General features: G+C 71.5%; 212 protein-coding genes, 2 pseudogenes and 1 riboswitch (1 of these 215 only partly in view). Of the genes and pseudogenes, 103 read left to right on the top strand and 111 right to left on the bottom strand.

Annotation, left to right across the window (positions count from 1 at the left end):
- The 13 genes and pseudogenes from HNR01_RS11115 to HNR01_RS11055 form a co-directional block, all read right to left on the bottom strand.
- A protein-coding gene (locus tag HNR01_RS11115; RefSeq protein ID WP_246417467.1) for a hypothetical protein crosses the window boundary here: on the bottom strand, positions 1-418 show its 5' portion. Its footprint begins 50 nt before the window's first position; only the first 418 of its 468 coding nucleotides appear in the window; it begins with the start codon at positions 416-418; its stop codon lies beyond the left edge, outside the window.
- Positions 419-564: 146 nt separating this feature from the next.
- Positions 565-1647, bottom strand: a complete 1083-nt coding sequence (locus HNR01_RS11110; RefSeq protein ID WP_183667765.1) for a DUF2793 domain-containing protein — start codon at positions 1645-1647, stop codon at positions 565-567.
- A gap of 50 nt (positions 1648-1697) precedes the next feature.
- Positions 1698-5618: a baseplate multidomain protein megatron gene (locus HNR01_RS11105; RefSeq protein WP_183667764.1), complete on the bottom strand. Its 3921-nt coding sequence runs from the start codon at positions 5616-5618 to the stop codon at positions 1698-1700.
- A gap of 26 nt (positions 5619-5644) precedes the next feature.
- The gene (locus HNR01_RS11100) at positions 5645-6109 is read right to left on the bottom strand and encodes an NlpC/P60 family protein (RefSeq protein WP_183667763.1); all 465 of its coding nucleotides are present in this window, start codon (positions 6107-6109) and stop codon (positions 5645-5647) included.
- A gap of 7 nt (positions 6110-6116) precedes the next feature.
- A pseudogene (locus HNR01_RS11095) lies at positions 6117-7011 on the bottom strand (phage/gene transfer agent baseplate hub protein).
- A 21-nt stretch (positions 7012-7032) separates the two neighbouring features.
- Positions 7033-7674: a DUF2460 domain-containing protein gene (locus HNR01_RS11090; RefSeq protein ID WP_183667762.1), complete on the bottom strand. Its 642-nt coding sequence runs from the start codon at positions 7672-7674 to the stop codon at positions 7033-7035.
- Positions 7675-7685: 11 nt separating this feature from the next.
- Positions 7686-8315: a phage tail tape measure protein gene (locus HNR01_RS11085; RefSeq protein ID WP_183667761.1), complete on the bottom strand. Its 630-nt coding sequence runs from the start codon at positions 8313-8315 to the stop codon at positions 7686-7688.
- Positions 8312-8542, bottom strand: a complete 231-nt coding sequence (locus HNR01_RS11080; protein ID WP_183667760.1) for a phage tail assembly chaperone — start codon at positions 8540-8542, stop codon at positions 8312-8314. The genes HNR01_RS11085 and HNR01_RS11080 overlap by 4 nt, the downstream gene beginning before the upstream one ends.
- Positions 8539-8865 (bottom strand): gene transfer agent family protein, encoded by a 327-nt coding sequence (locus tag HNR01_RS11075; RefSeq protein ID WP_183667759.1) that lies wholly within the window; start codon positions 8863-8865, stop codon positions 8539-8541. The genes HNR01_RS11080 and HNR01_RS11075 overlap by 4 nt, the downstream gene beginning before the upstream one ends.
- A gap of 2 nt (positions 8866-8867) precedes the next feature.
- Positions 8868-9278, bottom strand: coding sequence for a phage major tail protein, TP901-1 family (locus HNR01_RS11070; protein ID WP_153873868.1), 411 nt, complete (start codon positions 9276-9278; stop codon positions 8868-8870).
- Between the two features lie 29 nt (positions 9279-9307).
- Complete coding sequence (locus HNR01_RS11065; protein ID WP_183667758.1) at positions 9308-9727, bottom strand: DUF3168 domain-containing protein; 420 nt, start codon at positions 9725-9727, stop codon at positions 9308-9310.
- On the bottom strand, positions 9724-10062 hold the full coding sequence (locus HNR01_RS11060) for a head-tail adaptor protein (RefSeq protein WP_183667757.1): 339 nt from the start codon (positions 10060-10062) through the stop codon (positions 9724-9726). Before HNR01_RS11060 ends, HNR01_RS11065 begins: the two co-directional genes overlap by 4 nt.
- A gap of 22 nt (positions 10063-10084) precedes the next feature.
- Positions 10085-10657 carry a head-tail connector protein gene (locus tag HNR01_RS11055; protein ID WP_183667756.1) on the bottom strand — a complete coding sequence of 191 codons (573 nt, stop codon included), beginning with the start codon at positions 10655-10657 and terminating at the stop codon, positions 10085-10087.
- Between the two features lie 33 nt (positions 10658-10690).
- On the opposite strand from HNR01_RS11055, the gene HNR01_RS11050 reads away from it, so the two are divergent.
- Together HNR01_RS11050 and HNR01_RS11045 are read left to right on the top strand one after the other, a co-directional pair.
- Complete coding sequence (locus HNR01_RS11050) at positions 10691-11455, top strand: trypsin-like serine protease (protein WP_183667755.1); 765 nt, start codon at positions 10691-10693, stop codon at positions 11453-11455.
- Between the two features lie 137 nt (positions 11456-11592).
- Positions 11593-12441, top strand: a complete 849-nt coding sequence (locus tag HNR01_RS11045) for a S1 family peptidase (RefSeq protein ID WP_017484829.1) — start codon at positions 11593-11595, stop codon at positions 12439-12441.
- 4 nt (positions 12442-12445) lie between these two features.
- On the opposite strand, the gene HNR01_RS11040 is transcribed toward HNR01_RS11045, so the two are convergent.
- The 15 genes from HNR01_RS11040 to HNR01_RS10970 form a co-directional block, all read right to left on the bottom strand.
- Positions 12446-13711: a phage major capsid protein gene (locus HNR01_RS11040; protein ID WP_183667754.1), complete on the bottom strand. Its 1266-nt coding sequence runs from the start codon at positions 13709-13711 to the stop codon at positions 12446-12448.
- 30 nt (positions 13712-13741) lie between these two features.
- Positions 13742-14215, bottom strand: coding sequence for an HK97 family phage prohead protease (locus HNR01_RS11035; protein ID WP_017484831.1), 474 nt, complete (start codon positions 14213-14215; stop codon positions 13742-13744).
- A 57-nt stretch (positions 14216-14272) separates the two neighbouring features.
- Positions 14273-15433 carry a phage portal protein gene (locus tag HNR01_RS11030; RefSeq protein ID WP_183667753.1) on the bottom strand — a complete coding sequence of 387 codons (1161 nt, stop codon included), beginning with the start codon at positions 15431-15433 and terminating at the stop codon, positions 14273-14275.
- A 50-nt stretch (positions 15434-15483) separates the two neighbouring features.
- Positions 15484-16749, bottom strand: coding sequence for a DNA-packaging protein (locus HNR01_RS11025; RefSeq protein WP_183667752.1), 1266 nt, complete (start codon positions 16747-16749; stop codon positions 15484-15486).
- The gene (locus HNR01_RS11020) at positions 16712-17134 is read right to left on the bottom strand and encodes a hypothetical protein (protein WP_183667751.1); all 423 of its coding nucleotides are present in this window, start codon (positions 17132-17134) and stop codon (positions 16712-16714) included. The genes HNR01_RS11025 and HNR01_RS11020 overlap by 38 nt, the downstream gene beginning before the upstream one ends.
- A 413-nt stretch (positions 17135-17547) precedes the next feature.
- A complete protein-coding gene (gene cobJ / locus HNR01_RS11015; protein WP_183667750.1) occupies positions 17548-18318 on the bottom strand; it encodes a precorrin-3B C(17)-methyltransferase in 771 nt (256 codons plus the stop codon).
- On the bottom strand, positions 18315-19112 hold the full coding sequence (locus tag HNR01_RS11010; protein ID WP_183667749.1) for a precorrin-2 C(20)-methyltransferase: 798 nt from the start codon (positions 19110-19112) through the stop codon (positions 18315-18317). The genes cobJ and HNR01_RS11010 overlap by 4 nt, the downstream gene beginning before the upstream one ends.
- The gene (locus tag HNR01_RS11005; RefSeq protein ID WP_183667748.1) at positions 19112-19744 is read right to left on the bottom strand and encodes a precorrin-8X methylmutase; all 633 of its coding nucleotides are present in this window, start codon (positions 19742-19744) and stop codon (positions 19112-19114) included. Before HNR01_RS11005 ends, HNR01_RS11010 begins: the two co-directional genes overlap by 1 nt.
- A complete protein-coding gene (gene cobG, locus HNR01_RS11000) occupies positions 19741-21030 on the bottom strand; it encodes a precorrin-3B synthase (RefSeq protein WP_183667747.1) in 1290 nt (429 codons plus the stop codon). Before cobG ends, HNR01_RS11005 begins: the two co-directional genes overlap by 4 nt.
- Positions 21027-24374, bottom strand: a complete 3348-nt coding sequence (gene cobN / locus HNR01_RS10995; protein WP_183667746.1) for a cobaltochelatase subunit CobN — start codon at positions 24372-24374, stop codon at positions 21027-21029. Before cobN ends, cobG begins: the two co-directional genes overlap by 4 nt.
- Before the next feature lie 13 nt (positions 24375-24387).
- The gene (locus tag HNR01_RS10990) at positions 24388-25323 is read right to left on the bottom strand and encodes a DUF4349 domain-containing protein (protein WP_017484839.1); all 936 of its coding nucleotides are present in this window, start codon (positions 25321-25323) and stop codon (positions 24388-24390) included.
- Complete coding sequence (gene cobW, locus HNR01_RS10985; protein ID WP_017484840.1) at positions 25320-26354, bottom strand: cobalamin biosynthesis protein CobW; 1035 nt, start codon at positions 26352-26354, stop codon at positions 25320-25322. The genes HNR01_RS10990 and cobW overlap by 4 nt, the downstream gene beginning before the upstream one ends.
- Positions 26355-26358: 4 nt before the next feature.
- Entirely contained in the window at positions 26359-26799 is a 441-nt protein-coding gene (locus HNR01_RS10980) for a DUF1636 family protein (RefSeq protein WP_183667745.1), read from the bottom strand.
- A complete protein-coding gene (locus HNR01_RS10975) occupies positions 26792-27556 on the bottom strand; it encodes a CbtA family protein (protein WP_017484842.1) in 765 nt (254 codons plus the stop codon). The genes HNR01_RS10980 and HNR01_RS10975 overlap by 8 nt, the downstream gene beginning before the upstream one ends.
- A gap of 31 nt (positions 27557-27587) precedes the next feature.
- Complete coding sequence (locus tag HNR01_RS10970; protein WP_026105575.1) at positions 27588-27770, bottom strand: CbtB domain-containing protein; 183 nt, start codon at positions 27768-27770, stop codon at positions 27588-27590.
- Positions 27771-27810: 40 nt separating this feature from the next.
- Positions 27811-28010, bottom strand: a riboswitch (cobalamin riboswitch).
- Between the two features lie 66 nt (positions 28011-28076).
- On the opposite strand from HNR01_RS10970, the gene cobU reads away from it, so the two are divergent.
- Entirely contained in the window at positions 28077-28613 is a 537-nt protein-coding gene (gene cobU / locus HNR01_RS10965; RefSeq protein ID WP_183667744.1) for a bifunctional adenosylcobinamide kinase/adenosylcobinamide-phosphate guanylyltransferase, read from the top strand.
- Positions 28610-29212 (top strand): cob(I)yrinic acid a,c-diamide adenosyltransferase, encoded by a 603-nt coding sequence (gene cobO, locus HNR01_RS10960; protein WP_183667743.1) that lies wholly within the window; start codon positions 28610-28612, stop codon positions 29210-29212. The genes cobU and cobO overlap by 4 nt, the downstream gene beginning before the upstream one ends.
- 268 nt (positions 29213-29480) lie before the next feature.
- Here cobO and HNR01_RS10955 read toward each other — a convergent pair whose 3' ends face one another.
- On the bottom strand, positions 29481-29789 hold the full coding sequence (locus HNR01_RS10955; protein ID WP_017484845.1) for a hypothetical protein: 309 nt from the start codon (positions 29787-29789) through the stop codon (positions 29481-29483).
- A gap of 312 nt (positions 29790-30101) precedes the next feature.
- Here HNR01_RS10955 and HNR01_RS10950 point away from each other — a divergent pair, with 312 nt between their 5' ends.
- A complete protein-coding gene (locus HNR01_RS10950) occupies positions 30102-31145 on the top strand; it encodes a substrate-binding domain-containing protein (protein ID WP_183667742.1) in 1044 nt (347 codons plus the stop codon).
- A 293-nt stretch (positions 31146-31438) separates the two neighbouring features.
- On the opposite strand, the gene fae is transcribed toward HNR01_RS10950, so the two are convergent.
- On the bottom strand, positions 31439-31978 hold the full coding sequence (fae, locus tag HNR01_RS10945) for a formaldehyde-activating enzyme (protein ID WP_183667741.1): 540 nt from the start codon (positions 31976-31978) through the stop codon (positions 31439-31441).
- Between the two features lie 234 nt (positions 31979-32212).
- On the opposite strand from fae, the gene HNR01_RS10940 reads away from it, so the two are divergent.
- A complete protein-coding gene (locus tag HNR01_RS10940; RefSeq protein WP_026105578.1) occupies positions 32213-32482 on the top strand; it encodes a hypothetical protein in 270 nt (89 codons plus the stop codon).
- 23 nt (positions 32483-32505) lie between these two features.
- On the opposite strand, the gene HNR01_RS10935 is transcribed toward HNR01_RS10940, so the two are convergent.
- Positions 32506-32952 (bottom strand): hypothetical protein, encoded by a 447-nt coding sequence (locus HNR01_RS10935; protein WP_017484849.1) that lies wholly within the window; start codon positions 32950-32952, stop codon positions 32506-32508.
- 250 nt (positions 32953-33202) lie between these two features.
- On the opposite strand from HNR01_RS10935, the gene HNR01_RS10930 reads away from it, so the two are divergent.
- Both HNR01_RS10930 and HNR01_RS10925 read left to right on the top strand, forming a co-directional pair.
- Positions 33203-34087, top strand: coding sequence for an alpha/beta fold hydrolase (locus HNR01_RS10930; RefSeq protein WP_183667740.1), 885 nt, complete (start codon positions 33203-33205; stop codon positions 34085-34087).
- Positions 34088-34131: 44 nt separating this feature from the next.
- On the top strand, positions 34132-34278 hold the full coding sequence (locus HNR01_RS10925; protein ID WP_183667793.1) for a hypothetical protein: 147 nt from the start codon (positions 34132-34134) through the stop codon (positions 34276-34278).
- 31 nt (positions 34279-34309) lie between these two features.
- Here HNR01_RS10925 and HNR01_RS10920 read toward each other — a convergent pair whose 3' ends face one another.
- Together HNR01_RS10920 and HNR01_RS10915 are read right to left on the bottom strand one after the other, a co-directional pair.
- The gene (locus tag HNR01_RS10920; protein WP_183667739.1) at positions 34310-37210 is read right to left on the bottom strand and encodes a PAS domain-containing hybrid sensor histidine kinase/response regulator; all 2901 of its coding nucleotides are present in this window, start codon (positions 37208-37210) and stop codon (positions 34310-34312) included.
- 116 nt (positions 37211-37326) lie between these two features.
- A complete protein-coding gene (locus HNR01_RS10915) occupies positions 37327-38232 on the bottom strand; it encodes an AraC family transcriptional regulator (RefSeq protein ID WP_183667738.1) in 906 nt (301 codons plus the stop codon).
- 162 nt (positions 38233-38394) lie between these two features.
- On the opposite strand from HNR01_RS10915, the gene HNR01_RS10910 reads away from it, so the two are divergent.
- Together HNR01_RS10910 and HNR01_RS10905 are read left to right on the top strand one after the other, a co-directional pair.
- On the top strand, positions 38395-38973 hold the full coding sequence (locus HNR01_RS10910) for a DUF308 domain-containing protein (RefSeq protein ID WP_183667737.1): 579 nt from the start codon (positions 38395-38397) through the stop codon (positions 38971-38973).
- A gap of 174 nt (positions 38974-39147) precedes the next feature.
- The gene (locus HNR01_RS10905; RefSeq protein ID WP_183667736.1) at positions 39148-39927 is read left to right on the top strand and encodes an alpha/beta fold hydrolase; all 780 of its coding nucleotides are present in this window, start codon (positions 39148-39150) and stop codon (positions 39925-39927) included.
- A 151-nt stretch (positions 39928-40078) separates the two neighbouring features.
- On the opposite strand, the gene HNR01_RS10900 is transcribed toward HNR01_RS10905, so the two are convergent.
- The 4 genes from HNR01_RS10900 to HNR01_RS10885 form a co-directional block, all read right to left on the bottom strand.
- Positions 40079-42169 carry a hypothetical protein gene (locus tag HNR01_RS10900; protein WP_183667735.1) on the bottom strand — a complete coding sequence of 697 codons (2091 nt, stop codon included), beginning with the start codon at positions 42167-42169 and terminating at the stop codon, positions 40079-40081.
- A 193-nt stretch (positions 42170-42362) separates the two neighbouring features.
- Entirely contained in the window at positions 42363-45209 is a 2847-nt protein-coding gene (locus HNR01_RS10895) for a DUF4159 domain-containing protein (RefSeq protein ID WP_183667734.1), read from the bottom strand.
- A gap of 13 nt (positions 45210-45222) precedes the next feature.
- Entirely contained in the window at positions 45223-46137 is a 915-nt protein-coding gene (locus tag HNR01_RS10890) for a DUF58 domain-containing protein (protein ID WP_017484859.1), read from the bottom strand.
- 11 nt (positions 46138-46148) lie between these two features.
- A complete protein-coding gene (locus HNR01_RS10885) occupies positions 46149-47159 on the bottom strand; it encodes an AAA family ATPase (RefSeq protein ID WP_017484860.1) in 1011 nt (336 codons plus the stop codon).
- A gap of 211 nt (positions 47160-47370) precedes the next feature.
- Here HNR01_RS10885 and HNR01_RS10880 point away from each other — a divergent pair, with 211 nt between their 5' ends.
- From HNR01_RS10880 to HNR01_RS10860, 5 genes are all read left to right on the top strand, one after another.
- Positions 47371-47805, top strand: coding sequence for a PaaI family thioesterase (locus HNR01_RS10880; RefSeq protein ID WP_017484861.1), 435 nt, complete (start codon positions 47371-47373; stop codon positions 47803-47805).
- Positions 47802-48386: a DUF1285 domain-containing protein gene (locus HNR01_RS10875; protein ID WP_183667733.1), complete on the top strand. Its 585-nt coding sequence runs from the start codon at positions 47802-47804 to the stop codon at positions 48384-48386. Before HNR01_RS10880 ends, HNR01_RS10875 begins: the two co-directional genes overlap by 4 nt.
- Positions 48383-49066: a CoA pyrophosphatase gene (locus tag HNR01_RS10870; RefSeq protein ID WP_183667732.1), complete on the top strand. Its 684-nt coding sequence runs from the start codon at positions 48383-48385 to the stop codon at positions 49064-49066. Before HNR01_RS10875 ends, HNR01_RS10870 begins: the two co-directional genes overlap by 4 nt.
- Before the next feature lie 68 nt (positions 49067-49134).
- A complete protein-coding gene (locus HNR01_RS10865; protein WP_017484864.1) occupies positions 49135-49392 on the top strand; it encodes a DUF6111 family protein in 258 nt (85 codons plus the stop codon).
- Positions 49389-50663, top strand: coding sequence for a CCA tRNA nucleotidyltransferase (locus tag HNR01_RS10860; RefSeq protein WP_183667731.1), 1275 nt, complete (start codon positions 49389-49391; stop codon positions 50661-50663). The genes HNR01_RS10865 and HNR01_RS10860 overlap by 4 nt, the downstream gene beginning before the upstream one ends.
- 141 nt (positions 50664-50804) lie before the next feature.
- Here HNR01_RS10860 and HNR01_RS10855 read toward each other — a convergent pair whose 3' ends face one another.
- From HNR01_RS10855 to hemH, 6 genes are all read right to left on the bottom strand, one after another.
- The gene (locus tag HNR01_RS10855) at positions 50805-51206 is read right to left on the bottom strand and encodes a F0F1 ATP synthase subunit epsilon (protein WP_017484866.1); all 402 of its coding nucleotides are present in this window, start codon (positions 51204-51206) and stop codon (positions 50805-50807) included.
- Positions 51207-51286: 80 nt separating this feature from the next.
- The gene (atpD, locus tag HNR01_RS10850; protein ID WP_153873900.1) at positions 51287-52744 is read right to left on the bottom strand and encodes a F0F1 ATP synthase subunit beta; all 1458 of its coding nucleotides are present in this window, start codon (positions 52742-52744) and stop codon (positions 51287-51289) included.
- A 25-nt stretch (positions 52745-52769) separates the two neighbouring features.
- Complete coding sequence (locus HNR01_RS10845) at positions 52770-53660, bottom strand: F0F1 ATP synthase subunit gamma (protein ID WP_183667730.1); 891 nt, start codon at positions 53658-53660, stop codon at positions 52770-52772.
- 91 nt (positions 53661-53751) lie between these two features.
- Positions 53752-55281, bottom strand: coding sequence for a F0F1 ATP synthase subunit alpha (atpA, locus tag HNR01_RS10840; RefSeq protein WP_017484869.1), 1530 nt, complete (start codon positions 55279-55281; stop codon positions 53752-53754).
- A 71-nt stretch (positions 55282-55352) separates the two neighbouring features.
- Positions 55353-55922 (bottom strand): F0F1 ATP synthase subunit delta, encoded by a 570-nt coding sequence (locus HNR01_RS10835; protein ID WP_017484870.1) that lies wholly within the window; start codon positions 55920-55922, stop codon positions 55353-55355.
- A 362-nt stretch (positions 55923-56284) separates the two neighbouring features.
- A complete protein-coding gene (gene hemH / locus HNR01_RS10830) occupies positions 56285-57355 on the bottom strand; it encodes a ferrochelatase (RefSeq protein ID WP_017484871.1) in 1071 nt (356 codons plus the stop codon).
- Positions 57356-57551: 196 nt separating this feature from the next.
- On the opposite strand from hemH, the gene HNR01_RS10825 reads away from it, so the two are divergent.
- From HNR01_RS10825 to HNR01_RS10805, 5 genes are all read left to right on the top strand, one after another.
- On the top strand, positions 57552-58538 hold the full coding sequence (locus HNR01_RS10825; protein WP_183667729.1) for a class I SAM-dependent methyltransferase: 987 nt from the start codon (positions 57552-57554) through the stop codon (positions 58536-58538).
- Between the two features lie 7 nt (positions 58539-58545).
- Entirely contained in the window at positions 58546-60048 is a 1503-nt protein-coding gene (locus tag HNR01_RS10820; RefSeq protein WP_183667728.1) for a bifunctional metallophosphatase/5'-nucleotidase, read from the top strand.
- 49 nt (positions 60049-60097) lie between these two features.
- Positions 60098-60802 carry a uracil-DNA glycosylase gene (locus tag HNR01_RS10815; RefSeq protein WP_096484507.1) on the top strand — a complete coding sequence of 235 codons (705 nt, stop codon included), beginning with the start codon at positions 60098-60100 and terminating at the stop codon, positions 60800-60802.
- A 408-nt stretch (positions 60803-61210) separates the two neighbouring features.
- On the top strand, positions 61211-62446 hold the full coding sequence (locus tag HNR01_RS10810) for an HlyD family secretion protein (RefSeq protein ID WP_017484875.1): 1236 nt from the start codon (positions 61211-61213) through the stop codon (positions 62444-62446).
- Positions 62428-64446, top strand: a complete 2019-nt coding sequence (locus tag HNR01_RS10805) for a glycosyltransferase family 2 protein (protein WP_183667727.1) — start codon at positions 62428-62430, stop codon at positions 64444-64446. The genes HNR01_RS10810 and HNR01_RS10805 overlap by 19 nt, the downstream gene beginning before the upstream one ends.
- Positions 64447-64666: 220 nt before the next feature.
- On the opposite strand, the gene HNR01_RS10800 is transcribed toward HNR01_RS10805, so the two are convergent.
- Both HNR01_RS10800 and HNR01_RS10795 read right to left on the bottom strand, forming a co-directional pair.
- On the bottom strand, positions 64667-64876 hold the full coding sequence (locus HNR01_RS10800) for a hypothetical protein (protein WP_183667726.1): 210 nt from the start codon (positions 64874-64876) through the stop codon (positions 64667-64669).
- 123 nt (positions 64877-64999) lie between these two features.
- The gene (locus HNR01_RS10795) at positions 65000-65902 is read right to left on the bottom strand and encodes a peptidylprolyl isomerase (protein WP_183667725.1); all 903 of its coding nucleotides are present in this window, start codon (positions 65900-65902) and stop codon (positions 65000-65002) included.
- A gap of 286 nt (positions 65903-66188) precedes the next feature.
- Between HNR01_RS10795 and secA the strand changes: the two genes are divergently transcribed.
- Entirely contained in the window at positions 66189-69095 is a 2907-nt protein-coding gene (gene secA, locus HNR01_RS10790) for a preprotein translocase subunit SecA (protein ID WP_017484879.1), read from the top strand.
- Between the two features lies 1 nt (position 69096).
- Positions 69097-69507 carry a GNAT family N-acetyltransferase gene (locus HNR01_RS10785; protein ID WP_017484880.1) on the top strand — a complete coding sequence of 137 codons (411 nt, stop codon included), beginning with the start codon at positions 69097-69099 and terminating at the stop codon, positions 69505-69507.
- Between the two features lie 4 nt (positions 69508-69511).
- Here the strand turns inward: HNR01_RS10785 and ampC are convergent, their stop codons facing one another.
- Complete coding sequence (gene ampC / locus HNR01_RS10780) at positions 69512-70678, bottom strand: class C beta-lactamase (protein WP_183667724.1); 1167 nt, start codon at positions 70676-70678, stop codon at positions 69512-69514.
- Between the two features lie 51 nt (positions 70679-70729).
- Here ampC and HNR01_RS10775 point away from each other — a divergent pair, with 51 nt between their 5' ends.
- From HNR01_RS10775 to HNR01_RS10740, 8 genes are all read left to right on the top strand, one after another.
- Positions 70730-71560, top strand: a complete 831-nt coding sequence (locus HNR01_RS10775; RefSeq protein WP_183667723.1) for a 4'-phosphopantetheinyl transferase family protein — start codon at positions 70730-70732, stop codon at positions 71558-71560.
- A 250-nt stretch (positions 71561-71810) separates the two neighbouring features.
- Positions 71811-72416 carry a DUF2975 domain-containing protein gene (locus HNR01_RS10770; protein ID WP_183667722.1) on the top strand — a complete coding sequence of 202 codons (606 nt, stop codon included), beginning with the start codon at positions 71811-71813 and terminating at the stop codon, positions 72414-72416.
- On the top strand, positions 72416-72649 hold the full coding sequence (locus HNR01_RS10765; protein WP_183667721.1) for a helix-turn-helix domain-containing protein: 234 nt from the start codon (positions 72416-72418) through the stop codon (positions 72647-72649). Before HNR01_RS10770 ends, HNR01_RS10765 begins: the two co-directional genes overlap by 1 nt.
- A 66-nt stretch (positions 72650-72715) precedes the next feature.
- Positions 72716-73468 (top strand): hypothetical protein, encoded by a 753-nt coding sequence (locus HNR01_RS10760; RefSeq protein WP_183667720.1) that lies wholly within the window; start codon positions 72716-72718, stop codon positions 73466-73468.
- A 5-nt stretch (positions 73469-73473) separates the two neighbouring features.
- On the top strand, positions 73474-74007 hold the full coding sequence (locus HNR01_RS10755; RefSeq protein ID WP_183667719.1) for a S41 family peptidase: 534 nt from the start codon (positions 73474-73476) through the stop codon (positions 74005-74007).
- Positions 73980-74135 (top strand): helix-turn-helix domain-containing protein, encoded by a 156-nt coding sequence (locus HNR01_RS10750; protein ID WP_183667791.1) that lies wholly within the window; start codon positions 73980-73982, stop codon positions 74133-74135. Before HNR01_RS10755 ends, HNR01_RS10750 begins: the two co-directional genes overlap by 28 nt.
- Before the next feature lie 95 nt (positions 74136-74230).
- On the top strand, positions 74231-75187 hold the full coding sequence (locus tag HNR01_RS10745) for an alpha/beta fold hydrolase (RefSeq protein ID WP_183667718.1): 957 nt from the start codon (positions 74231-74233) through the stop codon (positions 75185-75187).
- Positions 75188-75397: 210 nt separating this feature from the next.
- Positions 75398-75898, top strand: a complete 501-nt coding sequence (locus HNR01_RS10740; protein WP_183667717.1) for an NUDIX hydrolase — start codon at positions 75398-75400, stop codon at positions 75896-75898.
- Positions 75899-75948: 50 nt separating this feature from the next.
- Here HNR01_RS10740 and HNR01_RS10735 read toward each other — a convergent pair whose 3' ends face one another.
- The 9 genes from HNR01_RS10735 to HNR01_RS10695 form a co-directional block, all read right to left on the bottom strand.
- Positions 75949-77190 (bottom strand): extracellular catalytic domain type 1 short-chain-length polyhydroxyalkanoate depolymerase, encoded by a 1242-nt coding sequence (locus HNR01_RS10735; RefSeq protein ID WP_183667716.1) that lies wholly within the window; start codon positions 77188-77190, stop codon positions 75949-75951.
- An 89-nt stretch (positions 77191-77279) separates the two neighbouring features.
- Positions 77280-77729, bottom strand: coding sequence for a ribbon-helix-helix domain-containing protein (locus tag HNR01_RS10730; RefSeq protein ID WP_183667790.1), 450 nt, complete (start codon positions 77727-77729; stop codon positions 77280-77282).
- A gap of 202 nt (positions 77730-77931) precedes the next feature.
- Positions 77932-78642, bottom strand: coding sequence for a DNA polymerase III subunit epsilon (gene dnaQ / locus HNR01_RS10725; RefSeq protein WP_017484890.1), 711 nt, complete (start codon positions 78640-78642; stop codon positions 77932-77934).
- 71 nt (positions 78643-78713) lie between these two features.
- Positions 78714-79334 (bottom strand): dephospho-CoA kinase, encoded by a 621-nt coding sequence (gene coaE / locus HNR01_RS10720; RefSeq protein WP_183667715.1) that lies wholly within the window; start codon positions 79332-79334, stop codon positions 78714-78716.
- Positions 79331-80179, bottom strand: coding sequence for a shikimate dehydrogenase (locus tag HNR01_RS10715; RefSeq protein WP_183667714.1), 849 nt, complete (start codon positions 80177-80179; stop codon positions 79331-79333). The genes coaE and HNR01_RS10715 overlap by 4 nt, the downstream gene beginning before the upstream one ends.
- Before the next feature lie 40 nt (positions 80180-80219).
- A complete protein-coding gene (locus tag HNR01_RS10710; protein WP_183667713.1) occupies positions 80220-81242 on the bottom strand; it encodes a cation diffusion facilitator family transporter in 1023 nt (340 codons plus the stop codon).
- A 14-nt stretch (positions 81243-81256) separates the two neighbouring features.
- On the bottom strand, positions 81257-81886 hold the full coding sequence (locus HNR01_RS10705; RefSeq protein ID WP_183667712.1) for a Maf family protein: 630 nt from the start codon (positions 81884-81886) through the stop codon (positions 81257-81259).
- A 17-nt stretch (positions 81887-81903) separates the two neighbouring features.
- Positions 81904-83052, bottom strand: a complete 1149-nt coding sequence (locus tag HNR01_RS10700; RefSeq protein ID WP_183667711.1) for a glycosyltransferase family 61 protein — start codon at positions 83050-83052, stop codon at positions 81904-81906.
- 22 nt (positions 83053-83074) lie between these two features.
- Positions 83075-83905: a pyruvate, water dikinase regulatory protein gene (locus HNR01_RS10695; protein WP_017484898.1), complete on the bottom strand. Its 831-nt coding sequence runs from the start codon at positions 83903-83905 to the stop codon at positions 83075-83077.
- A gap of 765 nt (positions 83906-84670) precedes the next feature.
- Between HNR01_RS10695 and hemE the strand changes: the two genes are divergently transcribed.
- From hemE to HNR01_RS10675, 4 genes are all read left to right on the top strand, one after another.
- On the top strand, positions 84671-85741 hold the full coding sequence (gene hemE / locus HNR01_RS10690) for a uroporphyrinogen decarboxylase (protein ID WP_183667710.1): 1071 nt from the start codon (positions 84671-84673) through the stop codon (positions 85739-85741).
- Positions 85738-86187: an NUDIX hydrolase gene (locus HNR01_RS10685; protein ID WP_183667709.1), complete on the top strand. Its 450-nt coding sequence runs from the start codon at positions 85738-85740 to the stop codon at positions 86185-86187. The genes hemE and HNR01_RS10685 overlap by 4 nt, the downstream gene beginning before the upstream one ends.
- Positions 86180-86620 (top strand): protoporphyrinogen oxidase HemJ, encoded by a 441-nt coding sequence (gene hemJ, locus HNR01_RS10680; protein WP_183667708.1) that lies wholly within the window; start codon positions 86180-86182, stop codon positions 86618-86620. The genes HNR01_RS10685 and hemJ overlap by 8 nt, the downstream gene beginning before the upstream one ends.
- 85 nt (positions 86621-86705) lie before the next feature.
- Positions 86706-87053: a lysozyme inhibitor LprI family protein gene (locus HNR01_RS10675; protein WP_183667707.1), complete on the top strand. Its 348-nt coding sequence runs from the start codon at positions 86706-86708 to the stop codon at positions 87051-87053.
- A gap of 313 nt (positions 87054-87366) precedes the next feature.
- Here HNR01_RS10675 and hisG read toward each other — a convergent pair whose 3' ends face one another.
- The 5 genes from hisG to HNR01_RS10650 form a co-directional block, all read right to left on the bottom strand.
- On the bottom strand, positions 87367-88344 hold the full coding sequence (gene hisG, locus HNR01_RS10670) for an ATP phosphoribosyltransferase (RefSeq protein ID WP_183667706.1): 978 nt from the start codon (positions 88342-88344) through the stop codon (positions 87367-87369).
- Positions 88341-89507 (bottom strand): ATP phosphoribosyltransferase regulatory subunit, encoded by a 1167-nt coding sequence (locus tag HNR01_RS10665; protein ID WP_183667705.1) that lies wholly within the window; start codon positions 89505-89507, stop codon positions 88341-88343. Before HNR01_RS10665 ends, hisG begins: the two co-directional genes overlap by 4 nt.
- 160 nt (positions 89508-89667) lie before the next feature.
- On the bottom strand, positions 89668-92313 hold the full coding sequence (locus HNR01_RS10660; protein ID WP_183667704.1) for a peroxidase family protein: 2646 nt from the start codon (positions 92311-92313) through the stop codon (positions 89668-89670).
- Between the two features lie 208 nt (positions 92314-92521).
- The gene (locus HNR01_RS10655; protein WP_183667703.1) at positions 92522-93409 is read right to left on the bottom strand and encodes a TIGR01459 family HAD-type hydrolase; all 888 of its coding nucleotides are present in this window, start codon (positions 93407-93409) and stop codon (positions 92522-92524) included.
- A gap of 125 nt (positions 93410-93534) precedes the next feature.
- Complete coding sequence (locus HNR01_RS10650) at positions 93535-94161, bottom strand: TetR-like C-terminal domain-containing protein (protein WP_210313137.1); 627 nt, start codon at positions 94159-94161, stop codon at positions 93535-93537.
- A gap of 160 nt (positions 94162-94321) precedes the next feature.
- On the opposite strand from HNR01_RS10650, the gene HNR01_RS10645 reads away from it, so the two are divergent.
- From HNR01_RS10645 to HNR01_RS10630, 4 genes are all read left to right on the top strand, one after another.
- The gene (locus HNR01_RS10645; protein WP_183667702.1) at positions 94322-97738 is read left to right on the top strand and encodes an acyl-[ACP]--phospholipid O-acyltransferase; all 3417 of its coding nucleotides are present in this window, start codon (positions 94322-94324) and stop codon (positions 97736-97738) included.
- Between the two features lie 124 nt (positions 97739-97862).
- Entirely contained in the window at positions 97863-99017 is a 1155-nt protein-coding gene (locus HNR01_RS10640; RefSeq protein ID WP_246417466.1) for an FRG domain-containing protein, read from the top strand.
- 190 nt (positions 99018-99207) lie between these two features.
- Entirely contained in the window at positions 99208-99894 is a 687-nt protein-coding gene (locus tag HNR01_RS10635; RefSeq protein WP_183667701.1) for a DsbA family protein, read from the top strand.
- A 297-nt stretch (positions 99895-100191) separates the two neighbouring features.
- Positions 100192-100677 carry a hypothetical protein gene (locus HNR01_RS10630; protein WP_312893320.1) on the top strand — a complete coding sequence of 162 codons (486 nt, stop codon included), beginning with the start codon at positions 100192-100194 and terminating at the stop codon, positions 100675-100677.
- A gap of 110 nt (positions 100678-100787) precedes the next feature.
- On the opposite strand, the gene mbfA is transcribed toward HNR01_RS10630, so the two are convergent.
- Together mbfA and HNR01_RS10620 are read right to left on the bottom strand one after the other, a co-directional pair.
- On the bottom strand, positions 100788-101780 hold the full coding sequence (gene mbfA, locus HNR01_RS10625) for an iron exporter MbfA (protein WP_183667699.1): 993 nt from the start codon (positions 101778-101780) through the stop codon (positions 100788-100790).
- A 64-nt stretch (positions 101781-101844) separates the two neighbouring features.
- A complete protein-coding gene (locus HNR01_RS10620; RefSeq protein WP_017484913.1) occupies positions 101845-102867 on the bottom strand; it encodes a gamma carbonic anhydrase family protein in 1023 nt (340 codons plus the stop codon).
- 149 nt (positions 102868-103016) lie between these two features.
- Between HNR01_RS10620 and HNR01_RS10615 the strand changes: the two genes are divergently transcribed.
- Complete coding sequence (locus HNR01_RS10615) at positions 103017-103469, top strand: molybdenum cofactor biosynthesis protein MoaE (protein WP_096484538.1); 453 nt, start codon at positions 103017-103019, stop codon at positions 103467-103469.
- A gap of 55 nt (positions 103470-103524) precedes the next feature.
- A complete protein-coding gene (locus HNR01_RS10610) occupies positions 103525-104691 on the top strand; it encodes an AI-2E family transporter (protein ID WP_183667698.1) in 1167 nt (388 codons plus the stop codon).
- Between the two features lie 36 nt (positions 104692-104727).
- Here HNR01_RS10610 and mqo read toward each other — a convergent pair whose 3' ends face one another.
- The 9 genes from mqo to zwf form a co-directional block, all read right to left on the bottom strand.
- Positions 104728-106380 (bottom strand): malate dehydrogenase (quinone), encoded by a 1653-nt coding sequence (gene mqo / locus HNR01_RS10605; RefSeq protein ID WP_183667697.1) that lies wholly within the window; start codon positions 106378-106380, stop codon positions 104728-104730.
- Between the two features lie 278 nt (positions 106381-106658).
- Positions 106659-107321 (bottom strand): hypothetical protein, encoded by a 663-nt coding sequence (locus HNR01_RS10600; RefSeq protein ID WP_183667696.1) that lies wholly within the window; start codon positions 107319-107321, stop codon positions 106659-106661.
- Positions 107318-108562 (bottom strand): YcxB family protein, encoded by a 1245-nt coding sequence (locus HNR01_RS10595; protein ID WP_183667695.1) that lies wholly within the window; start codon positions 108560-108562, stop codon positions 107318-107320. Before HNR01_RS10595 ends, HNR01_RS10600 begins: the two co-directional genes overlap by 4 nt.
- A 66-nt stretch (positions 108563-108628) precedes the next feature.
- Entirely contained in the window at positions 108629-109801 is a 1173-nt protein-coding gene (locus HNR01_RS10590; RefSeq protein WP_183667694.1) for a VWA domain-containing protein, read from the bottom strand.
- A complete protein-coding gene (locus HNR01_RS10585) occupies positions 109798-112164 on the bottom strand; it encodes a DUF5682 family protein (RefSeq protein ID WP_183667693.1) in 2367 nt (788 codons plus the stop codon). Before HNR01_RS10585 ends, HNR01_RS10590 begins: the two co-directional genes overlap by 4 nt.
- A 7-nt stretch (positions 112165-112171) precedes the next feature.
- Positions 112172-113272 (bottom strand): ATP-binding protein, encoded by a 1101-nt coding sequence (locus tag HNR01_RS10580; RefSeq protein ID WP_017484921.1) that lies wholly within the window; start codon positions 113270-113272, stop codon positions 112172-112174.
- Positions 113269-114843, bottom strand: a complete 1575-nt coding sequence (locus HNR01_RS10575) for a DUF5691 domain-containing protein (RefSeq protein ID WP_183667692.1) — start codon at positions 114841-114843, stop codon at positions 113269-113271. Before HNR01_RS10575 ends, HNR01_RS10580 begins: the two co-directional genes overlap by 4 nt.
- Positions 114843-116243 (bottom strand): SWIM zinc finger family protein, encoded by a 1401-nt coding sequence (locus HNR01_RS10570; protein ID WP_183667691.1) that lies wholly within the window; start codon positions 116241-116243, stop codon positions 114843-114845. Before HNR01_RS10570 ends, HNR01_RS10575 begins: the two co-directional genes overlap by 1 nt.
- A 195-nt stretch (positions 116244-116438) precedes the next feature.
- Positions 116439-117926, bottom strand: coding sequence for a glucose-6-phosphate dehydrogenase (gene zwf / locus HNR01_RS10565; protein ID WP_043377242.1), 1488 nt, complete (start codon positions 117924-117926; stop codon positions 116439-116441).
- Between the two features lie 144 nt (positions 117927-118070).
- Between zwf and HNR01_RS10560 the strand changes: the two genes are divergently transcribed.
- The 3 genes from HNR01_RS10560 to HNR01_RS10550 are packed head-to-tail and all read left to right on the top strand — an operon-like array spanning position 118071 to position 119802.
- Complete coding sequence (locus HNR01_RS10560) at positions 118071-118700, top strand: uracil-DNA glycosylase family protein (protein ID WP_183667690.1); 630 nt, start codon at positions 118071-118073, stop codon at positions 118698-118700.
- 57 nt (positions 118701-118757) lie between these two features.
- Positions 118758-119456 carry an orotidine-5'-phosphate decarboxylase gene (gene pyrF / locus HNR01_RS10555; protein WP_183667689.1) on the top strand — a complete coding sequence of 233 codons (699 nt, stop codon included), beginning with the start codon at positions 118758-118760 and terminating at the stop codon, positions 119454-119456.
- A 1-nt stretch (position 119457) separates the two neighbouring features.
- Positions 119458-119802, top strand: coding sequence for a DUF1330 domain-containing protein (locus tag HNR01_RS10550; protein ID WP_017484927.1), 345 nt, complete (start codon positions 119458-119460; stop codon positions 119800-119802).
- Positions 119803-119822: 20 nt separating this feature from the next.
- Here HNR01_RS10550 and HNR01_RS10545 read toward each other — a convergent pair whose 3' ends face one another.
- A complete protein-coding gene (locus tag HNR01_RS10545; RefSeq protein ID WP_153873941.1) occupies positions 119823-120449 on the bottom strand; it encodes a TetR/AcrR family transcriptional regulator in 627 nt (208 codons plus the stop codon).
- 235 nt (positions 120450-120684) lie between these two features.
- On the opposite strand from HNR01_RS10545, the gene HNR01_RS10540 reads away from it, so the two are divergent.
- Positions 120685-121470, top strand: a complete 786-nt coding sequence (locus tag HNR01_RS10540; RefSeq protein WP_183667688.1) for an SDR family NAD(P)-dependent oxidoreductase — start codon at positions 120685-120687, stop codon at positions 121468-121470.
- A gap of 117 nt (positions 121471-121587) precedes the next feature.
- Positions 121588-123342, top strand: a complete 1755-nt coding sequence (locus HNR01_RS10535) for a methyl-accepting chemotaxis protein (RefSeq protein WP_183667687.1) — start codon at positions 121588-121590, stop codon at positions 123340-123342.
- Positions 123343-123361: 19 nt separating this feature from the next.
- Here HNR01_RS10535 and HNR01_RS10530 read toward each other — a convergent pair whose 3' ends face one another.
- Positions 123362-123562, bottom strand: coding sequence for a hypothetical protein (locus HNR01_RS10530; protein WP_017484931.1), 201 nt, complete (start codon positions 123560-123562; stop codon positions 123362-123364).
- 173 nt (positions 123563-123735) lie between these two features.
- Positions 123736-124230, bottom strand: coding sequence for a dUTP diphosphatase (gene dut / locus HNR01_RS10525; RefSeq protein WP_183667686.1), 495 nt, complete (start codon positions 124228-124230; stop codon positions 123736-123738).
- A 96-nt stretch (positions 124231-124326) separates the two neighbouring features.
- Here dut and HNR01_RS10520 point away from each other — a divergent pair, with 96 nt between their 5' ends.
- The 3 genes from HNR01_RS10520 (at position 124327) to HNR01_RS10510 (ending at position 126623) form a co-directional block, all read left to right on the top strand.
- The gene (locus tag HNR01_RS10520) at positions 124327-125079 is read left to right on the top strand and encodes a DUF429 domain-containing protein (protein ID WP_183667685.1); all 753 of its coding nucleotides are present in this window, start codon (positions 124327-124329) and stop codon (positions 125077-125079) included.
- Between the two features lie 41 nt (positions 125080-125120).
- The gene (locus HNR01_RS10515; protein ID WP_183667684.1) at positions 125121-125660 is read left to right on the top strand and encodes an NUDIX hydrolase; all 540 of its coding nucleotides are present in this window, start codon (positions 125121-125123) and stop codon (positions 125658-125660) included.
- A gap of 276 nt (positions 125661-125936) precedes the next feature.
- Complete coding sequence (locus HNR01_RS10510) at positions 125937-126623, top strand: carbonic anhydrase (protein WP_183667683.1); 687 nt, start codon at positions 125937-125939, stop codon at positions 126621-126623.
- 269 nt (positions 126624-126892) lie between these two features.
- Here HNR01_RS10510 and HNR01_RS10505 read toward each other — a convergent pair whose 3' ends face one another.
- Entirely contained in the window at positions 126893-127603 is a 711-nt protein-coding gene (locus tag HNR01_RS10505; RefSeq protein WP_183667682.1) for a DUF4142 domain-containing protein, read from the bottom strand.
- A 170-nt stretch (positions 127604-127773) separates the two neighbouring features.
- Here HNR01_RS10505 and HNR01_RS10500 point away from each other — a divergent pair, with 170 nt between their 5' ends.
- The 4 genes from HNR01_RS10500 to bfr all read left to right on the top strand — a co-directional run bounded on the left by HNR01_RS10500 (position 127774) and on the right by bfr (position 131027).
- Positions 127774-128865: an acyltransferase family protein gene (locus HNR01_RS10500; protein ID WP_183667787.1), complete on the top strand. Its 1092-nt coding sequence runs from the start codon at positions 127774-127776 to the stop codon at positions 128863-128865.
- A 131-nt stretch (positions 128866-128996) separates the two neighbouring features.
- Positions 128997-129860, top strand: coding sequence for a universal stress protein (locus HNR01_RS10495; RefSeq protein ID WP_153873947.1), 864 nt, complete (start codon positions 128997-128999; stop codon positions 129858-129860).
- A 355-nt stretch (positions 129861-130215) separates the two neighbouring features.
- Complete coding sequence (locus tag HNR01_RS27565) at positions 130216-130485, top strand: (2Fe-2S)-binding protein (RefSeq protein WP_083920676.1); 270 nt, start codon at positions 130216-130218, stop codon at positions 130483-130485.
- A gap of 44 nt (positions 130486-130529) precedes the next feature.
- On the top strand, positions 130530-131027 hold the full coding sequence (gene bfr / locus HNR01_RS10490; RefSeq protein ID WP_017484938.1) for a bacterioferritin: 498 nt from the start codon (positions 130530-130532) through the stop codon (positions 131025-131027).
- 40 nt (positions 131028-131067) lie between these two features.
- On the opposite strand, the gene msrA is transcribed toward bfr, so the two are convergent.
- Positions 131068-131814, bottom strand: coding sequence for a peptide-methionine (S)-S-oxide reductase MsrA (msrA, locus tag HNR01_RS10485; RefSeq protein ID WP_183667681.1), 747 nt, complete (start codon positions 131812-131814; stop codon positions 131068-131070).
- Between the two features lie 42 nt (positions 131815-131856).
- Positions 131857-132360, bottom strand: coding sequence for a peptide-methionine (R)-S-oxide reductase MsrB (msrB, locus tag HNR01_RS10480; protein WP_183667680.1), 504 nt, complete (start codon positions 132358-132360; stop codon positions 131857-131859).
- 569 nt (positions 132361-132929) lie between these two features.
- Between msrB and metX the strand changes: the two genes are divergently transcribed.
- The 3 genes from metX to HNR01_RS10465 are packed head-to-tail and all read left to right on the top strand — an operon-like array spanning position 132930 to position 135358.
- A complete protein-coding gene (gene metX / locus HNR01_RS10475; protein WP_183667679.1) occupies positions 132930-134147 on the top strand; it encodes a homoserine O-acetyltransferase MetX in 1218 nt (405 codons plus the stop codon).
- A 6-nt stretch (positions 134148-134153) separates the two neighbouring features.
- Complete coding sequence (gene metW, locus HNR01_RS10470; protein ID WP_183667678.1) at positions 134154-134843, top strand: methionine biosynthesis protein MetW; 690 nt, start codon at positions 134154-134156, stop codon at positions 134841-134843.
- A complete protein-coding gene (locus HNR01_RS10465; protein ID WP_246417465.1) occupies positions 134840-135358 on the top strand; it encodes an AAA family ATPase in 519 nt (172 codons plus the stop codon). The genes metW and HNR01_RS10465 overlap by 4 nt, the downstream gene beginning before the upstream one ends.
- Before the next feature lie 3 nt (positions 135359-135361).
- Here the strand turns inward: HNR01_RS10465 and HNR01_RS10460 are convergent, their stop codons facing one another.
- Entirely contained in the window at positions 135362-136153 is a 792-nt protein-coding gene (locus HNR01_RS10460; protein WP_183667677.1) for a lysophospholipid acyltransferase family protein, read from the bottom strand.
- 447 nt (positions 136154-136600) lie between these two features.
- Between HNR01_RS10460 and HNR01_RS10455 the strand changes: the two genes are divergently transcribed.
- Positions 136601-137542 carry a phosphotransferase gene (locus HNR01_RS10455; RefSeq protein WP_183667676.1) on the top strand — a complete coding sequence of 314 codons (942 nt, stop codon included), beginning with the start codon at positions 136601-136603 and terminating at the stop codon, positions 137540-137542.
- On the opposite strand, the gene ggt is transcribed toward HNR01_RS10455, so the two are convergent.
- The 3 genes from ggt to HNR01_RS10440 all read right to left on the bottom strand — a co-directional run bounded on the left by ggt (position 137512) and on the right by HNR01_RS10440 (position 140149).
- On the bottom strand, positions 137512-139344 hold the full coding sequence (gene ggt / locus HNR01_RS10450; RefSeq protein WP_183667675.1) for a gamma-glutamyltransferase: 1833 nt from the start codon (positions 139342-139344) through the stop codon (positions 137512-137514). The two genes, HNR01_RS10455 and ggt, sit on opposite strands and share 31 nt — an antisense overlap.
- An 80-nt stretch (positions 139345-139424) precedes the next feature.
- Positions 139425-139706: a hypothetical protein gene (locus HNR01_RS10445; RefSeq protein ID WP_183667674.1), complete on the bottom strand. Its 282-nt coding sequence runs from the start codon at positions 139704-139706 to the stop codon at positions 139425-139427.
- A gap of 251 nt (positions 139707-139957) precedes the next feature.
- The gene (locus tag HNR01_RS10440) at positions 139958-140149 is read right to left on the bottom strand and encodes a hypothetical protein (protein WP_017484950.1); all 192 of its coding nucleotides are present in this window, start codon (positions 140147-140149) and stop codon (positions 139958-139960) included.
- Between the two features lie 141 nt (positions 140150-140290).
- Here HNR01_RS10440 and HNR01_RS10435 point away from each other — a divergent pair, with 141 nt between their 5' ends.
- Positions 140291-140725 (top strand): hypothetical protein, encoded by a 435-nt coding sequence (locus HNR01_RS10435; protein WP_017484951.1) that lies wholly within the window; start codon positions 140291-140293, stop codon positions 140723-140725.
- Positions 140726-140759: 34 nt separating this feature from the next.
- On the opposite strand, the gene HNR01_RS10430 is transcribed toward HNR01_RS10435, so the two are convergent.
- The 6 genes and pseudogenes from HNR01_RS10430 to HNR01_RS28140 all read right to left on the bottom strand — a co-directional run.
- Complete coding sequence (locus HNR01_RS10430) at positions 140760-141563, bottom strand: OmpW/AlkL family protein (RefSeq protein WP_017484952.1); 804 nt, start codon at positions 141561-141563, stop codon at positions 140760-140762.
- Between the two features lie 30 nt (positions 141564-141593).
- Positions 141594-142853: a GGDEF domain-containing protein gene (locus HNR01_RS10425; RefSeq protein WP_183667673.1), complete on the bottom strand. Its 1260-nt coding sequence runs from the start codon at positions 142851-142853 to the stop codon at positions 141594-141596.
- Between the two features lie 104 nt (positions 142854-142957).
- A complete protein-coding gene (locus tag HNR01_RS10420; protein ID WP_309236178.1) occupies positions 142958-143920 on the bottom strand; it encodes a putative bifunctional diguanylate cyclase/phosphodiesterase in 963 nt (320 codons plus the stop codon).
- A gap of 355 nt (positions 143921-144275) precedes the next feature.
- Positions 144276-145262, bottom strand: coding sequence for a DUF808 domain-containing protein (locus HNR01_RS10415; protein WP_183667671.1), 987 nt, complete (start codon positions 145260-145262; stop codon positions 144276-144278).
- Between the two features lie 270 nt (positions 145263-145532).
- Complete coding sequence (locus HNR01_RS10410; RefSeq protein ID WP_309236179.1) at positions 145533-147695, bottom strand: CHASE2 domain-containing protein; 2163 nt, start codon at positions 147693-147695, stop codon at positions 145533-145535.
- A gap of 172 nt (positions 147696-147867) precedes the next feature.
- A pseudogene (locus HNR01_RS28140) lies at positions 147868-147948 on the bottom strand (autotransporter-associated beta strand repeat-containing protein); the annotation flags it as partial.
- A gap of 679 nt (positions 147949-148627) precedes the next feature.
- Between HNR01_RS28140 and HNR01_RS10400 the strand changes: the two are divergent.
- Positions 148628-148960 (top strand): hypothetical protein, encoded by a 333-nt coding sequence (locus tag HNR01_RS10400; protein WP_183667670.1) that lies wholly within the window; start codon positions 148628-148630, stop codon positions 148958-148960.
- A gap of 250 nt (positions 148961-149210) precedes the next feature.
- Here the strand turns inward: HNR01_RS10400 and HNR01_RS10395 are convergent, their stop codons facing one another.
- The 6 genes from HNR01_RS10395 to HNR01_RS10370 all read right to left on the bottom strand — a co-directional run bounded on the left by HNR01_RS10395 (position 149211) and on the right by HNR01_RS10370 (position 156251).
- Positions 149211-150047 (bottom strand): aromatic ring-hydroxylating oxygenase subunit alpha, encoded by an 837-nt coding sequence (locus HNR01_RS10395; protein ID WP_183667669.1) that lies wholly within the window; start codon positions 150045-150047, stop codon positions 149211-149213.
- 69 nt (positions 150048-150116) lie between these two features.
- Complete coding sequence (locus tag HNR01_RS10390) at positions 150117-151511, bottom strand: 8-oxoguanine deaminase (RefSeq protein WP_183667668.1); 1395 nt, start codon at positions 151509-151511, stop codon at positions 150117-150119.
- Positions 151512-151525: 14 nt separating this feature from the next.
- Complete coding sequence (locus tag HNR01_RS10385; RefSeq protein ID WP_153873959.1) at positions 151526-152461, bottom strand: ABC transporter permease; 936 nt, start codon at positions 152459-152461, stop codon at positions 151526-151528.
- 24 nt (positions 152462-152485) lie between these two features.
- Positions 152486-153538: an ABC transporter permease gene (locus tag HNR01_RS10380; RefSeq protein ID WP_183667667.1), complete on the bottom strand. Its 1053-nt coding sequence runs from the start codon at positions 153536-153538 to the stop codon at positions 152486-152488.
- Positions 153535-155124 (bottom strand): ABC transporter ATP-binding protein, encoded by a 1590-nt coding sequence (locus HNR01_RS10375; RefSeq protein ID WP_183667666.1) that lies wholly within the window; start codon positions 155122-155124, stop codon positions 153535-153537. Before HNR01_RS10375 ends, HNR01_RS10380 begins: the two co-directional genes overlap by 4 nt.
- Positions 155124-156251 carry a BMP family ABC transporter substrate-binding protein gene (locus HNR01_RS10370; protein ID WP_183667784.1) on the bottom strand — a complete coding sequence of 376 codons (1128 nt, stop codon included), beginning with the start codon at positions 156249-156251 and terminating at the stop codon, positions 155124-155126. Before HNR01_RS10370 ends, HNR01_RS10375 begins: the two co-directional genes overlap by 1 nt.
- Before the next feature lie 389 nt (positions 156252-156640).
- On the opposite strand from HNR01_RS10370, the gene HNR01_RS10365 reads away from it, so the two are divergent.
- From HNR01_RS10365 to HNR01_RS10315, 11 genes are all read left to right on the top strand, one after another.
- Positions 156641-156922, top strand: coding sequence for a hypothetical protein (locus tag HNR01_RS10365; protein WP_183667665.1), 282 nt, complete (start codon positions 156641-156643; stop codon positions 156920-156922).
- Complete coding sequence (locus HNR01_RS10360; RefSeq protein ID WP_183667664.1) at positions 156915-157565, top strand: Rieske 2Fe-2S domain-containing protein; 651 nt, start codon at positions 156915-156917, stop codon at positions 157563-157565. Before HNR01_RS10365 ends, HNR01_RS10360 begins: the two co-directional genes overlap by 8 nt.
- Positions 157562-158191 (top strand): glutathione S-transferase family protein, encoded by a 630-nt coding sequence (locus HNR01_RS10355; RefSeq protein WP_183667663.1) that lies wholly within the window; start codon positions 157562-157564, stop codon positions 158189-158191. Before HNR01_RS10360 ends, HNR01_RS10355 begins: the two co-directional genes overlap by 4 nt.
- An 18-nt stretch (positions 158192-158209) precedes the next feature.
- Positions 158210-159133, top strand: coding sequence for a LysR family transcriptional regulator (locus HNR01_RS10350; protein WP_096484590.1), 924 nt, complete (start codon positions 158210-158212; stop codon positions 159131-159133).
- Positions 159134-159269: 136 nt separating this feature from the next.
- Positions 159270-159770 (top strand): thiamine pyrophosphate-binding protein, encoded by a 501-nt coding sequence (locus tag HNR01_RS10345; protein WP_017484969.1) that lies wholly within the window; start codon positions 159270-159272, stop codon positions 159768-159770.
- Positions 159767-160408, top strand: coding sequence for a thiamine pyrophosphate-dependent enzyme (locus tag HNR01_RS10340; protein WP_183667662.1), 642 nt, complete (start codon positions 159767-159769; stop codon positions 160406-160408). The genes HNR01_RS10345 and HNR01_RS10340 overlap by 4 nt, the downstream gene beginning before the upstream one ends.
- A gap of 1 nt (position 160409) precedes the next feature.
- The gene (locus HNR01_RS10335; protein ID WP_183667661.1) at positions 160410-161966 is read left to right on the top strand and encodes a GMC family oxidoreductase; all 1557 of its coding nucleotides are present in this window, start codon (positions 160410-160412) and stop codon (positions 161964-161966) included.
- Between the two features lie 7 nt (positions 161967-161973).
- On the top strand, positions 161974-163371 hold the full coding sequence (locus HNR01_RS10330; RefSeq protein ID WP_246417464.1) for an amidohydrolase family protein: 1398 nt from the start codon (positions 161974-161976) through the stop codon (positions 163369-163371).
- Positions 163368-164228 carry an aromatic ring-hydroxylating oxygenase subunit alpha gene (locus tag HNR01_RS10325; RefSeq protein WP_026105594.1) on the top strand — a complete coding sequence of 287 codons (861 nt, stop codon included), beginning with the start codon at positions 163368-163370 and terminating at the stop codon, positions 164226-164228. Before HNR01_RS10330 ends, HNR01_RS10325 begins: the two co-directional genes overlap by 4 nt.
- 73 nt (positions 164229-164301) lie before the next feature.
- On the top strand, positions 164302-167511 hold the full coding sequence (locus tag HNR01_RS10320; protein ID WP_183667659.1) for a molybdopterin cofactor-binding domain-containing protein: 3210 nt from the start codon (positions 164302-164304) through the stop codon (positions 167509-167511).
- A complete protein-coding gene (locus HNR01_RS10315) occupies positions 167508-168038 on the top strand; it encodes a (2Fe-2S)-binding protein (protein ID WP_183667658.1) in 531 nt (176 codons plus the stop codon). Before HNR01_RS10320 ends, HNR01_RS10315 begins: the two co-directional genes overlap by 4 nt.
- Here the strand turns inward: HNR01_RS10315 and uraH are convergent.
- Entirely contained in the window at positions 168023-168421 is a 399-nt protein-coding gene (gene uraH / locus HNR01_RS10310) for a hydroxyisourate hydrolase (RefSeq protein ID WP_017484975.1), read from the bottom strand. The genes HNR01_RS10315 and uraH overlap by 16 nt on opposite strands.
- 248 nt (positions 168422-168669) lie before the next feature.
- Here uraH and puuE point away from each other — a divergent pair, with 248 nt between their 5' ends.
- Positions 168670-170082 carry an allantoinase PuuE gene (puuE, locus tag HNR01_RS10305; protein ID WP_183667657.1) on the top strand — a complete coding sequence of 471 codons (1413 nt, stop codon included), beginning with the start codon at positions 168670-168672 and terminating at the stop codon, positions 170080-170082.
- Positions 170083-170110: 28 nt separating this feature from the next.
- Here puuE and HNR01_RS10300 read toward each other — a convergent pair whose 3' ends face one another.
- The gene (locus tag HNR01_RS10300) at positions 170111-171043 is read right to left on the bottom strand and encodes a LysR family transcriptional regulator (protein WP_096484596.1); all 933 of its coding nucleotides are present in this window, start codon (positions 171041-171043) and stop codon (positions 170111-170113) included.
- Positions 171044-171178: 135 nt separating this feature from the next.
- Between HNR01_RS10300 and HNR01_RS10295 the strand changes: the two genes are divergently transcribed.
- The 16 genes from HNR01_RS10295 to guaD all read left to right on the top strand — a co-directional run bounded on the left by HNR01_RS10295 (position 171179) and on the right by guaD (position 187642).
- Positions 171179-172450, top strand: a complete 1272-nt coding sequence (locus HNR01_RS10295) for a urate hydroxylase PuuD (protein ID WP_183667656.1) — start codon at positions 171179-171181, stop codon at positions 172448-172450.
- Positions 172451-172467: 17 nt separating this feature from the next.
- Positions 172468-173307 (top strand): bifunctional allantoicase/(S)-ureidoglycine aminohydrolase, encoded by an 840-nt coding sequence (locus HNR01_RS10290; protein WP_183667655.1) that lies wholly within the window; start codon positions 172468-172470, stop codon positions 173305-173307.
- On the top strand, positions 173304-173801 hold the full coding sequence (locus tag HNR01_RS10285) for an ureidoglycolate lyase (protein WP_183667654.1): 498 nt from the start codon (positions 173304-173306) through the stop codon (positions 173799-173801). Before HNR01_RS10290 ends, HNR01_RS10285 begins: the two co-directional genes overlap by 4 nt.
- Before the next feature lie 117 nt (positions 173802-173918).
- Positions 173919-174560 (top strand): HTH-type transcriptional regulator RutR, encoded by a 642-nt coding sequence (gene rutR / locus HNR01_RS10280; RefSeq protein WP_017484981.1) that lies wholly within the window; start codon positions 173919-173921, stop codon positions 174558-174560.
- 251 nt (positions 174561-174811) lie between these two features.
- The gene (rutA, locus tag HNR01_RS10275; protein WP_183667783.1) at positions 174812-175906 is read left to right on the top strand and encodes a pyrimidine utilization protein A; all 1095 of its coding nucleotides are present in this window, start codon (positions 174812-174814) and stop codon (positions 175904-175906) included.
- On the top strand, positions 175906-176652 hold the full coding sequence (gene rutB, locus HNR01_RS10270; RefSeq protein WP_183667653.1) for a pyrimidine utilization protein B: 747 nt from the start codon (positions 175906-175908) through the stop codon (positions 176650-176652). Before rutA ends, rutB begins: the two co-directional genes overlap by 1 nt.
- 14 nt (positions 176653-176666) lie before the next feature.
- A complete protein-coding gene (gene rutC / locus HNR01_RS10265) occupies positions 176667-177059 on the top strand; it encodes a pyrimidine utilization protein C (RefSeq protein WP_183667652.1) in 393 nt (130 codons plus the stop codon).
- A gap of 4 nt (positions 177060-177063) precedes the next feature.
- Positions 177064-177846, top strand: a complete 783-nt coding sequence (gene rutD / locus HNR01_RS10260) for a pyrimidine utilization protein D (protein WP_183667651.1) — start codon at positions 177064-177066, stop codon at positions 177844-177846.
- A gap of 46 nt (positions 177847-177892) precedes the next feature.
- Positions 177893-178501, top strand: a complete 609-nt coding sequence (gene rutF / locus HNR01_RS10255) for an NADH-dependent FMN reductase RutF (RefSeq protein ID WP_183667650.1) — start codon at positions 177893-177895, stop codon at positions 178499-178501.
- Positions 178502-178738: 237 nt separating this feature from the next.
- Positions 178739-179593 (top strand): ABC transporter ATP-binding protein, encoded by an 855-nt coding sequence (locus HNR01_RS10250; protein ID WP_083920693.1) that lies wholly within the window; start codon positions 178739-178741, stop codon positions 179591-179593.
- Positions 179583-180500, top strand: a complete 918-nt coding sequence (locus tag HNR01_RS10245; RefSeq protein ID WP_183667649.1) for an ABC transporter permease — start codon at positions 179583-179585, stop codon at positions 180498-180500. Before HNR01_RS10250 ends, HNR01_RS10245 begins: the two co-directional genes overlap by 11 nt.
- Positions 180497-181462, top strand: a complete 966-nt coding sequence (locus HNR01_RS10240; protein ID WP_183667648.1) for an ABC transporter permease — start codon at positions 180497-180499, stop codon at positions 181460-181462. The genes HNR01_RS10245 and HNR01_RS10240 overlap by 4 nt, the downstream gene beginning before the upstream one ends.
- Positions 181463-181564: 102 nt before the next feature.
- Positions 181565-182554: an ABC transporter substrate-binding protein gene (locus HNR01_RS10235; RefSeq protein WP_246417463.1), complete on the top strand. Its 990-nt coding sequence runs from the start codon at positions 181565-181567 to the stop codon at positions 182552-182554.
- 140 nt (positions 182555-182694) lie between these two features.
- Entirely contained in the window at positions 182695-183510 is an 816-nt protein-coding gene (locus tag HNR01_RS10230; protein WP_183667646.1) for an FAD binding domain-containing protein, read from the top strand.
- Entirely contained in the window at positions 183507-186272 is a 2766-nt protein-coding gene (locus HNR01_RS10225) for a molybdopterin-dependent oxidoreductase (RefSeq protein ID WP_183667645.1), read from the top strand. Before HNR01_RS10230 ends, HNR01_RS10225 begins: the two co-directional genes overlap by 4 nt.
- On the top strand, positions 186269-187642 hold the full coding sequence (guaD, locus tag HNR01_RS10220; RefSeq protein WP_183667644.1) for a guanine deaminase: 1374 nt from the start codon (positions 186269-186271) through the stop codon (positions 187640-187642). The genes HNR01_RS10225 and guaD overlap by 4 nt, the downstream gene beginning before the upstream one ends.
- Positions 187643-187651: 9 nt before the next feature.
- On the opposite strand, the gene HNR01_RS10215 is transcribed toward guaD, so the two are convergent.
- From HNR01_RS10215 to HNR01_RS10195, 5 genes are all read right to left on the bottom strand, one after another.
- Entirely contained in the window at positions 187652-188575 is a 924-nt protein-coding gene (locus HNR01_RS10215) for a LysR family transcriptional regulator (protein ID WP_153873979.1), read from the bottom strand.
- Between the two features lie 171 nt (positions 188576-188746).
- On the bottom strand, positions 188747-188986 hold the full coding sequence (locus HNR01_RS10210; RefSeq protein WP_153873980.1) for a hypothetical protein: 240 nt from the start codon (positions 188984-188986) through the stop codon (positions 188747-188749).
- A gap of 265 nt (positions 188987-189251) precedes the next feature.
- Positions 189252-189500, bottom strand: a complete 249-nt coding sequence (locus HNR01_RS10205) for a hypothetical protein (protein WP_026105603.1) — start codon at positions 189498-189500, stop codon at positions 189252-189254.
- 294 nt (positions 189501-189794) lie between these two features.
- Entirely contained in the window at positions 189795-191168 is a 1374-nt protein-coding gene (locus HNR01_RS10200) for a cytosine deaminase (protein ID WP_183667643.1), read from the bottom strand.
- 85 nt (positions 191169-191253) lie between these two features.
- Complete coding sequence (locus HNR01_RS10195; RefSeq protein ID WP_017484999.1) at positions 191254-192159, bottom strand: LysR family transcriptional regulator; 906 nt, start codon at positions 192157-192159, stop codon at positions 191254-191256.
- 326 nt (positions 192160-192485) lie between these two features.
- Here HNR01_RS10195 and HNR01_RS10190 point away from each other — a divergent pair, with 326 nt between their 5' ends.
- From HNR01_RS10190 to HNR01_RS10130, 13 genes are all read left to right on the top strand, one after another.
- A complete protein-coding gene (locus tag HNR01_RS10190; protein ID WP_183667642.1) occupies positions 192486-193472 on the top strand; it encodes an ABC transporter substrate-binding protein in 987 nt (328 codons plus the stop codon).
- A gap of 5 nt (positions 193473-193477) precedes the next feature.
- Entirely contained in the window at positions 193478-194377 is a 900-nt protein-coding gene (locus HNR01_RS10185; protein ID WP_183667641.1) for an ABC transporter ATP-binding protein, read from the top strand.
- Positions 194374-195168 (top strand): ABC transporter permease, encoded by a 795-nt coding sequence (locus HNR01_RS10180; protein WP_183667640.1) that lies wholly within the window; start codon positions 194374-194376, stop codon positions 195166-195168. Before HNR01_RS10185 ends, HNR01_RS10180 begins: the two co-directional genes overlap by 4 nt.
- Positions 195169-195235: 67 nt before the next feature.
- Positions 195236-196309 (top strand): aromatic ring-hydroxylating dioxygenase subunit alpha, encoded by a 1074-nt coding sequence (locus tag HNR01_RS10175; protein WP_183667639.1) that lies wholly within the window; start codon positions 195236-195238, stop codon positions 196307-196309.
- The gene (locus HNR01_RS10170) at positions 196309-197277 is read left to right on the top strand and encodes an ABC transporter substrate-binding protein (RefSeq protein ID WP_183667782.1); all 969 of its coding nucleotides are present in this window, start codon (positions 196309-196311) and stop codon (positions 197275-197277) included. The genes HNR01_RS10175 and HNR01_RS10170 overlap by 1 nt, the downstream gene beginning before the upstream one ends.
- A gap of 12 nt (positions 197278-197289) precedes the next feature.
- A complete protein-coding gene (locus HNR01_RS10165) occupies positions 197290-198261 on the top strand; it encodes an isopenicillin N synthase family dioxygenase (RefSeq protein WP_183667638.1) in 972 nt (323 codons plus the stop codon).
- A 1-nt stretch (position 198262) separates the two neighbouring features.
- Positions 198263-199648, top strand: coding sequence for an FAD-binding oxidoreductase (locus tag HNR01_RS10160; RefSeq protein ID WP_183667637.1), 1386 nt, complete (start codon positions 198263-198265; stop codon positions 199646-199648).
- Complete coding sequence (locus tag HNR01_RS10155; RefSeq protein ID WP_183667636.1) at positions 199645-200232, top strand: NAD(P)H-dependent oxidoreductase; 588 nt, start codon at positions 199645-199647, stop codon at positions 200230-200232. The genes HNR01_RS10160 and HNR01_RS10155 overlap by 4 nt, the downstream gene beginning before the upstream one ends.
- Before the next feature lie 50 nt (positions 200233-200282).
- The gene (locus HNR01_RS10150) at positions 200283-201854 is read left to right on the top strand and encodes a class I adenylate-forming enzyme family protein (protein WP_183667635.1); all 1572 of its coding nucleotides are present in this window, start codon (positions 200283-200285) and stop codon (positions 201852-201854) included.
- Positions 201854-202672: a creatininase family protein gene (locus tag HNR01_RS10145; RefSeq protein ID WP_183667634.1), complete on the top strand. Its 819-nt coding sequence runs from the start codon at positions 201854-201856 to the stop codon at positions 202670-202672. Before HNR01_RS10150 ends, HNR01_RS10145 begins: the two co-directional genes overlap by 1 nt.
- Positions 202662-204308 carry a CocE/NonD family hydrolase gene (locus HNR01_RS10140; protein ID WP_183667633.1) on the top strand — a complete coding sequence of 549 codons (1647 nt, stop codon included), beginning with the start codon at positions 202662-202664 and terminating at the stop codon, positions 204306-204308. The genes HNR01_RS10145 and HNR01_RS10140 overlap by 11 nt, the downstream gene beginning before the upstream one ends.
- Positions 204309-204441: 133 nt before the next feature.
- The gene (locus HNR01_RS10135) at positions 204442-204648 is read left to right on the top strand and encodes a hypothetical protein (RefSeq protein ID WP_096484624.1); all 207 of its coding nucleotides are present in this window, start codon (positions 204442-204444) and stop codon (positions 204646-204648) included.
- 68 nt (positions 204649-204716) lie between these two features.
- Entirely contained in the window at positions 204717-204983 is a 267-nt protein-coding gene (locus HNR01_RS10130) for a hypothetical protein (protein ID WP_183667632.1), read from the top strand.
- Between the two features lie 77 nt (positions 204984-205060).
- Here the strand turns inward: HNR01_RS10130 and HNR01_RS10125 are convergent, their stop codons facing one another.
- Complete coding sequence (locus tag HNR01_RS10125; RefSeq protein ID WP_183667631.1) at positions 205061-206134, bottom strand: BMP family ABC transporter substrate-binding protein; 1074 nt, start codon at positions 206132-206134, stop codon at positions 205061-205063.
- Between the two features lie 454 nt (positions 206135-206588).
- Between HNR01_RS10125 and HNR01_RS10120 the strand changes: the two genes are divergently transcribed.
- Positions 206589-207098, top strand: a complete 510-nt coding sequence (locus HNR01_RS10120; protein WP_183667630.1) for a sigma-70 family RNA polymerase sigma factor — start codon at positions 206589-206591, stop codon at positions 207096-207098.
- Positions 207095-207856, top strand: coding sequence for an anti-sigma factor (locus tag HNR01_RS10115; RefSeq protein ID WP_183667629.1), 762 nt, complete (start codon positions 207095-207097; stop codon positions 207854-207856). The genes HNR01_RS10120 and HNR01_RS10115 overlap by 4 nt, the downstream gene beginning before the upstream one ends.
- Before the next feature lie 69 nt (positions 207857-207925).
- Here the strand turns inward: HNR01_RS10115 and HNR01_RS10110 are convergent, their stop codons facing one another.
- A complete protein-coding gene (locus tag HNR01_RS10110) occupies positions 207926-208480 on the bottom strand; it encodes a fasciclin domain-containing protein (RefSeq protein WP_183667628.1) in 555 nt (184 codons plus the stop codon).
- 517 nt (positions 208481-208997) lie between these two features.
- On the opposite strand from HNR01_RS10110, the gene HNR01_RS10105 reads away from it, so the two are divergent.
- Both HNR01_RS10105 and HNR01_RS10100 read left to right on the top strand, forming a co-directional pair.
- A complete protein-coding gene (locus HNR01_RS10105; protein WP_157228187.1) occupies positions 208998-209519 on the top strand; it encodes a hypothetical protein in 522 nt (173 codons plus the stop codon).
- A 467-nt stretch (positions 209520-209986) separates the two neighbouring features.
- Positions 209987-210349: a YybH family protein gene (locus HNR01_RS10100; RefSeq protein WP_183667627.1), complete on the top strand. Its 363-nt coding sequence runs from the start codon at positions 209987-209989 to the stop codon at positions 210347-210349.
- Between the two features lie 710 nt (positions 210350-211059).
- Here HNR01_RS10100 and HNR01_RS10095 read toward each other — a convergent pair.
- From HNR01_RS10095 to HNR01_RS10055, 9 genes are all read right to left on the bottom strand, one after another.
- Positions 211060-212601 carry an ABC transporter ATP-binding protein gene (locus HNR01_RS10095; protein WP_183667626.1) on the bottom strand — a complete coding sequence of 514 codons (1542 nt, stop codon included), beginning with the start codon at positions 212599-212601 and terminating at the stop codon, positions 211060-211062.
- A 6-nt stretch (positions 212602-212607) separates the two neighbouring features.
- Positions 212608-213327, bottom strand: a complete 720-nt coding sequence (gene biuH, locus HNR01_RS10090; RefSeq protein ID WP_183667625.1) for a biuret amidohydrolase — start codon at positions 213325-213327, stop codon at positions 212608-212610.
- Positions 213324-214352 carry a formamidase gene (locus HNR01_RS10085; RefSeq protein ID WP_183667624.1) on the bottom strand — a complete coding sequence of 343 codons (1029 nt, stop codon included), beginning with the start codon at positions 214350-214352 and terminating at the stop codon, positions 213324-213326. The genes biuH and HNR01_RS10085 overlap by 4 nt, the downstream gene beginning before the upstream one ends.
- 9 nt (positions 214353-214361) lie before the next feature.
- Positions 214362-215282, bottom strand: a complete 921-nt coding sequence (locus HNR01_RS10080; protein WP_183667623.1) for an ABC transporter permease — start codon at positions 215280-215282, stop codon at positions 214362-214364.
- 22 nt (positions 215283-215304) lie between these two features.
- Positions 215305-216453, bottom strand: a complete 1149-nt coding sequence (locus tag HNR01_RS10075) for an ABC transporter permease (protein WP_183667622.1) — start codon at positions 216451-216453, stop codon at positions 215305-215307.
- Positions 216454-216593: 140 nt separating this feature from the next.
- Positions 216594-217748: a BMP family ABC transporter substrate-binding protein gene (locus HNR01_RS10070; protein WP_183667621.1), complete on the bottom strand. Its 1155-nt coding sequence runs from the start codon at positions 217746-217748 to the stop codon at positions 216594-216596.
- A gap of 151 nt (positions 217749-217899) precedes the next feature.
- A complete protein-coding gene (locus HNR01_RS10065; RefSeq protein ID WP_183667620.1) occupies positions 217900-218841 on the bottom strand; it encodes an ABC transporter permease in 942 nt (313 codons plus the stop codon).
- Complete coding sequence (locus tag HNR01_RS10060) at positions 218838-219929, bottom strand: ABC transporter permease (RefSeq protein ID WP_183667619.1); 1092 nt, start codon at positions 219927-219929, stop codon at positions 218838-218840. Before HNR01_RS10060 ends, HNR01_RS10065 begins: the two co-directional genes overlap by 4 nt.
- 64 nt (positions 219930-219993) lie before the next feature.
- Positions 219994-221598, bottom strand: a complete 1605-nt coding sequence (locus tag HNR01_RS10055) for an ABC transporter ATP-binding protein (protein WP_183667618.1) — start codon at positions 221596-221598, stop codon at positions 219994-219996.
- Positions 221599-221703 lie beyond the last annotated feature (105 nt).

Raw genomic sequence — 221703 nt, 5'->3', positions numbered from 1 at the left:
TAACATTATTATTGGGTCGTGCTACACGCTGCACCGCCCGCGCGATCACCGCCGAACCGACGGAAACGGTCAGTCTGCGCCCGCGGACGGCACCGGCCACCGCGTTCAGGGCGTAATCGGTGGCGTTGCGCACCAGGCGCTCGACGAGCGCGTCGGTGATGAGAAGGCGCAAGGGGCCGCCGAAGCGGGCGAGCGCCGCCGCGAGCGCGGCGACGAGCACCGGCGTCAGCAGCGCGGTCACGCCCTGGACGAGCGCCAGCACGGCATCGCCCCAGGGCAGGACGAGCGCGGCATCGACGGCGGGAAGCGGCGTCGCGTGCGCGGGCGCGCAGCCGCCAAGGAAAAGGAGCGGCGGGAGGACGGGCGCGGCGAAAACGAAGCGGGCGATGGTTCGGGCGAGGAGAGCGGTGGGCGCCATGGCTGCGATCCTGTCTCGGAGGGCGGAAGGGAAGGGTTCAGCGGGTGGCACCGTGCCCGCGGCCTCGTGGAGCGCCGGAGCGGGACTGGTGCGAGGGCGTGCGGCGGCTGCGCCACGGGCGGTCCGGCGGCTCCGTCGTCGGCGGCCTAATCCAGGCCCTCGAACAGCAGCGAGAACAGAATGTTGCGCGTGGCCGCCGCGCCGCCGCTCGACACGATCTTGAGGCACCAGCGGTCCGATTCCTCGAAGACCACGCCGTTGACGAGGTCGGCCGCTTGGTTGGAGCCGGCCCCGGAGATCGTGCAGGTCAGGGCCGTGTCGGCGGAGAGCTTCTGGAGCGTGAAGGTCCAGCTCTGGCCCTCGCCCGGCGCGCCCGGGGCCGCGACGCGCAGGTGCCGGAACCGCCCCCGCCGGCCGGCGGCGGCGTAGACCTCGCTCGGCTGGCCGCCGACGAGGGCGTTGGCGAGGTACCGCGTCGCCCCGGCCGCGACGGCGCCCGGGCCGCTGTTGCCGGCCACCACCTGCGCGGTCAGCACCGGCAGGCCCGCGACCGTGACGCGGCCGGGAAAGGCGACCCGCCCCGTCGCGCGGTCGATCCGCAGGGCCTCGAACCAATCGCCGCCGTTCGGGGAGACCTTCACGCGAAGGTCGTCGTCGCCGGTGAGGCCGATCTCGGCGCGGGCGGAGAACCCGGTCTGCATCAGCAGGGAGAGAACGTTGCCGGCCGCCTGCTTGTTGAGGGTGTAGCGCAGATCCCCGCTGCCGCCCTCGGTGCTCGTCAGCGCGGTCCAGAGCGCCTTGTTGAGCTTGGCCGCAAAGGGGTTGTCCGCATCCGCCCCGGTGCCGATCCCGAGCCGGGAGAGGTTCTGCAGGGCGGTCAGCGTGGCCCGCAGCGGCATCCAGGCCGAGCCGGTGAAGAGGTAGAGCTCGGCCTCGTCGGCGACGAAGGCGGTCCAGCCCGCCCGCGGCGTCAGCGGCAACCATGCACCGTCCTGAAACCGGGCGATGCGCCCGGCCCACCCCGCCCAGGCGCCGCTTGGATCGCGCGCGGCGATCAGGTAGCGGTCGCCCTCGGCGGGACTCGCGGGCGGCGCGGTTCGGTCCTTGTCGAGGACGGCGAGCTGCACCAGCGCGTCGAGTTGCGCCAGCGCCTCGTTGTGGGTGACGTGTTTCTGGGCTTGCCCGCCGGCGATCAGCGGCAGGGCGAGACTCGGGGTCGTTTCGGCCATGGGCCACTCCGGCATGGATGCAGTTCAGGATCGCAGGTCGAGACCGGATGTCAGACGGTCCGCAGGCTCACCCGCGCCCGGCGGGCGGGGCCGGGACCGGCAAGCCGGCCGACCTGGGCCACCGCGACGTCGATCTCGGTGCGGGCCGCGCCGAAATCGGCGATCTCGTCGGCGCCCGCGTAGAGCGCACTCGTCGTCTCGGTGCTCAGGCTGCGCAGGGTCCGCCCGTCCTCGGCGAGGATGTCGAGGCGGTAGCCCCGGCTGTCCGCATCCAGCGGCAGGTCGGCCGGCTCCCAGGCATCGGCCTCGCGCCGGGCCCGCCGGGTCCAGCTGAAGCGGATGCCGTCGGCCTCGCGCCGCCCGCGCAGATGGACCGGGCTCATGGGACGGAAGGCGGTCAGGTCCGCCGCCGCCGCGAAGCCGACGAAGGCGGGATCGGCCGGATCGCGCTCCGCCGGGCCGACCCGGTAGAGGAAGCGGCGGCCAGCCTCGTCGAGTTGGTCGATCAGCGGCCGGACGGCGCCGTCGTCGAGGCGCACGATCAGGCTGCCCGCCCCCGCCGCCCGGTCTGCGGCCGCCTCGCTGCCGGCCAGCCCCCGCAGCAGTGCCGAGAGTCGCCACGTCCCGGTTCCGATCAGCTCGGCTCTCGCCGCGGACAGGATCTCGACCGTTCCGTCCTCGCCGATCACGGCGAACAGGTTGCCGCCCGCCAGCGCCGCGGCCTCGCCGATCGCGCTCAGGCCGTCCGCGTGCCGCAGGGCGACGTCGAGACGGGTGCTGCGGTCGAAGCGCCAGAGCGGGCCCGGCGGCAGCAGGTTCAGGGTGCGGCCGAGACAGGCCGGATGGTCGAGGATGCGGTGGAGCCCGAACGGTGCCCCCTCGCCGGCCGAACGCCAGATCGCGACCGCCCCGGGCCAGGGATCGGCGGAGACCGCGAGGTAGGACAGCGTCACCGGCTCGCCCCGCTCCACCGGCAGGACCAGCGGGACCGCGAAGACCGGCCCCGGCAGGGAGGGCGGCGTCCGGCCGGCTCGCGGAACCCATGCGCCGGGCGCGGGATCGGGCCGGGAGAGCGGCACGGCCCGCGCCTCGACCCGGCGCCCCGACGGGTCGTCGTCGATGCGAACGATCCGGTGGAGCGTCCCCCGGGTCTCGCCGGGCAGGGCCACGAGGTCGCCGGGCTCGAGGTCGATCCGGCGCGGACTCACCCCGAAGGCCGCGGTGTCGCGGGCCGCGAGCGCCGCGTCGAGGACGGCTTCCGCTAGCACCTGCGCGGCCTCGCGCCGGGTGACGACCGCGGCCTCGACGCGCACCTCCTGCCGCCGCGCCCCGGCCGGACGGGCCGCGGCCACGGTGGCGCGGCGGTAGTCCGGGCTCTCGCCGTCGGAGAAGCCGATCGCGAGCGAGCGCGGCAGCTCGCTCTCCTGCGCCCGCACCCGGCGCAAGGGGGCTGCCTCGTCCCGACCGGGGACGAGATCGCCCGGATCCAGCCGAGCGGACGCGCGCATCCGCCCGTCGCGGACCCGCAAGGTTCCGGCGGAGACCGAGACGTCGAGGCCGAACAGCCGGACGAGCGGCTCCAGCGCCTCGCGGGCGGAGAGCGGCCGGTCGAGCACGGCGCCGTCGAGGAAGCCGGCGGCCTCGATCTCCGCCGGCGCCTCGATACCGAGATCCGTGAGGATCGCCGCGATCAGCCGGTCGAGTTCGAGGCCCTCGATCCGGCCGGTGATCCAGTGGCCGATCGCCCAGTTGGGGGCGTCCGACCACACGGTGGTGAAGTCGGGAAAAGCCGGAAACGGCCGCGCGTCCCAGGCCCAGACATAGATGTGCTCGGCCGGGATCATCCGGCCGCCGTAGAGCGGCGAGACCGGATTGTGAGCCGGCTCGAAATCATTTGAGCTGGCATCGAAGCGCGAGAGGATCGCGTCGAGGCCGCGGGCCTGGATCAGGTCGTCGCGGGTGCCGCGGGAAAAGGGCGGGCGCGCGTTCTCCGACGATTTCGGATCGGGGAAGACGTTGGGTCCGTTGGTGCCGCGATCGACCGCCGGAATGCCGATCTCGGTGAGCCAGATCGGCTTGCCCTTCGGCACCCAGGCGGTCGGCCCGGTCTCGACGCCGCCCTGCCGCTCGACATGCGGGTTCGACCACCAGGCGACGAGATCCTTCGCCCGGTAGATCCACGGCTTGCCGTGAGCGCCGTCGGTGATCGGGGTACGGCGTTGCGCGAGGCGATCCTCGGGGCCGGCATAGTACCAGTCGAAGGCCTCGCCCGCTCCGAGGCGTTGCTTGAGATAGGCGCGGTCGTAGACGCTCGTAGCCTCCGCCGCGTCGCGGTGGCCCGGACCGTCGCGCCAGTCCGAGAGCGGCGGATAATAGTCGATTCCGACCGCCGCGACGGCCGGGTCGGCGAAGAGGGGGTCGAGGGGGAAGCGCACGGAGGCGCCGCCCTCGCGGACATGGGCGCCGTACTCGGTCCAATCGGCGGCGTAGACGAGGCTCACGCCGCTGCCGAGGCCTGCATGAACCTCTCCGGCGAGGCGCCGGAGCTGTTCGACGGCCGGATAGGTGCCGTGCGGGCCGCGCACCCGGGTGAGGCCGACGAACTCGCTGCCGAGGATGAAGCCGGCGAGCGGCGCTCCCGCCGCCGCCCAGCCGGCGGCGAGGCCGGCATAGTGCAGGATCATCGCCCGGTAGCCCTGCGGCCCCTCGAAGAAGGCCGCGACCTGATCGGCCGCGCTGCCGGTGCCGTCCGGGCTACCGGGCCGGTCGGGGGCGGGATCGCAGGTGATGCGCCCGCGCCAGGGATAGGCCGGCTGAGAGGAGATCTGCGTCTCACCGGGCCGGTACGGGTCCGGCAGGACGTTGCCCGCCGGCACATCCATCATCACGAAGGGGTAGAGCACCACGGCGAGACCGCGGCGGTTCAGGTCCGCCACCAGACGCCCCAGCCCGCCATCGGACGGCGTGCCGCCATAGGCGGCCGTGCCATCGGTGCGGGAGACGGCCCGCGCCACGGCGCGGTTCAACCCGGCCACGGCCCAGGGTTCGCCGGTGGTCGCCTTCGCGCCTGCATCGACCCGCGGCGTCACGGTGCAGTGCCCGGCGCGCAGGTCGTCGCCGAACCAGCTCGTCACGAGCGAGACCCGCTTGAGACGCGGGCACAGGGCCTGGAGCGCGTCAAGGGAGGCCACGACATCGCTCGCACTCTGGAACTGGAAACGGTTAGCCGGCTTCGTAGAACCAAATCCCGCGTCCTCTCTCACCGCGAGCGGGTCGAGGCCGAATTCGGTGGAGCCGGGGATCAGACAGACCGCTCGGATCCTGTTCGCCAACCCCGCAACCGGGCGGATCACCTCGAAGGAGAATTGCGGGATGCGGTTGCCGAAGGCGGCGAGCGGCAGCCGCTCGAACACGATGTAGGCCAGACCGCGATAGGCCGGTGCGTTGTCCGCGCCTTCCTTGGCGACGATGAGCGGGTCGGGTGCCTGCATCGCCGCACCGGTATGGACCCGGACATTGAGCGTCGTCAGGTCGAGCTCGCGGCCATCCGCCCAGACCCGGCGCACCAGGGCGATCTCACCCGCGCAGAGCCCGACAGCGAGATCGATGAAGTAGCTGTAGGCGGTGCGCACCGTCTTCTGCCCGCCCGATCCCCCCTTCGAGCCGGAGGCGGCGCGCTCCACCGTGGTATTGGCGACTTCGAGCGGGCGCGTCGCCCAGATCAGGGTGCCGCCGATGCGGGCACGGCCATAGACCCGCGGCACCGGTGCGCCCTCGGTGGAGGCGAGGCCGCCGAGTTCGGAAAGCCGCGGCCCCTCGATGAAGCGCGGATTGGTGCCGGCGCCGAACAGGGCACCGTCGAGCGCCGCGCCCCCGGCCGCCCCGGCGACCCGCCCGATCATCCCGCCGACGGGGCCACCGAGCGCGGTGCCGACCGCCGCGCCGGCGGTTTGCAGGACGAGCGTCGTCATGGCGCGGCCTCCGGCGCGTGCGAGGATCAGGACGGATCGGGAAAGCGGAAGGCGTGGGCGAGGTGGCGGCGCCACCAGGGCGTCAGCGCGACCTCGGTCACCGCCGCGCCGTCATGGGCATGGATCATCGCGGCCGGCCCGGTGGCGATGGCGCAATGTTTTGCCGGCAAATGTACACGAAACGAGAAGAGCAGAACGTCGCCGGCCAGGGGCCGATCGGCGGCCATTGGAACGGCGATCGGCACGAGGTGCCGACGCGCGGCGGCCAGCAGCGGGTCGGTGCCGGCAGGCGCCGACTCGGCCCAGGAGGCGGCGTAGGGCGGCGCCTCCTCCGGCTCGGGGCCGATCACCCCGCGCCAGACGCCGCGCAACAGGCCCAGACAATCGCAGCCGACGCCCTTCAGCGAGGCTTGGTGCCGGTAGGGTGTCCCGGCCCAGGTGCGGGCCTCGGCCACGATCCGCTCGGGCAGCGGCGCCACGTCATCATCCATGATGGTCTCACCGGAACAGGCTGGAGCCGTCGAGCCGGGCCCCGGTCTCAGGGCCGGGGCGCAGCACGAAATCGTTGCCGGGCATGTGCGGAAACCCCTGGAAGTTGAGCGTGTTGGCGAACTTGTCGCGGCACGCCGAGAGGCTCTTGTCGCAGCCGGCGACGAGGGTGAAGACGTCGCCGGGGGCAGACGGGCGCGGCGGGGGATCCCACAGGTCGAGGTCCACCGTGTCGCCGTCGCGGGCATGGCCCCGCAGATCGGCGGCCTGCCCGGCATTGGCGCCCGCATCCCAGGTCAGGTGCCCACCGGAGAACCAGCCCGCGGCAAAGCTCCCTGCCAGCGCGACGGTGAGCCGACCGGGTTCGGGCACGGCCCGCACCGTACCGGTCGTGCGGAAGCGCGGGTTCGCCGGATCGACGCGGCAGCGGGCGCCGCCGAGTTCCGCATCGCAGGCCGTGCGAAAAACGGCGCCCGACAGTGACGTCGAGGCGGTGCATCAGCCCGCGCAGTTCGGCGACGAAGGCGGCGCCCTCCCGGCGGATCTCGCCCAGGGTCGCCACGTCGAGGAGCAGGCGCGCCTCGGGCTCGACCCAATCGACCAGCCAGGTCTCGACCCCCGCCCCGTCATAGAGCCCCGCCGCGATGTCCGCCTCGGTGATCCCGGCCGAGGTCAGCGCCCCGGCCACCTCGCCGCCGCCGACGGCAAAGCCGAGTTCCGCGCTCGCTTCGGCGGCCTCCAGCCCGCTGCGGGCGGCGTAGGTCACATCGCCGAAGGCAAGATCGCGATCGTGATCGGTGAAGCCGAGGACGAGGCCGTCGCGGCGACGCAGGGCCCAGCAGCGGCAGAGCGTCGTCGCGCCGTCCTCCAAGCGGGCGGCGAGACGGGGCGGGATGGCGCGCATCGGCTTCCCCTTCGGGCCCCCTCAGGGCACGATCTCGATCAGCGGGATTCGCGGCACCTCGCCGGCGGTGAAGGCGGCGAGATCGACGGTGAGTTCGTCGGTGTCGAAGCGGACCGGCACGTCGAACTCGTAGCCGGCGGTGACGGCGGCGCCCGGCGGCGGCACCGCGTCGGCGGCGAAGCTGACCTGCCCCGTCGCCGGATCGCAGGCGACGCTCAGGGCCGCCACCGCAAGCCCGTTCACCGCCACGCGAACGCTGCCCGCCACCGGCTTGGCGATGGCTCGGCGATAGGCGTCCGGTCCGCTTCCGTAGGCCTTGACGAGGGCGAAGACGCGGGTCGTGCCGTCACCGGTGCCGATCCGCTGATCGGTCGGCGCGACCGGGCGCGAGGGTGGGCCGGAGCGGTGATCGACGCGGTCGCGGTAGCGGAAGCCGTAGAGCCGGCCGCGCCGCTCCTCGAAGAAGCCCAGCACGGCGTGCAGCGCGTCGAGGGTGCGGATGCCGAGCCCGGCATCGTAGCGGCGGCGCGAATCCGCCCAGCGGCTGTTGCGGTGCTCCCTCCCGGAGGCCAGCGTGACGATCTCGGTGCGCCGCACCGGGCCGCCGCTGCCGCGCAGCGCTACATCGAGGGGAAAGCGCACCTCATGGAAGTCGGATGCCATGGCGCTACCCCTCACAGGGCGCGTCGGCCGCGGGCGACCGCGCGGGCGAGGCGGGCGGCGACCTGGGCTTCGGAGCGGCGGAAGCCCTCGATATCCGGGGTCTCGATGTTGACGGTGACCGCGACCGGCCGCTCCGTCCCGCCGGCGGCGACGCCGAGGCGGCCATCGCTGCCGCGCCTGAGCGGCAGGATCGCCTCCGGCCCGGCCTCTCCCATCAGGCCGGTGCCGCCGCCGGGACCGGCGAGGGGAAAATAGGTCGGCGCGGCCACGACGCCGCCGGCCGCGAAGGGCCGCACGCGCCCTTCCCCGAAGGCGTCGCCGAGGCGGAACGGCACGATCCGCCCGTCCGAGACGAGGCCGCCCCTCGCGAGCGCCGTGGCACCGCCGGTCTCGGAGGCTGCGCTCAGCAGGCTGTTGACGAGGCCCGCCACGCCCGCCTTCACGGGAGCGAGGGCCGCTTTGACGGCGACGTTGGAGAGCTTGCCAGCCAGCGAGGCCAGCACGCCGTCGAGCTGGCGCCCGGCATTGAGGTTGCGGTCGAAGGCCGAGGACAGGCTCTGGCCGAAGCGCTGGGCCAGACGGTCCAGGGTTTCGAGCTGCTTGGTCCGCTCGGCCGTGCTGCGGTCGCTGTCGATCGTCATGGACCCTCCGGATCGGGATAGGCGGCGAGCAGCCGGTCGAGATCGGTCCGGCTCGGCGCATCGGGCACCGGCCGGGTCAGGCCGGCCGCGGCGGCGAGTTCGCGGGGCGTGGCGGCCCAGAGGTCGCGCGGGCGCCAGCGCAGGGTCGCGAGACCCAGCGTCAGCACCGCGTCCCACGGGAAGCCGGGGACGGGCGTCTCCGGCGCGGCGCTCCCCGCAGGTCTCAAGGGTCCGCGGGCGGGGCCTCGCCGAAGGCCGCGACCAGCGCCTCGCCGAGCGCCGCGGTGACGGCGGCGAGGCCGCCCGCGAGCGGCAGGCGGGCGACCGCCTCGTCGTCGAGGGCGTGACCGCCGCCGCGAAGCGCGGCGCCGAGAAGCGCGATCACGTCCCGGGCGGCGAGCCGCCCTCCGGCGAAGCGCTCGACGAGGCCGGCGAGGTCGTCCGCCTTGAGTGCATCCTCCAGTTCGGCCAGGGCCCCGAGGGTAAGGCAGAGCGTGTAGCGCTCCTGTCCCAGGGTGAGCGGCACCTCGCCGCGTCGTCGGTTGGCCATGATCACACCCCCGCGAAGCTCAAGGCCCCGGCGGAGTCGAGGGCGATGTCGAACGTCACCTCGCCCGCATGCTCGCCGCGGTATTCGAGGCTGGTGATCTGAAACAGCCCCTCGATCGTGCCGAAATCCGGCACCACGATCTGAAACAGGCCGATCACGCCGTCGAAGAACATCTGGCGCAGGCGGGCATCGGAGGCCTCGTCGCGGAACACGCCCGATCCGGCGACCGCGGCACGGCGCACGCCCGCGCCGGACAGTAGCTCGCGCCAGCGTCCGGCGGAATCGGCGTTGGTGACGTCCACCGTCTCGGCGTTGAAGGCGAGTTGCCGGGCACGCAGGCCCGCCACCGCGACGAAGCCGCCGGCCCCGTTGCTCACCCGGACCAAAAGATCCCTGCCCTTCTGTGCGCTCATGCCTGCGGCTCCGGCTTTGTCAGGAATTGTCAGGCAGCGCTCTCGGTCACCGCCTCGAAGGAGAGGGTCGCGCGCGCCTCGCCGGTGCGCTCGTCGCGCAGGCTGGCGAGGCCTCGGAGGCGCAGGAGGACGAGGGCGTGGCCACTCAAGGAAAGGTCGGCCTCATCGAGGCCGGCGGCGATGAGCTCCGCCACCTCCAGGGCAGAGCGGACCGAGCCCGGCTTGGCGAGGACGATCAGCGCGAAGGCGTGGCGGTGGCGCCGGGCGCCGTCGACGGAATCGTCGCGGGTCTCGCTGGGTCCGAACAGCGCGTAGACCGGGGCGGCACCGCGCGGCGGCTCGTCGTAGAGCCGCAGCCGGCCCCCCATCAGCGCGGCGAGCCGCGCATCCCCGCCGAGACGGGCGAGAAGGCCGGCGCGCAGGGCGAGAAGCGGGCTCGATCGCGTCACGGGGCAGCCTCCTCGATCACCTCCTCCACCTCGCAGACGAGGTCGCGGCGGCGGCCGTCGGGGTCGTCGGCGGCGCGGATCGCGAAGCGCCGCGTGCCGTCGGCAAGGCGCATGGCCGGGTTGACGCCGGGGCGATAGCGCAGGCTGGCGCGGTAGAGGCTAGGGCGGTCATGACGCCCCCCGCGGGGTGCGGCGGTGCCGAGTGCCTCCAGCGAGCCCCACAGCACGGGCCCGGCGACGTAGCGGCGCAACCGGCCGCCGAACCCGTCGGGCTCGTCCACCGGCATTTCGAGCACGAGGCGCCGCCGTCGCGCGCCGAGCGGCCTGCGAGTCATCGTCGGTCTCCCTGAGGCGGAATCAGAGCCGCATCCGGCGGCAGGCGGCGGCGAGTCCGGCCGCCTCGGGCGGCAGCATCCGGGGCCGTCCATCGGCCGAATCGCCGCGGTTTTCGAACCAGTCCGCGATCGTCAGGCGCAGGGCCTGGATCAGCGGCTCGGGCACCGGCGGCCCGTCGCCGCCGCAGCCGGCGCTCACCTCGACCAGCGCGGAGGCCGTGCCGAGCGGCGGCAGGTCCGGTCCGAACAGGAGGCAGGGCGCCTCCCAGGGGTCGGGGCCGATCCGGATCGGTCCCGCCTCGATCTCACTGACGCCGCCGCGCGTATCGACCCGACCGGCGCGCAGAACGGCGACAAGCGGGCTCAGTGGCAGTGGCAGCAGGCCGAGCTGGGGCCAGGCCGACAGCACCACTCGGAAGCGGGCGGGCCGCAGCAGGCGGCGGCCGGCCGCCTCGACCGCCGCTCGCGCGGCGGTTATCAGGCGGGCGATCAGCGCATCCTCGGCGGTCTCGTCCGAGGAGAGCCGGAGATAGGCGCGCATCTCAGGCAGGCTCAGCGGCTCGACGCCGGTCTCCTCGACGCGTATCGGGGTCATGCCGTCTTCTCCTGAAAGCGTCCTTCGCCACCGATGCGCGCGCTGAACCCTTTTCCCGCGCGCGCGGCGCGCCCTGCCCTCCGCGCGGCCGCGCTCGCGGTGCTGGTCGCTGCCGCGCCGGCCGCCGCTATCGTCGGCGGCCGCGAGGGGACGGGGGTGCCGGGCGCGGCCTCGGCGGTGATGGTGCTGACCTCGGGCGGCGGGGTCTGTTCGGGGATCGTGGTCGCCGCCGACGCGGTGCTCACCGCCGGCCACTGCGTGGCGGGCGTGGGCGAGAACCGCGTCCATTACCGCGACGAGACGGGTCGCCCGGTTCTCGCCGAGGTCGCCGCCCGCGGCCTGCATCCGGCCTATGACGGCGATGCGATCCGCGGGCGCACCCGCTCCATCGACCTCGCCCTGCTGCGCACCCGCGAGCCCCTGCCCGCCCGGTTCGTGCCGGCGGCCCTGAGTGCGGCGATGCCGCGGGCCGGCGAAAGCCTGACGCTGGCCGGCTACGGCGCGGTTCGCGGCGGTGACCGGCGCTCGATCGGCCGCTATCGCGGCGCCACCCTCACGGTGGTCGAGCCCTACGGTCCGAGCCGGATCCTGGTCTGGATGCAGGCACCGGGCGCCGGTGGCTGCCAGGGCGATTCCGGCGGACCGATCTTCGACAGCGCGGCGGTGGCCGCGGTCGCCGCCTGGGTGAAGGACGCCTGCGGCGGCCTGACCCAGGGCATCCTGCTCGGGCCGCAGCGGGACTGGATCGATCGGACGCTGGCCGGCTGGGGCAGCGCCGCGCGCTGGTCACATCCTTGACCGATCGTGATCCGCGTGCCGTCGCCGTGGCGGAACCGGAGCTTGGCCGCCGAATTGCCTTCGGATACGCTTCAACCGTTCCGGGATTCGGCCGCAGCACCCCGCGGCACGTACCCGGATCCTGGAGAACGGAAAAGATGGTTGCGAGCCCCCTTCGCGCGTGCCTGCTCGGTGCCCTGCTGGGACTTGTCCCGCTCTCGGCCCAGGCCGTGGTCGAGGGCCGCACCTCGCGCGATCCCGGGGGCCTGCGCGCTTCGGTGGTCCGCATCGAGAGCACGCAGGGCGAGATCTGCTCGGGCACCCTGATCACGCAGGACATCGTGCTCACCGCGGCGCACTGCGTGATGCACAAGGCCGGCTACAACGTGGTCGTGGTCGATCCGAATTTCCGCCAGCGCCGCCTGCGCGCGGTCGCGGTCTCGATGCATCCCGAATTCGTCCCCGGCACCACGCCGGAGGAACAGCCGGGCATCGACCTCGCCCTGATCAAGCTGGAACAGCCGGTCGGTCCCGGCTTCCGGCCGCTCGACCCCCGCGGCGGCGCGATCACCACCGGCGACAATGTGGACATCGCCGGCTTCGGCGTGCTGGCCGAGAACCGCCGCAACACCGCGCGGACCCTGCGTACGGCGCATCTCGTCTCCATCGGTTCGCTGCAGGTCGCCAACCGCGTCACCGTCGTGACCGATGCGCGGCGCATGGCGGAGACGGCGGGCGCGGGTGCGTGCCTCGGCGATTCCGGCGGGCCGATCCTGCGCGGCGGCCAGATGGTCGGCGTGGTGAGCTGGTCGAGCGGCGCGATGCGCCAGGATCGGCGCGCCCGCACCGCCTGCGGCGGGTTCACCGCCGTAACGCCCACCGGCGAGCACGCGAGCTGGATCTCCTCGCGCGCCGCCGAGATGGAGGCGATGAGCCCCGACATGGCGGCGGCACAGGCCGGGCGCACCGAGTGGATGGCCCGGCCCGCCCGGCGGCGGATGTATTGAGCGTTCAGGCGAACCGAAGCAGCTTGATCGCGTCGAAGTCCTGTACCCCGCCGCCGACGCGCTTGGTGGTGTAGAACAGCACGTAGGGCTTGGCGGAGTATGGATCGCGCAGGGTGCGCAAGCCCACACGGTCCACCACGAGGTAGCCGCGCTTGAAGTCGCCGAAGGCGATGGAGTGGCTGCCCGCCGACAGGTCGGGCATCGCCTCGGCCTCGACGAGGGGAAAGCCCATCAGGGTCGCGGCCCGGTCCGCGGCGAGGGGCGGCTGCCAGAGATAGTTGCCGTCCGCGTCCTTGAACTTGCGGATCGCGCTCTGGACCCGCCGGTTCATCACGAAGCTCGCACCCTGGCGGTAGCCGGCGCGCAGTGCGTAGATCAGATCGAACAGCACGTCGGTCGGGTTGCTCGCGGGGAAGGCGCCCGCCGCCCCTGTCGCGACGAAGCCGAGCTTGCCCGCTCCCCAACTGGCATTGGCCACCGTGTCGTAGCTGAGAAAGCCCTTCGGCCGGCCGACCCCGTTGCCGGTGACGAAGGCGACGCTCTCCTGTTCGGCGAACGCCGTCTCGACCTCCTCCGCGAGCCAGGCATCGATGTCGAGCACCGCATCGTCGAGCAGCGTCTGCGTCGCCGCCGGCATGGCGTAGAGTTCCATCGCCGGGAAGCTCAGCTCGGACAGGCTCGGCGCGTCGGTCTGTGGCCGGGGGGCGGTCTCGGCGACCCAGCCGGCGGCGGGGCCGTTGACCGAGACCGCGCGCTTGTAGTGACCGCCGGAGACGACCCGCACCGTGGCGATGGCGCGGATCGGCGAGATCTCGGCGAGGCGCCGCAGCACTTCCCGCTCGATCGTGGACGGAACGAGATAGCCGCCATCCGGCCCGGAGCCGGCGGAGAGTGCCTTCTCCTCCAGGCGCTTGAGGCCGGCGCTCTCGCCGGCCCGCACGTAGAGGTCGAAGGCGGCCTTATGCTCGGTGGCGGACGCATCGCGCGGGGGCTCCGCCCCGCCGAGGGGCGGCCGGGCGCGGTCGAGACTGATCCGGTCGAGGCGGTTCTTCGCCTGATCGAGAGCGGCGTCGATGCGGGCGAGCTTCTCCTCGGTCACAACATCGGCGGTGAGCCGGGTCTCGATCTCGCAGAGCCGTGCGTCGTTCGCCTCCTTGAAGGCCTCGAAGGCGCGGCCGAACTCGTCGAGCACCGCCTCGGTGCCGAACGTCGCCGCCTTGTTCTCGGGCAGGCCGGCGGGGGCCTTGGTCTCGAAACGCATCTCGGTCATGGCATCCTCATCGGTGAAGGAAGACGAAGGTCAGGCGCGGGCCGCGAGCGGCGGGGCGGCGAGGCGCCGGCGCGGCGGGGCAATGGGGCGCGGCGCTGCCGCCGCGCGGGTCACCCGCGCGTCGGGCTGGAGCGGGAAGGTCACCAGGGAGACCTCCCACAGATCCACGGCGAGCAGCCGGCGGCCGCCGCGCTCGGGCGACGCCCGCACGACGCGAAAGCCGATCGACAGACCGTCGAGGGCGCCCTCGCGCATCAGCGCGTCGATCTCGCGGGCGCGCTGGACCGCGAGGTTGAGCCGGCCGGCGACGCGCAGGCCGCGGGCATCCTCCCTGAGAGAGAGCCAGGAGCCGATCGGCTCGGCCGGATCGTGCTGCCACAGCATGCGCACCCCGTGCGCGCCGCGCCGGGCGAGGCTCGCGGCGAAGGCACCCGGCGCGACGGTGTCGCGGCCGAGATCGGGCACGCCGAACAGGCTGGCGTAGCCGGTGAAATGGCCATCCATCGAACGAACCTTGGAGAGGGAAGGAAGAGCGGGCTCTGCCCGGATCCCGCCGGGGCCTCAGGCCCCGGACCCCGGCAGTTGCGGGGCGTAGCCCACGGCCTCGCGCTTCTCTGCCGCCGAGAGGAAATCGGCGCCCTGCACCCGGCGCCACAGCGATTCGCGCTCGGTCGCCAGCGCCTCGACGGCGTCGAGATCCGGCTCCAGCCGGGCGGGGCCGAAGCCCGGCTCCAGCCAACGGGCGAGGGAGTCGGCGGTGCGGCGCACCAGCGGGATCACCGTCTGGCGGTAGAAGGCGCGGTTGGCCTCGGCGTAGTTCGCGTGGGTGTTGTCGCCGGGAAGACCGAGCAGCAGCGGCGGCACGCCGAAGGCCAGGGCAATCTCGCGGGCGGCCGCGGCCTTGGCTTCGACGAAGTCCATCTCCTTCGGCGAGAGCGAGAGCGGGCGCCAGTCGAGCCCGCCGTCGAGAAGGAGCGGCCGGCCGGCATTGGCGCTGCCCTGGTAGCTCGCTTCCAGCTCCGCCTTGAGGCGCGTGAACTGCGTGTCGCTGAGGGCCGCACCCGTGGTCGGCGCGAAGACCAGGGCGCCGGAGGGGCGCGCGGCGTTGTCGAGCAACGCCTTGTTCCAGGCCCCGGCGGCGTTGTGGATGTCGAGCGGCACGGCCGCCGCCTCCATCGGCGAGAGGCCGTAATGGTCGTCGAGCGGGTTGAACAGCGTCAGGTGCAGGATCGGCGGCACCGCGCCCGCTTGCTCGTAGCGGATGCGGCGGCTGCCGACGGTGTATTCGTAGGCCACCGGCCATCCGTCGGTCCCGGCGATCACCCGCATCCGGTCGGGGCGCAGGGAGAACAGCTCCCGGGGCTGCCCCTCGATCTCGACCGCTTCGAGATAGGCGTTGCCCGAGACCAGAAGGTGCCCGTAGACGCCGTCGAGGAAGCGCATCCCGCCCTCGCGAGGGTTCGGCCGGGCGAGCAAACCGATCAGCGGATGCGCCTCGTCGGCGCCGGCCAGCGTCAGCGGCAGGGATGCCGCGGCCTCGGCGACCAGCCGGACGGCGCGGTGGACGATGGCGTTGCGCTGGAAACCCTCGCGGGCGAGCGCCCCGTAGTCGCGCGCGGTCCAGACCGCCCGTCCCTCGCCGTAGAGCGCGACCGCCGCCGCGGCTTTGGTCGCGGGCACATAGCCTGCGGCCCGCGCGAGGCGCGCGATGAATCCAGCCATGGCACGTTCCCCGCTGACAATGTTTCACGTGAAATTAACCGCGCCGACGTTCAGAGCCGGCGGATACGCGGCTCCGCGCCCGGCGCGAGCATCAGATGCGTGAGGGCCCAGACCAGCGCATCGAGCCGGTCCGGCGAGCCGCCGCCCGGCAGGCCGCCGGGACCGAAGGCGCACATCTCGTCTTCGAGCGCCGACAGCGGCCCGACATGACGCACACGTCCCTGGGCGTAGAGCAGCGAGACCGGCTCGGCCCGCAGCAGCTTGCCCCGCGTCGCCCGCACGGTGACGACCGGCACGCTCGGATCGGCCTCGGCCAGCACCGCGACGACCATCTCGCCGCCCTGGTTGACCTCCGCCACCAGAGCGTCGGCCTGCAGCCGATGGTAGAGCGCGAGCGCGGCCCTCGCCCAAGCCGCAGGCGCCGCCCGTTCCAGGGTCGCGTCCGCCAGGACATAGGCGGTACCATCCGCCGCGAGCCCGGCCGCGACGAGACCGCAGGCATCCGCTCCGGCGCGGGACGAGGCCGGTGGATCGACCGCCACGGCGACGCGCTGCAGCGGCGGCGCCTCGCGGACGCGCGCCCTCTCAATATCATCGCGGGTCCAGAGCGCGTCCGGCCGATCCTCGATCAGCTCGCCGTCGAGTTCCTGGCGCCCGAGCCGGGTGCCGGCATAGCGGCCGACAACATCCTCCAGAAAACTCGGCGCGAGGTTCTGCGCGTTGTCGGCGGTGCGCGAGCGCGTCACCACCGTGCGCGGGTCGGCGAGCAGCCGCCGGATCAGCGGCACCGGCCGCGGCGTCGTGGTGACGAGGCCGCGGGGCCGCGCCCCGAGCCGGAGGCCGAACTGAATCATGTCGTAGGCGGTCTCCGCCTCGCGCCACTTGGCGACCTCATCGGACCACGCCGCGCCGAACTGGGGACCGCGCAACGAATCCGGCTCCTCGGCGGAGAAGGCGAGCGCCACGGCGCCGTTGCCGAACACCACCCGCCGCCGCGACGGCTGCCAAACCGGCGGCGCACCGCCGAGCCGCGGCAGGGCGAGGAGGCCGGACGGCCCATCGATCATCACATCGCGCACATCGGCGAAGGTTTCGCCGACCAAGGCGATGCGACCGACCGGATCCGGCGAGAACACCGGGTCGCCGATGGTGAGGCCGCGCACCCACTCGGCGCCGGTCCGGGTCTTGCCGGAGCCGCGCCCGCCGATCACCGCCCAGGTGGTCCAGCGCCCCGGCGGCGGAAGCTGGTCGTGCCGCGCGCGATGGAGCCAGTCGGCCTCAAGCAGGCGCAGATGGTCCAGAGAGAGGCGGGTCAAGAACGCCGTCGTCCGGCTCCGTCGCCGCGAATGCAGCATAGCGGCGCGCGATATCCGCGCGCATCGCCACGAGATCGGCGGCGGACAGGGAAGGCCGGCCGGTTGCGCCATCCGCCTCTCCCTTCCCCGCGGCCCGATCGGGCGCCTTCATGTCGTCGAGCAGGTTCTTCAGGCCGCCGAGATCGCGCAGCACCTTGCCCGAGTCGAACCCGGCCGGCGGCGGCTCGGCGTCGAGCGCCGCATCGAACCGCGCGATCTGCCGCTCGATATGGACGCGCAACTGCGCCCGCAGCCTCCTGGCATCGGGCGCCCGCTTGCGGGTTGTTCTGGCGTTCGGCTTTGGAAGGATACTCGGCTCACCGCGTGGCTCGGAGGGGTCCGGCATCGCGGCGTCTCCATTCACACTTCTTGAGAGTGCCCTCTACCTACCCGAGGAGCGTCGCGGTGTCAATCTTTTAATTCCTATTTTCTCCGCAAAAAGGAATTTGTTCCAGACACTCGCCTCTCATTCACGCACTGCTGACGGTCTCGACGCCGCCGATTATGATTTTTTGCATAAAAGAGGAACGCAAATCGAGCTTCGCTGGTCTTTGAAGTAAGGCGCGCGCCTCGGTGCGCCATCGGATGGGAGCCAGCACGATGCTCAAAGGTGGACTTCTCTGGCTGATCGGCATCCCCCTGCCGATCATCCTTCTGCTGTGGTTCTTCGGGGTGTTCTAAAGCCTCGCGGGCGCCGGATTCGGGCTTCACATCTCGGCCGGCGCTCTTCTCGTCTTTGCCGAGGCTGCGTCCGCCGCCTCAGGCGGTGACGCTCCGCGGCGTGTAGACGAACGGCAGGCGCCCCTCCCGCTCGATCAGCCGGGTCGTCGGCGCCCCGATGATGATCATGGTCGCCATGTCGGCCGGCGCGGTGCGGGCCTCGTCCAGATTCAGCACCCGCAGCGCCTCATCCGGCCGGGTCACGGCGCGGGCGAAGATCACCGGCGTCGTGGAGGGAAGAATTTCGGCGGCGAGCGAAAGCGCCCGGCCGAGCTGCCAGGGTCGTGCGGAGGAAATCGGGTTGTAGAGCGCGACGCTGAGGCCCGCCCGCAGCACCGCTTCCAGCCGGGCGGTCACCACCTCCCAGGGCTTGAGATTGTCGGAGAGCGAGATTGCGCAGAAATCGCCGCCGAGCGGCGCGCCGAGGCGGGCGGCGGCGGCGAGCATCGCGGTGATGCCAGGCTCGACCCGGATCTCGAGGTTGCGCCACGCCGCGGGGCCCTGCTCCACCGCCTCGAACACGGCCGCCGCCATGGCGAACACGCCGGGATCGCCGCCGGACACTACGGCGACGTGGCGGCCGGACATCGCCAGTTCGAGCGCGTGGCGGGCGCGGTCGACCTCGACGCGGTTGTCGCTGGCGTGGCGGATCAGTCCCTCGCGCTCCGGCACGCGGGCGACGTAGGGGATGTAGCCGATCAGGTCCTGCGCCCGGTCGAGGGCGGCGCGGGCCGATTCGGTGAGCAGGCGCGGATCACCCGGCCCGAGCCCGATGATCGTGACGCTTCCCCCCGCCTCTCCCCCGCTCACGGGCGCCGTCCCTCGCCGGGCACCAGCACCATGGAGAAGTAGGGCGCGACGTCGTCCGCCTTCTCGGCCAGCGGCACCACCCGCTCGCCGGCCATGGTGCCGCGCTCGACATAGACGGCGCGGGCCAGGAAGCCGGTCTCGGCGAGCACGCCGCGCACCTTCGGCAGGTGGCGGCCGAGCTTCATGATGACGGCGGCGTCCGTCCCCTTCATCCGCTCCACCAGGGCCGCCCGCGGCAGGGTCGCGGGCAGGATCGTGAGCACGTCGTCGCCCCAGGTGATCGGGGTGCCCGCCCGGGTCCAGCAGCCGGACATGCCGGTGACGCCGGGAATCACCTCGACGGGGAAGCGGTCCTTCAGCCGCCGCCACAGATGCATGAACGAGCCGTAGAAGAAGGGATCGCCCTCCGACAGGATCGCCACGTCGCGGCCCGCCCCGAGATGGTCGGCGAGCCGGCCCGCCGCCTCGTCGTAGAAGCGGCTCAGCGCCGAGACGTATTCCGGGTGATCGGGGTGAAGCTCGGTGGTGTAGGGATAGGCCAGCGGAAACTCGCGGGTCGGATCGCAGACCACCGCGTCGGCGATGGTGCGGGCGTTGCCGCGCTTGCCCCGCTTGCAGAAGTGGACGAGCACGGGGGCGTGCTCCAGCACCCGCATTGCCTTCACGGTGAGGAAATCGGGATCGCCCGGCCCCATGCCGACGCCGTAGAGCGTGCCGGTCTTCGCGGCGGCGGGCGTCTCGCCCGCGCCGTCCGGGGTCTCGACCGGGGCGTCGATGCGCACGCTCCCCTCCATCACTCGATCTCGTTCGCGAGCGCGTTGACGGCGGCCGCCGTCATGGCGCTGCCGCCACGGCGGCCATGGACCACGACGAAGGGCACGCGCCCGTCCCGCGCCAGAGCCTCCTTGGATTCCGCCGCGCCGACGAAGCCGACGGGGATGCCGATCACCGCCGCCGGGGGCGCGACGCCCTCGTCCAGCAGTTCGAGCAGGCGGAACAGGGCAGTCGGCGCGTTGCCGACGGCGACGACGCTGCCGGGCAGCTTGTCCCGCCACAATTCCATCGCCGCGGCCGAGCGGGTGGTGTTCATCTGCGCCGCCAGCTCCGGCACGCGCGGATCGCCGAGCGTGCAGATCACCTCGTTACCAGCCGGCAGCCGGGCACGGGTGACGCCGTCGGCGACCATGCGCACGTCGCACAGGATCGGCGCGCCGGCCTTCAGCGCCGCCTCGCCGGCCGCGGCGAACGTGTCCGACATCTCCACATCGCGCGGCAGGTCGGTCATGCCGCAGGCATGGATCATCCGCACCACGACGCGCTCGGCCGCGCCGGACCAGCGGGCGAGATCGGATTCGGCGCGGATCATCGCGAAGGAGCGCGCGTAGATCGCGCCGCCGTCGCGGATGTAGTCGTGGCGGGCACTCATCTCACGTCGTCCTGAAACACGGAATCCAGCGCCGGACGCCCGGCGGCTGCGGCCTTCCTTATCCGGTCCAGCGCCGCCTCGAAAGCGAGACGCGTTGCCGGCTCGGCAGAGGGAGGCCCGGCGAGCACCACGTCGTAGGCGCCGTCGCGGCCCACCAGGGTGAGATCGGCGGGGCCGGGATGGGCGCAACCCTTGGCGCAGCCCGAGACGTGCGCGGTCAGCCCGAGCCCGGCGAGCGGGGCCAACGCCTGCGCCAGCCGGGCGGCGTGGTCGGGCACCGGCGTGGTGCCGGAGCGGCAGGCCGGCGCGCCGGGGCAGGCGGCGATCCGGCGGCGCGGATCGTCCGGCGCCACGATGAAGCCGGCCGCCGCCAGCTCCGCCTGAAGGTCGGGGGTGCGGCTCGGGGGGGCAATGAGGGCGAACCCGCGCTCGGCGCTCAGCCGCACGCCGTCCGGGCCGGCCAGGGCCGCAACTCGCTCCAGCCGGTCGGCGGTGCAGCGGCCGAACGGCGCCTGGACGACGAGGGCCGCGGTCTCCCCGGACAGGGCCACGAGCCCCGGCGCGGCCGGAGCGGGGGCCGGCGCGAGCGGCATCGGCTCGAACGGGAAGAAGCCGGCCACGGCGGCGACCACGGCCCGCTGACGCGGGTCGAGATCGCGCATCCGGCGTCCGCCGATCTCGGCGAAGGCGGCCAGCGCGAGGCCGAGGACACCCGCCGCCCGCCGCTCGGGCAGGACGCCGCAGCGCAAGGGGCCGCTCTCGCCCGCGAGCCCGAAGGCGATCTGCCCCGGCCCCTCAGCCAACAGAAAGAAGTCGGCCTCCACCGCGCCGAGGCCGTGGCCGCCGCCGCCGTCGATCGCCACCAGCGTCTTGGGCGGCAGGCCCGGCACGGCGCGGCCCGCCGCCTCCACGGCGCGGGCGAGGGCCGGCACGTCGATCGTCTCGCTCGGGTCGAGGCCGGCGAGCGGCGCGGTCAGCGTCAGGCGCTGCGGACCGCCATCGTCGCGGGTGTCGCCGAGACCGGCCTCCGCCAGGGCGCAGGCGAGGCGCGGCGCGCTCGCCTCGCTGACGCCGCGGATCTGGAGGTTGCCGCGGGCGGTCAGGTCGATATGGCCGTTGCCGTGGGCGCGCGCTCCCGCGGCGACCTCCCGCATCTGCGCGGGGGTCAGGCGTCCGAGCGGCGGGTGAATGCGGGCGAGCAGCCCGTCGCCGGTCGGCATCGGCCGGGCGAGCGAGGGGCACCAGCCGCGACGGGCGCCCTCGGGCAGGGTGCGGCGGACGTTCATTCGGCGGCCATCATCGCGTCGGCGGGGGCAGCGTTGCGCCGGCTCTGCCACAGGCCGCGGGCGCGCAACGCGTCGAAGCGCTCGAGGATGGCGCGGGTCGCCTCCGGGTTGGCGGCCTTCAGGGCCTCGAACGTCTCCGGGTCGGCGATCCAGGCGCCGTAGAGCCGGTCGAGATCGGCGCTCGTCACGGCCTCCGTCGCGGCGGCGAGCACGAACACCGCATCGATCCCCTGCGCGAATTCCTGGGCGCCGCGGTAGCCGTGGCGGAGCTGGGCCGCGATCCAGCGCGGATGGGCGAGCCGGCCGCGGATCAGGCGGGCGACGTCCTCGCGGGCGGTGCGGGTGCGCGGCGCCTCCGGGTTCGAGACGTCGAGGCTGTAGAGGGCGGGCGCCCTCCCCCCGGACGCGGCGGCGGCGAAGAAGCCGCCCATGGCGTCGGCCGCCGCATCGCCGTCGAGCAGGTCGCGCTCGGCGACATCGAAGGCGTGGACATAGGCGTCCGCCGCCGCGACCCGGGCCGCGAAATCCGCATCCGCGCCCTCCGCATCGCCGTAGGCGTGGGTGGTGGCGGCGAGATAGGCTCGGCCGAGATCGGTGCGCGCGTCCCAGGCGCCGTCGAGGGCGGTCTCGGCCGTCCCCGCGCCGTAGCGGCCGGGGGCGGCGCCGTAGATCCGCGCGGCGGATTCGCCCCGGCGCCGGGCGGCGGCGAGGGGGTTCTCCTCGTCCTCCTCCTCGCGGGCGGCGACGGCGCGGGCGGCCCGGTCGAGCAGCGCCAGGGTCTCCGGAAAGGTGTCGCGGAAGGCGCCGGAGACGCGGCAGGTCACATCGATGCGCGGCCGGTCGAGCAGGGCGAGCGGCAGCACCTCGAAGCCGGTGACGCGGGTCGAGGCATGGTCCCAGACCGGGCGCACGCCCATCAGCGCGAGGGCGTGGGCCACGTCCTCGCCGCCGGTGCGCAGCGTTGGCGAGGCCCAGAGATCCATGACGATGCGGGCCGGGTACTCGCCCTCGTCCTGCAGGTAGCGGCGCACCACCGCCTCCGCCGCCCGGGCGCCGAGCATCGTCGCGGCGCGGGTCGGCAGGCTGCGCGGATCGAGGGTCGTCAGGTTGCGCCCCGTGGGCATCACGTCCCGGCGCCCGCGGGACGGCGAGCCGGCCGGACCCGGGGCGACGAAGCGGCCGTCGAGGGCGGCGACCAGAGCGGCGCGCTCGGCCTCCGCACTGGCGCGAACCGCCTCGGCGGCGGATGCAGGGGCAATTTCGGGGGCACGGCCGAACACGTGCAGGCCGTCGCGGAACGGCGTCTCGCCGAGATCGCACAGATGCGCGTCGAGGGCGGTCAGCGCGTCGGCCATCGGCGTGTCGCCATCGACGCCCGCGCCCGCGAGCAGGCCAGCGGAGGCGGCCTCATCGAGGATCGCCTCGGCGATCAGCCCGGCCCGGCGCGGATCGAGCACGCTCGCGGCGGAATATTCTTCAACCAGTTCGCGCAGGGCCGCGGCCTCGGGGGTGAGCCCGGCGGCGTCGACGGTGGGCGTCAGGTGGCCGAGCGCGATCCCGCCGAGCCGGCGCTTGGCGGGCGCCGCCTCGCCGGGATCGTCGACGATGAAGGGATAGATCACGGGCAGCGTGCCGACCGCGAGTGCCGGCCAGCAGGCGCCCGAGAGCGCCACCGCCTTGCCGGGCAGCCACTCGGTGGTGCCGTGGGTGCCGAGATGGATCAGCGCGTCGAAATTTCTGCGCAGGCCCAGGTAGAAAGCGAGGTAGGCGTGCGTCGGCGGCTCGTCGGGGTCGTGGTAGCCGGCCTTGCGGTCGGCGGCGCGGCCGCGGTCGGGTTGGAGGAAGAGGGTGAGCCCGCCCGCTCCGCAGGCCCCCTCCCCCACGGAGGGGGAAGGGTTGTAGTCCGCGCGCATCATCCGGAACCGGAACGCTCCGTCCCGACAGAGCGGATCGTCCCCCGGCGCGCCCCAGCGCTCCGTCAGCTCCACCCGCCGTTCCTCCGGCAGCGCCTCGAACCATGCCGCGTAATCGGCGAGCGAAACCGAAAAACTCGGCGCGCCCGCGGTGAGCGCGTCCATCAGCGCCTCGGCCTCGGGCAAGGCGCCCGCGGCAAACCCGGCCGCGGCGAGGTCGGCGGCGATGGCCCGGGCGCTCTCGGGCGTGTCGAGGCCGACCGCGTAGCCGGCCCGGCCGCCGCGGGCGGGATAGTCGGAGAGCACCATCGCGAGCCGGCGCTGTTCGCGCGGCGTCCGCCTCAGGCGGATCCAGGCGGCGGCGCGGTCGGCGAGGGCGGCGATGCCGGCGGGATCGGGCACGGCGCGGCGCTCCGAAAACCCGTCGACCGCTTCCGCCTCCTCCTTGAAGGAGATCGGGAAGCCCGAGAGCCGTCCGTCGAATTCCGGCAGGGCCACCTGCATGGCGAGATCGGCCGCGTTCATGCCGCGGCCCGACGCGCTCCAGGCCGCGCGCGGGGCGCCGATCGTATAGGCCTGGAGCACCGGGCAATCGGCGGCATCGAGCACGAAGCCGGCATCGTCGCGGGCGGAGAAGGCGGTGGCCGCGAGCACGAGGTCGGGCCGGCGCAGGGCCAGCGCCGCGCGCAAGGTCGCGACCGCTTCCGGATCCTTCAGGCTCGACACCGCGAGCGTGACGCTGCCGATGCCGCGCGCCGCCAGCGCGGCGGCGAGATGCGTGGCCGGGGCGGTCTCGCCGGAAAGCACCGCCGAGCGGTAGACCAGCAGCAGCGCCAGCGGACCCGGCCCGGCGGTCTGCATCGCCGCCTCGACGGAGAGCGGCCCGCAGCCGGGGCACCACGCGAAGCCCCGCGGCAGCGCGCGCGGCGGCTCCGGCGCGACGGCGGCGCCCGCCTCCGCGGCAAGGCTCCGCAGCCAATTCCTGAGGTTTTCCGGCCCGCCCGCGCGGAAATAGGCGTCGAGGCGGGCGCAGGTCTCGGGCGGCAGGGTCGAGAAGGCGTCGAGGCGCGGGTCCGGCCGGTCGTCGCCGGGCAGCACCGCGAGCCGCACGCCGTTGGCCCGCGCGACCGCGGCGGCGCGCTCGATGCCGTAGCGCCAGTAGTCGAGGCCGCCGAGGCAGCGGATGACGCAGACCCGGGCGCGGGCGATCACCGCGTCGACGTAGAGATCGACCGACATCGGGTGGCGCAGCTGCGCCATCTTGGCGAGCCGCAGCGAGGGCAGGCCCGGTTCGGCCGCGTGCGCGCGGGCGACGGCCGCCAGATCCGTATCGGTGAAGGACAGGAACACGATCTCGCCCGGCGTCTGGCCGAGATCGACGGCCGCCTCGCCCTCGTCGAGGGAGACCGTATCGAGGCGGATCAGGTGCATGGCGCGGGCGCCCTCACGGCTCCAGGCGGACGCGGGCCGGTTGCGCCCGCCTGCGCCGGATGCGCCAGACCAGCCGCAGGAGCAAGGCGGCAAAAAGGACGATGGGCAGCCAGGGCAGGCTCGCGAGGGTGAGCCGGAGGGCGGAGGCCGCGCTCTCGCCGAGGATCGGGCCGCTGCGGGACCAGACCTCCTGTACCGGAGCGAAGGCGCCGGCCCGCGCCCGGCCGGCGCGGAAGGCCACCGTGACGATCTCGGTGTCCACGCGCTCATCGAGGCCGCGGCGCGTCGCTTCCGTCTCCTCGATCCGGCTCTGGACCTGCGCCAGCTCGCCCGCGATCTTGATCAGATCCTCGGCGCGGTTGTCGGGCTTCTCGGCGAGCGCGGTCAGGCGGGTGCGGTAATCGTTGAGCTGGGCCAGACGCCGGCCGGTATCGGCGAGGGCGGCGGTGAGATCCTCGGCGCGGGTCGCCTGCTCGATCAGCGCGACGTCGTCGGCCGCCTCGCCCGGCAGGGGCGCGGTGACGAAGGCGACGTAGGGAGCGACCGCCGCGTGCGGCAGCCGCACCTGAACCTGCGCCTGCGGCTGGCGCGTTCCGCCGCCGTCGCGGATCGAGGCATTCAGCAGCGTGCAGCCCTCGGTCTCGTTGAGGCAGCGGTCGCGCGCGGCGGCGAAATGCGGCGCCACCCGGTCGGGCGCGAGCCCGACGGTGAGGTCGTGGCGGTAGGCGAGCTTGGCCCCGTTTGCCTCGCGCGCCGCGGAGACGAAGGGCGCCGGCGCCGCCGCGTCGGCCCGCTCCCCGCCCTGCCGCAGCTCGCGCCGGTTGTCGGAGCAGCCGGCAAGGAGGGCGAGCGCGGGCAGGAGACCGAGCAGGAGACCGAGCAGGCGGCGGCGCGCAGACCCCGTGCGGGATCCGCATCGTCCCCGGCGCCCGGCCTCGCCCCGGTTCATCCGCGCAGCGCGGCGGCCGCCGCGTCCCGGTCGAACCCCTTCAGGCCGATGACGACGAGGCGCCCGTCGCGGGGCTCCGCGCCCTTCCACGGGCGATCGTAATGGGACGCGACGCGCTTCCCCACGCCCTGCACCACGAGGCGCATCGGCTTGCCCTTCACCTCGGCAAATCCCTTGATCCGCAGCACGCCCCCGATTTCGGCCGCCCGCTCCACGCGGGCGGACAGATCTTCCGGGCTGTCGGCAACGCCGACGGGAATCGCGACCGATTCGAAGTCGTCGTGATCGTGGTCCTCGCCCTCGCCGTGATGCGAGGGGCGGGCGTCGAGATCGTCCTCGGCCGCGGCGGCGATGCCGAGCAGCACCCGCGGGTCGAGGCGGCCGTGCTCGGTCGCGACGATCTCGACGGCGCGGGGGAGATGCGCCTCGATCTCGGCGCGGACCTTCCGCTGTCCGGCCTCGTCGAGCAGGTCGGATTTGTTGAGCACCACGAGGTCGGCGCAGAGGATCTGGTCCTCGAACACCTCCTCCAGCGGGTTGTCGTGATCGACCGACTGGTCCGCCGCGCGCTGGTTGGCGAGCGCGTCCGGATCCTCGGCGAACATCCCGGCGGCCACCGCGGGCCCATCCACCACGGCGATCACGCCGTCCACGGTGACCCGCGAGCGGATCGCCGGCCACTGGAAGGCCTGGACCAGGGGTTTGGGCAGGGCGAGGCCGGAGGTCTCGATCAGGATGTGCTCCGGCGGCTCCGGCCGGTCGAGAAGCTTGGTCAGCGCGGGGACGAAATCGTCGGCCACCGTGCAGCAGATGCAGCCGTTGGGCAGCTCCACCACCGAATCCTCGTTGCAGCCCTCGATGCCGCAGGAGGCCAGGAACGAGCCGTCGAAGCCGATATCGCCGAACTCGTTGACGATGATGGCGAGCCGGCGCCCGCCCGCGTTCTCGACGGTGTGGCGCACGAGCGTCGTCTTGCCGGCCCCGAGGAAGCCGGTGACGATGGTGCAGGGAATCTTTTCGACGAGGCTCATGGCTTCAGGGCGTCCGGTTCGGGGCCGACTTGAACGGCGGGATGCGGGCGACGACACCCTTGCGAAACGCCTCCGGCCGCTCGCGCCAGGGCACGATGCCGTCGGGGGTCTCGATGTAGCGGCGCAGGCCCGCCAGGAGGATGCGGGCGGAAGCGTCAGGGTCTTCGCGCCCGTCGAAATCGCCGTAGACGTAGGTCCAGCGGCCGCCTGAAACGACCGCCACGGTGCAGGGCCGTTTGCAGACCGAGAGGCACTCGGCCCCCTCGATCGTCAGACCCGGCACCGGCGCCCGTTCGGCCTCCGCGAGCAGGGCGGCCAGGAATTTGGCCCCGGCGCGCGGCTCGGAGGTGTCGCCCGCCGCGCGGCAGGTGGTGCAGACCGACAGGATGGCGGTGCCGGGGCCAGGCGAGGGATCGGGCGAGAGAGCAGGCAAAGGATCAGGCATGGGCGCGAGCGCCCGCCGTGCGGCCGAACAGCCCCCAGGCCCAGCCATAGGCGAGCCCGATCACCGCCCAGAACACGAAGCCGATGGCGAGCGAGCGCGCGGCGAACTGGGCCGCGGCCGCCGGTGGCACCTGGGAGGAGACCGTGTCGATCGATTGCGGTGCGCCGGCCAGATGCGGCGCGACGATCAGCACGAGTCCGCCGAGGATCGTCAGCGGCACCCGCCGCACGGCGATCAGGTAGAGGCCGAGCCCGGTGGCGATCACCGTCATCAGCCACCACGACTGGCGCAGGACGAGCGGTGCCGCGCCCATGCCGGGCAATTCCGGCGGCAGGCCGATGGCGGGGGCGAGCGCCACCGCCAGGAAGCCGGCGACGCCGACGACGAGACCGCTCTGCGGCGTCGGCTCGCGGCGCAGCGCCAGCATCACCGCCGCGAGCAGCAGGGCGTAGCCGACGCCGCCGACCAGCGTCGCGAGGCCGGTGAAGGCCATCCGCTGCAGGCCGGGGGCGGGCTGCCACTCGTCGGGCTTGCCGTGGTCGTGGCCGCCGTCGCCGTGGGAATGGGCGTGGGCCGGAACGATCAGGGACGCGAAGGGCGCGTCGGGGGACGGCGCGAGGGCGGCATGCGCGCCCTCGCCCTCATAGGTCTCCGCCTGAAGGATCAGCGGGGAGGTCAGCGCGAGCTGCAGGCCCGTCGCGACGACGGACGCGAGAAAGCCGGCGACGAGCGCCGCCGACAGCAACCGGGTGATCATGGAACCGCTTCGAGCCGCTGGAATGCGCGGATCAGTGGCAGGGGAAGTTCTGCGCGTGGCGGAAATCGTGCGCGGCGTTGTGCAGCACGGTGGCCGGAGCGAAGCCCGCCACGAAGACGAGGCCGAGACCGAGGAAGGCGGCGACGATGAGCGCGCGGGCGCCCTCGGCCGAGCGGGCGGTGGCGGCCTGGGTCTGAAGGGTCGCAGTCGTCATCGGGTCACGGGCTCCGGCCGCCCCACCGGCGGCGTTCGAGGGCATCACGTTTCGGACGGCAGGTCTCCTGGCTCGCGGCTGGTGCGCGCCTGCCGCCTTCCCGGAACACCCGGTGGCTCGTGGCAGGAACTCGCCGCTCACAGTTGCGGGGGCAGCCGCGGAATCGAGGCTTTTCGAAAAACCTCTCGCCGCATTCCCTTTTCACCCCGTTGCCGGGGCACCGTCATCGGCCGCTTGTAACGCGGAGTCGGCGCCCATGCAAAGCGCCATTGCGTGAGGACCTAAGCCCGGTGCAAACGGGCGGCCATGACGAAGACGGCGCCCGACCGGATGACGCTGGTGCTCGGCGGCGCGCGCTCGGGCAAGAGCGCCTATGCCGAGCGGCTGATCGAAGCCTGCCCCGCCCCCTGGCTCTACATCGCCACGGCGCAGGCCTGGGACGACGAGATGCGCGCCCGCATCGACGAGCACCGGGCGCGGCGCTCGGGATCGTGGCGCACCCTCGACGTGCCGACGGCGCTGCCGGAGGCGGTGGCCGAAGCGACCGGGCCGGTGCTGGTCGACTGCCTCACGCTCTGGCTCACCAACCTGCTCCTGGCCGAAGCCGATCTCGATGCGGCAGCGGAAGCGCTGGCCCGGGCCTGCGCCGCGGCGCCGGGCCCGCTGGTGCTGGTGGCCAGCGAGGTCGGCCTCGGCATCGTGCCGGACAACGCGCTGGCCCGCCGCTTCCGCGATGCGGCGGGGCGGCTGCACCAGCGCCTCGCGCGCCAAGCCGACCGGGTCGTCCTCACCGTCGCCGGCCTGCCGCTGACGGTCAAACCCTCGACGGAGAACCCCGCATGAGCGACGACGACGCCCGCCACCGCGAAAAGATGGCCAAGCGCAAGGCGGTGCAGGACGCCGAGGTCGCCTCGAAGAAGATCGAGAAGGGCCTGCTCATCGTCCATACCGGCCCCGGCAAGGGCAAGACGACGGCCGCCCTCGGCCTCGTGCTGCGCATGCTCGGGCGCGGACACCGGGTCGGCGTGGTGCAGTTCATCAAGGGCGCCTGGGACACGGGCGAGGCCCGCGCGCTCAAACATTTCGGCGACCGGATCGCGTGGCACGCCCTCGGCGAGGGCTTCACCTGGGAGACCCAGGACAGGGCCCGCGACATCGCCGCCTGCCGCAACGCCTGGGAAACCGCCAAGGCGCTGATGGCGGACGAGACGATCCGCCTGCTCGTCCTCGACGAGCTGAACATCGCCCTGCGCTACGACTATCTCGATCTCGACGCGGTGCTCGCCGACCTCGCCGCCCGGCGCCCCGACCTCCACGTCGTGGTCACCGGCCGCAACGCCAAGCCTGCCCTGATCGAGGCCGCCGACCTCGTTACCGAGATGGGCAGCGTGAAGCACCATTTTTCGGCAGGGGTGAAGGCGCAGCAGGGGATCGAGTTCTGAGCTTGCGGAGGGGCTCGTGCTTCCGGAGCCGAAGTTCGATCTGTGGATCGAGCCCTCGCTCGATCATGTTCTCGGTGGCGATGCCCAGGTGATGGGTCCGAGACCAGGCCGAGCCAAGGTGCAGAGCCGGTTGCGAGCGGAAAGATCCAGGGGGCCGCTGCGCTCGGCCTCGCAGAGCGCGTGTGGGCGATGCGGAGACGCTGCATCCGCAGCATGTCCGGAAGGTGGAGCGTCACGAGGCTGAGCGCAGCGTGAAGTCCGTATCGCTTCATGGCTCGGCCGGTGGGATGGGGCGGTCCCTTTTGACCCGGGTCGGCACCTTCTTCACGCGCGCCAGCAGGATCGCCGTCTGAACCGCCGCGCGCTTCAGCAAGGGGTTGGTTTTGGGACTGGCCATCAGTCGCCTCGCCCAGCCATGTCTTGCCACGGCAGCGCCGAGATCCACGGTATAGCCGTCCGCAATCGGGTGCGCCGAGGTCTTGGGCTTCGTCAGATACGTCTCGACGGCCGCGCTCACCTGCTCGTCGGTGACGGCCTTGGCCTTGAAGAGTTCGCCGACTGTCAGCGTAGCAGCCATCCCTCGAGGTCTTGGATCGGCCCGGTTTCGTCCATGGAATCAGATGCGAAGGGAGGGGGCGACGGGTCGCTCCATGAGCCGCCCGCACCCGCGCTCGGACCGGCCGACCGCAGCGCGATAGGCTGCCGTGGGGCTGGATCGCCTCGATCCAGAGCCGACGGCACGGCGATAGGAAGCGAAAGGGTCTGACGACATGTGAGGCCGGCCGTGATCCGTCTCCGTGGCGAAGCGCAGGGACATCGAGCGGCGAGCCGCGACACGTCTCCGAATTTCGCGCTATCTGCTGTGTATGACAATTGCAGCGGCATCAATATGAACCAACCTACCGATAGCGCGTCCGTGGCCGTCGCCATCCGGCTCGGTGGTACGGTTCAGATCGGTTCGAGCGTGCTCGAGGTCCTCGATCTGATGGAGGTGTTCGAAGCCATCGAACGAACGGGTTCGATCAAGGGCTTCGCGGAAACCCTCGGCCTGTCCTATCGCGCGGCCTGGGCGCGATTGCAGGCCTACGAAGCGGCTCTGGGCCAGCCGCTCGTGCGCAAGACGCGCGGACAAGGCTCTGAACTCACGGAGTTCGGGTCTGCCTTGGCGGAGGTTTTCACCTCCGCGGTTGCGGGGCTGGACGCCAATCTCGGACGCGAGACCCGCGCCATCGAACACCGGCTGCGGCGTCTGCTCACCGGCCGGTCCGGAGCGCTGACGCTCGCAGCCAGTCACGATCCGCTGCTGATCGAGGTCCTGCGCGAGATCCCGGCCGAGCAGGGCGAGATCAGGCTGTCGGTGATGGGCAGCAGCGTGGCGGTGAAGCTCCTCCTCGACGGTGGCGTCGATGCTGCGGGTTTCCATTGCGGAGCGCTGACCCCCGAACAGGCGGATGTTCCCTTCTCGGGCGTGACTGCGAGCGCCGGACTCGTCCTGCACCGGCTGTTCGAGCGCGAGCAGGGGCTGCTGCTGGCGCCGGGCAATCCGCTCGGCATCCGAACGCTCGCCGACCTGACCGCGGAGGGCGTGCGCTACGTCAACCGCCAGCGGGGATCGGGCACGCGCAACTGGTTCGACCGCATGCTGGCGGAGGCCGATCTCGCCCCCGATGCGATCCAGGGTTACGCGGTCGAGGAGTTCACGCATCAGGCGGTCGCGGCCATGATCGCCTTTGGAGCGGCCGATGCCGGACTCGGCGTGCGGGCGGCGGCCGACCAGCTCGGTCTCGATTTCCTCTCGGTCGGCTGGGAGACGTACTATCTTGCGACGAGCCGCTCTCTGGCCGCCCCGATGTTCGACGAGCTGATCACTGCGGTGAGAGCGCGGGCGGCAAGAATGTCTGGCTACCGCCTCCCCGGAACAGGCCAGAGCTGAGCCTCACGCCGAGGGCGCTCCTCTCGCGTCTGCCTCACGGCTCGGGGCGAGCGTCCGAACCGATGCGGTCGATCGTCCGGCAGGCGTTCAGGTCGAACGGTCCCGCCGGCCGGTCCCGCGGTCTCGCCTTCCCACGGGTCCGCTGCTGCCCCGTCAGGAGCCGGCCGTGGATGACCGGTCGAATGACTCCCGAGGGTCGGAAGCGGCTCGCTCGCACGGTTCGCAGGCCGAACTGGCCAAGATTGATCGCTTCGAGGAGGACGCGGCCTGAGCCGCGTCCCGCGGTCAAGCAATCAGTACTCGATGATGTCTTCGAGCGCGTAGTGCTTCACCGTCTTGCGGTTGGCGATCAGCTCGTCGATCTTGGGCTCGCCCTTCATGGCGCGGGCGATGGCGAGCTTCGTCGCCTCGTAGTTGGTGCGGTAGAGATCCTTGCGGTCGAGGTTCTCGTCCTTGGCGCAACGCTCATCGAGCCAGATCGTGATGATCATGCACAGCTCGTCGAGCCCGTCCTTCGGCAGGATTCCCTCGATCACGCAATCGATGATGGCGTCGCCGGTCGCCGCCTGGACCACGCCGCCCAACAGCTCGGCGTACTCGGCGGTGTGGATCGTGACCTTCGTGGTCATGATCGTGGAGGGACGCACGAGCTGGTTGAGGTCGCGCACCACGAACATGCGGGTATGGCCCTGGACCTGGCCCAGCATGCCGGCAAAGGCATGGCCCACGGGGCCGCGGGTGGAGCCGATCAGCACCTCCGGCATCGCGTCGGTGAACTGCCCCTCGGCGGCGAGCACCGTCGCCTCGCCGGTGCGGAACCAGATCTCGGACATGTCGGTCATTCCCTGATTGTCGTGTGACGTCGCGCCCGGCGGGCGGTCGGCGCGCAGACACCATCCCCGGCCACGCGCGTCAATCGTCCGCCGGCGCTCGGCGGCCCTCCCGATGGCGGCCTGACGGCTCGCGCGGGACCAGGCAGGCCGGATGTCCTGCCCAGGATACGCCCCTGGTCTGCGACCGGAAAATCGCCCATGTCAGGATCGCACGAGACCGAAAGGACCGATTCGATGAGCGAGCCCGGCCAGGGCGACCGACGAGGCGACAGACGGGGCGAGACGCGCGGCGAGCGGACGGGCCGGGACGCGGGCTGGACCCTGTCCGCCACGGCGGAGGGCGAGGGCGTGCGACTGGAACTGGGCCTGCCCGACCTCGGCGGGCGCCCGGTCACCGCTGTGATCCGCCTCGACCGCGGCGAGGCGCGGGCCTTCGCCCGGGCGCTGCTGGCCGCGGCGGGCGACGCGACCGAGCGCACCTTCGTCGGCCCTCAGGAGCCCTGAGAAAGCCCGACCGCCGATCGGAATCAGCGCTGCGTGCGCCGCCCGGGCAGGCGGGGCACCACCGTGCCGCGCGGCTCCACCGGCGCGTCGCAGGCGTAGGCGAACTCGGTCTGCAGGTCGCTGAACACCGTCTCGCCGGTGATCCTGCAATCCTCGCGCACGGTCTCGTCGAGATAGGTGCGCGCCGCCGTGCGGAAACGCGCGGCGCGGGTCTCGGCCGGCGGACGGCCCGCACCGATCTGACCGACATCGCAGCCCGTCACCTCGCGCAGAGCGTTCGAGACCACCAGAACCCGACGGCGCTGGCGGTTGTCGTAGATCTCGTAGGGCTCGTTGCAGCCGATCGTGACGACCTGCGGCACCTGGGAGACGTAGGTCTGGGAGATGTAGCCGAAACCGGTACAGCCCGAGACGGAAAAGGCGGCGCCCAGCGCGAGCGGGAGCGCAAGTCGCCGAACTGTCGTCGCCATCTGCCGCCTCACACGCGCGCCATCGCCCGCGAAGGGCGGGAACCGGCGCATTGAAACAGTCCAGCTTGCCCGGTCAAGCCGGCGCGCGCGCGATGGCTCCCGCGCGGCTCTCCGTGTCAATCTCGAGTCCCTGCCGTGTCCCCCGGGCGCGGCGCGGCCGTGCGAGCCCGTGAGGGGGCGCCGCGGAACGGGTGGGCGGGAGCGCCGCTTTGCCTGGCGGACGGTTTCGCGGAAGAGAGGAACGGGCGCCATGGTGGAGATCCGGCACGACACGGTGACGGCCAACGGCGTGCAGCTGCACGTCGCGCAAGCGGGCGCGGGCCGGCCCGTGCTGCTGCTGCACGGCTGGCCGGAATTCTGGCTCACCTGGGAACCGGTGATGGCCCGGCTGGCCGACCGCTTCCGCCTGATCGCACCGGATCTGCGCGGCTTCGGCGCCAGCGAGAAACCCGATGCCGGCCCTTCCGACAGGGCCGGCCCCGAGGTCCACGCCGCCGACATGCTGGGCCTTCTCGACGCCCTCGGGATCGAGCGGGCCGGCCTCGTCGGCCACGATGTCGGCGCCTCCGTCGGTCAGGCGCTCGGGCGCGGGCATCCCGACCGGCTCACCGGCCTGTTCTTTTTCGACTGCCCCTATCCCGGCATCGGCCCGCGGCTGGCACAGCCGGAGATGCTGGCCGAGATCTGGTACCAGTCCTTCCACCTCAAGCCGTTCGCGGCGGAGGTGGTCGGCGCCAGTCGTGAGAGCTGCCGCGCCTATATCGGCCACTTCCTGCGCCACTGGGCCGGCGCCAACCCGGCCGCCTTCGACGACGTGCTCGAGGCCTTCACCGACAACTTCCTCGCGCCCGGCAACCTGCAGGGCGGCTTCAACTGGTATCTGAGCCAGCAGGCGAGCCGGCTCGCCATGCTGCGGGGCGAGGCCCCGGCCCTGCCGCCGATCACCGTGCCCACGGGCATCCGCTGGGGCACGCGGGACCCGCTGTTCCCCTACGCCTGGACAGACCGCCTCGGCGAGACCTTCTCCGACCTCGATCTCGCGCCCTTCGAGGATGCCGGGCACTTCCCGCACCGGGAGCGGCCGGACGCGGCGGCGCGGGCGATCGCGGACTTTTTCGAGCGGATCGGAGACTGACGGATCGGTCCACAGCCGTCCATCCGCGCGCCCTCCATGCGGCGGTGCAATCGGGGCTCGGCTGCAGCGTCGGCACGCTGCTGTCGGGCATCATGGCGGGCGCCGTCTCGGGCTGGGTGTTCGGCGCGACGATGTTCGCCGGAGCGGCGGCGACGCTGTGGCTCGGGCGGCGAACCGGGCTCCTCTCCTGAGGGCCGCGCGGGCCGGGGCGACGGCGGCGCCCTACCCGCGCGAGATGATGTCGCGGATGCGCAGGCCCAGGGTCTCAACCACGAAGGGCTTGGTCAGCACTGCCATGCCGGGCTCGAGCTGGCCGTTGCCCACCGCCGCGTTCTCGGCGTAGCCGGTGATGAACAGCACCTTGAGATCCGGGCGGGAGAGGCGCGCGGCATCGGCCATCTGGCGGCCGTTCATGCCCCCGGGGAGCCCGACATCGGAGATGAGCAGGTCGATGCGCACGTCCGATTGCAGCACCTTGAGGCCCGATGCGCTGTCGGCGGCCTCGATCGCGGTGTAGCCGAGTTCCTCCAGCACCTCGGTCACCAGCATCCGCACCGTCGGCTCGTCGTCGACGACGAGCACCGTCTCGCCCCGCTCGGCCCGGGGCGCATCCACCAGCGGGCCGAGGGAGTCGGGCGCCTCGGCCTCGCCGTGATAGCGCGGCAGGTAGAGGCAGACCGTCGTGCCCTCGCCGAACTCGGAATAGATCCGCACCTGTCCGCCGGTCTGCTTGGCGAAGCCGTAGATCATCGACAGCCCCAGCCCCGTGCCCTGGCCGGTGGGTTTGGTGGTGAAGAACGGGTCGAACGCCTTGGCACGCACGTCCGGGCTCATGCCGGTGCCGGTATCGGTCACGCAGAGCGCCAGGTAGGGGCCGGGCATCACCTCGTGCCGGCGCGCGGCGTGCGCATCGAGCCATTTGTTGGCGGTCTCGATGGTGATGCGCCCGCCCTCCGGCATGGCGTCGCGGGCGTTGATGCACAGGTTCAGCAGCGCGTTCTCGAGCTGCGGCGGATCGACGAGAGACGGCCAGAGCCCGGCCGCGCCCACGACTTCGATGGTGATGGTGGGGCCGACCGTGCGGCGGATCAGATCCTCCATGCCGGTCACCAGCCGGTTCACGTCGGTCGGCCTCGGATCCAGCGTCTGGCGGCGGGAGAAGGCGAGCAGGCGGTGGGTGAGCGCCGCCGCCCGCTTGGCCGCCCCCTGCGCGGCGCTCATGTAGCGGTCGACATCCTTGAGCCGGCCCTGGGCAATGCGGGTCTGCATCAGCTCCAGGCTGCCCGAGATGCCGGCGAGCAGGTTGTTGAAGTCGTGGGCGAGGCCGCCGGTGAGCTGGCCCACCGCCTCCATCTTCTGCGACTGGCGCAGGGCCTCCTCGGCCTCGGCCAGCGCCTTCGCCTGCTCCTTGATCGCGGTCACGTCGCGCACGGAGGCGTAGATGAGGCCCTGGCGCGGCACGGTGTTCCAGGAGAACCAGCGATAGCTGCCGTCGCGGGCGCGGTAGCGGTTCTCGAAGCCGAGCTGCATCTCGCCGCGGGCGAGGCCGGCGGCGGCGGCGCGGGTCCGGTCCTGATCCTCGGGGTGGACGAAGTCGAGGAAGGGACGCGCCGTCAACTCGGCCTCGCTCCAGCCCAGCGTCGCGCTCCAGGCCGGGTTGAGGCTGACGAAACGGCCCTCGGAATCGGCCACCGCCAGAAGGTCGCTGGAGGCCTGCCAGATCTGGTCGCGCTCGGCGGTGCGCGCCGCGACCTGCTCCTCCAGGGTTTCGTTGAGCCGGCGCAAGAGCACGATGGCCCGGTCGCGCTCCTCCGCCACGGCGCGGCGCTCCTCCACGTCGATCAGGACGCCGGGGAAGCTCAGCGGCGTGCCGTCGGGCGCGTGATCGACCCGGCCGTTGGCCTCGATCCAGTAATAGCGCCCGTCCGCGCGCCGCACCCGGTACTGGTGAGCGTAGGCGCCGCCGCGGGCGATGGCGGCATGGATTGCCTCGGCCAGCCCGGCCTTGTCGTCGGGATGGACCGTCTCGACGACCTGGGTGAGACTCAGGCCCTCGCGCCCGTGCGCCGGATCGAGGCCGAAGGCGCGGGCGAAGGCCTCGTCCACCGTGAAGCGGTCGGTGGGCAGATCCCAGAGCCAGGTGCCGACGATGGCGCCGGCCGAGAGCGCGAGCTGAACCCGCTCGGCATTGACGCGGGCGAGCGCCTCGCTCTCCCGCAGCCGCCGCTCGACCGCGATCCGTTCGGTCACGTCGAGTTCGGCGACCACGCCGCCGATGATCCTCCCCGCGCCGTCGCGGATGGGCGCGGCGTTGTTGAGGAACAGCCGGCGCCCGGCCCCGTCGAAACGCTCGATCTCCACGAGTTCGCCGCGCACGATCTCGCCGTTGAGGAGGGCGCGGGCCATGCCCCATTCCTCGGCGCGCAGGCGCTCGCCGGTCTCGGGCCAGTAGCCGACCCAGTCGCCGTAGCCCGACCAACTCGCGGTTTCCGGCGGAATGCCCCAGATCTCGCGGTTGGCGGGATTGTCGCGCACGATCCGCCCCTCGGCGTCGGCGATGATGACGCCGACCGGAAGCCCCTCCAGCGTCGCCGACAGGAGCGATTCGCTGCGGCGCAGGGCGGCCTCGCTGTCCCGCTGCGAGGCTTCCGTGCGGACGCGCTTCGTCGTCTCGTTGGTGAAGATGAACAGGCCGGCGATGCGGCCCGCGCCGTCGAGCACCCGCGAGTAGGAGAAGCTCCACCACGTCTCGGCCTCGCCCCGGTCGGTGGCGAGCTTCCACGGCAGATCCTCGAAGCGGCGGCTCCGCCCGGCGAAGGCGTCGTCGATGATCGGCTTGGCCTGGTCCCAGCCATCGGCCCAGACCCGGTCGAAGCGCTCGCCCATGGCCCAGGACAGGCGGGGGCCGAGCAGCGGGAAGTAGGTGTCGTTGAAGAAGAAGTGCAGATCCGGCCCCCAGGCCAGGATCATGCTCTCGGGCGAGTTCAGGATGAGACTCAACGCCGTGCGCAGCGACTCGGGCCAGGTCTGCGGGGGGCCGAGCGGGTGGTCCGACCAGTCGCGCTCGGCGATCATGCGGGCGGCCTCGCCGCCCCCGGCCAGGAACGGGAGGGATTGGGTCATCGAGCCGGGATTGCACAGGTCGCGCCCGGCCACCAGGGCTCAGGGCTGTTCCGGACCGGGCGCGGGCACGTCCGGCCGGGAGACGCCGCCCCGGAGCCGTTCGGCCAGTCACGGCTCTAGTCCGGAAGCCGCTCCTCGCCCGGCGACGGCGTTTCGCGCCTCGGCGGGTAGCCGAACATGGCCTTGTAGGCCCGGCTGAAGGCGGATTCGGACTCGTAGCCGACACGCAGCGCGATCTCGCCGATACGCGCGTCGCCGGCGGCGAGCATGGCCCGGGCGAGGTTGAGCCGCCACTCGTTCTGATAGCGCAGGGGCGAGCGGCCGACGAGCGCGGCGAAGCGTTCACAGAAGCTCGAGCGCGACATGCCGGCCGCCTCCGCCAGGGCGTCGACGCTCCATCGCTGCAGCGGCCTCTCGTGCACGAGCTTCAGCGCCCTGGCGATGCGGGCGTCGGACAGGCCGCCCAGCCATCCGGTGGTGTGCCCGCGCTGGACCCATGTTCGGAGGGTGCGGATGACGATCACGTCGATGATCCGCGAGATCATCAGGGCCGCGCCGGGCGCGTCGTCGGTCACCTCGACCATCAGGAAGGGCACGATGCCCTCCAGCCAGCCCGCGCCCTCCGCGCGCCCGATGTGGATGCGCTCGGGCAGGGCCGCGATCATACCGCGAAGGCTGTGAGGATCGAACCAGAACCGGCACACGATCACCGACGCCCGCGCCCGAGACGCCACCAGCCGCGCCCCGCCGAGCCCGCGGGGAAGCAGCAGGAGGTCGCCCCCGTCGATCACGACCGGCGCCTCGCCGGCGTCCTCGATGTGAAGCGCGCCGTCGGCGAGCACCAGGACATGAGCCGCTCCGGCCTCCAGATCCAAATGCTCCGACGGCGCCACGTCACGCGACCGAACATGGTCCCCGGTCAGCCGGATCTGCGCCAGCACGTGCGAGAGGAGATCGCCGGAGACGCCGCCGCGCGGTCCGCCATCCGGAAGATCGGTCAAGTTTTCCAGCGATCCGGCCATGGGTGTCGTCGGTCCCCGGCTGTACACGATGCCCCCTGACGCAGCGCGTAACGCCCTGGATCAACACCTCTTTCTCACAGGTCGGCAAGCTTGCCGGCCGGTCTCCCCCGTGGCTGCCCACTAGCCCGCGCCGCTCATGGCACGCCCGTGAAGGAAAATCCGATGCCAATCGTCCAACAACCCGACCGTGACGCTCCGCGCTGGCTGAGTTCCTATTACTTCCTCCGCGCCGGCGTCTCCGTCGGCTGGGTCGCGGCGGCCCTCACCATCGGCCGGGCCGCGCCACCCGCCGCGGCGGTGCTTCTGGTCGCCTATCCCGCCTGGGACGCCGCCGCCAATCTCCTCGACGCGCGGCGCAGCGGCGGCTTGGCCGCCAATCCCAGCCAGTCCCTCAACGCGGCGGTCAGCGGCGCCGTCGCCGTCGCGGTCGCGGTCGCCCTCGGCTGGAGCCTGCACGCGGTTCTGGCGGTCTTCGGCGTCTGGGCGATCCTCTCGGGCCTGCTGCAGCTCGTCACCGGCCTCCGCCGCTGGAAGGCGGGTGCCCAATGGGCGATGGTGCTGAGCGGGGCCCAGTCGACGCTCGCGGGCGGCTTCTTCGTCACGCTGGCCGCGGGCGCCGCGGCCCCCGGCATCGCGGATCTTGCGCCCTATGCCGCGTTCGGTGCCTTCTACTTCCTCGTCTCGGCCGTGTGGCTGAGGGTGGCGATGATCAGAAACGCATCGGCCGAACACCTCGCATGACGCCCGTGGATCCGGGCCGGTGCGACCGCAATCGTCGGAGCGCCGCGGACAGGCCGTCGCGCGCCTCCCCTGTCGGCGGGCGCCGGCGGGGGGAGCGGCCGGAATTTTTCCACGGGGCCGGAATCCCGTCGGAAGGGACGCGCAAGGATATCGATCCCGAGAGGAGCAGCAGGCATGTTGACCCGCCGAACCCTGAACCGATCGCTTGCGGCCGTCACCGCGGCGGCGCTGCTGCCCGGATCGAGCCGAGCCGAGGACGTGCCGCGTGCGCGCAATGTCGTGCTCGTGCACGGCCTCTTCGCCGACGGGTCGTGCTGGTCGGAGGTGATCCCACGGCTGCAGGCGGCGGGCCTCACCGTCACCTCGGTGCAGAATCCGCTGACCAGCTTCGATGAGGCGGTCGCCTCCGCGCAGCGCGTCCTGGCCCGGCAGGAGGGGCCGACCGTCCTTGTCGGGCATTCCTTCTCCGGGATGATCGTCACCGAGGCCGGCGCCGATCCGAAGGTCACAGCCGTGGTCTACGTCGCGGCGCGGGCCCCCGATGCCGGCGAGGATTACACGGCGCTGGCCAAGACCTATCCGACGCCGCCGGCCTCGGCCGGTATCGTCTTCGACGGCGACGAGGGGCGCCTCACCGAAGCCGCCTTCCTCAGGGATTTCGCCGGCGACCTGCCCCCGGAGCGGGCGAAGGTTCTGTTCGCCGTCCAGCAGCCGTTTCGCAAAGGGCTGCTCACGGCCCGGACAACACAGGCCGCATGGCGCTCGAAGCCGAGCTTCTACGCCGTGTCGACGGAGGACCGGACGATCAATCCCGACCTTCAACGCTTCATGGCCGGCCGGATGAAGGCGCGGACGATCGAGCTGGCCGCGAGCCATCTGGCGCTGATCTCGCAACCCCAGGCGATCGCAGACCTCATCCTCGAAGCCGCGGGACAGCCGCAACGGCGCCCCTGAGGAGCGTGACCGGAAGGGTGTGAACGCCTGCCGGGCCGGCGGCTCCCCCGGGCGCCGTATCCGACCTGGCTGCATCGGGTCGGCGTCTCCTGGACCTTGTCGCGACGCGCATCCCGCCGACGAACCGGTCTCCCGTCCGTCGGCACGCGCTCTAGGCCGCGCGTCCGCGCCGCCCCTCGACCAGCCACATCGCCAGCAGCGCCGCCGCGAGGGCGGCCAGCGCCCACAGGCCGATGCCGAGGGGATAGACCTCGACGCCGCGCACGGTGGCGCTGTCGCTCGGGCGGAAGCCGATCCAGTCGGCGCCCCCCAGGCGGCCGCCGCGGGTGATCTGGAGCCGGGGCACCTCGATGGTGCCGCCCGCCGCCGCCACCCGGCGCACGGTGCCGCCGGAGCCCTCGGCCACGCCCTTCAGCCGCTCGGTGTCGCTGAACACGTCGGCGAGTTCGCGCGGATTGGCCGGTCCGACGCTGACGAAGGCGACGAGGTTGCCTGAGCGGATGGTGTGGAGGCCGAGGCTCTGCGCCTCGAAGGTCGCCGTGAACAGGCCGGTCTCGGCCTTCGTCAGGTCGAACTGCCGCTCCCTGCCGGTCGGGCCGGTGATCGTGACGGGGCCCGTCTCGTCGGCCATGGTCTGGCGCTCGACGCGCACCTCGCGGCCCCGACCCGTCACCTGCGCCCGCAGCGCCTCCTCTTCGAGGGCCGGCTCCTTCATCAGCCAGTGGGCGAGGCGGCGCAGCAGGTCGAGATAGGGACCGCCCTGCCCGTAGCCGCGGGCCCAGAGCCAGGCCTGATCCGAGAGCATCAGGGCGACGCGGCCCTTGTCCTCGCGGGACAGGGCCAGGAGCGGCAGGCCGTTGGCGCCCGACAGGATCGGCTGCACCCCCGGCCGCGTCTGGGCCGAGATGATGCGAAGCCAGTCGCCCCAGGCCGGCGGGCTGGCCTCCGAGCCCGGCAGCGCCCGGGTCACGGGGTGGCGGTGGCCGGTCTCGGTGAGCGCGGCCTTGAACGGCTGCTCGACCACCTTGGCCGAGGGATCGCCGGGCAGGATCGAGGCGAGCCGGGTGCGGGCGAGGCTGGCGGGGCCGGCAAATTCCGGCCCGGCGGCGATGAGCAGCGCCCCGCCCTCGCGGACGTAGCGGACGATGTTGTCGAAATAGGCCTGCGGCAGCACGCTCTGGTTGGCGTAGCGATCGAAGATGATGAGGTCGAAATCCTTGATCTTCTGAACGAACAGCTCGCGGGTCGGGAAGGCGATCAGCGAGAGCTCGGAGATCGGGGTGCCGTCCTGCTTCTCCGGCGGCCGCAGGATCGTGAAGTGGACGAGATCCACACTCGCATCCGACTTCAGGAGGTTGCGCCAGGTGCGCTCGCCCTGGTGCGGCTCGCCGGAGACGAGCAGCACCCGGAGCTTCTCGCGGATGCCCTCGATCGGGAGAACCGCGCGGTTGTTGACCGTGGTGAGCTCGCCCGGCAGCGGCTCGACCTCGATCTCCACGACGTTGGGGCCGCCATGCTCGATATGGGTGGTGAGCGAGAACGGCACGCCGGTGGCGATACTCTGCCGGTCGATCTCCTCCCCGTCGCGGCGCACGGTGACGACCGCCGTGCCGGTGCCGCCGCGCTCCATCACCTCGCCGCGCAGGGTCACGTCCCGGCCGACGATACCGAAGCGGGGGGCCTCCAGCATCTTGATCTGGCGGTCGCGCTCGTCCGGCCGGCCGGTGACGAGGACGTGCAGGGGCGCCTTGAGTCCGAGGGCATCGAGGGAGGCGGGGATGTCGTGCACCACGCCGTCGGTCAGCATCACCACGCCGGCGATCCGCTCCGGCGGCACGTCGGCGAGCGCCTGGGTCAGGGCGGTGAACAGCTTGGTGCCGTCGTCGCCCTCGGCCCCCTGCGCGTCGCCGACCTCGATGAAGCGGGGCTCGATGTTGGCGAGCGCGCCGAAGCGGCGCTCCAGCTCGGCCTTGACCGCGTCGGTCATGGCCGGGCGCTCGCCCAGCGTCTGCGAGCCGGAGCGGTCGACGACGATGGCCGCCACGTCCTTCACCGGGTCGCGATCCTCGCGCACGAGCGAGGGGTTGGCGAGGGCGAGCACGACGAGGCCGAGCGCCACCGCCCGCAGCAGGGCCGTGCGGCCGCGGGCGAGCACCGCCACGACGGCGAGGATCGCGGCGAGCACGCCGAATCCGGCCAGGACCGGCCAGGGGACGAGGGGGGTGAAGCTGAGGCTCAGCATGGGGCGGGGCCTCCTTTATCGCGCGAGAATCCCCCCTCCCCTGCGCGGGAGGGGGTGGCCCCCGAAGGGGGGCGGGTGAGGGAAGCGCCGTTTCCGGATAGACCTGAGCTGCCCCCTCTCCCGCCCTGCATCCGCAAGGCACCCTCCCCCGCAGAAGGGTGAGGGATTTTGGGGTCGCGTGTCCTCGAAACGATCACTGTCCCAACCGCTCCAGCAGGGCGGGCACGTGGACCTGATCGGCCTTGTAGTTTCCGGTCAGGGTGTAGATCACGATGTTGATGCCGCCGCGGAACGCCATCTCGCGCTGCCGCTGGTCGCCGGTGACGGGGTAGAGCGGCTCGCCGTTGCGGCCCACCGCCCAGGCGGCGGCGAGATCGTTGCCGGTGATGATGATCGGCGTGACGCCGTCGCCGGCGCGCGCCGGGCGGCGCTCGCCGCCCTCTCCGGCCGGCGGGATCGTCTCGACCCAGGTCTGGCCGGTGCTGAGGCGGCCGGGGAAGGAATCGACGAGGTAGAACGCCTTGGTCAGGACGTGGTCCGGCGGCACCGGCTCGAGCTCCGGCACTTCGAGGGTCGCCAGCATCTTGCGCAGATAGGCCGTCTCCGGGGTCGGCGGACCGTTGGCGCGGGCGGTCTGGGCGTCCCGGGTGTCGAAGATCACCGTGCCGCCGTTCCGCATGAAGGCGTCGATCTTGCGGATCGCCGCCTCGCTCGGCTGCGGGCGTCCTGCGACGATCGGCCAGTAGATCAGGGGATAGAAGGCGAGTTCGTCCTTCTCGAGGTTCAGGCCTGCGGGCTCGCCGGGTTCCAGGGCGGTGCGGGCGGCCAGCATCTGGCTCAAGCCCGACAGGCCGGCCCGGCTCGCGGCATCGGTCGCGGCGTCGCCGGTGACGACGAAGGCGAGCCGGGTGGCCAGCGCCGATTCGATGCCGTTCGGCCGGTTGGCCGGCGGCTCCTGCGCCCGTGCCGGAGGCGGCGCGAACACGAGGGCGAGGCCGAGCAGCGCCGGCAGCAGAAGGGCGGCGGTGGCCGCCCGCCCGCGCGAGACGCGGCCGGCTCCGCGGAAGAAGCCGCCGAGCCAGAGGCCGGCCAGGGTGTCGAGGGCGAGCAGCGTGAGCGCGAGACTGAACAGCAGCGCGCGCAGGTCCAGCGTCTCGGCTCCGGCGAGCGAGCCCATCCGGGCGCCCTTCAGACCGGTCAGGTCGAGGGGTCTGAGCCGGTCGCCCGGCGCCAGTGCGTTGACGGCGATGCCGCCCTCCGCCGTACCGTAGAAGCCCGGCGGGTGCTCGGGGCCGGCGCGGTCGGCGAAATCGGCGGGCACGGCGGTGGCGCTGGCCGGCGGCGAGCCCAGCGCGCCAAAGCCGTCGAGGGTCAGGCGCGGGGCGAGCAGCGCGGCCTTCGCCTGTCCATTGGCCTGCCGGCCATCACCCTCGCCGAGCTTGGCGGACGGGCCGGCGAGGCCGACGACCCGGCGCAGCATGTCCACGAACAGGCCCGACAGCGGCAGGTTCGACCATGTGGTGTCGGCGGTGACATGGAACAGCACCACGAGGCCCTGCCCCCGCTTGCCCGCCGTGACGATCGGCGTGCCGTCCTGGAGCGCCGCCCAGGTCTTGCCGGGAAGGTCGCCGTCGGGCTCGGCCAGGATCTGGCGGCGCACACCGATATCGGCGGGCGGGTTCAGGCCGGCGAAGGGACTCTCGGGCGCGAAGGCCGCGAGGGTCTTGGGCCGGTCCCAGGAGAGGGTGCCGCCGAGCGAGCGCCCGCCCCGGCGCAGGCGCACCGGCACCAGTGGGTCGTTGCCGGCGGCGAGCCGGGGGCCGGCGAAGCGCAAGAGCAACCCGCCCTCCTCCACGAACGTCTCCACCCGCGCGAGCGTCCGGTCGTCGAGGGCGCCGACATCGGCCAGCGCCAGCACCGAGACCTGATTGTCGAGCATCTGGCCGATGGATTCGGCGGTGCCCTGGCCGGCGCGAGGCTGCTGCACGTCGGCGAAGGGCGAGAGCGCCTTGGCGAGATAGTAGGTCGGCGCGAGCAGCGGCTGGGCCTGATCGAGGGTGCCGCCGAAGACGAGGCCGACCCGGCGGCGCTTGCCGCGCTCGTCCATCAGCACCACGGCCCCGGCCGAATGCTCGCCCTCGATCTCCAGGCGGGCGATGGCGTTGCGCAGCTCCACCGGCAGGTCGAAGCTGACGCTGGCCTCGCGCGCCTCGGGCTGAAGCGTGAACCGGCTCTCGGCGAGCGGCAGGCCCTTCTGGTCGAGGGCCCGCACCAGCCCGGCATCGCGGCCGTTGGCTTCGGCCCGCAGAACCTGCGCCGAGAGTTTTTCGCCCGGCTGCACCGGCGAGCCTTCGAGGGCGAGGGCCGGGGAACGCTCGGCCTTGAGCACGGTGACCGCGCTGCCGTGGCGGCTCGCGAGATCGCCGAGAGACTTGGCGAAATCCGTCTCGCCGACGCCGCGCACGCCGTCGCTGATCCAGACGATCGAGGCAGCGGGCATCCGCTCGAGGAAGGTGCCGATCGAGGCCAGATGCGCGTCCCGGTCACCGAGATGCGGCCGCGGCTTGATCGCCCGCAGGCGCTCGAGCGCGGCGGCCGGCGGCCGGGCCTCGAAGGGCGCGGGCGCCTCGGCGCTCGCCACCAGAGCCACCGGGCGCCCGTCGCGGGCGGCGGCCTCGATCTCGTCGGTGGCCGCGCGCAGGCGGTCGCGCCAATCCTGGGCGGCGACGAAGCCGTTGTCGAGGATGAGGAGCAGGGGCTCCCGCCCCGCGGCGGCGCCGATGCCGCCGGGATTCCACACTGGTCCGGCCACCGCGAGGATCAGGCAGGCGGCGGCGAGGATGCGCAGGATCAGCAGCCAGGGCGGGGTGCGGGCCGGAGTCTCGCGCTTCGGCAGCAGGTCGGCGACCAGCGCCAGCGGCGGGAAGTGGATCCGGCGCGGACGCGGCGGCGTGACCCGCAGCAGCACCCACAGGGCCGGCAGCGCGACGAGCGCGGCGAGCGCGAGGGGAGCGGCGAAGGTGAGCGGAATCCCGAACAATGCGGTTCGCCTTTCAGCCGAGCCCGCGCGCGGCGGCGACGAGGGTGAGGACGCGCAGGGCGGCCTCGCTCGCCGGCCGGTCGGTGCGGTGGATCGTCAGCGTCCAGCCCCGCTGCCGCGCGATCTCGGAGAGGCCGTCGCGGTGGGCGGCGATGCGCGCGCGGTAGGCCTCGCCCCAGGCGCCGGCCTCGCCGATATCGAGGCTCAGGCCGCCTTCCGGATCGTGCAGCACGGCCTGGCCGGTGAAGGGGAAGGTCTCCTCCACCGGGTCGGCCACCAGCACGAGATGGCCGCGGTTGCCGTGGACGGAATTGGCCTGCACCGCCTCGCGCACCCGGTCGAGCGGCGTGAGAAAATCGCTCACCAGCACCACCTCGTCGAAGCGCCCGGGGCGGGCGGGCGGCGGCAGATCCTGCATGAGGCCGGCCCGGTCGTCGACCAACGCCTGGGCGAGGGTCTCGACGATGCCGCGCGAGGCGCTGGCGCGGGTGAGCCCGAGCAGGCCGACGCGCTCGCCGCCCTCGACGAAGGTGTCGGCGAGCGCCAGCCCCAGCACCAGCGCCCGCTCGACCTTCGAGGTCTGGGCCAGATCCGAGGCGAAACCCATCGAGGCGGAGCGGTCGATCCAGATCCAGATGTTGTGGGCGGCCTCCCACTCGCGCTCGCGCACGTAGAGCCGGTCGTCGCGGGCCGAGCGGCGCCAATCGATGCGGGCAGCCGCCTCACCAGTGACGAAGGGGCGGAACTGCCAGAAGCTCTCCCCCGGTCCGGCGCGGCGGCGCCCGTGCAGGCCGTGCGCCAGGGTGCCGGAGACGCGGCGCGATTCGAGCACGAGGCGCGGCATCACCTCGGCGAGCGCGAGCGCGCCGCCGGTCTGCGCGCCGCCGGGGCGGCGGCTCTCGGCCTCGACGAGCCGGGTGGAGGCCATCCGCGGCGAACTCAGAGCTTGGCGGCGAGCTGGCCGATCAGGCCGGCCACCGTCTCGCCGTCGGCGCGCGCGGCGAAGGTCACCGCCATGCGGTGCTTGAGCACCGGTTCGGCGAGCGCCTTCACGTCGGCGACGGAGGGCGCGACGCGGCCCTCGATCAGCGCGCGGGCGCGCACGGCCAGGGTCAGCGCCTGACTGGCGCGGGGGCCCGGCCCCCACAGCAGCTTTTTCGCGATCGCCGGATCGCCGCCTTCCGGCCTGGCCGAGCGGACGAGGTCGAGGATCGCGTCGACCACGGCGTCGCCGACCGGCAGGCGCCGCACGAGGCGCTGCGCCGTGAGCAGCTGCTCGGTGTTCATCACCGCCCGGGCCCGCGCATCCTCGACGCCGGTGGTCTCGATCAGGATGCGGCGCTCGGCGGCGCGGTCGGGATAGCCGACATCGATCTCAAGGAGGAAGCGGTCGAGCTGCGCCTCGGGCAGCGGATAGGTGCCCTCCTGCTCGATCGGGTTCTGCGTCGCCAGCACGTGGAAGGGGCGCGGCAGGTCGTGGCGCTCGCCCGCCACCGAGACGAAGTGCTCCTGCATCGCCTGGAGCAGGGCCGATTGCGTGCGCGGGCTGGCGCGGTTGATCTCGTCGGCCATCAGGAGCTGGGTGAAGACCGGTCCCCGCACGAAGCGGAAGGAGCGGCGGCGCTCGGCATCCTCGTCGAGGATCTCGGTGCCGAGAATGTCGGAGGGCATCAGGTCCGGCGTGAACTGCACCCGGCGGGCATCGAGGCCGAGCACGGTGCCGAGCGTCTCGACCAGCTTGGTCTTGGCCAGACCCGGCAGGCCGACGAGCAGGCCGTGGCCGCCGGCCAGGATCGTGACCAGCGCCAGATCGACGATCTTCTCCTGGCCGAAGATGACCCCGTGGATCGCCTCCCGCGCCTCGCGGATCGCGGCGAGACAGGTCTCGGCGGTGGCGACGATCCCGTCGTCGAGGCTCGTCGTGCTGGCCGGTCCGGCGCCCTGTGCCATGAAGTGAACCCTGCGATGACCGGGCGCGCAGGCCCGAAAGTGCTTGAGTCTGGCGCCGAACGCGGGCCGAAGGCAAGCGCGGCGCTGCCGCGCGGCAGTTCGGCGCTATATGGGCGATCCAGCGGCGGGGGTCAGGACGCCCGCGACATCGTGCAACGTGGTGCATCGCGGCGGGGTTCGGGAACTCTGCGGCCGTGGGAGGCGAGACCTGATGACGGACGAGGAGCGCGCGGCCTTTCCCGACGGCTGGGAGGCCTTCACCGACCCGGGCTTCATCGCCCATGTCGGGCCGGTCTATCACCGCACGGTCGCGGGCACGAAGGAGTTCGCCTTCCGCACCGACGAGCGGCACGGCAACTTCGTCGGCATCGTCCATGGCGGCATGCTGCTGACCTTCGCCGACCGGGCGCTCAGCATCGTCGTGCGCGACGCCTGCGACGGCGCGCGGGCGGTGACCATCGAGATGTCGAGCCAGTTCGTCGGCGCGGCGCAGATCGGCGACCTGATCGAGACCGTGCCGGAGATCGTGCGGAAGACCGCCTCCCTCGTCTTCGTGCGCGGCACGCTCACCAGCGGCGGCCGGCCGCTGGCGGCGGTGACGGGAATCTGGAAGGTTCTGAAAGACAGGCCCGGCGACAAGTCATGACCCAGCCCCCCTCCGACGATCCGGCTTTGGCCCGGCTCAGCGCCGCCCTCGGCGAGGTCGGCAAACGCGGTCTTCCGCCGGTGGAGCGCTGGCATCCGGAACATTGCGGCGAGATCGACATCCGCATCGCTGCCGACGGCACGTGGTTCCACAACGGCTCGGCGATCCGGCGGCCGAAGCTCGTCCGGCTCTTCGCCTCGATCCTGCGCAAGGAGCCCGACGGCTCGACCGTGCTCGTCACGCCGGCCGAGCGGGTGCGCATCCAGGTGGAGGACGCCCCGTTCGCCGCGGTGGAGATGGCGGTGGAGGGCCAGGGCGAGGCGCGCCGCATCGCCTTCCGCACCAACGTGGACGATCTCGTCCCGGCCGATGCCGAGCACCCTCTCCGCTTCATCGACGGGGCGGAGGGCCTGAAGCCCTATCTCCATGTCCGCCGCGACCTCTGGGCTCTGGTGAGCCGGAGCCTCACCTACGATCTCGTCGAGATGAGCGAGGAGCGCGAGATCGACGGCCAACGATGGTTCGGCCTCTGGGCCGGGGGCCATTTCCACCGCATCGCCCCCGCCGGCGAGGCCGCATGAGGCTGCCCGAGGCGGCAGCGAGATCCCCGGCGGATGGGCCGGCGGAGGCGTTCACGCTCGACGCGTTCCTCGCGCGGGCGGAAAACCGCCTGAGCCACGTGGCGCCGGGGCCGGGCGTTCCGCTGTCGAACCCGCGCGGCGACCACGACCTCCAGCCGGAGGGCTTCGCCGTCGCCCCGGCCACGCCGCACCGGCCCGCCGCCGTGCTGGTGCCGGTGATCGACCGCCCCGAGGGCGTGACGCTGCTGTTCACCCAGCGGGCTGCGCATCTGCGCGACCATTCCGGACAGGTCGCCTTCCCCGGCGGCAAGGTCGATCCCGAGGACACCTCGCCGGTCGACACGGCGCTCCGCGAGGCGCGGGAGGAGATCAGCCTGGAAAGCGGGGCGGTGCGTCCGCTCGGTTATCTCGACCCCTATCTCTCAGGCACCGGCTTCCTCGTGGTGCCGGTGGTCGGCGTCGTGGCGCGCGAGGCGGCCCTGCGCCCGAACCCGGCGGAGGTGGCGGCGGTCTTCGAGGTGCCGCTCGCCTTCCTGATGGACCCGGCGCGGCATCTCGTCCGTTCGGCGGAATGGAGGGGCCGGACGCGCTATTTCTACGCCATCCCCTTCGCGGAGCACCTGATCTGGGGTGTCACGGCGGGGATCGTGCATAACCTCTACGAACGTCTTTATCCCTGAACGTCTCGACGCCTGAACGCCTTCACGCCCGACGGGCGCCTCGCGGCCCCTCGCAGATCGCAGCATCGATGCTCCGCCTCGTCCTCCAGGAAATCCTCCTGTTCTCCCTGCCCTTCCTGGCCTTCGCAGCCTGGCTGCTGTTCGCCCGGCGCTCGCCGCTCGACCACGCCGAGTGGAAGCCGCAATGGACGCGTCTGGTGCTGGCCGGGCTGTTCATCGTCATCGCCTCCCTGGTCATGACCGGGCTGACCGGGCAGCGCACCAAGGACGGCTACGAGCCGCCGCGCTACGAGAACGGGCGGCTGGTGCCGGGCCATTTCCGATGAGCGCCGACCCGGCGCCCTCGCCGCTTCCCCCGCCGCTGACCGCGGACGGCCCCGCCCGGCTCCTGGCACGGGAGGGCGTGCAGGCCTGCCTCGCGGCGCTCGACGCGCCGGGCGAGGAGACGCGCCTCGTCGGCGGCTGCGTGCGCGACGCGCTGCTCGGCGCGACTGTCAGCGACATCGATCTCGCCACCACGCATCCGCCGGAGGCGGTGATCGAGCGCGCCCGCGCCGCCGGGATCAAGGCGGTGCCGACGGGGATCGAGCACGGCACGGTCACCCTCGTCGTGGCGGGCGAGCCGCACGAGGTGACGACCCTGCGCGAGGATGTGGAGACGGACGGGCGCCACGCGGTGGTGCGCTTCGGCCGCGATTTTGCGCGCGATGCCGAGCGGCGCGACTTCACCATCAACGCCCTGTCGCTCGGCGCACGGGGGCGCCTGCACGACACGACGGGGGGCGTCGCCGACCTCGCCGCCGGCCGGGTGCGCTTCATCGGCGACGCCGCGACCCGCCTGCGCGAGGACGCCCTGCGGCTGCTGCGCTTCTTCCGCTTCCATGCCCGCTACGGACGCGGCGCCCCGGATGCCGACGGCCTCGCCGCCGCGATCGCGGCGCGCGACAGCCTCGACCGGCTCTCGCGGGAGCGGGTGCGCGCCGAGTTCCTGAAGCTGCTGCTCGCCCCCCGCGCCGTGGAGGCGGTGGCCACCTTGAGCGAGACCGGCCTGCTCCTGCGCATCCTCGGCGGCGTCGGCGAACTCGGCCGGCTCGCCCGCTGCGCGGCGGATCCGCCCCGCCTCGACGCCATCGCCCGTTTCGCGGCGCTCGCCGTGCGCACGAGCGAGGATGCGGACCGGCTGCAGGCAAGCCTGCGCCTCTCGCGGGCCGAGCACGCGCGCCTCGCCGATTACGCCGCAACTCTGGCCGTCCTGCACGACCGGCCGGTGATCGAGGCGGAAGCGGTGCCCGCCCTCGTCGCGACCCACGGTGCCGGACCGCTACGCGAACTCCTGATCGCGCTCGCCGGCGAGCCGCGCCCCCGCGTCACGCCGGCGGCCCACGCGGCGCTCGACCGGATGGCGGAAGCGGGCACCCGGCCGACCTTCCCCGTGGCCGGTGCCGATCTCGTGGCGCGCGGCGTCCCGCCGGGCCGGGCGGTCGGCCTGGGCCTCAAGGCCGCCCGGGAACTCTGGCTCGCCAGCGGCTGCCCGGACGATGCAGAGGCCCGGGAACGGCTGATCGCGCGGGCGCTGGAGGTGGCGGAGGCGCCGTGAGCGGGGGCGGCCGTGAGGCCCTCAACCCGAAACGGGACAAGAGGGCTCCGGTGCCGACGTCCGCGAATGCGCGGGTCTTCCACGAAAACAAAAAGGCGCCGGTTTCCCGGCGCCCTTCGAAGACCGAAATGTTGGCGAGAATCAGAGGCTCAGCGTGTGCCGGGCTTCCTGCATCTGGACGATCTGGGCGTTCAGGGCCTCGCGCTTGGCGTAATCTTCGGTCGCATCGCGAGCGAGCTCCGCCGCCTCGATCTCCTTGTCGATCTGCGCGGGGGTGAGCTCCTCGATCGGCGCGGCGCGCTCGGCGAGCACCGTCACGCTGGTCGGGCCGATATCGGCGAAGCCGCCCTGGACGTAGATGCGCTTGCCGTTGCCGGCGGTCTCGGTGACGGTGATGACGCCGACCTTGAGGGCGGTCAGGACCGGGGCGTGCCCCGGCAGCACGGTCATCTCGCCCTCGACGCCGGGAAGCTGCACCGCCTCGACCTCGCCGGAATACAGCGTCCGCTCGGGGCCGACGAAATCGAAGTGGAAGGTGGCCATGCGTCAGGTGTCCGCGAGAGGTTGAGCGGCGCGCGGGGTCGTGTCGGCTCCGCGCACCGGATGGGAAGCGTTGGCCGTTCTTAGGCGGCGAGCTTCTTGGCCTTCTCCTGGGCCTCCTCGATGGAGCCGACCATGTAGAAGGCGGCCTCCGGAAGGTCGTCGTACTTGCCCTCGACCAGGCCCTTGAAGCCCTTGATCGTGTCCTCGAGCGCGACGAGCTTGCCCGGCGAGCCGGTGAACACCTCGGCGACGTGGAACGGCTGCGAGAGGAAGCGCTCGATCTTGCGGGCGCGGGCCACCGTCAGCTTGTCCTCTTCCGAGAGCTCGTCCATGCCCAGGATCGCGATGATGTCCTGGAGCGACTTGTAGCGCTGCAGGGTCTGCTGGACCTTACGGGCGACCTCGTAGTGCTCCTCGCCGAGGATGGCCGGGGAGAGCATGCGCGAGGTGGAGTCGAGCGGGTCCACCGCCGGGTAGATGCCCTTCTCGGCGATCGAGCGCGAGAGCACGGTCGTGGCGTCGAGGTGGGCGAAGGAGGTGGCCGGGGCCGGGTCGGTCAGGTCGTCCGCCGGCACGTAGATCGCCTGCACCGAGGTGATCGAGCCCTTGGTCGTGGTGGTGATGCGCTCCTGCAGGGCGCCCATGTCGGTGGCGAGCGTCGGCTGGTAGCCCACCGCGGAGGGGATGCGGCCGAGGAGCGCCGACACCTCGGAGCCCGCCTGCGTGAAGCGGAAGATGTTGTCGACGAAGAAGAGCACGTCCTGGCCCTCGTCGCGGAACTGCTCGGCGATGGTCAGGCCGGTCAGGGCCACGCGGGAGCGGGCGCCGGGCGACTCGTTCATCTGGCCGTAGACCAGCGCGCACTTGGAGCCCTCGGCCGAGCCGTTGTTCTCCTTGGGGTTCTTGTTGACGTTGGACTCGATCATCTCGTGGTAGAGATCGTTGCCCTCACGGGTGCGCTCGCCGACGCCGGCGAACACCGAGTAGCCCGAGTGGGCCTTGGCGATGTTGTTGATCAGTTCCATGATCAGCACGGTCTTGCCGACGCCCGCGCCGCCGAACAGGCCGATCTTGCCGCCCTTGGCGTAGGGAGCGAGCAGGTCCACCACCTTGATGCCGGTGACGAGGATCTGCGCCTCGGTCGACTGCTCGTCGTAGGACGGGGCCGGCTGGTGGATGGCGCGGAAGGTGTCGGCCTGGATCGGCCCGGCCTCGTCGATCGGCTCGCCGATGACGTTCATGATGCGGCCGAGCGTGTTGTGGCCGACCGGCACCTTGATCGGCGCGCCGGTGTCGGAGACCTCCTGGCCGCGCACGAGGCCTTCCGAGGTGTCCATGGCGATGCAGCGCACGGTGTTCTCGCCGAGCTGCTGCGCCACCTCGAGCACGAGGCGGTTGCCCTGGTTCTTGGTCTCCAGCGCGTTCAGGATCTCCGGCAGGTAGCCGTCGAACTGCACGTCGACCACCGGGCCGATGACCTGGGTGATGCGGCCCTTCGCGTTGGTCGGGTTGGTGGCGGGGGAAGCGGTGTTCGCCATTGCGATGATTCCTCTTATGCGGCGGTCAGAGCGCTTCCGCGCCCGAAATGATCTCGATGAGTTCCTTGGTGATCATGGCCTGACGCGTGCGGTTGTAGACCAGCGTCTGCTTCTTGATCATCTCGCCCGCGTTGCGGGTCGCGGAATCCATGGCGCTCATGCGCGCGCCCTGTTCCGAGGCGGCGTTCTCCAGGAGCGCCCGGAAGACCTGGACGGTCAGGTTCTTCGGCAGCAGCGTCTCGAGGATCGTCTCCTCGTTCGGCTCAAACTCCAACGCCGCGTCGGACCCGCCGGCCTTGGAGTCGGCGGCGCCGGACTCCGGCAGTTCGGCCGGGATGATCCGCTGCGCCGTCGGGATCTGCGAGATCACCGAACGGAACTCGGAGTAGAACAGCGTCGCCACGTCGAACTCGCCGGCCTCGAAGCGGGCGAGGATGTCGTCGGCGATCTCGGCGGCGAAGGGATAGTCGACCGGCCGGTTGCCGCGGATGTCGCGCGAGGCGACGATCTGGTCGCGGAACTGGCGGCGCAGGATGTCGAGGCCCTTCTTGCCGACCGTGATGATCTTGACGGTCTTGCCCTCGGCCATCAGCCGGTTGGCGTGGTCGCGGGCGAGACGCGCGATCGAGGAGTTGAAGGCGCCGGCCAGACCGCGGTCGCCGGTGCAGACGATGAGCAGGTGGGTCTGGTCCCGGCCCGTGCCGGAGAGCAGGCGCGGGGCGCCGACGCCGCCGATCAGGTTACCGGCGAGGTTGCCGAGCACCTGGGCCATCTTCTCGGCGTAGGGCCGCCCGTTCTCGGCGGCGTTCTGGGCGCGCCGCAGCTTGGCGGCGGCGACCATCTGCATCGCCTTGGTGATCTTCTGCGTCGCCTTCACCGAGGTGATGCGGTTGCGCAGATCCTTCAAACTCGGCATCGGCGGATTTCCAGATCGCTCGCGGACGTCTCGGCGACGGCCGCTCCCCGGGGAAAGCGGCCGTCTGGCGTTACTCTTCTAATCGACCGCCTTACGCGAACGACTTGGCGACGGTCTCGATCACGCCCTTGAGCGTGTTGGCGTTGGCGTCCGACAGGTCCTTGGAGTCGCGCACCGAGTCGAGCCAATCCTGGTGCTTCGAGCGCAGCGTGCTCAGGAGCTGGTCCTCGAAGGCGCGGACCTGGTTGACCGGGAGCTTGTCGAGGTAGCCGTTGACGCCGGCGTAGATCACCGCGACCTGCTCTTCCATCTTCAGCGGCGAGAATTGCGGCTGCTTCAGGAGCTCGGTCAGGCGGGCGCCGCGGTTCAAGAGGCGCTGGGTCGAGGCGTCGAGGTCGGAGCCGAACTGGGCGAAGGCCGCCATCTCGCGGTACTGCGCCAGCTCACCCTTGATCTTGCCGGCGACCTTTTTCATCGCCTTGGTCTGGGCCGAGGAGCCGACGCGGGAGACCGAGAGGCCGACGTTCACCGCCGGGCGGACGCCCTGGTAGAACAGGTCGGTCTCGAGGAAGATCTGGCCGTCGGTGATCGAGATCACGTTGGTCGGGATGTAGGCCGAGACGTCGTTGGCCTGGGTCTCGATCACGGGGAGCGCGGTCAGCGAGCCCTTGCCGGCGGCGTCGCCCATCTTGGCGGCGCGCTCGAGCAGGCGCGAGTGGAGGTAGAACACGTCGCCCGGATAGGCCTCACGGCCCGGCGGGCGGCGCAGCAGCAGCGACATCTGGCGGTAGGCCACCGCCTGCTTGGAGAGGTCGTCGTACACGATCACGGCGTGCATGCCGTTGTCGCGGAAGTACTCGCCCATGGCGCAGCCGGCGAACGGAGCGATGAACTGCATCGGCGCGGCGTCGGAGGCGGTGGCGGCGATGACGATGGAGTATTCCATCGCGCCCTGGTCCTCCAGCACCTTCACGAACTGGGCGACGGTGGAGCGCTTCTGGCCGATGGCGACGTAGACGCAGTAGAGCTTGGCGTTCTCGTCGGTGCCCGAATGGGCCGGCTTCTGGTTGAGGATCGTGTCGAGCGCGATCGCGGTCTTGCCGGTCTGGCGGTCGCCGATGATCAGCTCGCGCTGGCCGCGGCCGACGGGGATCAGGGCGTCGATCGCCTTGAGGCCGGTGGCCATCGGCTCGTGCACGGACTTGCGCGGAATGATGCCCGGCGCCTTCACGTCGACGCGGCGGCGCTCGGTCGACTGGATCGGGCCCTTGCCGTCGATCGGGTTGCCGAGGCCGTCGACCACGCGGCCGAGCAGGCCCTTGCCGACCGGCACGTCCACGATGGCGCCGGTGCGCTTGACGGTCTGGCCTTCCTTGATCTCGCGGTCGGAGCCGAAGATCACGACGCCGACATTGTCCTGCTCGAGGTTGAGGGCCATGCCGCGCACGCCCGACTCGAACTCGACCATCTCACCGGCCTGGACGTTGTCGAGGCCGTAGACGCGGGCGATGCCGTCGCCGACCGCGAGCACCTGCCCGACTTCCGTCACCTCGGCCTCCTGGCCGAAATTCTTGATCTGCTCTTTCAGGATCGCGGAGATCTCGGCGGCGCGGATGTCCATCGTCGGGCCTCTTTAAAGGTCGGGTGCGTGTCTGTTCGGGTGTCGGGTCAGTTCGCGAGGGGTCGGGCCCCTCAGCGGGCTTCCCGCATGGCGAGACGGATGCTGTTGAGCTTGGTCCGGAGCGAGGCATCGACCATGCGCGAGCCCATCTTGACGACGAGGCCGCCGATCAGGCTCGGGTCGATGTGGAGGTCGATCTCGACCTCGGACTTAGCGACGTCGCGCAGCGAGGCCTTGATGTCCTCGATGACCGCGTCGGAGGGCTTCTCCGCCACGCGGACTTCGGCGCGGACGATGCCCTTGGCCTCGCGCACCTTCTCGCGATAGGCGCGGATCATGTCCGGCAGCGCGAAGAGGCGGCGGTTGGCGGCCGAGAGCTTGATGAAGTTGGCGGCCAGCCCCGTGATGCCGGCGCGGTCGAGCAGGGCGCCGACGGCGGCCGTCTGCTCCTCGGCCGAGAAGGCGGGGCTCTTCACGAGGCGGCGCAGGTCGGCGCTCTCGCGATACAGCGCGTCGAACGCATCGAGGTTCTTGGCAACGTCGTCGACCTGCCGCTCGTCGCGGGCCAGCTCGTACAGGGCCAAAGCGTAGCGGCCCGCCACACCGGCCAACAGGGGACCCTCGGAACCGTTCTGCGCCACCCGTCGCTCTCTCTTATCCTTGCCCGCCGGCCCCTCATGCTCGAACTCGCCTCGTGACGGCGACGGCGTGAGACCCGTGGGGATTGGAATTGCACCGGGCACGGAAGGCCTTGATCGGTCTCCCCGCGGCGCGGCTGTCGCCTAGCATGCGTTCCGAGGGGGCGCAAGGCAACGTTAGGGCGATGGTTGAGCCGATCGAGGGCGTGGCGCGCATGACGGCCACGATTGCGGGATCGCGCGGTGCGCCTCCCCGCGCGTCATCCCCGACCCGGTCGACCGCTTCGGGCGGCGGATCGGGGTTCCGGTCGAACAGCGCGCCGGCTCGCCCGGCCCGCCCCCGCTTCGATCGAGCGGAGACCGGATCAGATCCAGCCCTGCAACTCCCGCCGCACGACGTGCTCGATCACCCGCATGCCGAGATCGGAATCGTTGAGGCAGGGGATGAAGGCGTATTTCTCGCCGCCGTTCTCCTCGAAATAGTGGCGGTTCTCGCCGTCGAGCTCCTCCAGCGTCTCGAGGCAGTCGGCGGTGAAGCCCGGCGCCACGATCGCCATGCGCTTCACGCCGGATTTGGCCAGCGCCTGCACGGTCTCGTCGGTGTAGGGCTTGAGCCATTCCTCGTTGCCGAAGCGCGACTGAAAGGTCACGCGCATCTGCTCGGGAGTGTAGCCCATGGCCTCGCGGATCAGCCGGCCGGTCTTGAGGCACTGGCAATGGTAGGGGTCGCCCTTGAGCAGGTAGCTCTTCGGCACGCCGTGGAAGGAGGTCAGGATCACCTCCGGCTCGAAATCGAGCTTGGCCAGCCCCTCGCGGATCGAATCCGCCATGGCTTGGATGTAGACGGGGTCGTCGTGATAGGGCGGTGAGACCCGCACGGTCGGCTGCCAGCGCATCTGCATCAGGGCCTTGAAGGCCTGGTCGCAGGCGGTGGCCGAGGTCGCCGCCGCGTATTGGGGATAGAGCGGCACCAAGAGGATGCGGTCGCAGCCCTGGTCGAGCAGCGCCTGGATGCGGAGGCTCACCTCCGGCTTGCCGTAGCGCATCGCCCAATCGACCACGACGGAATCGCCCATCGCCGCCTGAAGCTTCTCGCACTGGCCGCGGGTGATTGTCTTGAGCGGTCCCTCGTCGCGCTCGTTGTTCCAGATGCTGGCATAGTCGCGCCCCTTCGGGCCCGGACGCTTGGTCAGGATGATGAGGTTGAGCAGCGGCCACCAGATCAGCCGCGGCACCTCGATGACCCGGCGGTCGGAGAGGAACTCCTTGAGGTAGCGGCGCATCGGCCAGTAGCTCGTGCCCTCGGGCGTGCCGAGGTTCATCAGGAGCACGCCGACGCGGCCGGTCCTCACCGCGGGGTGGTCGGGCGGCAGGGCGGTGGGGGCGACCCTCACGGGGTTGCGCAGGAGGGTGTCAGGTTCGACGCGTTCGTTCATCGGGTTTCCGGTCACGGGCGTCCCGCCTTCCTCAACGCGGCCTCAATGCGGCAAGCGATCCGGTTGTGCGGGCCGGCCGTTCGATCTAGAGCAGGCGGCTTTCCAAGGCCAAGATTCTCCGAAGTTCCGCTCGGAGCGTCCGGCCTTTATCTTGCGCAAACCCTTTGCCCGAAATCGCTCCGGAGGCCAGCGCGACATGCCGTCCCCCCGCTACTTCCTGAAGCACTTCGTGCCGTTCACCGGCTACCCCTACGAGGGGGCACCGGCCGCGTGCAACCTGTGCGGATGCCGCGACGCCGTCACCGTGGCCGAGACCGACCGGCGGCTCAAGACCCTGCGCTCGATCGCCTGCACCCAGTGCGGCCTGATCCGCACCGATCCGATGCCGACGCCGGACGAGCTGGCGGAGTATTATGCGAGCGCCTACCGCGCCGACTACCAGCTCGCCTTCGCCGGCGGCCCGCCGCGCCACCACCTCAACCGCTCGGCCCGCGAGGCCAGGTTCCGCGCCGACCTGCTGGCGCCGAAGCTGACGCCCGGCGCGCAGCTGCTCGATTTCGGCTCGGGCTCGGGCGAGTTCCTGGCGGAGGCCAAGCGGCGCGGCTGCGAGGTGATCGGCGTCGAGCCGGGGCGCGACTACGCCACCTACGCCCGCACCCATCACGGCGTCGAGGTGCTCGACGAGGCCGAGGACCCGAACCGCTTCCCCGCCGGCCATTTCGACGTGATCTCCACGCATCACGTGCTGGAGCACCTGCGCAACCCGGCCGAGACGATGGAGCGGCTGGCCCGCTGGCTGAAGCCCGACGGCATCCTCTACGCCGCGGTGCCCAACATGGCCGCCACCGGCAAGCCGCCGCACGAGCGCTTCCACTTCGCCCATGTCCACGGCTACGTGCGCGAGACCTTCGACCTGCTCGCCCGCCGCGCCGGCCTCGTGCCGCATACCGAGTACTGGCGCGAGGACACCACGGTGGTCTACCGCAAGACCGATGCGCCCGCCGTGCCGCTGACGAATCCGGGGCTCGCCGACCGGCTCGCCGTCGATCTGAAGCCGATGTCGGCGGGGCTCTACTTCGCCTCGGGCGCCTGGATCCTGCCGGCGCTCCGGCGCAACGCCAAGGCGGTGCGGGACGGGATGGCCAAGGACGAGGTCGCGAAGGACCGAAACGCCGGGCGCTGAGCCGGTGATGCGCCCGACCCGTCGGCAGACCGTCGCCGGCCTCGGCGCGGGTCTCCTCGCCGCCGGCGCCGGCCCGGCGCTCGCCGGCACGCCGACCTTCACCCTGCTCCTCGTCAACGACATCTACGCGATGGACGCGGTGGAGGGGCGCGGCGGCTTTCCCCGGCTCAACGCGGTGGTGAAGGCCGAGCGCGCCCGCGGCGTGCCGCTGCTCTACGCCCATGCCGGCGACAGCTTCTCGCCCTCGCTGATGTCGGGCTTCGACCGGGGCGCGCACATCGTCGAGCTCCTGAACCTCGCGCCGCCCGACCTGTTCGTGCCGGGCAACCACGAGTTCGATTTCGGGCCGAAGGTGTTCGCCGAGCGCCGGAGCGAGGCCCGCTTCCCGTTCCTCGCCGCCAACCTGCGCGGCCCCGAGGGCGAACGGCTCCCCGGCATCGAGGATGCGCGGCTGGTCGAACTCGGCGGCATCCGCGTCGGCCTCGTCGGCATCGCCCTGCAGGCGACACCGGAAAAGTCGCAATCCGGAAACCTGCGCTTCGGCCCCGAGATCGAGACGCTCGCCCGCGAGGCGGAGCGCCTGCGCAAGGCCGGCGCGCAGATGATCGTCGGCATCGCCCACACGGCGCGGCCCACCGACGACGCGATCGTGCGCGGGCGCGTGGTCGACATCCTGCTCTCGGGCCACGACCACGATCTCTGCCTGCGCGACGACGGGCAGGCGGTGCTGGTCGAATCGAGCCACGACGCCCACTACGTCACGGCGGTCGACGTCTTCGTCACGCCGAGCATCGACGGATCGGTGCGCTGGCGCGCCGCCTTCCGCATTCACGACACCGCCGAGGTGACCCCCGACCCGGAGACGCAAGCCGTGGTGGAGCGGCTCGCGGGCGAGCTCTCGCGGGAACTCGACGTCGTGCTCGGCACGACGGAGGGGCCGCTCGACAGCCGCGTCGCCACGGTGCGGGCGCGGGAATCGAGCTTCGGCGATCTCGTCGCCGACGCGGTGCGGGCGGGCACCGGCGCCGAGATCGGCCTGATGAACGGTGGCGGCATCCGCGGCGACCGGCTCTACCCGGCCGGGGCCAGCCTGACGCGGCGCGACATCCTGAGCGAACTGCCCTTCGGCAACACCACCGTGCTCGTGGCGATCGACGGGGCGACGCTCCGCGAGGCCCTGGAGAACGGCTATCGCGATCTCGGCCGCTCGTCCGGACGGTTCCTGCAGGTCTCGGGCATCGACGTGACCCTCGACCCGAACGCACCGCCCGGCCGGCGCGTCGTCGCGGCGACGATCGGCGGCGCGGCCCTCGACGAGGCCCGCACCTACCGCGTGGCCGCCAACGACTTCATGCTGGGCGGCGGCAACGATTACGGGATGCTGGCCAAGGGCCGCGTGCTGATCGGCGGCACCGACGGGACGCTGCTGGCGAACACGGTGATGGCCTATATCCGCGCTCACGCACCGCTCCCGGCCGAGACCGGGGGGCGGATCCGGGTGCTGCCATGAGAGCTTTCATGAGAGCTTTCATGAGGGCTGTCATGAAAGGGGATTTCGCGTGACCGGACCCGTCGAGGCCGCCCTCAAGGCGTTCCGCGCCAGCGGCTCCCCCTGGCTCGATCTGCCCTTCTTCCGGGAGGGCGCGGCGGACCGGGTCGCGAGAAAGGTCGATGAGCGCGTCGCGGCCGGTGCGACGGTGCTGCCGGAGCCTTCCGCGATCTTCCGGGCGCTGACGCTGACCCCCCTGCCCGCGGTGAAGGCGGTGATCCTCGGACAGGACCCCTATCCGACGCCGGGCGATGCCAACGGGCTCGCCTTCTCCTATGTCGGCCCGCGCCGCCTGCCGGCCTCGCTCAAGGTGATCCTGGCCGAACTCGCCCCGGAGGGCGGCCAGCCCGATCTCTCCACCGGCGACCTCACGCCCTGGGCGGAGCGCGGGGTGCTGCTCCTGAATTCGGCGCTCACCGTGGAGGCCGGCAAGGCCGGGGCGCATCTGCGGCTCGGCTGGGCGCAACTGACCGACGAGGCGGTGGCCGCCGTCTCCGCCCGCGACGCGCCGGCGGTGTTCCTGCTCTGGGGCGCCCAGGCCCGCGCCCGCGAGGCGCTGATCGACACGCGCCGCCACGGCATCGTCGCCTCGGGTCACCCCTCCCCGCTCAACCGCGCCCGGGACTTTCCGGGCTCGCGGCCGTTCGACCGGGCGAATGCGTGGCTCGAAGCGCATGGCCGCGCCCCGATCGACTGGCGGCTGCACCGGGGCTGACATCGGCTCATCGCGACGATGCCAGGGCTCGCTTCCGAGCCTGAACGGGCCGTCACAGGGTCTGCCTGCCGGCCATCTGACCGGCTCTTCCGCTTCACCGCCGAGGCCGGACGCCGCCCATCCGCTCCGCGGCTCCGGGAGTCCGCCGGGCGGACCGCGGCAGGATCCCAGGGCCGTGTCGTCGACGGCTGGACGATACGCTCCGGCGGCGCGGGCCCGAGCGCGGTTTCGTCGCGATTAAAAGCTCGGCAATATCGTTAAGAAAAATACAACCATCGTACGATCTCAAGGATCCGTTACGGCTCTCGAAGCGTTTTCGCGGTTGAGCGCCAAGCAATTCATTTCACGCGCTTGAGCTCACGGCCTGAATCAACAAGGCGCCGAGACGCCGTATCAGGATGATGGGGCATGTTTTGGAACACGCGTGCTGTTCGCATCCTTGTCGGTCTGACACTTCTATCCACCGCCATCGTCGTGATGCTGCCGGGCCTCACAGGCTATACTAGCCTCGATGGCACCGTGAACGCGCGCTTCGCCGTGCTGTCGGCGCCGATCGAGGGTGTCGTTTCCGACACGCCTCCCAAGGTCGGGACCGCGCTCCCCGAGGACGCGGAGCTCTTCCAGATCACGAACGATCGCATCGCCCGCACGGCGGAGGCGCAGCTCGATGCCGATCTCGGCGCGGCCCGGGAGCGCCTGAAGGCGCTGGACGGGCAGATCGGTCAGCTCACGGCTCTCAAGAAGGAGCTCTCCGCGCGACTCGGCGACTATCAGAAGGCGAGCCTGCAGAGCATCCAGCAGGAGATCATCATCCGCCAGCAGCGGATCAGCACGGCTCAGGCCAACCGTGTCTCCGCCGAGGCCGACCTCAGCCGCAAGCAGACGCTGGGGGCCACAGGTGTGGTCGCCAACAGCTCGGTCGAGGCGGCGCGGGCCGCAGCCGTCGCCTCAGGCAACGAGGGCACGATCGCCAAAGCCGAACTCGACAGGCTCCATCAGCAGCTCGATGCGCTGAAGCGCGGCACCTTCGTGGGCGAGGGCCGCAACGATGTACCGTACTCACAACAGCGTGGAGACGAGGTTGCGATCCAGCTCGCCAATGTGGAGGCGCAGGCCAAGATCGAACGGGCGCGTATCCAACTCTTGGAAAAACAGCTTTTCATCGAACGCGCTCGCAACGACAGGCTGTCGAGCGCCTCCATTACGCTCCCGTTTCGGGGCGTGATCTGGCGCAACAACGTCGTCGGTGGCTCGAATGTGGTTGTCGGCAACGAACTGCTTCGCCTGCTCGATTGCCGGGACCTCTTCGTCGACATCCTGCTCGATGAGGTCGATTACGATCAGATCAAGCCGGGTGATCCCGCTGAGGTCCGGCTCCTCGGAACCTCGGACGTGATCGCCGGACGCGTGAACTCCGTGCGTGGGTCGAGTGCGGCCGTGGAGGAGGTGACGCTTGCAGCCGTCCCGCCGAAGAGCAGAGGTAAGAATGCGCGCATCCGGCTGGTCCTCGAGCAGAACGCGATGCAGACCGACTACGAGAACTTCTGCCATGTCGGACGCACCGTACAAGTACGGTTCGCGCGATCCGCAGCAACCCTGCCGTTCGTCAACTGGATGAAGAGCCTGTGGTTCAGTATCTCCTAGAGCTGGACCTCGCTCCCCTCGCTCCGACCTGCCTCGTCGGAGCTTTTTTCTACATCTTCGTGACGAACTGGCCCCGGGAAAAGACCTGGGCCCGGAGCATCGCCTGCGCCTTCGTTCTCGCGGTGGCCATGCGGTATCTCCTCTGGCGCTTCTTTCACACCGTGCTGCCGCATCCCGTCGACGGCAGCTTCGCCTTCATCTGGACCTGGACGGTCTTCTGCGTGGAGCTCGGCGCCTTCGCCGATATCCTGCTCTTCCTCGTGGTGATGAGCCGTTCGGTCGATCGGAGCACCGAGGCGAGCCGGTTGGAGCGGGCTTTCTTCGCGCGCCCGGAGGCGCAACTGCCGACGGTCGACGTCTTCATCCCGACCTACAACGAGCCGCTCGACGTCCTGGAACGGACCATCGTCGGCGCTCTGGCGCTCGATTACCCGCGGGACAAATTCAAGGTCTACGTCCTCGACGACAAGCGACGCGACTGGCTGAAGAAGTATTGCGAGGAGAAAGGCGCGATCCACGTCACCCGTCCGGACAATTCCCACGCCAAGGCCGGCAATATGAACAACGGCCTCAAAGTCTCATCGGGCGATTTCATCGCAATCTTCGATGCGGATTTCGTTCCCTACCGCAACTTCCTGCGCCGCACGTTGCCCTTCTTCACCGATCCGACGATCGGCATCGTTCAGACCCCGCAGCACTTCTTCAACAAGGATCCGGTCCAGTCGAACCTCGCGCTCGAAAAGGTCTGGCCCGACGAGCAGCGGCTGTTCTTCGACGAGATGGCCGCGAGCCGCGATGCCTGGGACGTGAGCTTCTGCTGCGGCTCCTGCTCGATCGCCCGCCGCGCGGCCCTCGACGTGATCGGCGGCTTCCCCCACGATTCGATCACCGAGGATCTGCTCACGACCCTCGCCATGCTCAACAAGGGCTACAAGACCCGTTACCTGAACGAGCGCCTCTCGATGGGTCTCGCGGCGGAGAACCTGAAGGGATACTTCGTCCAGCGGGGCCGCTGGTGCCGCGGCGGCATCCAGACGATCTACCTGCATAACGGCCCCCTGCGCGGGCCGGGCCTGAACCTGTTCCAGCGGGTGATGTTCCTGCCGCTGTCGTGGCTGATGCAGTACACGACACGGTTCGTGATCCTCGTGGTGCCGGCCGTCTATCTCTGGACCGGCGCGGCACCGCTGTACTTCACCGGCTCGCAGGACATCGTCATCTATCAGCTGCCGGTGCTCACGGCCTACTTCCTGCTGATGGGATGGCTGACGCCGACGCGCTACCTGCCGCTGGTGTCGAGCGCGGTGGGCACCTTCGCGACCTTCCGCATGCTCCCCGTGGTGATCTCCAGCGTGATCAAGCCGTTCGGCGTGCCGTTTCGCGTGACGCCGAAGGGCAGCGGCAACGAGGAGAACGCCTTCGACGCCTACACCTTCTTCTCGATCGCCTTCTGGATCGCCGTCACGGCACTCGGCCTCATCATCAACATCGTGCCGGAATGGTCCCGCATCGGTGAGGGCGAGTTCTCGCTGGTCTCGGCCTACTGGGCCGCCCTCAACATCCTCGTCCTCCTGGTCGCGGCCCTGATCTGCTTCGAGAAGTCACGTCCGCTCCTCGACAGTTTCGCGACCGACGAGCCCGCCCGCGTCGCCGCCGGGGACCGGAGTCTGGATGCGCGGATCGTCAGCCTGTCCCTCGATCGGGGCGTCGCGTCGTTCCCGACCGATCCCGGCCTGCGCCCCGGTGACCGGATCCGGATCGAGATGGAGCATTTCCCGCACATCGAGGCCCGGGTCGAGGACGTGACGTCCGTCAGGCGGCGCAAACCGGTCTGCGTCCGCTTCTCCTACGCTCTCGCGGGCGAGTGCCGCGACGCGATGATCGTCCGGCTCTACACGGGCCAGTACTCGCAGGACATCCGTGACATCGACAAATCGGCCATCGCCCAGGGCCTGTGGCACCGCCTGTTCGGGCGGGATGGGACCTATGGTCCGGCCTGAACCGATCGCCCGCCGAGGGACCCCGGAGGCCGCCTGACCGCCGGGATCGGCGCGAGGCCGAGAGTCGATGGCGAGCGGCGATCCGGTGACGGCTTCCCGCCCGCAGCCGCCCTCCGGCCGGGCGCGTCGGCCGATTGCGCTCCGGCCGTTCGCCCAAAACGAAGCCGCCCCCGGCCGGGTGGCGCGAGGGCGGTTCCGATCGTCCCGAGCGGGAAGAATGTCAGGCGGCGATCCTGGCCGCGGCGGCGGCGGCGTTCTCGTTGGCCATCCTGACGGTGCTGGCCGATGCGGCCGCGCGGCCGGAGGCCTGGAGGCTGGTCAGTTCACCGGCCGAGGCATGCACGCCGCCCTCGGTGCCGAAGCGCTCGGCCAGCATCACGACGAAGGTCACGTTGGCAAGGGCGGCGGCGAGAACGATGAGGGCGATCATGGCGGGCAGGTCCGTTGCTGCGTTGCGATGCAGCCTATATCGCATCGCACGTTGGTATCTGGTATACCAGATACCGCCGCTCAGTCATGCTACAGGAGCATATCTTGCCGCCCGAAAGCCGCCTCAGGGCTTCTTCGCGTCGCCGGAAGCAGGGCTGCCGCTGCTGCCGGACCGTTCGACCTTGGCCGCTTCACGCAGCTTGACGATGGTGTCCTGCTGCGCCTTGCGGGTGAGGTACTGGTCAATCTGCTCCTTCATCTCGTCGAAGGTCGGCACCGGCTTGGTCCGCTTCTCCTCGACGCGCAGCACGTGCCAGCCGAACTGGGTCTTGACCGGATCGGAGACCTGGCCGGGGGCGAGCTTGAAGGCGGCGTCGGCGAACGGCTTCACCATCCGCTCCTGGGTGAACCAGCCGAGATCGCCGCCCTCGGTCTTGGAACCCGGATCCTTCGAGACCTCGCCCGCGATCTTGGCGAAATCCTCGCCGCCCTTGACGCGCGCGGCGATCTTCTTCGCCTCGTCCTCGCTTTCCACGAGGATGTGACGGGCCCGCACCTCCTCCTCCGGCTTCATCGACTTCACGGTTTGGTCGTAGAGCGCCTTGGCGGCCTCGGGCGTCACCGCCTTCTTGGCCTCGCGCTCGAGGTAGTCGTCGAGCAGGAGCTTGTCGCGGAAATAGGCGAGCTTGCGCTTGAATTCGGGGCTGTCGCCGACCTTGGCGGCCTCGGCCGCCTGAGCGCCGACCTTGAGATCGATCATGTAATCGACCAGCAGGTTCTGCTTGGCGCCCTCATCGACGCCCGGCAGCGACAGGGCCGGATCCTCGCCCGCGAGGGCGAGGTCGGCGGCGGTGATCGCCTGGCCGTTGACCCGCGCCACCACCGTTTCCGGCGGAACCGCCGCCGAGACCGGCGCGGGTGTGCCGGGCGCCTTCTGGCCGGCGGGTGCCTGGGCCAGGGCCGTACCGGGCAGGGCGAGGATCAGCGCGAGGGCGCTCGCGCGCCGGAGGGAGAACGGAATCGGCATCGGAAGCGTCGTTCCTTGGGCGTCGTCCCCGCGGGGCCGGCCATCATGCCGTCCGGCTTGGTCCCGCGCGGGGCTCGTCGGGATGCGGCGGGTGCCGCGAAGCGCGACACAGGTGGAACCTCCCGGGGGCAAAGGCAAGCGTGGCCTTGATGGCCGCGCGCTCTCGTGACCGCGCCTCGGCACTACCGGATGCGCCTGCGGATATTTACCTCTATAAGCCCGCCCAATGCAGGCCGGCGGCGCCATGACATGCCGCCCGCGACGACCTCACGACCGCAGGTTCACGATGCTCGGTGCCCTCGCCAAGAAGATTTTCGGCTCGTCCAACGACCGCCGCGTCAAGGGTTTTCGCCCTCGCGTCGCGGCCATCAATGCGCTTGAACCGGAAATCAGCGCGCTGTCCGACGAGCAGCTGCGTGCCCGCACGCAGGCGTTCCGCGATCAGCTCGCCGCCGGCACCCGCCTCGACGACCTGCTGGTCCCCGCCTTCGCCACCGTGCGCGAGGCGGCCAAGCGCGTGCTCGGGCAGCGCCATTTCGACGTGCAGATGATCGGCGGCATGGTGCTGCACGAATCCGGCATCTCGGAGATGAAGACCGGCGAGGGCAAGACCCTGGTCGCGACCCTGCCGGTCTACCTCAACGCGCTGGAGGGCAAGGGCGTCCACGTCGTCACGGTCAACGACTACCTCGCCTCGCGCGACGCGGAGTGGATGGGCCGGGTCTACCGCTTCCTCGGCCTCACGGTCGGCACCATCGTGCACGGGCTCGACGACGGGCAGCGCAAGGAGGCCTATGCCTGCGACATCACCTACGGCACCAACAACGAGTTCGGCTTCGACTACCTGCGCGACAACATGAAGTACGAGCTCTCGCAGATGACGCAGCGGGGGCACCACTTCGCCATCGTCGACGAGGTCGACTCGATCCTCATCGACGAGGCGCGCACGCCGCTGATCATCTCGGGCCCGGTCGATGACCGCTCGGAGCTCTACGTCGCGGTCGACGGGATCATGCCGCAGCTCCAGCCGGAGCATTACGACCTCGACGAGAAGCAGCGCCAGGTCTCGCTGACGGAGGCCGGCAACGAGTTCATCGAGGAGGCCCTGCGCGAGGCCGGCATCCTCAAGGAGGGCGACCTCTACGACGCCCACAACGTCACTCTCGTCCACCACGTGAACCAGGCGCTTCGCGCCCACACCCTGTTCACGCTCGACAAGGACTACATCGTCAAGAACGACGAGGTCGTCATCATCGACGAGTTCACCGGCCGCATGATGCAGGGCCGGCGCTACTCGGAAGGCCTGCACCAGGCGCTGGAGGCCAAGGAGCGGGTGACGATCCAGCCCGAGAACCAGACCCTGGCCTCGATCACCTTCCAGAACTACTTCCGCCTCTACAAGAAGCTCGCCGGCATGACCGGCACCGCCTCGACCGAGGCCGACGAGTTCGCCGAGATCTACAAGCTCGACGTGGTCGACATCCCGACCAACAAGGAGATCGAGCGCGTCGACGAGGACGACGAGGTCTACCGCACCGTCGAGGAGAAGTACGAGGCGATCATCAAGGAGATCGATCGGGCGCATAGCCGCCTGCAGCCCGTGCTCGTCGGCACCGGCTCGATCGAGAAGTCGGAGCTGATCGGCGAGCTCCTGAAGAAAGCCGGCTACACGCTGCTCGACTATTCCGATCCGAACGCCCTGACCGACGTCTACGCCGCCGCCCGCGAGAACCGGGTGACGAAGCGCTTCGCCGTGCTCAACGCCCGCTTCCACGAGCAGGAGGCCTACATCGTGGCCGAGGCCGGCGTGCCCGGCGCCATCACCATCGCCACCAACATGGCCGGCCGCGGCACCGACATCAAACTCGGCGGCAACCTCGAGATGCGCATCGAGAAGGAGCTCGGCCACCTTGCCGAGGGGCCCGAGCGCGATGCCGCGATCGAGGCCTTGAAGGCCGAGATCGCCGAGAACCGCGCCAAGGTGCTGGCCTCGGGCGAGAAGGCCGACCCGGAGGCGGGCCGCAAGCGGGACCTGCCGGGCGGGCTCTACATCATCGGCACCGAGCGCCACGAATCGCGCCGCATCGACAACCAGCTGCGCGGCCGCTCCGGCCGCCAGGGCGATCCCGGCCGCTCGAAGTTCTACCTGTCCCTCAAGGACGACCTGATGCGCATCTTCGGGTCCGATCGCATGGACGGGATGCTGCAGCGGCTCGGCCTGGAGCAGGGCGAGGCGATCATCCACCCCTGGATCAACAAGGCGATCGAGAAGGCGCAGCAGAAGGTCGAGGCGCGCAACTTCGACATGCGCAAGAACGTGCTCAAGTACGACAACGTGATGAACGACCAGCGCAAGGTCGTGTTCGAGCAGCGCCGCGACCTGATGGGCCAGGAGAGCGTGCGCGACACGGTCGACGAGATGCGCCACGGCGTGATCGACGACCTCGTCGCCAGCCACATCCCCGAGAACGCCTATGCCGAGCAGTGGGACGCGCCGGGGCTGAAGGCCCGCGCCCTCGACCTGCTCAACCTCGACCTGCCGGTCGAGGACTGGGTCAAGGAAGAGGGCATCGCCGACGAGGAGATCCGCGAGCGCCTGCGCAAGGCCTCCGACGAATCCTACGCCGCCCGCGTCGAGCGCAACGGCGCGGAGGTGATGGCCTATGTCGAGAAGCAGGTGGTGCTGCAGGTGCTCGACCACCTCTGGCGCGAGCACCTCGTCACCCTCGACCACCTGCGGCAGGTGGTCGGCTGGCGCGGATTCGCCCAGCGCGACCCGCTCAACGAATACAAGTCGGAGGCGTTCGAGCTGTTCAACGGCCTCGTGGCGGCCCTGCGCGAGCAGGTCACCGCTCAGCTCGCCCATGTCGAGATCATGCAGCAGGGCCCCGAGGACTTCCCCGGCGCGGGGTTCGAACAGGCGGGCTTCGGCGAGCCGCAACTGCCGCCGATGTTCCCCGAGCACCGCGACCCGGCCACCGGCGAGAACGAGTTCGCCTATGGCGGCAGCGACGGCGGGGCGGGCGGCGCCTACGGCTTCGCCGCGCGCGATCTCTCGGCGGACACGGCGGTGCTGGAGCGCAAGCCCGATGACCCCTCGACCTGGGGCCGGGTCGGCCGCAACGAGCCCTGCCCCTGCGGCTCGGGCAAGAAGTACAAGCACTGCCACGGCCGCTTCGCCGCCGAAGCCTGAAGTGGGCGACGCGATCGTCTACGGGCGGGAGCCGGATCTCGACGCGGAGACCTTTCAAGGTGTCCTCGTCGAATCCGGCCTCGCACCGCGGCGGCCGGCCGAGTATCTCGAGCGGCTCGACCGGATGCTGCGGGCGGCCGACCTGATCGTTACCGCCCGGCGCGGCGGGCGCCTCGTCGGCGTGGCGCGCACGCTCACCGACTTCGCCTTCTGCGCCTATCTCTCCGATCTCGCGGTCGCCCGCGACTGCCAGGGTCTCGGCATCGGCCGGCGCCTCATCGCCGAGACGCGGGCGGCGGCCGGCCCCGAGACCTCGCTGCTGCTCACCGCCGCGCCCGGCATCGAGGGCTATTACGAGGCCGTCGGCATGGCGCGGGTGCCGCACGCCTTCCGCACCGATCGGGAGCGCTGAGGCGTCAGGGGCCTTCCGCCGCCAGCGCCTCCAGCACCGCGTGGGCCGCGGCGATGCGCGCCGCGATCGGGACGGCGCGGTTGGCCAGCATGACGAGGCCGATGCGCCGCTCCGGCACGAAGGCGACATAGGCGCCGAAGCCGTTGGTGGAGCCGGTCTTGTTGAACAGCGTCGGCCCGCTCGGCGCCTGCGGCGGATCGAGCCGAGCGGCCGGTTGCGCCTCCAGCGTCATGGCCGGCGCATTGCCGGCCTGAAGACGCTCCAGCGAGACCGGATAGGGGTACTGCTCCCAGCCGAGGCCCTGCACCATCGCGCCGACTCGGAAATACCCGACATGGGTGCCCTCGACCGCCCGCCGCATCGGCGGATCGAGGCGGGTGGGATCGATGTTGGCCTCGACGAAGCGGATCATGTCGGCGGCGCTGGATTTGACGCCGTAGGCCTCGGCATCGAGAACGCCCGGATTGACGCGGATCGGCCGCTCGCCCTCGCCGTATCCCCAGGCGTAGCGGCCCATCGCGGCCTCGGGCACGCGGACGAACGAGTTCTTCAGTCCGAGTTCCGGAAACAGCCGGGTCCGTATCGACTCCGAAAAATCGCCGCCGAGGGCCGCCGCGGCGGCGGCTCCGAACAGGCCGAGGCTCGGATTGGAGTAGCGTCGCTCAGTGCCCGGCGGCGCGGAGGGCTGCCAATACCGGAAATAGGCGGTCATCGCCGCCGCGTCGGTCACGCTGTCGGGGAATTGCAGCGGCAGGCCGCCGGCGGTGTAGGTGCCGAGTTCGAGCAGGCTCACCCGGTCGAGGGCGCTGCCCCGCAGCACCGGCAGGAACCGGCTCGGTGCATCCTCGAGCGAGAGCCGGCCGAGCCCCTGCGCGTAGGCGGCGAGCGTCGCGGTGAAGGTCTTGCTGACCGAGCCGATCTCGAACAGCGTGTCCCGCGTCACCGGACGCTGCCCGTCCCGGTCGGCAAGCCCGAAGGTGAAGACGGCGGAGCGCCCGTCCCGCGTCACGGCGACGGCGAGGCCGGGCACATCGTACGCCTTCAGGGGCGGGCGGTAGGCCCGCTCCACGGCCTCGGCGATCCGTGCGGACGCACCGTCATCCGCCGCCGTGGGCGCGGAGCCGCACAGCAGGCCGCTCAGGGCGAGGACGAAAAGTCCGGGCTTTCGCATTGCGAAAATGGCGCGTTTCCTTCCTGGTTGATGCGGGCGAGGCGGGTAGGCATGACGGGTGAGGAAAGCGCCGAAAGCGCGGCAGGAGTGGGGACCGACCGGCCGCTGGTGCGCAGCCTGCGTCTCGGGCTCGACGCGCCCCGGACCGGGCCGCTGCAGGCCGCCCTGGCGCTGGCGAGCGCGCCGCTCGACTGGCTCGATGCTCATCGCCGCGGCTTCCTCCACGGGGACGAGGAGGCGCTCCTCACCGACCGCCTCCACGCCCGCCGCCGCCACGGCCTGCTGGTCGGGCGCTACGCCGCCAAATGCGCCCTCGCCGCGCTCAGGCCCGATCTCGACCCGCGGGTCCTGGCGATCCGGCCCGGCGTGCTGGAGCAGCCGGTGCTGTCCGGGCTCGGCATCGGAAATGTCGGCATCAGCCTGTCCCATGCCGGCGCGGTCGCCGTGGCTCTCGCCTTCCCCGAGGCCTGCCCGATGGGGGTCGATCTGGAACGGATCCGGCCGGACAACGTCGCGCTGCTGACGCGTCAGACCACGGCGGACGAGCGGCGCCTCCTCGCCGACCATCTCGGAGGCCCGGAGGCCGAGCGGCTGACGCGGCTGTGGTGCCTGAAAGAAGCCTTGTCCAAGGCCCTGCGCTGCGGCCTCACCGTGCCGCTCGATCTTCTGGCGGTCGGCCGCGTCGAGGCGGGACCAACGGGACTCGGTGTCACCTTCGCCCATTTCGCGCAGTACCGGGGCCTGAGCCTCGCCACCGGCGACCTCGCCGCCGCCCTCGTGCTGCCGCGCCCGCCGGCGGTGACGCTTGCGATCGACGCGGCGGAATGGGCGGCGTTTCGAGAGGCCCTGGCCGAGGCCGCGGCGCGGGAGACGGCGGCGTGACCGATATACGGGTGCCGAAGCAATGACGTAGGTGCGACCGAAGCAGTCGAACGGAAGCCGTATCAGCCGGCCGCCGAAGACCGGGATCAGCATCCGCATCGTGGTCCAGGCCGTACGCTCGAGACCGCATTGGTTCCGGACGCCTCTGCCATCCAATTCCTCCCACTGCGGATCAGCGGCTGCGGTCCAAAAAATTATCGTTTTACATAAATTAATTTCCGAGATATTTCGATTCCATCGGGAGTTCGGGATGCCAGACGTCATCGCCATGCTACATCGGGACGAGCAGGCCCAGCCGAAGCCCGATGACTATCCCGTCCTTCGGCGATGGGCCTGTTGCGCAGCGCATCTCGTTTCGGCGATCCTCGTGGCGAGTGCCGTCTTCACTACGACCATCCTCGTCCTCGGCCTGATGTTCCGGGGCGCCTTCCTCTGGCTGGCGCCCGGTGCGGGCTACATCGGAGCACCGCCGGAGGGTGTCGCGGGCGTCGTCCCCTTCGGCGCACTGCCCTGGCCGACCCGCCTCGCCTATGGAGCCAACTTCACGCTCACCCAGATGCCTGTCCTGATCGTGCTCTACGATCTGCGCGCGCTGCTGCGCGACCTCGCGGCCGGCGCGCTGTTTGCCGCCGGGCACGCCTCCCGCCTGCGCCGCATGGCACTCGGGCTCGTCGCCTACGCCGCCGCTCCGATCATCGGGCAGGTCGTCGTCCGGACGGTCGGAGACGGGGTGGATCTCGCGTGGTTCCGCACCTCCTCGTTCTATGCCCTCCTGGTCGCGGCTCTCCTGATCGTCTTCGCCGAACTCATCCAGGCAGGGCAGGCGATCAAGGACGACCGGGACGGGTTCGTCTGATGCCGATCGTGATGCGGCTCGATGTGATGCTCGCCCGCCGCAAGCGGAAATCGAAGGACCTCGCCCGCGCGGTCGGCATCACGGAAGCAAATCTGTCGCTGCTGAAGTCCGGCAAGGTCCAGGGCGTGCGCTTCTCGACGCTCGAAGCGATCTGCCGGGAACTCGACTGCCAACCCGGCGACCTGCTCGAATTCGTACCGGACGGCGAGGACGCACTGCGCCAAGCCTGCTGATCGTCCCCACCGATTCAAGCCTCGAACCCGCGCGCGTGCGTGCCGCGGGAGCGGAGACCTATGCCCATGCGCCATCTCGCCCGCGTCTCGCGCGCGCTCGCGATCGTCATCGCCGGATTGCTCTCCGCTTGCATTCCCTCGGTCCCGAAGGTGGATCAGGTTGCCGTCGTCTGGCCGGCGGAGGCCGGCGCCGCCGTGACCCTGCCGATGCAGCGCGCCTCCGGCCGCTGGCTCGTCTCCGTCGGCTTCCGGCGTCCGGACGGTAGCGAACGGCGCGCGCTCGCCTGGCTCAACATGGCCGCGCCCGCCCCGATCCTGTCGGAGGGGCTATACCGGGAACTCGGCCTCGCGGAGGGCCGCGACCTCACGATGCGGGTCGGCACCATCGGTGTGACGGTCGGCGGGCGCGCCGTCATCGACGGCCCCGGCCGAAACGGGGGGCGGGATCTCCTCGACTTGCTGTTCGCGCCCCGCATCGTGGAGGCCGTGCTGCCCGCCGGCGTGCTCCGGCGCTTCGTGGTCACGGTCGATCCGCGAGCGGCTTCCCTCACCCTGGCGCGGCCCGGATCGCTGCGCCCACGCGGCGTGCCTGTGCCGGTGCGGATCAATCCCGCCTCCGGGGTCGCGGTGGTGGAGGCGCGGATCGACGACCGAGCCGTTCCCCTCGTTCTCGACGTCGGCGCACCTTACACGTGGCTGCGGGGGCGCACCGTCGCGACGTGGATCGACCGGCACCCCGACTGGCACCGCGCGGACGGCGCGGTCGGACGTTCCAACCTCGCGATGGCGGATCTGGACCTCGAACCGGCTGCACGCTGATCCGCGTGCCCCGCCTCGATCTCCCGGGGCTGTCGCTTCCCGATGTCGGCGCGCTCGGCACCGGACCGCTCGGCGGCAAGCTCGGCGAGGCCGCGTTCGGCGAGGCTTTCTGGGACAGTTGGCAGGCCGGTATCGGCGAGCCCGTGGTCGGCTGGCTCGGCAACAACGTGCTCGACGACGTCCGGCTGACGCTCGATTACGCCGAGGGGCAAAGTTTCTGGGAGCGGCAGCGCGCGGCCCGTTCCGATGACCTCGACGGCATCGGCCTGACGCTGGTCCGGCACGACACGGGTTACGCCGTTGCCGCCGTCGCGCCGCGGCAGGGCCGTCCTCTCGTCCCAGGCGTCGAAGCGGGCGACCGGTTGCTGCGGATCGACGGGCGGCCACTCGACGGGCTCCCGCCCGACGCGGTGCTCGCGACGCTGTCGGCACGACCGGGCGGGCCGCGCATCCTGGAACTCGACCGGGCCGGCACCGCCGTGAGGGTCGAGGTCGAGGGCGCGCGGTCGGCATCACGGAAGCAAATCTGTCCCTGCTGAAGTCCGGCAAGGTCCAGGGCGTGCGCTTCTCGACGCTCGAAGCGATCTGTCGGGAACTCGACTGCCAACCCGGCGACCTGCTCGAATACGTGCCCGACAGCGGGAACGCGCTGCGACGCACAGGCTGACCGACCCACCATCCGACCTCGAACCCGCGCCCATCGGCCTGCGGGATCGGAGACCTGTGCCCATGCGGACCCACTCGCGCAACTGGCGCGTGCTCGTGCTCATCATCGTCACGGCGCTTTCGGCCTGCTCCATCGCGACGCCGATCCGGTACGCTGCCGAGAGTGCGCTCGATCCCCCCGAGCGTCCACCCATCGGCGCCCCTGACGGAACCGACCTGATGCTCTACTCCGTCGCCATCGGCGAAGGTGCCGCGTCGGATCGGCCGAAGCGGATGCTGTTCGTATCGGGCTCGGGCTGCACCAGCCTCAAACACTTCCTACGCCCCTACCTTCAGCCGCTCCGCACCCCCTACCGCGTCTATGCCGTCCAAAAGCCCGGGGTCGCCGATGGCGATCTCGGTTTGGCCTGCGGTGACGCATTCCACGCCGCGGACACGCTGCCCGCGATCCTCATGCGTCAGCGCGCGGTCTTCGACTGGCTGAAGCGCGGCGGCGACGGCGGGAATGGCCCGATCACGCTGTTCGGCGTCTCGGAGGGCGGGGGCATTGCCGTTGCCCTCGCGGCAGAGGCAGGTCCGGCCGTCGTGGACCGGGTGGTCGTGATCGGCTCGGGCGGTCTGACCCTGCGCCGGAGCCTTCAGATCCTGGCCTCACAAGACCTGCTGGCGGTCGATTTCGACGCGCTCTCAGCCAAGGTGGCGTCGGATCCCCATTCCGTCGCCAAGCGCCGCTTCGGTCACGCCCATACCTACTGGTCGTCGATGCTCGACGCCGATCCGCTGCCCGCGTACCTGCGACTGCGTGTGCCTGCTCTCGTTCTGTTCGGCGAGAAGGATCGGAGCGTGCCGGTCGAAGCCGCATGGCACCTGAAGGAGGCCATGCGGGCAGCAGGCCAGACAAACGTCACCGTTCAGACCGTGACTGGCGCGGATCACGCCCTGCGGCGAGATGGCAAGGATCTCAAACCCTCCCTGTTCCGTGGCGTTTCGGACTGGCTGAAGGACGGCGTTTGGAAACATGATCCGGCGCGGGAGCACGGTGGATCACCCTGAAGCGGGCCGTGTGAAAGCCCCTTGGGGGCCCAACACGGACGAGCAAGCATTCGCCTCATACGGTTTCCGGTTGATCACCTCGGACCGTGCCGAGTCCCGTCATCGCGAGGCGGAGCCGAAGTGATCAAACGGATGACGTGTCACACGCTCCCATGCCGCCCCATGCCGCCGCCGTGCACGAGAACGGCCGAGCCGAAGGAACCGAATTCCATGATGAGTTGGCGTCCGCCTCAAGCGATCCGCGTCAAGGTGATCGGGCTGGCGTGGCGCGGGGACGCGCTGCTGGCGGTCGAGGTCCTCGACGACCGCGGCCGGATCAAGGGCGTGCGTCCGCCGGGCGGCAGCATCGCCTTCGGCGAGACCCGCGAGCAGGCCCTGGCGCGGGAATTCCGGGAGGAGCTCGGCTGCGGCGTGACCATCGCCGGCCCCTGGACGGTGTTCGAGAATATCTACCGCCACGAGGGCGCGCTGGGTCACGAGATCGTCTTCGCCGCCGATATCCGCCTGCACGACGCGACCCTCTACGACCGCGACGTGATCCGTTTCAGCGAGGATGACGGCACGGCCTGCACCGCGCGCTGGCTCGCCCCGGCCGCGCTGCCGGACGGCGTCGCCCTGTTTCCCGGCGGGCTCGCGGCGGCGCTGGCCTCGCGCCGAGAGCCGGGGCAGCACCCGGGATACGAGATCCGGCGTGATGCCCCGGCCGATTGATTCTACGTCACCGTTTCCGGAAGCCGGCGGCCGCCTTTCGGGATGATGCCCTATCCCCGTGCGCCCGGCAGGCTGTGGCTGAGGAAGAAGTCGAGCATCGCCCGCGAGGCATCCGGCCCGTTCGCGTCGGTGTAGCTGCCCGCCGGGCTGCCGCCGGACCAAGCATGGCCCGCACCCTGCACCGACCAAGCCTCGGCCTGCACCCGCCCTGTCTCGTCGGCGTAGCGGGTGCGGGTGTAGCTGTGACCGCTCCCGGTCCCGCCCTCCCGCCGCGGCGTCAGCGCCTCGACCCCGGCCTGGGCCAGCACCGCCTCGGCGTTGCGGGGATGGACCGTGCCGTCGCCCTCGCCGTGGAAGACGATGGTCGGCACCCGCAGGGCCTGCGTCACCGCTCCGGCGCCGAAGCCGGCGGCACCGCCGGGCTCGGCCGCACCGGGCGCGCCGACACGCATCGCCGCCAGCGCCGAGGGCAGGTCGCGGGCACAGCCCGCGGCGAGACCCGAATGCACGCCGAGCCCCGCGAACAGGTCGGGATAGGCCCGGGCGATGTTGGCCGCCGCCGCCCCGCCCGCCGAGAGGCCGGCGATGTAGATGCGGGAGCGGTCGATCGGGTGCTCGGCGCAGACCGCGCGGACGAGCCCGGCGATGATGCCGGCCTCTCCCATTTCCCGGCCCTGGTCGCCGGGCTCGAACCAGTTCCAGCACCGCTGCGCGTTGGCCCGGCTCGATTGGCGGGGATAGACGACGTAGATCCCCTCCTCCTCGGCGAGCCCGTTCATGCGCGTGCCCGCGGCGAAGTCGTCCGGCGTCTGGGTGCAGCCGTGCAGCATCACGAGGAGCGGTCGCCGCCCGCTCCGCGGGCTCGGGATGAACAGCTTGTAGTCCCGCGCGCCGGCCGCATTGGAGAAGCTGCGCTCGACGAACTGGCCGTCTTCGGGCTCGACGCCCTCCGGTCTCGGAGCGTGCAGGTTGCCACCCACCAGCCCCCGCAGGGAGGGCGCGAGGGTGCGCAGGCCCTGCATCATCTGGTCGATGTTCTCGCGCAGCCGCTCCGGGATCAGCGCCGCCTGCGCCGCATCCGCTTCCGGCTCGAGCCGGGCCGCCGGACCGTCGAGCCGCGGAACCGCGCGCGGGGTGCCTGGGGCGTCGGCCGGCTGCGGCCTCTCGGGGACCGATCCCGCCGCCCCGAGGCTGCGCTGGATCAGGGCGGTCGCCTCGCCGAGCCGTCCGGCCCGGGTCAGGCGGGTGGCCTCGGCCATGTCGGTGAAGAAGGCGTTGTGACGTTCGGTCATGCGGGTCTCGCTTTCCGGGTCGGCGACGGGCGCGCACGCGCGCAGCGGGTCACGAGGGCGGGGGTGTCCGGATCCGGAGTCTTCCGGGGTCAGAGCAGGCGGTCGGCCAGCACCCGCTTCACCGCGGGGCTCGCCTGAAGGCTGCCGAGCACTTCGATCGAGGCGATCGCGGCGCTGGCCAGATCGGCGGGAACGTCGTCGGCGATCACGGCGAGGCCGAGGACGCGGATATCGAGCCGTGTCCCCGATGCCCGCGCCGATTCCAGTTCGGCCCGGCCGTAGCGGCGCAGGCCGACCTCGATCGGTTTGCGGGCCACCGATTGGCGGGTGATGTCGGCGTGCCGCTCGATCTGGTTGCGGATCGCCGTGCGGATGAAGTCGCTGCGGTTGGCGTAGACGCCTTCCGAGACGAGCAGATCGACATGCCCGAGATCGACGAAGCCGAGATTGACCGTGATCTTCTCAAGGTCGCCGGATCTGGTCCCGCCGCGCATGGCTGGCGGAACGTCCGGCCGGCTCTGCTGCATCACATCCATCATCGCGCACATCCCCGCGCCATCCACAGGGATGGTATGGGAATGCTCTTGCTGCGCCGCAAGATGAAAGTTTTTGCATTGCAGCAAAAAGGCGTCCGGCTTGGATGGCTGCGCGGCGACCGCTCCGGTGGACCCTCAGGCGATGCGGCGCAGAAGAGCGGGCGCCGGCAGGGACTTACCGATATGCGCCGAAGGGCGCGCGCGCTCACGGTTCCAAGTATTCCCGCCAGACGGCGTTTGTTCCGAGGGTCTCGACAAAGCTGCCATGCCGCAGGCGCTCCGTCTCGGTGAGCCGGCTGCGCATTGGCCGTGGCCCGGCCGGCCCCGAATCGGCCAGCGCCTCGACCGCCACGCTTCCGGCCGGCTCGGCGATGCTGAGCCCGAGGCTGGTCTGCTTGCCGCCCAGCAGTTCGACATAGACCTCGGCCAGGATCTGCGCGTCGAGGAGCGCGCCGTGCTTGACCCGGCGGGTGGTGTCGACGCCGTAGCGGTTGCACAGGGCGTCGAGGTTGTTGGCCGCGCCCGGATGCTTGCGGCGGGCGAGCAGCAGGGTGTCGACCACGTCCTCCAGCGGAATCGCCTTCGGGGCGGCGGGCCCGAGCCGGGCGAACTCCATGTTGAGGAAGCCGACGTCGAAGGGCGCGTTGTGGATCACCAGCCGCGCATCGCCGCAGAAGGCGACGAAGGCATCGACCACATCGGCGAAGACCGGCTTGTCGGCGAGCATCGCGTCCGAGATGCCGTGGACCGCGAAGGCGCCCTCGGACACCGCCCGCTGCGGGTTGATGAGCTGGTGGTAGAATTTGCCGGTCTGGACGTGGTTGATCAGCTCGACGCAGCCGATCTCGATGAGCCGGTCGCCGTTCCTGGCGTCCGTGCCGGTGGTCTCGGTATCGAGGACGATCTCGCGCAGCATTTTTTTGGTTCCGTGGCCGGCGGGCAGCCTGCGCGCCGGTCGCCGAAGGATGGGTTAACCGGCAGCGCCCGTCACCGGGTTCGGCTCGCCAACTCCTCGACGATCCGCCCCACCTCGGCTTCCGCGTGTTCGAACCCGCGGCTCGTGTCGATCAAAAAGTCCGCCCGCGCCCGCTTCTCGGGATCCGGCATCTGCTTGGCGCGGATCGCCTCGAACGCCGCCTCGGTCATGCCGGGGCGGGCGAGCACGCGGGCACGCTGGACCTCCGGCGGGGCCGTGACGACGAGGACCGCGTCGCAGCGGGCGTCGGCCCCGGTCTCGAACAGCAGCGGGATGTCAAGGACGACCAGCGGCGCCTCCGCGTTGCGGGCGAGGAAGGCGCGGCTCTCCTCCCGGACCAGCGGATGCACGATCGCTTCCAGCCGGGCGAGTTTGTCCGCGTCACCCAGCACCGCCGCGCGCAGCGCCGGACGATCGACGCCGCCCTCCGGAGTCAGGGTGCCGGGGAAGTCATCGCCGATCGCCCGCGCCGCAGTACCGCCCGGCCCGTAGAGGGCGTGGACCGCCGCGTCCGAATCGTGGACCGGCACGCCGCGGGCGGCGAACATCGCGGCGGTGGCCGATTTGCCCATGCCGATCGAGCCGGTGAGGCCGAGCACCACGGGGCGGCGGGATTGGCCGGGAGCGCTCATCGCGCGGCGAGATCCGCGACGATTTTCTCGCGCAGGGCCGGCGTGACGGCGGGACGCAGGCCGAACCACGCCTCGAAGCCCGGCACCGCCTGGTGCAGCAGCATGCCGAGCCCGTCGACCGCGGCGAGCCCCCGCGCCCGCGCCGCGGCGAGGAGCGGCGTCTCCAGCGGCACGTAGACGATGTCGGCCACCGCCGCGCGGCTCGGGAGCGGGGCGAGATCGAGAGCGAGCGGCGGGTGCCCGGCCATGCCGAGCGAGGTGGTGTTGACGAGAAGTCCGGTGTCGGAGAGCGCCTCCGGCACCGCCTCCCAGGCCAGTGCCTCGACGTGGTCGGGGTCGAGTTCGGCGAGCGCCCGCGCCCGCTCGGGGCTGCGGTTGGCGACACGGACCCGCATTCCCCGCTCCACCAGCCCGACGACGATGGCCCGCGCCGCCCCGCCCGCGCCGAGCACGAGGGCGGTCCGGCCGGTGCGCTCGGGCCAGTCCTGGTCCGGGCTTCGGCCGAGGCTCTGGTCGAGATGGGCGATGAAGCCCGGGGCGTCGGTGTTGTCGCCGCGAACCCGGTCGCCCTCGACGATCAGCGTGTTCACCGCGCCGATTTTCTTCGCGCGCTCCGTCAGGGAGTCGGCGAGGCGATAGGCCGCCTCCTTGTGCGGGATGGTGACGTTGCCGCCGGCAAAGCCCGAACCGGGCAGCCCGCGGACGAGCGCCTCGAAGGCGTCCGGCGCCACGTCGATGCGCTCGTAGGTGCCGGCGAGCCCGTGCTCGGCGAGCCAGTGGCCGTGGATCAGCGGCGAGCGGGAATGCCGGATCGGGTGGCCGACGACGAAGGCCCTGACTGTCATGGAATCCTGCCGGCGCATGCGCCTGAGAAGCCGATGGACATCACGCGACGCAGCCCCTGGGCAGCGTGCAGGCGGTCTCCCCCTCCACCTCGATCTGGAGGGTGGCGTGGCCGATGCCGAAGCGCTGGCGCAGCTCGTCCGCCGTCTCCTTGAGGAAGAGGCCGTGGTTCGCCTCGCCCGCCACGACGAGATGGGCGGTGAGCGCCGGCTCGGTGGTGCTCATCGGCCAGATGTGGAGGTCGTGCAGCCCGCGCACGCCCGGGCGGGCGGCCAGACAGGCGCGCACCGCCTCCGGGTCGATGCCGGGCGGGACCGCGGCAAGCGACATCGCCACGCTGTCGCGCAGCAGCCCCCAGGTCGCGACGATGATGAGCGCGGCGATGACGAGGCTCACCAGCGGGTCGAGCCAGTCGAAGCCGGTGGCGAGGATGACGAGACCCGCCAGCACCACGCCGGCCGAGACCGCCGCGTCGGCCACCATGTGCAGGTAGGCGCCGCGGATGTTGATGTCGCCCCCCGCGCCCGAGGCGAACAGCCACGCCGTGAAGCCGTTGATGAGGATGCCGATCCCGGCCACCACCATCACCGTCGTGCCGGCGACAGGCGCCGGCTCGAGGAAGCGCTGCACCGCCTCGACGATGATGCCGCCGGTGGCCACCAGCAGCACCACCGCGTTGAACAGGGCGGCGAGGATCGAGGAGCCGCGCAGGCCGTAGGTGAAGCGGGCCGACGGTGCCCGCTTGACCAGCACCGCGGCGATCCAGGCGGCGACGAGCCCGAGCACGTCGGAGAGGTTGTGGCCGGCATCGGCCACCAGCGCCATCGAGTTCGACAGCCAGCCGTAGAGCGCCTCGACGCCGACGAAGCCGAGATTCAGCGCGATGCCGATGGCGAAGGCCGGTCCGAAATTTTTCGGCGCGTGAACGTGCCCATCTCCACCATGACCGTGCCCTCCATGAGCGTGGGCATGGCTGTGCTCCTGGCGGTGCCCATGCCCGGCATGATCGTGGCCGTGATCCGGATGGGCGTGGTTGTCCCGGTGATCCTGCCGATGGTCGTCCATCGTTCCTCGCCGTGTCAGAACGCCAGCAGGCCCAGGCCCCGCAGCCGCGCCAGAAGAGGGGTCAACGGCAGGCCGAGGACCGTCGAATGGTCGCCCTCGACCCGCTCGAACAGGTGGATGCCGAGCCCTTCGAGCTGGTAGGCGCCGACCGAAGTCGTCACCGCCGGCCCCGCGAGACGCAGATAGGTGTCGATGGCCGCCGCATCGAGAGGCCGCATGGCCAGCCGCGCCGTCTCCACGAAGTCCTGCGCGACGAACGGCTCGGCCCTGCCGTCACGCAGGATCGCCACCGCCGAATGCAGCGCGTGGGTGCGGCCCTGGAGCCGGGTCAGGTGGTCGTGCGCGGCCGCGCGGTCGGCCGGCTTGTGAAAGACGCGGCCCTCGCATTCGAGCACTTGGTCGGCGCCGATCACGACGCGGCCGGGGTGGCGGGCCGCCACCTCCTGCGCCTTGGCGCGGGCGAGCCGCCGGGCCAGCTCAACCGGGCTGATGTCGCCGCCCTCGGCTTCGAGGGCGCGCTCGTCGATCCGCGCGGGCGCCGTCTCCACCGGCAGGCCGGCACCCGTCAGGAGGTCGCGCCGGGTGGCGCTCGCCGAGGCGAGAAGGAGGGGCGCGGGCGCGCGCCAGAGAAGGGAGGCGTTCACAGGGACAAGGGTTTCCGTCAGCGCAGGCCGCGCCAGTCGAGCCAGTCGAACAGGAAGTCGATATCCTGCGGCGCCACGGAGAAGAACCCCTCCCCCGAGCGTTCCGAGCCGATCACGTAGCCGCTGGCATGGCCGAGCGCGTGGTCGATGGAGCTCTGCAGGAAACCGAGTTCCAGTCCGTTGTCGCGCAGCGCCACCACGGTGGTGCCGGGGGGCGCAAACAGCGAGCCGTGCAGCCCCGAGCCATATTCCCCGATGATCGTGCCGGCCGAGCGGAACAGGGCGATCTGCTCGGGCACGCTCAAACGCTCGGGACGGACGCGGGTGAAACCGCGGGCGAGCGCCGTCTCTTCGAACAGGGCCCGCTCCGCCAGGGTGCGGCGGTTGTGCGTATCGGCATTGTCCGAGCGGGAGATCAGGATCTTTTCCGTCCCCGGCTTCTCGCGTCGGCGGCCGAGCGTCCAAGGAGCCTGCCAACGACGCTGCCGGCGAGGACCGGGCGCCGCGCGTTCGAGCAGGAAGCGGCGGGCCTGCCGCATCAGCGGCGAGGCGCGGCTGACGAAGCGCAGCGCCGTCGGCACGAGGAGCCGGCGGCACGCGACGCGATCGCGGGTGCGGTCGTAGACGACGAGGCGATCCTCGCCGATGCCGAGGAGGCCGAGCCAGACCCGGGCGAAATCCGGCGTGTCGGCGGGCAGGAGGTAGCTGAGCCGCGTGATGTCGTGGCCGGCCCGGTCGAGCAGGAACAGCTTGGGCAGGAAATCGACCAGCCAGTGGCCGTACATCTGGTGGCCCATCCCGGTCAGCAGCACGACCGGCGCCTCGACGTCGACCCGGCGCAGATCGGGGAGCCGCGCGGCGATGGCGCGGAAATGATCCTCGAAATTGACGGGGAAGATGTTGAGCTGGCTGGCGTACTGGAACACGCCGTCGAGGAGGATCACGCCCTCCTCCGTCACCTCCGCCCCCGGCAGCTCGTAGAGGCTCGTGCCGAGCACGGTGGTCTGCTCGTGATAGACGCGCAGCAGCGTCGGCGTCACCGCGCCGATCAGCAGCTCGGGCGGGGGCGCCCAGTCCCGATAGGACAGGCTGAGATCGGTGCAGCGCCCGCGCCCGGCCTGGACGGTCTCGCGCAGATCGGCCGCGGCGAGCGCCGCGTTGTCCATGATCGCCGCCCTCCCCCCTGCCTCAGGTCGCGATGAACTTGAGGCGGTGCTCGCGGTAGAGGTCGAGGATCGCGGCCGCCGTCTCCTCGATCGAGCGGCGGGTCACGTCGATGGTCGGCCAGCGGTACTTGGCGCAGAGCCGGCGCGAGGCAGCGATCTCGTCGGCCACCGATTCCCGATCGACGTAGGAGGAATTGTCGTCGGCCTTGAGGCTGAGCAGGCGGTTCTGGCGGATCTGCACGATCCGCTCGGGGCTGGCGATCAGCCCGACGATCAGCGCCTTCTTCACCCGCTCGAAGCTCGGCGGCAGCGGCATCGAGGGCACGAGCGGCAGGTTCGCGGTCTTGAGCCCGCGATTGGCGAGATAGATCGAGGTCGGCGTCTTCGAGGTGCGGCTGACGCCGACCAGCACCACATCGGCCTCATCGAGATCCGCCGGCAGGTTGCCGTCGTCGTGGGCCAGGGTGAAGTTCATCGCGTCGATGCGCTTGAAGTACTCGGCGTTGAGCATGTGCTGGGCGCCCGGCCGCTCGGTCGAGGTCGCGCCGAGATAGGAGCGCAAGAGCGCGTGCACCGGCTGGAGCACGTTGAGCGTCGGCGAGCCGGTCTCGCGGCAGGCCTCCTCCAGGCGCTCGATCAGTTCGTGGCCGACCAGCGTGTAGAGCACGAGGCCCGGCGCCGCCTTGATCTCCGAGATCACCCGTTCGAGCTGCGCGCCCGAGCGCACCAGCGGGTAGACGTGCTCGATCGCCGAGATCCCCTCGTACTGCACCGCCGCGGCGCGCCCGACATTGATCAGGGTCTCGCCGGTGGAGTCCGAAACGAGGTGGAGATGGAAGTAGCTGCGGCTCATCGTCGGCCCGTCTCTGCCGTGACGCATCGATCCTGGGAGACAGCGTGGCCGCCCCGCCCGCGATGCTTAGAGCATTTTTTTGCGCGAAGGCGATGCCGAATTGCCGTTCTTCCGCGGACGGCCCTCAGTCTGATGGCGGGCCGATGGCGCGGAAACGGAACCCGGCAGGCCGTTGCGGAGGCCGCCGCGCGACCTGGATCGCTTCGGCTCCGCCTCGCGCTGACGAGCCCGGCTCCCTCCGTCACGGCGCCGCGCCGCGGCTGGAAGAGGCGTCGGCGCCTCATCGCAAAGCCAGCTCTTTCAAGGGCTTGAGGCGTTCAAGAGCGGTTTTGTCGGCAGGATGTCCCCAACCGGCCGGCGAGGAGTCGACAAGTGGGGAAAAGCCGGGCCGGCGGGCGCGCGATGGCGGGTTGCCCCGAAAACCATCGACTCCTCCCTCAACACCGTGATCTTGCGCGCACGGCGGAGTCGCCCCCGTGGGAGAATCCGGGACCGAAGGGGCCCTCAGGGCACAGGGGCCCACGCAAGCCGCTGGTGAGCTTGGCCTATCGTGGACATTAGATCCAATCCGTTAAGAGGCGATTAACGCCGCGGCTGTGGGGAGGGCCTGTGGACGCGCTTGCGGCATCACGATCCAACGTCCAAGAGAAAAAACAGAGATTCTAGAATCTCTCTTTCTTTGAAGAGGGCCTGGGTGGGGATGGCGCGGTCGCGACCTCTCCGGCCTCCCTCGCAAAGGGCAAGCGGGCAGGAAGCGAGTTGGGAATGGCCGAGGCAAGGACGGCGGACAGGCCGGTGCTGCGGGTGCTGTCAGGCGAGGCGATCTCCCCGCCCCCGGCCTGGATGATGCGCCAAGCCGGCCGGTACCTGCCGGAATACCGGGCGACCCGGGCGGAAGCCGGCTCCTTCCTCGATCTCTGCTACAATCCGGCCTTCGCCACCGAGGTGACGCTCCAGCCGATCCGCCGCTTCGGCTTCGAGGCCTCGATCCTGTTCTCCGACATCCTCGTGGTGCCCCACGCCCTGGGCCAGGACGTGCGCTTCGTCGAAGGCGAGGGGCCGCGCCTCGACGCGCTCGAAGGCAGGGCGCAGTTCGAGCGCCTGCGCGAGGCGGGCGACCCGGCGATTTTTTCGCATCTGGCGCCGGTCTTCGAGGCGGTGGAGCGGATCCGCGGGGCGCTGCCTCACGAGACCACGCTGCTCGGCTTCTGCGGCGCGCCGTGGACGGTCGCGAGCTACATGATCGGCGGGCGCGGCACGCCGGATCTCGCCCCGGCCCGGGCGCTGGCGGCTTCCGATCCGGCGCTTCTCGATGCGCTGCTCGACCGGCTGGTCACCGTCCAGACCGAGTACCTCGTGCGCCAGTTCCGCGCCGGCGCCGACGCGGTGCAGATCTTCGAGTCCCATGCCGGCGTGCTGCCGGCTTCGAGCGACGGCGACGCGCTCAAGCGCTTCTCCCTCGGTCCGATCGCGCGGATGGTCGAGGGCATCCGCGCGCAGGTGCCGGATGCGAAGATCGTCGTCTTCGCCCGCGGCTCGGGTCTCGAGGGCCATGCCCGCGTCATCCCCGAGACCGGCGCGGATGCCGTCGGCGTCGATTGGGGGGTCGATCTCGCGGCCCTGCGCGCCCGTGTGCCGGCCACGACGGTGACTCAGGGCAACCTCCACCCCGAGACGCTGATCGAGGGCGGGCGGGCCCTGGACGCGGCCGTGGACGCCATCCTGGCGGCGACCGAGGGGCTGCCGCACATCTTCAACCTCGGCCACGGCATCACCCCGCAGACGCCGATCGCCCATGTCGAGCAGATGCTGGCCCGGCTCCGGGGCGGGCGGTGAGCCGCATCCGCGTCGCCGCCCTGGCACTGGTGCGGCGGGCGGCCGGGGGCGAGGCTTTGCTGGTGGTGCGCAAGCGCGGCAGCACGCGCTTCATGCTGCCCGGCGGCAAGTTCGAGGGCGGTGAGACCGACGCAGCCTGCCTCGCCCGCGAGTTGCGGGAGGAATTGGGCCTCACCTTCGATCCGGGGACGGCGATCCGCCTCGGCCGGTTCGAGGCGGAGGCGGCCAACGAGCCCGGCCACGTTGTCGAGGCGAGCGTCTACCGGCAGGAGGCCGTGCTCGGCCTGAACCCGGTCTGCGGCGCGGAGATCGAGGAAACCGCCTGGCTCGCCCTGAACCCTTCGGCGGACGATCCGGCAATGCCGCTCGCGCCGCTCCTCACCCGAGAGCTTCTGCCGCGCCTGCGCGCGGCATCCCCGTCACGGAGTCCCTCACCCGGTGCTTGACGCTTCGTACCCCTGGATCAAGGCCTTCCACGTCATTGCGGTCATCTCGTGGATGGCGGCGATGCTCTACCTGCCGCGCCTGTTCGTGAACCACGCGGCCCTGCCCGCCGGCTCGCGGGTGCAGTCCGAGACCTTCAAAGGCATGGAGCGGCGCCTGCTCAAGGCGATCATGACCCCGGCCATGATCGTCACCTGGATCCTCGGCCTGTGGCTCGCGTGGCAGAGCGGCTACTACGCCGCGCCCTGGCTGCACGCGAAATTCGCCCTGGTGCTGGCGATGAGCGGCGTGCACGGCTTCCTCGCCCGCACGGTCAAGGACTTCGCCGCCGACCGCAACACGCGGGGCCCCAACTTCTACCGGGTGATCAACGAGGTGCCGACGCTGCTGATGATCGGCATCGTCATCCTCGCGATCGTGAAGCCTTGGAGCTGATTCTTCTTTCAAAGGCGGGCACCGGGGCGGGAACGAACCGTTGGAAGGGCAAAGCGTGGCCGTTGCCCACGATGGAGCCTTGCCGATGCGTGTCCCGTTCCTCGCCCTGAGCCTTGCTCTGAGTCTTGCCGCGGCCTCGCCCGCGGCGGCGGCGAGCTTTCCCTGCGCCAAGGCCGAGACGCCGGACGAGAAGACGGTCTGCGACACCCGCAGCCTCAACGATCTCGACGTCGAGATGGCGGTGCGCTTCGACATCCTCAAAGACCTGCTGCCGATGGGCAACCGCACCAAGATGCAGGAGGATCAGGAGGCCTGGCTCAAGGACCGCCGCGCCTGCGGCACCGACGTTGCCTGCCTCACGGCGGCCTACGAGGGCCGGCTCAAGATTCTTCGCTCCGTTCTGTCGGAGTTTGCCAAGCAGGGCGGGCAGTAGGGTTCTTTCCCACCCATCCCGTCATCCTGAGGGGCCGCTTTGCTCGGTATCCGGTTGATCACTTCGGGATGCGAGGATTCCCCTCTCCCCGCACGCGGGGAGAGGCCTGTCTGCACCTCGTCGTGCAGACAGGAAGCGGAGGCGAAGCCGGAGCGGCGGTGAGGGGGCGCCGCCGGAAGAGGCTCACCCTGAAGCGCCCCCTCACCCTCGGCTGCCGCCTCGCTTCATGTCCCGACAAGGGGGCACGAAGCCCTCTCCCCGCACGCGGGGAGAGGGGAACCCTCGGCGCCCTGAGTCATCAGAAAACCGCCGCTCACAACCGCGCCAGCAGCCGCTCCGCCAGGGGGTTCTCTGCCGCAAACGCATAGTCGATCCGCCGCACGCTGACCGCCCGCGCCCCGGCCTGGACCAGGGCGTCGGAGAGGTCGAACACCGCGTCCACCGGGCAGCGCATCACGATCTCGCCGTCGGCGCCGCGGGGCGCGCCGTAGGGCAGCTCGGCCTCGTGCAGGCCGGCAATCGTCGCCAGATCGATTTGGCCGGATTCCGGCAGCGCCGCGCGCACCTCGCGGGTGGTGCGGGCGCGCTCTTCCGCTGCGATCCGGCCGAGCACGGCGCGAAGGGCCGCGCGGGCCGTCTCGCCCCAGGACGCCTTGAGCGAGGCGACGAGGTTGGCCTCCGAGCGCAGCATCACCCCGTCATCGAGGATCTTGAGGGCGTTGGCCGCGAGCGTGGTGCCGGTGGTGGTGATGTCGACGATGATCTCCGCCGAGCCCGCCGCCGGCGCGCCCTCGGTGGCGCCCAGGCTCTCGACGATGCGGTAATCGGCGATGCCGGCCTCGGCGAAGAAGCGGCGGGTCAGGTTCACGTATTTGGTGGCGATGCGCATCCGCCGGCCCTGGCGCAGGCGCATCTCGCTCGCCACCTCGTCGAGATCGCTCATGGCGCGCACGTCGATCCAGGCCTGCGGCACCGCCACCACCACGCTGGCATGGCCGAAGCCGAGCGGCGTCAGCAGCTCGACGCTGCCGGCCGGATCGGGCAGCATCTCGCGGATTAGGTCCTCGCCGGTGACCCCGAGATGGGCGGCGCCGCTGGCGAGCTGGCCGGCGATCTCGGAGGCCGAGAGGTAGCGCACCTCGATTCCGGGAAGCCCGGCGAGCGTACCGCGATACTCGCGCGCACCCGCCTTCTGCACGAGCTTCAGGCCGGCGCGGGAGAAGAAGGCGCTCGCATTCTCCTGGAGCCGGCCCTTGGAGGGCACGGCGAGGACGAGGGGCTGATCGGTCACGCCACAACTCCTTCCGCGCTTTCTGCCGCGCTTCCTGCGGCACAACGCGACAGCCAGAATGCGCAGCCCACCGCCGGCAGCGGCACCGGGCTGCCGAGCTGCTGCAGGAGCCCGTCGTAGCGCCCGCCGCCGACCAGGGTCGGTCCTCCTGCCGAGCCCGTCACCTCGAAGATGAAGCCGGTATAGTAGTCGAGGTTGCGCGCGAACCCGCCGCTGAAGCGGAAGCGCTCCACGGGCAGGCCGCGCGCCGCCATGAAGCCGGTGCGCTCCTCGAACAGGGCGAGCGCCGCGTCGAGCCCCGCATGGGTCAGTCCCGCCTCGCGGGCGAGCGCCCGCACCGCGGCCGCCGCCGCGTCGGGATCGCCGCCGATCGCGCAATAGCGCTCGATCAGCTCGCGGTTGCCCGCGTTGAGGCCGGCGCCGCCCTGTGCCTGCGCCGAGGCTTTGGCGAGGAAGCGCTCGGCGATGGCGCCGGCGCTGCGCCCGCCGACCTGCGAGATCCCGGCGATCGACAGCACGTCCTCGACGAAGGCCCGCACGGCGCCGGCATCCTGGCCCTGGATCGCCGCGAGCAGGCCGGCATGGCGGTCCTCGGTCTGCGCCGCGTTCGCCACCTCGTCGAGGGAGCGCCCGGCGGCGATGGCCCGCAGGGTCCGGCGCTTGGCGACCGGCGGCACGGCGAGCGCGTCGAGGAAGGCGTGGGTCAGGCCCATATCGCCGAGCCGCACCGCGACGTCGGAGCGCCCGAGCAGGTCGAGCCCCTCGAGGGCGAGCCCGAGCACCTCGGCATCCGCGGCCGGGGTGTCGGTGCGCCCGATCGACTCGATGCCGCCCTGGACGAACTCGTCGGGCTCGCCCGCCGCGACGCGGAAGACGGGCCCGAGATAGCTGTAATCGGCGCTCTCGCCCGGCCGCGTCGCCTGATGCAGGCGGCAGACGGGGATGGTGAATTCCGGCCGCAGGCACAACTCGGCTCCGGTCGCATCCTGCGTCACGAAGATGCGCCGCCGGATGTCCTCGCCCGACAGTTCGAGGAAGGGCTCGACCGGCTGCAGCACGGGGGGCGAGGCCGGCACGTATCCGCAGGCGGAAAAATGCGCCGACAGCCGCACATGGCGCAAAGCCTCCGCCCCGCTCGGGCCGCCTGCCTCCGGTCTCGTCATGCTTCTTCGTCCGAGCCTCGATCGGCGCCCTCCTAGCAACCGGCGCTGCATTTGGCGACCCGCGCCCTCGGTCAGCGAAGGGTGGCGACTGCTCAGGCGATCCCGGCCGGCGGGCCGACCGGGCGCACAGCAACCCGGGCGTCTCCGGAGGAGCCGTGCGTCAGGCGATGTGCCAGCCGTAGCGCCAGCCCGGCTGCGTCATGGTGATGTCCCTGGGGTCGATCTCGGCGCCCTGCCGCACCAGGATGTCGCCGAGGGAGCGGGTGCTCTCGATCAGTTCCAGGCCCCAGGGCGTGAAGGTGTCCGCGTTGTAGACGTGCTCCGACAGGAGCGGGTTGGTCAGGGCCTGGGTGAAGGCGTCGACCCCGACCATGCGCATCAGAAGGCCCGGCAGCGGCGATTTGGGATCCCGGTCCTCGGCGAAGAGCCCGGGATAGAACTCCACGTCGTCGGGGGTGGGATAGAGAACGGCGAGCTTCTCGGCGATCGTGGGATCGCTCGTGATCTCCGCGAACGTCGTCGCCCGCGACATGCCGAAATGCTCGCGATAGGCGTTGTAGCTGGCGAGCCGGTTGGAGCGGGCCTGCTCGATGGCGAGCCTTTCGAGACCGAGGATCGGCTTACTGGTGTTGCAGACGCCCAGGGCGCCGGCGGGCTGGGCGGCCGCGGCGGCGAAGCCCGCGGCGAGGCCGACATCGATCAGGGGCCGGTTGTCGATACCGAAGCCGCCCAGCGGGATCGTGCGGTCCGCCCATTCGATCGCGTCGGGCATCAGCGAGTGCCAGCGGTAGAGCAGGCTGAACTCGACGGTGATCCAGTTCGGCCGGTTCCAGTCGGCCTTCCAGGCGATCGACGGATCGGCGATCAGGTTGAACGGCAGCGGCGTAATGTGATTGATGTACTGCTCGATCACGATCTTGATGAACATCGGGATCATGATGTTGCGGGCGGTCTGGAAGACCCGCTCGTCGTCCCAGCCCGGATTGCGCTGCTCCAGTTCCCCCGCGACGCGGTTGTGCTCGCGCAGCAGCAGCGTGTTCATCATGCTCGTGAAGGGCGTGCCGTTGGCCCGGTCGCCGCCGACGGCGAACAGGCTGGCCAGCCTTTCGGCCGGCGGCTCCGGCATCCCCGGCGGACTCAGCAGGGGCGGGTCGAGGCCGGCGAAGGCCGGTTCGATCGCGCTGCCGTCGCGCGTGTAGAGGTAGGGCGGATATTCCTCGCCGTTGATGAACTGGCTCTTCAGCCGCCCGCGCCGGCCCGGCGTCGGTGCCTTCTCCCTCAGGATGTCGGTCTGGGCCTCGATGCGGCCGTAGAGGGGGCAGAGGTCGATCTCGTGGTTCGTCGTCGTCCGGTCCCGCCGCTTCGGTTCGGTGCGGATGAAGCCGTCGGTGAGGTACTGGGCGAAGGCCGGGAACAGGCAGGTCGATTTCCGGGAGAGCGTCTGGGTCCCGTCCGGCCGCTCGAACAGCTTCGCGACGGCGTCCGCCGGCGGCTGGACCTTCAGGTCGACGGGCGGAAGGTGGCGGGCCTGGTAGGTCTTGTCGGTCAGGCTCTTCCACGACGTGTAGTCCGAGGCCGTGCTCAGCGGGTGGGGCCGATTGCGCGTCGTCGCGCAGAGATTGTCGATCACGAGCTTGCTGGCGGTCTTGTCGGCCCAGCCGGACGCATTGATGAGGCCGCCCGCGAAGCCGAGGAGACCGTCGCGAAGATTGTCGAACAGGCTGCTGGACATGGACGCCTCCCGGAACGTCGCGCTGTGGGGCGGGGTGGAGAACGCGGTCGGCAGCGGCTCGCCGCGGGGCGTGCCGTTCAGGTCGTGACGCAGGCGAGAGATGGTCTCGTAGACGGTGCGGCGGACGCGGTTGATGCCGCCGAGCGGGCGATGGGCCGCGAGCCCGTGCCAGGGCGTGAAGGACAGGTTCTCGGCGAAGACCGCCCGTTCCGGGGTGTCGAAGACCTGCCGCCGGATGATGATCCGCGCGACGGGGGTGAACGGCGCGTCGGCCTCCGGCCACTCGATCGTCGGATCCTCGACCGGCATCGCCTCCGGCTTCGTCCGCAGCTGGATGCAGAAATCGAACGCGGCGTCGGCCGCCTCCAGCGATCGGACGAGGTTGTCGTGCAGGAAATCGGCTTCCGTGTCGTCGGCGAAGGCCGGCGGCGGCCCGATCGGACGCGCCGAGAACTTGCAGGGCCCGTCGCCGAACAGGTACGGCGTCATGCTCCAGTACTGGATCGCGAGCGGGTTCAGCACGGTCCGGCCCGTGATGCTGCGGGCGATGGCCAGTTCGTGCCAGCGGAAATGCAGAGGGTTCAGGCCGGGCAGAAAGAACCGGAGCGGATTGTCGCTCGCGTTGAACGCGACGTAATCGGCCGCATCGCGCACGAAGAAGGCCGGGTTGTTGATCATGATGAAGTCTTGCGTGCCGGATCGGCTCTGCTCGACACCGGTCACCTTGACCGCCATCCCGCGGCCGTCCCCGACCGAATCCTCCTGCGGCGTTCCGGAGCCGTTCGAGAAGCGGATCCAGGCCTGGTAGCTGCGCGGCTGCGCGAACAGCCCCTTTCTCAGGTGGGGCGGAAGGCCGTCGAGGACACGAAACTCGGCCTCGACGCAGCCATGGGCCTTGGGATGCGCATCCCTGCGAGCGGGGGCCGTCCGGGCGGCGACCCGCACCCGTGCCTCGATCGCCCCCGTGATCGCCGCGATCGCCTGGGCCTCGGAAGCCGGTACGGTCTCCCAGGGCGACGTGCCGGGGGCAGCTTGCGGGATGAGCTGGTCGAAGAAGTCCGGCACCTGATTCATCGCAGGGCCACCCCGTAATCAGTCTCTATAATACCATTGCAGATTAATTTTGCAACCAGATGTCGGTATGACTGTCGAAAAACACAGTATTATAACAGAAATCGCGAAATAAATGATCGTATGAGTCGTGAATTGCTCGTGACGACAGGATTTATCGATCGCAAGCCGAAAATATTTCTGATTCGGCTTGCGACACAGATGTGAAGTCTCACCAGACAAGACGCTCGATCACCGCATCGGGCCGCACCGGCTGCCGCGACAGCCAGTCGGCGACGTCGCCGAGGCTGTGGTGCTCGGCCGTGACGCCGAGCTCCTCCGCGTGGATGCCGCGGGCCACCAGGATCGAGGGGATGCCGTAACCGGCCGCACCGGCGATGTCGGTGCGGATCGCGTCGCCGACCGCGACGGTGCGGCCCACCTCCGGGGCCGGCAGACGGTCGAGTTCGCCGGCCATGGCGAGCGCCGTCTCGTAGACCGGCCGGTACGGCTTGCCCGCGTAGACGACCGACCCGCCGAGGGCTTCGTAGGCCTGGGCGATCAGGCCGGCACAGGGAATGAGCCGCTTCTCGCGCTCGACCACGAGGTCGGGATTGGCGCAGATCATCGGCACGTTGCGGGCACGGAACGCGGCCAGCGCCTCGCGGTAATCCTCCGCCGTCTCGGTGTCGTCGTCGAACAGGCCGGTGCAGACGATGCGCTGGGCTTCCGTCCCCGGCACCAGGGTGAGATCGAGCCCGTCGAAGACCGGCGCGTCGCGCTCGGGGCCCAAGTGGTAGACCCGCTCGCCCGGATGCTCGGCGATCAGCCGCCGGGTCAGGTCGCCGGAGGTGAGGATCGCGTCGTAGGCCTCCCGCTTCACGCCGTAGCCGTCGAGGATCTTTTGGACGCCTTGCCACGGGCGGGGCGCGTTCGAGACCAGGATCACCCGGCGCGGACGCGGGCCGGGGAGCCCGCGGAAGCGGATCAGCGCCTCGCCGGCGGCGGCGTGGCCGCGGGTCCCGTCATGCAGCACGCCCCAGACGTCGCACAGGATCAGGTCGTAGCGCTCGGCCACGTCCGCGAGATGGCGCAGCGTCGGGACGGGGGATTGAGTCATCGAAGGGTCCGGTCGGCGGTGACGGTGGGGGCTCTATAGCGGGCTTTGCGCCCCGCTGAAGGCCGCGGCCGGCATCGATCCTATGCAAGCCTTCCCGCCGCGCCGGGCGGGTTCGGTGCAAGGCGTCAGCCCAGGAACCGTCCCACCAGCAGCCGGGCGAGATCCCGCGGCGCGTCGGGGGTGAGCACGGCGAGCTTGCGCGAGGTCGAGAGCGAGGCGAGCCCGTGCAGGGCGGCCCAGAGGGCGGCGACAGCCCGGCGGCGCTCGTCCGGATCGGCGATCAGCGGCGCCAGCGCGGTATCCACCAGCCCGACCGGCTCGGCCAGGGCCGCCGCGTACCAATCCGGGAAGGGCTGGTCCGGTGCGGCGAGGTGCTCGAACAGCAGGCTCCAGACCCGCGGATCGGCCGCGACGAAGACGAGGTAGGCGTCGGCCAGCGCCAGCGCGTTGTCCCGTGCCGCCCGATCCGGATCGATCACCGCCTCCAGGGCCGCGTGAAGGCGGGCGAGCGTGCGGGCATTGACCCGCAGCACCACCTGATCGAGGTCGCCGACCGCATTGTAGATCGAGTTCGGCGCGTAGCCGATCGCCGCCGCCAGACGCCGCATGCCGAGCGCGCGCAGGCCCTCGTTGCGCACGAGGCTCTCCGCCGTGCCCGCGACGAGGGCGATGAAGCCCTCCCGGTCGTGCTCGCCTCTCGGGCCGGTGCCGCGCGTCTTTCCCGTCACCTCCGCTCCTCGCGTCCCAGTCATCGGCGTGCGTGCCCGCACCCGACACCGGGTTAGATTGCACGACGTGCAAAATCAAGCTTGCGCGGCAGTCCCGGCGGCATAATTTGAACAATGTGCAAAACGCGGATTTGACGCCTTCGCCGTCGGCAGGCAGTCATGCCCTGATCCGGGAGAGACCACGATGTTCCGCACACTGATGACGACGCGACGCTTCGCGCCGCTGTTCTGGTGCCAGTTCTTCTCCGCCTTCAACGACAATTTCCTCAAGAACGCGCTCGCCCTGCTGATCCTGTTCCAGGTGAGCGCCCGGGGGGGGAGTTCGGGCGGAGTGCTGGTGACGCTGGCGAGCGCCGTGTTCATCGGCCCGTTCTTCATCCTGTCGGGCCTCGGCGGGCAGCTCGCCGACCGCTACGACAAGGCGCTGCTCGCCAAGCGGCTGAAATTCGCCGAGATCTTCGCGGCCCTGCTCTCGGTGCTGGGCTTCTGGCTGCACTCGGTGCCGCTGCTGTTCGGCGCGCTCGGCCTGTTCGGAATCATCGCGGCCCTGTTCGGGCCGATCAAGTACGGCATCCTGCCCGACCATCTGAAGCGCGAGGAGCTGACCGCCGGCAACGCCCTGGTCGAGGCCGCGACCTTTCTCGCCATCCTGCTCGGCACCATCACCGCGGGCCTGGCCATGGCGATGGGCGGCCACGCGCTGGGTCTGGGCGCCGGCCTGATGGGCATGGCGGTCCTGTGCTGGCTCTCCGCCCGGATGATCCCGGCCACCGGCGAGGGCGCGCCCGATCTTCATGTCGACCGCAACATCGCCCGCTCCACTACTGAGCTCCTGCGCGACCTTTGGGCCGACACCCGGCTGTGGCGCGGCTCGGTGATCGTGAGCTGGTTCTGGCTCGTCGGCGTCGTCGTCCTCTCGCTGCTGCCCGTGCTGGTGCGCCAGACGCTGAACGGCACCGAGATCGTCGCCACCACCCTGCTCGCGATCTTCTCCGTCGGCATCGCGGTGGGATCCGGCCTCGCCTCGTGGCTCGCGAGCGGGCGGATCGTGCTGCTGCCGACCCCGGTCGGCGCGGTGCTGATGGGCCTGTTCGGTCTCGACCTCGCCTGGACCGTCTCGCACCTGCCTCCGCCCGCGGGCGAGCCGGTCGGGGCCTGGGACTTCATCACCAGCGGCCACGGCCTGCGCATCGCCATCGACTTCTTCGGCATCGCCGTGGCCGGTGGCCTCTACGTCGTCCCCTCCTTCGCCGCGGTGCAGGCCTGGACCGAGAAGGCCAAGCGCGCCCGCGTCATCGGTGCGGTCAACGTGCTCACCGCCGCCTTCATGGTCGGCGGCACCCTGGCGCTCGCCGTGCTTCAGGGGGCGGGGCTCACCATGGCCCAGCTCCTCGGCCTCGTGGCGGTGCTGAACCTGATCGTCGGCGCGGTGATCCTCAAGACCCTGCCGACGAACCCGCTGCGCGACGCCCTCTCGATCCTGTTCCGCGCCTTCTACCGCTTGGAGGTGAAGGGCCTGGAGAACGTCGAGAAGGCCGGCCCGAACGCCATCGTCGCCCTCAACCACGTCTCCTTCCTCGACGCGCCGCTGGCGCTGTCGCTGCTCGACAAGGATCCGGTCTTCGCCATCGACCACGGCATCGCCCAGCGCTGGTGGGTCAAGCCGTTCCTCAGCGTGGCCAAGGCGATGCCGCTCGACCCGACCCGGCCGCTCGCCACCCGCACGCTGATCAACGCGGTCAGGAGCGGCGAGACGCTGATCATCTTCCCCGAGGGCCGGCTCACCGTCACCGGCAGCCTGATGAAGGTCTATGACGGGGCGGGCCTGATCGCCGACAAGTCCGGCGCCATGGTCGTGCCGGTGAAGATCGACGGGCCGGAGCGCACGATCTTCTCGCGCCTGAAGCGCGATCAGGTGCGCCGGGCGTGGTGGCCCAAGGTGACGGTGACGATCATGCCGCCCGTCCGCCTCCACGTCGATCCCGAGTTGAAGGGCAAGAACCGCCGCCGCGCCGCGGGCGCGGCGCTCTACGACATCATGTCGGACCTCGTCTTCGAGACCGCCGACATCGAACGCGGCGTGTTCTCCGCTCTGATCGAGGCGGGCCGGCTTCACGGCTGGCGGCGCACGGCGCTGGAAGACCCGGTGACGGGCACGATGAGCTATTCGCGCCTGGTGATGGGCGCCAACATCCTGGGCCGGAAGCTGCAGGCGCTGCTGCCGGACCCGAAGAAGCCGGTCGGGCTGATGCTGCCCAACGCCAACGGCGCGGCGGTGACGTTCTTCGCGCTGGCCAGCGCCGGCCGGGTGCCGGCGATGATCAACTTCTCCGCCGGTCCCGCCGCGGTGCTCTCGGCCTGCCGGGCGGCGCAGGTCGACACCATCCTCACCTCGCGCGCCTTCATCGAGAAGGGTCGCCTCGGCAGCCTGATCGAGGGCATCGAGGGGACGGTGCGCCTGATCTACCTGGAGGACGTGCGGGCGGGCGTCACCACCGGCGACAAGATCCGCGGAGCCTTGAGCCCCCGCCGGCCGCTCGTCGCGCGCAAGGGCAGCGACCCGGCGGCGATCCTGTTCACCTCGGGCAGCGAGGGCACGCCGAAGGGCGTGGTGCTCGCCAACCGGGCGATGCTCGCCAATACCGCGCAGGTGGCCGCCCGCATCGATTTCGGCCCGCGCGACAAGGTGTTCAACGTGTTGCCGGTGTTCCACGCCTTCGGGCTGACGGCGGGGCTGGTGCTGCCGCTGATCTCGGGCGTGCCGGTCTACCTCTATCCGTCGCCGCTGCACTACCGGATCGTGCCCGAACTGATCTACGGCACCAACGCCACGGTCCTGTTCGGCACCGACACATTCCTCACCGGCTACGCCCGGATGGCCCATTCCTACGATCTGCGGAGCCTCCGCTACGTCGTGGCCGGCGCCGAGCCGGTGAAGCAGGCGACCCGCAGGACCTGGGCGGAGAAGTTTGGCCTGCGCATCCTGGAGGGCTACGGCGTCACCGAGTGCGGGCCGGTGCTCGCGCTCAACACCCCGATGTTCAACCGCTTTGGCACCGTCGGCCGGCTGCTGCCGGGGATCGAGTCGCGGCTCGAACCGGTGCCCGGCATCGAGGAGGGCGGGCGCCTCGTGGTGCGCGGCCCCAACATCATGCTCGGCTACCTGCGGGCGGAGAATCCCGGCGTGCTGGAGCCGCCCGCGGAGGGCTGGTACGACACCGGCGACATCGTCGCCTTCGACGCCGACGGCTTCGTGACGATCAAGGGCCGGGCCAAGCGCTTCGCCAAGATCGCGGGCGAGATGGTGTCGCTGGCCAGCGTCGAGGCGCTCGCCGCCGAACTCTGGCCCGACGCCCCGAGTGCGGTGGCTGCCGTGCCCGATGCCCGCAAGGGCGAGCGCCTGATCCTGTTCACGGAGGCCAAGGGCGCGACGCGCCCCGCCTACCAGACCCACGCCAAGAGCCGGGGCGCGGCCGACGTCGCGATTCCCGCCGAGGTGGTGGTCGTGGAGAAGCTGCCGATGCTCGGCACCGGCAAAGTCGATCAGGTGAGTGTGACGAAGCTCGCGCGTGAGCGGGCGGCGACAGCCGAAGCCGCATGAGGCGAGAACGATGTCGGCCGGCGCCTCGCCCATGCGGCCGACATCGTCTTGAAATCTGAGCTTGTAATTTCTTTGCTGTATAAGAACCTGAAGTATCAGATCCTATCGATTCGGGTATAGGACGATGGCTCAGGAAACGCGGACACACGCTCAAAGATCGAGCTCTGAGTTGTATCCCAGGATAATGATCAGATCCTGGAATGATTTCCTGCAGAAAATTGAAGAATTCTTGGACGGAAATTGGATTTTCCGAGGTGTGGTCAACGTCAAGTACGAGTTACTTCCATCGATAGGACGGGGATGGGACGACGGTACCCGATTGATGGATGAGGAGGCGCGGCTCCTCCGTTGTTTCAAGCGCGAAGCCCGGCCCTACCTCAACTACCTGCCGGCCGACGAATGGGAGTGGCTCGCGATCGCGCAGCATCACGGGGCCCCGACCCGGCTCATCGACTGGTCGGAAAGCCCGATGGTTTCGACCTATTTCGCGGTCTGGGGCTCGGATCCGCGCCAGAGCATGAGCTTCGACGGGGGCCTGTACATCGTGCCGAAGCCGATGGGCGCCGATGACACGGCGCGGGCCGCAAGTCCGTTCGACACGAAGGATGTCCAGTTCTTCTACCCGGCCCATGTTACCCGCCGGATCACGGCACAGAGAGGATTGTTCACGGTCCACCCCAATCCCCTCAAGGCTTACGATGCCCCGAGCAAGCGCCAGATCGTGATCCCCGGCCGCCTGAAGAGCGAGTTCCGGATCAAGCTCGACAGTCTCGGCTTCAATCATGCCACCATGTTCCCGGATATCGATGGCCTCGCCAGGCTTCTCGCATGGCGCGTGATGCCGACGACGGCCGCAGCGCCGGATCCCCCGCGACAGCCGACGGCGGAGGCAGGGGCCGCCGCGGGTCCGGACACGGTCGCCAAACCGCGCTTTCGTCCTGACGATCCGCAGAAGGGCCAGTGGGGTGGGAAACCCGAGCGGAACGGTTGGCGCTTGGGCGCCCAGGTCGAGGCTGTCGAGCCCGGTTGGTTCAAGACGGTGCTTGAGGTCTCGTCGGCGGATGGATCGAAGACGCTGACCGAACCGGTCGAGTTCTTCCTGCACGACAGCTTCCCGAAAGCGAAGCGGACCGTGCGACCCCAATCGAATGGGAAGGCCAAGCTCGAACTCCATTCCTACGGCGCGTTCACCGTCGGTGTTCGCCTGCGGGACGGGACCGAACTGGAGCTCGATCTCAGCAAGCTCGACGACGCCCCGAAGCTCTTCCGATCCCGATAGCGGTCAACACGGGACCGGCTCTCACGCCGAGGCAAGCTGGTTCGGCGAAAGCGGTCCGGTCCCCAGCCGGCCCGCCCGTTCCGCGAGCAGCTCCTGAAGGGAGGTCCTTAAGCCGAATTTCAACCATGCTCGGCGGATATGGCGCCAAGCACGCGGCCCGCTCAGGCCGCGATCGACAGGGGATTCGCCCATGAGCCTCGACCGCCGCCGCTTCCTCGCCTCCTCGCTCGGTCTCGCGGTCGCCGGCCCGGCCGCCGCGCAGAGCTACGGCCAGACCTTCAAGGTCGAGAACGACGAGGGCCGGCCGGTCGCCAACATGCGGCTGCCCGGGGAGATCACCGGGCAGATCCAGGAGTTGCGCGGCGTCACCTATGTCGGCCCCCGCGAGGCCGAGGTGACCCTCTACGAGTTCTTCGACTACAACTGCCCCTGGTGCCGTAAGGCCGCCGCCGACGTCACCGCGCTCGCGGGCAGCGATCCGGGCCTGCGCATCGGCCTCGTCCACAATCCGATCCTCTCGCCGATGTCGGCGCAGGCCGCCAAGGTGTCGCTGGCGGTGCAGCGCAAGCTCGGCTCGGCGGCGGCCTTCGCCTTCTACGGCCAGCTGCTCGCGACCAAGGGCCAGATCGACGGGCTCAAGGCGCTCGAGATCGCGGCCAAGACCGGCGTGCCGCGGGCCGAACTCGAAGGGATTGCTGACAGCGACGCCGTGCGCGAGGCGATGCGCGCGCACATGAACGTCGCGGCCAATCTCGGGCTCACCGCGACGCCCTCCTACGTCCTCGGCAATACCGGCGTGCTCGGCCATCCCGGCGTGAAGTCGCTGGCGCGGATGATCGCGGCGATGCGACGCTGCGACCAGATCGCCTGCGGGTAGCGCATCGTCCCGGACGGGGGTGCCGGCTTCCGGAACGGAGGCCGCGATGGGGGTGCTTTGCCCGGCACAAGGGTGGGCTGATGCGTCGATCCCGGCTCGCCGACCGACGCCGAAGATGGAGCACCATCGAGGATCGCGGCTCTTGCCGTCAGGATGCGGCCAAGGCGTGGGCGGGTCCGCCGTCCCCATGGATAACCGCTGATGGGCGAGGCGATGATGGCGCTGATCGATCGATACGTCCCGATCCCGCACTACAGGGAATATCACAGCGCGAGCGTGAGGGCGCCGGCCGACACCGTGATCGCGGCCGCCGCAGCCTACCGAACCGAGAGCGATGCGTTCTTCCGCGGGATGATCGCCCTGCGGGAACTGCCGATGCGGGCCCGGCGGCTTCTCGAGCGCCGGCCGATCGAGCCGCAGCCGCCGTTCGGAATCGATGACTTCACTCTGCTGCAGCGCTGCGAGAACGAGGTCGTGTTCGGGCTGGCGGGTCGTTTCTGGCGGCCGGACTTCGATCTAGTCCCCCTGTCCGGCGGGCAGGACTTCCTGGACCTGAACGAGCCGGGGATCGCGAAGCTTGCGCTCAATTTTGCCGTCCGCGCCGACGGTTCAGGCGTGACGATGCTGTCGACGGAGACGCGCGTCCTCTGTGTGGATCGTGCCGCGCGCCGGAGATTTGCGCCCTACTGGCTTCTGATCCGACCGGTGAGCGGTCTGATCCGCCGGCGGACTTTGGGCATCATCCGCCGAACCTGCGAGGGCGGGGCCGCGCCGGCGGCGTAGCTTCCATCCCCTTTCCAGCACCGTCGAAGGCCTGTTGGGCGTCTCGGGGGCGCTGGAAACGACGCATGACATGGCCCGGCTGACCCGGGTTTCGACCCGAGGAGCGCGCCTCAGGCACCGCCGATGAGGATGCCCGTCGCCAGCACGAGGGAGCCGCCGAGCACGATCTGGAAGGCGGCCCGCAGGAAGGGCGTCTCCATGTAGCGGTTCTGGATCCAGACGATGGCCCAGAGCTCGACGAAGACCACGGCAAAGGCGATGCTCGTCGCCAGCCAGAAGTTCGGGATCAGGTAGGGCAGCGCGTGGCCGAGGCCGCCGATGGCGGTCATTACCCCGGAGGCGAGGCCGCGCTTGAGCGGCGAGCCCCGCCCGGAGATCTTGCCGTCGTCGTGCGCGGCCTCGGTGAAGCCCATCGAGATGCCGGCGCCGAGCGAGGCGGAGAGGCCGACGAGGAACGTCGTCCACGGGTTCTGCGTGGCGAAGGCGGTGGCGAAGATCGGCGCGAGCGTCGAGACCGAGCCGTCCATGAGTCCGGCGAGCCCCGGCTGGACCCAGGTCAGGACGAACTGGCGGTGGGCGACGGCGTCCTCCTCGTCGCGGACGGGTCCGCCGAGATGCGCCTCCGTCAGCGCCTCGGCCGTCCGCTCGTGCGCGCTTTCCGCCGCGGCGAGGTCGCCGAGCAGGGCCCGCGTGTCGGCGTCGGTCGAGCGGCGGGCGGCGGCGAGGTAGAAGTCGCGCGCCTGCCGCTCCATCGTGGCGGCCTCCTCCCGGACGCGGTCGAGCCCGAGATTGCGCATCAGCCAGACCGGCTTGCGGCTGTAATAGCCGGCGATGTGCTCGCGGCGGATCGGGATGATGAAGTCGCCGAAGCGCCGCTTGTAGCACGCGATCAGGCGGCGGCGGTGCTCGTCCTCGGCCTCCGCCATCGCGTCGAACAGGGCGGCCGAATGGGGAGAGTCGGCGCGCAGCCGCGCGGCATAGGCGCGGTAGATCTGGCCGTCCTCCTCCTCCGACCCGATCGCGAGCGCCAGGATCTCCTGCTCGCCGAGATCGTCGAACCGCTTTCGGCCCCCGAGGGCCAGCGTCGAGAGACGGCTCATCATCGCTGCGTCGGTCTCCGGGGCGTCGGTTTCCGGAGACAGCGCGCCGGGGCGGGCGCCGCCGGCCTCACCCCTCCCGCTCCTGCAGGAGGCGGTACTCGCGCCCGTGCCGGCAATAGCCCTCGACGATGTGGCTCATCAGGGCGCGCTTCTTCGGATCGAGCGCGCCGAGGATGCGCGCGGGCCGCCCGCCCCAGAGATGGCCGCCCTCGAGCAGCTGACCCGGATCGGTGGTCGAGCCCCCGGCCAGCATCACGTCGTCGGCCACCACCGTGCCCGGCGCGAGCACCGAGCCGATGCCGATGAGGCTGCGGGCCCCGATCCGGCAATCGGCCATGCGCACGTTGTGGCCGATCGTGGTGTCGCGCCCGATCACCACGCCCTCGCCGCGGGCGCGGATCACGGTGTTGTCCTGGATGTTGGTGTCGGCGCCGACCACGATCGGCCCGACCTCCGCGGTGAGTTCGCAGGAGAACAGCACCGTTGCCCCGGCCCCCAGCGCGATGCGGCCGGAGAGCCGGGCGGTGCGCGCCACGAACACGCTCGCGTCGGTCTCCGGGGGCTCGGTCTGCGCGGGCGGGCTCGCCGCCTCGCCGGAAGCCTCGCGCAGGCGCTCGGCGCGCTCGGCCAGTTCCTCCGGCGTGACCGGGCGCAGGCGCTTGGCCGGGTTGCCGCCATAGGCGAAGCCGCTCTCGAGATTCGAGCGGGGGAAGATCGTGGCCCCCGCCTCGATCAGCACGTTGTCGCCGACCCGCGCCCCGTCGAGGATGATCGCGTCGTCCTCGATCACCACGTCCGAGCCCACGGTGCAGGCATGCACCACCGCGTTGCGGCCGACCGTAACCCGGTCGCCGATATGGGTCGGCAGCGATTCGGTGGCGATGTGGACGGTGGAGCGGGGGCCGAGCCAGAAGCGCTCGCCCGCGGTGATCGGCTGGCCGTCGCTGCGGATCACGCTGTCGTCGCCGAGCCAGGCCTGGGGGCCGAGGGTGGCGGTGCCGATCACGGTGCTGGCGCGTCCGCACCAGACGGGGCGGCTGGCGAAGACGGGCAGGATGCCCTCGTAGGGCAGGATCAGGTCGGGCGTCACGTCGCGGCTCGCTGTTCTTCGAAACGGCGCCGGTGGCGCGGTCCTATCCTTGAGCCATATAGGCTCGCGGGCAAATGGAGTAACGGGCTTGCGTGTAAACGCTCGGGCAGGTCCGTCCACGCCGCGTACGCGTTCCCGAAGAGGCGGTCATGACGGTCAGCATCCAGTCCGAGCCCTTCGACACCGCCGCCGAGATCGCCCGGATCGAGGCGGAACTGGCCGGGCGGGCGGGGGCCGTCGTGACCTTTTCCGGCCTCTGCCGCGACGAGGCGGGCCGGCTCGCCGCGCTGGAGCTGGAGCACTATCCCGGCATGGCCGAGGCCGAGATCGGTCGGGTGGTGGAGGAGGCGCGCGCCCGCTGGCCGGTCCAGGCGCTGCGGGTGATCCACCGCCACGGGCTGGTGCGGCCGGGCGAGGGCATCGTCCTCGTCGTCACCGCCTCGCCCCACCGCAAGGCCGCCTTCGCGGCGGCCGACTTCCTGATGGACTACCTCAAGACCCGCGCCCCCTTCTGGAAGCGCGAGCACCTCGCCGACGGCACCACCGGCGGCTGGGTCGAGGCGACGGAGGCCGACGCCGCCGCCGCCGAAGCCTGGACCTGACCCCTCGGCCTGCCCAGCCCCGGCCCGCCCGGACACCGCGAACGGAAAACCCCTCATGACGGCATCCCCTTCCAGCCCGCCGGGCGCGCGCCGCCTCGCGGTCGCCGGCATCGCGGTCGTGGCCTTCGCCGCCGCGCTCTGGCTCGCCTGGACCGCCTCGGCGACGCTGCTGCTGATCTTTTCCGGCATCCTGTTCGCCGTCTTCCTCGATGGGCTGACCCGCGGTCTCGGCCACGTGCTGCCGATCGGGCGCGGGTGGCGTCTCGCCCTCGCCTGCCTCGTGCTCGCCGCCCTCGCCCTCGGGCTCTCCGCCTTCGGCGGCGCCACCGTGGCGAGCCAAGCCCGCGACCTCGGCACCACGGTGCGCCAGCAATCGGAGACGGTGCGCGACTGGCTGAAGGAGCGCGGCATCGAGATCGACCTGTCCCAGGGGGCGCCGGCGGGCCAGGGCTCTGGCGGCGACCCCGGTCAGGGTGAGCGGGACGAGGGCAAGGATGGGAAGGGCCGGAAGCAGGGCGGCCTCGAGGGTCTCGCCTCGGGGGCCTTGAAGAGCCCCGGCTCGCTCCTGTCGGATGCCGGCAGCGTGCTCGGCCCGGCCACGACCGTCGTGATCGCGCTGTTCAACGCGCTCGGCAACGTCCTCGTGATCGTCTTCCTCGGCGTGGCCATCGCCGCCGACCCGAAAAGCTACCGCGACGGCGCCCTGCGGCTCGTGCCTCCGCGCCACCGCGAGAAGGGCGCGCGCGTCCTCGACGGGTCGGGCGAGACCCTGCGGCACTGGCTGTTCGGACAGCTCGTGACCATGGCGGCGATCTTCGTGCTGACTTGGGCGGGGCTGAGCTTCCTCGGCATCGGCGGCGCGCTGATCCTCGGGCTCCAGGCCGGCCTGCTCGCCTTCGTGCCGACCATCGGGCCGGTGATCGCGGGCGTGGTGATCGTGCTGAGCAGCCTCGCCTCGGGGCTGAACGGATTGCTCGGGGCGCTCGGCGTCTACCTCGCGGTGCAGACGGCGGAGAGCTACGGCCTCACCCCCTTCATCCAGCGCCGCGCCCTCGACCTGCCGGCGGCGACGATCTTTTCCGGCCAGCTCCTGTTCGGCGTGCTGTTCGGCCTGTGGGGCGTGGCGCTCGCCCTGCCGCTGGTGGCGGTGATCAAGGTGCTGCTGGAGGAACTCTACATCGAGGACGGAGACATCGAGGACGGAGCCGAAGCGGAGGCCTGACGGTCCGCTTCGGCTCCGATCCGGTGCGGCGCCAATCTACGGCGCCATGTCGGGGACCGGCTTGACGGTGCCCGTCTCCGCCGGGGCGGGAGCCGGCGCCGGGGTGCCGATCTGCGGCGGCGGGGTGAGCTGCAGGTGCTCGCTGGTGTAGGCGAGCTCCTGGTAGACCCGCTGCGGGTCGCCGTTCAGCTTCGTGCCGTAGCTCGGCACGATCTGGCGGATTTTTTGCTGCCATTCCGGGCTGGCGGCTTTCTGCGAAAAGACCTTCTCCAGCACGTTCAGCATGATCGGCGCGGCGGTGGAGGCGCCCGGCGAGGCGCCGAGCAGGGCGGCGATGCTGCCGTCCTTGGCCGCCACCACCTCGGTGCCGAGCTTCAAGACGCCGCCCTTCTCGGGATCGCGCTTGATGATCTGCACCCGCTGGCCGGCCTGGACGAGGCGCCACTCGTCCTTCTTGGCATCGGGGAAATACTCGCGCAGGGCCTGGTAGCGGTCCTCGTCGGAGAGCATCACCTGGCCGGCGAGGTACTCGATCAGCGGGTACTGCTCGACGCCGACGCGGACCATCGGCCAGACGTTGCTGGTGGTGGTCGAGGTCAGCAGGTCGAAATACGAGCCCTCCTTCAGGAACTTGGTCGAGAAGGTCGCGAACGGCCCGAACAGGATCACGCGCTTGCCGTCGAGCACCCGGGTGTCGAGATGTGGCACCGACATCGGCGGCGAGCCGACCGAGGCCTTGCCGTAGGCCTTGGCGAGGTGGCGCAAGGCCACGTCCTGGTTCTCGGTGACGAGGAACGAGCCGCCGACGGGGAAGCCGGCATAGTCGTCGGCCTCGGGGATGCCGGAGGCCTGCAGCAGGTGCAGGGCGCCGCCGCCCGCGCCGATGAACACGAACCGGGCATCGACCGTGGACCGGCTGCCGTCCTTCAGGTTCTTCGAGGTGACGCGCCAGGTGCCGTCCCCGTTGCGCTCGAAGCTCTCGACCTCGGTCGAGAGGCGAAGGTCGAACTTCGGCCCGCTCTTCAGGGAGGCGATGTACTGGCGGGTGACCTCACCCCACTCGCAATCGGTGCCGAGCGGCGACCACGTGGCGGCGACCTTCTGCTTCGGGTCGCGCCCCTCCATCATCAGGGGTACCCACTTCTTCACCTGCTCGGGGTCGGTCGAGAACTCCATCCCGGCAAAGAGCGGGCTGGCCTTGAGCGCCTCGTAGCGCTTGCGCAGATAGGTGATGTTGTCGTCGCCCCAGACGAAGCTCATGTGGGGCGTGGAATTGATGAAGGAGCGGGGGTTCTTCAGCACGCCTTGTCGGACCTGCCAGGCCAGGAACTGGCGCGTGACCTGGAAGGCCTCGTTGATCTCGACGGCCTTGCTGATCTGGATGTTCCCCTTGGAATCCTCCGGCGTGTAGTTCAGCTCGGCCAGGGCGGAGTGGCCGGTGCCGGCATTGTTCCAGCCGTTGGAGCTTTCCAGCGCCACGCCGTCGAGCCGCTCGACCATCTCCAGCGACCAGTCGGGCTCGAGTTCGCGCAGCCAGACGCCGAGCGTCGCGCTCATGATGCCGCCGCCGATCAGCAGGACATCGACCTTGCGGGCCTCGCCCGCGGCGAGCAGGGGCGACCCCGGCAGAGCGGTCGCCGCCAGACCCGCGACCGCGCCGCCGAGGACTTGCCGTCGGCTGATCGACATCGGGCTATGTTGCACGTTGGCGGAACGAATGTGCAGTTTATCGTCAGAATTCATTTTATTTTTCGTGCCGCTCAAAAATTTATTGGTCCTGGCGGTCCGCTACAGCAGGCGCAGGCGAGCGACAACCCAACGATTACATGGCTGCCATGCCCTGAAAACTTGAACAGTCACGGCGAAGTGTCAGGCGGTGGAGGCGTGCCCGCTCCCCTGGCCCCGGCCTCCGGCGAAGCCGGTCGACAGGCCGACCACAGATGCGCGGGAGGTCCGTCGGCGAAACCTCAGCGTGCCGCCGCGCGCTCGACCCGCCGCAGGCTTCCGAGAATCGACCGCGCCGCTCGGTGGCGCACCGCACCGGTCTCGCAGGTCTTGCAGATCGCTCCGAGATAGCGGCCGTCGACCACGGTCTCGGCGAACAGGCCGGACTTGAACCGCGATGCCGCCTCGGTCTCGACGGCGATCCAGTCATGGGCGCCGAATCGCTCCGGCCCGAGCGGCCTGCGGATCGTCGCGCCCACGCTCGTGCTCTTCAGGACCGCCCGCAGGCGGACGTAGCGGGAGAGCGGCGAGGCATGGAGCCCGGCGAGGCGGTCGGCGTCGTCCGCGCCCTCGATCGGTGCGGTTCGCAGGCGCAGGGTGCAGGCTTCCTGGCTGCGGGCGCAGGCCGGGGTCTCGCACACGATCCGCACCACGCGCCGCCCGGAGGCGTCGCCGGGATCCTCACCCGCATCCTCCAGCACCCAGCCCGGCGGCAGGTCGAGCCGGAAGCCCTGGTCGAGGCGCAGCGTGACCGGACCCTGCGGCGCCTCGGTGCTGTCGGGCTCCGCGGCCGATTCGGAGACGGCGTCATCGGCGGCCTCCGGCGCCTCCTCGGCCCGGGCCGGGACGATCGCGAGCAGGCCGAACAGGAGAAGAGCTGCGCGGCGGCGAAAAGGATGGGTCATCGGGCGCCGGTCTCCTTCGGGAGGTGGCGTTCGGCCAGCGCCTCGAAGCGGGCGCGGGCCTCCGGCTCGAAGATCCGCAGCGGCACGGGCAGGACCTCGTCCCAGCGCATCGGCAGGATCACGAGGTCGCCGATCCGATCGCGCCCCCGGAACAGCGGCCAGCCGAGATGGGCATGGGCGCCGTCCTTGACGGTGACGATGCCGGTCTCGTCGATCACGATCTCGGCCGCGCCGGGCGGCGCCTCGGCCTCGAGTTGGCGGGCGAGATCGCCGGCGAACCAGCGGCTGGCGCGGGGATGGACCGCGAAGAACAGGGCGATCATCGCCGCGGCGAAGGCGGCGGGCTTCCAGAATTCGTCGGTCACCATCTCGGCGAAGAGCGGCAGCGCCTCGGTCAGCGGCACACGGTAGGGATCGACCGCCCAGAGCATCGCCAGCAGCGCGGGGTAGAGCAGCGTCAGGCCGACGAGCCACGCGGCGGCGCCGGTGAATCGGGCGCGGCGGACCCAGGGATTCTCCAGCGCGCGCAGGATGAGCGGGATCCGCTCCTCCGCGGTCAGGCGCAGGGCGGCGCGAACCGCCTCGGGGCCGGTGGCCGGCTCGGCCGGCGGCGGAGCGGGGGCGGGCCGGTCGGCGCAGGCTTCGACCCAGCGTCGGATGCCGGCGAGGGTCTGCGCGCTCAGATGCGCCTTGGGCAGGACGATCGGAACTTCGCCGATTTCGGTCGACAGGAAGAGGTGGTGCCGGTCCTCCGCGAGGGCGCCGAGGCGCGGCCACGGCACGAAGCTGACGAGATCCGGTGCGGTCTGGGTCAGCCCGGCTCCGTCGAGCCGGTAGCGCACCGGCACCGGATCCGGATTGTGGGTGTCGCCGCCCGCCGGCCCCATCAGGGCCCGCACCCGGCGGCGGGCGAACCGGGGATGGAGCGCGTAGGCGGCGAGCAGGGCGAGCGTGATCAGCCCGAGAAAGCCGGCGATCGGCAGCCCGTCGAAGCCCGGCAGGTCGCGCCACAGCGCCGACAGGCTGCGGCGGCCGCCCGCCGTCGCCCAGGCCGAGACCGCGCCGAGCAGCGCCAGGAACCACAGCACCGGCAGGCCCAGCGCGAGGATGCGCCGCCTTTGCGCCGCCAGCGGCCCCCTCTGCGCGTAGAGGTTGCCGGTGATCCGGTCCGCGAAGGTGAGCGGGGCCTCGAAAGTCAGCGGCGCGTCCGGAGGCCGGGGGCGACCGGAGAGGGAGGGCACGACGGGCAGGAAGAGCCTCCGGGATTTCAGGAATCGAGGATATCGGTCCGAGAGGTCCTCGGCCGTTCAGCCGTCGCGGGCGGCGGCCGGGACCGCGGCGATGCCGGCGCCCGCGGCCCAGGCGTTGAGATCCTGCTTGCGGATCGCCGCCGCCATCATGTCGGGGAAGAGGTCCGGCGTGCAGGCGAAGGCGGGCACGCCGAGTGCGGCGAGCCGCGCGGCGAGCCCGCGGTCATAGGCCGGTGCGCCCTCGTCGGAGAGGGCGAGCAGGGCCACCACCTGCACGCCTGCCCCGACGAGGCGCTGCGCCTGGGCGAGCAGGCCGGCCTCGACCCCGCCCTCGTAGAGGTCGGAGATCAGCACCAGCACCGTGTCCTCGGGCCGGGTGATGCGCGAGGCGCAGTAGCCGACCGCCCGGTTGATGTCGGTGCCGCCGCCGAGCTGGACCGAGAACAGCACCTCGACCGGATCGTCCATCTCGTCGGAGAGATCGACCACCTCGGTGTCGAACACCACGAGCCGGGTCGAAACGGCCGGCAGCGAGGCCATCACCGCCCCGAAGATGCTCGAATAGACCACCGAGTTGGCCATCGAGCCGGACTGGTCGATGCACAGGATCACGTCCTTGAGCGATCCGCGGCTTTTCCGCCCGTGGCCGAGGCGGGTCTCGGGGATGATGGTGCGGTACTCCGCCTGATAGTGGCGCAGGTTCGCCCGGATGGTGCGGTTCCAGTCGATCTCGGCGTGGCGCGGGCGGCGGTTGATGCTGGCGCGGTCGATCGCCCCGGTCACGGCCTGGCGCAGGGGCTCCTCCAGCCGCTTCATCAGCGCGTCCACCACCTTGCGCACCACGAGGCGCGCCGTCTCCTTCGTGCGCCCGCCGAGCAGGCCGCGCATCGAGATCAGGGTCGAGACGAGGCTGACGTCGGGCTGGACCGCCTCCAGCATCTCCGGCTCGGTCAGCATCCGCTTGAGGTCGAGCCGCTCGAAGGCGTCGCGCTGCATCACCTGCACCACGGAGGCCGGGAAGTAGTCGCGGATGTCGCCGAGCCAGCGCGGCACGGAGGGCGCGGAGGCGCCCAAGCCCCCCTTGCGGTCGGAATCGTAGAGGGCGCCCATCGCCCGGTCGAGGCGCCCGTCGCGTTCGGACAGCGTACAGCCCGTGCCCTCGGCCGCGCCACCGCCCAGCACGAGGCGCCAGCGGCGGAGGCGTTCCGTCTCGTTCGCGGCCTCGCTCATGCGGCGTCTCCCGTGGTTGCGTCCGCGCTTCGGACCGGCTCGGGGCCGAGCAGCAGGCGCAGGATCGGCAGCACCTTGGCCGCCCGCGCCGCATCGAAGCCCTGCGCACCTTCTGCCGCGCCTGGGGCCACGCCGCCCGGCCGGGCCAGAGCCTCGCCGATCGCCCGGCGCTCGGCGGGTGCCAGGGTCGCGAAGGTGCGGCGCACCAGCGGCAGCAGCTCGATGAACAGCGCCTCGTCGAGGCCGCAGAGCCATTCATCGACCACCGCGAGCAGCTCCCGCCCATGGATCAGCACGGTGCCGCTGTCCTCCAGGAAACCCTCGATCCAGGCGGCGGCCGGGACGGCGCCCGCGGCCCGCGACAGGGCGAGGCGCAGGCGCTCGCCGGCCTCCGCCGCGTCGATGGCGCGATCATCGAACAAGAGCCGGACGGCGCGGCCGACGACGCGGCCGTGGACGTGTTCCTGATCGGCGAGCGCCCGCAGGGCCTCGCCCCACACCGCCTTCAGTTCCGGCTCCTCGATCAGCGCCACCGCGCCCGAGACGGCGACGATGCGCGCCTTGGCCGCTGCCGCCGCATCGTCGTCGAGGCTCTGGCAGGCGGCGACCAGCCCGGCGGCGGCCCGCGGCACGAGGCCCCGCACGACGGCGAGCACCGGCGCGGTGTCGGAGGAGCGCACGGAGCCGTAGCGGGCGAGTTCGGCGAGCGGCGGCAGCGCGTCCATCAGGTCGAACACGTCGGCCGAGACCGCGGCGCGGTCGTTGAGCGCGCGGATCACCTCCGCCGTCGCCTCGGCGAGATCGGCATCGAGCAGGGTGCCGATCAGGCCGGAGAGCTCGGCGACCCGCGTCGCATCGCGGGCGCGGCCCCGCACCCGGCCGGCGGCGGCCTCGGCGACGGTGCCGCCCTCGGCTGAAGCCGCGACCAGTTCCACCACCCATTCCGGCTGCCAGGCCAGGAACCAGCCCTCCTTGAAGGTGCCGCGTCCGCGCGCCTCCCGCCGCTCGCCCCAGGGAATGCCGATCAGGGTGAGCCGGTTGAGGAAGTGGCTGCGGGCGAGATCCGTCTCCTTGCGCAGGTCGAGGGTGATCTCGCCGGCCGCCGCGCCGGGCTTGAGGCGCAGGCGCCGGCACTGCGCCTCGAAATCCGCCTCGACCGGGGTGCCGGGGCTGTCCGGCGGGGTGGCGCCGAGGCGCTCGCCGATGACGAGCTTGCGCCGGATCAGCCCCATCGGCGCCGGATCGGCGAAGCAGAGCGTGGCCTGGGCCGCCTCGTCGAGATCGTCGAGGGAGGGCCGGGACCGGCCGCGGAAACCCGCCAGCGCCTCGGCGAGCCGGGCCGCCTCGATCACCGAGGCCGGCGAGGCGTCGAGATCGTTGTCCCGCAGCAGCGCGGCGGCGCGGGCGAGCCAGCGGGCGGCGACCCGCCCCTCGTGGTGCCACAGGGTGTCGTACCATTCCGGCGAGAGGACCCCGGCGCGGTAGCCGGAGGCGAAGGCCAGCCGCTCGTAGGACCAGGGCGCCCAGGCGGCGGCGACCTTGGTCTTGGGCAGGTTTTTGAGCGTTGCGGCGTCGGCGGTCGCCTGGCCCTTGGCGTCGTGGCGGGCGAGCGCCGGCACGTGCCACGCGCCGCAGACCACGGCGATGCGCTCGAACCCCTCCTTGGCCGCCCGCCGAATCGCCCCCCGCATATGCGCCTCGCGCGCCTCCTCGCGGGCACTCTCGTCGGGATCGGGCTCGGCGCCCTCGCGCAGGGCCGCCATCGCCTCGCCGATCGCGGCGAACACGTCGCCGTCCGTGCCCGCGCGGCTCTCGACCAGGGCGTCCCACCAGCGCTCGCCGTCCGGATAGCCGGCGAGGGCGGCGAGTTCGCCGAGGGGGTCGCGCCGGATCGCGGCCGCGGCCGGGGCGGGCTCGGGCGGCGTGGGTTCGGGCGGCGTGGGTTCGGACGGAATGGGCTCGGGCGGGGCCTCGGCCGCCTCGGCGACCGGCTCCGCATCGAGCGGGGCGGCCTCCGAGGCAGCGTCCGGTTCGCCGAAGCCGTCGGCGAGCTGGATCGCGTGCGGCAGGTCGATGAAACGGACGCTCGCGCCCGCCTCGACCCCGAAGCGCATCGCCACCCATTCCGGCGAGAAGGCCGCGAAGGGGAAGAAGGCGCAATCGCGCGGCCGGTCGGGCCGGTAGACGAGAAGCGCCACGGGCGGCGCCATCGCCGCGTGGAGGCTGAGCGGGATCAGCGCGTCGGCGTCCGGCGGCCCCTCGATCAGCAGGCAGTCGGGGGTGAACGCGTCGAGCGCTGCCCGGAGCGAGCGGGCCGAGCCGGGTCCGTGATGGCGGATGCCGAAGAGGCGGATGTCGGGCATCGCGAGATCACGCGCTCGCGCGGGCGGCCTTGTAAAAGTCCTTCCAGCCGTCGCGCTCCTTCACCACGGTCTCGAGGTACTCGCGCCAGACGATGGCATCCTGCACCGGGTCCTTCACCACGGCGCCGGCAATCCCCGAGACGAGGTCGTGGGCCGAGAGGCGGCCGTCGCCGAAATGCGCGGCGAGCGCGAGACCGCTGCCGACGACGCTGATGGCTTCGGCCGTCGAGAGCGTGCCGGAGGGCTGCTTCACCTTGCTCTTGCCGTCCGCCGTCACCCCCTCGCGCAATTCGCGGAAGATCGTGACGACGCGGCGGATCTGGTCGGCGCCCGGCGGCTCGGCCGGGATCTCGAAGGCGCGGCCGAGCGAGGCGACGCGGCTCTCGACGATGGCGATCTCGGCCTCGATCGTGGCCGGCGGGGGCAGCACCACGGTGTTGAAGCGGCGCTTGAGCGCGCTCGACAATTCGTTGACGCCGCGATCCCGGTTGTTGGCGGTGGCGATGAGGTTGAAGCCCTTCTGCGCCGGCACCTCCTCGTTCAGCTCGGGGATCGGCAGCGTCTTCTCCGAGAGGATGGTGATGAAGCTGTCCTGCGTCTCGGAGGGGATGCGGGTCAGCTCCTCGACGCGGGCGATGCGCCCCTCCGACATCGCCCGCATCACGGGCGAGCCCACCACCGCCTCGCGGCTCGGCCCCTTGGCCAGCAGCAGCGCGTAGTTCCAGCCGTAGCGGATCGCCTCCTCGCTGGTGCCGGCGGTGCCCTGCACGATCAGGCGCGAGGTGCCGCAGATCGCCGCCGCCAGATGTTCGCTGACCCAGCTCTTGGCGGTGCCCGGCACGCCGAGCAGCAGCAGCGCCCGGTCGGTGGCGAGCGTGGCCACCGCGACCTCCATCAGGCGCCGGTCGCCGATATATTTGGGCGTGACCTCGAAGCCGGAGGCGAGCCGGCCACCGAGCAGGTAGGTGACCACGGCCTGCGGCGACATCTGCCAGTTCGGCGGACGGGGCCGGTCGTCGGATTCGCGGAGCGCCGCGATCTCCTCGGCGAAGGCATCCTCGGCGGCCTGGCGAAGCTGCGCGGCCTTGACGGCGTGGGTCGATGTCATCCTTGAGCCGTTCCCCCTGTGGTGGTCTCCGGTCGGAAGTCGCGCCGGATCGCGGCGCGCAGGTCCAGCACACCCGTCAATCCCGCGAGCTGCGTGCGCAGGCGGTCGCCCTCCCCCTCCGGCAGGCGCGCCAGGAGGGCGGCGGCCGCGGCGGCGTTGTCGTCGCTCGGCCAGAGCCGGTCGCCGAGGCGGGCGATCACCCAGGGCTTGGCGAGGTCGCGCCGCAGGGCATCCGAGCCGCGGGTGACGAAGGCGAGCCAGTCGAGAAGTCCGGCGCTGAAGCCTTCCGAAAAGTGCTCCGGGCCCTGGCCGAGCACGGCCAGCACCACCTCGATCTTGCGGGCGCGGATCAGCGCGCCGACGCGGGCCTCCCACTCGGCATCGGGCAGGAGGTCGAGCGCCTCCGCCCACATTCCCAGAACCTCGTTGGTGCGGCGGACGCCGGTGACCTTGCCCTCGTAGGCCTCGGCCGTGATGTCGGCCATCGCCTTCGTCCAGGCCGGGTCGCGCGTGCGCTTGGCCGCCGAGAACAGCCCGTGGAACACCGGATCGGCCCACTCGCTGCGCAGCGCCAGCTCGATCCACAGCCGCGGCGGATGCTCGGCGAAGGCGTGGAGCGGCGCGCGCGCCAGGATCGCCCGCAGCAGGCCGGCCCGGGCGCCGCCGCCGCGCCGCTCCCAGGCGTTCACCTCGACGCCGTCGCGGGCGAGTTCGGGCGCCTCCTCCGGCAGGGTGACGACGAGGGTGTGCGTGGTGCCGCCGAGGAGCCGGCGCTTGCTCTCGATCGTCAGGGCGGCGCGGGCGCGGGCCGCCATGCGCCCGGCGTAGCGCGAGCCGGGAAGCCCCGGCAGCAGGCGCTGCGCGGCGAGCCGCACGCCGCCGGCCCGGTCGTCGAGGCAGGCTTCGAGGAAGGGCTCGTCGGCCGGGGACAGGCCCGTCGCCAGCGCGTGGACCAGGGCCTCGCGAATATCCGCCTTCTCCTTGCGGAAGACCGGCTCCAGGGCGGCGCGCGCGCCCTCGGGATCGCGGGCGCGGAAGGCGGCGAAGGCCGCGCGGCGCTCGGTCACCGTGCCCTCCGTCCAGTCCGCCGCCTCCCGCGTCTCGGCCGGGGCCTCGCCGCAGGCGCGGGCGAGCCAGTCGAGTTCGGCGCCGACGACGGCGGGAGCGGTCGCCGGCAGGCTATCGCGGTGGAGCATCAAGGCCTGGAACAGCCAGGCGGGCGGGCGCAGACCCGACGCGGCGGCGAGCGCGAACCACTCCTCGACGCGCCCGCGTGCGCCGTGGCCCTCGGTGAGGAGGCCGTAGAGCCGGGTCGCGGCGGCGGGCGGGCACTCGGAGCCGACGGCCTCGCGCGGCTCGGCGGGCGCCAGCGCCTCCGGTCCGAGACCCGTGCCGGCGAGATGGTGGGCACCCTCCGCGGCGAGGCGCGCCAGCAGGGCGCCAGCGGGATCGCTCTCCGCGACGAGAGCGGAGAGCGGCCCGGGCTGGCTCGGCGGGGCGCGCTCGGCGCCGAGGAGGGCGGCGGCGAGCGTCGGCTCCCAGCCATCCGTCGCGCGGTCGGCAGCGTCCATCAGGCCACCTGCAAGAGGACCGGCTGCGCGCCCTGCGCCGGCATCGCGTAGAGGTGACCCCCGGTGACGAGGGCGAGCGGATGCAGGCCGTAGCCGTCGTAGAGGCCGAACAGGTCGACCGGCCGGCCCGCCGCCACGGCGAGCAGGCTCGGCAGGCGCGGGTCGGCCCCGAGCGCGAGGCAGCCGGTCTCGTCGCCCGCCGCGAAGGCCGGCAAGGAACCCGTCTTGGAATCTGTCCTGCCGCCGGAAGCCGCCGCGGCAAGCCGCCCGAGCCGCACGCGGCTCAACCGTACCGGCCAGCGCTCGAGCCAGGGCGCGCGGGCGAGCGTTTCGGCGAAGCTGTCCCGCGCCGCCGCGACGCTGGCCGCACCGGGGATCACCGCCTGGGCCGCCGGACCGGCGCGGCCCTCGCGGAACACGGCCCGCAGCGGCGGGTCGCCGGGCTGGAAGGCGAGCGCCCCCAAAAAATCCTGGCCGGCGGCCGGTGCCGGCGGCAGGGGCGAGCCCGCGGTGCCGTAATCGATGACCTGGGCCAGGGCGCCGCTGGCGCGGCCGACGAGCCAGACCGAGCGGGCGGTGAGCCGGTCCTCCTCCTCGACCGCGTGGGCCAGCACCGCCCAGGTGTCCGCCTGGTCCGGGCGGCCCGCCATCTCCTCGGCGGTGACGGGGTAACCCAGAGCCGCGCGCACGCCTGCCGCCTGCTCGGGGCTGAGCGCGTCGAGGCGGCGCGCTGCCCGGAGCAGCAGGGCGAGCCGGCCCAGGCCGAGCCCGAGCGCCGCCTCCGGCCGGGGGGCGCCGGGGCGGGGTGCGGCGGCGGCCAGACCCGGCAGGGCGCGCACCCGGCGGGCGAGGCCCGGCGCCTGCCCGTCCACGAGGCGGCCGGCCATGCGGTCCCAGAAGGCGTAAGGCTCGCCCCGGGCCGCCGCGAGCCCGCGCCGCATCAGGTCGCGCAGCCAGAGGTCGAGTTCGTCGAGAGCGGCCCCGACCCGGTCCTCGCGGGCCTGCCGGCGCTTGGCCTGCGCCCGCTCGTCGACGGGCTTGGCCGGCTCCTTCGCCCGGGTTTCGGCGGCGGCGGCGCGGCTCTCGCGCCCCTTCATCCAGGCGGCGGCCCAGTCCGGCGGCTCGCCGTCAGCGATGGCCGAGGCCGCATCGACCAGCATCAGGCCCAGGCCGTGCTTGCACGGGAACTTGCGGCTCGGGCAGGTGCATTTCGAGGCGGGGCCGGCGAGGTCCGCCACCGTGCGGTAGGGGCTCGCCCCACTGCCCTTGATCTCGCCCCAGATCACCGTCCCCGCCCGGCCGAGGCCGGCCCATTTCTGCGGTTTCGCCTGATCCTGCCCGGCCTTGCGGCTCGACGCATCGGGGGCGAGATCGAGGATCTGGGCAGTCGTCAGGCTCATGCGGTCGGCGGGTTGGATGTCCGTCAGTCGAATCGTTGATGCGTCAGCTTAAACAGATCGGCTTGATGAGCAAGTTTTCCTTGAAATCCCGATTTTCGCTGAGCCGGCAACCGTCCTGACGGCCTTTGTTCTGAGGCTAATCTGAGAATAATTCCAGTTTAACGCCTTTGGTGCGAATCATAGCCTGCGGGGTGCTCAGCCCTGCTCGTCGGTGTTGCGCCATTCCCGCTCGAAGGGCAGGCGCCAAGCCTGCGGCGCCACGAGCTGGTGAATCGATTTCGGCCCCCAGGAGCCCGGCGCGTAGAGCCTCACCGGCGGCGGTGCCTCCAGGAGCGGCGTCGAGACCTCCCACAGCCGCTCGATGCCTTCCGCCGTGGTGAACAGGGTGTGGTCGCCGCGCATGGCGTCGAGGATCAGCCGCTCGTAGGCCTCCAGCACCTCGCCCATCAGGCCGGTATCCTTCATGTTGAACTGGAGCGAGAGCTTGTCGAGCCGCATGCCCGGCCCGGGCCGCTTGCCGTAGAAGGACAGCGACATCTTCGAGGCGTCGGCGAGATCGAAGGTGAGGTGGTCGGGCCCCTGCGCGCCGACGCCCGAATTGACCGGGAACATGCTCTTCGGCGGCTCGCGGAAGGCGATCGAGATGATGCGCTGCCCCTCGGCCAAGCGCTTTCCGGTGCGCAGGAAGAACGGCACCCCGGCCCAGCGCCAGTTGTCGATGCGGCACTTGAGAGCGATGAAGGTCTCGGTGTCCGATTGCGGATCGACGCCGGGCTCGGACCGGTAGCCGGCATATTGTCCGCGCACCACCTCCCGCGGATCGAGCGGGAGCATCGAGCGAAAGACCTTGTTCTTCTCCTCGCTGATCGGCCCCGGCTCCAGCGAGGTCGGCGGCTCCATCGCCATGAAGCCGAGGATCTGGAACAGGTGGGTCACCACCATGTCGCGATAGGCACCCGTCGCCTCGTAGAAGGCGGCGCGGGTGCTGAGGCCCAGCGTCTCCGGCACGTCGATCTGCACGTGGTCGATGAAGGTGCGGTTCCAGATCGGCTCGAACAGCCCGTTGGCGAAGCGGAAGGCCAGGATGTTCTGCGCCGGCTCCTTGCCGAGGAAGTGGTCGATCCGAAAAATCTGCTCCTCGGAAAACACCTCGTGCAGCCGGTCGTTGAGCGCCACCGCGCTCTCCAGATCGGTGCCGAACGGCTTCTCCATGACGATGCGCGAGCCCGCCGCCAGATCCGCCTCGGCGAGGAGGCGGACCACGGTCAGAGCGGCGGCGGGCGGCACGCTGAGATAGTGCAGGCACCGGGTCTCCTGTCCGAGGCTCGCCTTGGCGCGGGCGACCGCCTCGGCGAGTGCCTCGGCACCGGCCGAGAGCGGCACGTAGTCGAGTCGCTCGGCGAAGGCCGACCACTCTCCTTCCCCGGCTTGCCGGGTGAAGAACCGGTCGATGGCCTTGTGCGCGCGTTCGCGGAACGCCTCGACGCCGATGTCGTCCAGCGACACGCCGACGATGCGCATGTCGGGGATGAAGCCGGCGCTGAACAGGTGGAACAGGCCGGGCAGGAGCTTGCGCTGCGCGAGGTCGCCGGTGGCGCCGACGAGGACGACGACCTGCGGATGTTTCGGGCCGACGCCCGCCCCCAGCCGTGACGCGCGCGATCCTGCCAAGCGGGCCTCCATCGGCGCGCCGGAGGTGCGCGCACAAGGTGAGGTAGGGCCGGCGCGATTCGTGCCAAGCTTGTGTGGGCGATCCCGCGCTTGTCCGTGCGGGCTGGGCGCGGTGACGCATCGCGCGTCCGGCCGACCCGCCCCATTTCCAAGGCCATGCCCGCCGAAGACTTCGACGCCACCGCCGCCCGCCTGCGCGCCTGCCGGCTCTGCCGCGACGCGCCCCTCTTCGGCGCGCCGCTGCCGCACGAGCCGCGGCCGGTGGTGCAGGGCTCGGCCACCGCGCGGCTGCTGATCGCGAGTCAGGCGCCGGGCAACCGGGCGCATCGCAGCGGCATCCCGTTCAGCGACCCGTCCGGCCGGCGCCTGCGGACGTGGCTCGGGCTCGACGAGGCGGAATTCTACGATCCCGCGCGGGTGGCGATCCTGCCGATGGGCGCCTGCTTCCCCGGTCTCGACGCCAAGGGCGGCGACCGGCCGCCGCGGCGGGAATGCGCGCCGACCTGGCGGGCCGCTCTCCTCGCCGGGCTACCGCGCCTCGACCTGATCTTGGTGATCGGCCAGTACGCGCAGGCCTGGCATCTCGGGCCGCGGCCGGGCGGCCTCACCGAGACGGTCGCGGGCTGGCGCGCCATCCTCGCAGCGTCCGAGCGGCCGCGGGTGCTGCCCCTGCCCCATCCCTCCTGGCGCAACAACGGCTGGCTGCGGACGAACCCGTGGTTCGAGGCGGAGCTTCTGCCGGTGCTGCGGGCCGAGGTGGCACGGGCCATGGACCTCCGGCGTTGACAGCCGCCCTGCTTGGGGGGATCGCTGCCACCCGCTGATCCCTCGAACGAGAGCCCGATGCCGCAGAGTGCCGACCCCCGCGACCGCCTGATCGTCGCCCTCGACCTGCCCGACGTGGCGGCGGCCGAGCGGCTGGTCGCGCGCATCGGCGATGCGGCGACCTTCTACAAGATCGGCTACCGGCTGGCCTATGCGGGCGGGCTCGACTTCGCCGCGCGGCTGGCGCACGAGGGCAAGAAGACGTTTCTCGATCTCAAGCTCCACGACATCGGCAACACCGTCGAGGAGGGCGTGCGCTCGGCCTCCGCACTGGGCGCGACCTTCCTGACGGTGCACGCCTATCCCCAGACCATGCGCGCGGCCGTGCGCGGGCGATCGTCGGGTCTGAAGATCCTCGCCGTCACGGTGCTGACCTCCTACGACGACGCGGACGCGGCGGAAGCCGGCTACGCCCTGCCGGTCGCCGACCTCGTCGCGCGCCGGGCGGAGCAGGCGGTGCAGATCGGCATCGACGGGATCGTCTGCTCGGCGGCGGAGGCGCGGGCGGTGCGTGGAAAGATCGGGCCGTCGGGGCTGATCGTGACGCCCGGCATCCGCCCGGCGGGCGCGGAGGCCGGCGACCAGAAGCGGGTGATGACGCCGGGGCAGGCCCGGGCGGCGGGCATCGACCACGTGGTGGTCGGGCGCCCGATCACCGGAGCGGACGATCCCCGCGCGGTCGCGCAGAGAATCATTGCCGAGATGGAGGGTGCCTGAAATGGCCAGGGGCTACTGGATCGTGCGGGTCGATGTGAGCGACGCGGAGGCCTACAAGGCCTATGCGGCGGCCAACGGCGCCGCCTTCGCCCGCTTCGGCGGGCGGTTCCTCGTGCGCGGCGGCGCCTTCGAGGCCGTGGCGGGGCAGGCGCGGGCGCGCAACGTCGTCGTCGAGTTCCCGAGCTACGAGGACGCGCTGGCCTGCTGGAACTCCGATCTCTACCAATCGGCCCGCGCCCTGCAGAAGGGTGGGGCCGAGGCCGACATCCTGGTGATCGAGGGCTATGACGGCCCGCAGCCCGTCGTCTCCGAGCCGGCGCCGACGCCGGGCGCCGCGTCGGAATAAGGGCGTCGCGGCGGGCGGCCTTACGCGGCCGCCGGCCGCAGGGCGCCGAGCAGGAAGGCGATCATCACCGGCAGCGGCGGATCGATCGTGTTGGGTTGGCGGCCGACCAGCATGGGATGGCAGTAGCGGGTGATCCCGGCCTGGAGGCAGGCCGCCGCGCTCTTCGGGTCGGCGACGGTGAAGGCGCCCTCGCGCATTCCGTCGGCCACCACCCGTGCGAGGACGGCGCCGATGCGGTCGACATGCGCCTGGCAGACGCCCCAGCTCTCGCTCATCGCGGCCTCGACCATCTCGTGGACGCGCGGATGCGCCTCGAAACGGCGGCGGCAATCGTCGTGGAGCGCCGTGATGATCCCGGCGAGCCGATCGGGCGCGGCGAGCTTCGGCGCGTCGGCGATGGCCGCGATCATCGCCTCGATCTCGCCGGTCAGCTGCTCGACCACGGCCTCGTTGATCGCCTTCTTCGACTCGAAGAAGCGGTAGACGTTGGCCGGGCTCATCTTCAGCGTGCGGGCGATGTCGGCGACCGTCGTCTTCTGGTAGCCGATATCCTGGAACGAGCGGGCCGCCGCCTCGACGATCCGATCGCGCGTGGTCGGGGCGATCTCGTCGGAGGGTGGAAGAATATGGGCCGTGGCGGCGGACATCGTCGTCAGTACCTAAGCTTTGACACCGGCCGCGTCAAAACGGATCGATGCGAACGGTTGGCTTCAAAAAGCACCAGAGGGGCAAGCCGTTCCAACGCCCCCGCTTACGCCCCGGAACCGGGTCGCTCCCCCCTCGATTGCCCCGGAATCGATGCCTTCCGAGGGGCCGCCGGGCCGGTGCGATCCTCCGGCGCCACCATCGGACGGCGAATCCTTCCGCAGATGGGACGTGCGCATGAAGCTCGAAGGCAAGCGGGCCCTGATCACCGGCGCCGATTCCGGAATCGGCCGGGCGACCGCGATCCTGTTCGCGCAGGAAGGCGCGGACGTCGCGATCACCTACAACACCGACGCGACCGGTATCGGCGAGACCGCCGCCCGCGTCGAGGCCGCCGGCCGCAGGGCGCTCGTCATCCAGGACGATGTCGGCGATCCGGCCTCGGTCGCCAGGACCTTCGACACCGCTGCGCGCGATCTCGGCACGCTCGACATCCTGATCAACAATGCCGGGCAGGCGATGGGCGGCATGGAGGTCGCCGAGATGGACGACGCGGTGCTGGAGCGCATCCTGCGCGTCAACCTGATGGCGCCGCTGTTCTGCGCCCGCGCCTTCATCCGCATGCGGCGCGCGGCCGCCGCGGACGGAAAGCCCGCCGGCGGCAAGATCGTGATCGTCTCCTCGGTCGCCCAGCACCTGCCGACCCCGGGCAGCGCACCCTACGGCATGTCCAAGGCGGGCGTCGGCTCGCTCTGCCGCAGCCTGTCCCGGGAACTCGCCGAGGACCGGATCAACGTCAACACCATCGCCCCCGGCCTGATCGAGACGCCGATGACCGCCGACCGCTTCGAGCACACCGAGACGCTCGAACAATCGCTCGAGCGGATCCCCTGGCACCGCGCCGGTCAGCCGGAGGAGATCGCCCGGGCCGCGCTCTACCTGTCCTGCGCGGACTCGGACTACGTGACGGGGCACACCCTCGTGGTCGATGGCGGATTGACCATGCAATGGGGCGGCGCCTGACGCAGGCGGCGCCCGACGCACCGGTCACGACCCCGCGCTCCCGTGCGGAAAATATGCGGAAAGATTGAGCCGATCGGTCGAAACACAACTTTAACGAACGTGCGGCAGCGTGCGCGCATGAGCTTCTTCTCGCGCTCCTCCGCCAAGGCCGCACCAACCGGCCCGGCCGAGCCGCCCGCGGCCGGGCCGGCGGCGTCGCCCGCGAGCCTGTCGCCGGCGCTGGAGCAAGCCGCCCGCGCCGCCGACCGCGCCGTGATCGACGTCGTCGAGGCCGACGTGATGACGGCGATCGACGGGGTCGGCGGTTCGATCGGGACCACCCGCGACGAAGTCGGCCGCATGCGGGAGGGCGTGAGCCTCATCCGGTCGCGGATGGATCGGCTCGCCGCCGCCGCCGAGGGCGCGGCGGGCATGACGGCAGGCATGCTCGATACCAGCCGGCTCCTCTCCGCGACCTCGGAGCGCATCGCCGGGGCCATGGACCAGGCCGGCCACCACCTCGCGACCGCGGCCGACCGTTCGGTCGAGGCGCACGCGCTGCTGGCCGAGCTGGAGCGGGCGGGCGACGAGATCGCCAGCGTCGTCGAGACCATCGCCGCGGTCTCGCGGCAGACCAACCTGCTCGCCCTCAACGCGACGATCGAGGCGGCGCGCGCGGGCGAGGCGGGGCGCGGCTTCGCCGTGGTCGCCGGGGAGGTCAAGGCGCTGGCCGTCGAGACGGGCCGCGCCGCGGCGGACGTGCGCAACCGCATCGCCCGGCTGCGCGAGGGGGCCCACGCCTCGGGCGCGGCGATCGCCGCCATGACCGAGGCGGTCGATGCGATGCGTCCGGCCTTCGCCACCGTCCGCGGCGGCACCGGCGATCAGGCCGCCACCGTCGGCGCGCTCGCCGAAGAGGCGCAGCAGGCGGCCGCCTTCGTCTCGGGCGTGAGCCGCGACACGAGCGCGGCGACCGCCGCCGCCACCGACGTGGACGCGCTCGCCCAGCGGGCCGAGCGCGCCAGTGCCGCCGCCTCGGTTCAGACCGAGGCGCTGGGGCGCCGCTTCGTCGCGGTGATCCGCCAGACCGAGATCGGCGACCGCCGCCGGTTCGACCGCTACCCGGTCGAGCGCGCCGTGACGCTCGCCGGCGCCACCGGACGGACGATCGATCTGAGCCGGGGCGGCGTCCTGATCGAGGCGATCCCGGGCCTGCGCGCCGAGCCCGGCGCGCGGCTCGCGCTCGAGATCGAGCGGATCGGGGCGCTCGCGGTCCGGGTCGTCGGCGTCAGTCCCATGGGCCTGCACTGTGCCTTCGAGGAATTGGCTCCGGCGGCGGAAGCATCCCTGGCCGCGACGCTGATTGAGGTCGAGGCGGATTACGCGCCGATGATCGCCACCGCCCAGGAGGTGGCCCATCGCATGGCGGCGGTGATGGAGTCGGAGATCGCGGCCGGACGCCTGACGCCGGAGATCCTGTTCGACACGGCTTACAAGCCGATCGCCGGCACCGACCCGCAGCAATTCCTCACCCGGGCCGTCCCCGCGCTGGAGCGCCTGCTGCCGCCGCTGATCGAGCCGCCGCTGCAGGCCGATCCGCGCATGCTGTTCTGCATCCCGAGCGATCGCAACGGCTTCCTGCCGGTTCACAATGCGCGGGTGTCGCAGCCGCAGCGGCCGGACGATCCGGTCTGGAACAACGCGCATTGCCGTAACCGGCGCATCTTCGACGACCGCACCGGCATCACCGCCTCACGCTCGACCCGGCCCTTCACCGTGCAATCCTACCGGCGCGAGGTCGGCAGCCAGTGGATCCTCGTGCGCGAGGTCGATGCGCCGATCCGGGTGCTGGGCCGGCCCTGGGGCGCCTGCCGCACGGCCTATCGGTTCTGACGGACGGGTCGGAAGGCGATCAGGAGCCGAACTGCGAGCCGAGCTGCTCGAGATATTCGGCGAGGTCGAGGCCGCCGACGCGCCGGCCGTACTCGAATCGCATGCCGCGGCGGATATCGACCCGGGTGGAGCGGGTGTTGAGCGTGAAGGGTCGGACACAGACCCAGGCGCCGTCGGTGCGGTGCTCGAAGAAGCCGAGGATGTCGTGAGGGGCGGCCATGGTTCGTCTCGCGGGGGATGCGAGGAACCAACGGAGGAGGACGGGAAGAGTTCAATCCTCCCGCCGCCCTTTCTCTGCGCAGGACTTGCCCGGACTTCCGGAGAGACTTGATATGGCCAAGCTTGCTCTTCGGGTTGTCGGATGCGACTGCGCCGGATCTGAACAGGCCGCGATCAGAGCCGGCCGGTCGAGCCGAAGCCGCCCTGCCCGCGTCCGGAGGCTGGCGCATCGGACGTCGCTCCGGCCTCCCGGATCTCGAAATCCGGCCGGAGGATGCGGGTGAAGACGAGCTGGGCGATGCGCTCGCCCGGCTCGATGCGGATCGCCGCGCCGCGGCCGGGCGGGTTGCGGTTCCAGGCGGAGATCATCAGCGGCCCCTCGTAATCGGCATCGATCACCCCGGTGCCGTTGCCGAGCACCAGCCCGTCCCGGTGCCCGAGGCCGGAGCGGGCGAAGACCAGACCGCACCAGCCGGGATCGGCGATCCGCACCGAGACGCCGGCCGGGATCAGCGCGGGCGGCGCCTGCGGTTCCAGGAGCAGCGGCGTCTCGAGGCAGGCATGCAGGTCGAGCCCCGCGGCCGCCGCGCTGCCCCAGCGGGGAAAGCCCCACCCGGTGAGCCGGGAATCGAGGATGTGGAGGCCGACCTTCGGGGAGGAATCTGACAAGGCGCTTCTCGACGTCCGGATGAGAGTGCGGGAAGAGCTTTCGGCGAAGCGGCCGCCCGGAGCAATCGCGGGCAAGGGGCGGGCGAGGGCGAGCGGATGGCGCGCTGGGTGGCGGGGCTGGACGGGTGCCGCGGTGCCTGGGCGGTCGCCCTGATCGATCTCGATGATCCGGCGCGCTGGCGCCGCACCCGCGTCCCGCGGGTGATCGACCTGCTCGACGGACCGGAGGCACCGGCCTGCATCGGCATCGACGTGCCGATCGGCCTGCCCGACCGGGTGAGCGGCGGCGGGCGTTCCGCCGACCGGGCGGCGCGGGCGCTTCTCGGGGCGGGGCGGTCCAGCGTCTTCCCGGTGCCGCCGCGCCCGGCGGTCTATGCCGCGAGCTACGACGCGGCCAAGGCGCTGTCGCGGGCGGGCTCCGCGCCGCCCTTCGCGCCCTCGATCCAGTGCTGGAACATCCTGCGCTACGTCCGCGAGGTCGACGACTTGCTGCGCGGGCGCCCCGATCTCGCCGCGCGGCTGCACGAGGTGCATCCGGAGGTCGCCTTCTTCCGCCTCAACGGTGACAGGCGCCTGAGCGCAGGCAAGAAGGGCCCGGCCCGTGCCGAGGGCCTCGCCGCCCGCCGGGCGCTCCTGATCGCCGCCGGGCTGCCCGCGGCGCTGGTCGGCTCGCGGCCGCAGCCGGGGGTCGGCGCCGACGACCATCTCGACGCCATGGCCGCCCTCGTCGTCGCCCGCGACATCGCCGCCGGACGCGCCGAGCCGCTTCCCAAGGTGATCGAGCGCGACAGCTATGGCCTGCCGATCGTGATCTGGGCGCCCGCGGTCCCGGCGGTCGCGCGCCCGTAAGCCTGTCCCGCCCCGTCACTTGTGCGTGAGGAGCCGAGCCCGTGACCGACCTTCCCGACGCGGATCTTCCCGAGGCAGACCTGCCGACCCGCGACATCGCCCGCGCCCTGGTCTTCGACCCCTCGAACCGGCTGCTCCTGATCGAGTACGAGGCCGTGCGCCCGATCGATCCGGCCCATCCGGAGGCCCTCGGCTTCTGGTTCATGCCCGGCGGCGGGCTGGAGCCGGGCGAGAGCCACGAGGTGGCGTGCCGGCGCGAACTCTCGGAGGAGATCGGCGTCGCCGACGTGGCGCTCGGTCCCTGCGTCGCCGTCTGCGACGGGCCGTTCCGCCTGTTCCGCAAGCCGCGCTGGGCCCGCGAGCGCTACTTCGTGGTCCGGCTCGCGAGCGATGCCGTCGACACGAGCCGGCTGGCCGAGACCGAAGACAACCCCGTGCGCGGCACCCGCTGGTGGCCGCTCGCCGAACTGGCCGCCTCGGCGGAGCGCATCGAGCCCGCCGGACTGGCCGAGCTGGCGCAACGAATCGCCTCCGGCGACGTTCCGGACCAGCCCGTCCGCCTCGACTGGCAGAACGCCTGAGCCGCTCACGCGGGACGCCCGCCGCGATCCGTGGCGCGGCGCACCGATGCGTGCGGGCCGGGCGCGCCCGGCCCGGCGCTGGCGGGATCGTGTCCGATCCGGCCCCGTCGGCTGTGCCATGGGATGCCACTGTGGGACCCCAGCATGGGAGGTCACCAGGGGAACGCGCCCGCTTAGGATGTGCGCAAGCGCATCCGCCGAAGGGGATGGATGTCGAGGCTCGGATCGTTTGGTAAGCGCGTCCCTCAGACGGCAAGGATGAAAGGATAACCCCCCATGTTTCCGCAGGTTCTGACCGACGGCTATCGCAGCTTCCTCGGCGAGCGGCTGCCGAGCGAGCGGCGCAAGTACGAGACGCTCGGCAAGGAGGGCCAGGAGCCGGAAGTGCTGCTGATCGGCTGCTGCGACAGCCGCGTCGCCCCGGAGGTGATCTTCGATACCGGGCCGGGCCAGATCTTCACGATCCGCAACGTGGCCAACATCGTCCCGCCCGCCGAGCGCGACACCGCCTATCACGGCACCTCCTCGGCGATCGAGTTCGCGGTTCAGGCCCTGAAGGTGAAGCACATCGTCGTGCTCGGCCACGCCACCTGCGGCGGCATCAAGGCCGCCGGGCTCGGTGCCGACCCGCTCTCCTCGGGCAACTTCATCGGCCGCTGGGTCTCGCTGGTCGAGCCGGCCAAGAAGAAGCTCGCCGAGTCCGGCGACACCCCGGAGAAGGAGGGTTTCCTCACCCGCCTCGAATACGCGATGATCGGCCAGAGCCTCGAGAACCTGATGACCTTCGACTTCATCCGCGAGGCCGTCGAGGTGGGCCGCCTGCACCTGCACGGCGCGCATTTCGGCATCGTCACCGGCGAACTGCGCATCCGTGATCCGAAGACCGGTGACTTCCATTCCGTGGTCGAGCGCGACGGGCAGACGCTCGCCGCCTCCGCCCTGATCAGCTGCACCGGCGCCTAACCGCTTCGGCCGCCCGGCGACGGGTCTGCGGCGCCTCCGCCCGGAGGCGCCGTTTTCGTCTTCGTCGTTCCCACAATGCGAGCGGCGGTGACGATGCGCGCACCGCTCGATCGCGGGAACCCTATCGGCGAGCCTGCTCGGCGCTCGGGTGTCGCTCGCGATCGACATTCCGAGGCTCCGGACACGGCCAGACACGAAAAGAGGCGGCGGCCCCCTTCGGATCCGCCGCCTTTCCATTCCGCCGAAGCGCTGTCTCTTAGCGGGCGCTCTTAGCGGGCGCCCGGGAGACGCTGGGCCATGCTGTAGTGCTGCTGGAGCACCGGCAGGGCCTGCTGGGCGTAGTTGCGCAGGGCCGGGTTCGGGCCCGACTGGGCGTAGGACTGCGTCATGCTGATCGACATCTGGTGCGCCATCACCTGCTGCTGGCCGTAGAGCCGGTCGAAGCGGGCGCCGGGCGGGGTGGCGTTCAGCTCGGCCAGCATCTGCTGCTGCTGCGGGTTCGGCTGCACCACGGTGGTGCCCGCGGTGGTGTCCGGGTCGAAGGCACGGGCGCCGGCGGCGGCGCCGCGGCTCAGGCCGGTGCCGGCCCCCTCGATCGCGCCGACCGGGCCACCCTGCAGGGTGCCGCCGACCACGCCGGTCGCCACGCCCGTGGCCGCGCCGACCGCGCCGCCGGCGATGGCGAGCGGCGCCTCGACCAGGCCGCCGACGAGGCCGCCGGGGCCGGCCTGACGGGCGGCCATGTAGTTGCGCTCGCCGCCGGCCAGAGCGACGTTGGCGGCCTGATGGTCACGCAGGGCCTCGCGGGCATAGGCCCGCACCGCCGGGTTGCGGCTCTTCTGCAGCGCGATCTGGGCGGACTGGATCTCGAAGGCATTTGCCTGCATGGCGTCCAGGCGGAAGTCGCCCTCGACCTGGGCGAAAGCGGGGGTCGCCATGGCGACGACGAGAGCGGACGCAGCAGCGTATTTCTTCAGCATACCAAACCTCAAATATCGGATTGCCGACATGCGGACTGGCCTCGACAACCGAATGAACCGGTCGAAGCCGTGAAGATCACTTCGACGCGTCAACGACGACCTTCCACGCTGGTTCCCGAAATTTGAATAAGCTTTTTCATCCCGATCCCGTGCGGGGAAAACTGGTCCTCGTGCAGGGGCTTCGTGCCCTGGCCGCGCTGATGGTGGTCGTTCACCACGCGCAGAACGAGGCGATGATCCTGGCCGGACGGACGGGAACTGACTTCGTCCCGCGTCACGGGCTGCCCTGGCCGGCGGGCGTCGACATCTTCTTCGTCATCTCCGGCTTCATCATCGTCCACGCGGCGGCCCCGCTCTACGGCCGGCCGGGCGCGCGCGGGCGCTTCGTCGCCCACCGCATTGCCCGCCTCGTGCCGCTCTACTGGCTCGTCACCGGGCTCTATCTCGCCCTCGGCCTGGCCGCGCCCGCCCTGCTCAGCGGCGAGGGCGGACCGCCGGACGCGGCGCGCATTCTCGCCTCTTTCCTGTTCTGGCCGATGGCGCGGCCCGACGGGGCGGTGCTGCCGCTCTACGGGCTGGGCTGGACCCTGAACTACGAGATGGCCTTCTACGCCCTGTTCGCCCTCGGCCTCGGTTTCTCGCGGCGCGGCGCCGTGGCGTGGCTGTCCGCCGCCCTGGCGCTCGTCGTCCTCGCCGGTCGGCTGCTCCCCGCGCCGCCGGTCCCCCTCGCCTTCTGGTCCGATCCCATCGTTCTCGAATTCGTCCTCGGCGCCGGGCTCGCGCTGCTGCGCGCCGAGGGCTGGCGCCTGCACGCACCGGCCCGGGCCGCGCTCGCCGCGGCGGGCCTGTTCGGGCTCGCCGCCGCGCCGGACGCGCCGGCGCTGCGCCTCCTCGCCTGGGGCCTGCCCGCCGCGCTCCTCGTGGCGGCGGCCGTCCTCGGCCGGGACCGGCCCGAAGCCGCGCGCGGCGGCTGGGCCGCCCGCCTCCTCGGCGCGGCCGAGCGGCTCGGGGACGCCTCCTACGCCCTCTACCTGCTGCATCCCTTCGCGTTGCGGGCCGTCCGCGAAGGGCTGCTGCGCAGCGGCTTCGCGGTCACGCTCGGCCCCTGGCCGAGTCTGGTGCTGATGGTCGTGCTGACCCTGCCCGCCGCGCTCCTCGTCCACCGCTTGGTGGAGCGGTCGCTGACCCGCTTCGTCCGCCGCGCACTCGAACCCGCACGCCCCGCCGCGGCGTCGAAAAGCGCCGTGACGCCCGAGCGATGAGGCCCGGGCCGGAAACGGCGACGAGGGCGGGGATGACCGCCCGCCGCGCGGTTTTCCCGGGCTCGGTTTCGAACTAGCCTTTCGCCGGACACGTCGCTCCCGCAGCCCCTCGCATCCCTCGGAGGCCGGCCATGAAGACCCTGCTCGTTCCGGTCACCCTCCATGACGCCCTGCCCTCGGTCTTCGCGACCGCGGTGCTGGTGGCGCGCCGCTTCGGCAGCCTGATCGAGGGTGTGGCCCTGCGCCCGGCGCTCGCCGAATACGTGCCCGTCGACATGGTCGGCGGCATGACGTGGCTGCGCGACGAGGAGGCCGACCAGGCCGAGGCCCAGGATGCGGGGCAACGCTTCGTCGCGGCGATGGAGGCGGCCGGCCTGCCCCGTCGCGAACCCGGCGCCTCCTGCGCCCCGGATGCCGTGGCCAATGCCGGGCCGCGCTACCGCTGGCAGCCCGACGTGCCGCCCGGCGACGCCTTCCTCGGCCAGTACGCGCGGCTGTTCTCGGCGACCGTCGTCGGCCGGCCCGGTGCCGATGACGGCGCGCCGCGCATGACCACCTTCGAGACCGCCCTGTTCGAGAGCGGGCGCCCGATCCTCCTCGCACCGCCGGAAGCCCCAGCCTGCCTCGGCGAAGCGATCCTGATCGCCTGGAACGGCTCGACCGAGACGGCGCGGGCCGTCGCCTTCGCCATGCCGTTCCTGCGCCGCGCCCGGCGCGTGCTCGTGCTCAGCGCCGAGGGCGGCATGGTGCCGGGGCCGAGCGCCGAGGACGTCGCCCGCTCGCTCGCCTGCGAGGGGATCGAGGCGGGCCACAAGGCGCTTCCCGCCGGCCGCCGTACCCCCGGCGAGCTCTACCTCGACCATGCCGAATCCTTCGGCTGCGATCTCCTGATCAAGGGCGCCTATACCCAGAGCCGCCTGCGCCAGATGATTTTCGGCGGCCCGACCAGCCACATCCTGTCGCACGCGACCGTGCCGGTGCTGATGGCGCACTGAGCGGCGGCGCCTGCGCCCGCGATCCGCCGACCCGAGGATTTTTCGTTGTCCCCGAGGACGTTCGGCCGAACGCGCCGCCAAGCCTGCGCCGGCTCACAGGGCCGCTGCGGATCCGGGGGCGGTGGCGACGATGCCTCGCGCCGTATTCAATCGTGCCCTTCGGGAGTTGCCATGACGGAGTTCGATGGCTAAATTCCTGAAAAGGTTGAAGTTTTCAATCATTCTAATCTGCGATCGCCTCAAATCGGCCGGTTTCCGGTGGCTTTGAGCGGCGCGAATGATCGGAAGGCTTCGGGCTCCGCCGGTTCTCACGGGCCAGCATTTCCGACAGGCACGACAGGTTGCGATCGCCCGCATGATTGTCTGCTCTTGCAACGTCCTCTCCGACGGACAGGTACGCGCGTGCCTGCAGCCGGGTCCGGGCTGCCCCCGCACCCCGGCCCAGGTCTATGGCTGTCTCGGCTGCAGCCCGAAATGCGGGCGCTGCGCCCGCACCATCCGCTCAATCCTGCGCAAGGCCATGGATGAGGCCGCGCCCGTCCACGCCTGTTCGAGCGCCTGCGAAGCGTCTTGCAGTTTGGGATCATTCCAAACTACAAGGGAGCCAGAGGGCGTCGCAGCCTGAGACGAGCGGTCGTTCGTCCCGACGCCTCACGAGGAGAGTGACGGATGAAGGGCGATGCCAAGGTCATCGAGTATCTGAACCGGGGCCTGCGCAGCGAGCTGACGGCCGTCAACCAGTACTGGCTGCACTTTCGCCTGCTGAACGACTGGGGCTACGTCGATCTCGCCAAGTTCTGGCGCAAGGAATCGATCGAGGAGATGAACCACGCCGATCGGTTCATCGACCGGATCCTGTTCCTCGACGGCTTCCCGAACCTGCAGGAGCTCGACCCGCTGCGGATCGGCCAGAACGTCCAGGAGATCATCGAGTGCGATCTCGCCGCCGAGAACGAGGCGCGCGCGCTCTATCTCGAGGCCGCCAAGTACTGCGACTCGATCAACGACCGCGTCTCGAAGCGGCTGTTCGAGGATCTCGCCGAGGACGAGGAAGGCCATATCGACTTCCTCGAGACGCAGCTCGACCTGATCGGCCAGATCGGTCTGCCGCTCTACGCCCAGCGCCATGTCGGCGGCCTGGAGCAGATCGCGCCCGAGACGGAGTGATCCGCTCCCGCCCCTCCCCTCGCGGGGAGGGGATGCCCGCTCAGGCCGGCGGGCGGCCCACCAGCACCGGCTGCGCGTTCGCCCGCTCGGGGAACAGCGCCTTCAGGTCCCGCAGCTTCGGCGCATCGTTGGCGACGATGTAGCTGTTGGTCGGGTGCAGCGTCATGTAGTCCTGATGGTAGCCCTCCGCCGGGTAGAAGGCGCCGGACTCGATCCTGGTGGCGATGGGCTTCGAGAAAGCCTTCGCGGCATCGAGCTGGGCGATGTAGGCCCCGGCGACCCGGGCCTGCTCCGCATCCGCGGGAAACAGCGCCGAGCGGTATTGCGGGCCGGTATCCGGGCCCTGCCGGTTCACCTCGGTCGGATCGAGCGCCACCGAGAAGAAGATCTGCAGCAGCTCGTCGTAGCGGATCACCGCCGGATCGTAGGTCACCTGCACCGCTTCCGCGTGCCCGGTGCGCCCGGTGCCGACCTCGTCGTAGCGGGCGCTCGCCCGGCTGCCGCCGGCATAGCCGGACACCGCGTTCTTCACGCCCTTCACGTGCTGGAACACGCCCTGTACGCCCCAGAAGCAGCCGCCCGCGAAGGTCGCCGTGCGCAGGCCGGACCCGCCCTTCACCGCCTCCTTGGCCGTCTCCCGGGCCGTCATCGCCGCCTCGGGCAGGCGTCGTCCGCCGTCTTCCGCCGCGGCGGGCGCCGGGGGAAGGGCCGCCCCGGCGAGCAGAGCGAGGCCGGCCAAGCCGCCGATGAGGTAGGGGGTCAGCGGGCGGAAGCGGTCGCGCATCATGGTCGTGCTCCTCGGGTCGGGTCCTCGGTCTCGATCCGCGTCTCAGGCCGGACCCTCGGCGGCGGGCTCGAAGCGCAGAGACACGCCGTTCATGCAGTAGCGCAGGCCGGTCGGCTTCGGGCCGTCCTCGAAGACGTGGCCGAGATGACCGCCGCAGCGGCGGCAATGCACCTCCGTGCGCCGCATGCCGTAGGCGGTGTCGGTCTGGGTGCCGACCGCGTTGGGCAGGGGTTCGAAGAAGCTCGGCCAGCCGGTGCCGCTGTCGAACTTCGTCTTCGATGAGAACAGCGGCAGGTCGCAGCCGGCGCAGGAGAAGCGGCCCGGGCGCTTCTCGTCGTTGAGCGGGCTCGTATAGGCCCGCTCGGTGCCGTGCTCGCGCAGGACCCGGTAGGCGGCGGGCGAAAGCAGCGCGCGCCACTCGGCCTCGGATCTCTCGATCTCGAAACCTGCCGCGGCGGCGGGGGCGGCCTGGACGCCCGGGAGGCGGGAGGCGGCGAGCAGGCCCAGCAGCGAGGCTCCGGCTCGCAAGGTCTGGCGACGGTTCATGCGCGGGGACTCCGGCGAGTAAAGAGCACTCGATCGCGCGCAATCGATAGCACGGATCGGTCCGCTCCGCCGCCCAGACGAACCGCCGCAGGCGGCCCGGCGGCCGCCGCCGCGCGATCCTCGGCTCGGCCGGCGCGCCGATCGGCGCAAAGAAAACCCCGCTGCCGACGGGGCGCGGGGCGAGGAGGGTTGGTGATGACATCCTCGGAGGGACATCCGAGGCAGGGACAGGGTTAGGCCGGCGCCGCTGCGGCCGCATTGACATCCGTTAGGGTTGCACCGCCCGTTCCGGTGACGAGCGCGTGTTCCTGGTCCGCGCGAGCCGAGGATCGGGCGGGGATCGAGACTGGGCATGTGCGCCAGCGAACGCCGCCCTCTGCGCCGCGCTCTCCGGGCGGCGCCCCGCGTTGACGCTTGGGAACGCGCACATTACCTCCTTTGATCAGCCGGCCAAGACAGGCTCCCAAGACACGCTCGCGGGCGCATCGTTCCGTCCGCCCGCGCCGCAGCGGGACCGTCGGTGCCGGTCCGCTCGGGACCGGTTCCAGGGCCGGCACCCGGGACACGCCATGGACTCCACCCTCCCCCAGACCGCCGAGCGCGACGCCGAGACCGTCCCGCGGCAGGACCCGCGCCGGGCCGTCTACGAGGCCTCGCCGGCCTCGGACCCGCGCAGTCCCGTGATGCCGTTTTCCGCCGACGAACCGCTCGCCATGGATTCCGGCGCGCGTCTCGGCCCCTTCCAGATCGCCTACCAGACCGCCGGCACCCTCAACGCCCGGCGCTCGAACGCGGTGCTGATCTGCCACGCGCTGACCGGCGACCAGCACTTCGCCCACCGCCACCCCGTCACGGGCAAGCCCGGCTGGTGGGAGACCCTGGTGGGGCCGGGCAAGCCGGTCGACACCGACCGCTACTTCGTCGTCTGCTCGAACGTCATCGGCTCCTGCATGGGCTCGACCGGGCCCGCCTCGCTCAATCCGGAGACCGGGCGTCCCTACGGGCTCGACTTCCCGCTCGTGACGATCCGCGACATGGTCCGCGCCCAGGCGATGCTGCTCGACCGGCTCGGCATTTCCGATCTGTTCCTCTGTATCGGCGGCTCGATGGGCGGCATGCAGGTGCTGCAATGGGCCTCGCTCTTCCCCGAGCGCGTGTTTGCCGCGATGCCGATCGCCACCGGCGCGCGCCACTCGGCGCAGAACATCGCCTTCCACGAGGTCGGCCGGCAGGCGATCATGGCCGACCCCGCCTGGGCCGACGGACGCTATCTCGAAGAGGGCACGCGGCCGGCCAAGGGCCTGGGCGTCGCGCGGATGGGCGCGCACATCACCTACCTGTCGGAGCCCGCGCTGCACCGCAAGTTCGGCCGCCGCCTGCAGAACCGGGCGGCGCCAACCTTCTCCTTCAACGCCGACTTCCAGATCGAGAGCTACCTGCGCCACCAGGGCCTCAGCTTCGTCGAGCGCTTCGACGCCAACGCCTATCTCTACCTGACGCGGGCGATGGACTATTTCGACCTCGCCGAGGACCATGGCGGCGTGCTGGCCAACGCCTTCCGCGGCTCGAAGACCCGCTTCTGCGTGATGTCCTTCACCTCGGACTGGCTGTTTCCGACCGCCGATTCCCGCGCCATCGTCCACGCCCTGAACGCGGTGGCCGCGCCCGTCGCCTTCGTCGAGGTCGAGAGCGACAAGGGCCACGACGCCTTCCTGCTCGACGAGCCGGCGATGTTCTCCGCCGCCAGGGGCTTCATCGACGCGGCGGCCCGGGCGCGAGGATTGTAGATCACGATGAGCGAGAGCCTGACCGACGCCGCCTCGGGCGTGCCGTGGGACGCCGCCGAATCCCTGCCGCGGGGCGAGGGCGCGGCCCGCATCGACCATATCGTCGTGCTCGGCCTCGTGCCGCCGGGCGCGCGCGTCCTCGATATCGGCTGCGGCGACGGCTCGCTCCTGGCGCTGCTGCGGGACCGGCGCGGGGTCGACGGCCGCGGCATCGAGCTGTCGCGCGAGGGCGTCAACGCCTGCCTCGCCCGCGGCCTGCCGGTGATCCAGGGCGACGCCGACACCGATCTCGCCAACTATCCCGACGACGCCTTCGACGTGGTGGTCCTGTCCCAGACCATCCAGGCCACCCGCAACCCGCGCATCGTGCTGGAGCACCTGCTGCGGATCGGGCGGCAGGCCATCATCTCGTTCCCGAATTTCGGCCATTGGCGGGTGCGGGCCGAACTCGCCTTCCGCGGCCGGATGCCCGTCACCGAGATCATGCCGGAGACGTGGTACGAGACCCCCAACATCCATCATTGCACGATCCGCGACTTCGTCGGCCTGTGCCGCGACGTCGGCGCCCGCATCGAGAAGGCCACCGCCCTCGACGCGCGGGGACGCCCGATGCGCTTCTCGATGCCGTGGTGGTTCTGGAACCTGATCGGCGCGCAGGGCGTGTTCCTGCTGAGGCGCGGCGGGGAGCGGGGGTGAACCCTCCGCCGTCGGATTCGCCGCAGCGGATCGTGATCCTCGGACCGCCGGGCAGCGGGAAATCGACGCTCGCCCGTGATCTCGGCGCCCGGCACGGCCTGCCGGTGTTCCATCTCGACCGGGCCTATTGGCGGCCCGGCTGGGTGGAGGCCGAGCCCGCTTCCTTCCGCGCCGAGGTCGAGCGGATCGCCGCCCTCCCGGCCTGGGTCGTTGACGGCAATTACACAGACACGATCGCGCCCCGGTTCGCGCGGGCCGACACGGTGATCTATCTCGACATGCCGGCGTGGCGCTGCACGGCGCGGGTACTGCGGCGGACGCTGTCGAGCTTGGGGCGGGTTCGCCCCGAGGGGGCCGAGGGCTGCCCGGAGCAGCTCAGCTTCGAATTTCTGCACTACACGGCGACGTGGAACCGCATCCGCCGGGCGCGCAACCTCGCTCTGGTCGAGAGCTTTTCGGGGCGCCGGATCGTCCTGCGCGGGGCGTCCGCGATCCGCCGGTTTGCAGCCGGTTGATCGTCACAGCGTTCCCGACGTGTCCGTCACCGGGGCCGAGCCGCCCATCGCCACGGCGACCGGGTGGCCGTGCCGGGCGAGGTCGGCGCGACCCTCGGCGAGCAGCGCGTCGGAGGCCGTCTCGATCCGGTTCTGCACCTCGGCGAGGAAGGCGGCGCGGGACAGGCCCGGCGGGATCACCGGCAGGAACTCGATCACCGTGGTGCCCGGCATCCGGCGGAAGCCTCGGCGGCGCCAGTACAGGCCGGTGTTGAGGGCCACCGGCAGGCAGGGCACGTTCAGCGCCGCGTAGAGGTGGGAGGCGCCCTGCTTGTAGGCGGGCGGCGCCCCGGCCGGGCGGCGGGTGCCCTCGGGGAAGATGATGAGCTGGCGCCCGTCGCGGATCGCCCCGGCCGCCGCCGCGTTGAGCGCCGCCATGGTCTTGGCCCCCTTGGAGCGGTCGATCGGCACCATGCCGCCCCGGCCGAGATACCAGCCGATCACGGGAATCCACATCAGCTCGCGCTTGAGCACGTAGGCGAAATCCTCGAACGCCACCGTGAGCGCCAGGGTCTCCAGGGCCGACTGGTGCTTGGCGGCCACCAGCAGCGGGCCCGGCGGGATGTTCTCCAGGCCGCGGAACTCCACCCGCGCTCCGCCGACGACCCGCAGCAGCACCATCACCGTGCGGCCCCAGAACTGGGCCACCCGGATGACGGCCTTGCGCGAGGCGAGCGCCGGCAGGCCGAAGATCGCGATCAGGGTCGTCGCGACGTAGAACGAGAGGTTGAAGGCGAGCGAACGGAGGAGGAGCATCGGTGGTCCGCGTGAGGCTGCCGCTCCTTTATCGCGGGTGTCCGCGCTTGCCCACCGTCGCCTTGCGGAAACCCGCGTCAGCGGCCCCGTCGTCACCCCTTCGCGGCGCTCCCGGCCATCGGCTCATCCGGCTCGCTTGCGGCCGAGCCCGGCTGGTCACCGGGGCCGGCTGCGGGATCGACGAAGGTGATGCGAGGTGCAGAAGGGGCCTGGTCGGACCGATCGCCGTAATGCAGAGGTGCGCTATAGCACATCATAGGAATTATTTCTGAAAATCCAGATCTATATCCCGGGGATTCTCGATAGATGCGTGAGCTATAGCGGAATTTTCGCGCTGACAGATGACCTTTACGATCGCATGACTTGTCGATAGCCTGGACGTAAGGGGACGGAGAGGGCGTTCGCGAGCGAGCGGACCCTCCTTGGAGCGCGCGCGGAGCGGCATCCATGGTCTGTGCCCCGTGCCTTCGCCTTCCCTGCCCGCCCGGCGCGGTGTCGGATCGCCTCGGGGCCGGCCGTTCTTCGGAGGTGTTCGCCGAGGGATCGGACCGGGTGGTGAAGCTCTACCGCCGGCCCTTCGAGCCGGAGGCGGTGGCCAATGAACTGGCGGCGAGCCGCCTCGCCCACGGTTTCGGCCTGCCGGTGCCGCAGGCCTTCGGCATCGTCGGACGGGCCGGGCGCACCGGCATCCTGTTCGTGCGTCTCGACGGGCCGCCGATGATCCTGCGCTACGCCTGCAACCCGCTCGGGCTGCTGCTGGCGCTGCGCCGCTTGGCGCGGATCCAGCACGCGGTCCACGCCTTCCCCGCCGCGGGGCTACCCTCGCTTCGTGCCCGTCTGCGCCATGAGATCGAGGGCGCGCGGGTGCCCGAGCCTCTGCGAGAGGCGGCGCTGGCCGCCCTCGCCCGGTTGCCGGAGGGGGATCGGCTCTGTCACGGCGACCTGCATCCCGGCAACGTGATCTCGACCCGGGCCGGGCTGCACCTGATCGATTGGCAGAAGGCCGCCGCCGGCGATCCCGCCGCGGATGCGGCCCGCTCCGAACTGATGCTGCGCTACGGCCGGTTCGGCCCCGCCTGGTTCAGCCGGCTTGCCCCCGTGCGGTTGGCGCGCCGGCTGATCGCGGCGTGGTACGTGGCCGGCTACCGCGCGGCGAGCGGCATGCCCCGGGAGGCCATCGCCGCGTGGCGCCTGCCGGTGGCGGTCGCGCGCCTGTTCGGCCAGCCCTCCGGCACAGACGCCGAGTTGCTCGCCGCGATCGCGGCATTGGCCGCCAAAAGTCCGGATTTCGAGAAGGCGAGCCTGTTCGCGGATTCGGAGCAGAGCCCCGGTTCGGACTCCGGCGGGGACGCTGCCGCTCAAGGCCCTTCGGCCAGCGTCCCCCGCTGACGCGGATCGGACGCCCCGGCGAGCAGGCCGTCCTCGGCCATCACCGAGTTGGCCGAGCCCGAGGTCGCGCCGACCTTCACATTGTGGCCCTTGGCCCGCAGCAGGGCGAGCGTGTCGGGCGAGATCCCCTCCTCGGCCATCAGCACGTCGGGCTGCCACTGGTGGTGAATGCGCGGCGCCGCGACCGCCTGGGCGAGGTTCATGCGGAAGTCGAGCACGTTCACGATGACCTGAAGCACCGTCGTGATGATGCGGCTGCCCCCCGGGCTTCCGGTGACGAGGAACAGTTTGCCGTCCCGGAACACGAAGGTCGGCGTCATCGAGGAGAGCGGGCGCGCCCCCGGCGCCACGGCGTTGGCCTCGCCGCCGACAAGGCCGTAGGCGTTGCGCGCCCCGGTCTTGGCGGAGAAATCGTCCATCTCGTTGTTGAGCAGCACGCCCGTTCCCTCGGCGACGAGCCCAATCCCGTAGGAGAAGTTCAGCGTGTAGGTGTTGGAGACGGCGTTGCCCTCCGCATCCACCACGGAGAAATGCGTGGTCTGATCGGACTCGTGGGGGAGCGGATTGCCGGCGCTCACCTCCGCCGCGGTCTTCGCCCGCTCCGGGTCGATCTTTTCGCGCAGGGTGGCGGCGTAGGCTTTGGCGGTGAGTCCCGCGACGGGGACCTTGGTCCGCGCCGGATCGCCGAGCCAGGTCGCCCGATCGGCGTAGGCCGGCTTCATCGCCTCGGCCAGCATGTGCAGCGCCCCTGCGCTCCCCGCACCCATCCCGGCGAGGTCGTAGCCCTCCAGGATGTTGAGGATCTCAATGAGATGCACCCCGCCGGAACTCGGCGGCGGCATCGAGACGATCTCGTAGCCGCGATAGCGGCCGCGCACCGGCGTGCGGATCTCCGGCCGGTAGGCGGCGAGGTCGGCCGCCGTCATGATGCCGCCCGCGCCCTGCACCGCCGCCGCGATCTTCTGCGCGATCGGCCCCTCGTAGAAGGCGTCCGGCCCCCGCTCGGCAATCGCCTTCAGGGTGTCGGCGAGATCGGTCTGGCGCAGCGTCGCGCCGCGCGGGAGCACGTGGCCGCCCTCGAAGAACACCGCCCGGCTCGACGGCCACTGCCCGAGCAGACCCGCGGCCCGCGGCAGGGAATCCGCCAGACCCGACTCGACCGGAATGCCGTCGCGGGCGAGCCGCTCCGCCGGGGCGATCAGTTCGGCCAGGGTGAACTTGCCCGAACCGTAGCGCCGGTGGGCCTCGGCGAGGCCCCGCACCGTGCCGGGCACACCCACCGCCTTGCCGGACCGGGTGGAGGCGGCGCGGTCGGGCTCGCCCTGCGGGTTCAGGAACATGTCGGCGGTGGACGCCGCCGGGGCGGTCTCGCGGTAATCGATCGCGATGGTGTCGGCGACCCTGTCCTCGGCCGCGGCGCGATGCACCATCATGAAGCCGCCGCCGCCGAGATTGCCCGCCCGCGGCAGGGTGACGGCCAGCGCGAAGCCGACCGCCACCGCCGCGTCGACGGCGTTGCCGCCCTTCCTCAGGATCTCGACGCCGACGCGGGTGGCGAGCGCGTCCTGGGACGAGACCATGCCGCGGCTGGCGAGCACCGGCAGGAGGCGGGCCTCGTCCGACTGGATCGGCGGCGGCTCGGGCGCGGGCGGCACCGCCAGTGCGGGGGCCTGCCGTCGGGCTTGGGCCTGCGTGGGGAGTTGCTCCGAGACCGGCTCGGAGACTTGCGCTCGGGTCGGCCCCGCGGGGGCGGCGGCGAGGAGCAGGGCGAGGACGGCGCGGATCGGCGAGGTCGGGCTCATGCCGCGAACTTATCGCAAATGCGAGACGCAGCCACGTTCCCCGGTGACGCTCCCGAACGCCGCCGGTTCGCCGTGCCGCTCTACTGCCCGCTCAACGAGGGACCGCCCGCGGCGCCGCCGGTCCCCGGCGGTCCGCTCGTCGGGGTGCCGCCGATCACGGCGCCCGGCGTGCCGCCGACGACGGCCGGCTCGTTCGGGGTCCCGGCCGGAGGAACGGCCGTGCTCGGACCGGGGACCGGGCGCGATCCCGTGGCCGACGCCTTGGGACTCGGCGGCGAGGGCCGCGCTTCCTCGGCGGCCAAGGGGCCGACCGCCGTCGGGATGCTCAGCGCCAGGGCGAGCGCGATCGTGGTGAGCCGCATGAGGTGTCCTGTGCGAGAAAAGCCGCGTCCCTCAACCCGGTGGCTCCCGCAAAGTTCGCGGCGGCCTGTCCCGGAGACCGGATCCGGTCCGACCGGCTGCCGAGCCGGTTCTGCGACGTCGGGGGCCGGCGGCGGACAGCGGCGTGCCGGCCTCCGGCCCCCGAGGATGATCGAGGGCCGGCGTCGGCACCGGTCGTCGTGCGGCGGCGGCGCGGGGAGTGGTCGGGCCACGCTCGCCGGGTGGCGCGGGTCTAGGCGGCGTCCTCCGCGTCGTCCCCGTCGAGGATCGATTCGAGATCGCCCGTGAGCGCGTCGAGCTGCTCCGGGGTGGCCCGGATCTTGAACTTGGTTCCGTCCTCGGCTTCCACCGCGATCTCGATGTGATCCGCGACCTTCGCGGCGAGCGCCTGTCTCAGGATGTAGGTGGTCACGTCCTTGGCCATGGGGTCTCCCGTAGCGGCGTTGATCGCCGGGAGGTGGGAAGCGCCGTGAGGCGGACTCGTTCCTTCGATCCGTCGCTGGTCGGTCGCCGGATCGACCGTCCGTTAAGCCGGCCTTGATGGCTTCGGAGGCATCTCGCTCCCATGTTCGCCCCCATGAACGCGCCGAGGCTCCCCATTGCCGCGCTCGTTGCCCGGCCTGCGGCCTTGTTCTTGTTCTCGACCTTGTGTCTGGCCTTGGCCCTGCCTGCGATCGGCGGCGGCTCGGCGGCGGCCGGCACCCGCGATCTCGACGCCCTCGAGGCGGATTGGCACGGCTGCGTGCGGGCGGCTCATGCCCGCCAGAGGCCGGGGCAGAGCCGGGCCGGCGCGCAACGCAACGTCCTCGACGAGTGCCGGGAGCACGAGGACCGTCTGGTGGCCGCCACGATGCAGGAACAGGCCCGCGAGGACGAGGCCGCGCGGAGGGCCGGCCTCCCCCTGGCCGTCCGGGCCGGAACCTGGGCCGCGTCGGTCGCGGCCTACGTGGTCGATCCCGTGACCTCGTGGCTGCAGGGCTGGCGCGGCGCCCCCCGCTGAGGGCCGCTCCGACCGGTCCGAAGCCGGCTGCCGTTCAGAAGCGGTAGCCGATGCCCGCGCCGACGATCAGCAGGTCGAGCCTCACGGTGGCGGTGCCGGCTCCGATGCGGGAGACCTGCGGCGGCAGGAAGATCTTCTTGATCTCCATGTTGGCGTACCAGTTGCCGGCGAGGTGGTAATCGAAACCGGCCTGGAGCATCGGGCCCAGTTGCGGGTCGGCCTTCATCGCGGTGACGAGGGGCTTTGCCGGCTCGTAGGCGATCGGATGCGTGTAGCCGGCGCCAGCGCCGAGATACGGGTTGAACGGGTCGCCGGGCCGGAAATGGAACTGTACCGCGCCGGTCGCGGAGAGGCTCCAGGTCGAGCCGATCGGCAGGTCGCCGATGAACGACCCGCGGATGGAGGTCCGGGTCGACACGACGCCGACCTGGCCCGCCACCGCGAAGTGATCGGACAGGAAATACGTCAGGTCGAGATCCGGCAGGGGACGCGCCGGGGTGATGACGCGCCCGCCGATCGGCGCGACGTGCGAGGACTGGCCGACCGGGATGGAGCCGATGACACGGCCGCGAACGAGGAGGCTGCCCGCGGTCAGCCCCCCTGCCGCCGTCGTGTCCGCGGCCGAATCGGCCGCCCGGCAGGGAACGGGGAGGCCGAACAGGCAGAGCGCGGCCGCGAGGGCGCGGCCCCGCCGCACCGTCACGGACGCCGACGTTCCGTCCGTGCCCCGGCCGCGCGGCGGCTGCTTGCGCCGGAGCGGCGTCCGCTCCGGCGCGAACCGCTCGGGGTGGCGGTCCCGCCCGTAGGGGCGGAGGGACAGGGTGATGGGGACGACCATGGCTCGTGTCGGTTCGAGGGGGCGATCGGTTCAGGCCAACTCGGAGCGCGGCTGTCCGCCGATCGGGACGGCGTCCATGACGCCGCGGCACCCGCAGGGGGGCTCCGCTCGGGCGCTTCTGCTGTCCGGCTGAGGCGGGCCGGACGGCCGGTCCAGGCAGACGCGATTGCGGCCATCCCTCTTGGCGACGTAGAGGGCGGCGTCCGCCCGGGACAGGGCGGGCTCGATCCCCCCCTCGCCGACGGCCACGACCGAGACCCCGATGCTGGCGGTCACGGTCACGGCCGCTCCGTTCACGGCGAAGGGCTGCCCCGCCGCCGTCCGGCGCAGCCGCTCGGCGACGGCGATGGCGGCGATGGAATCGGCCTGATCGAGCACGATCAGGAATTCCTCGCCGCCCCAGCGGGCGATGACGTCGTCCTTGCGCATCACGTTGCGAAGCCGCTCCGCGAAGCCGATCAGAACCGCGTCGCCGCCCTCGTGTCCGTGGGTGTCGTTGATCGATTTGAAATGGTCGATGTCGGCCAGCAGGATCGCGCAGCGCGGCGGTGCGGGCATGCGGCCGGCCCGCCGTCGCATCGCCGCGAACAGCCCGCGCCGGTTCGCCAGACCGGTGAGCGGATCGGTCTCGGCCAAGCGGCTGAGCTTCAGCTGCGCGCGCTCGTTCACCATGGCCAGATAGCCGACTTGGATGAAGACGCCGCACCACAGGTCGAACAGCAGCGCGTAGACGCCCTGCTCGGGCGAGGCGAGGCGCTCGCTCGCGAAGTGGATCACGCCGATCGTCAGGAGGAAGACGAACAGGTATCCGCCGAAGCCCAACAGGACGATGTATTGTGTCCATAGGCGGATCGAGGCGGGCGTTCTCAGGATCTCGAAGATGCACAAGGCGGTGCTCAGCGCGATGCCGCCGAACACCGTGGTGAGGCCCCACGCCACCGATGCCCCGGCCCCGAGCAGGATGCCGTAGGGCAGGCCGGATCCGAGGGCGAGCGCGACGACCTGCGGAATGCGGGCCGGGCGCCCGTAGAAGAGGCGCAGGCCCGCCCAGGACAGGGCGAGGCTCGCGCCGTACAGGACGTAGACCACGCTCCCCTTCACGGCATTCAGCGGGATGCCCGGGGGATCCGCCACCATCAGGAACGAGGCCGTCAGCGAGCTGCACAGCGCGCCGGCCCAGACGCCGAAGTAGATCTCGCGCGGATTCCGCAGCAGGGTGACGAAGAAGACCAGGGCGAAGGCGAGACGACTGCTGATGCTGGCCACCTGAAGCGTATCGAAATCGAGCATGGCCGTTCAGCTCCTGTGCGGAAGGCCCGGATGTCGGGGGGGCGGGGCGCGGAGGGTCGGTTCGGCGGGGCGCCCGATCGTGAGGGGCCGGGGGGCGCGGCCCGTCATGGGGCCGCGGGTCCCGAGGATCGCGGTTGTCGCGCGGCCTCGTCCCGTCGCGGCCCCTGCTCCCGGAGGAGCGACGCCACGGCGTCGCCCGGGAGGGGCGGACCGAACAGGAAGCCCTGCAGCTCCGCGGAACCGAGCTCGCGAAGCGTCCGCGCCTCGTCCTCGGTCTCGATGCCCTCGGCGGTCACCGCCATCCCGAAATGGTGCGCGATGTCGTGCATCGTCCGGATCAGGAAGCGGCTCGTCCCTCCCCCATTCAGGGCCCCGATGAACGAGCGGTCGATCTTGATCCGGTCGAAGACGAGCTGCTGCAGGTAGCCGAGCGACGAGAAGCCGGTCCCGAAATCGTCGAGGGCGATGCTGACCCCGAGCGCGCGGAGGGTCCTGATGTTGCGGAGCACGGCGGCCGGGTCCCGCATCAGGACGCTTTCGGTCAGCTCCAGCTCGAGGCGATCCGTCGCCAGTCCGCTGGCGCCCAGCGCCGCGGCGACCCGGGCCGGGAAGCCCGGCTCCTGCATCTGGATCGGCGAGACGTTCACCGAGACCCGGCCGGTGCCCGGCCACGCCGCCGCTTGCCGGCAGGCGGTGTCGAGAACCCAGGCGCCGATCGGCGTGATCGCCCCCGTCGTCTCGGCGAGCGGTACGAAGGAGGCCGGTGGGACCGGTCCCAGGATCGGGTGGTTCCAGCGCAGCAGCGCCTCGCAGCCGGAGATCGCCCCCGTCGCCGCCGACACGATGGGCTGGTAGGCCAGTGAAAGCTCGCCCCCGGCGAGGGCGGCCTGGACGTCGGCGGCCCTCGGATCCTCAAGGTGGGACCGGATCGTCCGGGCGCCCGGGCCGGCCTCCGCGGCGGACGGCTCCGAACCGGGAATCGGCCGAGCCGGATCGACCACACTCGAGAGCCCGATCGGGTCTGAGCGCCCGCCCGCCTCCGCGAAGGCCAGGCGGGGCGATGACACGGCGAGGACGCTCCTCATCGGACGCGCTTCGTGCGGGGTCGAGAACCTACCGTGTTCCAGGCTTCCCCGCACATGTTCCAAGCCACGCCGTTGGGTTGATCAAGCCAACAAAGGATAAGTGGCGCCACCTAAGGAAAAGTTATCGTATGTTTGTTGATTCTCCGAGCTTTAGAGGGCGTTCTGAACGCAGCGGAGGCCGGATCGGCGCAAGGGGGCGCGTCGGGACGGACAACCAGGAGATGCGGAACCGACGCCGTCGGACCGGATGCGGCCCTCGGCGCCCGCTCGCGGTGGCCGGGTCATCCGAACCGACGGCGGCCGGCTTCCCCCAAGTGATGGCGTGTGGCGACGGCGCTCAGGCCGCCTTCCGGCGCATCGGCAGAAGGCGCGTCGCCGCCTTCCAGGCCGGTGCCAGCACGTGGCCGGCGAGCGGGATCAGCGCGAAGCCCGCGATCAGCCCGATCACGCCCGCGCCGGCCGCGGTGACGAGCCACTCGACCGCTCCGCCGATCGCCGGTACGGCCCGGCCCGCCGCCACCGCGGCCTCGTGGATGAGGTGCTCCGGGCCGGCGAGGCCGTAGCCCGCGAGGCTGTGGACGATGATGCCGCCGCCGACCCAGACCATGGCCGCCGTGCCGAGAACGGCGAGCCCCTTGAGGAAGACGGGCATGCCGCGCACCAGCCCGCGGCCGAGAGCGGCCAGGACGCCGCTGCCCCGCTTGGCCAGAGCCAGACCGATATCGTCGGCCTTCACGATCAGGGCGACCGCACCGTAGACCGCGACCGTGATACCGATGGCGACGACAGCCATCACCACGGCCCGCGACCAGACCGTGCCGTCGCCGAGACCCGACAGGGTGATGGCCATGATCTCGGCCGAGAGGATGAAGTCGGTCTTGATCGCGCCGGAGACCCGCTGGTTCTCCAGCACCTGCGCATCCGGCGCGGCGGCCTTCGCCTCGTCCGCGTGCGCGTGGGCCGCGTGCGGCACGATCATCTCGTAGACCTTCTCAGCCCCCTCGTAGGCGAGGTACAGGCCGCCGAGCAGCAGGAGCGGCGTGATCGCCCAGGGCGCGAAGGCGCTGAGCAGCAGCGCGATGGGCAGCAGGAACACCAGCTTGTTGATCAGCGAGCCGCGGGCGATGCGCCAGACGATCGGCAATTCGCGGTCGGGCGAGAAGCCGACCACGTAGCGGGGCGTGACCGCCGCGTCGTCGATCACCACGCCGGCCGCCTTGGTCCCGGCCTTGGCGGCCTGGGCCGCCACGTCGTCCAGCGAGGCGGCCGCGACCTTCGTCAGGGCGACCACGTCATCCAAGAGGGCAAGCAGTCCGACGCTCACGATCACCTCATTCCGTTCCACGCTCGGCGTGCATATGGCGCAGCGTGGCTTTTGGGCGAGGATGCGCCCTCCCCGGGGCCGGGGCGGCGCGCGAGGGGCGACCGGCCCGGATCCGGTGCGCGGCGGGCGGTGCAGGGCCCTCAGGAAGGCATCCGCGATGCTCGACCGTCGAGAGGATGATCGCGTCGCCCGATCCGATATCGGCCGCCGCCCCCTGCCGGGCCGTCCGGCCGTGTTCCCTGCCGTGTCCCCTGCCGTGCCTCCCGCCGGCTACTTCGTGGCGGCGACGGTGACGCCGTCCCAATCCGCGGGCTGCGGCTCCCGGCGGAAGGTCTCGGCGCGCCCGGCATAGAGCGCGTAGAGGCCGTCGATCCGCAGGTCCTGCGCCAGGGTGCGGCAGGCCTGCGCGGCGGAGGCGGTCTCGTCCCATTGCCGGGCCCGGTAGGCCGCGATCATCCCGGCATGCCGCGCCGCGAGCCGCCGGAACCGATCGGACCCTCGGAACGCCTCGTCGCCGAGGAGGGTGAAGAGGGTCTCGGGTTCGCTCTTGCCCTTCACCTGCACGCGATCGATCTCGAGCAGCGGGTAGCGCTCGCGGATGGCGTCGGCCGTCGCCGCGCCGAGGACGATCTTCACGCCGTAGCGCTTCGACTGCCCCTCCAGGCGGGAGGCGACGTTCACGGGGTCGCCGAGGACCGAATAGTCGAAGCGCAGGTCGGAGCCCATATTGCCGACGACGCAAGCCCCGGTGTTGATGCCGATGCCGACATCCAGCGGGAGGACGAGATGCCCGCTCGCCTCCGCCTCGCGCCGGCGCGCCGCGTTCAGGGCATCCATCCGCGCCAGCATGTCGAGGGCGGCGGCCGCGGCGTGGGCCTCGTGGTCGTCGTCGGGCAGCGGCGCGTTCCAGAACGCCATGATCGCGTCGCCCATGTATTTGTCGATCGTCCCCTGCCGGTCGAGGATGGCGTGGGTGAGCGGCGTGAGGAAGCGGTTCATCAGGGCTGTCAGCCCGGCGGGGTCGTCCTTGTAGAACTCGGCGATCGCGGTGAAGCCGCGCACGTCCGAGAACATGATCGTCAGGCGCCGCTCCTCGCCGCCGAGCCGCAGCGGCTCGGGCGACTGGGCGAGCTGCTCCACGAGGTCCGGCGACAGGTAGCGCCCGAAGGCGGTGCGGATGCGCCGCCCCCCGGCCTGCTCGCGGAAGTAATGGGTGAAGACCAGGGTGAGGTAGACGGAGAAGGTCGTCAGCAGCGGGTATGTGGCATCGAACAGGATGCCGTTCGCGGAGAAGCGGTACCACGACACGAAGGCGAGCTGCGCCGCGACGAGGCTGCCGAACATCAGCAGGCCGAGCGCGCCGAGAATCGGGGCGAACAGGATGATGGCGAGCGACACCGCCGCGGTCGCGCCGACCTCGATCAGGGTCGCCTCGTTCGGCACGGTGAGGGTGGCGCCGGTCAGCAGGTTTTCGAGAAGCTGGGCGTAGATCTCAACGCCCGGCATCGAGCGGTCGAGCGGCGTGGTGCGGTTGTCGAGCAGGCCGACGGAGGAGGTTCCGACGAGCACGATCTTGTCCCGCAGCCGTTCAGGCGGGACCGTGCCGTTCAGGAGATCGCGGGCCGACACGTAGAGCTCCGGATCGTGCGGGCTGAAGCGCACCCAGATCTGTCCCCGCGGATCGGTCGGAACCGTGAGTTCGGGCAGGCGGATCGAGATGACGCCGGACTCGTCGGTGCGGATCAGCAGGGTGTCGGCGCCGGTCGCCACCCGCAGGATGTCGAGGGCCAGCGTCGGCACCACGGTGCCGCCCGCCCGCAGCACCAGCGGCACCCGCCGCACCACGCCGTCCCGCTCGGGGCTGATGGTGAAGACGCCCCGCCCGGCGGCGGCCCGCTCCAGGACGGGCAGGTTGCGGATCAGGCCGGGAAAGCCGATCAGCGCCGTCTCCGGGTCGAGATCCGTCCCCACCACGGCGGTGCCGGTCTGCGGCGGCGGGCCCTCCCCCGCCCAGGCGACCGGGGTGCTCGCGGCGGTTTGGCCCAGCACCACGGGCAGGCGCCCGATCGCCTCGGCGAAGACCGCGTCGCTGTCGGGCTGCGCCCGCAGGTCGGCGCGGGCCGCCGCGCTCAGGTCCGGCAGGGTCTGCGCCAGGAGCGGCGGCGACAGGCGGCCGGGCTCGGAGAAGACGATGTCGAAGGCGGCGATGGCCGCGCCGGCCTCCTGCAGCTTCCGGCAGAGCGCGGCCAGCCGCGTGCGCGTCCACGGCCACTGGCCGAATTCCCGGAGGCTCGCCTCGTCGATATCGACGATGGCCACCGGGCGCTCGGCCGGCGGCACCCGCGGCGCGAGCACCTGTAGCGCGTCGAAGGTACGCACGCGCAGGGCCTCGACCGGCGGCGGATCGGTGATCCGCAGGAGCAGCAGCAGCACGAGCAGGCCGCTCGCCAGCAGCCGCCCGGCCCGGCCTCGATCGTCGCGAGGCCGGGTCGGCGAGGCGGATCGCGTCCTCGAGCGTGTAACCGCTGCCGAGGAAGGAGAGGCGGGTGCCGGTATCGAGCGCGATCGCGCCGCTTCCGGCCGCGCCCGGCCCGCCGAGCGCCAGCGCGCCGCCCGCCACCGTGGTCCTGCCGCTGAAGGTGCCGGTCCCCGACAGGGTCAGGGTGCCGGGGCCCGTCTTCGTCAGGCCGCCCGGTGCGGACGCTGAACCGATCGGATCGCGCCCCGACTCATGCCCTTCGCCGAGCCCGCCGCCCCCTCGGCAGCGAGCGCCCCGACCGGAGGGTCTATGCCGCCCAGGCGAGGATCAGCACGCCGCTGAGGAACATGGCATAGGTCGCGAGCAGCGCGGAAATCTCACGATGCTTCGAAACGACGGCGCGGGAGACGGACAGCATGACGGCGATCAATCACGGGGTGACCGGATCAGCCTGATAGCCAAACCTTGACAGTTTTGGAGAGGGCGGCGCCCGGTTTGGCAGGAAAAGGCGAAGTGTTGCGCGCCGGAGACTCGTCCGGGCCGCGACGGGCGTGACCGCGTCCGCGCTCGTCGACCGCTCGTCGACCCTTGCCCACGACCCTTGCCCACGACCCTTGCCCACGACCCTGCACCCGTCCTCCGCATCGGCACCCCGCCCGGCGAACCGCCTCCGTGCGAGGGCAGGACCCGGGCACCGGTGCGGATTCCCGCATCCGCCGATCCTCCCGGAGCGGCAGGCCCTGCGACAGGCCCCCCGGACCCACCCGCGGAGGGCGCTTCAGCGGCGATGCCGCCTGGCGTTATTTTGCACGAAGGCGTCGCATAGCCTGTTCCGCGCGTTAAGGATCGGTATGATCGTACCGGTTAAGACGCGTGGGAGTCAGCTATGACATCAGGACTGCCGGAAGGTGCGAAGCCGGGCGACATCGTGACACCTGACGGCCAGATCCTCTGCCGAGACCGGGAGCTTCACGAGTTCGGCTACTTCACCGTCACCTACGAGCAGGCCCAGGTCGCGCGCAAGCATGGCTGGGGCTGCCGGGCCGGCGTCGTTCTCGATGGGGAGCATTCCGACGAGTGGAGCTGGAACTACGCCGAGGAAGAGCGCCGCTATGCGTTGGAAAACGGCGATGAGCCGCCCCTGGTACGGATCTATCGAGAGCCACCCGCCTCCTGCCCCGTCGAGACTCCCCTCTCCTGCCGCCTCGACAGCCGCTAAGCCCTATCCGACCTGACTGTTTCAGGCGGTGGCGAGGCTTCGCAGCGGCCATCGGAGCGTGGAGAACGGTGCCCGAAGGGGCCCTCCGGACCGTGAGGCCAGCGCTGGTGCGCCGAAGGGGCGGACGGCTCGGCGGGTGATCGGGATCGAGCCGATCACGTTCCGAACAGGCTTGCGTCTCACATGGTCTTCGCCCCGGGCGCCCGTTTTCATGGGGCCTTCGGGGCCTGCGGAGCCTTCGGGGGCCTCGTTACCCGATCGTGGTGCCGTAGCGGACGCCTTTCTCCTTGAGCCAGCGCCGGTAGGCCACCGAGGACGAGTCGGCGCGGGTCGGGATCTCGGCGCGGGGTTCCAGCGGCAGCAGAACCGGTCGCTGGTTCTCCAGAATGATGCGGTCCTGCAGGAAGATCACCTGCTGAAACGCGACGAGATCGGTGAGGCGGGAGGCGTCGTCGATCAGGAACATCACCGGATGGGCCCGGCAGCGATCGGGATCGAGGGGCTGCACGAACAGGCAGATGACGTCCCACCGGTTCGCCGCGTTGGGGCAGGTCTTGTACAGCATGGTCACGTGGGGCGTGGCGACGCGGTACTGGTACTGCGTCTCGATCCCGCTCTTGGCCGAGAGGGCCGCCTGAGGCTGGAAGAAGCGGCAATTGGTGGCCCAGACCTCGTCGACGTCGCGGCGGATCTCGGTGGTGTAGTGCAGCACCTCGGTGTGCGGCTCGGCGCCGAGGATGTCGGTGTGGACGAAGGGGAAGTGGGCCATGTCGAGGAAGTTCTCGATGATCCGCAGCCCGGAGGCGCGCAGGCCGACGGCGCCGCAGAGCACGTGGCGCCGGTCGTCCTCGTCGGCCTCGGGGATGGCGGGCGGCTCGGTCTCCGGGGCGCCCAGGCTGACCCAGACGCAGCCGTAGCGCGTGCGCACCGGCAGTTTGCGCCCGGACGCCGTCCGCGCCGAGACCGGATCGCTCCCGGAGACGACGATCTCGGTGCCGAGGAGGCGTGTCCGCAAGGGGGCCTCGCGGCAGGCCTCGGTCGATCCGACGACGTACCAATCGTCCCGGATCACGGGTTCGAGTTCCATCGCAAGGCTCCCCTCAGGGCCGCGCGCCGCCGGCGGACGCGCCCGGCTCATTGCCCGATCACCGCCAGTTCATTGCCAGATCCGCGCCATCGTGGCGGCGTGCTCGGCCAGCAGCGCCTCGAGGTCGAGGTCGCAGAAGGCGCCGTCGGCGATGATCGGGCGTCCGTGGATGAAGCTGTGCGAGACCCGGAACGGCCCGCACATCACCATCGCGGCGAGCGGATCGCGCTGCGTGCCGGACAGGCCGAGCTGGTCGAGCTTCACCGCGATGAGATCCGCGCTCATGCCGGGGGCGAGATGGCCGATATCGTCCCGGCCCAGCAGCCTCGCGCCGCCGCGGGTCGCCATGACCAGGGCTTCCCGCGCCGACAGGGCGCCCGGCGTGCCGCCGAAGCCGCCGCGGCCGCCGGGTGGTTCTGAGCCGTAGCGCGCCGGCGCCACGCGCTGGAGGAGCTGCGCCAGCCGCGCTTCGAGGAAGAGGTTCGAGGTGTCGTTCGAGGCGGAGCCGTCGACGCCGAGGCCGCAGGTCATGCCGGCATCGAGCATCTCGCGGATCTTGGCGATGCCCTGGCCGCAGCGCATGTTGGCGGAGGGGCAGTGCGTCATGCCGGTCCCGGTCTCGGCGAAGCGCCGGATCTCGCCGGAATCGAGGAAGATCGCGTGGGCGAACCACACGTCCGGCCCGGTCCAGCCCACCGATTCGGCGAAGGCGGCCGGCCGCATTCCGTAGGCCTCGCGGCACCAGACCTCCTCGTCGAGATCCTCGGCGAGATGGGTGTGGAGGTGGACGCCGTGGGCGCGGGCGAGCGCCGCCGCCTCCCGCATCAGGCCCGGCGTCACCGAGAAGGGCGAGCAGGGGGCCAGCACGATGCGGGTCATCGCGTATCGGGCCGGATCGTGGTGGGCGTGGATCAGCCGCTCGGCGTCCTTGAGGATGTCCGCCTCGCGCTCGACGCAGGAATCGGGGGGCAGCCCGCCCTGGCTCTGCCCGCGCGACATCGCTCCCCGCGCCGCGTGGAAGCGCAGGCCGATCCCGCGCGCCGCCGCGATCGTGGCATCGAGCGTGACGTCGTTGGGCCGGATGTAGAGGTGGTCCGAACTCGTGGTGCAGCCCGAGGCGATCAGCTCGGCCATCGCCACCCGGGCGGAGACGCTGATCGCCGCGTCGTCGAGGCGCGCCCAGATCGGGTAGAGCGTGGACAGCCACGTGAAGAGCGGCTCGTCCTGGACCATCACCCGGGTCAGGTTCTGGTACATGTGGTGATGCGTGTTCACCATGCCGGGCATCACGAGATGGCCGGACAGGTCGATCACCCGGTCGGCGGAGGTTGCGCCGAGCTCGGCATCGGTGCCGACGGCCTCGATCACGTGGTCGCGCAGGTAGAGGGCGCCGTCGGTGATTTCGCGGCCCCCGTCGTCGAAGGTGGCGAGGTGGGCGATGTGGCGCAGGAGCAGCGTCGGCATGGTCTCAGCGCCCCTCAGCGCACGTCGCGATGGTAGGGCAGGCCGAGGGCGGCCGGGGCCGCGAACCAGCCGCGCAGGCGCCGCCACGCCACCACCGGCAGGATGATGAACGCGACGGTGCCGAGATAGGGCAGCATCGAGAGGATCGCCGGCGCTACCGGCCAGCCCCGGGCCTGACCGACGAAGCCGAGCGCCGTGATGACGCCGAAGAGCAGCGCGGCGGCCACCGCCGTCAGCGGCCTGAAGCCGGCGAAGATGACGAGGGCCACGGCGATCCAGCCGCGGCCGGCGACGACGCCCTCCGACCAGGACGGCACGAAGGCCAGCGTCAGGTAGGCTCCCGCACCGCCCGCGAGGCTCGATCCGAGGGCGACGTACCAGAACCGGATCGCCGCGACCGGGATGCCGGCGGCGTCCGCCGCGGCGGGACTCTCGCCCACCGCGCGCAGGTTCAGCCCGTGCCGGGTCCGGAACAGCAGGAGATGCAGGCCGACCGGCAGGGCGATGTAGATCGCGTAGAGCAGCACGTTCTGCGAGAACAGCGCCGGCCCGAGCACCGGGATGTCGGCGAGCCCCGGGACCGCGACCTGCGGGAAGACGGCGGCGGCGGGGGCGCCGGCATAGGAGCGGCCGAGCGTCGCCGCGAGCCCGGAGCCGAGGAGCGTGAGGGCGAGACCGCACAGCACTTGGTTGGCCCGCAGCAGCACGGTGGCGGCGGCGAAGACGCAGCCGAAGGCGAACCCGACGCCCAGCGCCGCGGCGAATCCGAGGGCCGGGCTCGGCACCGCCGCCACGGTGGCGATACCCGTGAGCGCGCCCAGCGACATCAGCCCCTCGACGCCGAGATTGACCACGCCGACGCGCTCGGCGAGCACCTCGCCGAGCGCCGCGAGGGCGAGCACCCCGCCCGCCAGGAGCGCCGTGGACAGGATGCCGGTGATCAGATCCAAATGATCGCCTCCACGCGGGTGCCCTCAGCCCAGGATCCGGGTCCGGCGCACGGGCCGGTAATGCACGATCTCGTCGCCGACCGCCGTGAACAGCAGGATCAGGCCGGTGATGGCGAGCACGGTGCTGGTGTTCACGCCCTGCGTCTGCAGCACGATGCCGGCATTGAGGAGCGCCGCCATCAGCACGGCGCCCGCGATCACGCCGAGACAGGAGCCGCGGGCGAGCACCGCGACCATGATGCCGAGATAGCCGTAATTGTTCGAAATGCCGCCCTGCAGCCGGTGCACGGTGCCGGCGAGTTCGATGGTCCCGGCCAGCCCTGCAACCGCCCCCGAGAGCAGCATCACGGCGACGATGCGCGCCCGGACCGGGATGCCGGCATAGAGCGCCGCGCCGGGATTGGCGCCGGCGACGCGCACCTCGTAGCCGAAGCGGGTGAAAGCGAGCAGCCCGGCCGCGAGGATCGCCACCGCGATCGCGGCGGGCAAGCCCCAGTGCAGGGTATCGCCCAGCGGCGGCAGTTCGGCGGGGATGCGCGCCGTGGTCGCCAGCGCCCGGCCCGAGGGATCGCGCCAGGGGCCGGTGCAGAGCCACGCGACCAGAAGGGCCGCGACGAAGTTCAAGAGCAGCGTGGTGATGAGTTCGCTCACGCCCGCGAAGGCCCGGGCAAGCGTCGGCACCAGGATCCAGGCGGCGCCCCCGGCCGCCCCGGCGAGCGTCATCAGCGGCAGGGCCCAGGCGTCGTCGCCGCCGGCATGGAGGCCGACCGCGGTCGCGGCCAGCGCGCCGGCGTTGAACTGGCCCTCGCCGCCGATGTTCCACAGGCCGATGCGCTGGGTCAGCGCCACCGCGATCCCGGTGAGGATCAGCGGCGTGACGAGCAGGCCGAGATCCTCCAGCCCCGCGACCGATCCGAAGGCGGAGCCGATCACCTCGGCGCCGAGGCGCGCGGGCGCGAGGCCGGCGAGCGACAGGACCGCCGCGACGCAGGCGAGCGCCGCCAGGATCGCCCCGACCCGTCCGGCCAGGGCGGCGCCGGCCGGGACGGTCGGAACCCTCTGGAACCGCCAGCTCATGCCCGCGCCCCCCGGCCGCCCATCATCAGTCCCAGCGTCTCGACGTCCGCCTCGGCGGCGGGCATCACCCCCATGATCCGTCCCTCGAACAGCACCGCCACCCGGTCGGCGAGCGCGAGGATCTCCTCCAGCTCCTCGGAGAAGAGCAGCACCGCCCTGCCCCGGTCGCGCAGCTCCGCGAGGTAGGAGAGCAGGGTGTCGATGGCGCCGACATCGAGCCCCCGGCTCGGATAGGCGGCGACCAGGACCCGCTCGGCGACGCGGATCTCGCGGCGGGCGACGAGGCGCTGCTGGTTCCCGCCCGACAGGTTGCGGATGGGCATGCCGAAATCCGGCACCGCGACGGCGGCGTCGGCGGCGATGGTCCGGGCGAGGCGCGCCGCCGCCCAGGGCCGGAACAGGCCGCCGCCGCCGACGCGCGGGCCGGCATATTCCCGCAGCACCGCGTTGTCGGCGACGCTGAGGTCGGGGGCGAGGCCGCTGCGCAGGCGATCCTCCGGGATATGGCCGATGCCGGCGGCCGCGAAGGCCGCCGCATCCGTCCGGGCCACAGGCCGGCCGTCGATCCGGACCGCGCCCCCCGCGACCCGGCGCATGCCGGTGACGACCTGGCTCAGCTCGCGCTGCCCGTTGCCGGCGACCCCCGCAATGCCCAGGATCTCGCCGCCATGCAGGGCGAGGGTGACGTCGCGCAGCGCCACGAGGCCGCGGTCGTCCCGCGCGCAGACCCGGTCGAGTTCGAGCACCGGGGCCGCCGAGACCAGCGTGCCGGCCGCCCGCGGACGCGCCCTGCGCAGGGTGATGTCGTGGCCGACCATCAGGGCGGCGAGGCCGCGCTCGTCCGCGCCCGCGGCGGGGCGCGTCGCCACCTTCCGGCCCCCGCGCAGCACGCTGATCCGGTCGGCGATGGCGACGACCTCGTCGAGCTTGTGGCTGATGAAGATCACCGCGTTTCCGGAGGCGCGGAACGCCCGCAGGGCCGCAAACAGCTCCCGCGCCTCCGCCGGCGTGAGCACGGCGGTCGGCTCGTCGAGGATCAGGAGGCGGGCGTCGCGGGCCAGAACCCGGAGGATCTCGACCCGCTGCTGCTCGCCGGCCGAGAGGTCGCCGACGACCGCGTCCGGCCGCACCGCGAGGTTGAAGCGCGCGGCGAGCGCCCGCGTGCGCGCTTCGAGCGCCGCCGCCGAGGCGCGCCAGGGCGTGCGCGACCAGCCGAGATGGATGTTCTCGGCCACCGTGAAGGCCGGCACCAGCTTGAAGTGCTGGTGCACCATGCCGATCCCGGCACGGATCGCCGCCTGCGGCGAGGGCAGCGCGCGGGCGTAGCCGTCGAGGATGATCGTGCCGGCATCGGGCTGGTAGATGCCGGTGAGGATGTTCATCAGGGTCGACTTGCCGGCCCCGTTCTCGCCGAGCAGGGCGTGGATCTCCCCTGGCATCACCGTGAGATCGACCGCGTCGTTGGCGAGCACGCCCGGAAACGCCTTGGTGATCCCCTGCAACTCGACGAAGGCGGGGGTGCCGGGCGGGATTGCGGGTGCGGCGCCCGCGCCCGTCCCGGGTGGGAACGCGAGCGGCACCCCCATCAGGCGCCGAGGCCCGTCACGCCCTCGATCGACCAGTCCCAGTTGTAGAGGTCGAGATCGCTCATGGTCTTGCCCGCCGCGACCCGGACCTTGCCCTGGCTGTCCCGGATCTCGCCGACGAACGGCGTGTACCCGCCGAGGATCTTTTCGCGCACGGCGTCGGCCTGCTTTGCGACGGCCTCGGGCACGGTCCGGCCCCAGGCGTCGCGGTCGACGCCGCCGCCCATCGGCAGGAGCGTGGTGCCCGGCGTCCATGTGCCGGCGATGCGCCGGCCCACCTGATCGACGTAGTACTTGCGCGAATCGACCACGATCGAGCTGACATAGGCGTCGGGCCCGAAGCGGCGCATGTCGGTGTTCCACATCGCCGCCTTGAGGCCGCGCTGCTGCGCCACCTGAAGGTAGCCGGCCTCGTCCATGATGCCGAAGAGGAAGTCGCAGCCGTTGTTGGCGAGCGCGACGCCGGCCTGGGTCGCGGCCTGCGGATCGAACCAGGAATTGATCGTGATGACCTGCACGGTCGCCTCGGGCTTCACCGTGCGCGCGCCCATCAGGAAGGCGTTGGTCGAGGAGAAGCACGAGGGCACCGGGAAGGAGGCGACGTAGCCGAGCTTGCCCGTCTTGCTCATCAGGCCGGCCGCGACGCCGAGCACGTAGGTCGGGTACCAGTGCGCGAAGTAGTACCAGCCGAGATTGTCCGCCGTGGTGCGGCCGTCGCATTCGAGGAAGCCGACCTTCCGCGAGCGCTTGGCGACGTCGGAGAAGAAGTCGCCGTAATTCGAGGTGGCGAAGACGAGGTTGGCGCCGTTCGAGACGAATTGCCGGAAGGTGCGCGCGGCGTCGGCGGAATAGGGGATCGACTCGACGAACAGGGTCTTGGCCTGCGGGAAAGCGGCCTGCACCGCCTTCATTCCCTGGTCGTGACTCCAGGTCCAGCCCTCGTCGGTCACCGGGCCGACATGTCCGAAGGCAATCACCGCATCCTTCTCGGGAACCGCCGGCAGCGGCGCCTGGGCGCGGGCCGGGCACAGTCCGGGCGGCAGGATCAGGCCGGCACCGAGACCGGCTCCAAGGCCGATTCCGAGGCCGAGCAGATGGCGGCGGCTCGGCAGGGCGGCATCGCGCATGTCATCGCTCACGGCACTGGCTCCCTCTCGGATCGCCGCCCGAATCCGGGTGGCGGGAGTGACCGCAGCCTCTCCGGCAGAACGTCCGGCGGAGGCCGTCGGCAAGAACGCGGCAAGATCCGGCGCGGCAAGATCCGGCGCGGCAAGATCCGGCGCGGCAAGAACCATGCCTCGACGGGGGCCGCTCCGAGCGCCGCATCGGCCAAGCGTGACCGCGCCGATCTGTCCCGGATAGCCGCCAATTTCCGACCACCCCGGTGCGTCCAGCGCAACAACGTCAGGGCGTAGGATCACGGGTTTGCGCGGACTTGCGCGAAGAACTGATGAAGCCTTAAGCAAGGCTTCGAGGTGGCGCGAAACGAGGCATCGCGAGCCGGGAGGGCACGACCATGGGCGGTGCAGCCGTCATGACCTTCACCGGACGGTTCCGGCCCGCGAGCTTCCGGGCCTTCGCGGAGGATCGCGCCCGCCTCCTCGCCTTGGACGCGGCCTGGGGCGAGGCGGCGCCCGACCGAATCGTCGTCGCCGTCGCGGGCCAGCGCGACTTCATCGATGCGTTCGAGATGGCCTGCAGCCTCGGGCCCATGGATTGCCTCGTCCAAGAGATCGAGCGGCGCGAAACAGATTCGGCCGGGATCGCCACCTTCGAGCGGGAACATGTCGATGGATGAGCCGGACGGTTGGTACGCGGTCGCGCTGGGCGCCGATATCGAGCCCTCGACCTCGGCGGGAACGCGCCTGTTCGGCCACGAACTCGTGGTCTGGCGCGACGCCGCCGGCGCCGTGCATGTCTGGGAGGATCGCTGCCCGCATCGCGGCATGCGCCTGAGCTTCGGCTTCGTGCGCGGCGATCACATCGCCTGCCTCTATCACGGCTGGCGCTACGACGCCGCCGGCCAGTGCCGCTTCATCCCGGCCCACCCGGATCTCGCGGTGAGCCCGATGATCCGGACGCGGACCTTTCCGTGTCGGGAGCGGGCCGGGCTGATCTGGGTCCGCTGGGGAAGCACGGCCGACGACGCCCCGGAGGCCGCGCCCGTGGAGGCCGCCCCCGTCTCGCCCCTGCGCAGCCTCTACCTCGACGCGCCGGCCGCGCGCCTCGCGGCGGCGCTCGGCGGCGCCGGGTCCGATGGGCTCGCCCGCCTCGATCTCGCCGGTTCGCCCGTCCTCGTCGCGGTGCAGCCGCTCGCCGCGGCGGCGAGCGCGGCGCACATCGTGGTCCCGGCCGCGCCCGAAGCGCCGACAGCCGATCTCGCCCGCCTCGCCGCCGCCTGCATCGCCCTGCGCCGGACCATCGAGGGAGCCGCGCCGTGAGCCTTCGCCTCTACGACTACGAACTCGACGAGAACGGCTACAAGGTCCGGCTCGCGCTGGGGGCGCTCGGGCTCGACTGCGAGACCGTGGCGGTCGACATGGTCCCGGGCGCCGAGCAGACCCGCTCCCCGCTGATCGATCTGAACCCCCTCGGCACGCTCCCGATCCTCGTCGATGGCGGCACGGTGCTGCGGGAGGCCGAGGCGATCCTCGCCTATCTGGCGCGCCGCTACGATCCCGCCGGGACGTGGCTGCCGCAGGAGCCGGCGGCCTTCGGCGAAACCCTGATGTGGCTCGCCTTCGCCACGCGCGAATTGCACGCGGCGAGCCTCGCGCGGCGCGCGGCCCTGTTCGACCATCCGGGCGACGGGCCGGAGCTGGAGAGCCGGTCGCGGGCGGCGTTCCGGGTCATGGAGGACCATATCGTCCTGCGCGGGCTCTCGGGCGCGGGCTGGTTCGCCGGCACGGGCCCGACCATCGCCGATCTCGCCCTGTTCCCGGCCTTCGCCCTCAGCCGGGACTTCGGGATCGACCACGAGGCCTATCCGGGCCTGCGCCGCTGGAGCCGCCGCGTCCGCGGCCTGCCGGGCTTCCGCACCATGCCCGGCATTCCCGACTATCACTGACGGCCGGACAGGACGCCCTTGGACCCGCACCGCCTCGGCCTCGTCTCGACGCGGCTGCACTACTTCCAGCTCGTCGCCCGCGCGGGCTCGATCCGGCAGGTCGCCCGCGCGCTCAACGTCGCGCCCTCGTCGATCAGCCGCGTGATCGTCCAGCTCGAGGAGGATCTCGGCACCAAGCTGTTCGAGCGCGCCCGGCAGCGCCTGCGCCTCACCAGCGCGGGCGAACTCCTGCTCTACCGGGCGCGGCTGAGCCTGGGCGAGCTCAGCCGGGCCTGCACCGAGGTCGGCGAGTTGCAGGGCCTGCACCGCGGCACCGTCACCGTCGCCCTGGTCGAGAGCGTCGCCCGCGGCCTGTTCCCGGCGGTGATGGGAGCGTTCTGGGAGCGGCATCCGGGGATCGCGGTCGATGTCCAGGTGATGCGATCGACGGAGGCGGCCGCGGCGATCGCGGACGGCGAGTGCGAGATCGCCCTCGGCTTCGACCTGCGCGCCCCGCGGGGGGCGCAGCGCCTCGCGGCGGCCCTGGTCTCGATCGGCGCGCTGATGCATCCGGCGCACCCGCTCGCGGGCCGTCAGGCCCTGCGGATGTTCGATCTGGCCCAGGAGGCGGTCATCCTCTCGGATACGAGCCTGACCCTCGGCGCCACGATCGAGGAAGCCCTGGCCGACGCCTCCGCCCATGTGGGGCGGCGTGTCACCACCAACTCCGTCGGGACGATGGTGGCGCTGGCGAGCGCGGGCGCCGGGATCTCGCTCCAGGCCCGGCTCGGCGTCGAGGCCGAGATCGCCGAGGGCCGCCTCGTCTTCGTGCCCCTGCGCGATCCGAAGCTGCGCCCGCGCCGGCTCGTGCTCGTGGCGCGCAACCGAGACCGGCTCTCGGACGCGGGCGCGGCGCTCGCGGCGATGCTGGCCCGTGCCGTCGAGGCCCAGAGCCAGGCCTGATGGAGGCCTGATGCGGACCCGATCCGGGCGTGAGCCGAGCTGTTGCGCGGAGCGCACCGGACTGAGCGAAAAACGGCGGCTATTCAGGACATCGTCGGGCGTCGATCCTGCGATCCATGATGGAGCCCGACACCCCATGACGCCTGGAGCCGTCGACGCCGTGATCCGCGGCCTGAAGCGGGCGGGCGTCTCGATCGTCTGCTACCTGCCGGATTCCCTGTTCAAGGAGCTCTACCCGGCCCTGGACGCGGATCCGGACCTGCGCACCATCCCGGTCACCAACGAGGGCGAGGGCGCGGCGATCTGCGGCGGCGTCTTCCTGTCGGGCAAGCGCGCCGTGCTGGTGATGGAGAATTCCGGCCTGCGCGCCTCGGTCGAGCCGCTCGCCCGCATGGGCCTCGGCGCCGGCATCCCGGTGGTGATGCTGATGAGCTACCGGGGCGATCTCGGCGAGAACAACTGGTGGGCGATCCCGCACGGCATCACCATGGAGCCGGTGCTGCAGGCCCTGCGCATCCCCTACCGGGTGGTGCGCGAGGAGGCTGCCATCGAGACGGCCATCGCGGACGCCTACGCCTCGGCCTACGCCTCCTACTACCACGCGGCGGTGGCGCTGGGCGGGAGCATCGTACGATGAGCGCGGATGGCGATGCGACGGCCCGGCCGATGACCCGCTACGCCTGCATGCAGCGCCTCGCGGCCCGCCTGCGGGACGAGCTCGTGATCCTGTCCCTCGGGGGCAGCGTGGACGAGTGGTACGACGCGGCGCCGCATATGCGCGCCGCCAGCCTGTTCCAGCAGCAGCTCGGCTGCGTCACGCCCCAGGCCTTCGGCCTCGCCGCCGGGCTGCCGCACCGGCGCATCGTCTCCCTCGACACCGACGGGGGGCTGCTGTTCAACCTCGGCATCCTCGCCACCCTGGGCAACGAGCGGCCGAGAAACCTCTTCGTCGTCGTCTGGGACAACCAGTGCTACCAGTCGATCGGCGGTCCGCCCACGCACACCGCCAAGGGCCGTGTCGACCTCGCGGCGATCGCCCGCGGCGCCGGCCTCGAACACGCCTACACGGTGCACGACCTCGACAGCTTCGAGCGGCACTGCGCCGAAGGGCTTGCGGCCGAGGCTCCCTATCTCGTCGTTGCCAAGGTCGCGGGTACCGTCCAGCCCGGCATCCGGCGCAAGCACAGCGACGGGCGCGAGGACAAGTACATCTTCGTGCGCCACGTGGAGGCGAGCGAGGGCGTCACCATCATGGGCCCGAGCGAGCACAACTGAGATGCTGCGCGACGCCGCCGACGCCCTGGAGGCCGCCTACGACGTGATCGTGGCCGGGGCGGGCACCGGCGGATGCGTCGTCGCGGGCCGGCTCGCGGCGGCGGGGCTGTCCGTGCTGCTGGTGGAAGCCGGGCCGCCGGACACCGCCGACCCCGCCATCGCCGATGCCGGGGCCTGGGTCGGGCTCCTCGGTGGTCCCTGCGACTGGGGCTACGCCTACGCGCCCGCCCCCGAGGTGGCCGGCCGCGCCATCGCGATCCCGCGCGGGCGGGTGCTCGGCGGGTCGAGCAGCATCAACGCCATGCTGTGGAACCGGGGCCACCCCTCCGACTACGACGGCTGGGCGGCCGCCGGAGCGACGGGCTGGGATTTCGCGTCCGTGCTCCCGTACTTCCGCCGGGCGGAGGATTGGGAAGGTGGCGAGACGCCCCTGCGCGGGGCGGGCGGTCCCCTGCGCATCGAGACCTCGCACGATCCCCACCCCGTCGCGCGCGCCCTGCTCGCGGCCGCGGCCGAACGCGGCATGCCGGTGCTGGCCGATGCCAACGGGCCGGACAATGCCGGGGCGGCGCTCGCCAACCTGAACAAGCGCGGGGCCCGGCGCTGGAGCGTGGTCGACGGCTATATCCGGCCGCTCGCGGGCGACCCGAAGCTGACGATTCTCACCGGCGCGACGGTCCTCGGCCTCCTGGTCTCCGGCTCCGTCTGCTCCGGCCTGCGCCTCGGCCTCGAGCGCGGGATCGCCGAGGTGCGGGCCCGCCGCGAGGTGGTGCTGACATTGGGCGCGATCGGCACGCCCGCGCTGCTGATGCGCTCCGGCATCGGCGCTCCGGCCGACCTCGCCCGCCTCGGCATCGCCCCGCGCCACGCGCTGCCGGGCGTCGGGCAGAACCTCCAGGACCATCCCCTGCTGATGGGGATCAACTTCTCCGCCCGCGCGCCGCTGGGGCCGGTGCGCGACAACGGCGGCGGGGCGCAGCTCAACTGGCGCAGCCGGCCGGGCCTGCGCGCGCCGGACCTCCACGCCTTCGTGGTCCAGGGGCCCCATGCCGGCCCCGAGATCGCCGCAACCGCCGACCTGTCCGGTCCGGTCTTCGCCGTCTCGCCGGGGCTGATGGGCTCGACCAGTGTCGGCAGCCTTCGCCTGGAGAGCGCCGAGCCGGACGGCCCGATCACGCTGCGGCCGAATTTCCTGGCCGAGCCCGCCGACCGCGCGGCGCTGGCCGGCGCCGTCGACACGATCCTCGACCTCGCCGACACGGCCGCCTTCCGCGACCTCGGCGCCGTGCCGCTGACCCCGGCCCGAAGACTCGGCCGATCCGAGGCGGACGCCTTCGTGGCGCGGGCCTGCTCCACCTTCTTCCACACCTGCGGCACCTGCGCGATGGGCACGGGCCCGGCCGCCGTGGTCGATCCGGCCCTGAACCTGCATGGCGTGGCCGGCCTGCGTATCGCCGACGCCTCGGTGATCCCGACGATCCCGACCGGCAACACGCAGGCCGCCGTGGTGATGATCGCCGAGCGCGCCGCCGACCTGATCCGGAATGCCGCAGGATGAGCCCGACATGAGCCAAGAGCCCATCAGCCAAGACCGGATCCTCGCCGCCGACCTCGTCGTGACGATGGACCCGGACAACCGCGTCCTCACCGACGGCGCCGTCCTGATCCAGGGGAGCCGGATCGGCGCGGTCGGCCCCCGCGAGGCGATCGCCGCCGCGAATCCGGGCGCGGCCGTCGTGCGCCTGCCCGACCGGCTGCTGATGCCGGGCCTCGTCAACGCGCACATGCATTCGGGCTTCCTGCGCGGCACCGCCGAGCATCTCCCGGTCTGGGACTGGCTGCGGCTGCACATCAACCCGATGCACCGGCTGCTGCGCCCCGAGGAGGCGGAGGCCGCCTCCTGGCTCTGCTACGCCGAGGGGCTTCTCTCCGGCAGCACGACGATGCTCGACATGTGGCGCTTCATGGAGGGCAGCGCGCGGGCCGCCGAGACCCTGGGCAACCGCCTCGTCTGCGTGCCCTATGTCGGCGAGCATCCCGACTACGACTATTTCGACCGCCTCGACGACAACGAGAGGCTGATCGAGAGCCGGCACGGCAGCGCGAACGGGCGCATCAGCGTCTGGGTCGGGCTGGAGCACCTGTTCTACGCCGACGAGGCCGGGCAGCGGCGCGCCATCGAGATGGCCCAGCGCCACCGCACCGGCTTCCACACCCATTGCAGCGAGGCCGAAGTCGAGGTCGCCGAGTTCGAGCAGCGCTACGGCTGCCGGGCGATGTTCGCCCTCGACCGGCTCGGCTTCTTCGAGACGCCGCACGCGCTCATCGCCCACGCGGTCTGGCTCGACGCCGCCGAGATCGAGCTGATCGCCGCCCGCGGCGTCGCGGTGGCGCACAACCCCGTCAGCAACATGAAACTCGCGAGCGGCATCGCGCCGGTCGAGGCGATGCTGAAGGCCGGCGTCGCGGTCGGTCTCGGCACCGACGGCGAGAAGGAGAACAACAACCTCGACGTGTTCGAGGAGATGAAGGCCGCCTCGCTGCTCGGCAAGCTCAAGACCCTCGACGCGGCGGCCCTCGATTCCTGGGAGGCCCTGCGGATGGGAACGATCCTGGGTGCGAAGGCGCTCGGGCTCGACCGTGAGATCGGCTCCCTCGAACCGGGCAAGCGCGCCGACCTGATCGCGATCCGCACCGACACGCCGCGGATGACGCCGCTCTTCGGCGACGGCCCCTGGTTCAACCTCCAGCACAACCTCGTCCACGCGGTGCGGGGCTCGGATGTCGACCTGACCATGGTCGACGGCGTCGTGGTCGTCGAGGACGGCCGCCTCAAGACCGCCGACCTGCGCGGCCTGATCGACCATGTCCGCGGCCTCGCGCCGGGCCTGTTCGAGCGCCGCGCGGCGTGGCTCGCCGAGAACGAAACCGGCTCCGTCCAGTGGACCGGGCCCGGCCGATGAAGACCGACGACCGGGTGGCCCTCGACGAATGGTACGCCGTCGAGACCGCGACGGCCGTGACCGCGGCCCCCGTCGTCACGCGCCTCCTCGGCCAGGACATCGTCTGCGACCGGCTGCCGGACGGGTCACCGCGGGTGCGCGAGCGCCTGGCCGATGGGTTCGGGCCGCCGCTTCCGGTGCGCGAGCGCTACGGCTGCCTCTGGACCACTCTCGGGCATCCGAACCGCGACGTGGTCGCGATCACCGAAGCCGACGAGGCGGACCGCCGCCACGTCCCCTGCGGCTGGGTGAAGATGCGCACCTCCGGCCCGCGCGTGGTCGAGAACTTCCTCGACATGGCCCATTTCCCCTTCGTCCACACCGACATCCTCGGCGCCGAGCCGAACACCGAGGTGCCGGCCTACGCCTCCGAGATCCGCCGCGACGTCGACGAGGTCTGGGCGACGAATTGCAGCTTCTTCCAGCCCCGCATCGCCGCGACCGAGACGGAGGGCGATTTCGTCCGCCTGACCTACCGCGTGCCCTCGCCCTTCGTGGTGATGCTCTACCGGGTCTGCCCGAGCGCTCCCGACCGCCTCGACGCCATCGCCCTGTTCATTCAGCCGATGGAGGAGGAGCTGTGCCGGGCCCAGCCCGTGATGTACCTCGTGGATTCCTGCTCGACCCACACGGCGCTGCTGAACTTCGAGCAGGTGATCTTCCTGCAGGACCGCATCATCGTCGAGAACCAGCGCCCCCTGAGGCTGCCGCTGGAGCCCCGTCACGAGATCCCGACGCGGGCCGACAAGTCCTCCGTGGTCTACCGGCGCTGGCTCAAGGAGAAGGGGCTGCGCTTCGGCACGGTGGGGCACGGATGAGGCGCCCCGCTGAAGCCCGGCCCTGGCGCACCGGGCGCGCCGGGGGACGGGGACCGGCCGGAAAGGTTCGGGCATGAGCGGCCGGGCCCTGCGCGTCCTGCGGCCGCGCGAGGCCGGCGAGGCGCTCGCCGCCCTGTCGCGGCACGGCGGGGAGGCCCGGCTCGCCGCCGGCGCCACCGCGCTCCAGCTCGACTGGGCGGCGGGGGCGGAGCGTCCGGACCTTCTCGTGGACCTTTCCGGCTTGCCGGAACTGCGCGGCGTCGAGGCCGTGGGCGGCAATCTTCGGATCGGCGCCGCCACTCCGCTCGCGGAGATCGAGGCGGACGCGACCGTCGCGCGGCTCGCCCCGCTTCTGGGCCGGGCGGTGCGGACCGTCGCCGCCCCGGCGGTGCGCAGCCTGGCGAGCCTCGGCGGCAACGTGGCGGGGCGGACGGGCTGCTGCCTGCCCGCCCTGCTCGCCCTCGACGCGGCCCTGGAGATCCTGACGGCGGCGGGCCGGGAGCGGGTGGCGCTCGCCGACTGGCTCGGGCGGGCCGCGGAGCCGGCGAGCCTCCTCCTCGCCGTCACGCTCCCGCCGCAGCCGGAGGGGGCGCCCACGACGCTGCGGAAGGTGGGCCTGCGGACGGCCTTCAGCCCGAGCGTCATCGGCGTTGCGGGCCTGCTCTCCCTCGATCACGGCGTCATCGGCGCGGCCCGCCTCGCGGCCGGGGGGGGCCCGGTGCGCCCGCAGCGTCTGCCCCGATCCGAGGCTCTCCTCGCCGGCCGCCCGCCGGGCGCCGTCGACTGGGCCGGCCTCCACGCCGCGCTCCTGGCCGAGATCGACGCGCCGGACGACAGCCTGCGCAGCGCCCGCTACCGGCGTCTGGCGGCGGCCAACGCCCTCGTCGCCGGCCTCGGCGGGGCCGGCATGCTTCCTGGCGCGGGAGGCCGCTCCGGAGCGCTTCCTCGGTACCGGCCCGTCGGCACCGGTGCCCCGGCCGGCGAGCGTGTGGTCTCGCGCGCGGCCGATCCGGCGGGATGGCACCGGCGGCCGGACATCGCCGACAAGGTTCACGGCCGGCTCGCCTATCTCACCGATGCGCGGGCGCCGGGCATGCTCGTCGGCCGCATCCTGCGCGCCGGCCGGCCGCACGCCCGCATCCTCTCGATCGACACCGCGGAGGCGGAGGCCCTGCCGGGGGTCGCCGCCGTGGTGACCCACCGCGACGTGCCGGGACTCAACGCCTACGGGATCATGGTGCAGGATCAGCCCGCCCTCTGCGGCGAGCGCGTGCGCTATGTCGGCGACGCGGTGGCGGCGGTGGCCGCCGTGGACGAGGCCACCGCCGAGGCCGCCCTCGCCCTGATCCGCGTCGCCTACGCGCCGCTGCCGGTCCTCGACAGCCCGGAGGTGGCGCTCGCCCCCGGCGCGCCGCCGCTCCATCCGGAGGGCAATCTGCGCCGCGAGGTCCGTGTCGCGCGGGGAGACATTGAGTCGGCCTTCGCGGCCTGCGCCCACGTGGTCGAGGACACCTACGTGACGCCGCGGCAGATGCACGGCTTCCTCGAGACCGAGGGCGGCTGGGCGATGATGGAAGCCGACGGCTCGGTCACGATCCGCGTCGGCGGCCAGCACGGCGCCCGCGACCGGCTGCAGATCGCCCGCATCCTCGGCTGGCCGGAAGCGCGGGTCCGGGTCGTCACCAGTCCCACCGGCGGCGCCTTCGGCGGCAAGGACGAGTTGACCGTGCAGCCGGCCCTCGCGCTGCTCGCGGTGAAGACCGGGCGGGCGGTGCGCCTCCATCTCGGCCGGTCGGAATCGGTGGCGGCGGGGATCAAGCGCAACCCGATGCGGATCCGCATGCGCACCGGCTGCGATGCCGAGGGCCGCCTGCTCGCCGTCTCCGTGGAGCTGACCGCGGATGGCGGCGCCTACGCCTCCCTGAGCCCCGCGGTGATCGAGACGGCGCTGGAGCATTGCTGCGGCCCCTACATCGTCCCGAACGTCGCGGGGGTCGCGCGGCTCGTGGCGACCAACAACGGCACCTGCGGCGCGTTCCGCGGCTTCGGCGCCAACGAGATGACCTACGCGATCGAGTGCCAGATGGGACGCCTCGCGCAGGTCGTGGGCTGCGATCCCGTCACGCTCCGCCGCCGCAACCTGCGCGCGCCGGGCAGTCCCGGCTTCTTCGGCCAGACGGTGGGACCGAGCGAGCGCCTCGCCGAGATGCTCGACGCCGCCGCGGCGAGCCCGCTCTGGTCGGCCGGGCAAGGACAAGGACAAGAGCCGGCGGCGGTCGGCGTTGGACTGGCGCTCAACTATCAAGGCAACGGCCTCGGCTCGCTGCCGGAGGATCGCGCCGCCGTCGAGCTGCGGCTCGCGGCCGACGGTGCGATCGAGGCGCTCTACGGCCTCGACGAGATCGGCCAGGGGCTCCAGGCGGCGATCCGCAGCGCCGTCGCCGCGCGCCTCGGGGTGGACCGCGCCGAGATCCGTCCGGTGATCGGCGATACCGGGCGCACCCCGGATTCCGGCTCCACCACGGCGTCGCGCGGCACCTTCGTGGTCTGGGAGGGGGCCCGGCGCGCCGCGCCCGCCTTCGCCCGCGCCCTGCTCGACGCGGCGGCGCAGCGCCTCGGCAGGCGGCCGCAGGGCGAGGCGCCGGACGGCTTGGGATCGGCCGATCTGGCCCTCGGCCCCGGCGGCATCCGCGAGGCGCGCTCGAACAGCGGGCGCCCGCTCCTCGGCTTCGCCGAACTCGCCGCCGGCCTTCCGCCCGAGGCCCTGCCGCGCTCCCGCGCCGCCTTCGACTTTCCCAAGGCCGACTACGTGGCGGGCAATGCCCGCTACCTCTTCGCCTTCGGCGCGACCCTGGCCCGCGTCGCCGTGGACCGCGTGACGGGGGAAGTTCGCGTGCTCGACCTCCATCAGCACACCGCCGCCGGCCCTGTGCTCGATGCCGCCGCCTATCTCGGCCAGATCGAGGGCGGCGGCGTGCAGGGGCTCGGCTTCACCCTCACCGAGGATGCGCGAATGGAGGCCGGACGCTACGCGGCCTCGAACCTCGACGGCTACCTGATGCCCACCATCGCCGACGCGCCGGAGCGCAGCCGCGTCCTCGCCCTGGAGGATCTCGATCCGGGCGATCCCTACGGCCCGCGCGGAATCGGCGAACTCGGCATCGGCGCGGTGACCCCGGCCATCGCGGCGGCGGTGGCCGACGCCGTCGGCCACTGGCCCGGCGCCGCGCCGTTCTCGCCCGAGACCCTCCTGCGGGCGCTCTGCGACGGAGCGGCGGCGTGAGCGCGCCGCGCTTCCGCCTGAACGGGTGCGACGGCGTCCTCCCCGGCGATCCCGCCCGCAGCCTCCTCGACATCCTGCGCGAGGATCACGGGCTCACGGCGGCGAAGCCCGGATGCCGGATCGGGCGCTGCGGCGCCTGCACGGTTCTTATGGACGGGCGGCCCGTCAACGCCTGCCTCGTCATGGCCTATCGCCTGGAGGGGACCGAGATCCTGACCGCGGACCATCCCGAGGCGGGCCCGGCGGTGGCGATCGTGCGCGCGGCCCTCATCGACGAGAACGCCTTCCAGTGCGGCTACTGCGCCCCGGGCTTCGTCCTCGCGCTGGCCGCCCTGCTGAACCGCGCGCCGGAGGCCGGCGAGGCGGAGATCCGGGCGGCGCTGACCGGCAATCTCTGCCGCTGCACGGGATATGCCTCGATCCTGCGCGGGGCGCTGACCGCGCGGGACCGGCTGCGCGCCGCGCGCGGCGCCACCGGGGCGGAGCCGGGCGGGCCGAAGCCGTCCGGGTCTCAGCTGCCGCGATAGGTGCTGTAGCCGTAGGGGGAGATCAGGAGCGGCACGTGGAGATGAGCGGGGGCGTCCCGGCCCTCCGGCGCGATCCGGAAGCGCACGGGCACGATGTCGAGAAAGGAGGGAGCGCCATCGGCGCTGCCGCCGGCGGCGAAGTAGGCGCCGACCTCGAAGGCGATCTCGTAGGTGCCGGGCTCCATCGCGCGTCCCGAGAGGAGGGGCGCGTCGCAGCGGCCGTCGGCATTGGTCGCGACCGTCTTGAGACGCGTGCGGGTTTCGCCCTCGATGCGCAGGAGATGAAGGGTCAGACCCGCCGCCGGGCGTCCGGTGGAGGTATCGAGCACGTGGGTCGTGAGCCGCTTGGCATCCGGCGGTGCGGCGGGTGTTGCGACGGCCATGGGATGCGGGTTCCTCCTGGGGAGCCGCCGGGCGACCGCAACGGCCCTACGGTCGCGCTTCGCCGGCCGCGCAACCCTTGCAGATCGGGTCCCGCGCACCAACCCGGATTTTCGCCAGGATTTTCGGGAGCAGCTTTCGAAAAGTCCGACAGATCGCGGAACGGCGCAGCGCTATCGTGGCGCCTTCGCGATGGGCCGAAACGAGCCGAAACGATCCGCGCGCCTGCGCGGCAGACCCGGGGTCATCGATGCACACCTCCCGCGACTTGATCGGATACGGCCGCGACGTTCCGCAGGCGGACTGGCCCGGCGGCGCCCGGATCGCCGTGCAGATCGTGCTCAATTACGAGGAGGGGGGCGAGAACTGCATCCTGCACGGGGATGCGGCCTCCGAGGCGTTCCTCTCCGAAATCGTCGGCGCGGCACCCTGGCCGGGCCAGCGCCACATGAACATGGAATCGCTCTACGAGTACGGCGCCCGTGCCGGCTTCTGGCGGCTGTGGCGCCTGTTCACCGAACGCGGCGTGCCGGTGACGGTGTTCGGCGTCGCCACGGCGCTGGCACGCAACCCGGAGGTCGTGGCCGCGATGCGGGAGGCGGCCTGGGAGATCGCCAGCCACGGCCTCAAATGGATCGATTACCGCGACATGCCGCGCGCGGAGGAGGCGGCGCAGATGGATGCGGCGATCCGCCTGCACGAGGAGGTGACGGGCGAGCGCCCCCTCGGCTGGTACACCGGCCGCTCCTCCGTCAACACGCTGGAACTCGGCCTGGAACGGGGCTTCGCCTATCTCGCCGATTCCTACGCCGACGACCTGCCCTACTGGCTGTACGGCCGGGCCGGAACCGGCCTCGTGGTGCCCTACACCCTCGATGCCAACGACATGCGCTTCGCCACCGCGCAGGGCTTCAACACCGGCGAGCACTTCTTCGCCTACCTGCGCGACAGCTTCGACGCGCTCTACGCGGAGGGCGCCACGGCGCCGAAGATGATGTCGGTGGGGCTCCACTGCCGGCTGGTCGGCCGGCCCGGCCGCATCGCCGCGCTCGCGCGCTTCCTCAACCACGTCGCCGCCCATGACGGCGTCTGGCTGGCGCGCCGCATCGACATCGCCCGGCACTGGGCGGCCCGGCACCCGGCCGAAGCCTTGCGCCCGAGCACCATGAGCGCGGCGCAGTTCCTCACCCGCTTCGGCGACATCTTCGAGGACACGCCGGAGATCGCGCTCCGGGCGTGGCAGGCTGGCCTCACCGCCCGCGAGGACAGCGCGGAGGGGCTTCATGCCGCCCTCGTCGGCGCCCTGCGCGGCCTGCCCGCCGAGCGCCAGCGCGCCCTCATCCGCGCCCATCCCGAACTCGCCGGACGGCTCGCCCAGGCCGGGCAGCTGACGCAGGCCTCCACCGCCGAGCAGGGCAGCGCCGGCCTCGGCGCGCTCTCGGCCGAGGAGCTGGCGCGGTTCGAGCGGCTGAACGCGGCCTATCGCGCGCGCTTCGACCTGCCCTTCGTCATGGCGATCAAGGGCAGCGGCCGCGAGGCGATCCTGACGGCGTTCGAGGCGCGGCTGCGCAATGATCCCGAGCAGGAATTCCAGGAGGCGCTGCGCCAGATCGAGCGGATCGCGTGGCTGCGGCTGAAGGACCGCCTGCCGTCGGCGGGTTGATCCCGCGCGGGCCTCCCGGCGCTCGCCCCTAACGCGCCAGTCGCCGGCCGATCAGGTCGAGCCCGGCGCCGACATGGGCGCGCAGGGCCTCGGTCGTCATCTCGACGAAGGTCTTGGCACGGTTGGGCAGCATCTTTCGCGACGGATAGACCACGCCGAGGGTCACCGGGAGCGGCGGCGTCCGCGGCAGGACCGGCACGAGGCGGCCGTCGGCGAGGTAGGGCGCCACCTCGAAGACGGGCTTGAGGACGATGCCCAGCCCCTGAATCGCCCATTCGGTCAGCACGTCGCCGTCATCCGCGTCGATGCGCCCGGACACGGGCAGCGTCACGACCTCGTCGCCGTCGCGCAAGCTCCAGCGGAATTGCTCGGAGCCGGGAAACCGCAGCAGCAGGCAGGAATGATCGATGAGCTCGGCCGGGCTCCCGGGGGCGGGATGCTCGGCGAGATAGTCCGGTGAGGCGCACAGGATCCGCTCGATCTCGGCGACCTTGCGCAGGGTGAAGGTCGAGTCGCGCATCTGCGCCAGCCGGACCGCCACGTCGACCGCCTCCTGCACGAGGTCGAGCAGGTGATCGGAGAGCCGGAGGTGGACATCCGTCTCCGGATGGCGCTCGCGGAAGGCGGGGATCAGCGGCGCCACGACGCGCCGGCCCAGGGCCAGGGGGGCGGTGACCTTCAGCGTCCCACGCGGCGCGGCGCCCTGGGTCTCGACGCTCTTCTCCGCCCGCTCCACGGAGGCGGCGATGTCGAGGCAGCGGTCGTAGAAGACGCGGCCGGCCTCCGTCAGGTTCATCCGCCGCGTCGTGCGGGTGAGCAGCAGGCAGCCGAGATGCTCCTCCAGCGTCTGGATGCGGTAGCTGATCACCGAGGGCGACAGGCGCAGCGCGCGGCCGGCGGCCGAGAAGCTGCCGGTCTCCGCCGCGCGCATGAAGATGCGGATACTCTCCAGCGACAGCATCCCCCTCCGCACCCTGCACGCTCGCCGAAACGATCTTCGATCTCGCGAAAATTTCGAAAACTGGCAAGGAATTTGATGGGCATACAAGCCCGCCCGCAGCGGTAGGATCGCGGCCGGACAGGAGAGGAAGAGGCGGTGGAGAGCTTCGTCTGGGAATGGGGGAGCATGCTGCTGCGCTGGCTCCACATCGTTGCGGCGATGGCCTGGATCGGCTCGTCGTTCTTCTTCATGCATCTCGACGCGTCGCTGAAGCGGACGCCGGACATCCCGGCCGGCGAAGGCGCCGCCGCCTGGCAGGTGCATGGCGGCGGCTTCTACGAGATGCGCAAGTATTTCGTCGCGCCGGAGCACCTCTCCCCGGACCTCACCTGGCACAAATGGCAGGCCTATACGACGTGGCTGTCGGGCTTCGTGCTGCTGGCCTGGATCTACTACGCGCAGGCCCAGCTCTACCTCGTCGACCCGGCCGTGATGGACCTGTCGGCCCCCGCCGCGGCGGCGCTCGGCATCGGGGCGTTGGCGCTCGGCTGGGTGGTCTACGACCGCATCTGCCGCTCAAGGCTCGGCGAGAGCGAGACGGGCCTCGCGGCGATCGGCCTGCTGGCCATCACGCTCGCCGCCTTCGGCTTCTCGCAGGTGTTCAGCGGCCGCGGCGCCCTGATCCATACCGGCGCCCTGATGGCGACGTGGATGGCCGGCAACGTCTTCTTCCTCATCATCCCGAACCAGCGCAAGGTCGTCGCCGCGCTCATGAAGGGGGAGCGGCCGGATCCGAGCCTCGGCAAGCAGGCCAAGCAGCGCTCGGCGCAGAACAACTACCTGACCCTGCCGGTCGTGCTGATGATGATCGCCAACCACTACCCGATGCTGTTCGCGTCGAAGGCGACGATCCCGCTCATCGTCGCGCTCGTCACCGCCTCGGGTGCGGTGATCCGCTTCTTCTACAACGTGCGCCATGCCGACCACGCCCGCTCGCCGTGGTGGGCCTGGGCCGTGGCGTCAGTGGGATTGGCTGCGGCCTTCGTCCTCGCCGTCGCCGGAAGTGCCGGGGGCCGCGCGGTGCTGGGCCTGCCGCCGCAGGCCGAGGGCCCGCCGGTCGCCGCCCTGGCCTCGGCCGGTCACGGGGGCGCCGCGGCGCCGGACCACGTCGTCGAACTCGTCGCAGGGCGCTGCGCCATGTGCCACGCGGCCGAACCGGTCTGGGACGGGATCGGCGTCGCGCCGAAGGGCGTTCGTCTCGACACCGCCGAGGCCATCGGCCGTCAGGCCGAGGCGATCCGGCGGCAGGTCGTGCTGACCCACAACATGCCGCCCAACAACGTGACCGAGATGACCGACGCGGAGCGCGGCGTGATCGCGGCCTGGCTGGCGGACGCCGCGCACCGAGATCTCCGCCCGACCCCGTGACACCGGAAACCCTCGCCATGACCGCTTCCCCCTACAATCCGCCCTGCGGCGGGCTGCCGCCCCAGACGGCGCTGATGACGGGCCGGGCCGTGTTCACAGAGGCCTACGCCGTCATTCCGAAGGGGGTGATGCGCGACATCGTCACGAGCGTGCTGCCGTTCTGGGAGGGGACGCGGGCCTGGATGCTGTCGCGGCCCCTGTCGGGCTTCTCCGAGACCTTCGCGCAGTACCTGATGGAGCTGGCGCCCGGCGGCGGCAGCGAGCGGCCGGAGCCCGACCCCCGCGCCGAGGGCGTGCTGTTCGTGGTCGGCGGCCGCCTCCGCCTCGTCCTCGACGGACAGGCGCACGCCCTGCGCCCCGGCAGCTACGTCTACCTGCCGCCGGGGGCGGCCTGGAGCCTGCGCGGCGAGGGAGACGAGCCGGCGCGCTTCCACTGGATCCGCAAGGCCTACCAGCACGTCGAGGGCATCGCCTGCCCGCCGGCCCTCGTCACCCACGAATCCGAGAGCGCCCCGGTGGCGATGCCCGACACCGACGGCGCCTGGGCCACCACCCGCTTCGTCCCGCCCGACGACCTGCGCCACGACATGCACGTCAACATCGTCACACTTCGGCCCGGAGGGGTCATCCCGTTCGAGGAGACGCATGTGATGGAGCACGGCCTGTTCGTGCTGGAGGGCAAGGCGGTCTACCGGCTCAACCGCGACTGGGTCGAGGTCGAGGCCGGCGACTTCCTGTGGCTGCGCGCCTTCTGCCCGCAGGCCTGCTACGCCGGCGGCCCCGGCCCCTTCCGCTACCTGCTCTACAAGGACGTGAACCGCCACGCGGCGCTCGCGCCGTTCGGGGCGTCCCGGTGAGAGACCGGCAGATCCCCGTCGAGCCGCTGACTCAGGCAGCCTTCGCGCCGTTCGGCACGGTGATCGACAGGGCGGGCATCGCCCCGCGGCCGATGAACGCCGGCAAGGCTCGCCGCTTCCACGACCTCGCGCAGGTGGCCGTCGCGGGCGCGGGCGGACGGGTGGTGATCGGCGCCGTCGAGGCCGATCCCTACACGCTGCCGCTCCGCCTGAGCCTCGTCGAGCGCCACCCGCTCGGCGCCCAGGCCTTCATTCCCCTCGACGCCGCGCCCTTCCTCGTCGTCGTCTGCCCGGACGAGGGCGGCACGCCCGGACGGCCGCGGGCCTTCCTCACCGCTCCCGGCCAGGGCGTCTGCTACGCGCCCGGCACGTGGCACGGCGTTCTGACGCCGCTCGACCGGCCGCAGGATTTCTGGGTGATCGACCGGGACGGCCCCGGGGTGAACTTGGAGGAGCATCGCTTCGGCGAGCCCTGGATCATTTCGTTCGCGTGACGGTCTTCGATCGTCCGGCAGGGCCGGTCGCGGCGCCGGCGATTGGTGGCGCGCCCGGGATCGGATAGGTGATCCGGGAGCCGCGCGAGGAGCGGCGAGGGATCGGGAGGCGCGGGCGTGGTCGGAAGCGGGATCGGGGCCCCTGCGCGCCGGCAGCGGCGCGACGGCGCCCTGCGCCGGGAAGCCGTGCTCGATGCCGGGCTGGAGGTCTTCTCGACCGTCGGCCTGCACGGCGCCAGCCTCGACCAGATCGCCCTGCGCGCCGGGCTCTCGAAGACGAACCTGCTCTATTACTTCCGCACCAAGGAAGACCTCTACGTCGCCGTGCTGCGGCGCGTGCTCGATGTCTGGCTCGACCCGCTCCACGCGCTCGACGCGGAATCCGAGCCGGCCGAGGCGCTCCGGCGCTACATCCGCTCGAAGATCACCCTCTCCCGGGACGCGCCGCGGGCCTCGCGGCTGTTCTGCCTCGAGATCGTCCAGGGCGCGCCGCTGCTGCGCGCCGAACTCGAAGGGCCCCTGCGGGCCCTGGTCGAGGCCAAGGCCGCGGTGCTGCGCGGCTGGATCGCGGACGGGCGCATCGCCCCGCACGATCCCCGCCACCTCGTCTTCGCGATCTGGGCGGTGACCCAGCACTACGCCGACTTCGCGGTGCAGGTGGAGGCCATCACCGGGCGCGACCTCAGCGACGAGGCCTTCTTCGAGCAGACGGTGGAGAGCACCCAGAGGCTGATCCTGGCGAGCCTCGGACTGGCCTGATCGGACTGGCCTGATTCGCGACGCCCCCGCGCCGAGACCCGAAGCGAACCGGGCGAAACCGCATCGGCCGTGAGCAATGTCGGCCCGCCCCGCGGGCATCGCGCGGAGAGTTTGTGCAAACGGTCAAATATCGGCTCTCAAAGTTTGACCAAATGGTCTGACTTGCTACCGTCCAGTTGTCGCCGGCTCTTCCAAGTGCCGGCCGGACGAGCGAGCGGGGGTTTGTCATGACCCAGGCCACAGATCAGGCCATGAATGTCGGTGTCTTCATCCCGATCGGAAACAACGGCTGGCTCCTGTCGGAGAACGCGCCGCAATACCTTCCGAGTTTCGAGCTCAACAAGCAGATCACCCTCAAGGCGGAGCAGTACGGTCTCGACTTCGCGCTCTCTATGATCAAGCTGCGCGGCTTCGGCGGCAAGACCGAGTTCTGGGACCACAACCTCGAATCCTTCACGCTGATGGCCGGGCTCGCGGCGGTCACGAGCCGGATCAAGCTCTACGCGACGGCGCCGACCCTTTGCCTGCCGCCGGCGATCGTTGCGCGCATGGCCTCCACCATCGACTCGATCTCGAACGGCCGCTTCGGCATCAATCTCGTCACCGGCTGGCAGCGGCCGGAATACTCCCAGATGGGACTGTGGCCCGGCGACGAGTATTTCGGGCGCCGCTACGAGTATCTTTCCGAATACGCGCAGGTGCTGCGCGATCTGTGGGAGACCGGAAGCAGCGACCTCAAGGGTGAATTCTTCCAGATGGAGGATTGCCGCCTGAGTCCGCGCCCGCAGACGGAGATGAAGATCATCTGCGCCGGGCAGAGCGCCGCCGGCATGGCCTTCACCGCGACCCATGCCGACTACAATTTCTGCTTCGGCAAGGGGATCAACACGCCGACGGCCTTCGCCCCGACCGTGGAGCGGCTGGAGGAGGCCAAGGCGAAGACCGGCCGCGACGTGTCCTCCTACGTCCTGTTCATGGTCATCAGCGACGAGACCGACGAGGCCGCCCGCGCCAAGTGGGAGCACTACAAGGCCGGCGCCGACGAGGCGGCGATCGCGTGGCTCGGCCTCCAGGGCGCGGCCGACACCAAGTCCGGCGCCGACACCAATATCCGCCAGATGGCCGACCCGACCTCGGCGGTGAACATCAACATGGGCACCCTGGTCGGCTCCCACGCCACCGTCGCCGCCCTGCTCGACGAGGTGATGACGGTGCCGGGCACCGGCGGCGTGCTGCTGGTCTTCGACGACTTCCTGAAGGGCCTCGACGATTTCGGCACGCGGATCCAGCCGCTGATGCGCTCGCGCCGGCACGTCACCGGCGGGATGCTGGCGGAGGTGGCGTGATGGAGGCCGAGGCCCCCGCGGGCTACCGCGACCCGTCCGGCCGCCACGGCGCGGTCGCGCTGCCGGCGCGCCCCGAGCCGATCGCCTTCGACGCGGATACGACCGCGCTGATCGTCGTCGACATGCAGAACGCCTACGCGACCAAGGGCGGTTACCTCGATCTCGCCGGCTTCGACGTCTCGGCGACCGGGCCGGTGATCGAGCGGATCGCCCGGGCCGTGGCGGCGGCCCGCGCGGCCGGCATCCGCGTGATCTGGTTCCAGAACGGCTGGGATCCGGACTACGTCGAGGCCGGGGGGCCGGGCTCGCCGAACTGGCACAAGTCGAACGCGCTCAAGACCATGCGCCGCCGGCCGGGGATGAACGGCCGGCTGCTCGCCAAGGGCACCTGGGACTACGCGCTGGTCGATGCGCTGAGGCCGGAGCCCGGCGACATCGTCCTGGCCAAGCCGCGCTACAGCGGCTTCTACAACACGCCGCTGGACAGCATGCTGCGGGCCCGGGGCATCCGCACCCTGGTCTTCACCGGCATCGCCACGAATGTCTGCGTAGAATCGACCCTGCGGGACGGCTACCACCGCGAGTATTTCGGGATCGTGCTCGCCGACGCCACCCATCAGGCCGGCCCGCCCGCCCTGCAGGAGGGCGCGCTCCTCAACATCGAGACCTTCTTCGGCTGGGTGTCAGACGTCGCCGCCTTCGAGGCCGCGCTTCACTCCGACGAGGCCCGCCGCATCCCCGTCTGACCGGAGACTGCCCCATGCCCAAGACCGTCGTGATCCCGCCCGGCACCGGCAAGCCGCTCGCGCCCTACGTGCCGGGAACCCTCGCCGACGGCGTGCTCTACGTCTCCGGCACGCTCGCCTTCGACGCGGACAACAACGTCGTCCACGAGGGCGATGCCGGTGCGCAGACCCGGCACGTGCTGGAGACGATCAAGGGCGTCGTCGAGGCCGCCGGCGGTTCGATGGACGACGTCACCTTCAACCACATCTTCCTCAAGGACTGGGCCGATTACGCCGCCATCAACGCCGTCTATGCCGAGTACTTCCCCGGCGAGAAGCCGGCGCGCTACTGCATCCAGTGCGGGCTGGTGAAGCCGGCGGCGCTCGTCGAGATCGCCACGGTCGCCCATATCGGCCAGCCGGCCTGAGCCGATGGACGCGCCCGTCCATCACGCGCTGCACGGGCCGGCCGGCGGGCGCATCGTGCTGCTCTCGCCCGGGCTTGGCGGCTCGGCCCATTACTTCGCACCGCAGGTGCCGGTGCTGGCCGAACGCTTCCGGGTCGTCACCTACGATCACCGCGGCACCGGGCGCTCCCCCGGCCCGCTCGAACCGGGCCACGACATCGCGGCCATGGCCCGCGACGTCCTCGACCTGCTCGACCACCTCGACATCGGCACGGCCGACATCGTCGGCCACGCGCTCGGCGGCCTCATCGCCCTGCAACTCGCCCTCACCCATCCCGAACGGGTCGGGCGGATCGTGGTGATCAACGGCTGGGCGGCGATGGACCCGGCGACGCGCCGCTGCTTTTCCGCCCGCAAGGCGCTGCTGACCCGAGCCGGACCGGAGGCCTTCGTCCGTGCCCAGGCGATCTTCCTCTACCCGGCGCCCTGGCTCTCCGCGAACGCCGCGCGGGTCGCGGCCGACGAGGCGCAGGCGCTGGCGCATTTCCCCGGCGCCGAGACGGTGCTGGCGCGCATATCCGCGCTGGAGGCGTTCGACGCGACGGCCGCGCTCGCGCGGGTTCCGCACGAGACCCTGGTCATGGCCGCGCGCGACGACGTGCTCGTGCCCTTCACCGCCTCGGAAGTCCTCGCGGCTGGGCTCCCGAACGCCCGCCTCGACCTCGCACCCGAGGGCGGCCACGCCCACAGCGTCACCCGCCCCGATGCCTTCAACCGCACGCTCCTCGACTTCCTCGCAAGTCCCTGAAGCGCCCCACCCTCATGACAAGGCCGCCGCCATGACCGAGCCCGCCATGACTGAGCCCGAGAGCGCCGCCGCCGTCCCCGTCGATGCGAGCGCCTACCGCGAGGCGATGTCCCGGCTCGCGAGCGCGGTGCATCTGATCACCACCGACGGGCCGGGCGGGCGGGCCGGCTTCACCGCCTCGGCCGTGTGCAGCGTCAGCGACGCGCCGCCGACGCTGCTGGTCTGCGTCAACCGCGCCTCCTCCGCCTACGCCGCCCTCACCCATAACGGAACGCTGTGCGTGAACACCCTCGGCGAGGGCCACGAGGCGGTGGCGGGCCTGTTCGGGGGCCGCACGCCCATGGACGAGCGCTTCGCGGCGGGCACGTGGCGGCGGCTGCGCAGCGGGGCGCCCGCGCTGGCCGACGCTCTCGTCAGCTTCGACTGCCGCATCGTCGGGCGCCACGCCGTCGGCAGCCACGACGTGCTCTACTGTGTGGTCGAGGCCCTCGCCGCGCCGGGCCAGGCCGACGCGCTGCTCTACAGCGAGCGCCGCTACCACACGCTTTCCTCCGCGCCGCGGAGCGGATCCGCCCCGGCCGAACCGGCGCGCGCCGTTCGCACCGTCGGAGTCCGGTCCGCCGAGGGGCCGGCGCGGGCCCTCCGGAGCGCCTGAGCGGTGACCGGCCCGCGCCCGGCCTCGGTCGCCACCCGCACCCTGCGCATCGCCGGCCGGACGCCTTCGCCGTTCGGCCCAGCCTACGCGGCGGGCGCGGACGGCACGGAAAATGCTCGATCCGGCGGAGCGAAGATGTCCGGCGGCGGGCCCGCCTTCCTCTCCTCCCCGGGCCGCCCCCGGCTCCCGGACGACCGACCGAGCGCCGACCCGAAACCCACGGAACGAAGCCCTGCCATGTCGCGTGCCGGCGCCCTCGCCCTCAAACAGCCGCCCGAGTTCGAGCCCGCGGCGCCGCGCCCGGTGCCGGCGGCACCCGTCATCGCGGCACGCGGTCTGTCGCTGACCTACCCCACCGCCGACGGGCCGGTTCACGCCCTCTCCGACGTCGATCTCGCGGTGGCGCCGGGCGAATTCGTCTCCTTCATCGGCCCGTCCGGTTGCGGCAAGACCACGCTGCTGCGCTGCGTCGCCGACCTCGAACGGCCGACCGGCGGCGAACTGACGGTCAACGGCGTCGGCGCCGAGGCGGCGCGGCTGCGGCGCGACTACGGCTTCGTGTTCCAGGCGCCCGCGCTCTATCCGTGGCGGACCATCGCGCGCAACGTCGCGCTGCCGCTCGAGATCTTCGGCCTGCCGCGCGCCGAGCGGCGGGAGCGGGTGGCCCGCTACCTCGACCTCGTGCAGCTCTCCGGCTTCGCCAACAAGTTCCCCTGGCAGCTCTCCGGCGGCATGCAGCAACGCGCCTCGATCGCCCGCGCCCTCTGCTTCGATCCGAAGCTGCTGCTGATGGACGAGCCCTTCGGGGCGCTGGACGAGATCGTGCGTGATCACCTCAACGCGCAACTGCTCGAACTATGGCGCAAGACCGCCAAGACGGTCCTGTTCGTCACCCACTCGATCCCCGAGGCGGTCTACCTCTCGACCCGCGTCGTGGTGATGTCGCCGCGCCCCGGCCGGATCGTCGACATCGTCGATTGCACCGCGCTCGGGCGGGAGCGTCCGCTGGAGATCCGCGAGACGCCCGAGTTCCTGCGCCTCGGCCAGCGGGTGCGCGAGGGCCTGCGCGCCGGTCACGCCTATGACGCGTGAGGCCACTTTCTTCTCGCGCGGCCGGGCGCTGCCGGTGGCCGGCGTCGTGCTGGCGCTTCTCGCAGGCTGGTATCTCGCCGCCCTGCTCGGCAACTGGAACGGCGCCGCGGACGCCTTGGCGCGGGCCGGCGCGGCGCCCGACGTCAGGGGCATCGCCGCGGCGACGATGGCGCAGGAGCGGCCCGTCGTGCCGGCACCGCATCAGGTGGTCTCGGAGCTGTGGCGCAGCATCGTCGGCATGCCGCTCGGCTCGAAGCGCAGCCTTCTCACCCATGCCTGGGTCACCCTCTCGGCGACGCTGGCGGGCTTCGCCATCGGCTCGCTGCTCGGCATCGCGCTGGCGATCGCGATCGTGCACCTGCGCAGCGTCGAGGCGAGCCTGATGCCCTGGATCGTCGCCTCGCAGACCGTGCCGATCCTGGCGGTGGCGCCGATCATCATCGTGGCGCTCGGCGCGGCCGGCCTGACCGGCCTGCTGCCGAAGGCGGTGATCGCGGCCTATCTCTGCTTCTTCCCCGTCACGGTCGGCATGGTGAAGGGGCTGAACGCCCCCGACCGGATCCAGCGCGACCTGATGCGGACCTACTCGGCCTCGCGCGGGCAGATCCTCGCGCGGCTGCGCTGGCCGGCCGCCCTGCCCTACCTGTTCGCGAGCCTGAAGATCGCGGTGGCGGCAAGCCTCGTCGGCACCATCGTCGCCGAGCTGCCGACCGGGGCCCAGGCCGGGCTCGGGGCGCGGCTGCTCGCCGGCTCCTATTACGGCCAGACGATCCAGATCTGGGCGGCCCTGTTCGCGGCGGCGGCGCTCTCGGCGCTCCTCGTCCAGGGGATCGGCCTCGCGGAAGCCGCCACCGCCCGCGCCCTCGGCGCCCGGCCCGCGGCAAGTGCCCCAAGGAGCGCCCGATGACGCATCGCGCCGCACGGATCGGCCTGCTCACCCCCGCCGCGCTGATCGGTGGGACGGCGCTCGCCATCGCCGCCCACCGGCCCGGCCTGGCCGGTACGGCGGGGCCGGGCTTCTGGCTCGCCGCCATCCTGGCCTGGCTCGCCGCCACGCTGGCCGCGCGCGACCTCGCCGCCTTGGAGCCGGGCACGGCCACGGGCCGCCGCCTCGTGCGGCTCGCCGTGCCGCTGCTGTTCGGCGCCCTCGTGCTGGTGCTGTGGGAGGTCGTCGTCGTGGGGGCGGGCGTGCCCGCCGTGCTGATGCCGCCGCCCTCGGCGGTCGTCGCGCGCTTCGCCACCGCGCTCCCCGTGCTCGGAGCGGATTTTGTCCAGACCTGCCTGAAATCGGCTCTGCCCGGCTACCTCATCGGCTGCCTCTCGGGTCTCGGCGTCGCGATCCTGGCCGACCGGCTGCCCGTCCTCGGGCGCGGCCTCCTGCCCGTGGCGAATGTCGCCTCCGCGCTGCCGATCGTCGGCATCGCCCCGATCATGGTGATGTGGTTCGGCTTCGATTGGCCGTCGAAGGCTGCGGTCGTCGCCGTGATGACTTTCTTCCCGATGCTGGTGCAGGCCGGTGCCGGCCTCGCCGCCACGGGTTCGATCGAGCGCGACCTGATGCGCACCTACGCGGCGGGCTATTGGCGCACGCTGCTGAGCCTGCGCCTACCCATGGCCCTGCCCTTCCTGTTCACCGCCCTGAAGGTCAACGCGACGCTCGCGCTGATCGGCGCGATCGTGGCCGAGTTCTTCGGCACGCCGATCGTCGGCATGGGCTTCCGCATCTCGATCGAGGCGGCGCGGCTCTCCCTCGACATGGTCTGGGCCGAGATCGCGCTGGCGGCGCTGGCGGGCTCTGCCTTCTACGGCCTCATCGCCCTGGCCGAGCGCGCCGCGACCGGCTGGCACCCATCGGTGCGGACCGGCTGACGCGGGGTCCGCCCGCATCCGTTTGAAAAACCACGGCCGAAGGCCGCAGGGGAAAGTCCCGAAGGGGACAGGCTGAAGGAGGCTGAGATGGCGGGGAAAACGATGAGAGCGCTCCTCTGCGCGGGGGCGGCGCTGCTCGGGCTCGCCGCGGGCGGCGCCCGGGCGGCAGAAAAGGTGACGCTCCAGCTCAAATGGGTGCCGCAGGCACAGTTTGCCGGCTACTACGTCGCGCAGGCCAAGGGCTACTACAAGGAGGCCGGGCTCGACGTCACGATCAAGCCGGGCGGGCCCGACGTGGCCCCGCCCCAGGTCATCGCCGGCGGCGGCGCCGACGTCGTCGTCGACTGGATGCCCTCGGCGCTGGCTTCGCGCGAGAAGGGCGTGCCCCTCGTCAACATCGCGCAGCCCTTCAAGAAGTCGGGCCTGATGCTGACCTGCCGCGCCGACACCGGCATCAAGTCGCCGGCCGACCTGAAGGGCCGGACGCTCGGCGTCTGGTATTCCGGCAATGAGTACCCGTTCCTGGCCTGGATGGCCAAGCTCGGCCTCAAGACCGACGGCTCGCCCGGCGGCGTGACGGTGCTGAAGCAGGGCTTCAATGTCGACCCGTTGATCCAGCGCCAAGCCGACTGCGTCTCGACCATGAGCTACAACGAGTACTGGCAGGTGATTGATGCCGGCTTCAAGCCGGAGCAGCTCGTCGTCTTCCGCTACGAGGATCAGGGCGTCGCCGCGCTCGAGGACGGACTCTACGCCCTGGAAGCGAAGCTGAAGGACAAGGCCTTCGTCGCCCGGCTGGCGAAGTTCGTGGCCGCCTCCGAGAAGGGGTGGGCCTATGCCGCCGCGCATCCGGACGAGGCGGCCGAGATCGTGCTGGAGAACGATGCCAGCGGCGCCCAGACCGAGACGCACCAGAAGCGGATGATGCGCGAGATCGCCAAGCTGCTCGACACGTCCGGCGGACGGCTCGATCCCGCCGATTACGACCGCACGGTCGCGATCCTGCTCGCCGGCGGCACCGACCAGCCGGTCATCACCCGCAAGCCCGAGGGGGCCTGGACGCATGCGGTGACGGCGGCCGAGGGGCAGTAGGCTCGGACGGAAAGCCGTTCGCGCCTCCCCTCTCCCCGCAAGCGAGGAGAGGGGACAGCCGCGGATCCAGAAATGACCATCCGGAAACCGTGTAAGCTCCGGCGCCTGCCGTTGGATAGGAACTTGCGAGCCGGCCTCCGATGGATCTCGACACGATCACCGCCGTCCTGAGACCGGCGCGCCTCGACGACCTGCCCGCCTGGCGCGAGGGCGATGCCTGGCTCGCGGGCGGGACTTGGCTGTTCTCCGAGCCGCAGCCGGCGCTCGCCCGGCTGATCGACCTGTCCGCCCTCGGCTGGAAGGCGGCCGAGATCTCCGAGGCGGGCCTTCGCCTGTCGGCGACCGGCACCATCGCCGAACTCGACCGGCTCGCCCTGCCGCGGGACTGGATCGCGGCACCGCTCGTCGGGCAATGCTGCCGGGCGCTGCTCGGCTCGTTCAAGATCTGGAACCGGGCGAGCGTCGGCGGCAACCTCTGCACCGCCCTGCCCGCCGGGCCGATGATCGCGCTGACCGCGGCCCTCGACGGCACCTGCCTGCTGCGCCGGCCCGATGGCGGCGAGCGGCGCCTGCCCGTCACGGCGTTCGTCCTCGGGCCGCAGCGCACGGCGCTCGCCCCCGGCGAGATCCTGCGCTGCATCGATCTCCCGGCCTCCGCGCTGCGGCGGCGCACCGCCTTCCGCCGCATCGCCCTCTCCCCCGAGGGCCGCTCCGGGGCCCTGGTGATCGGGACGCTCGACCGGGCGGGTGCCTTCGCGCTGACCGTGACGGCGTCGACCCCGCGCCCGGTCCAGCTCCGCTTCGACGCCGCTCCGACGAGGGACGCCCTGCGAAGCGCGATCGCGGCGGCGATCTCCGAGGACAGCTGGTACGACGACGTCCACGGCGCGCCGGACTGGCGCCGGCACGTCACCGGGCTGCTCGCCGAGGAGATCCGGGAGGAACTCGCCCGATGAGGCTCACCGTCAACGGGCAGGTTCAGGAGGCCGCCCCGCGCCCCGGCCAGTGCCTGCGCACGCTGCTGCGGGATCTCGGCTGGTTCGGGGTCAAGAAGGGGTGCGATGCCGGCGATTGCGGCGCCTGCACCGTCCATCTCGACGGCGAGCCGGTCCATTCCTGCCTCCTGCCCGCCTTCCTCGCGGAGGGGCGCGGCATCACCACGATCGAGGGACTCGCCGGCCCCTGTGCGCCGGGCGACGGGCTGCCCGAGCACCTCCACCCGATGCAGGACGCGTTCTGCGACGCGCAGGGCTTCCAGTGCGGCTACTGCACGCCGGGCATGATCATGACGGCGGCCGCCCTCGACCAGGGCCAGCGCCAGGATCTCGGCACGGCGCTCAAGGGCAACCTCTGCCGCTGCACCGGCTACCGGGCGATCCGCGACGCCGTGGCCGGGATCGCCCATGCCGACCTGTCCGCGAGGGCGGAGGGCGGCCCGGTCGGCCGCAGCCTGCCGGCCCCGGCGAGCCGCGACGTCGTCGCCGGCCGGGCCGCCTACACCTTCGACACCGCCGTGCCGGGGCTGCTGCACCTGAAGGTGCTGCGCGCACCCCACGCCCATGCCCGTGTCCGGCGCATCGACCGGGCCGCGGCGCTGGCCGTGCCGGGTGTGGTCGCGGTGCTCACGCACGAGGACGCCCCGCGCCGCCGCTTCTCGACCGGGCGGCACGAGAATCCTCTCGATGACGCCGCCGACACCGCTGTGCTCGATTCCGTGATCCGCTTCCACGGCCAGCGGGTCGCGGCGGTGGCCGCCGAGAGCGCGGCGGCGGCGGCGGCGGGCGTGCGGGCGCTGCGGGTGGAGTACGAGGTGCGGCCCGCGGTGTTCGATCCGGAGGCGGCCCTGCGCCCGGACGCGCCCCTCGTCCATGATCCCGCCGACCGCGATCCGCCGCGGCCCGGCGAGGACGCGCCGCCGCTCCTCGCGCACCCGAACCTCGCGGCCGAGGCGCACGGGACGATCGGCGATGTCGAGGCAGGCTTCCGAGAGGCGGACCGGATCCACGAGGCGGAGTACGTCTCACAGCGGGTGCAGCACGTGCATCTGGAGACGCACGGGGCGCTGGGCTGGCTCGACGCGGAGGGACGGCTGACCCTGCGCTCCTCGACCCAGGTGCCCTTCCTGACCCGCGATGCCCTGTGCCGCCTGTTCGATCTCGACCGGGACCGGGTGCGCGTGCTCTGCGGCCGGGTCGGCGGCGGCTTCGGCGGAAAGCAGGAGATGCTGACCGAGGATCTCGTGGCGCTCGCCGTGCTGCGGACCGGCCGCCCGGTCTCCTACGAGATGAGCCGCGAGGAGAATTTCTCCGCGGCGACGACGCGCCATCCGATGCGGGTGCGGGTGAAGATCGGCGCGCGGGCCGACGGGCGCCTCACCGCCCTCGCGCTGAGAGTGCTCTCGAACACCGGCGCCTACGGCAACCATGCCGGCGGCGTGCTGCACCACGGCTGCAACGAGAGCATCGCCGCCTATGCCTGCCCGAACAAGCGGGTGGAGGGCTATTCCGTCTACACCCACACCCTGCCGGCCGGGGCCTTTCGCGGCTACGGCCTGAGCCAGACCATCTTCGCCGTCGAGTCGGCGCTCGACGAGCTGGCCCGCGATCTCGGGATCGACCCGTTCGCGATGCGCCGGCTCAACGCGGTGCGGCCGGGCGACCCGATGGTCTCGACGAGCCTGGAGCCGCACGACGTGATCTACGGCTCCTACGGGCTCGACCAGTGCCTCGACCTCGCCCAGGCCGCCCTGGCGGACGGCGGCGGCGAGGCCCCGCCGGGGCCGGACTGGCGCGTCGGCGAGGGCATGGCGATGGCCATGATCGACACGATCCCGCCCCGCGGCCACGTCGCCCATGCCCGCATCCGCCTCGAACCGGACGGGACCTACGCCCTCGCGGTCGGCACCGCCGAGTTCGGCAACGGCACCAGCACCGTGCACGGGCAGATCGCCGCCGAGGTGCTCGGCACCGCGCCCGAGCGGATCCGCCTGATCCAGGCCGACACCGACGCCGTCCGGCACGATACCGGCGCCTACGGCAGCACGGGCACTGTGGTCGCCGGACAGGCGAATTTCCGCGCGGCCTCGGCCCTCGCGGACAGTCTCCGCGCGGCCGCCGCCGAGCGGGCCGGTGCCGCCCCCGCCGAATGCCGCCTGACCCGGGACGGCGTCGAGACCCCCACCGGCCTCGTCGCCCTGACCACCCTCGCGCAAGGGGCCGCCTTCGAGGCCGCGGGCGAGGCCGACGGGACGCCGCGCTCGGTCGCCTTCAACGTCCAGGCCTTCCGCGTGGCCGTGCATCCGCGGACCGGCGAGATCCGCATCCTCAGGAGCGTCCAGGCGGCGGATGCCGGCCGGGTCATCAACCCGATGCAGTGCCGCGGGCAGATCGAGGGCGGGGTGGCGCAGGCGCTCGGCGCGGCCCTCTACGAGGATTACCGCTTCGACGAAGTGGGCGCCGTCGTCACGCGGACCTTGCGCAACTACCACATCCCGGCGATGGCCGACGTGCCGGTGACCGAGGTCCTGTTCGCCGACACCCACGACACGGTCGGGCCGCTGGGGGCGAAATCGATGAGCGAGGCGCCCTACAACCCCGTCGCCGCCGCCCTGGCCAACGCGATCCGCGACGCCACCGGCGTGCGGCTGACCGCGACGCCGTTCGCCCCCGACCGGATTTTCCGGCGCGTCATGGCCGCGACGGAGACGGCGGAGGCATGACGGCGGCTCCAGTCCGGATGCGGGCGATCCGCGGACAGGCGGCGAGCCTGACCGGCAACCCCTTCCTGTCCGAGGGCTGCCTCCAGCACGTGGCCGACGCCCTGATCCTGATCGAGGACGGGCACATCACCGCCTTCGGCGACTTTTCGGAGCTGTCGGACCGGATTCCGGCGGGCGTCCCGGTCACGACCTACGAGAACGCCCTGATCCTGCCCGGCCTGATCGACACCCACGTCCACTATCCGCAGCTGCAGATGATCGCCTCCTACGGCGAGCAACTGCTGGCCTGGCTCGAGAAGTATACCTTCCCCGCGGAGCTGCAGTTCGCCGATCAGGCCCATGCCGAGCGGGTGGCGAGGCTGTTCTTCCGCGAGATCCTGGGCGCGGGCACCACCACGGCGGTGGTCTACTGCACGGTCCATCCCGGCTCGGTCGAGGCGTTCTTCGCCGAATCCGCCCGCTTCAACACCCGGATGATCGCCGGCAAGGTCCTGATGGACCGCAACGCCCCGGCCGGTCTCCTCGATACGGCGCAGCGCGGCTACGACGAGAGCCGGGCCCTGATCGAACGCTGGCACGGGCGCGGGCGCCAGCATTACTGCGTCACCCCGCGCTTCGCCCCCTCCTGCACGCAAGGACAGCTCGATGCCGCGGGCGCCCTGATGCGGGAGCACGACGACCTCTTCCTCCAGACCCATCTGTGCGAGAACACCGACGAGATCGCCTGGGTGCGTGAACTGTTCCCCGACCGGGCGAGCTATCTCGACGTCTACGTGCAGTCCGGCCTCGTCGGCCCGCGCACGGTGCTCGGCCACGCGATCCACCTGTCGGAGGAGGATTTCTGCACCTGCCACGCCAGCGGCGCGGCGATCGCCCATTGCCCGACCTCGAACGGCTTCCTCGGCAGCGGCCTGTTCCGGCTGTTCGACGCCCTCGATCCGCGCCGGCCGGTGCGGGTCGGGCTCGGCACCGATGTCGGCGCCGGCACGACCCTGTCGCTGCTGAAGACGCTGGGCGAATCCTACAAGGTCGCGGCTTTGCGCGGGACCAAGCTCGACGCGGTCCGGGCGTTCTGGCTCGCGACGCTGGGCGGCGCCGAGGCGCTGCGGCTGGAGGATCGGATCGGGCGGATCGCGCCGAGGCACGACGCGGATCTCTGCGTCCTCGACCTCGCGGCGACGCCGCTCCTGGGCTTCCGCACCGGCACCTGCTCCAGCATCGAGGAGTTGCTGTTCGTGCTGATGACGCTCGGCGATCACCGCACGGTGCGCGCGACCTGGGTCGCGGGCGAGCCGGTCTACGACAACCGGCGCGCGGGCGACCCGCTGGTCTATCCGGGAGCGGATGGGGCGGTCGATTCGGGCGGATGAGCCCGCCCGTCAGGCTGCCCGCATCGCCGCCTCGCGCTCCGCCTGCTCGACGAAGCGGCGGATCAGCCAGCGTCCGGCCGGTCCCGGGGGATGGTCGGTGCGGTAGATCATCGTGAGCGGCAGCCGGCGGCGCCGGAACTCGGGCAGGTTCAGCTCGACGAGGCGGCCGGCGGCGATGTCCGCTTCGACCATGTGCGCGGGCATGCTGCCCCAGCCAATCCCGGCGAGCAGCAGGGTGTGCTTGGTGCTCAGATCCGACAGCCGCCACGTGCGGCTGGCGACCACGCCGAATTCCTGGTCCTGCGACAGCGGCGAGCGGTCGGTGATGACGAGCTGGACATGCTCGCGCGCCGCCCCCGGCACCAGGCCGTCCGCCCCGGCAAGGGGATGGTTCGGTGCGGCCACGGGCAGCATCTCGACCTCGCCGACGGCGATCAGTTCGAGCGGGTCGCTGTCGCGGGTCCACAATTCCACGGTGATCCCGAGATCGGCCCGGCCATCGGTGACGAATTGCTGGGCCGCCCCGAGCGCCTCGACGTTGAGGCGCAGGGACACGGTCGGGAAGGCCGCCTGGAACGCGGTGAGGGCGTCGACGAGTCGGGCGCCAGGCATCAGCACGCTCGACACGAAGCCGAGTTCGGCTTCGAGGCCGCCGAGCAGGCCGCTCACCTTGGCCCGCAGGGTATCGATGCCGTGGGCGACGGTGCGGGCCTCCGCCAGCACGGCCCGGCCGCCCTCGGTGAGCTGGGGCCGGCGCGTCGCCTCGCGGTCGAACAGGGGCAGGCCGAGCTGAAGCTCCAGATTGGCGATCGTGTAGCTGATGACCGAGGTCGCGCGGTTCAGCCGGCGCCCGGCCGCGGCGAAGCTGCCGGTCTCGACCACGGTGAGGAACACCCGGAGTTGGTCGAGTGTCGGCGTCCCCGGTCCCTGCATGCGCTCTGCCCCCGAACCCGGCGTCCCGCCGCCGCGGCGAAAGCTCCGACAAGCAAGCGCGACGCCGCGGCCGGAAACGGCCGAAGCCGGCCCCCTCGCGAGGGCCGGCTTCGGGATGCGTGCGGATTTCGGGATCGCCGGTGCCGGGGCCTCGCGGAGACCGGGCGGCGGTCAGCGCGCGTGATGGGGCCGCCGCACCGAGCCGGTGGTCAGGTCGGCATCCGCCGGCAGGGTGCCGAGGCGGGTGTCGCGAACGGTGGAGCGCTGCACGGCGCCGGCATCGTTGAGGCCGCCCGGGGCGGTGACCGTGGGGATGCCGGCCGGCGCATTGTAGCTCTGGGCCGAGGCCGGGCCGGTCACGCCGGCGGCGAGGGAGAGGGCGAGGACGGAAGCGGTGAGGATGCGGGTCATGGGATACTCCATCGGTGGGGCGGTGACGGCCGGTTCGTCGTCATCTGATGGAGCGAAGATGGACCTGCCTGAGCGTTCCGAAAACTGGAATAAGATCGAACGAACTGTTCGATGAAATCGAAAAGCTTGAGATGAGCCCCCCATGGAAACGGTGTCCGGGCGGATTGAGATGGGCATGGTGGCCCATGAAAAAGGGCCGGCTGCGTCGCTGCGCGGCCGGCCCTTCGAAGCGTCGGGACGAAGGTCGTCGGACCCTCGGGATGCGTCAGCGCCCGTGAACGGTGCGCGCGCCCCGGGCGGTCGAGCCGGTGGTGTAGACGCCATCGACGGAAACGGTGCCGTGGCGGCCGTCACGATCGAGATAGCGCTCGACGTTGCCCGGACCGGCGATGCCGACGAGGCCGCCCGGGGCGGTGACGGCGGGAATGCCGGCCGGCGCGTTGTAGCTCTGGGCCGAGGCGGCGGTGGTGAGGGCGAGGCCGAGGATCGCGCCTGCGGCGATGCGTGCGATCATGTCGTCAATCTCCGAGACTTGCTTCGGCGCCGCGATCAGATCCAGCGACGCCGCATGTCCCACAAACTGAGCATCAATGCCCTGTAAAACAACACGAATTGCTCGGGACCTGTGCACATAGATACGGCACAGCCGAGGCGAGGGATCGGGGTCTTTCGAGCCAGAAACCAGAAAACATCAGTCTTCACTGAGCGTTAGTGCGTATTTGCAGAATTTTTCGACAGAGTGGGCGTTCTGGCACGACTCTTTCGCGGTGAGTGCCGTTCCGCACCCATCCCGCCGTCCCGCGCCCGCCTACCAGGGCGCGGCCTCGCCGGTCAGGCTCTCGTAGGGCGGCAGCGGCGCCGTGATGGGCCGGCCCGCGACCACGACGATTCGACCGGCATGCGGCCGCGCGACGACCTCGTTGAGGCTGCGGGCGGGCAGGAGGATGAGGTCGGCGGGCCCGCCCTCGCGGAGGGTGCCGGCATGGGGAAGCCCCATCATCGCCCCGGGCACCGGCCCGGCGAGCGCGGGCGCCCCGGCCAGCGGATGATCGAGGTGGAGGATGCGCACCGCCGCACGGACCGTGTCGAGCATGTCGTGGTCGCCGTAGGCGTAGAACGCATCGCGGCAATTGTCGCCCGCGACCATCACGGGCACGCCGGCCGCCATCAGTTCCTGGACCGGGGCGACGCCGCGCCAGCGCGGGGTGCGCCCCCGCCGCCGGTCCTGCAGGTACATGTTGACGGTCGGCAGCGTCACGACGCGGATCCCCGCCTGCGCGACCCGCGCGATCGTGGCCGAAGCCTGCGCCTCCGGCTGCAATGCGAGGCTGCAGCAATGCCCGCAGGTGACGCGGCCCTCGTAGCCGTGGCGCAGGGTGGCGCGGGCGACGGCATCGAGGGAGGTCGCCGCGGGATCGCCGGTCTCGTCGACATGGAGATCCACGTCGAGACCGCGCTCCCGGGCGAGGCCGAACAGGCGGTCGAGCAGGGCGTCGATCTCGGCCAGCGCCCCGCCGTGCAGGCCGCCGGTCGGCCGGGTCACGCCGCCGATCAGACCATCGGAATCCGCGATCAGGTCGGCGAGACGGCGCCCGTAATCGGTGGCGTAGGCATCGATCGGGGTCAGGCCCACGGCCTGGAGCGCGATCCGCCCGGCCCAGGCCGCCCGCATCTCCCGGAACACCGCCCAGCTCGTCACGGCCTGGTCGCGCGGCGCACCCTCCTCGCCGCCGCTCTCCTGGCTGTCGAGATGGGTGCGGATCGCGCCCGTGCCGTGGGCGAAGGCGCAGGCGAGGCCGAAGTCCATGCGGCGGCGCAGATCCTCCGCGTCCCAGTAACGGGTGCGGTCCGCCGTCGTGGCGTCGCGGGCGCCGGGGAAATCGCCGTCCGGATTGGGCGTGCGGGCGACGGTATGGCCTTTGTCGAGATGGGTGTGCGCGTCGACGAGGCGCGGCCAGACCTGCCGTCCGGCCAGATCGGCGGCCGGCAGGGCCTCGGGCGATCCGCCCGCCGGTATGAGACCGGCGAAGGCGCCGTCCGCGACCACGATGTCGATGAGCGCGCAGCCGTCCGCGTCGAGGATCGCGCCGGCCGGTACGCCGCCCGTCAGGAAGGCGGCGGGCACGCGCGCGTTGCGCAGGCGATAGGCGCGGGCCTCGGGCAGGAACGACGGCTCGGACATGGTTCAACCCTTCGAGGGAGATCGGAGCAAAGTCCGGTCGGCGGGGCGGCAGGCAGGGGAGTGTCGTGGAATCCGGACCGGGGCGTCAGTCCGGAACGCTCTGGCGCTCGAACTCGGCCTGGATCCGGGCCGCGAGGAGGTGGGCGGGCCCGTCGAGCGCGGAGCGGGCGCGCTGCATCAGCGAGGCCCGCTGGATGATCGCGCTGGCATCCGAGATCGGCGTGAAGGCCAGCACGCCGCGGCGGATCTCCTCTCCGACATCCGAGAGGTTGACGAAGGTGATGTGCGGGGCCGTCTGGGCGAGGCGCTTCATCAGCTCGATCGAGTTCGTCTCGACCACCGGCGTGAAGCTCGTGCCCTCGGGCACGAGGAGTTCGAGCACGTCGCGCAGGGTCATCGAGCGGTCGGCGACGACGAGGGGATAGGCGAGGCAATCGGCCATGCGCACCTGGTAGCGGCCGTTGAGGGGATGGTCGGGCGCCATCACCGCCCCGAGCCGGTGTTCGAACTCGGCGATGCAGCGCATGCGCGGATCGGGCGGGAGCCGGTAGGCCAGGGCGAGGTCGGCCTCGCCCGCGAGCAGGGCGGCGGCGATCTGATCGACCGGCAGGACCAGAACCTTGACGACGATGCGGGGATGGGTCTCGCGAAAGGTGCGGATCACCCCCGGCAGCACCCCGGCGGCGATGCTCGCCATGGTCGCCACCGTCACCTCGCCGCGGGTCAGCCCCTTGAGCGAGGCGACCTGCGCCAGCATGCGCTCGTGGCCGTTCAGCGTGTCGCGCACGTGCCGCACCAGCACCTCGCCCGCCGCGGTGAGGCGCAGGCCGCGCGGCAGCCGCTCGAACAGCGGCGTTCCCATCTCCTCCTCGAGCGAGAGGATCTGACGGTTGACGGCGCTCGAGGCGACGTTGAGGCGCGTGGCCGCCCGGCGGATCGAGCCGCTGCGGGCCACCTCGTCGAGGTATCCCAGCAGGCGATGATGCAGCATGGGGGTGCGGCCTCCGCCCGCGTGCCGTCGCGCTCCCTCGGCGCAACGCGTCGGCGGTGTTCTGCAGGGAGCTTGCCAACTCGCCTTGTCCGATCGCGCGCGGACCACCTCCGGGCAGGCCGGGACGCGTCGGCGCCGAACGCTTCACCAAGCGCACAGCCATGCGGCAGCGTGCGAATTCTGCGAGCGCTGCGCGCGGAAAACGATGCTTTTCCTGCAGCACTGCTTCCGCTTCCCTGGTGTCGGGCAGTCCGGACAGGTCCGACGCGGCACAGCATCTGCGTCGAGGAAACCGTCCCGGACAACGCGGCGGGGGACCATCACCGATGCGGTCGTTCAGGTTCGAGGCCGGGGCCTCCACCCTTCTGGCGATCACCCTGGCGCTGGCGATGGCCGGGCCGGCGCGGGCGGCGGACAAGATCGTCTTCCTGACGAGCTGGTACGCCCAGGCCGAGCACGGCGGCTTCTACCAGGCCAAGGCCACCGGCCTCTACGAGAAGGCCGGCCTCGACGTCGAGATCCGCATGGGCGGGCCCCAGGTCAACGGCCTGCAGCTCCTGCTCGCGGGCGAGGCCGACGCGATCATGGGCTACGACATCCAGGTGCTTCAGGCGGTCGAGAAGGGCCTGCCCGCGGTCACCGTGGCGGCGTCGTTCCAGTACGACCTGCAGGGGATGATGACCCACGACGACGTGACCTCGCTGGCAGGCGTCAAGGACAAAACGATCCTCGTCTCCTCGGCCGGCATGACCGCGTGGTGGCCCTGGCTGAAGAAGAAATACGCGCTCTCGGACGGTCAGGTGAGGGCCTACACCTTCAACCTGCAGCCCTTCTTCGCCGACAAGACCGTCGTGCAGCAGGCCTATCCCTCCTCGGAGCCGTTCCAGGCGCAGGAGAAGGGCGTTCCGGTCAACTTCTTCCTTTTCGCCAAGGACGGCTACCCGCCCTACGGCACCACGATCGTGACGACCCGAAAGCTCGCCGAGAGCAAGCCCGACGCGATGCGCCGGTTCGTGGCCGCCTCCATGGAGGGCTGGAAGAACTACATGGAAAATCCGGGTCCCGCCAACGTCCTGATCAAGGCGGCCAACCCGAAGATGAGCGACAGCCAGATCGCCTTCGGTATCGAGCGGATGAAGGCGCTCAAGGTGCTCGGCGGCGAGGAGAACGTCGCCATCGGGACCATGACGGAGGCGCGCTGGAAGGCGTCCTACGACTACCTCGTGGAGGCCGGGCTGCTCAAAGCCTCCACGGACTGGAAGCGGGCCTTCACCCTCGACTTCATGCCCGTCCTTTCGGCAAAGGCCGAGTGAGCCGCATGATGGCGGCTCTCGCACACACGGCCTATCCGCGGGCGGCGCAGGCCGAGGCGGCCTCCCCGGCACCGGAACGGGTGATGACCACGCGGCCCGCCGCTAACGCGGCGCCGGCCATCGAGATCCTCTCGGCCGAGAAGGTGTTCGCGGACGGCACCCGCGGGCTCGCCCCCGTCGACCTGACGGTGCGCGAGGGTGAGTTCCTGTCGCTGATCGGGCCGTCCGGTTGCGGCAAGAGCACCCTGCTCTCCCTCGTGGCCAACCTCAACGAACCCAGCGACGGGCGCCTGCTGTGGTGGCGCGGCGGCTTCGACGGTGTCGGTGCGGAGGGCCGGCGCATGTCGGTGGTGTTTCAGGACGCCACGCTGATGCCGTGGCTGCGCATCGCGAGCAACGTGCGCCTTCCCCTCGATCTGGCCGGCGTGAGGAGGGCCGAGTCCGCCCCCCGGGTCCAGGCCGCGCTCGAAGGGGTCGGGCTCGGCGAGAAGGGCCGGAGCTATCCGCGCCAGCTCTCCGGCGGCATGCGCATGCGCGCGGCCATCGCCCGCGGCCTCGTCACCGAGCCGAACCTCCTGCTGATGGACGAGCCGTTCGGCGCGCTCGACGAGTTCACCCGCAACAAGCTCGACGCCGACCTCGTGGATCTGTGGTGGCGGCGCTCGCTCACCGTGCTGTTCGTCACCCACTCGATCTACGAGGCGGTGTTCCTCTCCACCCGCATCGTCGTGATGGCGGCGCGTCCGGGGCGCATCTTCGCCGAACTGACGATCGACGAGCCGCATCCCCGCGGCGACGCGTTCCGGCGCTCTCCGTGCTTCGCCGAATATTGTCAGCGCCTTTCGGCGCTGCTGACCGAGGCGTCGCTCGCGAGCGATCCCGCCACCACGGAGGCCGGGGCATGAAGCGGCCGCTGATCCGGGACCCCTGGGTCCAGGCGGCGCTGCCGCCGCTCCTCGTCGGGATCGTCGTGCTGAGCCTGTGGGAGGCCGCCTGCCGCGGCTTCGCCATTCCTGAATACCTGTTTCCGGCGCCTTCCGTGATCGCCGCCTCGCTCGTCCAGAACGGGCCCGACCTGCTGCGGGCGCTGTGGAGCACGATGCGGGTGACGCTGATCGCCTTTGCGCTCTCGACCGTGCTCGGCACGCTCGTCGCCTTCCTGTTCGTGCAGAGCCGCTTCATCGAGCGCGGCTTCTTCCCCTACGCGGTGATGCTGCAGGTGACGCCCGTGGTGGCGGTGGCCCCGCTCATCATCATCCTCGTGCGCGACACGCAGGTCGCACTCGTCATCTGCGCCACCATCATCGCAATCTTCCCCATGATCTCGAACACCACGGTGGGCCTGCGCAGCGTCGATCCGGGGCTCGCCAACCTGATGCGGGTCTACCGCGCGAGCCGGATGCAGACGCTCCTGCGCCTGCGCATCCCGAGCGCGCTGGGCTACTTCTTCGCGGGCCTGCGCATCTCCTCGGGGCTGGCCCTGATCGGCGCAGTGGTGGCGGAGTTCGTCGCCGGCACTGGGGGACGCAGCGCGGGGCTGGCCTACGAGATCCTCCAGGCCGGCTTCCAGCTCGACATCCCGCGGATGTTCGCCGCCCTCTCGCTGATCACCGCCGCCGGCATCCTGCTGTTCCTCGCCATGAGCGGCCTGAGCCGCCTCGCGCTCGGCTCCTGGGGCGATCCGGAGCGCGTCTGACCCACCCCCGCATCCCTTGAAACCATGCCGGAGGGCTTCACGCCGGGCATCACCACGGAGAGTTTCCATGCTGACGACCCGACAGAAGCTGTGGCGCCACTACTGGTACGCGACGCTGCGCCTGTCCGACCTTGCCGATGGTCCCAAGCCCTTCACCCTGATGGGCGAGCGGATTGTGCTGTTCCTCGACGGCGCGGGCGAGCCCGCGGCGATGATGGACCGCTGCTGCCACCGCACCGCTCAGCTCTCCAAGGGCTGGTGCGAGGATGGCCTGATCGTGTGCGGCTATCACGGCTGGGCCTATGACCGGCACGGCGCCCTCGCCCGCATCCCGCAATTCAGCCCGGAGCAGGTCGTGCCGCGGCTCGCGGTGAAGAGCTACCACTGCACCGCGAGGTACGGCTACGCCTGGGTCTGCCTGGAGGAGCCCTACGCGCCGATCCCCGAGATTCCCGAGGACACGATGCCCGGCTACCGGCGCATCCAGCAGTTCCACGACGTGTGGAAGACCTCGCCCCTGCGGCTGATGGAAAATTCCTTCGACAACGCGCACTTCGCCTTCGTGCACCAGAACACGTTCGGGCAGATCAGCCAGCCGATCCCGGAAAAGTACGAGATCACCGAGACCGATTACGGGTTCGAGGCGGAGACGATCATTACCATCGCCAACCCGCCGATGGCCCACCGCATCACCGGCACCACCGAGGCGACGACCCGGCGCCACATGCGCAACAAGTGGTTCATGCCGTTCTGCCGCCGGCTCGACATCGAATATCCGTCGGGGCTGCGGCACATCATCTTCAACTCGGCGACCCCGATCGACGACGGCACGATCCGCCTCGCGCAGATCCTCTACCGCAACGACCGTGAGGAGGATTGCTCGACGGAGGCGCTGATCGCCTGGGACGCGGTGATCGTCGAGGAGGACCGCGACATCCTCGAATCGACCGACCCGGACGCGACCGTCGACATGAGCCGCAAGGTCGAGAGCCACATGCCCTCCGACCGCCCCGGCATGATCATGCGCCGCCGCCTGCTGGCCGCCCTGCACGCGCACGGCGAGGAGGAGGTCTCGGAGGCGGTGCCGGCGGTCTCGGTGCCGGTGGCGCCGACGCTGATGCCGCACGAGAGGGTCGCGTGATGGTCCGGCTCGCCGCCCTCCTCGTGGCGCTGGCTGCCCTCGCGGCCTCCCCGGCGCTCGCCCTCGACAAGGTTTCCTTCGGCCTCAACTGGGTGCCGGAGGCCGAGCATTGCGGGTTCTTCCAGGCCAAGGCCACGGGCCTCTACGAGCAGGCTGGGCTCGACGTCGAGCTGAGGCCCGGCAATCCCAACGTCAACATGCCGCTCCTCGTCGCCTCGGGCGAGCTCGACATGGGCATGGGGTCGAGCTTCACAACGCTCAACCTCGTCGCCAAGGGTATCAAGGCGCGCACCGTGGCGGCCTTCTTCCAGAAGGACCCGCAGACGCTGGTCGCCCATGCCGGCCAGGGTGTCGCCCGGCTGGAGGACCTGAAGGGCCGGCCGATCATGGTCGGCGGCTTCTCGCGCAACGAGTTCTGGCAGTTCTTGAGGGCGCGCTACGGCTTCACCGACGACCAGCTCAGGCCGTTCGCCTATTCCGCGGCTCCCTTCCTCGCCGACAGCCAAGCGGTGCAGCAGGGCTACATCACCGAGGACGCGGCCCTGCTCGGCAAGGCCCTGCCCGAGCCGCCGGTCTCGATCCTGCTCGCCGATTACGGCTACGACAACTACGCCACCTCGATCTTCGCCACCGACGCCTTCATCGCCGCCAAGCCGAAGGTCGTCCGGGCCTTCGTCGAGGCGAGCCGGAAGGGCTGGGAGGCCTGCATGGCCGGCGGTTACGAGCCGGCGATAAGGGCGGTGCTCGCCCTGGTGCCGACCGGCGGCGAAGAACTGTTCCGCTTCAAGATGGATCAGATGAAGCGGCGCGGCCTCGTCGATGGCGGCGATGCGGCCCGGCTCGGCCTCGGTGCCATGACGGAGGCGCGCTGGCGCTCGTTCTTCGAGGTCATGACCCAGGCCGGCCTCTACCCGGCCTCGCTCGACGTGCGCCAGGCCTACACCCTCGACTTCCTCGCCCAACCCTGACGGAGCGCATCCATGCGGCAGGCGGATCTCCCGATCGTCGACATCGCGCCCTTCATCCACGGCGACGCCGCCGCGCGGGCGGGTGTCGGGCGCGCCTTCGGCCACGCCTTCGAGACGACGGGCTTCGCGGTCGTCGTCGGCCACGGCATCCCCGAGCGTCTGGCCAACGACGTCTACGACGTGATGAAGCGCTACTTCGCGCAGCCCTTCGCGGTGAAGAGCCGCGACGCCGCGCCGGAGAAGACCAAGGGCCGGGGCTACCTGCCGGTCGGCATCGAGAGCGTGGCGCGGACCCTCCAAGGCGAGACGCCGCCCGACCTGTGCGAGGCGCTGGTCTTCAGCGCGCCCCACCGCGCGGCCCAATCGGCGCGGCCGAACATCTGGCCCGCCGAGCCGCCGGAGCTGCGCGGCCTCGTCGAGGCGTGGCGCGATGCGATCCTGCGGCTCACCGGGCAGCTCACGGAGCTATCAGCGCTCGCCCTCGACCTGCCGCAGGACTACTTCGCGCCCTGGTTCGCCGATCCGGCGCTGACCTTGCGCTTCGTCCACTATCCCGATCAGGCCGAGCCGCCGATGCCGGGGCAGCTCCGCTACGGCGCGCACCACGATTACGGCGGCCTGACGATCCTGCGTCAGGACGCGGCGCCGGGTGGCCTCGAGGTCGCCGACCGCGACGGCAACTGGTTCGAGGCCGGTGTCGTGCCCGATTCCTTCGTCATCAATGTCGGCGATCTCCTGGCCCGCTGGACCAACGAGCGCTGGCGCTCGACCCTGCACCGAGTCTCGAACCCCGACCGCGGGCTGACCGGCTCGTCCGCGCGGCTGTCCATGGTCGCCTTCACCGCGCCGAACGAACTCTCCGAGGTCGCCTGCCTGCCGAGCTGCTGCGATGCGGCCAACCCGCCGCGCTACGAACCGGTCAAGGCGGGCGAGTACATCCTGTCGAAGCTGCGCGCTTCGATGGACCTGACGGCGCGGGCCTGAGATGGTAGGCCGCCCCTCCCCCGACGCGCTGGCCTCCCTCAAGGCGGATCTCTCCAGCCGCGTCGCCCTGATCGAGGAGCCGGCACGGGTGCGCAAGCGCTCGCGCGACTTCTTCTGGTACTCCCCCGTCCTCGACGCCGCGCTGAAGGGCCTGTCCGGCGACCTCGTTGCCGAGGCCGCGAGCGAGGCCGAGGTGATTGCCGTCGCCTCGGCCTGCGCGCGGCACGGGGTGCCGCTCACCGTGCGCGGCGGCGGCACCGGCAATTACGGCCAAGCGGTGCCGCTGCACGGCGGCGTGGTGCTCGACGTGTCCGGCCTCGACCGGGTCGAGTGGCAGCGCGACGGCGCGGTGCGCACCGGCCCCGGCCTGCGCATGAACCGCCTCGATACGCTCCTCGCCGAGGGTGGCGAGGAGATCCGGATGCATCCCTCGACCAAGCGCACGGCGAGCATCGGCGGCTTCGTCGCTGGCGGCTCGGGCGGGATCGGCTCGGTGAATTACGGACAGCTGCGCGAGCGCGGCAATATCCGCGCCGCCCGGGTGGTGACTCTGGAGCCGGAGCCGCGGGTGCTGGAACTCACCGGTGACGCGGTCAACGGCGTGGCCCACGCCTACGGCACCACCGGCATCGTCACGGCGCTGGAGATGCCGCTGGCTCCCGTCCATCCCTGGATCGATGTCATCGTCGCCTTCGACGATTTCCTGACGGCGGCCGAGGTCGGGCTGGCGGTCGGCCGCGATCCGGCGATCACCAAGAAGCTCGTCACGCCGATCGCCTGGCCGCTGCCGCAATGGTTCACCGCGTTGCGCGGGTCTTGTCCGCCGGGGCAGGCGATCCTGATCGCGATGGTGGCGGAGGCGAGCCTGCCGGCCTTCCGGGCACGGGTGGCGCGGGAGGGCGGCACCATCACCCTGGAGACGCCGCTCGACGATTCGCCCGGCCACACGCCGCTCTACGAGTACAGCTGGAACCACACCACGCTGCAGGTGCTCAAGACCGACCGGAGCTGGACCTACCTCCAGAGCCTCCACCCCGCCGACGGGCTGATGCAGAGCGTCGCCGAGATGGCGGCTCTGTTTCCCGACGAGATCGTGCCGCATCTCGAACTCATCGAGTTCGCCGGCCGGCTCACCTATGCCGGCATTCCGCTGTTGAAGTTCACCGACGCGGACCGGCTGAACCACATCATCGAGGCCCACGAGGCGCGCGGCGTCTCGATCGCCAACCCCCACGTCTACACCCTGGAGGACGGCACCCGGCACAAACGGGCGGAGACCGATCAGCTCGGCTTCAAGCGGCTCACCGACCCGATGGGCCTGATGAACCCGGGCAAGATGCGGACCTTCACCCCCGCCGCCGCAACCCGAGCGGCGTGTTTCACGTGAAACGCATTCTTTACCTTTACTGCCACCCGCTGCCGGAGAGCTTTCACGGAGCGATCCGCACGGCCGCCCTCGACGGCCTGACTCGGGCCGGGCACACGGTCGACCTGCTCGACCTCTACGCCGAGGGCTTCGACCCGGTCCTCACAGCGGAGGGGCGGCGCCACTATCACGACGTCACGGTGAACCAGCGCGGGCTCGAGGATTACGTCGCCCGGCTGCGCGCGGCGCAGGTGCTGGTGGTGCAGTTCCCGACTTGGTGCTTCGGCCCACCCGCCATGCTCAAGGGCTTCATCGACCGGCTGATGATGCCGGGCGTCGCCTTCGACCTCTCGGACCCGCGGCACGTCCGCCCGACCCTCGACACGCTGGAGCGGATCGTCGGCGTCGTCACCTACGGCCGTCCGCGCTGGATGGCGCTGGCGATGCAGGATCCGCCCCGGCGGATGGTGACGCGCTACCTCCGCTGGTTCGCCGCGCGCCGGGCCCGCGCCGAGTACCTCGCGCTCTACCACCTGAACGTCGCCTCGGAGGCACGCCGCCGCGCCTTCATCGAGCGGGTTCGCGGGCGGATGGAGCGGCTCTGAGGCCGTCGATCCCCGCATCCCGAGAACAACGCCACGACCGGAGCCCCGCCATGCTGATGCATCGTCTCCTCACCCTCGGCGCCGAGCGCCATCCCGAGCGGCCCGCCTTCCACTGGGTCGATCGCGATCGCGGCCTGACCTATGCCGGGGCCGTCGATGCCATGGACCGCATGGCCGGCGCCCTGCACGATCTCGGCGTGGGAAAGGGGGATCGTGTCACGATCTTCGCCCATAACGGGCTCGACTACATCGTGGCGATGCTGGGAGCATGGCGGATCGGCGCCATCGCCGCGCTGGTGAACGTGAAGTTTGCCGACGAACTGACCGACTATTTCGCCGACCACGCGCCGAGCGCAGTGGTCTACACCCACGACATGGCGGCGCAGGTGGCCGCGGCCTGCGAGGCGGTCGGAACGGTCCGCGCCCGCCTGTGCATGGACGGGGCGCAGGACGGCGCCCTCTCCCTGCCGGAGATGCTGGCGGCAGCCTTGCCCGCCCCGCCCGATCCCGGCGACGAGACCGCCATCGCCCACCTGTCCTACACCTCGGGCACGACGGGCAAGCCGAAGGGCGCCTGCCTGCGCCACGAGCCCACCGTCCGCGCCGCCCGCTGCATCGGCGAGCGCCTGCGGCTGCGACCGGGCGACGTCTCCTTCGGCCCCTCCGCGCTCTCCAGCTCCTACCAGCTCGTCGCCAACCTGCTGCCGCCGCTCGCCGTCGGCGCGGCGATGAACGTGATGCGCTTCTGGACCCGTGAGGGCGGCTACGACGCGCTCAGTGCCCGCGGGGCGACGAGCCTCGTGGCCAACCCGCCGATCCTCGACGACGTGCTGCAGGAATCCCGCCGCCGCGGCGCCCCGCCGCCGGCCCTGCGCCTCGGCCTCTCCGGCGGCGGTCCGGTGCCGCCGACGCTCAAGGCGGCGTGGCGCGACGAGCTCGGCCTGCCGCTGGTCGAGAGCTACGGCCAGAGCGAACTCGGCGGCTTCGTCGGCCTCGGCTACCCGGAACCGGAGCCGGACGATGCGCGGCTCGGGCGCGTCGGGCCGCCGCTGCCCGACAAGGAGGTGTTCATCCTCGGCCCCGACGACCGGGTGCTGCCGCCGGGCGAGATCGGCGAGATCGCGCTCACCGGCGGCTTCATGGCCGGCTACTGGGGCAAGCCGGACAAGACGGAAGCCGCGACCCGCGGCGGCTACCTGCGCACCGGTGATCTCGGGCTTCTCGACGCGGAGGGCTGCGTGACCCTGCGCAGCCGCCGGGCGGAGCTCGTCGAGGTGTCCGGGCGCCTGTGGTACCCGCGCGACGTCGAGGAGGCGCTGGCGGCGCAGCCCGGCGTGGCCCAGGCGGCGCTGGTCGGCGTCGCCGATCCGGTCTTCGGCCAGCGGCCGGTCGCCTTCGCGCAAGGCCAGCCCGGCGCCGCGCTCGACGCGGCGGCGCTGAAGGCCGCGATCACCGGCCGGGTCGCCTACGACCTCGACCCCCTCGTGCTCGTGGTCGTGCCGGACATGCCGATGACCCCGACCGGCAAGATCGCCAAGGCGGATCTCGCCCGCTCCGACCTCGCCCAGACCGCTGCCGAGAGTGCCGCCAAAAGTGCCGCGAAGAGCGTGGCGGCGGTGTGATGCGCCCCGCGTCACGCTGGTGGTGGGACCTGACCACGGAAGACTTTTCGCGCCTCGACTGGACGCAACTCGTCGCGGTCCTGCCCGTGGCGGCGGTCGAGCAGCACGGGCCGCACCTGCCGGTGCGGGTCGATGCCGCGATCAATGCCGGCATCCTCGCCCGTGCCGTGGCCCTGATGCCCGACGACCTGCCGGCGCTGGTCCTGCCGATGCTGCCGATCGGCAAGTCGAACGAGCATCTTGCCTTCCCCGGCACGCTCAGTCTCTCCCACGAAACCCTGGCGCGGCTCTGGATCGAGACCGCCGAGGGCGTGCACCGCGCCGGCGGCCGCCGCCTCCTCATCCTCAACAGCCATGGCGGGCAGCCGCAGGTGATGGAGATCGTGACCCGCGAATTGCGGGTGCGGCTCGGCATGCTCGCGGTCGGCTGCGGTTGGGGCGGGGTGACGCCGATGGACGATCTCTTCTCGGAGGCCGAGCGCCGCCACGGCATCCATGGCGGGGCGATCGAGACCAGCGCGATGCTGGCGCTCCACCCCGACCTCGTGCGGATGGAGCGGGCGGACGACTTCGTCCCGCTCTCGGTCGAGATGGAGCGGGCCGGCGGGTTGCTGACTCCGGAGGGCCGGGTCGGCTTCGGCTGGATGGCGCAGGACCTCCACCCCGCCGGCGTCAGCGGCAACGCCGCGGCGGCGGATGCCCGGCGCGGGGCCGAACTGGTGGAGCGCGCCGCCGCGGGCGTGGTGCGGCTGGTGCGCGAGATCGCGGACTTCCCGCTCGAACGGCTGAGCCCCGGGACGGCCTTCGATGCCCGCTGACGCCCTGCGGCGGGTTGCCGAGCCCGAGACCGCGACGCTAACGCTTCCCGATGGGATCGAGCTCGTGGCCGACCTCTGGCGCCCCGCCGGACCCGGTCGCCATCCCGTCCTGCTGATGCGCCAGCCCTACGGCCGCGCCATCGCCTCGACCCTGACCCTGGCCCATCCGGCTTGGTACGCCGCCCGCGGCTACCTCGTCGTGGTTCAGGACGTGCGCGGGCGCGGCGGCAGCGGCGGCGATTTCCGCCTGTTCGAGCACGAGGCCGCGGACGGCGCGGCGACCCTGGCCTGGGCCGCGGATCTACCGGGATCGGACGGCCGCGTCGCGACCTACGGCTTCAGCTATCAGGCGGTGACGCAGTTCCTGGCGCTCGCGGGTGCGCGCCGCGCGGGCACGAAGCGGCCCGATGCGATCGTGCCGGCGATGGGCGGATGGGACATCCGCGACGACTGGGCCTTCACCGGCGGTGCCTTCGGGCTCGCCGGCAATATCGGCTGGGCCTGCCAGATGGGCGCCGAACGCGCCCGGCTCCGGGGCGACGCGGCCGCCTTCGCGGCGCTCGGCGGGGCGGCCCGCGGCGCGCCCTGGAGCGGACCGGTCGCGGCCCAGCCCGAAGTGCTCGCGCGACACGCCGCCGACCATCACTACATCGACTGGCTCGGCGACGATCCCGCCTATTGGGACGCGATCGCGCCGGCCCGCCTCCTCGCGGGGAGCGACCTCGCCGTACCCGGCCTGCATGTCGGCGGCTGGCAGGATTTTCTGCTCGACGGCACGCTTCGCGCCTACCAAGCCTTCCGCGCCGGGCCGGCGCCACAGCGCCTCCTGATCGGTCCTTGGACGCACGCCCCCTGGGGGCGCCGCGTCGGCAGCCTCGATCTCGGACCGGAGGCCGCCACGCCGATCGATGCCGCGACCGTCGCCTTCCTCGATCACGTGCTGCTCGGGCGCGAGGATCCGGGTCCGCCGGTCCGGCTGTTCGATGTGGGCAGGCGCGGCTGGGCCGGCTTCTCCGCCTGGCCCGAGCCCGAACCGACGGCGCTCTATCTCGCCTCCGACGGGCTTGCCGCCACCGCGGCGGGCGGACGGCTCGCGGCGGCGCCGGGGGCGGCCGGCGAGGACCGCCTCGTGCATGATCCGTGGCGCCCCGCGCCGATCGTCGGCGGGCCCTGGGGGACGCCGCCGGGCTACCAGGACCGTGCCGCCCTCGACGACCGCAGCGACGTCGCGGTCTATGACGGCCCGGTGATCGCCGCGCCCCTGCACCTCGCCGGCCGCGTGGCGGCCGAGGTCTACGTCGAGACCGCGGCGGCGAGCTACGACCTCCACGCCACGCTCTCCCTCGTGGAGCCGGACGGACGCGCCCTCACCCTGACCGCCGGCCATCTGCGGGTCGCCGATGCCGGCGCGCCCGGTCCCCGGCGCATCGCCATGCGGGGCGTGTGCTGCACGCTGCGGCCCGGACAGCGCCTGCGGCTGTCGCTCCAGGCCGCCGCCTGGCCGGCCTTCGCCGTCAATCCGGGGACCGGAAGCCGCCCGGAGGCGGCCGCGGCGATCCAGGCGAAGGTGATCGTGCTCGCCCTCCGCCACGGGGCCGAGCGGCCGTCGCGGCTGCTTCTGCCGGTCTTCGCATGAGCCGGCCGATCGCAGCACGTGCCGACGATGCCGGTTCGTCGAGCGGATGCGGCTCCGGCTTCGCCGACGGCACGGCCTTTGCTGCCGCCGACGGCGCAAACGTGGCCATCACGGCCCCGCGGGAGCCTCCAGAATGCGCGTGACACGGGCCGGTCTCGGCCTCAGCCTCCCTCTCCTCGCTTGGTTCGCCGCCGCCTTCTGTCTCGGCAGCGGCGTCGTCACGGCGCCGGGCGCCCGTGCGCAGGGCACGGTGACGCCGCCGGCCGGTCAATCGCGCATCACCGCCCCGGGCGGGCGGCGCGGAAAAGCCGCCCGCTCCCACCGGAAGCGACATCGGTGAGCCGCTTCCCGGGGTCCCTAGCGACCGACAACACCCCGCAATCCCACCGCAACCGGAAAGCCCGTCCCATGCGTACCTTCACGACCGCCACACTCGCCCTGTCTATCCTCACCGGTCTGCACGCCGGCGCCTTCGCCCAAGGATCGACCGGCGCTCCGGCCGGCAGCCCGGGCGCGACCGCGCCGGGCGGCACGGAAGGAGCCGCCGCCCTCCCGAACGAGCGGGAGGCGATCCGCTCAGGCGAAGCCATCCCGGCACCGCCCGGCACCGGCGTGCCGGTGGAGACCGTCCCGCCCCCGGCCGAGGAGCGCCGTCTCCCGCCGCCGCGTCCCTGACCGGCCTCGCAACGAGAAGAGGCGCCGCCGGATCGCTCCGGCGGCGCCTCCTTTTTCCCGGGACCCGGCGTCCGCCTCTACTGCGTCAGCCGATCGTCGATCCCCTTCACGTACCAGTTCATGCCGAGGATCATCGGGTCGGGGGCGTGCTCCCCCTCCTTCACCGCGACCGAGCCGTCCTGCTTGAGCACCGGCCCCTGGAACGGGTGGATCCGGCCCTCGACGATCCCCTTCTTGGTCTCCTCGGCCAGCGCCTTCACGTCGTCGGGCATGTTGGTGAAGGGCGCCAGCACGACCATGCCGTCCTTGATGCCGCCCCAGCTGTCCCCGCTCTTCCACGTGCCGTCGAGGACGGCCTTGGCCTCCTGGATCACGTAGCCGTTCCAGTCGTCGACGATCGAGGTCAGCTGCGCCTTGGGGGCGAAGCGGTACTGGTCGGAGGACTGGCCGAAGGCGAGCTTGCCGGCCTTCTCCGCCTCCTGCAGCGGCGCGGCGGAATCGGTGTGCTGGGTCAGGATGTCGGCCCCTTGCGCCAGGAGCGCCTTGGCCGCCTCCGCCTCCTTGCCGGGGTCGAACCACGTGTTCACCCAGACGATCTTGACCTTGATGTCCGGGTTGACCGACTGCGCGCCGAGCATGAAGGCGTTGATGCCGCTCACGACTTCCGGGATCGGGAAAGAGGCGATGTAGCCGACGGTGCCCGACTTCGACAGCTTGCCGGCGATCTTCCCGCAGATGTAGCGCCCCTCGTAGAAGCGGGCCGAGTAGGTCGAGACGTTGTCGGCCCGCTTGTAGCCGGTGGCGTGGGCGAACTTCACCTTGGGGAACTTCTTGGCGACCTTCAGGGTCGGCTCCATGAAGCCGAAGGAGGTGGTGAAGATCAGGCCCGCGCCCGAGCGGGCGAGCTTCTCGATCGAGCGCTCGCTGTCGGCCTCGGGCACGTTCTCGAGGAAGGTCGTCTCGACCTTGTCGGGCAGCGCCTCGGCTAGCGCCTTGCGGCTGAGGTCGTGCTGGTAGGAATAGCCGTAATCGGCGACCGGACCGACATAGACGAAGCCGACCTTGAGCTTGTCCGCCGCCCGTGCCGGGCTCGCCGCGACGGCCGCGCACAGGAGTGCTCCGGCCACGCGCGTGACGATGCTGCCCATCATGACTGTCTGCCCCTTTTCGGCGGCGTTGCCCGCCGCGACTTGCCGGCGCCGCGCATGGACGCCCGGGAGACTTTCAGAGCAAGACCAGGGCCAGGTCGGGCCGCGGGAGCAGGAGCGCTGAGCCGGCTTCAGGATGCGACCCTGATCAGCTTGAGCCTGCGAAGGGCTGCGACGGGTGGGAAGCAGGCTTTCAGACGAGCGGTCGCTACGCACTGCATCGCAGCGTAGATCGAGCGTTCGTCGAACCGATGATCGAGTGCTACGAACCGCTGTGCTGCCGCAGAGATCGAGGGACACCCCACACGTAACCCTTCAGGCCAAGCTGTGCCGCATGGGGAAAGGCTTGGCCGGTTGAGACGCCCGAGTCCGTAGGATAAGCGGGATCGTTCGGGGAAAGGGGGGAGCTGTGCCGATCGTGAAGGCGTCTGACGACGCAGATCTCGCGCGGCTGATTATGTCTGTCGCCGAGGGCGACCGCACGGCTTTGCGCGCGCTCTATACCGCGACCGCCCCGAAACTTCTCGGGATCATCCTGCGTATCGTGCAGGATCGGGGTGCGGCCGAGGATGCACTGCAGGAGGTGTTCGTGCGCATCTGGCAGCGGGCCGGCAGCTACGATCCGAACGGCGGCACGCCCTTCCCCTGGCTCGCTGCCATCGCCCGGCACAAGGCGATCGACCGCCTGCGGCAGGAGAAGGTCGCGCGTCTGACGCAGGCCGAGGAGGGCTGGCTGGAGCGCCTGGCCGACCTCGGGGATGGGGAGGCCGACCTCGCCCGGCGCGACGCGCTCGCCCACTGCCTCGACGCCGTCGAGCCGGCGCAGCGCGATTGTCTCGTCCTCGCCTATTGCGAGGGCTGGTCGCGCGAGGAGCTTGCCGCGCGGCACGATCGGCCGGTCAACACCATCAAGACGTGGCTGCGCCGCGGCCTGACCGGCCTGCGCAGCTGCCTGGAGGCGGTATGAGCACGGGACCGGGTAAGTTCGGGCCCGGCGACGGCGCGGAAGCTCCGCCCTTCTGGGTCGAGGATCCGGACGGAGCGGCAGGCGAGTACGTCCTCGGGACTCTCGATGCGGCCGAGCGCGCCGCCTTCGTGCGCGCGTTGGACCAGACGCCCGCGCTGCGGGCTGCCGTCGCTGCCTGGGAGGCGCGGCTCGCACCGCTCGCCGCGACGGCGCCCGCGATGGAGCCGGATCCGCGGGTCTGGGCCGGCATCGAGGCCCAGGTCGCCGCACACCCCGATGCCCAGGATACGGATGCGGCCGGCACGGCGCGCATCGTCCGGCTGGAGCGCGGATTGCGGCGCTGGCGGTTCGGCGCAGCGGCGGCGAGCGCACTCGCGGCGGGTCTCGCCCTCTGGATCGTCGCCGGGCCGAGGCCCGCGCCGGACGGGCGGCAATACCTCGCCGTGGTCGATCGCGGCGGCGCGCTGCCGGCGCTCATCGTGCGCGTTGATCTCGACCGGGGCCGCGTGCATGTGCGCAGCCTCGCGGCGGAGACGCCGCCGGACCGGAGCCTGGAACTCTGGTACATCCACGCGGGGACGGCCCCCCGCTCGCTCGGCCTGATCACCGATGCGACCGAAACCCTGACGGTGCCTTCCGACCTCCGCTCCGATGCTCCCGACGCGACGCTCGCGGTGACGGTGGAGCCGAAGGGTGGCGCCCCGGGGGGCAAGGCGACCGGGCCGGTGATCTATTCGGGCCGGCTCATCCGCGAATGAAGGTGCCTGGCCTCTCCCCTGCACGAGGCAGGGGAGAGGCCGTGCGGCCGGCGAGGTCGCGGCGTGCGATCAGGGCATCAGCACGCCGTTAACGACATGGATGACGCCGTTCGACTGCATCACGTTGGCAGTAGTGACGCGGGCGGTATTACCCTTGGTGTCGGTTACGGTCAGACCCTTGCCGCCGCGGGCCATGGCGACGGTGAGCGGCTCGCCCTGCGCCGTCTTGAGCGTCGCCTCGCCACCGCCTTGCTTCACCAGCGCCATCAGATCCTTGGCGGTGTAGGCGCCGGGCACGACGTGGTAAGTCAATATGCTGGTGAGCTGTGCCTTGTTCTGGGGCTGCACCAGCGTCTCGACCGTTCCGGCGGGCAGCTTGGCGAAGGCGGCGTTGGTCGGCGCAAACACCGTGAACGGGCCAGGACCCGAGAGCGTGTCGACGAGGCCCACGGCCTTCACGGCGGCGACCAGGGTGGTGTGGTCCTTCGAGTTGACTGCGTTCTCGACGATCGTCTTGCTCGCAAACATCGGCGCGCCGCCGACCATGGGGTTCTTGGCAAGCGCCGGAGCGGCGGCGAGGCCGAGGCCGAGGGCAAGAGCGAGGCGGACGAGGGTCTTGGACATGCGTTCTGGCTCCCTTGAAGCGCACCCCGTCGGGGGCGTCGCGGGCCTCTACGGCGGCCGAGGGCCAGAAAGTTTCAGCCACGCGAAAAAAATTGGGGTCGGCCATCCTTCAAATGTGACCTTGGCGGCGTGCTGGCCCAATGGTCTGCAACGGGTCGGAAGCGGCGGTTCAAGCGCTCTCTCCCAACATGCGGGCGGCCGCCCAGGCTTTCGGTCCGAACTGCGCGTCAAGCCAGTGATCGCTTCGGAGGGATGCGGTCCTGGGCCAACCCTCGACGCGTTGTACGGTCACCACGCTCTCCACTGCGCTGGCGGCGATGACGTTCTGCCTCCACGCCTGAGTGGCGATGTCGGCTGATCCGGCTCCATCGAGCGGCCGCAAGACGCAGCGACGGGTAGGGAGACAAATGCTTTTAGCTGGCCTTCAGGGGGACTTGAGCGTGTGAGCGGAGCCCTCTGGCTTTCTAGGGTAGCATGTTCCACCATCCTTCGGTGTCGAACAAGGGAGGTTGAGGCCATGGCCATGTCGATCAGAGTGGAGCGTAGCCTCGTTTCGCACGATGAAGGCCAGATTCTAGGCCAAACACATTATCCTGCGCTCTATGATGTTTCGTCCGATGAACTCGTGCAAACCCGAGTTCGGCTCCGAGATCTACGCTCGAAAGAGAGGACGCTAAGCCGAGATTTGCGTCGTGGGATCAGCGGCAAAGGTGAGCCGCGCGGCAGCAGTTATCCCGGCAATCTCGATAAGCCGACCAAACGAAAGCAGGTTTTTGCCAGTGCATTAAAGCGTGTGAACGGCGAGTTGACGCGCCGGCGTGTCATTGCGGCGCGTGAATCGATGCAGGCTTCGGCTGAGAGGGCGTTGGGCTTGAAGGGTTCGAAGAAGAAGCACCATCCACTGGCCGGTCGCAGAAGCAGATTCGGCATGAATTCGATCGAAAATGATCGCCGTCGCGCAAGTGTCCCGCCCTCGAAGGTCGGCAGCGTCACGAAGTCGAATCAGGTTGCTCAAGCTGCAAAAGATAGCAGGGTGTAGGTGATTCAAATGCATGGCTTGTGGGTAAGTCTGGTAATTATTGTAGCTGGAAATTTGTTGCGTGCTAATACGAATGGTCCAGCTTGAGACTTCTCGCAAGCACTTGCGGTATCTGCCCCGGTGCCAGGAGGATTGCGGTTCGCGGCGCATTTCACTTCGCTCCGGGCCTGCTGGTCTCGTCATGGAGAACAGGCCGCGGGCACGACCGTAGAAATTCATAGCCCAGTAAGCGGCTTGGCTGTCTGACATGGCTGCCGAGCCGGCAGGGAGGTCCCGTGCCCCGGGAGCGGCTGCAAGGCAGCCTTGTGCTCACAGGGGCATCTCCGCGGTACACCGGGGACTAGCTTGAGCTGACGCCCCTTGTTGCGGACCGGGTCAGAGGAGGATCCCTCTAGGCCTCAGGTCGTCTCACGGGGCGGAAGGAACGGGTGCTCTGTCGGCGCCCGCAACCGCCGGAGGGAGAGACGATGAACGCGCAAGGCCAAGCGATTGCCGATCGGTGGGACCAGACCTTCAACAGGGGCGACACCACCGGGCTCGGCCAGCTCTACAGCGAGGAGGGTCAAGTGATTCCAGCAGGCGGCTCGCCGGTTCGGGGAGCGCAGGCGATCGCCAGCTTCTTCGCAGACCTACAGGCGAAGGGCTTCAAGGATCACAAGATCACGGTGCAGGATGCCACCACAAGGGGTGACACCCTGATCCTCACTGGCCGGTGGCAGTTGAACGGACCGACCGAGGGCGGCGACACGCAGAGCTACGGCGGCAACTGGGTCAACGTCCTGGAGCGCCAAGGCGATGGCTGGCGCACCGTGCTGCACACCTGGAACTGAGGCTGCTTGCCTCGCCGCGGAGCGCCGGCGCGAGCGCCACGCTCCAAACTGGATGTCCGCGGCCCCACTCGATTTCATGCGCTTCGGACCGCCGACTGGCGCACAGCGGCGGGCGGCCGGTTCCCAGAAGAATGAGGGGCATCGGACACCCTGATCTCTCGATCCGCCCGTCCAAAGCCAATCGGTCAGGTCACTCAGGTATCAGCAGTCCGGGATCTGCCTGCTTCGGCGCTGGGCACTCTGTGCGGGTGTCCAAGGTGCCAAGACATGGGGAGAGGGTGGCGAGACGGACCATGACCTAGGATCTTGCGATGATGCGGATCGACCTCCCGTCTGGTTTGGGGCAAGGTCCTCCAGGGTTCGGGAGCAGGGTCAGTCCCCGCCGCCTCCGCCACCACTGTCCCCGCCAGAGCAGAACAAACTGCCGCCCGCGTAAGGCAACGGAGCTGAGCCGCAAGAATGGGGCGAGGGGGAGGGTCCGCTGTCGTTCACGGCGGAGGAGTCGTAGAGCGCCGGGTTGTAGCCGCCATCGCCGCCAGCCGACGAGCACGGCTTGCCGGCGGCTGCCTCACGGCGGCGACGCTCTTCCTTGCGGCGCTTACGGCCGAAGATGTCGAAAATACGCATCCATCGATCTCGCAGAACCGTTGAGCGAGTTTGCCCGCGACCGGAAACTCCTGAACCCTGGAGGCCTGGATAAGCCCCCTCACCTAGTGATGCCCGGCCATGTGGCGGCCGATCACTCCGGCCTCCGCCGCCGCGGCCGGCGTCTCGTAGACGAGGCGCCCGTCCGACATCACGCAGATCCGGTCCGACAGTTCCAGGATCTCGTCGAGATCCTCGCTGATCAGCAGAACGGCGGCGCCGGCGTTGCGCGCCGCCACGATGCGGGAACGGATCTCGGCGACCGCCGCGAAATCGAGGCCGAAACAGGGATTGACGACGATCAGGAGATCGACCGGGTCGGTGAGTTCGCGCGCCAGCACGGCGCGCTGCACGTTGCCGCCCGAGAGCGTGGCGATCGGCGCCTCCGAGGAGGCGGTCTTCACCTTGAAGCGGGCGATCAGGTCCTTCGCCCGCCGGCTCATGGCGCGCCGGTCGAGCCAGAGGGTCGGCGGACCGTCGGGGTCGTCGCCGCGCCGGTCGAAGGCGCGGAAGGCGAGGTTCTCGGCCACCGACATCCGCGGCGCGCAGGCGTTGCGCAGGGGTTCCTCCGGGATGAAGCGCACCCGGTGCCGACGGCTCTCCGCCCGGGTGCCGCCGTAGGGCTCGCCCTGGATCGCGACGCGCCCGCCCGTCGCGCGGATCTGGCCGCCGAGCACGTCGGCCAACTCCTTCTGCCCGTTGCCGGAGACGCCGGCGATGCCGACGATCTCGTGGGCGCGCACGCGCAGATCCGCGACATCGATCCGCCGCAGGCCGGAGACGTCGGTGGCGGTCAGACCCTCCACACGCAGGATCTCGCGCGCCCGGTCGGGCTCGCCGATCCGCGCGGCGATCGTGCGCGTGGTGCGCTCGCCCACCATCATCGCCGCCATGTCGTCCCGCGACAGCGCGCCGACCGCGCCGCCGCCGACGAGCCGGCCGCGGCGCAGGACGCTGAGGCTGCGGGCGAAGGCCTCGACCTCGCGGAACTTGTGGCTGATCATCAGCACCGTGAGCGCGCCCGCATCCGCCATGCCCCGCAACAGGCCCAGCACCTCCTCGGCCTCCGTCGGCGTCAGCACCGAGGTGGGCTCGTCGAGGATCAGGAAGCGGGCCTTGAGGTAGAGCTGCTTGACGATCTCGAGCTTCTGCTTCTCGCCCGCCGCGAGTTCCGCCACCGGCCGGTCGAGGTTCAGCCGGAACGGCATCCGCGCCATGAAGTCGGCGAGCGCCGCGCGCTCGGCCGTCCAATCGAGGATCGCGGGCGCGTCGGCCCGGCCGATGACGAGGTTCTCGGCGCCGGTCAGCGAGGGCACCAGGGTGAAATGCTGGTAGACCATGCCGAGGCCGCGCGCCTGCGCGCCCTTCGGCCCGGTGATCTCCGCCTCGCGCCCGTCGATCAGGACCGAGCCGGCGCTCGGCGGGTAGAATCCCATCACGCATTTGACGAAGGTCGACTTGCCCGCCCCGTTCTCGCCGAGCAGGGCGTGGAAGCCGCCGGCCTCGATCTTCATCGAGACGTCGTCGAGGGCGGTGAAGCCGCCGAAGCGCTTCGTCATGCCGACGGTCTCGATGGCGAGGGCGCCGGAGGGAGCGGGGGCCGACATCACGACCTAGCCCATCGCCGCGAGGATCGCCTCGGACGAGGCGACCGCGCCGAACACGCCGCCCTGCATCGTCACCATCTTCAGCGCCGCCTCGTGGTTGCCACGGTCGGTGGCGGCGGTGCCGTCGGAGACGATCACGCATTCGAAGCCGCGGTCGTTGGCCTCGCGCATCGTGGTGTGGACGCAGACATCCGTGGTGATACCGGTCAGGATCAGGTTGCGGATGCCCCGCGTCGTCAGGATGAGTTCGAGATCGGTGGCGCAGAACGAGCCCTTGCCCGGCTTGTCGATCACCGGCTCCTCTGGCAGCGGCGCCAGTTCCGGGATGATTTCCCAGCCCGGTTCGCCGCGCACCAGCACGCGTCCGCAGGGCCCGGGATCGCCGATCCCCGCCCCGATCCGGCGCGAGCGCCAGCGCTTGTTGGCGGGAAGGTCGGCGAGGTCGGGCCGGTGGCCCTCGCGGGTGTGGATCACGTGGTAGCCGCCCGCCCGCGCGGCGGCGAGGAGTTGCGCGATCGGCTCGATCGGCGCGCGGGTCAGGGCGAGGTCGTAGCCCATCGCATCGACGTAGCCGCCCTTGCCGCAGAAGTCGGTCTGCATGTCGATGATGACGAGCGCCGTGGTCTCGGGACCGAGCGAGCCGTCATAGGGCCAGGGATAGGGCTCGGCGGCGACGAAGCGTCCGCCCTCGGGAGATCCGGCGGAGGGGAAGGGGATGACGCTCACTCCGCCGCCTCCCGCGCCGCCGGTTGCTCGCCCTCGCCATAGACGCGGGTCGGCGCCGGGAAGCCGCACGAGGTGCCGTCGGTCACCTGCACCGTCTCCTCCCACGGCAGGCGGTAACGGCCCGCGGCGAGGTCGTGCATGTAGGTGTAGGGGCAGTCGCCCGCGCCGCCCTTCACCGCCGTGTAGCCGCGGTGGCCGAGCTGGTAGATGTTGTTCTCGACGCCCCAATGCGCCCGCGCCTCGCGCACGAGATCCGGCCGCACCTCGGCGGTGATGATCTCGTCGACGCGGCCGGTGGTGCCGTGGGCGAGAACCGTGCCGTCGAAGTTGACGATCATCCCCTCGCCCATCGAGTCGAAGGTGCCGTCGGACCCGCACATGCAGACGTTGGCGGTCACCATCAGGTTGCAGAAGGCGTTCGACTGATTGGTGAAGCGCCAGGATTCGCGGATCGGCGCGGTGTAGCCGGCCGTGCGGATCATGATCTCGGCGCCCTTGTAGGCGCATTCGCGCGCCATCTCCGGGAACATCCCGTCGTGGCAGATGATGAGGCCGAGCTTGGCTCCCTTCGGCCCCTCGATCACCGGAACGCCGAGATCGCCGGGCTCCCACGGCTCGACCGGCACCCAGGGATGCATCTTGCGGTAATAGAGCTTGAGTTCGCCGGTCTCGTCGATGATGAGGCCGGAATTGAACGGGTTGCCGTTCGGGTTGGCCTCCATGATCGAGAAGCAGCCCCAGATCCGGTTGTCGCGGCAGGCCTGTTTGAAGGCCGCGACCTCGGGTCCGTCGAGCGTGCACAGGATCTCCGGGCGGGTATCCATCGACAGGCCGTGCAGCGCGTATTCGGGGAAGACGACCAGATCCATCGTCGCCATGTTGGCGCGCGCCTTGGCGACCATCGCGACGATGCGCTCGGCCTGGGCCGTGACATCGGCCCGCGTGGCGATGGTCGGCAGTTGCAGCTGGACGAGGCCGATGACGACGCCGTTCGGGGATTTGTTCAGTCCACCGAGTCCGTTCATGAGGCTTCCTTACTTGAGGGACAGCTCGCCCGGCGCGCCGGTCAGCGCCCGGTCCGGCGAGGAGGTGGCGATCAGGAGCGCCAGGGTGAGGACGTAGGGGGCGGCGTAGAAGAGGTAGTAGCCCTGGGAGATGCCGACCGATTGCAGGGCGGGTCCCAGCGCCCCGGCGCCCCCGAACAGCAGGGCCGCCCCGAAGCAGGCGAGCGGATTCCAGCGGGCGAAGATGACGAGCGCCACCGCCATCAGGCCCTGTCCGGACGAGATGCCCTCGTTCCACGAGCCGGGATAGTAGAGCGAGAGATAGGCGCCGCCGATCCCGGCGAGCACGCCGCCGGTCGCCGTCGCAAGAAGCCGCACGCGGTCGACGTCGTAGCCCATGGCGCGCGCCGCCTCCGCGCTGTCGCCGACCACGCGCACGATCAGGCCCGCCTTGGTGTTGCGGAACGCCCACCACAGGAACAGCGCCAGCGCGGCGCCGGCCAGGAACAGCACGTTGACCCGCAGCGCCGCCTGGACCTGAGGCAGGTCCGACCAGAAGCCGAAGGGGATCGCCGGCAGCGGCGGGGCCGAGGGCTGGATGAAGGGCTTGCCGAGGAAGAAGGCCAGCCCCGAACCGAACAGCATCAGCGCGATGCCGATCGCCACGTCGTTGACCCGGGGGAAGCGGCAGATGAAGCCGTGCAGCCCGCCGAAGGCGCCCCCGGCGAGCCCGGCAACTGCCACGCCCGCCCAGGGACTGCCCGTCATCACGGCGGTGGCGTAGGCCGACATCGCACCGAAGACGAGGGTGCCTTCGAGCCCGAGATTGATCCGCCCCGAGCGCTCGGTGATGGTCTCGCCCAGGCTCACGAACAGGAACGGCGTCGAGACGCGGATCGCCCCGCCGATCACGGCGAGCAGGACCGTCGTCAGGCCGAGATCGTCGCTCATCCCGCGTCCCTCAAGCCGGTTCTCACGAGACCGCCCGGCGCTTCTCGGCCCAGAGATGCGGGCTGAAGGGCTTGAAGCGCCCGTAGAGCGTCTCGCTGACGAGAACGACGAGGAAGAGCAGCCCTTCGAGCACGAGCACCGTCGCGTCGGGCAATTGCATCCGCCTCTGGATCAGGCCGCTCGAGGCCTCGATGCCGCCGAGCAGGAAGGCGACCGGCAGGATCGCCAGGGGATTGTGGCGGGCGAGGAAGGCGACGAGGATGCCGGTATAGCCGAAGCCCGCATTGAGCGAGGCGTTGGCGTTGCCGTGCACCGCCGCGACCTCGAAGAAGCCGGCGAGCGCGGCGCAGGCGCCGCCCAGCGCGGTGAAGCTCACCACGAGGCGCCCGACCGGCAGGCCCTGAATCTGCGCCGCCCGCAGGTTGCCGCCGGCGATGCGGGCGGCGAAGCCGATCGTCGTCCGCTCGGTCAGCGCGTAGGCGGCGAGGCAGGCGAGCACGCCGATGCCGAGGCCCCAATGGACATCGAGGCCCGGCAGGGCGCCGACCATGAACGCCTCGCCGATCGGCGCGGTGGAGGGCTTGTTGAGGCTCGCCGGATCGCGAAGCCAGCCCTCGATCAGATGGTTCGAGAGCGCGAGCGCGATGTAGGACATCAACAGGCTGGCGATGGTCTCGTTGACCCCGCGATAGGCGCGCAGCGCCCCGACGGCGCCGATCCAGGCGGCCCCGGCCGCGACGGCGGCGAGCGCCATCAGCGGCACGGCGAGGAGCGGGGATAGGCCCTGGAGCGGCTGCGCCGCGGCCGCCGCGGCCACGCCGCCCAGGACGATCGCGCCCTCGCCGCCGATCACCACGAGGCCGAGGCGGGCCGGCAGCGCGACGCAGAGCGCGGCGAACAGGAGAGGTGCGGCGCGCTGCAGGCTGTTCTGAAGCGCGAAAGGCGAGCCGAAGCCGCCGCGCCAGACGAGATCGAGAAAGGCGAGCGGGCTTTTCCCCAGGGCCACCAGGAACAGGGAGAAGATCAGGAAGCCCGCGGCCACGGCCCCGAGCGGGATCGCGACGCTCTCAGTGCGGCGCGCGAGCCACGCCCGGATCTGGAGCGAGGCCGGGGGGCGGTCCGGATCGCTCTCGGCCAGCGGCAGGCCGGGGGCGGTGGTGTCAGCGGCCATGGGTGCGGGTCCAAGGGGCGCGGGTCCAGCGGGTCGGGTCCAAGGGAACGGGTCCGTTGGGTCGGGTCCTCCTCCGAGAGGCCGCACAAGCCATGCCAAGCCTGCTTGGGCGGCCTTCGGGCTGCCGGCCGGCGGCCGTATCAGGCCGAGCCCTTCACGCCCTCGACGAGGTAGTTGGTCTTCTCCAGTTCGCTCGCGTTCTCGGCCAGCGCCGTGCCGGCACCGGCGATCACGTTGCCCTTGTTGTCCTTGAGCGGGCCCTTGATGATGGCGAAGCCGCCCTTCATCATCTCGGCCTTGACGGCATCGGCCTGCCTGCGGGCTTCCTCGGAGACCGCGGGACCGTAGGGGCTCATCTTCACGAAGCCGTCCGGCAGCCCGCCGCGCAGGAAATTCGGCGGTGCCTTGCCCGCCTGCATGTCGGCGACGAAGCCCTTGTAGATCGAGGCCCAGTTCCACTCCGCGCCGGTCAGGTACTGGTCCTTGGCGAGAGCCGACTGGTCGGCGTGGTAGCCGCAGACGAAGGCGCCGCGGCGCGCCGCCGTCTCCACCACGACCTTGGGGCTGTCGACGTGGCAGGTGATCACGTCGGCGCCCCCGTTGATCAGCGCGTTGGTCGCCTCCGCTTCCTTGACGGCGAGCGACCACTCCCCGGTGAAGATCACCTGCACGGTGATCGACGGATCGACGCTGCGCGCACCGAGCAGGAACCCGTTGATGTTGTTGAGAACCTGCGGGATCGGCTTGGCCGCGACGAAACCGAGCCGCTTCGCCTTCGAGGCATGGGCGGCGACGATGCCGTTCAGGTACTGCCCCTGGGCGATGTAGCCGAAATAGGAGCCGGCATTCTTCGGGTTCGCCTCGGTCCAGAGCCCGCCGCAATGGCGGAACTGCACCTTCGGGTTCTTCTTCGCCTCGATGAGGACGTGTGGGTCGAAGTATCCGAAGGAGGTCGGGAAGACGAGGGTCGCCCCGTCCAGGTTGATCATGCTCTCCATGGTCTTCTGGACGTCGGTGGTCTCGCGGACGTTCTCCTCCTCGACCACCTGGACGCCGGGGATCGCCTTGAGGGCGGCCGCGCCCTGAGCGTGGGCTTGGTTGTAGCCGTAATCATCCTTCGGCCCGACATAGATGAAACCGACTGTGAGCGGACCGGCGGCCCGGGCGCGGCCGAAGGGCAGCGCCCCGAGGGAGAGGGCGGCCGCACCGCCGAGCAGATGTCTGCGGGAGAAAGAATGGTCTGACACGAGGCGTGATCCGTCTTTCCGGGCCGGCGGCACAAGTTTTGTCAGCATTGATCCTGTTTCAGGTCGAGAAAAGATCAAAGTTTCGGCACCGGAACTGCCCCCATCCGGCAGGGAAAATCAGATCCCGGCCGACAAGGCGCCTAAAATGCCATCTGCCGATGCATGCTTTCGCGCCAACCCTCCCGGAAGGCCCCCATCCTCAACGACTCGGGGCGAAGACGCGGCCGAGGGCCGCCGGTGCCAGCGATCCGCCCCGCCGCCGGCCGAGCGACAGCAGGACGAGCGCCAGGATGGTGGCGAGGTAGGGGAGGGCCGAGAGCAGCTGGCCCGGCAGGCCGAGACCCGCGGCCTGGGCGTGAAGCTGGAGCACGGTCGCCCCGCCGAAGAGCAGCGCGCCCGCGGCCACCCGCAGCGGTTGCCAGGAGGCGAAGACCACGAGCGCCAGGGCGATCCAGCCCCGTCCGGCGGTCATCGCCGGCGCCCAGAACGGCGTGTAGGCCAGCGACAGGTAGGCGCCGGCCAGTCCCGCGCAGGCGCCGCCGAACAGCACGGCGAGGAAGCGGACCTTACGCACCTTGAGCCCGAGGGCATGGGTCGCGGTGTGATCGTCGCCGACGGCGCGCAGGATCAATCCGGCGCGGGTGCGCCACAGGAACCACCAAACGCCCACGACGAGGAGCAGGGCCGCGTAGACGAAGGCGTCGTGCCCGAACAGCAGCCGGCCGATCCCGGGGAGGTCGGTGAGGCCGGGCAGGTGGAGATGAGGCGCCGGATCGCGCTTCATCCCGACATAGCCGGCGCCGACGAGGCCGGAGAGTCCCAGCCCGAGGATGGTCAGCGCCAATCCCGAGGCGACCTGGTTGGCCGCCAGCCCCACGGTGAGGACGCCGAAGAGGGCGGCGAGCAGCAGGCCCGCCCCGGCCCCGCCGAGGGCGCCGAGCCCGGTCGATCCGGTCTGGGTGGCGACGGCGAACCCGGCGGCTGCGCCGAGCACCATCATGCCCTCGACGCCGAGATTGAGCACGCCGGAGCGCTCGACCACGAGTTCGCCGATGCCGGCCAGGATCAGCGGTGTCGCCGCCGTCAGCACCGTGACGAGCACCATCTGGACGATGTCGAGGCTGACGATGTCGAGGCTCATGGGGTCACCTTGGCGCCCGCACCGCCCGGCACGATCCGGACGTGGTAGCGCGTGAGCACGTCGGCGCCGAGCACGAGGCCGAGCAGCAATCCTTGAAAGGCGCGGGTCAGGTCGAGGGGCAGCTTCAGGTCGATCTGGGCCCCCTCCCCGCCGATCGTCGTCAGGGCGATGACGAGGGCCGCGAGCAGAGTGCCCGGCGGGCTGAGGCGGCCGAGGAAGGCGACGATGATCGCGGTGAAGCCGTAGCCCGGGGAGATCTCCGGCTGGAGCTGGCCGATCCGTCCGGCCACCTCGCAGATGCCGGCAAGGCCCGCCGCCCCGCCGGAAATCGCGAAGACCGCGAGCGTCAGGCGCGCGTCCGAGAAGCCGGCGAAGCGCGCCGCCCGCGGGCTCGCGCCGACCGCGCGCACCTCGAAGCCGAACAGGGTCCGCGCCAGGACGAGGGCCGCCAGCGCGATCGCGAGACCGCTGATCAGCACGCCCGCATGGAGCGACTCGCCCTCCATCAGCAGGGGCAGCCGGGCGGCGTCCTCGAAGCTGACGCTCTGCGGGAAGTTGTAGCCCTGCGGATCGCGCAGGGGCCCGCGCACCATGTAGTCGAGGAGCAGCTGCGCGACGTAGACGAGCATCAGGCTGGTCAGGATCTCCGACACGCCGAGCCTGACCCGCAGCAGCGCCGGGATCATCGCGTAGGCGATGCCCGCGAGCGTGCCGGCGAGCAGCATCGCCGGCAGGATCCAGACCGTCGGCCCCTGCGAACCGTGCGCGGCGACGGCGACCCAGCCGCCCGCGAGGCCGCCGGCCACGTACTGGCCCTCCGCCCCGATGTTCCACAGGTTGGCGCGGTAGCAGAAGGCGAGCCCGGTCGCGATCAGGGCGAGCGGCGCGGCCTTCAGCGCGACCTCCTGCAGCGACCAGACCTCGCTCAAGGGGGCGACGAAGTAGGTGAGGAAGGCTTGCCCCGGCGGGACGCCGAGGATCGCCACCGCGATCCCGCCGATCAGGACCGCGGCGAGGAAGGCCAGCGCGGGCGCGAGCAGGTCGAGCCAGGGCGACCGGCGCGCGCGGGGGAGGAGGTCAAGGCGCATCGCGCATCCCGTTCATTCCTGGCTGGCTTTTCACGCGCATGGGCGGATCGGGTCCGGCAGGGGCTCAAAGGACCGGCGCGGCGGTTCGGATCGCGGGCGCTGCCGGGGGCTCACCGGTCTGCGTCTCCGGCTCGCCGACCCCGCCCATCAGCAGCCCCAGAGCCGCGCGGCTGGTCGCGCCGGTCGGGACGGGCCGCGAGAGCGCGCCGGCATGCAGGACAGCGATGGAATCGGCGATCTCGAACAGCTCGTCGAGATCCTGGCTGATCACGACCACCGCGCTCCCTCTGCCGGCGAGATCGAGCACGGCCTGCCGGATCCGGGCGGCGGCGGCGGCATCGACGCCCCAGGTCGGCTGGTTGATGACGAGGATGCCCGGTTCGGCCAGGATCTCGCGCCCGACCACGAACTTCTGCAGGTTGCCACCCGAGAGCGTGCCCGCCGCCGGGTCCGGGCCGGCGCCGCGCACGTCGAAGGCATCGACCACCCGCCGGGCGAGGGCTCGCGCCGCACCGAGCCGCAGCAGGCCGAAACGGGTGAGCGGCGCGGTGGCGTGGCGGGAGAGCAGCGCGTTCTCCGACAGGTTCATCGGCGGAACGGCGGCGTGGCCGTTGCGCTCCTCGGGCACGAAGGCGGCCCCGAGCCGGCGCCGGGCATTGATGCCGAGATGGCCCGCCGCCCGGCCGTCGAAGCGCACGGCCCCGGCCGCCGGGGCCCGGCTCTCGCCCGAAAGGGCGTCGAACAGTTCCGCCTGCCCGTTGCCGGCGATCCCGGCGATGCCGAGGATCTCGCCGCCCGCGACGCGGAGCGCGATGTCCCGCAGCGGCGTCCCGTGCAGGCCCGGCGCGGGCAGCGTGAGGCGGTCGAGCACGAGGCGCTCCCCGCGGGACCCGCCGACCGACTTCGGCCGCACCTCGCTCACCCCCGTGCCGACCATCATCGCGGCGAGCGAGCGGGCGGATTCCGCCCGCGGATCGCACGTGCCGACGACCCGGCCGCCCCGCAGGATCGTGGCCCGGGTGCAGAGGCGGCGCACCTCGTCGAGCCGGTGTGAGATGTAGAGCAGGGCCCGGCCCTCGTCGCGCAGCCGCTCCAGCACCGCGAACAGCGCCTCCGCCTCGCCCGGCGTCAGCACCGAGGTCGGCTCGTCGAGGATCACGAGCTTCGGGTTCTGGAGCAGGCAGCGCACGATCTCGATCCGCTGGCGCTCGCCGGCCGAGAGCGACCAGACCGGCCGCGCCGGATCGAGATGCAGGCCGTAATCCGCCCCGAGCCGGGCGATCCGCTCCGCGAGCGCCCGGCCCGTCAGCGCGGCGGGCATGACGAGGGCGATGTTCTCGGCGACCGTCAGGTTCTCGCACAGCGAGAAGTGTTGGAAGACCATGCCGATGCCGAGCGCCCGCGCGGCCTCGGGGTTCGCCAGCCGCACGATGTCGCCCTGATGCGTGACGACGCCCTCGGTCGGCTCCAGGAGGCCGTAGAGGATCTTCATCAGGGTCGACTTGCCGGCGCCGTTCTCGCCGAGGAGGGCGTGGATCTCCCCGGCGCGGATCTCCAGGTCGACGCCGTCATTGGCGGTGAAGGCGCCGAAACGTTTGACGATGCCATAGGCTCCGAAGAGCGGGGTCGGGCCTCCCCGCGGCGCCGGGGCAGCGGATGCGGCCGCCATCACGCCGTACCGAACAAGTGCCGGGCGATCCGCGAATGGTCCTCGCGCAGGCGGCCGGTCTCGATGCCGACGGGCTGTCCGTCGATCACCCGCCACGTGCCCGCG

The organism is Methylorubrum rhodesianum, from assembly GCF_014199985.1.
In the GTDB taxonomy this organism is placed as follows: Bacteria; Pseudomonadota; Alphaproteobacteria; order Rhizobiales; family Beijerinckiaceae; genus Methylobacterium; species Methylobacterium rhodesianum.
Note: the sequence above shows the minus strand (reverse complement) of the source record. Positions and strands in the feature narration are given on the sequence as shown.

What these genes read in the sequence shown, in the direction of transcription:
- HNR01_RS11110 (WP_183667765.1), bottom strand. Translation starts at nt 1,647, where the DNA reads ATGGCCGAAACGACCCCGAGTCTCGCCCTGCCGCTGATCGCCGGCGGG.
- HNR01_RS11105 (WP_183667764.1), bottom strand. Translation starts at nt 5,618, where the DNA reads ATGACGACGCTCGTCCTGCAAACCGCCGGCGCGGCGGTCGGCACCGCG.
- HNR01_RS11100 (WP_183667763.1), bottom strand. Translation starts at nt 6,109, where the DNA reads ATGGATGATGACGTGGCGCCGCTGCCCGAGCGGATCGTGGCCGAGGCC.
- HNR01_RS11090 (WP_183667762.1), bottom strand. Translation starts at nt 7,674, where the DNA reads ATGGCATCCGACTTCCATGAGGTGCGCTTTCCCCTCGATGTAGCGCTG.
- HNR01_RS11085 (WP_183667761.1), bottom strand. Translation starts at nt 8,315, where the DNA reads ATGACGATCGACAGCGACCGCAGCACGGCCGAGCGGACCAAGCAGCTC.
- HNR01_RS11075 (WP_183667759.1), bottom strand. Translation starts at nt 8,865, where the DNA reads ATGGCCAACCGACGACGCGGCGAGGTGCCGCTCACCCTGGGACAGGAG.
- HNR01_RS11070 (WP_153873868.1), bottom strand. Translation starts at nt 9,278, where the DNA reads ATGAGCGCACAGAAGGGCAGGGATCTTTTGGTCCGGGTGAGCAACGGG.
- HNR01_RS11060 (WP_183667757.1), bottom strand. Translation starts at nt 10,062, where the DNA reads ATGACTCGCAGGCCGCTCGGCGCGCGACGGCGGCGCCTCGTGCTCGAA.
- HNR01_RS11055 (WP_183667756.1), bottom strand. Translation starts at nt 10,657, where the DNA reads ATGACCCCGATACGCGTCGAGGAGACCGGCGTCGAGCCGCTGAGCCTG.
- HNR01_RS11050 (WP_183667755.1), top strand. Translation starts at nt 10,691, where the DNA reads ATGCGCGCGCTGAACCCTTTTCCCGCGCGCGCGGCGCGCCCTGCCCTC.
- HNR01_RS11045 (WP_017484829.1), top strand. Translation starts at nt 11,593, where the DNA reads ATGGTTGCGAGCCCCCTTCGCGCGTGCCTGCTCGGTGCCCTGCTGGGA.
- HNR01_RS11040 (WP_183667754.1), bottom strand. Translation starts at nt 13,711, where the DNA reads ATGACCGAGATGCGTTTCGAGACCAAGGCCCCCGCCGGCCTGCCCGAG.
- HNR01_RS11035 (WP_017484831.1), bottom strand. Translation starts at nt 14,215, where the DNA reads ATGGATGGCCATTTCACCGGCTACGCCAGCCTGTTCGGCGTGCCCGAT.
- HNR01_RS11030 (WP_183667753.1), bottom strand. Translation starts at nt 15,433, where the DNA reads ATGGCTGGATTCATCGCGCGCCTCGCGCGGGCCGCAGGCTATGTGCCC.
- HNR01_RS11020 (WP_183667751.1), bottom strand. Translation starts at nt 17,134, where the DNA reads ATGCCGGACCCCTCCGAGCCACGCGGTGAGCCGAGTATCCTTCCAAAG.
- HNR01_RS11010 (WP_183667749.1), bottom strand. Translation starts at nt 19,112, where the DNA reads ATGGAGGGGAGCGTGCGCATCGACGCCCCGGTCGAGACCCCGGACGGC.
- HNR01_RS11005 (WP_183667748.1), bottom strand. Translation starts at nt 19,744, where the DNA reads ATGAGTGCCCGCCACGACTACATCCGCGACGGCGGCGCGATCTACGCG.
- cobG (WP_183667747.1), bottom strand. Translation starts at nt 21,030, where the DNA reads ATGAACGTCCGCCGCACCCTGCCCGAGGGCGCCCGTCGCGGCTGGTGC.
- cobN (WP_183667746.1), bottom strand. Translation starts at nt 24,374, where the DNA reads ATGCACCTGATCCGCCTCGATACGGTCTCCCTCGACGAGGGCGAGGCG.
- HNR01_RS10990 (WP_017484839.1), bottom strand. Translation starts at nt 25,323, where the DNA reads ATGAACCGGGGCGAGGCCGGGCGCCGGGGACGATGCGGATCCCGCACG.
- cobW (WP_017484840.1), bottom strand. Translation starts at nt 26,354, where the DNA reads ATGAGCCTCGTCGAAAAGATTCCCTGCACCATCGTCACCGGCTTCCTC.
- HNR01_RS10980 (WP_183667745.1), bottom strand. Translation starts at nt 26,799, where the DNA reads ATGCCTGATCCTTTGCCTGCTCTCTCGCCCGATCCCTCGCCTGGCCCC.
- HNR01_RS10975 (WP_017484842.1), bottom strand. Translation starts at nt 27,556, where the DNA reads ATGATCACCCGGTTGCTGTCGGCGGCGCTCGTCGCCGGCTTTCTCGCG.
- HNR01_RS10970 (WP_026105575.1), bottom strand. Translation starts at nt 27,770, where the DNA reads ATGACGACTGCGACCCTTCAGACCCAGGCCGCCACCGCCCGCTCGGCC.
- cobU (WP_183667744.1), top strand. Translation starts at nt 28,077, where the DNA reads ATGACGAAGACGGCGCCCGACCGGATGACGCTGGTGCTCGGCGGCGCG.
- cobO (WP_183667743.1), top strand. Translation starts at nt 28,610, where the DNA reads ATGAGCGACGACGACGCCCGCCACCGCGAAAAGATGGCCAAGCGCAAG.
- HNR01_RS10955 (WP_017484845.1), bottom strand. Translation starts at nt 29,789, where the DNA reads ATGGCTGCTACGCTGACAGTCGGCGAACTCTTCAAGGCCAAGGCCGTC.
- HNR01_RS10950 (WP_183667742.1), top strand. Translation starts at nt 30,102, where the DNA reads ATGAACCAACCTACCGATAGCGCGTCCGTGGCCGTCGCCATCCGGCTC.
- fae (WP_183667741.1), bottom strand. Translation starts at nt 31,978, where the DNA reads ATGTCCGAGATCTGGTTCCGCACCGGCGAGGCGACGGTGCTCGCCGCC.
- HNR01_RS10940 (WP_026105578.1), top strand. Translation starts at nt 32,213, where the DNA reads ATGAGCGAGCCCGGCCAGGGCGACCGACGAGGCGACAGACGGGGCGAG.
- HNR01_RS10935 (WP_017484849.1), bottom strand. Translation starts at nt 32,952, where the DNA reads ATGGCGACGACAGTTCGGCGACTTGCGCTCCCGCTCGCGCTGGGCGCC.
- HNR01_RS10930 (WP_183667740.1), top strand. Translation starts at nt 33,203, where the DNA reads ATGGTGGAGATCCGGCACGACACGGTGACGGCCAACGGCGTGCAGCTG.
- HNR01_RS10920 (WP_183667739.1), bottom strand. Translation starts at nt 37,210, where the DNA reads ATGACCCAATCCCTCCCGTTCCTGGCCGGGGGCGGCGAGGCCGCCCGC.
- HNR01_RS10915 (WP_183667738.1), bottom strand. Translation starts at nt 38,232, where the DNA reads ATGGCCGGATCGCTGGAAAACTTGACCGATCTTCCGGATGGCGGACCG.
- HNR01_RS10910 (WP_183667737.1), top strand. Translation starts at nt 38,395, where the DNA reads ATGCCAATCGTCCAACAACCCGACCGTGACGCTCCGCGCTGGCTGAGT.
- HNR01_RS10905 (WP_183667736.1), top strand. Translation starts at nt 39,148, where the DNA reads ATGTTGACCCGCCGAACCCTGAACCGATCGCTTGCGGCCGTCACCGCG.
- HNR01_RS10900 (WP_183667735.1), bottom strand. Translation starts at nt 42,169, where the DNA reads ATGCTGAGCCTCAGCTTCACCCCCCTCGTCCCCTGGCCGGTCCTGGCC.
- HNR01_RS10890 (WP_017484859.1), bottom strand. Translation starts at nt 46,137, where the DNA reads ATGGCCTCCACCCGGCTCGTCGAGGCCGAGAGCCGCCGCCCCGGCGGC.
- HNR01_RS10885 (WP_017484860.1), bottom strand. Translation starts at nt 47,159, where the DNA reads ATGGCACAGGGCGCCGGACCGGCCAGCACGACGAGCCTCGACGACGGG.
- HNR01_RS10880 (WP_017484861.1), top strand. Translation starts at nt 47,371, where the DNA reads ATGACGGACGAGGAGCGCGCGGCCTTTCCCGACGGCTGGGAGGCCTTC.
- HNR01_RS10875 (WP_183667733.1), top strand. Translation starts at nt 47,802, where the DNA reads ATGACCCAGCCCCCCTCCGACGATCCGGCTTTGGCCCGGCTCAGCGCC.
- HNR01_RS10870 (WP_183667732.1), top strand. Translation starts at nt 48,383, where the DNA reads ATGAGGCTGCCCGAGGCGGCAGCGAGATCCCCGGCGGATGGGCCGGCG.
- HNR01_RS10865 (WP_017484864.1), top strand. Translation starts at nt 49,135, where the DNA reads ATGCTCCGCCTCGTCCTCCAGGAAATCCTCCTGTTCTCCCTGCCCTTC.
- HNR01_RS10860 (WP_183667731.1), top strand. Translation starts at nt 49,389, where the DNA reads ATGAGCGCCGACCCGGCGCCCTCGCCGCTTCCCCCGCCGCTGACCGCG.
- HNR01_RS10855 (WP_017484866.1), bottom strand. Translation starts at nt 51,206, where the DNA reads ATGGCCACCTTCCACTTCGATTTCGTCGGCCCCGAGCGGACGCTGTAT.
- atpD (WP_153873900.1), bottom strand. Translation starts at nt 52,744, where the DNA reads ATGGCGAACACCGCTTCCCCCGCCACCAACCCGACCAACGCGAAGGGC.
- HNR01_RS10845 (WP_183667730.1), bottom strand. Translation starts at nt 53,660, where the DNA reads ATGCCGAGTTTGAAGGATCTGCGCAACCGCATCACCTCGGTGAAGGCG.
- atpA (WP_017484869.1), bottom strand. Translation starts at nt 55,281, where the DNA reads ATGGACATCCGCGCCGCCGAGATCTCCGCGATCCTGAAAGAGCAGATC.
- hemH (WP_017484871.1), bottom strand. Translation starts at nt 57,355, where the DNA reads ATGAACGAACGCGTCGAACCTGACACCCTCCTGCGCAACCCCGTGAGG.
- HNR01_RS10825 (WP_183667729.1), top strand. Translation starts at nt 57,552, where the DNA reads ATGCCGTCCCCCCGCTACTTCCTGAAGCACTTCGTGCCGTTCACCGGC.
- HNR01_RS10820 (WP_183667728.1), top strand. Translation starts at nt 58,546, where the DNA reads ATGCGCCCGACCCGTCGGCAGACCGTCGCCGGCCTCGGCGCGGGTCTC.
- HNR01_RS10810 (WP_017484875.1), top strand. Translation starts at nt 61,211, where the DNA reads ATGTTTTGGAACACGCGTGCTGTTCGCATCCTTGTCGGTCTGACACTT.
- HNR01_RS10800 (WP_183667726.1), bottom strand. Translation starts at nt 64,876, where the DNA reads ATGATCGCCCTCATCGTTCTCGCCGCCGCCCTTGCCAACGTGACCTTC.
- HNR01_RS10795 (WP_183667725.1), bottom strand. Translation starts at nt 65,902, where the DNA reads ATGCCGATTCCGTTCTCCCTCCGGCGCGCGAGCGCCCTCGCGCTGATC.
- secA (WP_017484879.1), top strand. Translation starts at nt 66,189, where the DNA reads ATGCTCGGTGCCCTCGCCAAGAAGATTTTCGGCTCGTCCAACGACCGC.
- ampC (WP_183667724.1), bottom strand. Translation starts at nt 70,678, where the DNA reads ATGCGAAAGCCCGGACTTTTCGTCCTCGCCCTGAGCGGCCTGCTGTGC.
- HNR01_RS10775 (WP_183667723.1), top strand. Translation starts at nt 70,730, where the DNA reads ATGACGGGTGAGGAAAGCGCCGAAAGCGCGGCAGGAGTGGGGACCGAC.
- HNR01_RS10770 (WP_183667722.1), top strand. Translation starts at nt 71,811, where the DNA reads ATGCCAGACGTCATCGCCATGCTACATCGGGACGAGCAGGCCCAGCCG.
- HNR01_RS10765 (WP_183667721.1), top strand. Translation starts at nt 72,416, where the DNA reads ATGCCGATCGTGATGCGGCTCGATGTGATGCTCGCCCGCCGCAAGCGG.
- HNR01_RS10760 (WP_183667720.1), top strand. Translation starts at nt 72,716, where the DNA reads ATGCGCCATCTCGCCCGCGTCTCGCGCGCGCTCGCGATCGTCATCGCC.
- HNR01_RS10740 (WP_183667717.1), top strand. Translation starts at nt 75,398, where the DNA reads ATGATGAGTTGGCGTCCGCCTCAAGCGATCCGCGTCAAGGTGATCGGG.
- HNR01_RS10735 (WP_183667716.1), bottom strand. Translation starts at nt 77,190, where the DNA reads ATGACCGAACGTCACAACGCCTTCTTCACCGACATGGCCGAGGCCACC.
- HNR01_RS10730 (WP_183667790.1), bottom strand. Translation starts at nt 77,729, where the DNA reads ATGATGGATGTGATGCAGCAGAGCCGGCCGGACGTTCCGCCAGCCATG.
- dnaQ (WP_017484890.1), bottom strand. Translation starts at nt 78,642, where the DNA reads ATGCTGCGCGAGATCGTCCTCGATACCGAGACCACCGGCACGGACGCC.
- coaE (WP_183667715.1), bottom strand. Translation starts at nt 79,334, where the DNA reads ATGAGCGCTCCCGGCCAATCCCGCCGCCCCGTGGTGCTCGGCCTCACC.
- HNR01_RS10715 (WP_183667714.1), bottom strand. Translation starts at nt 80,179, where the DNA reads ATGACAGTCAGGGCCTTCGTCGTCGGCCACCCGATCCGGCATTCCCGC.
- HNR01_RS10710 (WP_183667713.1), bottom strand. Translation starts at nt 81,242, where the DNA reads ATGGACGACCATCGGCAGGATCACCGGGACAACCACGCCCATCCGGAT.
- HNR01_RS10700 (WP_183667711.1), bottom strand. Translation starts at nt 83,052, where the DNA reads ATGGACAACGCGGCGCTCGCCGCGGCCGATCTGCGCGAGACCGTCCAG.
- HNR01_RS10695 (WP_017484898.1), bottom strand. Translation starts at nt 83,905, where the DNA reads ATGAGCCGCAGCTACTTCCATCTCCACCTCGTTTCGGACTCCACCGGC.
- hemE (WP_183667710.1), top strand. Translation starts at nt 84,671, where the DNA reads ATGGCCGAGGCAAGGACGGCGGACAGGCCGGTGCTGCGGGTGCTGTCA.
- HNR01_RS10675 (WP_183667707.1), top strand. Translation starts at nt 86,706, where the DNA reads ATGCGTGTCCCGTTCCTCGCCCTGAGCCTTGCTCTGAGTCTTGCCGCG.
- HNR01_RS10665 (WP_183667705.1), bottom strand. Translation starts at nt 89,507, where the DNA reads ATGACGAGACCGGAGGCAGGCGGCCCGAGCGGGGCGGAGGCTTTGCGC.
- HNR01_RS10660 (WP_183667704.1), bottom strand. Translation starts at nt 92,313, where the DNA reads ATGAATCAGGTGCCGGACTTCTTCGACCAGCTCATCCCGCAAGCTGCC.
- HNR01_RS10655 (WP_183667703.1), bottom strand. Translation starts at nt 93,409, where the DNA reads ATGACTCAATCCCCCGTCCCGACGCTGCGCCATCTCGCGGACGTGGCC.
- HNR01_RS10650 (WP_210313137.1), bottom strand. Translation starts at nt 94,161, where the DNA reads ATGACTGGGACGCGAGGAGCGGAGGTGACGGGAAAGACGCGCGGCACC.
- HNR01_RS10645 (WP_183667702.1), top strand. Translation starts at nt 94,322, where the DNA reads ATGTTCCGCACACTGATGACGACGCGACGCTTCGCGCCGCTGTTCTGG.
- HNR01_RS10640 (WP_246417466.1), top strand. Translation starts at nt 97,863, where the DNA reads ATGGCTCAGGAAACGCGGACACACGCTCAAAGATCGAGCTCTGAGTTG.
- HNR01_RS10635 (WP_183667701.1), top strand. Translation starts at nt 99,208, where the DNA reads ATGAGCCTCGACCGCCGCCGCTTCCTCGCCTCCTCGCTCGGTCTCGCG.
- mbfA (WP_183667699.1), bottom strand. Translation starts at nt 101,780, where the DNA reads ATGATGAGCCGTCTCTCGACGCTGGCCCTCGGGGGCCGAAAGCGGTTC.
- HNR01_RS10615 (WP_096484538.1), top strand. Translation starts at nt 103,017, where the DNA reads ATGACGGTCAGCATCCAGTCCGAGCCCTTCGACACCGCCGCCGAGATC.
- HNR01_RS10610 (WP_183667698.1), top strand. Translation starts at nt 103,525, where the DNA reads ATGACGGCATCCCCTTCCAGCCCGCCGGGCGCGCGCCGCCTCGCGGTC.
- mqo (WP_183667697.1), bottom strand. Translation starts at nt 106,380, where the DNA reads ATGTCGATCAGCCGACGGCAAGTCCTCGGCGGCGCGGTCGCGGGTCTG.
- HNR01_RS10600 (WP_183667696.1), bottom strand. Translation starts at nt 107,321, where the DNA reads ATGACCCATCCTTTTCGCCGCCGCGCAGCTCTTCTCCTGTTCGGCCTG.
- HNR01_RS10590 (WP_183667694.1), bottom strand. Translation starts at nt 109,801, where the DNA reads ATGAGCGAGGCCGCGAACGAGACGGAACGCCTCCGCCGCTGGCGCCTC.
- HNR01_RS10585 (WP_183667693.1), bottom strand. Translation starts at nt 112,164, where the DNA reads ATGCCCGACATCCGCCTCTTCGGCATCCGCCATCACGGACCCGGCTCG.
- HNR01_RS10580 (WP_017484921.1), bottom strand. Translation starts at nt 113,272, where the DNA reads ATGACATCGACCCACGCCGTCAAGGCCGCGCAGCTTCGCCAGGCCGCC.
- HNR01_RS10575 (WP_183667692.1), bottom strand. Translation starts at nt 114,843, where the DNA reads ATGGACGCTGCCGACCGCGCGACGGATGGCTGGGAGCCGACGCTCGCC.
- HNR01_RS10570 (WP_183667691.1), bottom strand. Translation starts at nt 116,243, where the DNA reads ATGAGCCTGACGACTGCCCAGATCCTCGATCTCGCCCCCGATGCGTCG.
- zwf (WP_043377242.1), bottom strand. Translation starts at nt 117,926, where the DNA reads ATGGAGGCCCGCTTGGCAGGATCGCGCGCGTCACGGCTGGGGGCGGGC.
- HNR01_RS10560 (WP_183667690.1), top strand. Translation starts at nt 118,071, where the DNA reads ATGCCCGCCGAAGACTTCGACGCCACCGCCGCCCGCCTGCGCGCCTGC.
- pyrF (WP_183667689.1), top strand. Translation starts at nt 118,758, where the DNA reads ATGCCGCAGAGTGCCGACCCCCGCGACCGCCTGATCGTCGCCCTCGAC.
- HNR01_RS10550 (WP_017484927.1), top strand. Translation starts at nt 119,458, where the DNA reads ATGGCCAGGGGCTACTGGATCGTGCGGGTCGATGTGAGCGACGCGGAG.
- HNR01_RS10545 (WP_153873941.1), bottom strand. Translation starts at nt 120,449, where the DNA reads ATGTCCGCCGCCACGGCCCATATTCTTCCACCCTCCGACGAGATCGCC.
- HNR01_RS10540 (WP_183667688.1), top strand. Translation starts at nt 120,685, where the DNA reads ATGAAGCTCGAAGGCAAGCGGGCCCTGATCACCGGCGCCGATTCCGGA.
- HNR01_RS10535 (WP_183667687.1), top strand. Translation starts at nt 121,588, where the DNA reads ATGAGCTTCTTCTCGCGCTCCTCCGCCAAGGCCGCACCAACCGGCCCG.
- HNR01_RS10530 (WP_017484931.1), bottom strand. Translation starts at nt 123,562, where the DNA reads ATGGCCGCCCCTCACGACATCCTCGGCTTCTTCGAGCACCGCACCGAC.
- HNR01_RS10520 (WP_183667685.1), top strand. Translation starts at nt 124,327, where the DNA reads ATGGCGCGCTGGGTGGCGGGGCTGGACGGGTGCCGCGGTGCCTGGGCG.
- HNR01_RS10510 (WP_183667683.1), top strand. Translation starts at nt 125,937, where the DNA reads ATGTTTCCGCAGGTTCTGACCGACGGCTATCGCAGCTTCCTCGGCGAG.
- HNR01_RS10505 (WP_183667682.1), bottom strand. Translation starts at nt 127,603, where the DNA reads ATGCTGAAGAAATACGCTGCTGCGTCCGCTCTCGTCGTCGCCATGGCG.
- HNR01_RS10495 (WP_153873947.1), top strand. Translation starts at nt 128,997, where the DNA reads ATGAAGACCCTGCTCGTTCCGGTCACCCTCCATGACGCCCTGCCCTCG.
- HNR01_RS27565 (WP_083920676.1), top strand. Translation starts at nt 130,216, where the DNA reads ATGATTGTCTGCTCTTGCAACGTCCTCTCCGACGGACAGGTACGCGCG.
- bfr (WP_017484938.1), top strand. Translation starts at nt 130,530, where the DNA reads ATGAAGGGCGATGCCAAGGTCATCGAGTATCTGAACCGGGGCCTGCGC.
- msrA (WP_183667681.1), bottom strand. Translation starts at nt 131,814, where the DNA reads ATGATGCGCGACCGCTTCCGCCCGCTGACCCCCTACCTCATCGGCGGC.
- msrB (WP_183667680.1), bottom strand. Translation starts at nt 132,360, where the DNA reads ATGAACCGTCGCCAGACCTTGCGAGCCGGAGCCTCGCTGCTGGGCCTG.
- metX (WP_183667679.1), top strand. Translation starts at nt 132,930, where the DNA reads ATGGACTCCACCCTCCCCCAGACCGCCGAGCGCGACGCCGAGACCGTC.
- metW (WP_183667678.1), top strand. Translation starts at nt 134,154, where the DNA reads ATGAGCGAGAGCCTGACCGACGCCGCCTCGGGCGTGCCGTGGGACGCC.
- HNR01_RS10460 (WP_183667677.1), bottom strand. Translation starts at nt 136,153, where the DNA reads ATGCTCCTCCTCCGTTCGCTCGCCTTCAACCTCTCGTTCTACGTCGCG.
- HNR01_RS10455 (WP_183667676.1), top strand. Translation starts at nt 136,601, where the DNA reads ATGGTCTGTGCCCCGTGCCTTCGCCTTCCCTGCCCGCCCGGCGCGGTG.
- ggt (WP_183667675.1), bottom strand. Translation starts at nt 139,344, where the DNA reads ATGAGCCCGACCTCGCCGATCCGCGCCGTCCTCGCCCTGCTCCTCGCC.
- HNR01_RS10445 (WP_183667674.1), bottom strand. Translation starts at nt 139,706, where the DNA reads ATGCGGCTCACCACGATCGCGCTCGCCCTGGCGCTGAGCATCCCGACG.
- HNR01_RS10440 (WP_017484950.1), bottom strand. Translation starts at nt 140,149, where the DNA reads ATGGCCAAGGACGTGACCACCTACATCCTGAGACAGGCGCTCGCCGCG.
- HNR01_RS10435 (WP_017484951.1), top strand. Translation starts at nt 140,291, where the DNA reads ATGTTCGCCCCCATGAACGCGCCGAGGCTCCCCATTGCCGCGCTCGTT.
- HNR01_RS10430 (WP_017484952.1), bottom strand. Translation starts at nt 141,563, where the DNA reads ATGGTCGTCCCCATCACCCTGTCCCTCCGCCCCTACGGGCGGGACCGC.
- HNR01_RS10425 (WP_183667673.1), bottom strand. Translation starts at nt 142,853, where the DNA reads ATGCTCGATTTCGATACGCTTCAGGTGGCCAGCATCAGCAGTCGTCTC.
- HNR01_RS10400 (WP_183667670.1), top strand. Translation starts at nt 148,628, where the DNA reads ATGACATCAGGACTGCCGGAAGGTGCGAAGCCGGGCGACATCGTGACA.
- HNR01_RS10395 (WP_183667669.1), bottom strand. Translation starts at nt 150,047, where the DNA reads ATGGAACTCGAACCCGTGATCCGGGACGATTGGTACGTCGTCGGATCG.
- HNR01_RS10390 (WP_183667668.1), bottom strand. Translation starts at nt 151,511, where the DNA reads ATGCCGACGCTGCTCCTGCGCCACATCGCCCACCTCGCCACCTTCGAC.
- HNR01_RS10380 (WP_183667667.1), bottom strand. Translation starts at nt 153,538, where the DNA reads ATGAGCTGGCGGTTCCAGAGGGTTCCGACCGTCCCGGCCGGCGCCGCC.
- HNR01_RS10375 (WP_183667666.1), bottom strand. Translation starts at nt 155,124, where the DNA reads ATGGGGGTGCCGCTCGCGTTCCCACCCGGGACGGGCGCGGGCGCCGCA.
- HNR01_RS10370 (WP_183667784.1), bottom strand. Translation starts at nt 156,251, where the DNA reads ATGCGCGATGCCGCCCTGCCGAGCCGCCGCCATCTGCTCGGCCTCGGA.
- HNR01_RS10365 (WP_183667665.1), top strand. Translation starts at nt 156,641, where the DNA reads ATGGGCGGTGCAGCCGTCATGACCTTCACCGGACGGTTCCGGCCCGCG.
- HNR01_RS10360 (WP_183667664.1), top strand. Translation starts at nt 156,915, where the DNA reads ATGGATGAGCCGGACGGTTGGTACGCGGTCGCGCTGGGCGCCGATATC.
- HNR01_RS10345 (WP_017484969.1), top strand. Translation starts at nt 159,270, where the DNA reads ATGACGCCTGGAGCCGTCGACGCCGTGATCCGCGGCCTGAAGCGGGCG.
- HNR01_RS10340 (WP_183667662.1), top strand. Translation starts at nt 159,767, where the DNA reads ATGAGCGCGGATGGCGATGCGACGGCCCGGCCGATGACCCGCTACGCC.
- HNR01_RS10335 (WP_183667661.1), top strand. Translation starts at nt 160,410, where the DNA reads ATGCTGCGCGACGCCGCCGACGCCCTGGAGGCCGCCTACGACGTGATC.
- HNR01_RS10330 (WP_246417464.1), top strand. Translation starts at nt 161,974, where the DNA reads ATGAGCCAAGAGCCCATCAGCCAAGACCGGATCCTCGCCGCCGACCTC.
- HNR01_RS10325 (WP_026105594.1), top strand. Translation starts at nt 163,368, where the DNA reads ATGAAGACCGACGACCGGGTGGCCCTCGACGAATGGTACGCCGTCGAG.
- HNR01_RS10320 (WP_183667659.1), top strand. Translation starts at nt 164,302, where the DNA reads ATGAGCGGCCGGGCCCTGCGCGTCCTGCGGCCGCGCGAGGCCGGCGAG.
- uraH (WP_017484975.1), bottom strand. Translation starts at nt 168,421, where the DNA reads ATGGCCGTCGCAACACCCGCCGCACCGCCGGATGCCAAGCGGCTCACG.
- puuE (WP_183667657.1), top strand. Translation starts at nt 168,670, where the DNA reads ATGCACACCTCCCGCGACTTGATCGGATACGGCCGCGACGTTCCGCAG.
- HNR01_RS10300 (WP_096484596.1), bottom strand. Translation starts at nt 171,043, where the DNA reads ATGCTGTCGCTGGAGAGTATCCGCATCTTCATGCGCGCGGCGGAGACC.
- HNR01_RS10290 (WP_183667655.1), top strand. Translation starts at nt 172,468, where the DNA reads ATGACCGCTTCCCCCTACAATCCGCCCTGCGGCGGGCTGCCGCCCCAG.
- rutA (WP_183667783.1), top strand. Translation starts at nt 174,812, where the DNA reads ATGAATGTCGGTGTCTTCATCCCGATCGGAAACAACGGCTGGCTCCTG.
- rutB (WP_183667653.1), top strand. Translation starts at nt 175,906, where the DNA reads ATGGAGGCCGAGGCCCCCGCGGGCTACCGCGACCCGTCCGGCCGCCAC.
- rutC (WP_183667652.1), top strand. Translation starts at nt 176,667, where the DNA reads ATGCCCAAGACCGTCGTGATCCCGCCCGGCACCGGCAAGCCGCTCGCG.
- rutD (WP_183667651.1), top strand. Translation starts at nt 177,064, where the DNA reads ATGGACGCGCCCGTCCATCACGCGCTGCACGGGCCGGCCGGCGGGCGC.
- rutF (WP_183667650.1), top strand. Translation starts at nt 177,893, where the DNA reads ATGACTGAGCCCGAGAGCGCCGCCGCCGTCCCCGTCGATGCGAGCGCC.
- HNR01_RS10250 (WP_083920693.1), top strand. Translation starts at nt 178,739, where the DNA reads ATGTCGCGTGCCGGCGCCCTCGCCCTCAAACAGCCGCCCGAGTTCGAG.
- HNR01_RS10245 (WP_183667649.1), top strand. Translation starts at nt 179,583, where the DNA reads ATGACGCGTGAGGCCACTTTCTTCTCGCGCGGCCGGGCGCTGCCGGTG.
- HNR01_RS10240 (WP_183667648.1), top strand. Translation starts at nt 180,497, where the DNA reads ATGACGCATCGCGCCGCACGGATCGGCCTGCTCACCCCCGCCGCGCTG.
- HNR01_RS10235 (WP_246417463.1), top strand. Translation starts at nt 181,565, where the DNA reads ATGAGAGCGCTCCTCTGCGCGGGGGCGGCGCTGCTCGGGCTCGCCGCG.
- HNR01_RS10230 (WP_183667646.1), top strand. Translation starts at nt 182,695, where the DNA reads ATGGATCTCGACACGATCACCGCCGTCCTGAGACCGGCGCGCCTCGAC.
- HNR01_RS10225 (WP_183667645.1), top strand. Translation starts at nt 183,507, where the DNA reads ATGAGGCTCACCGTCAACGGGCAGGTTCAGGAGGCCGCCCCGCGCCCC.
- guaD (WP_183667644.1), top strand. Translation starts at nt 186,269, where the DNA reads ATGACGGCGGCTCCAGTCCGGATGCGGGCGATCCGCGGACAGGCGGCG.
- HNR01_RS10215 (WP_153873979.1), bottom strand. Translation starts at nt 188,575, where the DNA reads ATGCAGGGACCGGGGACGCCGACACTCGACCAACTCCGGGTGTTCCTC.
- HNR01_RS10210 (WP_153873980.1), bottom strand. Translation starts at nt 188,986, where the DNA reads ATGACCCGCATCCTCACCGCTTCCGTCCTCGCCCTCTCCCTCGCCGCC.
- HNR01_RS10205 (WP_026105603.1), bottom strand. Translation starts at nt 189,500, where the DNA reads ATGATCGCACGCATCGCCGCAGGCGCGATCCTCGGCCTCGCCCTCACC.
- HNR01_RS10200 (WP_183667643.1), bottom strand. Translation starts at nt 191,168, where the DNA reads ATGTCCGAGCCGTCGTTCCTGCCCGAGGCCCGCGCCTATCGCCTGCGC.
- HNR01_RS10195 (WP_017484999.1), bottom strand. Translation starts at nt 192,159, where the DNA reads ATGCTGCATCATCGCCTGCTGGGATACCTCGACGAGGTGGCCCGCAGC.
- HNR01_RS10190 (WP_183667642.1), top strand. Translation starts at nt 192,486, where the DNA reads ATGCGGTCGTTCAGGTTCGAGGCCGGGGCCTCCACCCTTCTGGCGATC.
- HNR01_RS10185 (WP_183667641.1), top strand. Translation starts at nt 193,478, where the DNA reads ATGATGGCGGCTCTCGCACACACGGCCTATCCGCGGGCGGCGCAGGCC.
- HNR01_RS10180 (WP_183667640.1), top strand. Translation starts at nt 194,374, where the DNA reads ATGAAGCGGCCGCTGATCCGGGACCCCTGGGTCCAGGCGGCGCTGCCG.
- HNR01_RS10175 (WP_183667639.1), top strand. Translation starts at nt 195,236, where the DNA reads ATGCTGACGACCCGACAGAAGCTGTGGCGCCACTACTGGTACGCGACG.
- HNR01_RS10170 (WP_183667782.1), top strand. Translation starts at nt 196,309, where the DNA reads ATGGTCCGGCTCGCCGCCCTCCTCGTGGCGCTGGCTGCCCTCGCGGCC.
- HNR01_RS10165 (WP_183667638.1), top strand. Translation starts at nt 197,290, where the DNA reads ATGCGGCAGGCGGATCTCCCGATCGTCGACATCGCGCCCTTCATCCAC.
- HNR01_RS10160 (WP_183667637.1), top strand. Translation starts at nt 198,263, where the DNA reads ATGGTAGGCCGCCCCTCCCCCGACGCGCTGGCCTCCCTCAAGGCGGAT.
- HNR01_RS10150 (WP_183667635.1), top strand. Translation starts at nt 200,283, where the DNA reads ATGCTGATGCATCGTCTCCTCACCCTCGGCGCCGAGCGCCATCCCGAG.
- HNR01_RS10145 (WP_183667634.1), top strand. Translation starts at nt 201,854, where the DNA reads ATGCGCCCCGCGTCACGCTGGTGGTGGGACCTGACCACGGAAGACTTT.
- HNR01_RS10140 (WP_183667633.1), top strand. Translation starts at nt 202,662, where the DNA reads ATGCCCGCTGACGCCCTGCGGCGGGTTGCCGAGCCCGAGACCGCGACG.
- HNR01_RS10135 (WP_096484624.1), top strand. Translation starts at nt 204,442, where the DNA reads ATGCGCGTGACACGGGCCGGTCTCGGCCTCAGCCTCCCTCTCCTCGCT.
- HNR01_RS10130 (WP_183667632.1), top strand. Translation starts at nt 204,717, where the DNA reads ATGCGTACCTTCACGACCGCCACACTCGCCCTGTCTATCCTCACCGGT.
- HNR01_RS10125 (WP_183667631.1), bottom strand. Translation starts at nt 206,134, where the DNA reads ATGATGGGCAGCATCGTCACGCGCGTGGCCGGAGCACTCCTGTGCGCG.
- HNR01_RS10120 (WP_183667630.1), top strand. Translation starts at nt 206,589, where the DNA reads ATGTCTGTCGCCGAGGGCGACCGCACGGCTTTGCGCGCGCTCTATACC.
- HNR01_RS10115 (WP_183667629.1), top strand. Translation starts at nt 207,095, where the DNA reads ATGAGCACGGGACCGGGTAAGTTCGGGCCCGGCGACGGCGCGGAAGCT.
- HNR01_RS10110 (WP_183667628.1), bottom strand. Translation starts at nt 208,480, where the DNA reads ATGTCCAAGACCCTCGTCCGCCTCGCTCTTGCCCTCGGCCTCGGCCTC.
- HNR01_RS10105 (WP_157228187.1), top strand. Translation starts at nt 208,998, where the DNA reads ATGGCCATGTCGATCAGAGTGGAGCGTAGCCTCGTTTCGCACGATGAA.
- HNR01_RS10100 (WP_183667627.1), top strand. Translation starts at nt 209,987, where the DNA reads ATGAACGCGCAAGGCCAAGCGATTGCCGATCGGTGGGACCAGACCTTC.
- HNR01_RS10095 (WP_183667626.1), bottom strand. Translation starts at nt 212,601, where the DNA reads ATGTCGGCCCCCGCTCCCTCCGGCGCCCTCGCCATCGAGACCGTCGGC.
- HNR01_RS10085 (WP_183667624.1), bottom strand. Translation starts at nt 214,352, where the DNA reads ATGAACGGACTCGGTGGACTGAACAAATCCCCGAACGGCGTCGTCATC.
- HNR01_RS10080 (WP_183667623.1), bottom strand. Translation starts at nt 215,282, where the DNA reads ATGAGCGACGATCTCGGCCTGACGACGGTCCTGCTCGCCGTGATCGGC.
- HNR01_RS10075 (WP_183667622.1), bottom strand. Translation starts at nt 216,453, where the DNA reads ATGGCCGCTGACACCACCGCCCCCGGCCTGCCGCTGGCCGAGAGCGAT.
- HNR01_RS10070 (WP_183667621.1), bottom strand. Translation starts at nt 217,748, where the DNA reads ATGCTGACAAAACTTGTGCCGCCGGCCCGGAAAGACGGATCACGCCTC.
- HNR01_RS10065 (WP_183667620.1), bottom strand. Translation starts at nt 218,841, where the DNA reads ATGAGCCTCGACATCGTCAGCCTCGACATCGTCCAGATGGTGCTCGTC.
- HNR01_RS10060 (WP_183667619.1), bottom strand. Translation starts at nt 219,929, where the DNA reads ATGCGCCTTGACCTCCTCCCCCGCGCGCGCCGGTCGCCCTGGCTCGAC.
- HNR01_RS10055 (WP_183667618.1), bottom strand. Translation starts at nt 221,598, where the DNA reads ATGGCGGCCGCATCCGCTGCCCCGGCGCCGCGGGGAGGCCCGACCCCG.